Source organism: Wolbachia endosymbiont (group A) of Pipizella viduata (assembly GCF_964028555.1).
Lineage (GTDB): Bacteria > Pseudomonadota > Alphaproteobacteria > Rickettsiales > Anaplasmataceae > Wolbachia.
Genome location: NZ_OZ034787.1, coordinates 749,728 through 980,413 on the forward strand (window position 1 = coordinate 749,728; position 230,686 = coordinate 980,413).

The 230,686-nt window shown below is 35.0% G+C and carries 220 protein-coding genes, 3 tRNA genes and 13 pseudogenes (2 of these 236 running past the window's edge); 112 read left to right on the forward strand and 124 right to left on the reverse strand.

Features of this window, described 5'->3' with window-relative positions; translation table 11 throughout:
* From ABWU50_RS03495 to ABWU50_RS06855, 6 genes and pseudogenes are all read left to right on the forward strand, one after another.
* Positions 1-250, forward strand: the 3' portion of a protein-coding gene (locus ABWU50_RS03495; protein ID WP_341814954.1) for a hypothetical protein. It extends 62 nt beyond the left edge of the window; 250 of the gene's 312 nt are visible here — the last part of the coding sequence; its start codon lies off the left edge, out of view; the stop codon is at positions 248-250.
* A 522-nt stretch (positions 251-772) separates the two neighbouring features.
* Complete coding sequence (locus tag ABWU50_RS03500; RefSeq protein ID WP_353275254.1) at positions 773-1,321, forward strand: head-tail connector protein; 549 nt, start codon at positions 773-775, stop codon at positions 1,319-1,321.
* Positions 1,322-1,676: 355 nt separating this feature from the next.
* Positions 1,677-2,069, forward strand: a complete 393-nt coding sequence (locus ABWU50_RS03505) for a DUF3168 domain-containing protein (protein ID WP_353276350.1) — start codon at positions 1,677-1,679, stop codon at positions 2,067-2,069.
* Positions 2,044-2,433, forward strand: a complete 390-nt coding sequence (locus tag ABWU50_RS03510; protein ID WP_353275255.1) for a phage tail tube protein — start codon at positions 2,044-2,046, stop codon at positions 2,431-2,433. Before ABWU50_RS03505 ends, ABWU50_RS03510 begins: the two co-directional genes overlap by 26 nt.
* A gap of 65 nt (positions 2,434-2,498) precedes the next feature.
* The gene (locus ABWU50_RS03515; RefSeq protein WP_353275256.1) at positions 2,499-3,275 is read left to right on the forward strand and encodes a hypothetical protein; all 777 of its coding nucleotides are present in this window, start codon (positions 2,499-2,501) and stop codon (positions 3,273-3,275) included.
* A 253-nt stretch (positions 3,276-3,528) separates the two neighbouring features.
* Positions 3,529-3,630 (forward strand): annotated as a pseudogene (locus tag ABWU50_RS06855) (IS630 family transposase); the annotation flags it as partial.
* Between the two features lie 545 nt (positions 3,631-4,175).
* Here the strand turns inward: ABWU50_RS06855 and pth are convergent.
* Together pth and ABWU50_RS03530 are read right to left on the reverse strand one after the other, a co-directional pair.
* Entirely contained in the window at positions 4,176-4,724 is a 549-nt protein-coding gene (gene pth / locus ABWU50_RS03525) for an aminoacyl-tRNA hydrolase (protein ID WP_353275259.1), read from the reverse strand.
* 2 nt (positions 4,725-4,726) lie between these two features.
* Positions 4,727-5,335 carry a 50S ribosomal protein L25/general stress protein Ctc gene (locus ABWU50_RS03530; protein ID WP_250295275.1) on the reverse strand — a complete coding sequence of 203 codons (609 nt, stop codon included), beginning with the start codon at positions 5,333-5,335 and terminating at the stop codon, positions 4,727-4,729.
* Between the two features lie 145 nt (positions 5,336-5,480).
* On the opposite strand from ABWU50_RS03530, the gene ABWU50_RS03535 reads away from it, so the two are divergent.
* Complete coding sequence (locus ABWU50_RS03535; RefSeq protein WP_253309377.1) at positions 5,481-5,780, forward strand: ETC complex I subunit; 300 nt, start codon at positions 5,481-5,483, stop codon at positions 5,778-5,780.
* A 51-nt stretch (positions 5,781-5,831) separates the two neighbouring features.
* On the opposite strand, the gene ABWU50_RS03540 is transcribed toward ABWU50_RS03535, so the two are convergent.
* Positions 5,832-6,137 carry a hypothetical protein gene (locus tag ABWU50_RS03540; protein WP_353275261.1) on the reverse strand — a complete coding sequence of 102 codons (306 nt, stop codon included), beginning with the start codon at positions 6,135-6,137 and terminating at the stop codon, positions 5,832-5,834.
* On the reverse strand, positions 6,134-7,087 hold the full coding sequence (gene rsmH, locus ABWU50_RS03545; RefSeq protein ID WP_253309686.1) for a 16S rRNA (cytosine(1402)-N(4))-methyltransferase RsmH: 954 nt from the start codon (positions 7,085-7,087) through the stop codon (positions 6,134-6,136). Before rsmH ends, ABWU50_RS03540 begins: the two co-directional genes overlap by 4 nt.
* A gap of 218 nt (positions 7,088-7,305) precedes the next feature.
* Between rsmH and ABWU50_RS03550 the strand changes: the two genes are divergently transcribed.
* Positions 7,306-8,517, forward strand: coding sequence for an MFS transporter (locus tag ABWU50_RS03550; protein ID WP_353275263.1), 1,212 nt, complete (start codon positions 7,306-7,308; stop codon positions 8,515-8,517).
* Positions 8,518-8,567: 50 nt separating this feature from the next.
* Here the strand turns inward: ABWU50_RS03550 and map are convergent, their stop codons facing one another.
* The 3 genes from map to ftsA all read right to left on the reverse strand — a co-directional run bounded on the left by map (position 8,568) and on the right by ftsA (position 11,182).
* On the reverse strand, positions 8,568-9,350 hold the full coding sequence (gene map / locus ABWU50_RS03555) for a type I methionyl aminopeptidase (protein ID WP_353275264.1): 783 nt from the start codon (positions 9,348-9,350) through the stop codon (positions 8,568-8,570).
* A gap of 150 nt (positions 9,351-9,500) precedes the next feature.
* A complete protein-coding gene (locus ABWU50_RS03560) occupies positions 9,501-9,902 on the reverse strand; it encodes a nucleoside triphosphate pyrophosphohydrolase (protein ID WP_353275266.1) in 402 nt (133 codons plus the stop codon).
* A gap of 41 nt (positions 9,903-9,943) precedes the next feature.
* Complete coding sequence (ftsA, locus tag ABWU50_RS03565; RefSeq protein WP_353275267.1) at positions 9,944-11,182, reverse strand: cell division protein FtsA; 1,239 nt, start codon at positions 11,180-11,182, stop codon at positions 9,944-9,946.
* Between the two features lie 149 nt (positions 11,183-11,331).
* Between ftsA and def the strand changes: the two genes are divergently transcribed.
* Positions 11,332-11,871, forward strand: coding sequence for a peptide deformylase (def, locus tag ABWU50_RS03570; protein WP_253309681.1), 540 nt, complete (start codon positions 11,332-11,334; stop codon positions 11,869-11,871).
* On the forward strand, positions 11,861-12,682 hold the full coding sequence (locus tag ABWU50_RS03575; protein WP_253309680.1) for a uracil-DNA glycosylase family protein: 822 nt from the start codon (positions 11,861-11,863) through the stop codon (positions 12,680-12,682). Before def ends, ABWU50_RS03575 begins: the two co-directional genes overlap by 11 nt.
* A gap of 89 nt (positions 12,683-12,771) precedes the next feature.
* Here the strand turns inward: ABWU50_RS03575 and ABWU50_RS03580 are convergent, their stop codons facing one another.
* A complete protein-coding gene (locus ABWU50_RS03580) occupies positions 12,772-13,044 on the reverse strand; it encodes a hypothetical protein (RefSeq protein ID WP_264329155.1) in 273 nt (90 codons plus the stop codon).
* A gap of 290 nt (positions 13,045-13,334) precedes the next feature.
* Between ABWU50_RS03580 and ABWU50_RS03585 the strand changes: the two genes are divergently transcribed.
* On the forward strand, positions 13,335-13,664 hold the full coding sequence (locus ABWU50_RS03585) for a leucine-rich repeat domain-containing protein (protein ID WP_353275269.1): 330 nt from the start codon (positions 13,335-13,337) through the stop codon (positions 13,662-13,664).
* Here the strand turns inward: ABWU50_RS03585 and ABWU50_RS03590 are convergent.
* Entirely contained in the window at positions 13,633-13,938 is a 306-nt protein-coding gene (locus tag ABWU50_RS03590) for a helix-turn-helix domain-containing protein (RefSeq protein ID WP_353275271.1), read from the reverse strand. The genes ABWU50_RS03585 and ABWU50_RS03590 overlap by 32 nt on opposite strands.
* Positions 13,939-14,354: 416 nt before the next feature.
* Between ABWU50_RS03590 and ABWU50_RS03595 the strand changes: the two genes are divergently transcribed.
* From ABWU50_RS03595 to ABWU50_RS03605, 3 genes and pseudogenes are all read left to right on the forward strand, one after another.
* The gene (locus ABWU50_RS03595; RefSeq protein ID WP_353275273.1) at positions 14,355-15,275 is read left to right on the forward strand and encodes an Rpn family recombination-promoting nuclease/putative transposase; all 921 of its coding nucleotides are present in this window, start codon (positions 14,355-14,357) and stop codon (positions 15,273-15,275) included.
* Between the two features lie 20 nt (positions 15,276-15,295).
* Positions 15,296-15,832 carry a pyrimidine dimer DNA glycosylase/endonuclease V gene (locus tag ABWU50_RS03600; RefSeq protein ID WP_353275275.1) on the forward strand — a complete coding sequence of 179 codons (537 nt, stop codon included), beginning with the start codon at positions 15,296-15,298 and terminating at the stop codon, positions 15,830-15,832.
* Between the two features lie 14 nt (positions 15,833-15,846).
* A pseudogene (locus tag ABWU50_RS03605) lies at positions 15,847-16,017 on the forward strand (transposase); the annotation flags it as partial.
* A gap of 81 nt (positions 16,018-16,098) precedes the next feature.
* Here ABWU50_RS03605 and ABWU50_RS03610 read toward each other — a convergent pair.
* The 4 genes from ABWU50_RS03610 to ABWU50_RS03625 all read right to left on the reverse strand — a co-directional run bounded on the left by ABWU50_RS03610 (position 16,099) and on the right by ABWU50_RS03625 (position 20,845).
* Positions 16,099-16,884 (reverse strand): latrotoxin-related protein, encoded by a 786-nt coding sequence (locus ABWU50_RS03610; RefSeq protein WP_353275277.1) that lies wholly within the window; start codon positions 16,882-16,884, stop codon positions 16,099-16,101.
* A gap of 323 nt (positions 16,885-17,207) precedes the next feature.
* Entirely contained in the window at positions 17,208-19,724 is a 2,517-nt protein-coding gene (locus tag ABWU50_RS03615; RefSeq protein WP_353275279.1) for a hypothetical protein, read from the reverse strand.
* A 16-nt stretch (positions 19,725-19,740) separates the two neighbouring features.
* Positions 19,741-19,995, reverse strand: a complete 255-nt coding sequence (locus tag ABWU50_RS03620; RefSeq protein ID WP_353275281.1) for a DUF1016 N-terminal domain-containing protein — start codon at positions 19,993-19,995, stop codon at positions 19,741-19,743.
* Positions 19,996-20,158: 163 nt separating this feature from the next.
* Complete coding sequence (locus ABWU50_RS03625) at positions 20,159-20,845, reverse strand: TerC family protein (protein WP_353275283.1); 687 nt, start codon at positions 20,843-20,845, stop codon at positions 20,159-20,161.
* A gap of 403 nt (positions 20,846-21,248) precedes the next feature.
* On the opposite strand from ABWU50_RS03625, the gene ABWU50_RS03630 reads away from it, so the two are divergent.
* From ABWU50_RS03630 to mutS, 5 genes are all read left to right on the forward strand, one after another.
* Positions 21,249-22,271 carry a Fic family protein gene (locus tag ABWU50_RS03630; RefSeq protein WP_353275285.1) on the forward strand — a complete coding sequence of 341 codons (1,023 nt, stop codon included), beginning with the start codon at positions 21,249-21,251 and terminating at the stop codon, positions 22,269-22,271.
* 185 nt (positions 22,272-22,456) lie between these two features.
* Positions 22,457-23,128 carry an ankyrin repeat domain-containing protein gene (locus tag ABWU50_RS03635; RefSeq protein ID WP_353275287.1) on the forward strand — a complete coding sequence of 224 codons (672 nt, stop codon included), beginning with the start codon at positions 22,457-22,459 and terminating at the stop codon, positions 23,126-23,128.
* Entirely contained in the window at positions 23,103-23,288 is a 186-nt protein-coding gene (locus tag ABWU50_RS03640) for a hypothetical protein (protein WP_353275289.1), read from the forward strand. The genes ABWU50_RS03635 and ABWU50_RS03640 overlap by 26 nt, the downstream gene beginning before the upstream one ends.
* A gap of 174 nt (positions 23,289-23,462) precedes the next feature.
* Positions 23,463-23,600 carry a hypothetical protein gene (locus ABWU50_RS03645; protein WP_353275291.1) on the forward strand — a complete coding sequence of 46 codons (138 nt, stop codon included), beginning with the start codon at positions 23,463-23,465 and terminating at the stop codon, positions 23,598-23,600.
* 226 nt (positions 23,601-23,826) lie between these two features.
* The gene (gene mutS / locus ABWU50_RS03650) at positions 23,827-26,340 is read left to right on the forward strand and encodes a DNA mismatch repair protein MutS (RefSeq protein WP_353275293.1); all 2,514 of its coding nucleotides are present in this window, start codon (positions 23,827-23,829) and stop codon (positions 26,338-26,340) included.
* Between the two features lie 186 nt (positions 26,341-26,526).
* On the opposite strand, the gene ABWU50_RS03655 is transcribed toward mutS, so the two are convergent.
* Positions 26,527-27,690: a porin gene (locus ABWU50_RS03655; protein ID WP_353275295.1), complete on the reverse strand. Its 1,164-nt coding sequence runs from the start codon at positions 27,688-27,690 to the stop codon at positions 26,527-26,529.
* A gap of 62 nt (positions 27,691-27,752) precedes the next feature.
* Positions 27,753-28,568, reverse strand: coding sequence for a hypothetical protein (locus tag ABWU50_RS03660; protein WP_353275297.1), 816 nt, complete (start codon positions 28,566-28,568; stop codon positions 27,753-27,755).
* Positions 28,569-29,007: 439 nt separating this feature from the next.
* Between ABWU50_RS03660 and ABWU50_RS03665 the strand changes: the two genes are divergently transcribed.
* From ABWU50_RS03665 to ABWU50_RS03685, 5 genes are all read left to right on the forward strand, one after another.
* Positions 29,008-29,220 (forward strand): hypothetical protein, encoded by a 213-nt coding sequence (locus tag ABWU50_RS03665; protein ID WP_353275299.1) that lies wholly within the window; start codon positions 29,008-29,010, stop codon positions 29,218-29,220.
* Positions 29,221-29,426: 206 nt separating this feature from the next.
* Positions 29,427-29,504 (forward strand) — tRNA-Arg (locus ABWU50_RS03670).
* A gap of 82 nt (positions 29,505-29,586) precedes the next feature.
* Complete coding sequence (dnaJ, locus tag ABWU50_RS03675; RefSeq protein WP_353275301.1) at positions 29,587-30,705, forward strand: molecular chaperone DnaJ; 1,119 nt, start codon at positions 29,587-29,589, stop codon at positions 30,703-30,705.
* A gap of 241 nt (positions 30,706-30,946) precedes the next feature.
* Complete coding sequence (locus ABWU50_RS03680; RefSeq protein WP_353275302.1) at positions 30,947-32,581, forward strand: ribonuclease J; 1,635 nt, start codon at positions 30,947-30,949, stop codon at positions 32,579-32,581.
* A 9-nt stretch (positions 32,582-32,590) separates the two neighbouring features.
* Positions 32,591-33,853: a protein TolB gene (locus tag ABWU50_RS03685; protein WP_353275304.1), complete on the forward strand. Its 1,263-nt coding sequence runs from the start codon at positions 32,591-32,593 to the stop codon at positions 33,851-33,853.
* On the opposite strand, the gene ABWU50_RS06860 is transcribed toward ABWU50_RS03685, so the two are convergent.
* Entirely contained in the window at positions 33,844-34,140 is a 297-nt protein-coding gene (locus ABWU50_RS06860; RefSeq protein ID WP_410542059.1) for a hypothetical protein, read from the reverse strand. The genes ABWU50_RS03685 and ABWU50_RS06860 overlap by 10 nt on opposite strands.
* Here ABWU50_RS06860 and ABWU50_RS03695 point away from each other — a divergent pair.
* A pseudogene (locus tag ABWU50_RS03695) lies at positions 34,102-34,380 on the forward strand (IS66 family transposase); the annotation flags it as partial. The gene ABWU50_RS06860 and the pseudogene ABWU50_RS03695 overlap by 39 nt on opposite strands.
* Positions 34,381-34,432: 52 nt before the next feature.
* Here the strand turns inward: ABWU50_RS03695 and ABWU50_RS03700 are convergent.
* The 4 genes from ABWU50_RS03700 to ABWU50_RS03715 all read right to left on the reverse strand — a co-directional run bounded on the left by ABWU50_RS03700 (position 34,433) and on the right by ABWU50_RS03715 (position 39,437).
* The gene (locus ABWU50_RS03700) at positions 34,433-35,026 is read right to left on the reverse strand and encodes a Maf family nucleotide pyrophosphatase (protein ID WP_353275307.1); all 594 of its coding nucleotides are present in this window, start codon (positions 35,024-35,026) and stop codon (positions 34,433-34,435) included.
* Entirely contained in the window at positions 35,004-35,267 is a 264-nt protein-coding gene (gene infA, locus ABWU50_RS03705; protein WP_164224845.1) for a translation initiation factor IF-1, read from the reverse strand. The genes ABWU50_RS03700 and infA overlap by 23 nt, the downstream gene beginning before the upstream one ends.
* 146 nt (positions 35,268-35,413) lie before the next feature.
* Entirely contained in the window at positions 35,414-37,912 is a 2,499-nt protein-coding gene (locus ABWU50_RS03710) for a hypothetical protein (RefSeq protein ID WP_353275308.1), read from the reverse strand.
* A 247-nt stretch (positions 37,913-38,159) separates the two neighbouring features.
* Positions 38,160-39,437 carry an adenylosuccinate synthase gene (locus ABWU50_RS03715; RefSeq protein ID WP_264732549.1) on the reverse strand — a complete coding sequence of 426 codons (1,278 nt, stop codon included), beginning with the start codon at positions 39,435-39,437 and terminating at the stop codon, positions 38,160-38,162.
* A 180-nt stretch (positions 39,438-39,617) separates the two neighbouring features.
* On the opposite strand from ABWU50_RS03715, the gene ABWU50_RS03720 reads away from it, so the two are divergent.
* Positions 39,618-41,276, forward strand: a complete 1,659-nt coding sequence (locus ABWU50_RS03720; protein ID WP_353275310.1) for a hypothetical protein — start codon at positions 39,618-39,620, stop codon at positions 41,274-41,276.
* A gap of 67 nt (positions 41,277-41,343) precedes the next feature.
* Here the strand turns inward: ABWU50_RS03720 and ABWU50_RS03725 are convergent, their stop codons facing one another.
* Together ABWU50_RS03725 and ccmC are read right to left on the reverse strand one after the other, a co-directional pair.
* On the reverse strand, positions 41,344-41,556 hold the full coding sequence (locus tag ABWU50_RS03725) for a hypothetical protein (protein WP_353275312.1): 213 nt from the start codon (positions 41,554-41,556) through the stop codon (positions 41,344-41,346).
* Positions 41,557-41,582: 26 nt separating this feature from the next.
* Positions 41,583-42,293 carry a heme ABC transporter permease CcmC gene (gene ccmC / locus ABWU50_RS03730; protein WP_353275314.1) on the reverse strand — a complete coding sequence of 237 codons (711 nt, stop codon included), beginning with the start codon at positions 42,291-42,293 and terminating at the stop codon, positions 41,583-41,585.
* Between the two features lie 150 nt (positions 42,294-42,443).
* On the opposite strand from ccmC, the gene ABWU50_RS03735 reads away from it, so the two are divergent.
* The 3 genes from ABWU50_RS03735 (at position 42,444) to ABWU50_RS03745 (ending at position 43,824) form a co-directional block, all read left to right on the forward strand.
* Positions 42,444-43,262, forward strand: coding sequence for a pyruvate, water dikinase regulatory protein (locus ABWU50_RS03735; RefSeq protein WP_265025584.1), 819 nt, complete (start codon positions 42,444-42,446; stop codon positions 43,260-43,262).
* A 69-nt stretch (positions 43,263-43,331) separates the two neighbouring features.
* The gene (gene ykgO / locus ABWU50_RS03740) at positions 43,332-43,460 is read left to right on the forward strand and encodes a type B 50S ribosomal protein L36 (protein WP_006279631.1); all 129 of its coding nucleotides are present in this window, start codon (positions 43,332-43,334) and stop codon (positions 43,458-43,460) included.
* 49 nt (positions 43,461-43,509) lie between these two features.
* A complete protein-coding gene (locus tag ABWU50_RS03745) occupies positions 43,510-43,824 on the forward strand; it encodes an FtsB family cell division protein (protein WP_264732344.1) in 315 nt (104 codons plus the stop codon).
* Positions 43,825-44,119: 295 nt separating this feature from the next.
* On the opposite strand, the gene ABWU50_RS03750 is transcribed toward ABWU50_RS03745, so the two are convergent.
* Positions 44,120-45,049, reverse strand: coding sequence for an AEC family transporter (locus ABWU50_RS03750; RefSeq protein WP_353275316.1), 930 nt, complete (start codon positions 45,047-45,049; stop codon positions 44,120-44,122).
* A 466-nt stretch (positions 45,050-45,515) separates the two neighbouring features.
* On the opposite strand from ABWU50_RS03750, the gene ABWU50_RS03755 reads away from it, so the two are divergent.
* A complete protein-coding gene (locus ABWU50_RS03755) occupies positions 45,516-46,679 on the forward strand; it encodes a multidrug effflux MFS transporter (protein WP_353275318.1) in 1,164 nt (387 codons plus the stop codon).
* A gap of 28 nt (positions 46,680-46,707) precedes the next feature.
* Here ABWU50_RS03755 and prfA read toward each other — a convergent pair whose 3' ends face one another.
* Positions 46,708-47,787, reverse strand: coding sequence for a peptide chain release factor 1 (prfA, locus tag ABWU50_RS03760; RefSeq protein WP_353275319.1), 1,080 nt, complete (start codon positions 47,785-47,787; stop codon positions 46,708-46,710).
* 103 nt (positions 47,788-47,890) lie between these two features.
* Between prfA and yihA the strand changes: the two genes are divergently transcribed.
* The 6 genes from yihA to ABWU50_RS03790 all read left to right on the forward strand — a co-directional run bounded on the left by yihA (position 47,891) and on the right by ABWU50_RS03790 (position 51,466).
* Entirely contained in the window at positions 47,891-48,487 is a 597-nt protein-coding gene (yihA, locus tag ABWU50_RS03765) for a ribosome biogenesis GTP-binding protein YihA/YsxC (RefSeq protein ID WP_410542069.1), read from the forward strand.
* Between the two features lie 4 nt (positions 48,488-48,491).
* Positions 48,492-49,403, forward strand: a complete 912-nt coding sequence (gene argB, locus ABWU50_RS03770) for an acetylglutamate kinase (protein WP_353276352.1) — start codon at positions 48,492-48,494, stop codon at positions 49,401-49,403.
* Positions 49,404-49,829: 426 nt separating this feature from the next.
* Positions 49,830-50,012: a hypothetical protein gene (locus tag ABWU50_RS03775; RefSeq protein WP_353275322.1), complete on the forward strand. Its 183-nt coding sequence runs from the start codon at positions 49,830-49,832 to the stop codon at positions 50,010-50,012.
* Positions 50,005-50,664 carry a RadC family protein gene (locus ABWU50_RS03780; protein WP_353275324.1) on the forward strand — a complete coding sequence of 220 codons (660 nt, stop codon included), beginning with the start codon at positions 50,005-50,007 and terminating at the stop codon, positions 50,662-50,664. Before ABWU50_RS03775 ends, ABWU50_RS03780 begins: the two co-directional genes overlap by 8 nt.
* Positions 50,665-50,766: 102 nt before the next feature.
* Positions 50,767-51,102, forward strand: a complete 336-nt coding sequence (locus tag ABWU50_RS03785) for a helix-turn-helix domain-containing protein (RefSeq protein ID WP_236514288.1) — start codon at positions 50,767-50,769, stop codon at positions 51,100-51,102.
* A gap of 1 nt (position 51,103) precedes the next feature.
* Positions 51,104-51,466 (forward strand): helix-turn-helix domain-containing protein, encoded by a 363-nt coding sequence (locus ABWU50_RS03790; RefSeq protein ID WP_265037035.1) that lies wholly within the window; start codon positions 51,104-51,106, stop codon positions 51,464-51,466.
* Positions 51,467-51,646: 180 nt separating this feature from the next.
* Here ABWU50_RS03790 and ABWU50_RS03795 read toward each other — a convergent pair whose 3' ends face one another.
* Both ABWU50_RS03795 and ABWU50_RS03800 read right to left on the reverse strand, forming a co-directional pair.
* Entirely contained in the window at positions 51,647-52,201 is a 555-nt protein-coding gene (locus tag ABWU50_RS03795) for a hypothetical protein (RefSeq protein ID WP_353275326.1), read from the reverse strand.
* The gene (locus ABWU50_RS03800; protein WP_353275328.1) at positions 52,180-52,728 is read right to left on the reverse strand and encodes a hypothetical protein; all 549 of its coding nucleotides are present in this window, start codon (positions 52,726-52,728) and stop codon (positions 52,180-52,182) included. The genes ABWU50_RS03795 and ABWU50_RS03800 overlap by 22 nt, the downstream gene beginning before the upstream one ends.
* Positions 52,729-52,905: 177 nt before the next feature.
* On the opposite strand from ABWU50_RS03800, the gene ABWU50_RS03805 reads away from it, so the two are divergent.
* The 8 genes and pseudogenes from ABWU50_RS03805 to ABWU50_RS03835 form a co-directional block, all read left to right on the forward strand.
* Positions 52,906-53,850 carry a hypothetical protein gene (locus tag ABWU50_RS03805; RefSeq protein ID WP_353275330.1) on the forward strand — a complete coding sequence of 315 codons (945 nt, stop codon included), beginning with the start codon at positions 52,906-52,908 and terminating at the stop codon, positions 53,848-53,850.
* Positions 53,851-53,901: 51 nt separating this feature from the next.
* Complete coding sequence (locus ABWU50_RS03810) at positions 53,902-54,231, forward strand: helix-turn-helix domain-containing protein (RefSeq protein ID WP_353275332.1); 330 nt, start codon at positions 53,902-53,904, stop codon at positions 54,229-54,231.
* 22 nt (positions 54,232-54,253) lie between these two features.
* Positions 54,254-54,628, forward strand: coding sequence for a helix-turn-helix domain-containing protein (locus ABWU50_RS03815; protein WP_007549999.1), 375 nt, complete (start codon positions 54,254-54,256; stop codon positions 54,626-54,628).
* Positions 54,629-54,925: 297 nt separating this feature from the next.
* Positions 54,926-55,057, forward strand: a complete 132-nt coding sequence (locus tag ABWU50_RS03820; RefSeq protein ID WP_007551899.1) for an ankyrin repeat domain-containing protein — start codon at positions 54,926-54,928, stop codon at positions 55,055-55,057.
* Between the two features lie 9 nt (positions 55,058-55,066).
* Complete coding sequence (locus ABWU50_RS03825; protein WP_353276300.1) at positions 55,067-55,273, forward strand: ankyrin repeat domain-containing protein; 207 nt, start codon at positions 55,067-55,069, stop codon at positions 55,271-55,273.
* A gap of 59 nt (positions 55,274-55,332) precedes the next feature.
* The gene (locus tag ABWU50_RS03830) at positions 55,333-55,509 is read left to right on the forward strand and encodes a hypothetical protein (protein WP_214241706.1); all 177 of its coding nucleotides are present in this window, start codon (positions 55,333-55,335) and stop codon (positions 55,507-55,509) included.
* Positions 55,510-55,559: 50 nt separating this feature from the next.
* Positions 55,560-55,752 (forward strand): annotated as a pseudogene (locus tag ABWU50_RS06865) (hypothetical protein); the annotation flags it as partial.
* A 205-nt stretch (positions 55,753-55,957) separates the two neighbouring features.
* A pseudogene (locus ABWU50_RS03835) lies at positions 55,958-56,149 on the forward strand (hypothetical protein); the annotation flags it as partial.
* Here ABWU50_RS03835 and ABWU50_RS03840 read toward each other — a convergent pair.
* Positions 56,106-57,117 (reverse strand): IS630 family transposase gene (locus tag ABWU50_RS03840; protein ID WP_353275335.1). Its coding sequence is split into 2 segments (ribosomal slippage): positions 56,106-56,654 and positions 56,656-57,117, totalling 1,011 coding nucleotides; the frame shifts between segments, so codons are not numbered across the junction. The pseudogene ABWU50_RS03835 and the gene ABWU50_RS03840 sit on opposite strands and share 44 nt — an antisense overlap.
* Positions 57,118-57,254: 137 nt before the next feature.
* Between ABWU50_RS03840 and ABWU50_RS03845 the strand changes: the two genes are divergently transcribed.
* Positions 57,255-57,455: a DMT family transporter gene (locus ABWU50_RS03845; RefSeq protein WP_265026708.1), complete on the forward strand. Its 201-nt coding sequence runs from the start codon at positions 57,255-57,257 to the stop codon at positions 57,453-57,455.
* Positions 57,456-57,476: 21 nt separating this feature from the next.
* On the opposite strand, the pseudogene tnpC reads toward ABWU50_RS03845, so the two are convergent.
* The 3 genes and pseudogenes from tnpC to ABWU50_RS03860 form a co-directional block, all read right to left on the reverse strand.
* Positions 57,477-58,792, reverse strand: a pseudogene (gene tnpC / locus ABWU50_RS03850) (IS66 family transposase).
* Positions 58,793-59,265: 473 nt separating this feature from the next.
* Positions 59,266-61,356 (reverse strand): hypothetical protein, encoded by a 2,091-nt coding sequence (locus tag ABWU50_RS03855; RefSeq protein WP_353275337.1) that lies wholly within the window; start codon positions 61,354-61,356, stop codon positions 59,266-59,268.
* An 8-nt stretch (positions 61,357-61,364) separates the two neighbouring features.
* Complete coding sequence (locus ABWU50_RS03860) at positions 61,365-62,837, reverse strand: hypothetical protein (RefSeq protein ID WP_353275338.1); 1,473 nt, start codon at positions 62,835-62,837, stop codon at positions 61,365-61,367.
* Between the two features lie 409 nt (positions 62,838-63,246).
* On the opposite strand from ABWU50_RS03860, the gene ABWU50_RS03865 reads away from it, so the two are divergent.
* Together ABWU50_RS03865 and ABWU50_RS03870 are read left to right on the forward strand one after the other, a co-directional pair.
* On the forward strand, positions 63,247-64,152 hold the full coding sequence (locus tag ABWU50_RS03865) for a DMT family transporter (protein WP_353275339.1): 906 nt from the start codon (positions 63,247-63,249) through the stop codon (positions 64,150-64,152).
* Positions 64,153-64,199: 47 nt separating this feature from the next.
* Positions 64,200-65,507, forward strand: a complete 1,308-nt coding sequence (locus ABWU50_RS03870) for a UDP-glucose dehydrogenase family protein (RefSeq protein ID WP_353275341.1) — start codon at positions 64,200-64,202, stop codon at positions 65,505-65,507.
* Positions 65,508-65,524: 17 nt separating this feature from the next.
* Here ABWU50_RS03870 and ABWU50_RS03875 read toward each other — a convergent pair whose 3' ends face one another.
* From ABWU50_RS03875 to ABWU50_RS03920, 10 genes are all read right to left on the reverse strand, one after another.
* Positions 65,525-66,670: an MFS transporter gene (locus tag ABWU50_RS03875; protein ID WP_353275342.1), complete on the reverse strand. Its 1,146-nt coding sequence runs from the start codon at positions 66,668-66,670 to the stop codon at positions 65,525-65,527.
* A gap of 140 nt (positions 66,671-66,810) precedes the next feature.
* On the reverse strand, positions 66,811-67,854 hold the full coding sequence (locus ABWU50_RS03880; protein ID WP_353275344.1) for a threonine aldolase family protein: 1,044 nt from the start codon (positions 67,852-67,854) through the stop codon (positions 66,811-66,813).
* Entirely contained in the window at positions 67,851-68,900 is a 1,050-nt protein-coding gene (locus ABWU50_RS03885; protein WP_353276328.1) for a threonine aldolase family protein, read from the reverse strand. The genes ABWU50_RS03880 and ABWU50_RS03885 overlap by 4 nt, the downstream gene beginning before the upstream one ends.
* The gene (locus tag ABWU50_RS03890; protein ID WP_353275346.1) at positions 68,884-70,677 is read right to left on the reverse strand and encodes an ABC transporter ATP-binding protein; all 1,794 of its coding nucleotides are present in this window, start codon (positions 70,675-70,677) and stop codon (positions 68,884-68,886) included. The genes ABWU50_RS03885 and ABWU50_RS03890 overlap by 17 nt, the downstream gene beginning before the upstream one ends.
* A complete protein-coding gene (locus tag ABWU50_RS03895; protein WP_353275348.1) occupies positions 70,678-71,667 on the reverse strand; it encodes a phytanoyl-CoA dioxygenase family protein in 990 nt (329 codons plus the stop codon).
* Between the two features lie 4 nt (positions 71,668-71,671).
* Complete coding sequence (locus tag ABWU50_RS03900) at positions 71,672-73,348, reverse strand: WG repeat-containing protein (protein WP_353275349.1); 1,677 nt, start codon at positions 73,346-73,348, stop codon at positions 71,672-71,674.
* A complete protein-coding gene (locus ABWU50_RS03905) occupies positions 73,309-75,636 on the reverse strand; it encodes a glycosyltransferase (RefSeq protein ID WP_265017293.1) in 2,328 nt (775 codons plus the stop codon). The genes ABWU50_RS03900 and ABWU50_RS03905 overlap by 40 nt, the downstream gene beginning before the upstream one ends.
* Positions 75,593-76,546 carry an NAD-dependent epimerase/dehydratase family protein gene (locus ABWU50_RS03910; protein WP_353275352.1) on the reverse strand — a complete coding sequence of 318 codons (954 nt, stop codon included), beginning with the start codon at positions 76,544-76,546 and terminating at the stop codon, positions 75,593-75,595. Before ABWU50_RS03910 ends, ABWU50_RS03905 begins: the two co-directional genes overlap by 44 nt.
* A 125-nt stretch (positions 76,547-76,671) precedes the next feature.
* A complete protein-coding gene (locus ABWU50_RS03915; protein ID WP_182183378.1) occupies positions 76,672-77,421 on the reverse strand; it encodes an NTP transferase domain-containing protein in 750 nt (249 codons plus the stop codon).
* Positions 77,422-77,541: 120 nt separating this feature from the next.
* Positions 77,542-80,142 carry an ankyrin repeat domain-containing protein gene (locus tag ABWU50_RS03920; protein WP_353275353.1) on the reverse strand — a complete coding sequence of 867 codons (2,601 nt, stop codon included), beginning with the start codon at positions 80,140-80,142 and terminating at the stop codon, positions 77,542-77,544.
* 554 nt (positions 80,143-80,696) lie between these two features.
* Between ABWU50_RS03920 and ABWU50_RS03925 the strand changes: the two are divergent.
* Positions 80,697-81,777, forward strand: a pseudogene (locus ABWU50_RS03925) (IS481 family transposase).
* A 436-nt stretch (positions 81,778-82,213) separates the two neighbouring features.
* Here ABWU50_RS03925 and ABWU50_RS03930 read toward each other — a convergent pair.
* Complete coding sequence (locus ABWU50_RS03930) at positions 82,214-83,134, reverse strand: patatin-like phospholipase family protein (protein WP_065094350.1); 921 nt, start codon at positions 83,132-83,134, stop codon at positions 82,214-82,216.
* Positions 83,135-83,143: 9 nt separating this feature from the next.
* Entirely contained in the window at positions 83,144-83,362 is a 219-nt protein-coding gene (locus ABWU50_RS03935; RefSeq protein ID WP_012673232.1) for a hypothetical protein, read from the reverse strand.
* Between the two features lie 124 nt (positions 83,363-83,486).
* Here ABWU50_RS03935 and ABWU50_RS03940 point away from each other — a divergent pair, with 124 nt between their 5' ends.
* Positions 83,487-84,023, forward strand: a complete 537-nt coding sequence (locus tag ABWU50_RS03940; protein WP_353275355.1) for an ankyrin repeat domain-containing protein — start codon at positions 83,487-83,489, stop codon at positions 84,021-84,023.
* Here ABWU50_RS03940 and ABWU50_RS03945 read toward each other — a convergent pair.
* The 4 genes from ABWU50_RS03945 to ABWU50_RS03960 are packed head-to-tail and all read right to left on the reverse strand — an operon-like array spanning position 83,989 to position 86,534.
* Positions 83,989-84,969, reverse strand: coding sequence for a phage late control D family protein (locus tag ABWU50_RS03945; RefSeq protein WP_353275356.1), 981 nt, complete (start codon positions 84,967-84,969; stop codon positions 83,989-83,991). The genes ABWU50_RS03940 and ABWU50_RS03945 overlap by 35 nt on opposite strands.
* Position 84,970: 1 nt before the next feature.
* Positions 84,971-85,144 carry a tail protein X gene (locus ABWU50_RS03950; RefSeq protein WP_353275358.1) on the reverse strand — a complete coding sequence of 58 codons (174 nt, stop codon included), beginning with the start codon at positions 85,142-85,144 and terminating at the stop codon, positions 84,971-84,973.
* A gap of 10 nt (positions 85,145-85,154) precedes the next feature.
* A complete protein-coding gene (locus tag ABWU50_RS03955) occupies positions 85,155-85,562 on the reverse strand; it encodes a phage tail protein (protein ID WP_208571643.1) in 408 nt (135 codons plus the stop codon).
* Positions 85,563-85,565: 3 nt separating this feature from the next.
* Positions 85,566-86,534: a phage tail tape measure protein gene (locus ABWU50_RS03960; protein ID WP_353276305.1), complete on the reverse strand. Its 969-nt coding sequence runs from the start codon at positions 86,532-86,534 to the stop codon at positions 85,566-85,568.
* A 147-nt stretch (positions 86,535-86,681) separates the two neighbouring features.
* Between ABWU50_RS03960 and ABWU50_RS03965 the strand changes: the two are divergent.
* Positions 86,682-88,442 (forward strand): annotated as a pseudogene (locus tag ABWU50_RS03965) (AAA family ATPase).
* 12 nt (positions 88,443-88,454) lie between these two features.
* On the opposite strand, the gene ABWU50_RS03970 reads toward ABWU50_RS03965, so the two are convergent.
* Positions 88,455-89,564 carry a hypothetical protein gene (locus tag ABWU50_RS03970; RefSeq protein ID WP_353275360.1) on the reverse strand — a complete coding sequence of 370 codons (1,110 nt, stop codon included), beginning with the start codon at positions 89,562-89,564 and terminating at the stop codon, positions 88,455-88,457.
* Positions 89,530-90,726, reverse strand: coding sequence for a hypothetical protein (locus ABWU50_RS03975; protein ID WP_353275361.1), 1,197 nt, complete (start codon positions 90,724-90,726; stop codon positions 89,530-89,532). Before ABWU50_RS03975 ends, ABWU50_RS03970 begins: the two co-directional genes overlap by 35 nt.
* Before the next feature lie 349 nt (positions 90,727-91,075).
* Here ABWU50_RS03975 and ABWU50_RS03980 point away from each other — a divergent pair, with 349 nt between their 5' ends.
* The gene (locus ABWU50_RS03980) at positions 91,076-92,698 is read left to right on the forward strand and encodes a recombinase family protein (protein ID WP_353275362.1); all 1,623 of its coding nucleotides are present in this window, start codon (positions 91,076-91,078) and stop codon (positions 92,696-92,698) included.
* On the opposite strand, the gene ABWU50_RS03985 is transcribed toward ABWU50_RS03980, so the two are convergent.
* On the reverse strand, positions 92,661-92,885 hold the full coding sequence (locus ABWU50_RS03985) for a hypothetical protein (RefSeq protein ID WP_353275363.1): 225 nt from the start codon (positions 92,883-92,885) through the stop codon (positions 92,661-92,663). The two genes, ABWU50_RS03980 and ABWU50_RS03985, sit on opposite strands and share 38 nt — an antisense overlap.
* Positions 92,886-93,035: 150 nt before the next feature.
* Here ABWU50_RS03985 and ABWU50_RS03990 point away from each other — a divergent pair, with 150 nt between their 5' ends.
* The 6 genes from ABWU50_RS03990 to ABWU50_RS04015 all read left to right on the forward strand — a co-directional run bounded on the left by ABWU50_RS03990 (position 93,036) and on the right by ABWU50_RS04015 (position 99,411).
* Positions 93,036-94,751: an ABC transporter ATP-binding protein gene (locus ABWU50_RS03990; protein ID WP_353275364.1), complete on the forward strand. Its 1,716-nt coding sequence runs from the start codon at positions 93,036-93,038 to the stop codon at positions 94,749-94,751.
* A 397-nt stretch (positions 94,752-95,148) separates the two neighbouring features.
* Entirely contained in the window at positions 95,149-96,081 is a 933-nt protein-coding gene (locus ABWU50_RS03995) for a hypothetical protein (protein WP_353275365.1), read from the forward strand.
* 348 nt (positions 96,082-96,429) lie between these two features.
* Complete coding sequence (argS, locus tag ABWU50_RS04000) at positions 96,430-98,136, forward strand: arginine--tRNA ligase (protein WP_353275366.1); 1,707 nt, start codon at positions 96,430-96,432, stop codon at positions 98,134-98,136.
* A gap of 95 nt (positions 98,137-98,231) precedes the next feature.
* A complete protein-coding gene (locus ABWU50_RS04005) occupies positions 98,232-98,456 on the forward strand; it encodes a hypothetical protein (protein ID WP_264732366.1) in 225 nt (74 codons plus the stop codon).
* Complete coding sequence (locus ABWU50_RS04010) at positions 98,437-98,736, forward strand: type II toxin-antitoxin system RelE family toxin (protein ID WP_250295924.1); 300 nt, start codon at positions 98,437-98,439, stop codon at positions 98,734-98,736. The genes ABWU50_RS04005 and ABWU50_RS04010 overlap by 20 nt, the downstream gene beginning before the upstream one ends.
* A 144-nt stretch (positions 98,737-98,880) precedes the next feature.
* Positions 98,881-99,411, forward strand: coding sequence for an ankyrin repeat domain-containing protein (locus ABWU50_RS04015; protein ID WP_353275368.1), 531 nt, complete (start codon positions 98,881-98,883; stop codon positions 99,409-99,411).
* Between the two features lie 603 nt (positions 99,412-100,014).
* Here the strand turns inward: ABWU50_RS04015 and ABWU50_RS04025 are convergent.
* The 8 genes from ABWU50_RS04025 to rpsD all read right to left on the reverse strand — a co-directional run bounded on the left by ABWU50_RS04025 (position 100,015) and on the right by rpsD (position 104,859).
* On the reverse strand, positions 100,015-101,121 hold the full coding sequence (locus ABWU50_RS04025) for an FtsW/RodA/SpoVE family cell cycle protein (RefSeq protein WP_353275369.1): 1,107 nt from the start codon (positions 101,119-101,121) through the stop codon (positions 100,015-100,017).
* The gene (gene ubiE / locus ABWU50_RS04030) at positions 101,118-101,834 is read right to left on the reverse strand and encodes a bifunctional demethylmenaquinone methyltransferase/2-methoxy-6-polyprenyl-1,4-benzoquinol methylase UbiE (protein ID WP_353275370.1); all 717 of its coding nucleotides are present in this window, start codon (positions 101,832-101,834) and stop codon (positions 101,118-101,120) included. The genes ABWU50_RS04025 and ubiE overlap by 4 nt, the downstream gene beginning before the upstream one ends.
* A 60-nt stretch (positions 101,835-101,894) precedes the next feature.
* Positions 101,895-102,758 carry a lipoyl synthase gene (lipA, locus tag ABWU50_RS04035; RefSeq protein WP_264732375.1) on the reverse strand — a complete coding sequence of 288 codons (864 nt, stop codon included), beginning with the start codon at positions 102,756-102,758 and terminating at the stop codon, positions 101,895-101,897.
* Positions 102,751-103,065 carry a 50S ribosomal protein L28 gene (rpmB, locus tag ABWU50_RS04040; RefSeq protein ID WP_353275372.1) on the reverse strand — a complete coding sequence of 105 codons (315 nt, stop codon included), beginning with the start codon at positions 103,063-103,065 and terminating at the stop codon, positions 102,751-102,753. Before rpmB ends, lipA begins: the two co-directional genes overlap by 8 nt.
* Before the next feature lie 37 nt (positions 103,066-103,102).
* On the reverse strand, positions 103,103-103,444 hold the full coding sequence (locus tag ABWU50_RS04045; protein WP_341822492.1) for a DUF721 domain-containing protein: 342 nt from the start codon (positions 103,442-103,444) through the stop codon (positions 103,103-103,105).
* A gap of 478 nt (positions 103,445-103,922) precedes the next feature.
* Positions 103,923-104,117: a Fe-S cluster assembly protein IscX gene (gene iscX / locus ABWU50_RS04050; RefSeq protein WP_253308941.1), complete on the reverse strand. Its 195-nt coding sequence runs from the start codon at positions 104,115-104,117 to the stop codon at positions 103,923-103,925.
* A 30-nt stretch (positions 104,118-104,147) separates the two neighbouring features.
* A tRNA-Leu gene (locus tag ABWU50_RS04055) sits at positions 104,148-104,234 on the reverse strand.
* A gap of 10 nt (positions 104,235-104,244) precedes the next feature.
* The gene (gene rpsD, locus ABWU50_RS04060; RefSeq protein ID WP_096616967.1) at positions 104,245-104,859 is read right to left on the reverse strand and encodes a 30S ribosomal protein S4; all 615 of its coding nucleotides are present in this window, start codon (positions 104,857-104,859) and stop codon (positions 104,245-104,247) included.
* A 113-nt stretch (positions 104,860-104,972) separates the two neighbouring features.
* Here rpsD and ABWU50_RS04065 point away from each other — a divergent pair, with 113 nt between their 5' ends.
* Positions 104,973-107,138 (forward strand): transketolase family protein, encoded by a 2,166-nt coding sequence (locus ABWU50_RS04065; protein WP_353275375.1) that lies wholly within the window; start codon positions 104,973-104,975, stop codon positions 107,136-107,138.
* 757 nt (positions 107,139-107,895) lie between these two features.
* Here the strand turns inward: ABWU50_RS04065 and ABWU50_RS04070 are convergent.
* From ABWU50_RS04070 to ABWU50_RS04090, 5 genes are all read right to left on the reverse strand, one after another.
* Positions 107,896-108,495 (reverse strand): ankyrin repeat domain-containing protein, encoded by a 600-nt coding sequence (locus ABWU50_RS04070; protein WP_353276354.1) that lies wholly within the window; start codon positions 108,493-108,495, stop codon positions 107,896-107,898.
* 63 nt (positions 108,496-108,558) lie between these two features.
* Complete coding sequence (locus ABWU50_RS04075; protein WP_353275377.1) at positions 108,559-108,852, reverse strand: ankyrin repeat domain-containing protein; 294 nt, start codon at positions 108,850-108,852, stop codon at positions 108,559-108,561.
* A gap of 39 nt (positions 108,853-108,891) precedes the next feature.
* Positions 108,892-111,168 carry an ankyrin repeat domain-containing protein gene (locus ABWU50_RS04080; protein WP_353275379.1) on the reverse strand — a complete coding sequence of 759 codons (2,277 nt, stop codon included), beginning with the start codon at positions 111,166-111,168 and terminating at the stop codon, positions 108,892-108,894.
* 57 nt (positions 111,169-111,225) lie between these two features.
* Complete coding sequence (locus tag ABWU50_RS04085; RefSeq protein ID WP_353276356.1) at positions 111,226-112,410, reverse strand: multidrug effflux MFS transporter; 1,185 nt, start codon at positions 112,408-112,410, stop codon at positions 111,226-111,228.
* Positions 112,411-112,826: 416 nt separating this feature from the next.
* A complete protein-coding gene (locus tag ABWU50_RS04090) occupies positions 112,827-116,024 on the reverse strand; it encodes a glycoside hydrolase TIM-barrel-like domain-containing protein (protein WP_353275380.1) in 3,198 nt (1,065 codons plus the stop codon).
* A 358-nt stretch (positions 116,025-116,382) separates the two neighbouring features.
* Between ABWU50_RS04090 and ABWU50_RS04095 the strand changes: the two genes are divergently transcribed.
* Positions 116,383-117,414, forward strand: a complete 1,032-nt coding sequence (locus tag ABWU50_RS04095) for a hypothetical protein (protein WP_353275382.1) — start codon at positions 116,383-116,385, stop codon at positions 117,412-117,414.
* Positions 117,415-117,419: 5 nt separating this feature from the next.
* Here ABWU50_RS04095 and dcd read toward each other — a convergent pair whose 3' ends face one another.
* Positions 117,420-117,977 (reverse strand): dCTP deaminase, encoded by a 558-nt coding sequence (gene dcd / locus ABWU50_RS04100; protein ID WP_064125494.1) that lies wholly within the window; start codon positions 117,975-117,977, stop codon positions 117,420-117,422.
* A 141-nt stretch (positions 117,978-118,118) separates the two neighbouring features.
* Here dcd and ABWU50_RS04105 point away from each other — a divergent pair, with 141 nt between their 5' ends.
* Positions 118,119-119,135 carry a substrate-binding domain-containing protein gene (locus tag ABWU50_RS04105; RefSeq protein ID WP_353275383.1) on the forward strand — a complete coding sequence of 339 codons (1,017 nt, stop codon included), beginning with the start codon at positions 118,119-118,121 and terminating at the stop codon, positions 119,133-119,135.
* A 367-nt stretch (positions 119,136-119,502) separates the two neighbouring features.
* Here the strand turns inward: ABWU50_RS04105 and ABWU50_RS04110 are convergent, their stop codons facing one another.
* Both ABWU50_RS04110 and ABWU50_RS04115 read right to left on the reverse strand, forming a co-directional pair.
* Entirely contained in the window at positions 119,503-119,868 is a 366-nt protein-coding gene (locus ABWU50_RS04110) for a hypothetical protein (RefSeq protein WP_353275384.1), read from the reverse strand.
* A gap of 125 nt (positions 119,869-119,993) precedes the next feature.
* Positions 119,994-120,707, reverse strand: coding sequence for a hypothetical protein (locus ABWU50_RS04115; RefSeq protein WP_353275385.1), 714 nt, complete (start codon positions 120,705-120,707; stop codon positions 119,994-119,996).
* Between the two features lie 146 nt (positions 120,708-120,853).
* Between ABWU50_RS04115 and ABWU50_RS04120 the strand changes: the two genes are divergently transcribed.
* The gene (locus tag ABWU50_RS04120; protein WP_353275387.1) at positions 120,854-122,305 is read left to right on the forward strand and encodes a TrkH family potassium uptake protein; all 1,452 of its coding nucleotides are present in this window, start codon (positions 120,854-120,856) and stop codon (positions 122,303-122,305) included.
* A 27-nt stretch (positions 122,306-122,332) separates the two neighbouring features.
* On the opposite strand, the gene mgtE is transcribed toward ABWU50_RS04120, so the two are convergent.
* Positions 122,333-123,703, reverse strand: a complete 1,371-nt coding sequence (gene mgtE, locus ABWU50_RS04125) for a magnesium transporter (RefSeq protein WP_353275388.1) — start codon at positions 123,701-123,703, stop codon at positions 122,333-122,335.
* Between the two features lie 154 nt (positions 123,704-123,857).
* Here mgtE and prfB point away from each other — a divergent pair.
* Positions 123,858-124,962, forward strand: a protein-coding gene (gene prfB, locus ABWU50_RS04130; RefSeq protein ID WP_353275389.1) for a peptide chain release factor 2 whose coding sequence is annotated in 2 segments (ribosomal slippage) — positions 123,858-123,932 and positions 123,934-124,962 — 1,104 coding nt in all. Because the reading frame shifts where the segments join, the coding sequence is not laid out codon by codon here.
* Between the two features lie 64 nt (positions 124,963-125,026).
* Positions 125,027-126,517, forward strand: coding sequence for an ankyrin repeat domain-containing protein (locus tag ABWU50_RS04135; protein ID WP_353275391.1), 1,491 nt, complete (start codon positions 125,027-125,029; stop codon positions 126,515-126,517).
* A gap of 23 nt (positions 126,518-126,540) precedes the next feature.
* Here the strand turns inward: ABWU50_RS04135 and ABWU50_RS04140 are convergent, their stop codons facing one another.
* The 3 genes from ABWU50_RS04140 to ABWU50_RS04150 all read right to left on the reverse strand — a co-directional run bounded on the left by ABWU50_RS04140 (position 126,541) and on the right by ABWU50_RS04150 (position 128,431).
* Entirely contained in the window at positions 126,541-126,885 is a 345-nt protein-coding gene (locus ABWU50_RS04140; RefSeq protein ID WP_264732404.1) for a DMT family transporter, read from the reverse strand.
* Positions 126,886-126,901: 16 nt separating this feature from the next.
* Positions 126,902-127,216, reverse strand: coding sequence for a DMT family transporter (locus tag ABWU50_RS04145; RefSeq protein WP_353275392.1), 315 nt, complete (start codon positions 127,214-127,216; stop codon positions 126,902-126,904).
* 108 nt (positions 127,217-127,324) lie between these two features.
* Positions 127,325-128,431, reverse strand: a complete 1,107-nt coding sequence (locus ABWU50_RS04150) for a D-alanyl-D-alanine carboxypeptidase family protein (protein ID WP_353275393.1) — start codon at positions 128,429-128,431, stop codon at positions 127,325-127,327.
* Positions 128,432-128,960: 529 nt separating this feature from the next.
* Between ABWU50_RS04150 and ABWU50_RS04155 the strand changes: the two genes are divergently transcribed.
* From ABWU50_RS04155 to ABWU50_RS04165, 3 genes are all read left to right on the forward strand, one after another.
* Positions 128,961-129,131 (forward strand): hypothetical protein, encoded by a 171-nt coding sequence (locus tag ABWU50_RS04155; protein WP_353275394.1) that lies wholly within the window; start codon positions 128,961-128,963, stop codon positions 129,129-129,131.
* 396 nt (positions 129,132-129,527) lie between these two features.
* Positions 129,528-130,202 carry a RadC family protein gene (gene radC / locus ABWU50_RS04160; RefSeq protein WP_253309929.1) on the forward strand — a complete coding sequence of 225 codons (675 nt, stop codon included), beginning with the start codon at positions 129,528-129,530 and terminating at the stop codon, positions 130,200-130,202.
* A 227-nt stretch (positions 130,203-130,429) separates the two neighbouring features.
* On the forward strand, positions 130,430-130,720 hold the full coding sequence (locus tag ABWU50_RS04165; protein WP_007549156.1) for a GIY-YIG nuclease family protein: 291 nt from the start codon (positions 130,430-130,432) through the stop codon (positions 130,718-130,720).
* 372 nt (positions 130,721-131,092) lie between these two features.
* On the opposite strand, the gene ABWU50_RS04170 is transcribed toward ABWU50_RS04165, so the two are convergent.
* Positions 131,093-134,662: a UvrD-helicase domain-containing protein gene (locus tag ABWU50_RS04170; protein WP_353275396.1), complete on the reverse strand. Its 3,570-nt coding sequence runs from the start codon at positions 134,660-134,662 to the stop codon at positions 131,093-131,095.
* An 81-nt stretch (positions 134,663-134,743) separates the two neighbouring features.
* Here ABWU50_RS04170 and ABWU50_RS04175 point away from each other — a divergent pair, with 81 nt between their 5' ends.
* The 8 genes from ABWU50_RS04175 to pstB all read left to right on the forward strand — a co-directional run bounded on the left by ABWU50_RS04175 (position 134,744) and on the right by pstB (position 141,200).
* Complete coding sequence (locus ABWU50_RS04175) at positions 134,744-135,610, forward strand: 4-(cytidine 5'-diphospho)-2-C-methyl-D-erythritol kinase (protein WP_353275397.1); 867 nt, start codon at positions 134,744-134,746, stop codon at positions 135,608-135,610.
* A 4-nt stretch (positions 135,611-135,614) separates the two neighbouring features.
* The gene (locus tag ABWU50_RS04180; protein ID WP_253307338.1) at positions 135,615-135,971 is read left to right on the forward strand and encodes an Mth938-like domain-containing protein; all 357 of its coding nucleotides are present in this window, start codon (positions 135,615-135,617) and stop codon (positions 135,969-135,971) included.
* Position 135,972: 1 nt separating this feature from the next.
* Positions 135,973-136,782, forward strand: a complete 810-nt coding sequence (locus ABWU50_RS04185) for a metal ABC transporter permease (RefSeq protein WP_353275398.1) — start codon at positions 135,973-135,975, stop codon at positions 136,780-136,782.
* 131 nt (positions 136,783-136,913) lie between these two features.
* Entirely contained in the window at positions 136,914-137,102 is a 189-nt protein-coding gene (locus ABWU50_RS04190; RefSeq protein ID WP_353275400.1) for a hypothetical protein, read from the forward strand.
* Between the two features lie 5 nt (positions 137,103-137,107).
* Positions 137,108-138,124: a DNA polymerase III subunit delta gene (gene holA, locus ABWU50_RS04195; RefSeq protein WP_253307336.1), complete on the forward strand. Its 1,017-nt coding sequence runs from the start codon at positions 137,108-137,110 to the stop codon at positions 138,122-138,124.
* A gap of 170 nt (positions 138,125-138,294) precedes the next feature.
* Positions 138,295-139,188, forward strand: coding sequence for an Rpn family recombination-promoting nuclease/putative transposase (locus ABWU50_RS04200; protein ID WP_353275402.1), 894 nt, complete (start codon positions 138,295-138,297; stop codon positions 139,186-139,188).
* Positions 139,189-139,650: 462 nt separating this feature from the next.
* The gene (gene dapB, locus ABWU50_RS04205) at positions 139,651-140,445 is read left to right on the forward strand and encodes a 4-hydroxy-tetrahydrodipicolinate reductase (RefSeq protein ID WP_353275404.1); all 795 of its coding nucleotides are present in this window, start codon (positions 139,651-139,653) and stop codon (positions 140,443-140,445) included.
* Positions 140,442-141,200, forward strand: a complete 759-nt coding sequence (gene pstB, locus ABWU50_RS04210; RefSeq protein WP_264735555.1) for a phosphate ABC transporter ATP-binding protein PstB — start codon at positions 140,442-140,444, stop codon at positions 141,198-141,200. Before dapB ends, pstB begins: the two co-directional genes overlap by 4 nt.
* 379 nt (positions 141,201-141,579) lie before the next feature.
* Here pstB and rmuC read toward each other — a convergent pair whose 3' ends face one another.
* On the reverse strand, positions 141,580-142,911 hold the full coding sequence (gene rmuC / locus ABWU50_RS04215) for a DNA recombination protein RmuC (RefSeq protein WP_353275407.1): 1,332 nt from the start codon (positions 142,909-142,911) through the stop codon (positions 141,580-141,582).
* Between the two features lie 169 nt (positions 142,912-143,080).
* On the opposite strand from rmuC, the gene ABWU50_RS06870 reads away from it, so the two are divergent.
* Together ABWU50_RS06870 and ABWU50_RS06875 are read left to right on the forward strand one after the other, a co-directional pair.
* The gene (locus tag ABWU50_RS06870) at positions 143,081-143,227 is read left to right on the forward strand and encodes a GIY-YIG nuclease family protein (protein WP_410542060.1); all 147 of its coding nucleotides are present in this window, start codon (positions 143,081-143,083) and stop codon (positions 143,225-143,227) included.
* Positions 143,215-143,370 (forward strand): hypothetical protein, encoded by a 156-nt coding sequence (locus ABWU50_RS06875; protein ID WP_410541937.1) that lies wholly within the window; start codon positions 143,215-143,217, stop codon positions 143,368-143,370. The genes ABWU50_RS06870 and ABWU50_RS06875 overlap by 13 nt, the downstream gene beginning before the upstream one ends.
* 152 nt (positions 143,371-143,522) lie before the next feature.
* Here the strand turns inward: ABWU50_RS06875 and ABWU50_RS04225 are convergent, their stop codons facing one another.
* From ABWU50_RS04225 to ABWU50_RS04250, 6 genes are all read right to left on the reverse strand, one after another.
* A complete protein-coding gene (locus ABWU50_RS04225; RefSeq protein ID WP_264735561.1) occupies positions 143,523-143,858 on the reverse strand; it encodes a hypothetical protein in 336 nt (111 codons plus the stop codon).
* Between the two features lie 369 nt (positions 143,859-144,227).
* A complete protein-coding gene (locus ABWU50_RS04230) occupies positions 144,228-145,427 on the reverse strand; it encodes a phage major capsid protein (protein WP_353275409.1) in 1,200 nt (399 codons plus the stop codon).
* A 579-nt stretch (positions 145,428-146,006) separates the two neighbouring features.
* The gene (gene pyrF, locus ABWU50_RS04235; protein ID WP_353275411.1) at positions 146,007-146,675 is read right to left on the reverse strand and encodes an orotidine-5'-phosphate decarboxylase; all 669 of its coding nucleotides are present in this window, start codon (positions 146,673-146,675) and stop codon (positions 146,007-146,009) included.
* Between the two features lie 36 nt (positions 146,676-146,711).
* The gene (locus tag ABWU50_RS04240) at positions 146,712-148,052 is read right to left on the reverse strand and encodes a hypothetical protein (protein ID WP_353275413.1); all 1,341 of its coding nucleotides are present in this window, start codon (positions 148,050-148,052) and stop codon (positions 146,712-146,714) included.
* Positions 148,053-148,134: 82 nt separating this feature from the next.
* Positions 148,135-149,664: a hypothetical protein gene (locus ABWU50_RS04245; protein ID WP_353275415.1), complete on the reverse strand. Its 1,530-nt coding sequence runs from the start codon at positions 149,662-149,664 to the stop codon at positions 148,135-148,137.
* A gap of 65 nt (positions 149,665-149,729) precedes the next feature.
* On the reverse strand, positions 149,730-152,354 hold the full coding sequence (locus tag ABWU50_RS04250) for a valine--tRNA ligase (protein ID WP_353275417.1): 2,625 nt from the start codon (positions 152,352-152,354) through the stop codon (positions 149,730-149,732).
* Between the two features lie 393 nt (positions 152,355-152,747).
* Here ABWU50_RS04250 and ABWU50_RS04255 point away from each other — a divergent pair, with 393 nt between their 5' ends.
* A complete protein-coding gene (locus ABWU50_RS04255; RefSeq protein WP_353275419.1) occupies positions 152,748-153,404 on the forward strand; it encodes a hypothetical protein in 657 nt (218 codons plus the stop codon).
* Between the two features lie 188 nt (positions 153,405-153,592).
* Here the strand turns inward: ABWU50_RS04255 and ABWU50_RS04260 are convergent, their stop codons facing one another.
* Positions 153,593-154,159 carry a hypothetical protein gene (locus ABWU50_RS04260; RefSeq protein WP_353275421.1) on the reverse strand — a complete coding sequence of 189 codons (567 nt, stop codon included), beginning with the start codon at positions 154,157-154,159 and terminating at the stop codon, positions 153,593-153,595.
* A 192-nt stretch (positions 154,160-154,351) separates the two neighbouring features.
* Here ABWU50_RS04260 and ABWU50_RS04265 point away from each other — a divergent pair, with 192 nt between their 5' ends.
* The gene (locus ABWU50_RS04265; protein ID WP_353276359.1) at positions 154,352-155,557 is read left to right on the forward strand and encodes an MFS transporter; all 1,206 of its coding nucleotides are present in this window, start codon (positions 154,352-154,354) and stop codon (positions 155,555-155,557) included.
* A 7-nt stretch (positions 155,558-155,564) separates the two neighbouring features.
* Here the strand turns inward: ABWU50_RS04265 and ABWU50_RS04270 are convergent, their stop codons facing one another.
* The 4 genes from ABWU50_RS04270 to secG form a co-directional block, all read right to left on the reverse strand.
* The gene (locus ABWU50_RS04270; protein ID WP_353275423.1) at positions 155,565-155,714 is read right to left on the reverse strand and encodes a hypothetical protein; all 150 of its coding nucleotides are present in this window, start codon (positions 155,712-155,714) and stop codon (positions 155,565-155,567) included.
* A 347-nt stretch (positions 155,715-156,061) separates the two neighbouring features.
* Complete coding sequence (locus ABWU50_RS04275; protein ID WP_353276360.1) at positions 156,062-156,481, reverse strand: nucleoside deaminase; 420 nt, start codon at positions 156,479-156,481, stop codon at positions 156,062-156,064.
* A gap of 41 nt (positions 156,482-156,522) precedes the next feature.
* Positions 156,523-158,127 (reverse strand): CTP synthase, encoded by a 1,605-nt coding sequence (locus ABWU50_RS04280; RefSeq protein ID WP_353275425.1) that lies wholly within the window; start codon positions 158,125-158,127, stop codon positions 156,523-156,525.
* On the reverse strand, positions 158,127-158,447 hold the full coding sequence (gene secG, locus ABWU50_RS04285) for a preprotein translocase subunit SecG (RefSeq protein WP_264732556.1): 321 nt from the start codon (positions 158,445-158,447) through the stop codon (positions 158,127-158,129). Before secG ends, ABWU50_RS04280 begins: the two co-directional genes overlap by 1 nt.
* 144 nt (positions 158,448-158,591) lie before the next feature.
* Between secG and ABWU50_RS04290 the strand changes: the two genes are divergently transcribed.
* Both ABWU50_RS04290 and ABWU50_RS04295 read left to right on the forward strand, forming a co-directional pair.
* A complete protein-coding gene (locus ABWU50_RS04290) occupies positions 158,592-159,107 on the forward strand; it encodes a gamma carbonic anhydrase family protein (RefSeq protein ID WP_253307252.1) in 516 nt (171 codons plus the stop codon).
* Between the two features lie 10 nt (positions 159,108-159,117).
* Positions 159,118-159,326 (forward strand): annotated as a pseudogene (locus ABWU50_RS04295) (IS256 family transposase); the annotation flags it as partial.
* A gap of 86 nt (positions 159,327-159,412) precedes the next feature.
* On the opposite strand, the gene trpS reads toward ABWU50_RS04295, so the two are convergent.
* From trpS to ABWU50_RS04320, 5 genes and pseudogenes are all read right to left on the reverse strand, one after another.
* Entirely contained in the window at positions 159,413-160,411 is a 999-nt protein-coding gene (trpS, locus tag ABWU50_RS04300; protein WP_353275427.1) for a tryptophan--tRNA ligase, read from the reverse strand.
* A 17-nt stretch (positions 160,412-160,428) separates the two neighbouring features.
* Positions 160,429-160,980, reverse strand: coding sequence for a nucleotide exchange factor GrpE (locus tag ABWU50_RS04305; protein WP_353275429.1), 552 nt, complete (start codon positions 160,978-160,980; stop codon positions 160,429-160,431).
* Positions 160,981-161,041: 61 nt separating this feature from the next.
* Entirely contained in the window at positions 161,042-162,028 is a 987-nt protein-coding gene (locus ABWU50_RS04310) for a polyprenyl synthetase family protein (RefSeq protein ID WP_264732453.1), read from the reverse strand.
* 11 nt (positions 162,029-162,039) lie between these two features.
* Positions 162,040-162,360, reverse strand: coding sequence for a 30S ribosomal protein S16 (gene rpsP, locus ABWU50_RS04315; RefSeq protein WP_253307256.1), 321 nt, complete (start codon positions 162,358-162,360; stop codon positions 162,040-162,042).
* Between the two features lie 385 nt (positions 162,361-162,745).
* Positions 162,746-164,554, reverse strand: a pseudogene (locus tag ABWU50_RS04320) (SurA N-terminal domain-containing protein).
* Between the two features lie 337 nt (positions 164,555-164,891).
* Between ABWU50_RS04320 and ABWU50_RS04325 the strand changes: the two are divergent.
* Positions 164,892-165,500 carry a cell cycle transcriptional regulator TrcR gene (locus ABWU50_RS04325; protein WP_064124724.1) on the forward strand — a complete coding sequence of 203 codons (609 nt, stop codon included), beginning with the start codon at positions 164,892-164,894 and terminating at the stop codon, positions 165,498-165,500.
* 192 nt (positions 165,501-165,692) lie between these two features.
* Positions 165,693-167,096, forward strand: a complete 1,404-nt coding sequence (rho, locus tag ABWU50_RS04330) for a transcription termination factor Rho (protein ID WP_264328936.1) — start codon at positions 165,693-165,695, stop codon at positions 167,094-167,096.
* A 121-nt stretch (positions 167,097-167,217) separates the two neighbouring features.
* Here the strand turns inward: rho and ABWU50_RS04335 are convergent.
* From ABWU50_RS04335 to ABWU50_RS04345, 3 genes and pseudogenes are all read right to left on the reverse strand, one after another.
* A pseudogene (locus ABWU50_RS04335) lies at positions 167,218-167,370 on the reverse strand (IS4 family transposase); the annotation flags it as partial.
* A 332-nt stretch (positions 167,371-167,702) separates the two neighbouring features.
* Positions 167,703-168,599, reverse strand: a complete 897-nt coding sequence (locus ABWU50_RS04340) for an aspartate carbamoyltransferase catalytic subunit (RefSeq protein ID WP_353275432.1) — start codon at positions 168,597-168,599, stop codon at positions 167,703-167,705.
* A 203-nt stretch (positions 168,600-168,802) separates the two neighbouring features.
* Complete coding sequence (locus ABWU50_RS04345) at positions 168,803-169,828, reverse strand: extracellular solute-binding protein (protein ID WP_353275434.1); 1,026 nt, start codon at positions 169,826-169,828, stop codon at positions 168,803-168,805.
* Positions 169,829-170,993: 1,165 nt separating this feature from the next.
* On the opposite strand from ABWU50_RS04345, the gene ABWU50_RS04350 reads away from it, so the two are divergent.
* A complete protein-coding gene (locus tag ABWU50_RS04350) occupies positions 170,994-172,394 on the forward strand; it encodes a hypothetical protein (RefSeq protein WP_353275436.1) in 1,401 nt (466 codons plus the stop codon).
* A 280-nt stretch (positions 172,395-172,674) separates the two neighbouring features.
* On the opposite strand, the gene ABWU50_RS04355 is transcribed toward ABWU50_RS04350, so the two are convergent.
* From ABWU50_RS04355 to ABWU50_RS04400, 10 genes are all read right to left on the reverse strand, one after another.
* A complete protein-coding gene (locus ABWU50_RS04355; protein ID WP_353276362.1) occupies positions 172,675-173,352 on the reverse strand; it encodes an SGNH/GDSL hydrolase family protein in 678 nt (225 codons plus the stop codon).
* 42 nt (positions 173,353-173,394) lie between these two features.
* On the reverse strand, positions 173,395-173,655 hold the full coding sequence (locus tag ABWU50_RS04360) for a hypothetical protein (RefSeq protein WP_353275438.1): 261 nt from the start codon (positions 173,653-173,655) through the stop codon (positions 173,395-173,397).
* Positions 173,656-173,862: 207 nt separating this feature from the next.
* On the reverse strand, positions 173,863-175,806 hold the full coding sequence (gene rpoD, locus ABWU50_RS04365; protein ID WP_353275440.1) for an RNA polymerase sigma factor RpoD: 1,944 nt from the start codon (positions 175,804-175,806) through the stop codon (positions 173,863-173,865).
* 123 nt (positions 175,807-175,929) lie between these two features.
* Complete coding sequence (locus ABWU50_RS04370) at positions 175,930-176,256, reverse strand: cation:proton antiporter subunit C (protein WP_353275442.1); 327 nt, start codon at positions 176,254-176,256, stop codon at positions 175,930-175,932.
* The gene (locus tag ABWU50_RS04375) at positions 176,253-176,672 is read right to left on the reverse strand and encodes a Na(+)/H(+) antiporter subunit B (RefSeq protein ID WP_164224942.1); all 420 of its coding nucleotides are present in this window, start codon (positions 176,670-176,672) and stop codon (positions 176,253-176,255) included. Before ABWU50_RS04375 ends, ABWU50_RS04370 begins: the two co-directional genes overlap by 4 nt.
* Positions 176,665-177,192 (reverse strand): DUF4040 domain-containing protein, encoded by a 528-nt coding sequence (locus tag ABWU50_RS04380; protein ID WP_264688399.1) that lies wholly within the window; start codon positions 177,190-177,192, stop codon positions 176,665-176,667. The genes ABWU50_RS04375 and ABWU50_RS04380 overlap by 8 nt, the downstream gene beginning before the upstream one ends.
* 1 nt (position 177,193) lies before the next feature.
* Entirely contained in the window at positions 177,194-177,481 is a 288-nt protein-coding gene (mnhG, locus tag ABWU50_RS04385; RefSeq protein WP_096617042.1) for a monovalent cation/H(+) antiporter subunit G, read from the reverse strand.
* Positions 177,482-177,487: 6 nt separating this feature from the next.
* Complete coding sequence (locus tag ABWU50_RS04390; RefSeq protein WP_353275444.1) at positions 177,488-177,733, reverse strand: monovalent cation/H+ antiporter complex subunit F; 246 nt, start codon at positions 177,731-177,733, stop codon at positions 177,488-177,490.
* Between the two features lie 28 nt (positions 177,734-177,761).
* Positions 177,762-178,178 (reverse strand): DNA-directed RNA polymerase subunit omega, encoded by a 417-nt coding sequence (rpoZ, locus tag ABWU50_RS04395; protein ID WP_253307286.1) that lies wholly within the window; start codon positions 178,176-178,178, stop codon positions 177,762-177,764.
* A gap of 60 nt (positions 178,179-178,238) precedes the next feature.
* The gene (locus ABWU50_RS04400; RefSeq protein ID WP_353276364.1) at positions 178,239-178,535 is read right to left on the reverse strand and encodes a helix-turn-helix domain-containing protein; all 297 of its coding nucleotides are present in this window, start codon (positions 178,533-178,535) and stop codon (positions 178,239-178,241) included.
* Positions 178,536-178,970: 435 nt separating this feature from the next.
* Between ABWU50_RS04400 and purE the strand changes: the two genes are divergently transcribed.
* The 7 genes and pseudogenes from purE (at position 178,971) to ABWU50_RS04435 (ending at position 191,375) form a co-directional block, all read left to right on the forward strand.
* Entirely contained in the window at positions 178,971-179,462 is a 492-nt protein-coding gene (gene purE, locus ABWU50_RS04405; RefSeq protein WP_264735583.1) for a 5-(carboxyamino)imidazole ribonucleotide mutase, read from the forward strand.
* A 7-nt stretch (positions 179,463-179,469) separates the two neighbouring features.
* On the forward strand, positions 179,470-181,329 hold the full coding sequence (mutL, locus tag ABWU50_RS04410; protein WP_353275447.1) for a DNA mismatch repair endonuclease MutL: 1,860 nt from the start codon (positions 179,470-179,472) through the stop codon (positions 181,327-181,329).
* A gap of 718 nt (positions 181,330-182,047) precedes the next feature.
* Positions 182,048-182,203 (forward strand): annotated as a pseudogene (locus ABWU50_RS04415) (transposase); the annotation flags it as partial.
* 119 nt (positions 182,204-182,322) lie between these two features.
* Positions 182,323-184,986: an ATP-dependent chaperone ClpB gene (clpB, locus tag ABWU50_RS04420; RefSeq protein WP_353275449.1), complete on the forward strand. Its 2,664-nt coding sequence runs from the start codon at positions 182,323-182,325 to the stop codon at positions 184,984-184,986.
* Between the two features lie 26 nt (positions 184,987-185,012).
* Entirely contained in the window at positions 185,013-189,719 is a 4,707-nt protein-coding gene (locus ABWU50_RS04425) for an NAD-glutamate dehydrogenase (RefSeq protein ID WP_353275451.1), read from the forward strand.
* Between the two features lie 5 nt (positions 189,720-189,724).
* A complete protein-coding gene (locus ABWU50_RS04430) occupies positions 189,725-190,021 on the forward strand; it encodes a hypothetical protein (protein ID WP_353270360.1) in 297 nt (98 codons plus the stop codon).
* Complete coding sequence (locus ABWU50_RS04435; protein WP_353275453.1) at positions 189,993-191,375, forward strand: PleD family two-component system response regulator; 1,383 nt, start codon at positions 189,993-189,995, stop codon at positions 191,373-191,375. Before ABWU50_RS04430 ends, ABWU50_RS04435 begins: the two co-directional genes overlap by 29 nt.
* A gap of 144 nt (positions 191,376-191,519) precedes the next feature.
* Here ABWU50_RS04435 and recO read toward each other — a convergent pair whose 3' ends face one another.
* Positions 191,520-192,242, reverse strand: a complete 723-nt coding sequence (gene recO, locus ABWU50_RS04440; protein WP_353275455.1) for a DNA repair protein RecO — start codon at positions 192,240-192,242, stop codon at positions 191,520-191,522.
* A gap of 151 nt (positions 192,243-192,393) precedes the next feature.
* Between recO and ABWU50_RS04445 the strand changes: the two genes are divergently transcribed.
* Both ABWU50_RS04445 and ABWU50_RS04450 read left to right on the forward strand, forming a co-directional pair.
* Entirely contained in the window at positions 192,394-193,020 is a 627-nt protein-coding gene (locus ABWU50_RS04445; RefSeq protein WP_353275456.1) for a hypothetical protein, read from the forward strand.
* 54 nt (positions 193,021-193,074) lie between these two features.
* A complete protein-coding gene (locus ABWU50_RS04450) occupies positions 193,075-193,197 on the forward strand; it encodes a hypothetical protein (RefSeq protein ID WP_353275457.1) in 123 nt (40 codons plus the stop codon).
* A 54-nt stretch (positions 193,198-193,251) separates the two neighbouring features.
* On the opposite strand, the gene ABWU50_RS04455 is transcribed toward ABWU50_RS04450, so the two are convergent.
* The gene (locus tag ABWU50_RS04455; protein ID WP_353275458.1) at positions 193,252-193,590 is read right to left on the reverse strand and encodes an outer membrane protein assembly factor BamE; all 339 of its coding nucleotides are present in this window, start codon (positions 193,588-193,590) and stop codon (positions 193,252-193,254) included.
* A 130-nt stretch (positions 193,591-193,720) separates the two neighbouring features.
* Here ABWU50_RS04455 and ABWU50_RS04460 point away from each other — a divergent pair, with 130 nt between their 5' ends.
* Positions 193,721-194,710: a ribonucleotide-diphosphate reductase subunit beta gene (locus ABWU50_RS04460; protein WP_253307200.1), complete on the forward strand. Its 990-nt coding sequence runs from the start codon at positions 193,721-193,723 to the stop codon at positions 194,708-194,710.
* Here the strand turns inward: ABWU50_RS04460 and ABWU50_RS04465 are convergent.
* Positions 194,659-194,952: a hypothetical protein gene (locus ABWU50_RS04465; RefSeq protein ID WP_264731927.1), complete on the reverse strand. Its 294-nt coding sequence runs from the start codon at positions 194,950-194,952 to the stop codon at positions 194,659-194,661. The genes ABWU50_RS04460 and ABWU50_RS04465 overlap by 52 nt on opposite strands.
* A gap of 21 nt (positions 194,953-194,973) precedes the next feature.
* On the opposite strand from ABWU50_RS04465, the gene ABWU50_RS04470 reads away from it, so the two are divergent.
* Together ABWU50_RS04470 and tsaB are read left to right on the forward strand one after the other, a co-directional pair.
* Positions 194,974-196,104 carry a cation:dicarboxylate symporter family transporter gene (locus ABWU50_RS04470; RefSeq protein ID WP_353275460.1) on the forward strand — a complete coding sequence of 377 codons (1,131 nt, stop codon included), beginning with the start codon at positions 194,974-194,976 and terminating at the stop codon, positions 196,102-196,104.
* Positions 196,104-196,706, forward strand: a complete 603-nt coding sequence (gene tsaB, locus ABWU50_RS04475; protein WP_353275462.1) for a tRNA (adenosine(37)-N6)-threonylcarbamoyltransferase complex dimerization subunit type 1 TsaB — start codon at positions 196,104-196,106, stop codon at positions 196,704-196,706. Before ABWU50_RS04470 ends, tsaB begins: the two co-directional genes overlap by 1 nt.
* On the opposite strand, the gene ABWU50_RS04480 is transcribed toward tsaB, so the two are convergent.
* Positions 196,701-197,324, reverse strand: coding sequence for an AAA family ATPase (locus ABWU50_RS04480; RefSeq protein WP_353275463.1), 624 nt, complete (start codon positions 197,322-197,324; stop codon positions 196,701-196,703). The two genes, tsaB and ABWU50_RS04480, sit on opposite strands and share 6 nt — an antisense overlap.
* A 280-nt stretch (positions 197,325-197,604) precedes the next feature.
* Here ABWU50_RS04480 and ABWU50_RS04485 point away from each other — a divergent pair, with 280 nt between their 5' ends.
* The 5 genes from ABWU50_RS04485 to ABWU50_RS04505 all read left to right on the forward strand — a co-directional run bounded on the left by ABWU50_RS04485 (position 197,605) and on the right by ABWU50_RS04505 (position 200,766).
* Entirely contained in the window at positions 197,605-198,315 is a 711-nt protein-coding gene (locus ABWU50_RS04485; RefSeq protein ID WP_253307196.1) for a class II aldolase/adducin family protein, read from the forward strand.
* 638 nt (positions 198,316-198,953) lie between these two features.
* Complete coding sequence (locus tag ABWU50_RS04490) at positions 198,954-199,151, forward strand: transposase (protein ID WP_353275465.1); 198 nt, start codon at positions 198,954-198,956, stop codon at positions 199,149-199,151.
* 3 nt (positions 199,152-199,154) lie between these two features.
* Complete coding sequence (locus ABWU50_RS04495) at positions 199,155-199,388, forward strand: DDE-type integrase/transposase/recombinase (RefSeq protein ID WP_341822668.1); 234 nt, start codon at positions 199,155-199,157, stop codon at positions 199,386-199,388.
* Positions 199,385-199,513 (forward strand): IS3 family transposase, encoded by a 129-nt coding sequence (locus ABWU50_RS04500; RefSeq protein ID WP_353270857.1) that lies wholly within the window; start codon positions 199,385-199,387, stop codon positions 199,511-199,513. The genes ABWU50_RS04495 and ABWU50_RS04500 overlap by 4 nt, the downstream gene beginning before the upstream one ends.
* 74 nt (positions 199,514-199,587) lie before the next feature.
* Entirely contained in the window at positions 199,588-200,766 is a 1,179-nt protein-coding gene (locus tag ABWU50_RS04505; protein WP_353275467.1) for a ribonuclease D, read from the forward strand.
* A gap of 155 nt (positions 200,767-200,921) precedes the next feature.
* On the opposite strand, the gene coaE is transcribed toward ABWU50_RS04505, so the two are convergent.
* Positions 200,922-201,509 (reverse strand): dephospho-CoA kinase, encoded by a 588-nt coding sequence (gene coaE / locus ABWU50_RS04510; RefSeq protein WP_353275469.1) that lies wholly within the window; start codon positions 201,507-201,509, stop codon positions 200,922-200,924.
* A 166-nt stretch (positions 201,510-201,675) separates the two neighbouring features.
* On the opposite strand from coaE, the gene ABWU50_RS04515 reads away from it, so the two are divergent.
* The 3 genes from ABWU50_RS04515 to ABWU50_RS04525 all read left to right on the forward strand — a co-directional run bounded on the left by ABWU50_RS04515 (position 201,676) and on the right by ABWU50_RS04525 (position 204,177).
* Positions 201,676-203,079, forward strand: a complete 1,404-nt coding sequence (locus ABWU50_RS04515; RefSeq protein WP_264688020.1) for an NAD(P)H-dependent flavin oxidoreductase — start codon at positions 201,676-201,678, stop codon at positions 203,077-203,079.
* A gap of 80 nt (positions 203,080-203,159) precedes the next feature.
* Entirely contained in the window at positions 203,160-204,011 is an 852-nt protein-coding gene (locus ABWU50_RS04520) for a hypothetical protein (RefSeq protein WP_353275471.1), read from the forward strand.
* A 43-nt stretch (positions 204,012-204,054) separates the two neighbouring features.
* The gene (locus tag ABWU50_RS04525; protein ID WP_353275473.1) at positions 204,055-204,177 is read left to right on the forward strand and encodes a hypothetical protein; all 123 of its coding nucleotides are present in this window, start codon (positions 204,055-204,057) and stop codon (positions 204,175-204,177) included.
* Between the two features lie 343 nt (positions 204,178-204,520).
* On the opposite strand, the pseudogene ABWU50_RS04530 reads toward ABWU50_RS04525, so the two are convergent.
* The 5 genes and pseudogenes from ABWU50_RS04530 to ABWU50_RS04550 all read right to left on the reverse strand — a co-directional run bounded on the left by ABWU50_RS04530 (position 204,521) and on the right by ABWU50_RS04550 (position 209,299).
* Positions 204,521-205,688: pseudogene (locus ABWU50_RS04530) on the reverse strand (transposase).
* Between the two features lie 243 nt (positions 205,689-205,931).
* Complete coding sequence (dxr, locus tag ABWU50_RS04535; RefSeq protein WP_353275475.1) at positions 205,932-207,095, reverse strand: 1-deoxy-D-xylulose-5-phosphate reductoisomerase; 1,164 nt, start codon at positions 207,093-207,095, stop codon at positions 205,932-205,934.
* 73 nt (positions 207,096-207,168) lie between these two features.
* The gene (locus ABWU50_RS04540; protein WP_353275476.1) at positions 207,169-207,666 is read right to left on the reverse strand and encodes a hypothetical protein; all 498 of its coding nucleotides are present in this window, start codon (positions 207,664-207,666) and stop codon (positions 207,169-207,171) included.
* A 153-nt stretch (positions 207,667-207,819) separates the two neighbouring features.
* Entirely contained in the window at positions 207,820-208,524 is a 705-nt protein-coding gene (locus ABWU50_RS04545) for an ABC transporter ATP-binding protein (RefSeq protein ID WP_353275477.1), read from the reverse strand.
* The gene (locus tag ABWU50_RS04550; protein WP_264731954.1) at positions 208,517-209,299 is read right to left on the reverse strand and encodes an MlaE family ABC transporter permease; all 783 of its coding nucleotides are present in this window, start codon (positions 209,297-209,299) and stop codon (positions 208,517-208,519) included. Before ABWU50_RS04550 ends, ABWU50_RS04545 begins: the two co-directional genes overlap by 8 nt.
* Positions 209,300-209,630: 331 nt before the next feature.
* On the opposite strand from ABWU50_RS04550, the gene rpmF reads away from it, so the two are divergent.
* From rpmF to ABWU50_RS04565, 3 genes are read left to right on the forward strand one after another with little or no spacing between them, the layout of a single operon-like run.
* Positions 209,631-209,813 (forward strand): 50S ribosomal protein L32, encoded by a 183-nt coding sequence (gene rpmF, locus ABWU50_RS04555; protein ID WP_010962967.1) that lies wholly within the window; start codon positions 209,631-209,633, stop codon positions 209,811-209,813.
* A 10-nt stretch (positions 209,814-209,823) separates the two neighbouring features.
* The gene (gene plsX, locus ABWU50_RS04560) at positions 209,824-210,861 is read left to right on the forward strand and encodes a phosphate acyltransferase PlsX (protein WP_353276366.1); all 1,038 of its coding nucleotides are present in this window, start codon (positions 209,824-209,826) and stop codon (positions 210,859-210,861) included.
* Complete coding sequence (locus ABWU50_RS04565) at positions 210,854-211,810, forward strand: beta-ketoacyl-ACP synthase III (protein WP_264688027.1); 957 nt, start codon at positions 210,854-210,856, stop codon at positions 211,808-211,810. Before plsX ends, ABWU50_RS04565 begins: the two co-directional genes overlap by 8 nt.
* 772 nt (positions 211,811-212,582) lie before the next feature.
* On the opposite strand, the gene ABWU50_RS04570 is transcribed toward ABWU50_RS04565, so the two are convergent.
* Positions 212,583-213,077 carry a Smr/MutS family protein gene (locus ABWU50_RS04570; RefSeq protein ID WP_353275479.1) on the reverse strand — a complete coding sequence of 165 codons (495 nt, stop codon included), beginning with the start codon at positions 213,075-213,077 and terminating at the stop codon, positions 212,583-212,585.
* Positions 213,078-213,169: 92 nt separating this feature from the next.
* On the opposite strand from ABWU50_RS04570, the gene rlmB reads away from it, so the two are divergent.
* The 3 genes from rlmB to ABWU50_RS04585 all read left to right on the forward strand — a co-directional run bounded on the left by rlmB (position 213,170) and on the right by ABWU50_RS04585 (position 215,274).
* Positions 213,170-213,934: a 23S rRNA (guanosine(2251)-2'-O)-methyltransferase RlmB gene (gene rlmB / locus ABWU50_RS04575; protein ID WP_353275481.1), complete on the forward strand. Its 765-nt coding sequence runs from the start codon at positions 213,170-213,172 to the stop codon at positions 213,932-213,934.
* A gap of 80 nt (positions 213,935-214,014) precedes the next feature.
* Positions 214,015-214,737: a Bax inhibitor-1/YccA family protein gene (locus tag ABWU50_RS04580; RefSeq protein ID WP_353275483.1), complete on the forward strand. Its 723-nt coding sequence runs from the start codon at positions 214,015-214,017 to the stop codon at positions 214,735-214,737.
* A complete protein-coding gene (locus tag ABWU50_RS04585) occupies positions 214,738-215,274 on the forward strand; it encodes a cytochrome c oxidase assembly protein (RefSeq protein ID WP_253307274.1) in 537 nt (178 codons plus the stop codon).
* A gap of 286 nt (positions 215,275-215,560) precedes the next feature.
* Here ABWU50_RS04585 and ABWU50_RS04590 read toward each other — a convergent pair whose 3' ends face one another.
* A complete protein-coding gene (locus ABWU50_RS04590) occupies positions 215,561-216,286 on the reverse strand; it encodes an ankyrin repeat domain-containing protein (protein ID WP_353275485.1) in 726 nt (241 codons plus the stop codon).
* 147 nt (positions 216,287-216,433) lie between these two features.
* On the opposite strand from ABWU50_RS04590, the gene ABWU50_RS04595 reads away from it, so the two are divergent.
* Complete coding sequence (locus tag ABWU50_RS04595) at positions 216,434-217,411, forward strand: quinone oxidoreductase family protein (RefSeq protein ID WP_353275487.1); 978 nt, start codon at positions 216,434-216,436, stop codon at positions 217,409-217,411.
* 961 nt (positions 217,412-218,372) lie between these two features.
* Here ABWU50_RS04595 and ispH read toward each other — a convergent pair.
* Entirely contained in the window at positions 218,373-219,302 is a 930-nt protein-coding gene (gene ispH, locus ABWU50_RS04600; RefSeq protein ID WP_353275488.1) for a 4-hydroxy-3-methylbut-2-enyl diphosphate reductase, read from the reverse strand.
* Positions 219,303-219,322: 20 nt separating this feature from the next.
* On the opposite strand from ispH, the gene ABWU50_RS04605 reads away from it, so the two are divergent.
* A complete protein-coding gene (locus ABWU50_RS04605) occupies positions 219,323-220,948 on the forward strand; it encodes a peptidoglycan D,D-transpeptidase FtsI family protein (protein ID WP_264328668.1) in 1,626 nt (541 codons plus the stop codon).
* Positions 220,949-220,950: 2 nt separating this feature from the next.
* On the opposite strand, the gene ABWU50_RS04610 is transcribed toward ABWU50_RS04605, so the two are convergent.
* Together ABWU50_RS04610 and elbB are read right to left on the reverse strand one after the other, a co-directional pair.
* Complete coding sequence (locus tag ABWU50_RS04610) at positions 220,951-221,259, reverse strand: hypothetical protein (RefSeq protein WP_064125016.1); 309 nt, start codon at positions 221,257-221,259, stop codon at positions 220,951-220,953.
* A 178-nt stretch (positions 221,260-221,437) separates the two neighbouring features.
* Positions 221,438-222,163 carry an isoprenoid biosynthesis glyoxalase ElbB gene (gene elbB, locus ABWU50_RS04615; protein ID WP_353275492.1) on the reverse strand — a complete coding sequence of 242 codons (726 nt, stop codon included), beginning with the start codon at positions 222,161-222,163 and terminating at the stop codon, positions 221,438-221,440.
* A gap of 131 nt (positions 222,164-222,294) precedes the next feature.
* Here elbB and ABWU50_RS04620 point away from each other — a divergent pair, with 131 nt between their 5' ends.
* Entirely contained in the window at positions 222,295-223,371 is a 1,077-nt protein-coding gene (locus tag ABWU50_RS04620; RefSeq protein ID WP_353275494.1) for a hypothetical protein, read from the forward strand.
* Positions 223,372-223,424: 53 nt separating this feature from the next.
* Here the strand turns inward: ABWU50_RS04620 and ABWU50_RS04625 are convergent, their stop codons facing one another.
* From ABWU50_RS04625 to ABWU50_RS04665, 9 genes are all read right to left on the reverse strand, one after another.
* On the reverse strand, positions 223,425-223,976 hold the full coding sequence (locus ABWU50_RS04625) for a 5-formyltetrahydrofolate cyclo-ligase (RefSeq protein ID WP_264328665.1): 552 nt from the start codon (positions 223,974-223,976) through the stop codon (positions 223,425-223,427).
* The gene (locus ABWU50_RS04630; RefSeq protein WP_253309835.1) at positions 223,960-224,580 is read right to left on the reverse strand and encodes an oxidoreductase; all 621 of its coding nucleotides are present in this window, start codon (positions 224,578-224,580) and stop codon (positions 223,960-223,962) included. The genes ABWU50_RS04625 and ABWU50_RS04630 overlap by 17 nt, the downstream gene beginning before the upstream one ends.
* A 95-nt stretch (positions 224,581-224,675) precedes the next feature.
* Positions 224,676-225,821 carry a SurA N-terminal domain-containing protein gene (locus ABWU50_RS04635; RefSeq protein ID WP_353275496.1) on the reverse strand — a complete coding sequence of 382 codons (1,146 nt, stop codon included), beginning with the start codon at positions 225,819-225,821 and terminating at the stop codon, positions 224,676-224,678.
* Positions 225,822-225,988: 167 nt separating this feature from the next.
* A tRNA-Ser gene (locus tag ABWU50_RS04640) sits at positions 225,989-226,079 on the reverse strand.
* A gap of 133 nt (positions 226,080-226,212) precedes the next feature.
* Positions 226,213-226,719, reverse strand: coding sequence for an inorganic diphosphatase (gene ppa / locus ABWU50_RS04645; protein ID WP_182183735.1), 507 nt, complete (start codon positions 226,717-226,719; stop codon positions 226,213-226,215).
* A 59-nt stretch (positions 226,720-226,778) separates the two neighbouring features.
* Positions 226,779-228,125 (reverse strand): hypothetical protein, encoded by a 1,347-nt coding sequence (locus tag ABWU50_RS04650; protein WP_353275498.1) that lies wholly within the window; start codon positions 228,123-228,125, stop codon positions 226,779-226,781.
* Positions 228,116-229,228 carry a tRNA 2-thiouridine(34) synthase MnmA gene (gene mnmA, locus ABWU50_RS04655; RefSeq protein ID WP_264736278.1) on the reverse strand — a complete coding sequence of 371 codons (1,113 nt, stop codon included), beginning with the start codon at positions 229,226-229,228 and terminating at the stop codon, positions 228,116-228,118. The genes ABWU50_RS04650 and mnmA overlap by 10 nt, the downstream gene beginning before the upstream one ends.
* Before the next feature lie 317 nt (positions 229,229-229,545).
* Positions 229,546-230,622, reverse strand: a complete 1,077-nt coding sequence (locus tag ABWU50_RS04660; RefSeq protein ID WP_253309829.1) for a rod shape-determining protein — start codon at positions 230,620-230,622, stop codon at positions 229,546-229,548.
* A 20-nt stretch (positions 230,623-230,642) separates the two neighbouring features.
* A protein-coding gene (locus ABWU50_RS04665) for a carboxypeptidase (protein WP_353275500.1) crosses the window boundary here: on the reverse strand, positions 230,643-230,686 show its 3' end. It continues 1,372 nt past the right edge of the window; only the last 44 of its 1,416 coding nucleotides appear in the window; the start codon falls outside the window, past its right edge; the stop codon is at positions 230,643-230,645.

Here is a 230,686-nt window from a genome sequence, read left to right on the forward strand (position 1 = left end):
AATTGAAGATATAACAACTATAGCTCAAGATAAATTTGCACATGAACTTGAAAATATCGCATATGACAGTGTGCAAAAATTTCGCAGTCTGCTTGCTAAAGAGTTAAACTCCGTCTTCAATAATATTCATTCTCAAAATGTCAATCTACTAAAATCCAGCCTAGTTGAATATGCTATAAGTTCAAATTTTATCAATAAAAAAGGAGAAACAGCTTTAATACGTTCTCTTCTTAATATATTCATACGATAAAGAATTTATAGCATAATCGTGGTGTCATGAAAGTAGCTCTGTACGAACATTTGTTTGCGAAGAAATATTATAGCCGGTTTTGCCTCAAACACAAAGATGTCATCCCAGTGCCCTGACTACTTGGATCCAGAAATTTTGATTAGAGATTAAGTTGGTGAGCACGAAAGTGACTAACCTTATATTAAAAATAACATCTTTGACAGTGAAAGGCTGGATTCCAGTGTCAAGCACTGCCATCATAAAGAAACCAGTGTCAGCCACTTGGATGACACCGTCATAAAGGAACCAGTGCTCCTTTTTTTGTCATCCCAGTGCGTGACACTGGGATCTAGGAAACTTAACTGCAAGTAATGCATTGGGTTTTGTGAATATGGGTTTTGCGTTATAGAATGAAACACTTTTGGTGAATTTGTAAAGAGAACTAGATCCCAGTGTTAGCTACTTGGATGAAAGAAGAAGGTGCTGGGATGACAAAATAAGGAGCGTTAGAATGACAAAAATATATTTATAAGGAGGGTTATCATGTCAACAAGATCTACTTCACCAAGAATACATGTGCAACGTAAATCTAAGCCTGAATCTTTTCCAGTTACTTTAGAAGAGGTTAAATCTTTTTTACGCATTGAGAACGATCAAGATGATAAGTTGATTTCAGATCTAATTTTTATGGCAACTGATTATGTTGAGTGGCATATGGAAAAGTCACTGGTGAAACAAACATGGCAAGTTTCATATGAAGATTATGTACCTCGTAGGATCTATTTAAGCTATGGCCCTGTGAGTAAGATAGTATTGGCTACTGCAATGATGTCTAAAGGTCAAGAGAAGAGAACACTTAAGTATTATTTTAGTGATGTAGGGGGCTACGTTGAGTTTTTCAATTATTTGAATGCAATAAGAGTTGATGTTGTATACGAGGCTGGCTATGACAATGTTCCTGAGCAGATAAAACTAGGTATTATGCGGCATGTTTCTGCTATTTACAAAGATCGTGAATCGGGGGTAAGTAGCCATTTGTCTGAAGTGAAGAAGGTGTATTCTCCATTTCGCGAACCAAAGGTTGTTTTGTAGCTCTTTCTTGTCATCCAAACTGGGCTACCTACGTCATACCGTCACGGTATCTCACATAGATCCCGCTAACAAGTAGCGGGATGACAGCAGTCCTACGTCATACCGTCACGGTATCTCACATAGATCCCGCTAACAAGCAGCGGGATGACGAGATAAATACCGTCATACCGCGATTCATTCGCGGTATCTCAGCCGCTAACACGTAGCGGAATGACAGCAGTCCTACGTCATACCGTCACGGTATCTCACATAGATCCCGCTAACAAGCAGCGGGATGACGAGTTTGTATCGGGAAACGCTGCTTATGTTTTAGCTATATATCTTTCGAGGATTAATCATGGAAAAAATTTAAGCTATAAACGAGTTGTACAGTAGCATTTATGAAGCACTAAAAGCAAACTCTGATTTAAGGAAATATGTTACTAACATTTATGACTACTTACCTAAACAGGTCACCATTCCTTACCTGAGATTGCATGTAGTGAATTATAATAATCTGCACATGCTGTCCAATTTTGCTACAAAGGCAAGATTTTCATGCGACATATATACCCATCATATAGGCAGTATGTTTGCCATTATAAGGCATATTAACTTGATACTTAAGAGTATTAAATATTCTGATAATGAAACTATTTTGGAAAGTAATTGTGCTATGAGTCAGCACGATGAAATTTTACATTCAACAATTAATTTTGATATTTTAATGAAAGGAGGCGATAATGAGCAAATTACAGCTAAAAATTAAAGATCATGACAATAATTTTATTGTGTTAAATAATATACGAAACCTAAGGTTTACTTTGCGTAATAACAGAGAAGAGGTGAAAGATATTTCTTCTTTTGGCTGGAGAAAAGTGCTCGATTGTGCTGGAAGCAGACACATTACGATAAAAATTAATGGAATTTTAGACTCTGTATTAGCTGATGAATTATTACGTAATTCTGCTGTATTAAACTCTAATAATGATTATGAAATTAATTTTAACACTAAGGAAAAGATCAGATTACGGTGTTCAGTTGAACTATATGAGAGATATTATGACCCCGCTGCTTTTGACAGTTTTACTGTAATTTTAGCGAGTGCTGAAGTTGTAAACGCTTTTCATTAATGTTAATTTAATTTTTTCATATACAATAGTAACTGGTGAGAATTTTAACTAAATTAAAAAAAATCATGAACGACGAAAACCTTTTCGAGGAAGACGGTGGTAATATTGAAGAAAATAACAATGACAGAAGAGAGAGAAGTTTAGAAAATGAAAATCAAGAAGAACAATACAAAGAGGAAGATAAGCAATACATAATACAGTATATTCAAGACTATTTAAAAGTTTTTGAGGATATTCTAAATCAGATCGACGAAGGAATTGATAATTTGGATAGTTACGAAAGGACTATGCAAATAAAGCGAAGCATAGACAGGCTCATAGAGACTTTATATAGTCAGGCTGCGTCTGAAGATATTGATGCAGAATTTGAAACCACAAAGCATACTCGCGATAAATCAGAATCTATGAAAAGGGTTAGAGAGAAAAGAAGGAAGCAAGCAATAGAAGAAGTATTAAGTAGCATGTTTGCCCAGCAACAAAAGGAGCTAATGAACGCTAAACACTTAAGTCATGGACATGAAACAGCACATGATGATGAAGCAAAAAAACGAGTGAAGTCTTCAATCAGGGGAGTGTTGTTTTCGGTGATTGCTCATAGGATGGATCCAAGAAGGAGAGCAGGGGAAGCTGCTGACGATAACGAAAAGCAAGCTCATATATATGGCAGGGAAGCAGTTGGTGGAGCTTTAGGTGCATTGTTAAAAACATTTTTAACAGCAGTTACTGCCGTTGTGCGCGAAATTGCTAAGCCACTTCAGCATATCAGCAAACAGGAAACATCTTTTGCAAAACAAGTTGAAGAAAGCAGAAACGCAGATTCACAAAAAGGTCGATCTGTGTAGACTTTTCCTTGTAATAATCTTTCGATTCTACTGTCTGTTAATTCATAATTAGGGTTATATAGCTAACTGAAAAAAGGTTACCCCAGAAGGGATAAAAAGGTATAAAATGGCTTTAGATAAGGTAGAATGATGCCAAAGTGAGGATCTGAGGGAACGTGTTTTGAAAGTAGTAGACGAGAAAAAAATGACTATGGAGAAGATAAGCAAGAGAAAAGATAATTGAAAAATTTGGCAATATGTGCAAAGACAAAGATACTCGCCGGATTTAAATCCAATTGAAAAGTTATGGTTTGCCATCAAGAATGCCATAAGAAAAGCTCTGCAGAACTTTTGGCCCGATATCAATTCGGCTATTGATTTTAGCACTCGGGGAAACCTTACTTGGGTTAGCTATATTTTGCTTGCTCACAAGCAAACTTTCCTGGATCCAAGTAGTCAAGCTACTCGGATGACATCCTCCCTAGTGAATATTGCTCTTAATTTGTAACTAACCTAAGCTATAAATGTTAAGAAATTTACCAGGCAGAAAAAAAAGGCAAAGAACTCCCGTGGTGCGAGTTTTGACCCTATAATAATTTAAACTGGCGCTGTAATAATGTGCTAACGCTTAAAATAAGCGCGATTTGGCTGAATGTAGAAAAAATTTAAAAGACATGCAGCCGCTATAATTTTATGTAATCCGCCAATAAATACCCTAAGTTTTTTACTGAATTTTGTCATTGAGCCTGCAGGTCAAAAACAAGTTTTGAGTCATAAATACCCTTATTGTCATAATAAGGGGGCTGGCGGAGTTTGTCAAGGAAGTTTTTTGTTTCCACTGAATGACAGTTGTGGCTTGGGAGGTAGTACAAGAAATCTGTTATTTTAATTGTGTGAAATTTAGTTTTGTGTTTCATAATATTATACAATCAAATTGATAAAAGCTGTATTATCTCCTTGCAGCATTAAGTGTATATTTTTTGCTATTTTTTCCACTAAGGGAGTAACGTTATCAAAATTTGAAAATTTTGATAATACATAATCTGCTAAGCTTTTTTCATCTTCAGGTCTACCCACTCCAAATCTCAAGCGCCAATAATCATTACCAATAAAACTATCTATGGATTTAAGTCCATTATGTCCAGCAGAGCTACCACCTTTCTTTATTTTTATTCTTCCAATTTCCAAATCAGCGTCATCGTGTATGACAACGATATTATCTAGCGATAATTTGTAAAAGTTTCGTATTTTTGCAACAGGGATGCCTGAATTATTCATAAATGAATAAGGCTTTATTAACATGATTTTATTATCATTAATTATGCCAGAGGTTATTAGATAATCGGCTTTTTTAGAAAACGACTGGAAATTCCAATATTTGTAAATTTTATCAACTACGATGAAGCCGATATTATGATGAGTTAACTTATATTGACCACCAGGGTTACCAAGTCCAACTATCAGATGCACTATTACTCTGTTTCTGCTTGAGGTTCTTCAACGTCACTATCGGCAGCAGAAATTGTAACAATAGTAAAATTTTCTTCTTCATGAGCTACAAACTTAACACCTTCTGGTAATTTTACATCATTAATATGTATAGACTGGCCAATCATTTTACCGGATAAATCAACTTCTATAACCTGAGGTATTTTATCAGGAGAGCATTTAACAGCAATAGAACGACACAAAACATTAAGCACTCCACCTAACTTGATCCCTGGAGCTTTACTTTCATTCACAAATGATAGAGGTATGTCTATTTTAATTTCGCTGCCTTTATCAACAAATTGAAAATCAACATGTTGCACAGTATCCTTTACTACATGCAATTGGATATCGCGAACAAGAGCATATTCCTTTTTGCCCGAAATATTCAGCTCTATCAAATGTGCAGAAAGAGAGCCTGATTTATATTGCTTCGTGAATTCCTTTGCAGACAATGTTAAATTTACATTATCATGACCCTTTCCATATATGATTCCAGGGATGTTTCCTTTCTTCCTTAGAGAATGCATCGCTTTTGTTTTTGTTATATCACGTAACTCTGCATTAATTGTTACTATTTCTTGTTGCGTCATCGATTACTCCTATTCAGCTAATCCTTTTAATATAATTTAATAATAATATAACATAAAAATATTTATTTCAAACTTCATTCTTTCATACTAATTGTTTGTGAAAGGATTTATTTAGATGTATATTTAAGCTTATTTAATAAGAACTATGGGCATTGATGATAAAGTAGTTTTTAGGATTTATAAACCAACAAAAACTGCAACACAATCTGGTTTAGGTAATACAAATCTCTGGCACCTAAAAATTGAATCTGGTTCTTACTACATTGAACCTTTAATGGGGTGGGTTGGCTCAAAAGATCCAAAAAAACAGATTGTATTAAAGTTTGATTCTCTTGAAAAAGCAGTATTCTACGCAAAAAAACGCAACGTTAAATACGTAATTGAAATGCCAAAAAATGTTAAGAGGCTGCCAAAATCTTACGCAAGCAATTTCATACTAAAGTAAGGTTTATTGTGGTGTGCTTATCTGTAAAAGATAAAGCTTAGTATAACCAATTTAACTCTGGGTTTTAAGTTGTGCTAACACACTGCGGCCATTTAAAGAGTCAAGATTTTTAACCTGGCTAGCCAGTATTAAAGAGTTATTTTTTAGGTATTTCTTTACAAGGCTTGCAAGTCTTTTTGGATTATTCAAATAGCTCCACTCTGCTTGTAAAACTTTTATATCACTTTGTACTAAACTAATTTCACTTTTTATTTTTATTAGCTCTCTATTTAATGACTGAACATGTAGTTTTATCTTAAATAGTCCTACAATGCTAAGAAAAAACATAACTATTGAGATGATGGAGAAAGTTCTCATGACAACTTCTGTATAGCTCTTAGTTTTGCTGAGCGTGAACGCGGATTTGCACTTACTTCTTCTATACTTGCTTTGATCACTTTTTTATTTAGAAGAGAGAATGTCTTACAATCAGTAGATCTTGGCTCACATAGATCTTTAAAAAAAGTTTTGACTATACGATCTTCCAAAGAATGAAAGGTGACAACAATTAATTTGCCATTCTCATTTAAAATTTCAGATGCAGCTTTAATGCCCCTCTCAAGTTCTCCCAGCTCATCGTTTACCCATATTCTGATTGCCTGAAATGTTCTGGTTGCAGGATCAATTTTGCTTTTTCCACGGAACACCACAGAACGTACAATGTTCGCAAGCTCAAATGTAGTTTTGATAGTTTTCTTCTTCCGTGCACTTACTATTGCTCTTGCGATTTTGCGAGAATGATGCTCTCCTCCGTAGTTATATATAGTATTTGCAATTTCTTCTTCGCGTAAAGCGTTAACAAACGTTGAAGCGTTTATATAAGAAGAGTTATCCATGCTCATATCGAGTGGACCATCATGTAAAAATGAGAACCCTCTATCTCCGTTATCAAGCTGCATAGATGAAACTCCGATGTCAAAAACCACCCCATCCACTCCGTTTGATTTCATTCCAGCGCGTGACCAGTTATTTTTTCCAGTATCAAGTACTGGGATGACAGGAGATGGCTCAACGCTGCTTAGTATACTTTTAATATTACTAAACTTCTCAATGAATAGTTTTATTCTATCGGGATATCTAACGCTTAAATCATCATAAAACTTAGTTACCGTTTCATCTCTATCAATTGCATATACCTTGCAATCAGCTGACTCCAATATTGCTTTGCTATACCCTCCAGCTCCAAATGTGGCGTCCACGTATATACCACCATCCTGCGGTGATAGTAGTGATAGCATCTCTTTTAACAAAACTGGAGTGTGTGTCATAGTGCTCCATCAAAAGACTCTGTGCATACAAATAAAAATAGCTTCCCACTAAAACATATGGAAATATATAGGCAATAATATAAAAATACTTGAATATAGTCAATGATATAAAAATATTAAGATTTAATAAGATACTATTATTAATATAATGTTCAAATTTTTCTATTATATAAAAAATTAATGTATATTACTAAATACTAAACAAACTATAGAAAATTATGCAGCAAATAACAAAAGTAATATTTTCAAGTTTGATTTGTAACACTTTATTGTGGTATGACCACATGCTTTTTGGCCACTTAATAAACATAATAGGTGGTGTGTTTTTTCCATCGGATGATCAACTAACCAGCGTATTGAAGGCTTTTGGAGTGTTTGCAGTGGGTTTCTTAATGAGACCAGTCGGCGCTGCTATATTTGGTCACATTGGTGATAAGCATGGCAGAAGAGTTGCCTTATTGCTCTCGATTATATTAATGACTTTATCAACTGTATTAATTGCTTTTGTTCCAGGTTATCAAAGCATTGGAATACTAGCGTCAATGCTGGTAGTTTGTTTAAGATTATCGCAGGGTATATCCCTTGGAGGAGAAGCAGGAAATGCACCATTTTTAATAGAACACGCTCCTAAAAACAAAAAAGGATTTTTTGGCAGCATTGAAGTATTAAGCGCAATTTTTGGTTCAGTATTAAGCCTGATAGCAGTACTCATATGCAAAAAAGTATCTGATTTTGAATCTTGGGGGTGGAGATTACCTTTCATTTTCAGTTTAGCAATGGGATTAATCAGCATATATATGAGATATATACTTGATGAAAGCCCAGAGTATAAAAGACAGAAAAATCCATCTAAACTGCCATTAAAAGAGTTATTGAATAGCTATAAAAAACCTTTTCTGATATCAGTTGGGGTTGATATAGTTGAAAACTCATCTCTTTACATATATCTGGTATTTTTCAATGTGCTTACATCAACAATAAATACTCATTTTAACCATATGGTAGAAATACTGAGTCAAATTGCGCTCGGAGGATTGACAATATTGTTTGCAATACTTTCTGATAAGGTAGGAAGAGAAAAAGTTATGAAATTTGCATTTATAGCTTTTGTAATAGTGAGTTATCCAGTTTTCTCAATGTTATGTAGTGGCAATTACTTACTCACTTTTACGGCACATATTCTTTTTATAATTCCAATAGCTGCATCGCTTGGTCCTGTCAGTGCATTTATGTGTGAATTATTTCCAACAAAGGTTCGGTACAGCGGATTTGGCTTGTCAAGAAATATAGCTGCTGGATTTTTTGGTGGCCTTGCACCATTTATATGCACAACAATTATCAAAGTTACAGGACAAGAGACTTCAGCTAGTTTTTACATGATTTTCTGTGCATTAATTGGGCTAGTTGCTATATCGCAAATTAAGGATTAGCTTTCTTCAAGATCCAAGTATAGTTGCAGTATAGTAGAGTTTAAAAAAATCTAATTATATGGTGGGAAGTGCCAATTTTTAGGTGATAATGTGAATATTTCAGCACCATCTTTAGTTACTCCGAGCGTATGTTCAAATTGAGCAGAAAGTGAAAGATCGCTTGTTGTCACTGTCCAGTCATCGAGTTTACTGAGCAGAGTCTCATGTTTTCCAGCATTAATCATTGGCTCTATTGTAAAAAACATACCTTCCTTCAAGATGAGATTTTCATCTTGATCATAGAAATGCACTACATTTGGTGGAGCATGAAAGACTTTTCCTATACCATGTCCGCAGTAGCTGCGTACGATAGAATATCCAAAATCTCTAATATATTTCTCTATAGCAAGCCCTATTTCATTTAACTTATTGCCGGGTTTAACTTGTTTAATTGCTTCCATCAATGCATGATAAGTAGCGTCACACAAACGTTTTGCTTTTATTGATGGCTTGCCAACCCAAAACATGCGACTTGTATCACCATGCCAACCATTTAAAATCACCGTGACATCAATATTTAAAATATCTCCATCTTTAAGCGTTTTATCATCGGGAACACCATGGCACACAACTGCATTTTTTGAAGTGCAAATCGATTTTGGATACCCCCTATAGTTTAGTGGTGCTGGAATTGCACCTGCATTAATTATAAAATCATGACATAGATCATTTAACTCATTAGTTGTCACCCCTACCTTTACGTACGGTGCAATGAAATCAAGAGTTTCAGCAGCAAGCCTGCCAGCCTTGCGCATAAATTCAAAATCTTCTTGTGAGTGTATAGTTATGTTCATATTTTCCATGTCTTATTGTAATTGGTACGCTTACTTGCAAGTACATAAATGTAATAACTTTACGTATTATGAAAATAAGCCCTATGGATCCTAGTGTCAAGTCATTTGTATGAAAGGTGGTCAAGCAAGAAGTCTATTTAATAATCTGAACTATACAACTACTATCTCAGGATAATCTGAAGGTTTTTTGTGATAGTAATCGATGCTATTAGAATTCACCTCAATGTAAGTATTGTAGATAGGATTCTCAAAACCACCTCTCTCTTGTTTTTTAGAGATACGCTTTTCTTCAATTTGTTCTATAGATAGTCCACTTTCTTTGCCTAATGCATGTATGACCTCAAGTAAATCAGCTAACTCTTCAAGGTTTTCATCTGAGGTTTTAGAGGCAATAACTTCCTTTGCTTCTTCTAAAAGTTTATCTTTGAGACGTTCAATGTATTCATCTTTTTCCATCACCCTCTCATAAACAATAATTCCATGGGAACGTATAATTTCAGTTGTATGATCACGAACAAGTTTATTAATTTTGAAACAATGTTTTTTATTCATAATGTTTCCTTTGATAGATATAAGAATTTCATTCAGTAAAATTAAACTGTAACTTTTGATTTAACCCAATGGTACAACTTACTTATTTTACCATCTTGACCGAGCATTCCAGAGTTATTCTTATAAAAAGTGTCAACTATTAGCTTTATAGAACCTATAGCAGCAGAAAATACAGGATTTTTATCATATTCGCCATCAAGACCGCTACAAGACTCAGGGCACCCAATTCGAACTTGCTTATTGAATATATAGCCTGCAATTTCCTTCATGCTTGTGAGTTGACTAGTTCCACCTGTGATCACTACTTTATTAATTGGATCTTTCTGCTCTTGAAATTGCTCTCTTACCATTTCAAGTATTTCTTCAATTCTTGGTCTTATGATGTTAATAAGCTCAGATTTGAATACTTGAGTAGGTTCATCATTTTCACTATTTTGGACTGTAATATATTCGTTCTCATCTATTGAAGTTACGATAGTGCTACCATACAGTATTTTTATATACTCTGCACGTTCTATGCTTGTGCATAGCCCGTAAGCAATATCTCGAGTGATATGAACGCCACCAATTGGAACGCTGCTTGCATACACAAGTTTCCCTCTTTTGAAAATTCCAATTGCAGTGCACCCACCGCCTATATCAACAATAGCAGTCCCGAGCTCTTTTTCATCTTCACTCAGACAGGCAAGACCTGCAGAATATGCAGAAGCAATACAACCTGCCATATTTAATCCACCATTATTGGTAATACAGTTTTCAATATTGGTAAGCGCTGGACGCGAAGCAGTGACAACATTAACATCAGCAGATAGTCTTTTTCCGTACAATCCACCAACTTCTTTTATGTCAGTCATGTCATCTAAGTGATATTTCAGTGGTATATTGTGAATGATAACATTTTCTTCAATATATTTCTCAAACGTCTGAAAAACTACACGTTTTATATCCCGGTCAGAAATTTCATGATTAGCTGCAATAATTTCATTATGTACATTAAAAGATGAGATGCCACATCCAGCAATGTTCACATATATCTGGTCTATAGTTTCCTCTGACACTTGCTCAGCTAAACCTATAGTTGATGAGATGGAGTAATTTGCGTGTTTTACATTAGTTATCGACCCACCGTTTACACCTTCTGCAATCTTATAGCCCGTTCCTGTTACTTTATAGCTGAAGTTGCTATTTATCTTAACGATTAGACAAATAATCTTTGTTGTACCTATGTCTAAAACAGCAAAAACGTTTCTCTTTGGTTTTGCTATTACTGCAGAGTACATTAGTTAACCTTATTACGCAATTTCATTTGAATTGTAGCTTTCTTTAATAATTTATATTTCTATTATAGATATAGCAACATTTTAATATACACTAAATTCTGGACAAAAGGAAAAGCAAAACATAGGATTATAATTTTTATGTCCATTTTATGTCCATATTACCAATTGTAATTGCCCCTGATGAAAGGCTAATCACACGTGCTAGTGAAGTAACAGATATAAACGATAAAATTAAAGAATTAGTAAACGACATGTTCGAAACTGTGTACGATGCAGAAGGTCTTGGCCTTGCTGCAGTGCAAGTTGGAGTGCTGAGGAGAGTTTTTGTTATGGACATTCAGCTCTCTCGAGCTGAAGACGAGCCAGTAGGGTATGAATCGACTGGCAAATTTTACATGATTAACCCTGAAATTACGGAATTATCCGATGAACAAGTAATTCTCAAAGAAGGGTGCCTTTCAATTCCAGAGCAAAGCTATGAAATTAAGCGTCCAAAATATTTGACTGTGAAATATAAGGATTTAAATAATGAGGAACAGACGCTAAAAGCTTGCGGCTGGCTCGCAAGGTGTATTCAGCATGAGCTAGATCACTTAAATGGCATATTATATATTAGACATTTATCTAAATTAAAGTATGATATGGCCATGAAAAAAGCACAAAAGGTTAAAAAGCATTATGAGCAATGAAGACCTAGAATTATTAAAATTTTACCATGAAGTGGGCGTTGATTGCACACTAACAGAGGGTGAAGAGGAAAAAAAGTTGGAGAGCAAAGAGGGTGTGCAACCCTCTGTTATCCAAACTGGGACCCAGAAGAAAGATGCAGATACGCGCTGGGGTGACACTAAAGATGGAAAAGACATGTTTCCAAGTGATTGGATAATTGAAGCAAGGAAACTTGCAAGTAAATGTAGTAGTGTGGATGAACTAAGAAGTGCAGTTGAATCATTTGAAGGTTGTGAGATAAAAAAAACTGCAACTAATACTGTTTTTTCCGATGGTAATCCAAACGCAAAAATTATGCTCGTTGGTGAAGCTCCAGGAGCAAATGAAGACCTTCAAGGCATACCATTTTGTGGTGCAAGTGGAATGTTGCTCGATAAAATGTTAAATGCAATCAATCTTGATCGCACTAAGGTATACATAAGCAATACCGTATTTTGGCGCCCACCTGGCAATAGAAAGCCAACCGACCTAGAGCTTGATATGTGCAGACCATTTGTTGAGAAGCATGTTGCACTGGTTTCACCGCAAATTCTAATTTTGGTCGGGGGAATTGCGTGTTATAGCCTTCTTGACAGCACAAAAACTATATCGAATTTGCGTGGTAGATTTCATACGTACACTAACCAATATTTATCTCACTCAATCACTACAGCTGCTATATTTCACCCAGCTTACCTACTGCGTCAGCCAATGCAAAAACGTTTAGCCTGGGAGGATTTAAAGAAGATTAGGGAGTATCTTAATAATACCAATAACTGTACGAATACTTAACACCACTGGTGTCAAGAAGTAGCCCGCAGAAGTGAAAAAACTTCCTTGACAAACTCCGCCAGCCCCCTTATCATGAAACTGAAGCTATTTCATTTAACTTCGCAATCTGTGCAGATTAAAACGACAAGAAAACTTGTATTTGTCGTACTATGCTTAATTTTTTGCACGATGACACTCTCGCATATAAACTCACTACTTTCATTTGTTTCTTTCTCTCTATTTTCTTTTTTTCTCTTTATCAATCTCTCTATCAGTTGCCCGTATACATCCGATAAGCGTTTATCTGCTAACTCATCAGGCTCATATCGACAGGTAACAGTTAATGTTCTTTTTCTCATAGTTTCTCCTGTAAATGTTTTCATAGTTCAGGCACTCCTTTTTTCCATAAATCCATTTATCAGCTATTCTTGCGAAAAAGACGCAACTGTTAACCTTCGTTTTGTTTTACTTTTATACACAATTTTGGAAACACATAGCGCTATCTTTCATCAATTAAGCTCTCTTCCAAATCATCAAGCTCCTCTTTTCCCTCTAATGATCTTCTTTAGCTGAAGGTAATCTTAAAAATCTTGAAAGGCTTCACTTAAATGGTAACAATATTGGTAATGAAGGTGCAAAAGGGTTAGCTGAAGGTAATTTTACAAATCTTACTTTGCTTCACTTAAATGATAACAAAATTAGTGATGAAGGTGCGAAAGCTTTAGCTAATGGTAAGCTTACAAGTTTTACTTCACTTAACTTGGGAAAAAATAATATTAGTGATGAAGGTGTAAAAGAATTATCTAAGCTTACAAATCTTACTTCACTTAATTTATCGAATAACAATATTGGTGATGAAGGTGTAAAAGAATTATCTAAGCTTACAAATCTTACTTCACTTAATTTATCGAATAACAATATTGGTGATGAAGGTGTAAAAGAATTATCTAAGCTTACAAATCTTACTTCACTTAATTTATCGTTTTCATGTATTTTCCCATGAAATCGTACGTCTCTTGCGCCTTATCTTTATCAAAACAACTGTCTTCTCTTGGTGGAGGAAGTAGATTACTAATAGGAACTGACAATGCCTTTGCTATACGTTTTAACTTTTCAGTTGGAATGCCACATTTTCCTTTTACATACCTTAGCAGCGTATAGTATTCTATACCTGTTTTATTTGCTAAATCTTTTTGGGTATATTTCCGCTTTAATATCCAGCTTCTTATATTTTGTGCTATTTTGTACCTTATGGAGATAGTAGTACGTTTTGCCATGCCGCTAACAGAAATAAACTACACATTATTACACAGGTTAGCATAAATTTACTATGAAAATGTTGACGTTAAACTTCAAGCTCTTTATTATGAAAGATGTGAGAGCTCGATGGTAGGTTTGAGCTTTTGGCTCGTATTTTATTAGGCTCTCACACCAAAAATAAGTATTTTAAAAGCTCTTTATAGCTACTAAATTCATGAATTCATTTGCCGGGGTTTTTAGGCGCTTTATGAGGGGGTTATAAAAAGATCTACAAAAGGACCTCTAAGGTGCGTAGTAGCATTCTAAAGCCATCTATGGGAGACATTTTTTTCATCAACGCATTCAAAACTTAAAAAAATAAACTAAAAATAAAGAAGTTGAATATTTTTTCAGAATTATGTATAATTATTAATGCTTTTTAGGTTAGTTCGTTATGGCTCTTTCGAAGTTTCTCGATCCAAAGAATGATGTCGCCTTTCGCCGTATCTTTGGTACTGAAAAGAATAAAGATATCCTCATTCACTTCCTCAACGATATTCTGGGCTTTACTAGCAAAAATGCAATACAGGATATAGAGTTTTTAAGTACTATTCAAGACCCTGATATCGCCGCTAAAAAGCAAAGTATTGTTGATGTTCTCTGTAGAGATTCTACAGGTGCTCAATACATTTGCGAGATGCAGGTCGCTAAAACTAAAGGCTTTGAAAAACGTGCCCAATACTATGCTGCCAAAGCCTATTCAAGACAGGCTGATAAGGGCGATCAATACCATGACCTTAAGGAAATTATCTTTATTGCTATAGCAGATTGTATTTTATTTCCTGATAAGTCTGAGTATAAATCAAAACACACTATTCGCGATGAAGATACTAATGAACATGACCTAAAAGATTTCTACTTTATCTTTATTGAGTTGCCTAAATTTCCAAAAACCAAAGAGGATCAGCTTTCAAGTATTGTTGAGAAATGGATCTACTTCTTTAGATATGCAGATGAAACTAGTGAAGAAGAGCTAGAAAGAATAATAGGAAGTGATCTAATAATTAAAAGAGCTTATGAAGAACTAAATAGGTTCAACTGGTCTGAAAAAGAATTTATTGCCTATGAACAAGAGATCAAGCGTATTCGTGATGAACAGGCTGTACTCGCTCAAAAACTCGATGATGCTAAACAAGAAGGTAGACAAGAAGGTAGACAAGAAGGCATCCAAATCGGTCATGAAAAAGGCAGAAAAGAGGGTGAAAAGCAAGCTAAAATAGCAGTTGCAAAGAATCTACTTAAAGCAGGGGTTTCTATTGATATTATAGCTCAAACTACTGGTCTTACAGTTAACGAAGTCAAAGACTTAAGCTAATTCTATCTTTGGGTGTATAGATGAACATCTTTATACTAGATGAAAACCCAGCAATTGCGGCTCAAATGTTATGTGATAAGCATATAGTAAAAATGCCATTAGAAACTGCTCAATTATTGAGTAATGTTTTTTCAACAGCATTGAAAGTGCCAAATCCTTTTGTCAGTATCATAAATCAGAATATAGAAGTCCCATATAAACTGACTCACAACAATCATCCTTGTTCTTTGTGGGCTAGGCAATCGAAAGGGAATTTTTGTTGGTTGATAGAGTACGGAAGAGAATTATGTAAAGAGTACACTTGGCGATACAAAAGAAAGCATAAATCAGAGGAAGTAATAAATTGGTGTGATAGTAATAAGGATTTACTCATTTTTCGATCAACTGATATGCAAGCTTTTATACAAGCACTGCCGGATCAGTATAAATGCAGCAGTTCTGTGGAAGCTTATAGGAGATATTATCTCAAGGAAAAGATGAGATTTGCTAAGTGGGAAAATGGCAGAGGAGCACCAGATTGGATAATAGGAAATCCTGCTACGCAATACCACAGCTAATACAGCTCATAAATAGAGAAGCCATCCAAATCGGACATGAAAAAGGCATCCTAATCGGCGAAGAAAAAGGTGAAATGAAAGCTAAAATAGCAGTGGCAAAAAATTCACTTAAGGCCGTTGTCTCTATAGATGTTATAGCTGAAATCACCGGACTTTCCCTTGACGAAATCAAACAGACTTTCTGATCAATCAACATTAGTTAGAGAAACAGTAGGAGCAAGTAGCCACAAAAAATGCAAACACCTGCTCCTTCCGTCACTCAGGCTCTATCTGATCAATTCAGTAGAATTAGTTGTAATTGATACGTTATTTAAATTGATTCTAGGACCAGATAGAGCTACAGCTTTATTAGTACTTACTGATGAAGGATCAACATTTGCTTTGTCCAGTAAAGGCATCATTTCTTTCTGCAACATTTGCTCGATTTTACCTTTAAAAGACATTGAGAATTTCTCCTTTTGCTCTAATGCTGGACAAGCTTTTTCTGCATATGAGTACAGCATACCTGAGATTTCATGATAGTTTCCCGCTATGACTTTCTTAAGTACACTTAATTGTACTTCTTGAAAATTAATTTTTAATTGTTGTACCGATATACCACAACGAAAAGCTGCTTGTTTTAGTTCTGCTTCAAACTTATCTACGATATTTAATGAATAGCCTTGTGCCTCTTGCAAAGAAATCTGTTTATCTGCTGAAGAAGTATACATTTGTCTTTTACCTCTCTTGGCCAGCAACATATCAGCTAATAGTATTCTTCCATTTATATCAGATTGTGCTGAAATGCTTCTAATGTCTGGCACCACTTTAGTTTTATCGTCAATTCCTTTTACAAATTCTTTATTTACTAAAGGCGCTGATAATAGAGTCTGCTTGTTGGAAACGCTTTGAAAAGATAATCGACTCATTATGTTTACAAACCAACCTCGGATCTGGAACAAAAGTGGTTTTAAATAAGGTTGATCGATAGAACGACGGCTACGGTTCCCATTCTCTACTTCCATCGAAGAGTTTGCTACTTGAATTGTTTTGTAGTTTCTTTCCTTTACCAAACAATACGTTCGAACTTTTCTATATAATAATTCTACTATACTATAAAGTCAGCTATATTAACCTACTTTTGCCACATTTAGATATGAACTAATTTGTTTGGCTTTGTTGCAACAATTTTGCGTTTTTATTTTCACAACGCTGCTTTTATTTAAATTGTTCTCACAAAGGTAGGTACTTTTTTGTGATTTTTGGAAAAGTAAATGAACAAATTTTTTGTGACGCTAAAGGGACTTGTGTTTTTATAAAAGTAATACTTTTTATGATAAAAAGAGCATACAAAATAATAGCCACAAATCCAAGTTTTTCACAAACTTTAAAACTCTTATCTCCTACAAGAAGGTCCTGCAATTGGTTCATTAGTTACATTGTTAAATACAGAGCTTGGCGCCTGCATATCTTGCAAAACAGTACTGTTATCAACTTCTATTACTACCTTCTCTACCATTTCTTTAACTATTTCATTAATAGTCAAAAAGTTTCTTATAACTACTTCTATCAATTCATCACTAACAGCGCCTTCTCTTACAACTCGTTCTTCATTAAACTTTATTTCTTCCATTATTGCACCTAGCACCTGCTCTAGAGAAAAGTGGTACTCCATAATACACTTCACAATCTCGCGTTTAATCTTTCTTTGATTTTTCAATATTGCTTTCCCTAATTTACTATCTATGCTGGGGCCACATAACCTTTCCGTAAAAAGATCCTCCTCTTTCTCAATAAGTTCTGCTTTGTGTTTTGCTTGTCTTAATCCTTCTTCTGATTTCTCTCGTATTTCTTTCAATTGCTCAGATTCTTCTCTTTGCCTTTGGAAAGCTGTTTTCTTGCTTTGAAATCTATTACTCAATAATTCCTCTAAGCGTTTTAACATGAATACTATTACATTTCCTATTTCTTCTTTAGTCGGTACTTTACCTACCTTCGATTCCTTATAGGATCTCTTTACCTCTTCATTTAATTCATTATCATCATTCTTAACATAGGAATTTACCATAGCTCTTGTATGAAATAGTAATTCTCTGTAGGATAACTTATCCTCCTTTATGTTATCTTTATAAGATAATTGATTTTTCTTCTCTATTCTCTCTTCATGCGATGATTCACCCTCTACCTCTTCTTTGCTTTTTTCTTTCAAAACTTCCTTGCTATCTTTACTTTCTTTCAGTATGGAACTTATCTTATCAAGAGCATCTGAGTCGAAACGATAACCCTGAAGACTATAGCAATTCTTTTTGTCCTTAAGTAGTTTAGTAGCAAACTTATAGTATGCTTCCATCAAAGTAAAATAGTCTAACATAGGTAGTACAAAATTCTCATCTGGATTCACGCCATAAGATTGCCCTACTAGCATTTCATATTGTTCCTTGCTCTCTTTTAACAACTTTTCTACTGCTTCCTTTATTACCTCAAGCAACTCAGATTTTTCACAACGAGCATTCAAAGACTCTAAGTAATCTACCCAACGTTTATAATATTCCTCCACATACCCATTATAAGCACTATCAAACTCCTTCCATCTTACTTCTATAACGTTGCTTAAAGACTCAATTTCTTTATATGTTATGTTCTTTATTGCCAACAACTTTTCACAAAGGAATTCAACAGATGCCTTTGCATCTTTTAAGTACCTATTTCTTGCCCTCATCAAAAATTCTTCTTCCTGATCAGCCAAGCGACTCAACTCAAACAAAGCAGAATTTCCATCTATGGACGACACCTTTACTACTCTAGATATATCTTTTTCATCACTACTTAATGTGCTTAATGGTATGCGGTTATACATTCCATACAATAAGTAACAGTCTTTATTGAGAATAAACGTCTCATCCTGCATGATGTATGAATGTATATTCCTCAGAGCTTTTGTAGTCTGGTTAATTATTTTTTGCATTTCTTCATCTTTAACTTTTCCCTTGTCTGGATGGTGCTTTAATGATAAGTTCCTAAATTGTTTAATAAGACTTTCAAAATATTTGTTATGTTCCTCTTCACTCTTTGTTTTTTTTCTCACTCCACCCAAGCTTTTATCAAGATAAAATGGCATCCACTTTTTTTGCAATAAATCAAGTGCCTGACTTAAACTCACTTCTTTGTTATCAACTCTATATATGTTCCTGACTAATTTATCAATCCTACTTGCCTCTTCTAACCTATTTTCTTCCCTATATGCTTCCTGTGCAGTTTCAGGTACTTTTTCATCACTAGAAATAAGATTGTTGCTTTGTAGTAATTTTTTACATGAACCTATTATATCAAACCCTAATACCATTTTCCCTCCAAGTTTATGATAACTATAAAGATAACTTAGCCTTGCAACGTAAAGTTGATGCAACGCAACGTTAGTAAATAAGGAATAGATTAAGCGTGAAGCAATCGAGTAATCATTGTAGTTCACTGCTCTATTTATTTGTTCTTCAGTGATCGTAATATCCTCTATCTGTTTACTCCATGACCACCACCAATACTGCGGCATTCTCTCTAGTGCTTTCAGCAATTTAACACAATCCTCTTGGCTTACCACCCCAGCCTTTCTTTTTGTCATTTGATAGTCAACGGCAAGTGTAGTTATAATCCCTAGTACTATTAGGCTAGAAGTTACTACTGCAGCAAGATATACCCTGCGTGTTGATACAAATGAAACAAGCTCAGCAGAAAAAGCAACTATAGGAGTGAAAAAAGCTCCAACTCTTATATAGTCTGTGCGATAATCCCTTATCCTATATAACTCATCAAGTAAAATTGGACCAAACTCCCATCCAAATAACCGATACTTTCTACGACTAGATAAGAACTCAACAACATTTTTTTGCCACTCAGGCAAACTGGATGCATGTTTCATCAATTTCTCCCCATTCCTATATTTGCACCATCCGAAACAATGAAGCTCTATCAAACCCACGTCCATATTTAATCTGAAGTTCTTTTGCAAGTTGGGAGATGATTCGTTTGCCATAGTCTGCAAGTTTGTGCTTTAAGATATCTTGACCAATTCTGAAGCCAATTTCCCAATTTAACAATACTAGAGTAGAATTGAAATGTGTAGCAAGATGATTCTTTGCTCTATCTATTAAATTACTAATATCCCCTAATAAGCTAGTAGTGATATCCATCAACGCTATTTTCAATAAAGAACCATTATAGCACAAAAACTAACTTTCCTAGATTTTAATATGTATGCAAGAGGTTACTTTCACCCCGAAAAAACATTACTACTTCCTCTTATTACCTTAAATCCACAGGAAAATCTCGCTTGAGTGAGGCTATATCTACACACTACGTTTTCTTTATTTTGCTTATAACTTCCACAAGCAGTGCAAACATAAATGAAGAATACAAATATCCTTTTGGTAATTCTATATGAAATCCATGAAGTATGAGGTACACACCGACAAGTAAAATAAATAAGATAGCAATTACTTTTAAGCCTGGGTTAGATTTGATTAACTGGGCGGTATAACTTGATAAAAACAGCATTGCTAGCATGGAAAATGTAAATGCTGTAGCAATTATTACCATGTTATAAGTTAATGCTATAGCAGTTAATATCGAATCAACTGAAAAAACTAAATCTATTAATATAATTTGTAGCACAACTAAAAAAAATTTTGATTTAACGTTTGCTTTCTTTTTATTTTTCTTAGATACAAAGATGTCATCCCATAACTCCATAGAGCTTTTAACAATAAGGAATAATCCCCCTGCGATCATAAGTAAATCCCTTGCTGAAATATTTAGCGATGCAGTGTGAAATATAGGTTTTTGCATTGACAATATAGATGATGTAAAAAATAGTATTACAAAACGCATTAATAGCGCTAATCCAAGGCCCATAAGGCGCACTCTTTCTCTCAGCACATTTTGTACCTTATCTATTGCTAGAGAAATAAAGATTAAATTGTCTACACTAAGTATAGGTTCAAGTAGTGTAAGTGTCAGTAAAGTCCAAGCATCAGCTAGCATTTTTGTCCCAAATTCGGCTCTTCTTACTCTACAATAGATGTGTAAAAATTAAGTGACTTCACTCAGAAGTTTTATAGCAGTTCTCCAGAAAAACAGGATAACTGCTAATATAAAGTTCAGCAGCTTCTTCTATTTTCGTTTTTGAGTAAAATCAATAATAAGAGAGTTTTTTATTTTCATACACGCAAATAAGATAAAGCCTTATTTTCATTTTTGACTTTATTTGAAAATAATATATACTATAAAAATAGTGTGCTAGGTTGAATGAATGTATATTAAAGGATCACCATAAGGCAAAGTATTCGCTGGTTATCAGGCATTTATACCTAACCCCTTGCCACCAAAATTTGAATGGGACAATTATTTAGTTAATAGTCTTTCCAGAGCAGATCATATTTTGGGTATGTTATCCAGGGAAGGAGCTAAATTGCCTAACCCTCATCTTCTCATACGACCCTTTATAGCACGTGAAGCAGTTCTTTCAAGTAGAATCGAGGGAACTCAAGCAACTCTTGGTGAAATTTTGGCTCAAGAAGCAGGTGCTAATGTAGATCGCAATCCCGATGATTTACAAGAAGTACGCAATTATATATCAGCGCTCGATTATGGACTAAAACGTTTACAATCTTTTCCACTGTCGCTTCAGTTGGTTAAAGAAATTCACGGAAAACTTATGCAAGGTGTAAGAGGTTCTCACGCAACTCCAGGAGAATTTCGCCGAGTGCAAAATTGGATTGGAAGCCCAGGATGTACAATAGACACAGCAAAATATATGCCACCAATGCCAGGTGAATTGATGGGTTGCTTGGACTCTTTTGAAAAATTTTTACATGATAGAACATTACCCCCACTTATACATATAGCTCTATGTCATTATCAATTTAAAGCGATTCACCCATTCTTGGACGGTAATGGACGTATTGGACGTTTATTAATAACGTTACTTCTGATCGAAAGAAAATTATTATCATCACCTCTGTTATACTTAAGTGCATTTTTTGAAGCTACAAGAAGTGAGTATTATGACCAACTTTACAATATAAGCAACAGAGGCACGTGGCATGATTGGTTCTCTTATTTCTTAAATGGTGTAGTACTGCAATCATTGGATGCATTGTCAAGAGCAGAACGAATTAACATTTTGATTGCAAATTGGCAAACTGAAGTTAGTTCTAAAACTGAGGGAGTTGCGAGTGGTATTGTAAGGTATCTCGCTGTAAACCCTTACTTTACTATAAGGAAAGTGGTTGAAAACTTAGGTGTCGTATTTACAACAGCCCAAAGAGCAATCGTAAAGCTTGAAGATTTAGGCATCGTTTCACAAACTTCTCAAGGAAAGAGAGATCGGGTTTATTGTGCAACTGATATTTTGAATATTCTAGAAGAACCAACTAAGATTACAGAGAACTTCGATAGCACATTGTAGCTATTGTGATGAATAAATTCAGCAAACAGCAAGCTTAAAGAGTCTGATCCAATGGACATGCTGAACAAAAAGTAAGGAGCTCCTTTTGGAGGATTATATTAACTTATTAATTAATTGCTTGACTTTTAGCAGGATTTATTATATTATTTATTAATGAGTAATGTAATCAAACCAAGGAGGATAGCATGACTGGTGACGATAACAGAAAAACTTTACAATCGATAATTGCTAGCGAAAATCACAGTATAAATAGAGTTGGAAAGTTAAAAGATTTCCTTAAACAAAACAAAGAAATAACTATTAATAAAGACACATTTGCATATGCTTTACGATACCAAAAAACTACAAAGGAAGCAATAGTACACGAAATTCTGCTTCATTTTATACAAAATCCTGGCGAGCAATCACTAGAACAAGTGATACAATGCTTAGATAGAGCAATAAAACCTATGATATATGCAAAAAACAACCCAATAAGAAATCTAGATGAGGAACTTCGTACTCATATAAACTTTAAAGATGAAAAGGGAAATACATTACTACATCATGCAGTTATAGGTAAGAAAACTGAAGAAATAATCACCCTTCTTGTTACATATAGTGCAAATCCTTTGATACAAAACGCGGATAATAAAATTCCTTTAGATTTAGCTCAAGGAGAAACAAAAAAAGTGCTTATTAAAAGTATGAAAGAACAAGCTAATACGAAAAAAGAAAGCGCTATGATAGGCAGTTTGGTGCCTGGCGTAATAATTGGTGGTTTTCTTGGTGTTGTACTTGGAGCTGGTGTGTGTTGCAGTAAGTCTTTCTGGTGGTATGATACTAGGTGTAATGATAGCACCTGTTCTTGTTGCTAGTATAGCTGTTGGGCTGGCCATGTATTTTTTGAGTCAAGACTATGAACAGGCTAAAGCGATAGAAAAAACTATTAGCACTATTAGCTCTGAAATATCTGTTGATGATACAACTGCCGCTAATAAAAATAATAAAGAAGGGCCACAACTTACATATAGCTGACCCAAGCAACACTTCATACCGCGATTCATTCTACAACTGTACGAACATTGTCTAGCAAGGGTTTCATCCCAGCGCCCCTATGATGTCATCCCAGTGCTTGACACTGGGATCCAGAAAAGTTTGCTTGTTCACAAGCAAACTAGCATGGAAAGTAGCTGATCTTACACTAAATGAATGTTTTTGATGAGGTTGCATAGAAGCTGGATTCCAGTGTCAAGAACTGGAATGACACCATTTGCTGTGCAATTTACCTTCAAAAATGAATGTTCGTACAGCTATGGATTCATTCGCGGTATAGATTCCGCTAACTAGTAGCGGAATGACGAATTTGTCGTTTTTCAAATTGTCGTAAGTCACTTTAGCTATAATACATAAAAGGAGGGTGTCATCCAAGTGTCCTGACTACTTGGATCCAAGAAATTTAATTGTTTTAAATTTTCCCCTCTATACACCTATCTAAAATTTATGTTATTCACATGTGCAATATAATCTATAATAACGTTGAATTTATTATCAATACAATATATTAAAAAATATTATGAGCTTCGTAAGAGAAAAAAACACCCCTGTGATGGAGCAATATTTGAACCTGAAAGCTCAATACAAGGATCATCTGCTATTTTATAGGCTAGGAGATTTTTATGAGTTGTTTTTCGATGATGCTATTAAAGCTGCGAAATTGCTGAATATAGTGCTAACCAAGAGGGGCAATTCAAATGGGCAAGAAATACCAATGTGTGGAGTGCCAGCACACAGTAGCGAATCTTACCTACACAAGCTAATAGATTTAGGATTCAAAGTAGCAATCTGTGACCAATTAGAAACTGCTAATGAAGCAAAAAAGAGGGGCTATAAATCCATAGTAAAACGTGATGTAGTACGAGTTGTAACTCCAGGTACAATTATAGAAGATTCGCTACTGGAGGATAAAAGCAATAATTATCTCGCATCCATAGTTGAACAAAATGACGAATATGCTATTAGTTGGCTTGAATTATCAACGGGAAAATTTTTTCACACTTTAACGAATTTGAAAGCTCTAGATAGTGATTTATTGCGTATATCACCAAGAGAATTATTAATTTCTGAAAAATTCACTGAGGACGAAAAAATTAGATCGATTTTAAAAAATTATAAAATATCAATTACACAACACGCACAGAGTTTTTTTGAGTATAGTAAATCTCACAGAACGTTATGCGAGTTTTATAAAATCAGGGAACTTGGGAGTATAGGAAATTTCAGCAAAGTAGAAATCATGGCGTGCGGTGCACTGCTTGAATATGTCAGAGTAACACAAAGGGGCTCCATTCCAAGGCTTGAATTCCCAAAAACCTATAAGCAACAAAATTTCATGCTTATTGATGCTTCAGCAAGGAGAAATCTTGAGTTGTTTTCAACTCAATTTGGTGAAAAGAAAGGTTCACTAATTTCAGTTATTGATCACACAGTTACAGCCTCTGGTGGACGCCTGCTCAAACAAATGCTCGCTTCACCACTTGCTTGCTCCAAGGCAATCAATTTGAGGCTCAGCACCGCTCAATTTTTTGTAAATAATCATGAGCCACGCAGAAAAATACGAGAGATATTATCTAACATTCCGGATATTGAGAGGTCTTTATCGCGCTTAATACTAGGACGTGGTTCACCAAAGGATATGAACCTATTAAAAATAGGCCTAGGAAAAACTTTAGAGTTATCTGAGTTCTTATGTAAAATTGAATCAGGTGAAAATGGATCTCTCCCACAACAATATGTCATCCAAGTAGCTGACACTGGAATCCAGATGCAGATTCCAGCGTCACGCGCTGGAATGACAGTAAAATCAGACGAGAGTGAACTAAGCACAATACATAAAAGTCTTGGTAATCATAAAGATCTATTCGAGCTTCTAAACAGCGCTATACTTGATAATAACCTCAGTTCCGTGAAAGAAGGAGGATTTATCAATCCAAAATACAACTCAGAATTATCTGAGTTATCTTATATATTGAACAACAGTAACAAGTTGGTAACTAAGCTCCGTGAGTCTTATCGCGACCTAACTGGCATTGCCGCACTCAAAATATTACACAACAATATACTTGGTTATTACGTTGAAGTGTCAGCAAATCACAAAATAACTTCGGACATATTTATTCATAGGCAAAGCTTAGCAAATAGCATGCGCTACACTACTAATGAATTGAAAGAACTAGAAAATAAAATTCTTACGGCACGTGATGCTGCAATCGGCTTAGAAGTGAAAATTTTTAGTGAACTGTGTAGTGAAGTCGCTAAAGAATCTGAAAAAATTGCTCTTGCTGCAAATGCTTTGGCAAAACTTGATATTAGAGCCACGTTTGCGGAGCTTGCAGTGCAAAATAATTACGTAAAACCCATTATCGATGACAGTAAAGAGTTCAATATTCGCAATGGAAGACATCCAGTGGTTGAAGTTAACGATAAATTCATTGCAAATAGCATCAATTTAGCTGGTATACATCTAATTACTGGTCCTAATATGGCTGGAAAAAGCACTTTCTTGAGGCAAAACGCTCTCATTGCAGTTTTAGCTCACATGGGGTCATTTGTGCCAGCAGAGAGTGCGCATATTGGAGTGATTGACAAGATATTTAGCAGGGTTGGTGCAACAGATAATATAACAGCTGGTTATTCTACCTTCATGGTAGAGATGATCGAAACAGCAACGATAGTAAATCAGGCAACAGATCGTTCCTTGGTGATACTTGATGAAATTGGTAGGGGCACAGGAGTTTATGATGGATTATCTATTGCACAGGCAGTGATTGAACATATTCACAATGTAAATAAGTGCCGCGCCATTTTTGCAACTCATTATCATGAATTAACTAAAGTAAGCAAATACTTGAAGAACGTGAAATGTTTTTGTGTAAAAATAAGAGAGTGGAACGGAGAGGTTATCTTTCTACATGAAGTAATTGAAGGCATTGCAGATGAGTCATATGGAATACATGTAGCAAAACTTGCTGGTTTTCCTGATTCTGTTTTAAATAGAGCAAGTGAAGTATTTGAGGAGCTAAAGGCTTAAGAGGAAATTCTGATCTTACCCAGAAAAAGTAGAGAGAACCCTATGATATTATTTTTTGTAACATTGTTATACACGTCATGATAAGGGGGCTGGCAAAATGTGTCAAGTAAGTTTTTCGTTTCTATGTTATCCGCTACTTGGATGACAGAAAAGAGTGCTGGGATGACAGGAGGCAATGTAACCTCATTAAAAACTTAATTTCAGTCCAGTCAAGAGCACATAACCAGAGTTGCTATTTTCTACTTCAGGCTCTTTGGTACTAAATTTTACAATATCGAAATAGTATGAAGTGCCCATAAAAAATGGATATTCAAGGCTTAAAGCATATGATGTTAACTCGTTTGCTGCAATATCCCTACCACTATTGAAATATGTTAAGCTCAATTTACGAGAATCAGAATGGTAAGCAATACCTGCATTCATATAATACGTATTATTTATTTCAGAATTACGCTTCTCACCAGATTTACCGCCATTACCATACGAAAAAATGCAATCAAGATCGAACAATTTTAGCTTCAAACCAAAATTCCAGTGCAGTAATTGATTACGACATTCATAATTTTTAGAAGTTCCATCTGAGCAATCAGTTAAATTTTCTCTTGCAAATTCACCAGTTAAGGCAGTAGTAAAATTTATATCATCTGATAGGCCATTTTTATAGGAAAGGCCAGCAGCAATTAAATTGCTGTACTGTAAGTTATTTTTTCCTGGGACATAACTGAACCCGAGTTGAAAGTTATAGATTTCAGGGGAGATGTAGTTAATTGATGATTGTTTTAACCCTAGTTCGAATCCATTATAATTACTGTAAATATTGGGTTTTACCCAAAATACCTTGTCTTTATCATATCCAGGGCCATTATCTCTGTTTTCGTTACCACGCAAATTTGCATAGTTTGTCCAATGACCATTTACTCCTCCAGCAGCTGTATAAATTTTTGAAGTGTTAATTAACATGCCCTGACTAACTAAACTTCTTTTACCATATTCAATTGATCCAAGCACCTGATTTTTAATGATGAAATACCATTCCTCCATGTCTAACTTTTCTATGTCTAACGCTTTTAGGTTTGCAATACCAGAAACTCCTGCCTTAACATTAAACCCCATTTGAGTATTTGGATAAACTTGCTGTAAATAAAGAAAGCGCAAGTATGAATAACTTGAAGTTTTATCCTTAGCCTTAGCATTGAAAGAACCTCTGTTGAAGGCGTAGCCGAATCTCAAATCTATTTTTCCGTCTAGTTCTACATAAAATATTTCCTTATCCAAAATTGTTCTAGAGCTAGCACTACTCTGCAAAAATAATGATGAAAGCAGTGCTACCAGGTAGTACCTTAACTTCATAAATAAACTTAAATTTTTATAAAAATTTAAGTTTAAACTCAATATAAATAAAAAACAACTTTTCAGAAGGCGCCGCTGGTAGATTTTGCTGCCCGTTTTTGAGCTATATTCCCATAAATTATTGATACACTTGGTAATTTTCGCTTTAATAACTGCTTATTAATGGCAGAATGTATACGATTAATTATTTTAGACGTACTTTTTACATCGCAGTTAATCAAAACAAAAAGCACTTTATTCTCATCAATATACCCTAGAAAATCATCACTACGGCAATTTTTATAAAAATGTTCTATGATAACTTTCAGTGCATCATTTGTCTCACTACAGCTACTATTTAAGCCAATCACTCCTATAGCTGCATTAATTTGATGTTGAAAGGCAAAATTTAATATAACGTATAACTCTAGAATAGTAGACTCATTGTTTGGTATATCGAATAAGTCATGGTTTTTATATTTTTTACCCATTAGATATTCATCTCTAAAGATTCCTAATTTATGAGACAAGCTGATATCACGTATCAATAGCTCATAATTTATTTTATTACTAGCAAATTGTGCAGTGCGGAAAACTTTTACTTTTGTCTTTATATCTTCTCCTTTAGCATCAGTTAAGGAAAAACCTATCACTTTAGGTAATACATCAAGTAAATCGTGTCCATTTTCGGTATACTCTAAATAATTCTTCATGTCGTCAGCTGCTCTTGCACTTAAAATATTGATTAACGGCTTATTAAGTAAATTCCCTTCCTCGTATTTTAACAAATTCCTTGCGGCTTGATTGAGCCCTAAAATTAATACGTTTTTTTTCTTATTATCCTGACAAACAGATACCACAGCATCATCTTTCCTTCTTGCAGTTATGAAATCATCCATACTTTCATTCTATACAGCATATTTATAAGTATAATAAGATTATATTAAAATTTACTTACTTATTAATATGCTTGATTAGATATAGATAAAATGTCATACGGAATGGCTTTGTTAGCTATTTTAGGTGGTAATAAATGGATAGTCAAGCAAAATTACATTTGTAACTTTGCTTGACTTATCCGTTTTTTTTATATCTTTATTACAATCATAACCTCTAGCTCTGAGTTATACCCCTTTGTTACATTGTATTAGATGGAAGTAGAACAAGTCACGTTTAGTTGTTCTGAAAGATCTACTATAGCTAACTGAAAAAAGGTTACCCCAGAAGGGATAAAAAGGTATAAAATGGCTTTAGATAAGGTAGAATGATGCCAAAGTGAGAATCTGAGGGGACGTGTTTTGAAAGTAGGTAGCTTGTGCTGTTTACCCAGTCTTACCAGTGTGGGGTTTAGCTATCCTTGGCGTTAATTCTCTCGTATGTTTTGCTGGTGGTTTAGCTTTTCATATGAAGCATGAGAAAGAATCAGACAATGTTGAGGAGGCTGAAGAAGCAGTTAGGAATTATGGACCACCTCCTCCTTACTCTCCTCCTTATAGTGAATTTAATAATTCTAATTCGGAACAGCAGTTTGGGAATTGTGAGGGGTTCTAAACCCACAACTATACGAACATTGCAATTTCAGATCCAGTGCCTTGACTACAAATGTTCGTATAGTTGTGAGCTTGACCATAAAATGATTCTTAAGAAAACAAATGCAATTTTTTGCAGGTTTCACGTATGATAAAAATTAACAGTTTTATTTTTAGCCAAATTAATTGAATCAAGCTACAAAACCTGCTAAAGTTAACTTTATGAAAGCACCCTTAGCTCAGTTGGATTAGAGCATTTGACTACGGATCAAAAGGTCGGGCGTTCAAGTCGCTCAGGGTGCACCACATTTTATAGGAAACAGAAGTCACACTTGAAATTAATATATGCAATACCTATCTTTAAAGGTCAAACACTAAACTATTATATATGAGCAAAAAAGACTACTATGATCTGCTGGAAGTAGGAAGAAATGCCAGTATTGATGAGATAAAAAAAGCGTATAAAAAATTAGCGTTAAAATATCATCCTGATAGAAATCCTGGCAATCAAGAAGCAGAGGAAAAATTTAAAGAAGTAACAGCTGCATATGAAGTTCTATCTGACTCTGAGAAAAGGGCAAGCTATGACCGTTATGGCCACGAAGGTGCTTCTGGTGGGTTTCAAGGCTTTAGCTCTGCAGGAGATGTTAGCGACATATTCAATGACTTCTTTGGTGGAGGATTCGGTGGTGGTGCAAGTAGATCAAGAGCAAAGAGGAGCACAACAGGAGTGTCTGGAGCAGACCTACGTTATGATCTTGAAATTACCTTAGAAGATGCATTTAAAGGAATACAAGCGCCTATACATTATGTGACAAATGTAAAATGTGACACATGCCAAGGCACAGGTAGCGAAGGAGCAATTAAACCAGTTCAGTGCCCCACATGCCAGGGAAGCGGTAGGATTAGAACTCAACAAGGCTTTTTTACCATCGAAAGAACATGTACTACATGCTATGGGGAAGGAGAAATAATACAAAATAAATGTAAGAAATGTGGTGGAAGTGGACGTAGAAGAGATGAAGTAAATATATCCGTTTCAATTCCAAAGGGCATAGAAGAAGGAGCTAAGGTAAGGATAAGTGGTAAAGGAGAAGCTGGAGCAAGAGGTGGAAAAAGTGGAGATTTATACGTATACGTGAAAATAGCTCCCCATAAAATCTTTACTCGAAATAAGGCAGATTTACACTGTAAAGTACCTATAAGAATGACACTAGCTGTGCTTGGTGGTGAAATTGATGTTCAGTCAATTGATGGAGCTAAAACAAAAGTAAAAGTTCCAGAGGGCACTCAAACTGGTACCAAGTTACGTTGTAAGGAGAAGGGTATGCCATATATGAACTCACATGTTCGTGGTGATTTATATGTACAGGTAATAGTTGAGACTTTAAATCCAAAAAATTTAACTAAAAAGCAAATTGAACTATTAAAAGCACTTGAAGAAGAGGAAAATGCAAATGTACAACAACGATCTGAAGGGTTTTTTAGTAAAGTAAAAAAAAAATAAGAAACCTGCTAAATGACATGAAGGGATAACTGTTTACGAATTTTCACTTAAGTCCTGCAATTCTCTTCGCCAATTTGGATGCCTTGCTGTCTGTCTTTCTCAGAGCAAAGTCAATTTTGTATTCAAAAATGGCTTCTTTTTTACGTAGACCTCTCAGTTACTTAAAACTATGTAAAAGCAATAAATTTCTTTATTTAAGGTCAAAGTTTTGCTATTCTCAGGTTTTAATAATTTAAATTTAATGAATATAAACAAAAATGAGTTTTTATTTCTTCCGCTTGGGGGAGTAGGAAGAATCGGGATGAATGTTAGCCTATATCATTATCAAGGTAAGTGGATTATGATCGACCTTGGTGTTGGTTTTGCAGATGAAACTATGCCAGGTGTTGAGCTGCTCATTGCTGATGTAGATTTTATCGCTCAAAGAAAAAAAGATTTGCTTGGAATAATAATTACACATGCACATGAGGACCACTGCGGTGCAGTGCCCCACTTGTGGGAAGAGTTGCAGTGCCCCATATATACAACAAAGTTTACGGTTAATTTTCTTAGGGAGAAACTAAAGGAGTTTCGATTAGAAGATACAGTACCTGTGAAAGAGGTGGACATAAATGGCAGCACAAATTTGGGTCCTTTTACCGTCGAGTTTATAAATATAACTCATTCAATTCCTGAGGCAAATTCAATATTAATTAGCACTGAAATGGGTAGTGCACTCCATACCGGAGACTGGAAATTTGATCCAAAACCTGTTGTTGGATTAACTTCTAATATAGAGCGTCTAAAAGAAATTGGCGATAAAGGTGACCTGCTTGCAGCAATTTGCGATTCAACCAATATATTAAGCAAGCATCACCCTGAGTCAGAAGGTGAAATTTATAATAACATTTATAACATAATAAAGCGGTCTAAAAAATTAGTTGCTGTTTCGCTATTTGCTTCAAATGTGGCACGAATTGAAACGATAAGCCAAGCTGCAAAAGCACTAAATAGAAAAGTAGTTTTACTTGGTAGATCTTTATGGAGAATAGTGAAAGTTGCGCAAGATAGTGGTTATTTAACTGATTCTCCTCAGTTTCTTGAAGCAAAGGAAGCAGTAAATTTTCCAAGGGAAAAACTTGTGCTACTTTGCACAGGTTGTCAAGGTGAGCCACTGGCAGCAACTTCAAGGCTTGCTAATAAGAGTCATCAAGCATTTAAAATGCAGCAAGGTGATACCATGATCTTTTCGTCAAAAATCATTCCTGGAAATGAAACTCGTGCGCACAACATGCTCAATGCCTTTATTGAGATGGAGGTAGAAGTTGTTACTGAAAAAACAGAGCATGTTCATGCTTCTGGGCATCCAACAAGAGAAGAGTTAAAGGAAATGTATTCTTTAATAAAACCGAAGATGTCTATTCCAGTTCATGGCGAATATATTCACACGCATGCACATGTAAAATTTGCTAAAGAGTGCGGTGTGGCAAAAGCAATAATGATTGCACCAGGTGATATTGTTAATTTGGAGAGCGGAGAAAAAGTTGATTCAATCGATGTTGACTACTTTGGTATTGATGGTATGCTGCTACGTCATCCGGAGAGCAGTGTTATAAAAATGCGTAAAAGAATGAGAGATGCCGGAGTTATTGTGGTAATAGCAGTTGTAAACAAGAAAAATAAATTGCTTACTAAACCGAAAGTATTTGTACCTGGTGTTTTTGAAGTGCTAGAAGATGCAGCTATTATACAGAAAATTGTCAAGAAAGTTGAGTCGTTGTTTAGTTTGCAGCCAACAAAAAAAATTAAAAATAAGATTGAAAGTTCAATATTGAGTATCTTAAAGGAATATTTACTAAAAAGACCTATAATTGAAGTCCAGATAGAACAGGTATGAAATGAAAGAATGAAGTTATTCGTTCAATTAATATTGCTTGTTTCGTTATTTATTCCTTATTTTACAAAAGCTGCTTTATATGTTGATATAAAAAAAAGCAGTGTTGGTAACATTGGTCTTGTTGTATCTAAATGTACATGTAAAACAGCGCTGGAAAGCGAATTAAGCGAAAATATTGCAAAGGTAATAGGAACAAATTTATCTAATTGTGGCTTATTTAATGTAAAACGTGGCGCAGAAGCTGAATTTAAATCTTGGAAAAGCGATACTGTAGTCACAGTAAGTTTAAGCGAAGTATCTGGTAGTGCATTAGAGCTATCATTTCGTTTGTTTGATACTTTTACAAAAAGAGAATTACTTACTCAGTCAGTTGTTTTTCCAGCAAAAGACTGGAGAAAAATTGGTCACCTCGTTTCGGATGTGATACATGATAGATTGATTGGTGAGAAAGGGCACTTCAACACAAAAATCACGTATATCGCTGAAGAAAAAGATAGCAACTACAAATCTGTGCGTAAAATTGCTGTGATGAATCAAGATGGAAGTAATATAAAATACTTAACAAATGGCGATAGATTTGTGTCAACACCGAGATTCTCACCAAATGGAAAGGGTATTGTTTATATCTCATACGCAAATGGTAAAAGTTATATAGTATTAAAAAATTTAAAAGACCACACTGAATCAATAATCAGCGCATTTGAAGGAGTTATTTCTGCACCAAGATTTTCTCCTGATGGTAAATCTCTTTTAATTTCCCACTCATTGGGTGGTGAAACGAATATATTATCTTTGGATTTAAGTAGTAAACGGACAAAAAAAATTACTAAAGGTTCAGCTATAAGCACTTCTCCCTCTTTTTCTCCAGATCAAAAGTATATGGTTTTTAGTTCCGATATGAGTGGGAGTCAGCAGCTGTATGTTATCGATTTTACTAACAAAAGTAAAAAACCTAAAAGAATTAGTTTTGGAAGTGGAAGATATGCTACGCCTGTTTGGTCGCCAAAAGGAGATCCGATAGCTTTCACAAAGATTCAGTCAGGAAAATTTTACATAGGAGTTATGAAGCCAGATGGCAAAGAAGAACGTCTACTTTCAGAAGGGCATAAAATTGAATCTCCGGCATGGCTACCAAATGGTAGAGAAATCATTTTCACAAGAACAGAATCACCAAGCAACTCTAAACTATATTTAGTAGACTTAGTAAAGAAAAATCAAAAAATGGTTTCCACTCCCACAAATGCTTCTTTACCGGATTGGTCTTATTCTTGAACTACTGAGCTGCTTGCTCCACAGCATTGATTTATTGCCACATTAACAAGATATCCCGCTACACCACCTACTATAGTACCAGCGATTCCTGACAACACAACAGTTGCAATTACTCCAATAGCAGCAATTTCAGGTATAATTCCCATTGTAGCCATTGTGGCTCCTATAGCGCCAAACAATAATGCTGAGATTATAATTATCCAGCTCCTCCCTGAAGATTGTTTTTGTGGAGAATTATGTATTAAGATGTATATGAACAAGTAGAGAGAGCAAGCAAAGTTTTGCATATTGATGAAACTAGCCATTATTCTAAAGGTAAACTTGGCTGGTGCTGGGTGTTTGCTAATAATGAAGCAAGCCTTATTAAATTAGCAGACACAAGAGGAGTTAAGTTTCTAGAGAGTAGTACATTTTCTAGTTATAAGAATTTGGTTGTTACCGATAGGTATGCGGTTTACAACTACTTCAGTGACGAAAAAAGACAGATTTGTTGGGCACACTTGTTAAGGGATTTCGAAAGGCTATCTACCCACTTTAAATGGTGCTATATTGGGCCTTAACTTGACGCGTATGGTTTATTTAACACCCCCGGTTAAAATAATTACTTAGCAAACAATAGGTTTCATGTAATGGTAGCCCTATAACGGAAGAGTAGGAGCCGCGTAAGAACAATACGAACATCCCAGCTAGGCCTTGTATATTGCATCCCCCTGCCCTATTTTTCCACTCTTCTGATGCTAAATAATACTTAATTTCTTGTTCACTGAGACGTTTAAATTTCACTATTGTAACCACAGTTCTAATATGTTGTTTAGATTGATCGGGAGTTAATAGACACACACTGGTATATACTCTATGCCTTCTTCCTGATAACAAGCGGATGCATTTTTCTGCTTGCTCAACGTTTTCAGCTTTAAGCAATATCCTTCTACCACAAGCAACAACTGTATCAACACCAAGCACAAAGTAATTTGGATTTGAACTTTGTATTTTCTCAGCTTTACTTTTTGCCATACGGATTGAGTAATCCTTCGGAAGTTCCTTTTTTAAAGGGGCTTCATCTATGTCTGCTGGCAAAATTAAACCTGGCTCAATATTTATTTGTTTTAGTAAAGCTATACGCCTTTTCGATGATGAAGCAAGAATAAGATTATTTAGAGATCGTTCTGTCACTTGTACCTTTAAGCCTTCTAATGATCCGACCTTTTTTCGCATTCCTATCGTAAATGCTCATCTCAACTAACACCCTATCCCCGATAATGATGCGTATTTTACTTCTTCTCACTTTCCCTGATACATGACAGATAATCTCATGTTCATTGTCCAGTTTCACTCTAAATTCTGCTGCAGGTAGTAAAGCAGTTACTGCCCCTTCCACTTCAAAAATTGTTTTCGATTTCTCGTCTTTTATCATATGTTATATTATAATTTAATAATCTTTTTCAGTCTACTATAGATTTTAAATTATTATCAACACAAAAGACTTTTTGCACCCCACTTAAGTATTTCTCTTGCAACTTAACCCCAACCATCTTCACAATAATGCGAGAGGAAGGTGAGCTACCTACCTACGTTTCTACTCCTTGCCTGTGCTCTGATAGGACTTACGGACCCTAGGACTAGAACTGAACTACAAGGATGATTATCACAATTCTCCTCATTGCTATCATATGCGCTATCATTGTCCCCTTCCTGTGGAACATAAGACTTATTATCAGATTCATTATCAAAGCTTAAAGATCTGGATAACTCTATCTTCTTTCGTGGAACATTATCAGGCTCACTAGAAATGTCTCCTGTTAGAGTATAAAATTGATTGTTGAAGCCTTTTTGTTTATCAGCAAACGTTTCTTCACTTAACTCTTCTACTTGACCACGGAAAAACTCTTTTTCTTTTTCACTGTTTTGTAATTTTTTCATCAGACCTTCAATATCCAAAACTTTACCTGCAATGATGTCGCTCAATGCATCAAGGTTCTCTTCCAATTCCTTAATCTCATCTTCATGCTCTTTTTCCAACCCTTGCATTTGACATTTTAAATTGCTTATAAACTGCTCCTTTTCCTCCATTATTTGTGCTTCTTGGTCTATCTCTTTTTCACGTTCTTTTAATTTTTCTTCTAATTCCTTCTTTTCTGTATTAACACCTTTCAGCTTGTCCTCTAGCTTTCTTTTTTCTTCATGCACACTTTTAAATTCTTCCTCATTCCTCTTCAGGTTTTCTTTAAGCTGCGTTAACTCCTTACGCATTGCATCTATTTCTGCCTTGGATCCTCGCTCCTTTTTTTCAAGTTTATCTTGTAAATCACTAGTCCATTTTTTTAATGTTTCAATTCTTTGCCCAGCTTCTGCAAGTTTCTGATTCACTTCTTTTTTTTCTGCTTCAGCACTTTTTAACTTATTGATTAATTCTTGGGTTACCTCTTCCGAGCATGATAATTTTTTTTGCAGATCTAATACTTGTTCTGAAAGCTGTTCTTGGTTTCCATGCATCTTCTTATTCAAGTGTTCTAAATGGTCAAACTTGTCCTCTAAATCAGATTTTCCTTCCTGCACATGATATAGTTCTTCTTGCGATTTCTTTAATTCACTTTTTAACTCCTCCTTTTTTGCATTAGCAACTCCCAGCTCTTGCCTTAGCTTTCCTTTTTCTTCATATACACTTTTAAGTTCTTGTGCTTTCCCTTGTAGCTCTGCTAACGCGCTTGCTAACTCTTCATCTTTTTGTGCCAGTTCAGTTTGCAATTTTGTGTTTTTTTGCTCTTCTTTTCCAAACCTGTTTTGTAAATCAGTTATTTGTTGTGAAGCAACTTCTGGTTGAGTTTCAGTGTGCTGTAAATTGACTTCTGTTTGAATTAATGCATTGCTATTAATAGAAGGAGAAGAAGGAAGGCTATTGTCATCATCAACTTTAGGGTCTGGACCTTTCGATTCCCCCCCTGGTTCCTTATCTTGATAGGCCACTATAGATTCATTTTGAAAATTATTATTAGCAGTAGGTACAACATCAGCAGCCTTACCCTTTTCTAGTGATTTCATTACAGCATCATGTAAGACGAGGCCTTGAATATATAATTCATCATTTTGCTTTATTAATTCTAGGATCTCCTCCGATGACACAAAATCTTCACCATCAAATTTTAGTACTTCAGTTATGCCGCTACTACTCACATTCATAATCATGGTACACATTCTGGATCCATTCTCTACAGGCCAAGTGCTTGTCATTTCATAATATGCGCCTTCTTTAAATTCATAATATCTTTTCTTATCTTCTTGATGAGCGTATATTTCATGTTTTTTATTGCAATAGATATTCAATTCTTTAATATCTTTCTCTTGCTGTAAAATGTCACTAATTCTTGTTGGCCCACTTCTATTGTAATTAATAAGGTTAACATTCAAAACTCTATGAGCGTTATCGGTTTCTGTGTAATAAGCTTGAAGCTCTACGTCTTTCCTCTCAAAATATTTACTTGCAGCTTTTTTTCCCTGCTCTGCCAACTCTAGGCATTTATTTATATCTTCCTTAAAGCTCTTATTAGCAGACTCTGTTACTACTTTATCTATGTACGTTTGTTTAAAATCTCTATCGTTTATTAGGTCATAAAAACTCCACTCATCCCTATAAGCCTTTTGTATAGCAGTGAAGTCACTTTCTTCTTTCAAAAGTACTAAGAAGCCTACCTTGTCTTCTAGATCTTTTAGTTTAAAACCTGTTATTATCTTCTCTAATTGAGAATCAAATTCTTTATTGGCAAAATTTTCAGCAAGATTATTTAAATTTCTTAATTCTTTGCATAATTTATCATTTTCTGCAATTGAGCGGCAGAACTTTATTGTAGCAGAGTCCTTAGTGGAAGGATTTTCTTTTTCCACTTCATCGATACGGTCCTTGAGGGATGCAAAACGTAGTGTAAGCCGTGACGAATATAGATCGCGTTCATAAGATGCCAACAAGCGATTTATTGCACTCCAAGCACATGATGCGATTGATCTAATACCAGAATCCTCTCCTGCCTCTGCTGCTTTGTCTCCCTTAGTCAAACCTCCAATCATAACACACCTCCTTTGACTATATTTATATTATACTAATTAACATATATTCAAAAAAATCAAACCACGTTCTACACTAACTTTTATTATTAACTTAATTGTGTTGAAAATAACTGCAAGTGTTAAACTTAAGCTTTTGTCTTTCATTGTACACTACTCACTATAAGTTTATAATATATCTTATATAATAGACTTAGTATTTTGAGTTATGCAAGTATTTTTTTTATTGGATAAAAGTTAAAAGACGTTTTCAGAAATCTTTAAGCTCGATAACATCCTCTCTTTTTGGACTAGTTGAAATTAGATGAATTGGTACACCTATTAATTTTTCTAATTTGTCTATATATTTTATTAAATTGATAGGCAATGCTTCAATCGACCTTTTACCTTGAGTATTTTCTTTCCAGCCAGGAAACTCTTCATATATTGGCTCTAATTCCTCCTGTATTGAATGCGATGCGGGTAAATAATCATACATTTTCCCGCTATACTTGTAACCAGTGCATATTTTAATTGTATCAAAAGAATCAAGCACATCTAATTTGGTTAATACAATGCTTGAAACTCCAGAAAGTTGCACAGCCTGGCGCACTAAAACTGCGTCAAACCATCCGCAGCGCCTTCTTCTATTGCTCACTGTTCCAAGCTCCTTGCCTATAGTAAATAAGCTATCTCCAATCTCGTTCTTTTGCTCAGTAGGGAATGGACCATTGCCCACTCTTGTTGTATAAGCTTTTACCACACCAATAATGTAAGCATTGGAGGCTAATCCTGAGCCTGTTATTGCTTGCGACGCTACAGTATTACTTGAAGTAACAAAAGGGTAAGTTCCGTGGTCGATATCTAAAAATGTGCCTTGGGCGCCTTCAAATATTATTTTCTTACCTTCTTTCACAAAGTCATTTAATATCCTCCACACAGGTTTTTTATATGAAAGAATTTTTTTTGAAATCCCTTGAATTTCTTTTAATATTTCTTCTTTTTTAACCACCTGGTAGTTAAGGCCTTTTCTGATAGCATTGTGGTAATTCAGAAGAGTATCCACTCTTTTATTGAGCTCATCTGCGTTTTCTAAATCACAAAGGCGTATAGCTCTCCTTCCAACTTTATCTTCATAACATGGCCCTATCCCTTTGTTTGTTGTACCAATTTTGTGATTTCCGTTTAAATCTTCAAATAGCTTTTCCTTGTCCTTATGTACGCTAAGTATTAATGGACAGCTCTCGGATACCATCAAGTTGTTATAGTTTACGTCCACTCCTTTAACTTTCAATGACTCTATTTCTGAGATTAGAGCATGTGAATCAAGAGCAACACCGTTTCCTATGATGGATATTTTGCCCGTTCTCAAAACAGCAGAGGGCAGTAAATTTAATTTATAAACCTCATCATCTATTACTATAGTGTGCCCTGCATTATTTCCTCCCTGAAATCTCACAACTACATCTGCATTCCCAGAAAGATAATCTACTATTTTACCCTTGCCTTCGTCACCCCATTGCAGACCAACAATTACAATGTTATTCATCATTATTTTCTAAATTAATACATAAATATTAATGCAGTACGCTACAAATGGAAAGAGAAATCTGCGCCTTTCCTGCACCTCTTAAATAAAGAAATATACTGTCGATTTTCTTAATATATTACCAAATTATTCATCATTATATGATATAACTTACAGCATATTTACAGTAAGGTGTTATTTATGAAAGAGGCAAAAGGAAAAAATAATAAGAGTCCAGTAGTTAGATTAAAGGCCACAGCTAAAGAGTTCAATTTTAGTAAATTAAGAGCAGGTCAAGATAATGAATTAGCAAATTCTGGTGAAACAATGTTCTTAGATTTTCAAAGGATGAATTTTATTATTAACGGAAAAGAAATAGATAAAAATCTTATTATTGCATTTAAGGAAGGAGCTAAGCACCGCAAAAGCGAACTTTTTAATAGTGATGATATATATAATGACGAAATATTTAACAAAAAAGGAACAAGAGAAATAGATACGGATCATGGCAAAGCTTTTGTTGCTTCAGTACTCGAAGATATTGAGAAAGAGCTTGTAAGTAATGCATTGGGTGAGCTATGGAAAAATCACTGTGAAAATCCCAAAACTGCCAATCATCAAAAAACCGATTCATATAAGAAAGAATTTGAAGAATTTTACAATGCTGGCCAACATCTATTACCAACAGAGAAAGATGAAAACAAAGACTACCGTTCCTTTGCAAAAGAAGTTTTCAAGAAAATGTTCAGATACGCTGGGGCAGAAGTTCCAAGTAATGCTATTTTAGAAGAGCTAGTCACCAATTGTAATCAAGCAGGGTATGAGGCTGCTCCATTTATACAAACCCAACTTGCACTTGGACAGTCGTTCATAGTAGAAAATCCTAAAAAAGTAATAAATATTGATTGTGCTAACCAAAATAATGTAAGAATTAGATCTGACATGAGGCTACCAATACTCTCTGTTAAAAATCAAGTTATGCATGGTGATAAGATATGTGATCTGTCTAACTCATTAGAATTTACACTTGAGTCTCAAGATGGTAAAGACTTTGTAACATACAGAGATGGTAAATTGTCACTTACTATTCCTAAAGAGTTAAAAAATTATAAAGATAATGGCAAGAGCTTGTTTGACATTATTAAAGAATATTTTCAGAAATTCTGTGCAAAATTAGGATTTAAACCTGAGACAAAAATACAAATAGAGCATAGCTTAGGTACTCAAAGTAACTATTTAGATGGTACAATATCTACTACAGGATCGGATGCAAATAAAGAGTTTATCAATCTTTTAAGCGAAAATCTCAGAGGGAGGTTATTGGAATCAGGAGTTGCTTTAGGAAATGAAGATGTTGATGGTATTGTTGAAGTCAGAGTATCTACAGTTATGGATCTGTTGAGTAATTATGCTAAATTGGAAGATAATAAAGAAAATAGAGAGTTATTAACAAGTGAAGTAGCAGATAATTTAGGGCTTTCCACTCAAGATAAAACAGCATCAGAAGTATTGAAAGAATTTGATGATGAAATAATAAAGTTAATGCATACAGAAGGTATAAAGAATAACATAGGTCAACATATAATGGAATTAGGATCTTTACCTTCTTTGATAAAAGGTCAGGTTAATCATAATCAAGTGCAGTCTGTTGTAAATACTTTTATTAAGTTAATTATTGAAGGGAAAAGCGAAGTATACAAAGAAAAAAATGCAATTAATGCAATTCATCAGAAGATAGATAAGGCAATTGTTCAGCAAGAAAAAAGAGCAACCAACAAACAAGATATAGAAAATGATAAATGGACAGATAGAATCAAAAAACAGAAATTATCTGTGGAATCACATGAACATTTACTTTAAAGATACTGGTAGGCTCCTTGAATATTTTAGAGTTCATGGTTGCAACGGTTGCTATTTTACAATGCACCTAATCGTAAAAACTACGTGCCGTTGCATCATATGTTTCAAGAACGTTGGTAAAATGTTCAAGTTGATCTCGATTCAATACCTGATCTATTCTAGTTAGTTGGTCATTGCTGCTTTTAAAATTAGTTAGATCACATAACATAGCACGTTCTTCAGTTTCAGCAGGCAAGTATTTAAAGTGACCAAAGATATTTTGCCTAATTTTCTCTAGCATATTTACCTGTATATTTACAAAGCTACCTAATACCGCACACTAATTTCTCTCTTTATCTTATATAAATTAATTAAGTAAAGCGAATACAGTATCCACACTACTAAAAAAAATGTGGCACAAAACATAAACATTACAATGAGTGGAAACAGCAAAGAACTTTCTATTGCTACTCCACCTCTTCTCAAAATGCTTGCTGGCTGATGGAGAGTAGACCATAAATTCACAGAAAATTTTACTACGGGAATATTTATAGCACTAAAAATGGCAAATACTGCTGCTGATTTTTCTGCCCTCGCTTCATTATCAAAAGCGCTCCACAATGAAAGGTAGCCAACATATAGGAAAAATAAAATTAGCATTGAAGTAAGCCTTGCATCCCATACCCACCAAGTGCCCCAGGTTCCTTTTCCCCAGATGCTACCTGTGATTAAGCATATTGCAGAAAAGACTGTCCCTGCAGGAGCAGCAGCATGTGCCAAGACACTAGCAATGCTATTGTTCCACACCAATGAAATGAAACTAAGTGATGCAATGAGTCCATATATTCCAAGAGCAAGCCATGCAGAAGGCACATGAATGTACATAATTCGTACAATTTCTCCTTGTTTATAATCTTCTGGGGAGAAGAATAACGCTAAAAACATTCCAATTAAAAAACATGCGAAACAAATAATCCCAATCCAAGGTAGTGCTTTTTTAGAAAAAGAAGTGAAATTTGTAGGCTTTAATAAAAACATTCGTTTTGAGAATAATTGTGTTAAGAATTTACCAATTAGTTTGAGTTTTATCAACAAGATAGTTTTTCTGCATTGACATAGATTAACAAATTAGCACAATTTCAGTAGCCGATTGCTTGCTATTATTTTTAGTATAACACTATATAAAACATGACCCTTAAAAAGCTTAATTTACACTTAGTATCAGATTCAAGTGGTGAAACTGTTATATCAGTTGCAAAATCAGCCCTGAAACACTTTCGTTCTATAGAAACGATCGAATATGTTTGGTCTTTTGTAAAAGGAGAAGAGCAGATTGACAAAATTCTGGAGGAAATTAATAGGAAAAGTGATGAGCATAATTTTGTTATATGCACTATTACTGATGATGAGCTAAGAAAATATCTAAAAGATAACTGTATAAAGTTGAAAATTCCCTATAGAGCAATATTATCACATATTATTAGAGAAATTTCGTCCTATCTTGAAATTGAAAAAGACGAAAAGCTTGACTTGCATACTGAGATAAATAACGAATATTTTCAGCGCATTGAGGCAATAAACTACACTATTAATCATGATGATGGGCAAAATATTCAAGATATTGATAAAGCAGATATAATTTTGGTTGGAGTTTCACGTACATCAAAATCTCCCACCAGTACGTATTTAGCTTATCGAGGCTATAAGGTTGCAAATATTCCTTTTGTTAGTGGAGTACCCTTTTATGTCGACTTGGCAAAATTAAAAAATAAACTAACGATAGGGGTAACAATAGACGTAAGTAGGTTAATAGAAATACGCAAAAATAGACTTACTTCAATTAACAACGAAGATAATAATATATATGCTAACCCTGAGAAAGTAGAAAAGGAAATTAAAGAAGCAGAGGAACTATTTAAGCAGAATAACTGGCCAATTATTGATGTCACGCAAAAGTCAATCGAAGAAGTATCAGCAACAATTATACAGTATTTTAATAAAATGTGAAAAATTTATCAATTGACTAACTCTCTGTAAGTGATCATAATGTAAGGTAATTTAATTCTTACTATAGATATGAAAGTCAAAGGGTCGCTAAAATCTCATCGTAACAGAGATAAAAATTGTAAAGTTGTGAAAAGGGGTGGTAAGATTTACATTATAAACAAGGTAAAGCCAAGGTGTAAAGCGCGTCAAGGTTCTTAGCTTTTTGTTCACCTTTTCATGTTATACATTTCTTATATGTGAAAGTACGGTGTTTATACCTAAAAAGAAGCAAAAGTTACTGTGTTTAAGTGCAGCCTTATTCATTTCTTCTCTTACATTATATTTTAGCATTAGCACAATTACAGGTAAACGTGGCTTATTGACGTTAATCGACTTAAAAAAAGAGATTGAGTACAATAAGCTTTTGCTAAAGGATGTCTCTTCTGAAAAGGAAAAGTTGGACAATAAAGTATTTGGCTTATATGAAAAAAGCTTAGATTTAGATCTGCTTGATGAGCAAGCAAAAAATGCTTTAGGTTATGTGAACCCTAATGAACTTATGGTTGTTCTTGACATGGAATAGCAGTAGACTTCTTGCGTTACCTCCTGTCATTCAAGCCCCTTTCTTGTCATCCCAGTGCCCCTATGATGTCATTCCAGTGCTTGACACTGGAATGACATCATTATAGAGTGAACCAGTGTCAGCTACTTTCATGACACCATTCTTTTTTCTGGATTCCAGTGCCAGTTACTTTCATGACACCATCATAAAGTGAAACTAGATTCCAGCGTCACGCGCTGGAATGACAAAAAAGAGTAGGTTTTTTATGTGATTATGCAAGAAGCTAGTGTAAATTTAAGTTTTATCTACCGCTTGATCAAAAAAGAATAAGTTTAGTAAAAAATAATGATATTATTAGTGGAACATAAAATAGTCCCACTGCAGTACTAATTAGAAGCAACAGAGTAGCTTTATCTGGTTGATAATTCAAAATATTAGCAAGTATTATACTGGACCCAGAAACTGGAATAATAGCCAGCAACATCAGTGCTTTATATATACTCTCGTCGTATACACCTATAACATGTTTGTCTAGAAGGACAATTCCTAAAACAAACAGTGGCCAGAATACGTACTTTGCTGTAATAGTGATCAAAGCAAGCTTCCAATCCACTTTAAAGCTTGTAATATTTGCAATGCTCACTCCAAGTAGCATCATCCCTAATGTGACAAATGTACTTCTAATATTCATCATAACATCTGTTAAAAAAGTAGGTATTTGTATATCATATATACTTAAAAAGAAGCCCAGAACCATCGTATAAAGCGAAGGAAGTTCGAACAACTTTAATATGCATTCTTTTGCGGTATAAATACCATTTGCAGCTATGTAAAATCCTAAGCTATTTTCAAACAACGCCATTCCTATATAACAAACAACATATACAGATACTGAATCTTCATCAAACAAAGCCATGGCAATCGGCAGGCCAAAATAACCCATACTTGTGCTGCCCGAGCTAAACGCTAATATGTTTCTCGTGTTATCCTTAAATAAAAAAGAAGAAAGATAATACACTGATAAGGACATAGTGCTACCTATAAACCATATCAAAATCGGCAGAGAAATTACTTTTAAATTAACTTCTGTATGAGAGACTCCATATAAAATCACTATTGGATTAGCTATATAAAAGAGTATTTGAGATATAGTGTTTCTGTCAATTTTAAGACATTTTCCTGATAAATAACCAATAAATATTGTAATATAAATAGGTAGTATTTTTAGGAAAAGAGTAAGGAACATACTAGCCTATTGTGATACTTTTGACTGATAAAGTGATATTAGATCTTAAGGTATTATAAAAGTAAACAAAATTTATTTTCCAATTTATCCAGCTCATAGTTAATTAAAAAAGATTCACTTAGTGTCAAAATTTGTTTTTACATAAGACTTAAGAATGACATTTTTATGATAAAATTATGTTAAGTTTCTATAAAGCTCCTTGCATATTTTTGAATAATGATGAAAAATTAAACTGCTTGTGGTAATTTAGACGGACTGTTGAAAAAGTAAGAGGAAATAAGTAAAGTTAGGACAGAGAGTAAGGGCTTTAACATAGTTGTCATATTTTGCTTTAATTAACCCTAGTGTCCAATTTACCCACCATAGCTTCACATGAGGTGTTTCTAACCATTTTAATAACAGTAAAAAATGTTCTTCTTTCAACGCTTTAAATGTGATATTTTTATTCATTAATTAAAAATTTCAAATGTTACTACCCTTTCTATTAATCCTGTCTCTAATTGCTAAGTTCATTGAAATTGACATTTCCGTACCTAGTTTTCCTGATATGGTGCACTATTTTAACATATCAGAAGGCACAATTCAATTAACTATTGCTTATAATTTCCTAGGCTTTTGCATAGGAGGGTTGTTTTTTGGTCCATTGTCTGAATGCTATGGCAGAAGAAGGATTATGATCATAGGTAACACTTTGTTATTAATCGGCGCTGTTGGTTGTGTTTTTGCACCGTCGATTTTTTTGCTTTTAATTTCTCGCTTTGTTCAGGGCATTGGTGTTAGCACATCTGTAGTTGTGTTTGCAATCGTTGCAGACAGCTACAAAGGCGACGAAGCGGTGAAATTTATTGGAATCATGAATTCTGTTCTTACAGTTGTCATGGCAATTGCGCCAGTGTTAGGCAGTTTCATTAATGAAATTGTAGGATGGCGTGGTAATTATGCAACTGTTGCAATACTTTGTTTGATCTCTTGGGTTTTGCTGCTTTTTCTGTTACCAGAAACAAAAAAGGATCGCGATGCTTTCAGTTTGAAAAAAATAATGAAAGATTACAGAAAACTACTATCTAGTCCGAGGTTTGTTACGTTGTCTTTAATGTCAAGCCTCTTTTCTGCCGCTTATATGTCATTCATCACTTGTGGACCTTTTCTGTATATGAAGACTTTTGGTCTATCTAGCACTATTTATGCACTACATCAAGGTGCAATAGTTGGGTGCTTCTCACTAATTAGTCTATTTGCTGGCAAAATCTTACAGAAACTTGGAGCAATATGGTGTGTAATTTCTGGTACGAGCGTGGGTGCTATTGGGTCTCTATTGCTTGTAATATTCAGTATAATTGTACCCCACTCTTTCTACTTAGTAACACTGTCTATGATTATTTTTTCTATCGGTTATGCAATTTGCCAGCCAGTGATTTTTAATGCATCAATAAATGTTTTCCCTGAAATTAAAGGCACAGCTTCTTCTGCAGTCTCGTTCATTAGAGCTTTTATCATGGCTATTTTTATCGGCTTAACAAGCTACGTTTACAACGGTCAAGCAATTAGTGTAGCTGTTCTTGTTCTATCCGCGATAGTACTAGAACTTGTTTTTACTGCCTGTTTATTGTTTTTAAAAGATCCGGTATAATTAATGATCTTTTTACAGATGTGAGCGATTAACTTTCCCCGGCCAATCTTTCTGCTTCATTACGTGAAATTAATGCCTCAATAAATTCATCTAGTTCACCTTCTTTTATAATCTGCTCTAGCCGATGTGAAGTTAGATTAATTCTGTGGTCTGTTATTCTTGATTGTGGAAAATTATATGTTCTTATGCGCTCGGAACGATCACCAGAGCCAATCTGACTTTTTCTCATTGTTGACCTTTCCATTTCTTTTTTTTGTCTTTCAATTTCGTATAGCCTTGCCCTCAATACTTTAAGCGCTTTAGCTTTATTTTTGTGCTGCGATTTTTCATCTTGCTGTATTACAATTATCCCTGTTGGCAAGTGGGTGACCCTTACTGCGCTGTCAGTTGTATTCACTGATTGCCCTCCAGGACCACTGGATCTATAAACATCTATTCGTAAGTCTTTTTCTTCTATTTTAAAGTCAACTTCTTCTACTTCAGGTAATATCGCAACAGTAGCGGCAGAGGTATGTAACCTTCCTGAGGATTCAGTTTCTGGCACTCTCTGTACTCTGTGTGCTCCTGATTCAAATTTCAACCTTGCAAAAACTTCTGTTCCATTAATGAGTGCAGAAGCTTCCTTATAGCCACCTATACCTGTATTAGAAATGCTTATTGGCTCGAACTTCCAATTTCTTCTTTCTGCATATTTTTGATACATACGAAATAACATTGCTGCAAATAATGCTGCTTCTTCTCCTCCTGTACCTGCTCTAATTTCTAATATTGCATTTCTTGAGTCATCTTCATCTTTAGGCAATAATGCTAACTTTAGTTTTGCTTTTACTTTTGGTAATAATACCTTGTGCTTTTCGAAAAATTCTTCTTTTGCTAACTCTTTTATATCACCTTCGCTGTTTTCATCCTTCATTATTTCTTCTAAATCTGAAATTTCCTCTTTCAGCGTGTTATATTCATCAATTATCTTGATTATTGGCCTGAGCTCAGAGTATTCCTTTGAAAGGGTAATGAATCCTTTTTGACTTAAATTGGTAAGGTTTTCCAAGTTCCTTTCTATATCATTAAATTTTTTCTTTAAGTCTTGTAAATTATTCTCTATATTCATATAGCACAGATCTAGTATTTTAACTAAGTAATATATACTGAAATAAAAAATTTCTTATATCAAGCAATAACACTATAATATATCTACTACCTTCTACTTGAATATAATGGCAAGACAGATAACATCAAGCTGCAATTTCATATTTGGAGCTTCGGACATGAAATCATTACCAGATGAGTCGGCTCCAGAGATTGCGTTTGCTGGTAGATCAAATGTAGGAAAATCCAGTCTGATCAACTTACTGATAAACAGCAAAAAAGCTGCCAGAGTTTCCTCTAAACCTGGATGTACTAGACAAATAAATTTTTACTCTATGTACAATGATAAATTCAGACTTGTTGACCTACCAGGGTATGGTTATTCTCATGCAGGTAAGGAGGAAATTATACAATATTTAAACTTAATTGAGTATTATCTAATTCAAAGAAAAAATCTAAGAAGAGTGTTTGTGTTGATAGATAGCAAGGTAGGATTAAAAGAAATAGACAAAGACTTCATTTATTGGTTAATATATAATAATATTAACTTTAACGTTGTGCTAACAAAAATAGATAAAGTGAGTCAAAAAAGCCTAGATGCCATTCTAGAAGATACTCAAAAATGGATTAATAATGAGAATGTGTCAATTCATCAAATAAGCATCCGTATTAAGCATAAAATAATCAAGGTAAGAGATGAGTTTTTCAAGTTTACAAGATAAAAAAATGAAAAGTAGTGAATTTTTAAAGGGTGAAGTATCATTTGAACAAAAAGCAGAAATATTACTTGAAGTGCTGTCTAGCATACCTAGCTTTGTGGGTGAAACTTTTGTCATTAAATGTGGCAGCGTAACGATCTCAGATGAAACACTATTCTATACTTTTGTGCATAATGTTGTCTTATTAAAGCAGCTTGGTATAAATCCGGTGATAGTTCATGACGGAGAATATGAAATTAACTCAGTGTTAAAAATGCTGGGTATGGACAGTAAGTTTGTGAATGGTATCAGACTTACAGACAAAGACACTATGAAAATCATTGAAATGGCACTGTGTGGTTCAGTTAATAAAAAAATTGTTCAGCATATAAATTCTGCTGGTGGTTCAGCTATTGGATTATGTGGAAAAGACGGCAACTTAATAAAAGCTGAAAAGATAAGCGCTATGCTTAAGGAAGACAGATCAAATAACATCGAAAAAATACTAGACATGGGATTCATCGGTAGGCCCACTGAAATCAATCCTGATATATTATTTTTTATTGAAGAATCAGATTTTATACCAGTTATTGCACCAATTGGTCATGGAAAAAATGGGGAAACATATCATATTGATGCCGATAGCACTGCAAGCACAATTGCAATTGCAGTTTCTGCATCTAAAATGATAACCTTTAGCGATACAGGTGAAGAAATAGATAAAATTGGTGGCAGGAAGATATCTGTTAAAAATTTAAATGCATCGATTGATTGTGGCAAAATTCAAGGAGAAAAATTTATTGGAAGGCTTATGGCATATACTAAAATGGTAGAGGAATGTGCTGGAGTTGTTCACATAGTTGATGGTAGAATACCTAACATTATGCTTGATTTATTTACTGAGAATAATTCAAGCATATCAATTGTGAGTGATTTATAACTAGACAACTACACGAATAGACTTCTTGCATAACCATATGACGAACTTTTCTTGGGAATAGAAACGAAAAAACTTACTTGACAAACTCCGCCAGCTCCCTTATTATGGCAGTAAGGGTATTTATGACTCAAAACTTGTTTTTGACCTGCAGGCTCAATGACAAAATTCAGTAAAAAAATTAGGGTATTTTTTGGCGGATTACATAAAATTATAGCGGCTGCATGTCTTTTAAATTTTTTCTACATTCAGCCAAAACGCGCTTAAACTAAGCGTCAGCACATTATTACAGCGCCACTTACAGTAATATAGAGTCAAAACTCGCACCACGGGAGTTCTTTGCCTTTTTTTTCATTTGGTAAATTTCTTAATGTTTGTAGCTAAAAGAGCCCAAGAGAGGTGTCATCCCGCTGCTTGTTAGCGGGATCTATGTTAAGAGATACCGCGAATGAATCGCGGTATGACGTAGGACTGCTGTCATCCCAGTGCCCAAGCAACAAGGACAACATTGCAAATTTAGAGTTCAAGAGGGTTATTCCTCGAGAACTACTGCGTCAGAAAGCTGGCGTTGAATTTGTATATAATGTTGATCTTGGAGGTTTTTATGAATAATAGTGAGAGAAAAGAGAAATTAGAAACTCGTATTCTATCAAGCAGAGGTAGGTCTTTGCTTGACCATGAGCTACTGGAACGTAATCTATCTGCATACACAGAAGGAAGAGAAGTTGCCAAAAAGCTAATGGAGCTCTTTAGTAGTTTAGGAAGGGTAATTAATGCTGATCTTCACGAGCTAAAAAATGTTACAGGAATGAACGATGGAGCAATAGCAAATATCTTTTGCCTGAAAGAGATTTTCGATAGGATATTGAAAGGTAAGTTAAAAAAGCTGTCGATTCTTGATAATAGAGAAGAGCTACTAAAATACTTTAAAGCAGCAATAGGACAGTCAAGAAAGGAAAGCTTACGAGTGGTATACTTAGATCGAAGTGGTCATTTAATATATGAGTATGTTCAAGACTGTGGAACTATAGATAGAGTGCCTCTATATGTGAGGGAAATAATAAAACAGGGATTACTGATTGACGCAGCATCTGTTGCAATTTCACACAATCATCCAAGTGGAGATATAGAACCTTCAAAGGAGGATGAGGATAACACACTTACATTAGCTGCAACCTGTGAAAATGTAGGAATGAAATTAATAGATCATATAATCGTAACACAGAAAAGCCACTTTAGTTTTTATGACAGTGGTTTATTGTAATCTGTAGACCGGAAGGAAAGTTCTCCAACTTTCCTTCTTTTTTTCACTTTATAAATTAAAAAATTCAATATAAGCTTGAACAGCTAAAATTAGTAATGAAAGGTGGAATTAGGCAAAAAAATAAAAGAGCTTAGGTTATACTGTGGTTTAACACAAACTGAGTTAGGAAAAAGAATAGGTGTTTCATATAGGCAGATACAAAGGTACGAAAATGGTTCAAACCACATTTTGGCTAGTAGACTATACGACTTAGCAAAAGCTCTATCGATTAATGTGGCTGATTTTTTTACTGATGTGCATGACGACTCACATGAAGCTTATGATGAGGAGATATTAAAATTAGTCAAAGGATACAATGAAATTAAGAGCAAAAGGTTACGTAGTGTAGTTTATATATTGGTAAAATCTTTTTCTCAAAGTATATTATCTGATACGTAAAATGACCATACAACATCCTATCGATAAGCAAATAGGTGAAAGAATAAGGAAAAGAAGGCTAATATGTGGTTTTAGCCAAAGGGACTTAGGAAAAAAGCTTGGAATTTCATTTCAGCATATACAAGGATATGAAACTGGAGAGGTAAGGCTTGTAGTTGATAGATTGTATAATTTGGCAGAAGCTTTGTCTGTTGATATGTCATATTTTTTTACCAAAGCCTCTGAAGACTTGCATGATAAGGCCTTCCGTAGCGATGTGGGCAGCGAAGAAATATCAAGATTAGTAAGAGAATATAGAAAAATTAAAGATGAAACATTGCGTGATATTGTGCATTCAGTGATAAAGGCTCTTGCTAACAAATAGTACAAATTTTAAAGTTCAGGTGTTTTTTATAATATAAAACACTTCTACAAGCAATACTAATTAAAGTAAATTATTTATGGTAAATTTGATTAAGTTTTAAAAACTACTTTACTTTGTAACAGTTAACCATTTATTTCTGATAGACAAGTGGCTATGTTTCACATAGCCACTTGTCTCCAATCAAGAACGTCCTACGGATGTCGTTTTGTTGTCTTTTAATTTATTCACCCAAGAAAAGGTCTCACTACTTTTAGAATTTTGGTCGCCCCACCTTCCACATCTAGTAAAACTGCCTTTTTCTACTGCTTCTTTAACAGACATTCCACCAAATAAACAACCCTTTCCTACGATTTCTCCTATTTCTTGCAACTCGTTCCACATTTCTTCATCTTCTACCTCAATTTGTACTTGATGATAGTCTGCTGTGTCATGATATACCATTAAATTTAGCTCTCCTAGGCTAGTATAAAATGTGACTGCAAAAGCACTGTTATCCGATATATCCACGTAGTCTCTTTCACCGCCTTTCCCAGTTTTGACTTCAACTTCACCATCACCTATTTTTATAATATTGCCACCAAGGTTTAAGTCTCCTTTACTTAAGCCCAAATTTTTTGCACCTTCTACAACTTTGGCAACATCAACTATGCAGCTATGTGAAAATTCCATATAGAAGGTCTTATTATCGATTTCTACATTTTCAACAGTTCCTTCTATAGTAGCGTTCTCTCCCACTTCCCTGAGTTTTGTGAGCCTACTATATATTTGTGGCTCAATTTTTTTTGCACCTTTTGATGAATTTCAGTCATTTTCTTATCAACTTGTACATTAAAATCTGCTCCATTTAATGCTAACTTGCTGATTATATCCTCTTGTTTATTCCCTTTGAATTCATCACGATACATCTTAAACATTGTAACGTTAGCGAAGCCAAAGCCATCTTCATTGGCAGCATTTATTCTTATTCCTAAGTCCAAAGCTTCATCGATAACTTTACTTAACTCGTTTATATTTTTAGCTGCAATAGCTTTTTCCAGGAATTCATTTAGTTTCATATTTTCATATTCACTTAGTCTTATCCTGCATAAAGCTGATCGAAATGGATTGAGCTCCTCAGGATATGTTAAGACAGGTAATTTACTAATCTTTTTATTCGCTGTTGGAGCAGCTTTTATAAAATTAGGTAATAACCCTTCTTTTGCTATTCGCTCTACCGCTTTTAACATTTTACTAGACAATTTTTTACCATTTATTTTTTTCATTGTAACCCTCACTTAATTTCATTACTATTCGATCATATCGTGATAAATATTATTTAATTGTCAATATTATACGACTTATTGATTTACTGTATGTTATAATAACAAGTTTTGCGGGCATTTACACTAGAAAAACACATCTTGTAAAAATTATTTCAATTTCAATAAAAGTTGGGTATTGTGATTGTAAAACTGAAAGAAATGGATCTCTTGTCTTACTCCACTGAAAAGTTGAAGAAGCATTGTCAGCTACTTGATAATGAAGAAAAAATAATTCTATATGAGCAGCTGCTAGACAAGGCTAAAGACATACTTGAAAATTCAAGAGATAATGTTTCTGAACTGAAAAAGATCAGTAAAGCTGCTGTAGCAATAGAGGAAACCACCGATAAGCAGTTACTAGAAAAGTTTAATGATGACCACCCGCTAAGAGAAGTGGACATTTTAATCTACTCTCCTCAGGGAAATACTGAATATCTATTCAGCATAGATAACTCGTCAGAGCTTTATGATTTAAAAGAAGATAAGGATAAAGCTCTTTATAATGCAGTAAAATCAAATGATGTTGAGCTTGTAAAAAAGCTGCTAATGATCCTTTTACCTATAGAAGTAGGTAATTTTGATGTAGAATACTTGGAAGAATTGAAAATATTGCTGTCAGGAATTCAAAAAGAATTGCAATTATCACAAGATATGAAAAATTATCTTGTGAAGACGATAAAGTTCTATAGTTTTTTATGTAGTAATTTTAGCTTATTAGTTGCAAATCCTACTGATGTAAAAGCTATGATCAATCTATTTGCTACTCAACCAAATATTGATTACCAAATAGATAAGCTTCTGCTTTCTTTTATTGTGAGAGATGTTGAGGAAAAAAAGCTAAATTCTGAAATCAAACACATGATAGAGCTTCTTGAGCAGCATGAAAGATTTGCTGAGCTCGAATATAAGGTTAGAAGATTAAGATCAGAGTTTGCATGTGGCAAAAGCAGATATTCGGCTGAAGTAATACGAAATAGCATTGCAGAACGAGAAAAAGAGATGAGGGAAATTGAGAAAAAATACGTAAGGCCAAACGATTTAATTAGCGAGAGGCAGAAATTATTAAAGCAATTACTTTGCTAGCTTTTTTTCCACTTCATAAAATTTGTTGTAAATTTGAATAAGAGGTGAAAAGTGCAATTAGGTAAAAAAATAAAACAACTTAGGTTAGATCGTGCTTTGACACAGACCGAATTGGGAAAGAGAATAGGTGTTTCGTATAGACAGATACAAAAGTACGAAAATGGTTCAAATTGTGTTTTGGCCAGTAGATTATATGATTTAGCAAAAGCACTATCGATAGATGTTGCTAACTTTTTTACTGATATGCATACTGACTCACATGAAGCTTATGATGAAGAAATACTAAAGTTAATCAAAGAATATAACGAAATTAAGAGCAAAAGGTTACGTAGTGCAGTTTATATATTGGTAAAATCTTTTTCTCAAAGTGATAATACATAGTTAATATTATCTGATACGTAAAATGACTATACAACATCCTATCGATAAACAAATAGGGGAAAGAATAAGGAAAAGAAGGCTAATGTGTGGTTTTAGTCAAAGAGACTTAGGAAAAAAGCTTGAAATTTCATTTCAGCATGTACAAGGATATGAAAGCGGAGAGATTAGGCTTGTAGTTGATAGGTTATATAAATTAGCAGAAGTACTATCGGTTGATATGTCGTATTTTTTTACCAAAGCCTCTGAAGACTTACATGATAAGGCCTTCCATAGCGATGTAGGCAGCGAAGAAATATCAAGGCTAGTGAGGGAATATAGAAAAATTGAGGATGAAACTCTGCGTGACATTGTTCATCTAGTGATTAAGGCTCTTGCTAATACAGGCTTTAAAGCATAAATTCTCTCCTTGAATTGTTGAAGAAAACTTAAACTTTCATTTTCTTCATCATTTCGCTTTTCTTTCACTTTGATTCGTGTAGTTATACCCTACACAAAGTATAATGTTTTAAAAATAAAAACCTGCACCATAAAATATTGAGATTTAGAATATTAACTTATAAAGTCTTTTCGGCAGTTTTAGTGAGGGTTTATTAGCAAGGATGTTGGAGGTTAGAAATGACTATATCTGAAGGTGTAATACAGCGTATAAGGCATAATGATAAGAACGCGATAGGGGGATGATTTTTTGGTCAAGGTGGCTGTGCACCATCCAGCTAAGTTTGATAGCTTAGAAGTAACAAAATTTTTAGTAAATAATAAAGGTGTAAGTTTTAACGCTAAAACTAATGACGAAAACAAGCCTATTCATATTGCAGCTGATTTTTGAAATATCGATATTGTAAAATTTTCTCTTAATAAGGGAGTAGAAGTTGGTACAAAAGGTAAAAACAATTGGACTCCTTTGCATTATGCTACCAATAAAGGATATCTAGGAATTGTAAAGCTTCTAATAGAAAAGCAACAACAAGAATCATTTATTAATAATTCTAAAACTACAGATCAGTCTACTATGCTGCCAAGGAAGGACATTTACCATCTGTAGAATTTCTCATAGAAAAAGGAGCAAGAATTGATATTAAAAATTCCAATAATAGATCACCATTGGAACTTGCAAATGATGGAGGACATGAAGAAGTTGAAAATTTACTAAGAAATGAATTACTTCTTGATGCTGTCAAGAGAAAAGACCGCAGTGGAGTAGAAGCTCAACTTGATAAAGGGGCTAATGTTAATTATGTACGTCGAGAAGATGGCTGTGCACCATGCTGTCAGTTATAACCATGAAAATCTTGAGTTTGTGAAGTTCTTAGTAGGGAAAGAAAAGGTGAAATTATTTAGCACCAAAAATTAAAGAAGATGTAATAAATGGGAGACAGCCAAGAGGCTTAAAATTAGCTGATTTGAGAGAAATACCGATGTTGAGGAGTGAAACAGGTGGAAAAATTCTACGGTCTTAATTTACAAAAGCAACAGTATGTGCTAGAAGGAGCTGCTACAAAGGGTCATGCCAAAAGATGTTGAGGAAGTCAAATTTGATATAAATCAATGTTGCAGAAGCTGACACTCAATTATGTGAAAATATCAGTGTAGATAGTAAATATCTTAGCATAATTAGTTTGGATGCAAAAGCGGTAAAAAATGCCTCCTATGTTCTCCCTTTAGCTGAAATAAAGACATAGACCCGCTGCAAAAGGAAAGTTGCTGTTTTTATCATTTTTGTTTTGCAGCAGGTCTTTTATTGGAAGATCATTCAGCTCCAGGAATTGCATTTAGCCTTAAAAATTTTGTCAGAATTTCTTATGCAACCTTACAGAAACAATTAAAAATAAAGTACAACAGTATTATTAAAGCGTGTAAAATGCTAATACCAATTCTCATTGTTGGTCAGTCAAATAGGAGACATTGCAGAGTTGTTTAATTGTGGAGCTGGCAAGAGAAGTAATAAATTTGCACAAAGCACCCTCAAGCAGAGCAATTGTATCGTATATTTTATTGCGCAAAATGTTCTGTTTTATGTATAACCAAAGCCTCTCAACAGGATTAAGTTCAGGTGAATATGGAGGTAGGTATATAATCTCAATATTTTTAGCTACCTTTAAATTTTTTGACTTATGCCAACTAGCACAGTCCATAACAAGAACAGCTTCTCTTGTCCCTAGATATTGCGACATTTGCTCAAGAAATACATTCATGCAATCAGTGTTAACATTTGGTGCAAATAAGCTAAAACTCTCTCCATTTTTAGGATTAACTGCACTGTAGAGATAAAAATTATGCCTACCTAATTTTATTTTAACCCGAGTCCTAGTGCCTTTTTTAAACCATCCATGCCCAACTTTCGAATGTGTGCCAAACCTTGATTCATCAAAGAAAAATAGCTCTTTTTCTGGATACTTGCCAATAACTTCATTGAGATTTTTTTTTGAATTCCTCTTGTTTACTTTTATCTTGTACGTTGTGTACTGGTCTTGGTGTAATATATGAAAATTTCATCTTTTGCATATGGCAGTGTACTGTAGATTTGCTGATATTTAATCCGAACTTTTCCTGGATTCTTATTCTCATTTCTTTAATGGTAATATTAGGATTTTCTTCTATACATGCTTCAATTTGCTGTATTTGAGCCTGATTTAATTTAGTTTTTCTACCGCGTGATGGAGGAGCAAACAGTTTTTCTTCTCTGCCAAATTTCAAGAGTTTTATCCACGAAGTTAGTGCGCTTCTTGAAATGCAATATATTTTTGCTACAGCCGTTATACTATGCTTTTTTGCCGCAATTACAGCATTTAGTTTTTTTGAAACATATGCATTGTTCCTTACTTTCTTCAGCATTTCTTTTGCTGATTCTACTACTTTTTCATCCAATAATTTTGATCTTAATGCCATTTAAACCTCGCTACTTCACTTACTTTAGTATGGCTTTTTTTCCATTATTGTCTATCCGTTCTTTGTATAGTGGGAATTGGTATAAGTGAACTTTTAACATTCTTATGTATAATATATCAGTAAGATGGAGTTAGTGTATGGCCTGGGCGTATTTGCTATTAGCTGGTTTGGTTGAGATAATATGGACCACAGCACTGAAATATAGCAATGGCTTTACTCGTGTTATACCTGTAGTAATTATTTTAGTTAGCGGTTCTGTGAGTCTTTACTGGCTATCGTTAGCAATGAAGTCTATTCCCCTTGGTACATCTTATGCAGTTTGGACTGGTATAGGGTAACCGTTCACGGAGTATTCCCAATTAAGAAGGAATAGCGACTAAATTCTGTAATTTCTGGACAGGGTTCTGATTATTCAAACGTGAAGTCAAAAATATCGAGAGCATTCTTTCAACGAACTTTTCTCCACGTTTTGACCAAGTGAAAAAGCTATTTTTACGATAAATGACATACCTTCTACCTTGACGTTCTGCAAGATTGTTTGTTGTCTCAATCAGATCAGGACTTCGCACAAATTTCCACATCATATCTTCAGAACGCAGAATATTGGCAGCCATTCTCGAGGCTTGAGTTCCTTTTGCAACCCTTGTTATCTTTTGCAAAAAATATTTCACCCTTTTTCTAATCTTTCTCATTAACCAACAAAATCTTAAATTATCTATCAGGTTTTGTTTACGTGCTCTATCTATCACAAACACTCTATTGATCAGCGATTTTAATGCTGCGCCGATTTGACTCACTTCAACATTTTTACTGAAGAAAAACCTTTCAAAGTCCCTTGCTAAGTGGGCCCAGCAGATCTGTCACGACTAAAGTAATTATATGCAGCATACCTATCGCTTATCTTAGTACTCTGGTAATAACCTTTTCAACACTTTCTTTCCGCGAGATCCAACTAACTTCATAAGTGTTGCTGTTTTATTCGTTACTACCCAACCTTTCTTTCCCTGATTTCTATTGGCTCGTTTCATCTATGTGCAAATACTTACTCTCGTTCAGCTCTTCTCTTATTTTTTCGTATTCTGATATACATTTTTCTGATACTTTACCCTCAGTTTTGATATCAAACCTAGGCTTATGTTCAGATTAAATATACTGCTTAAAATCTGTTGTACTTCTCTTTTTGAGTTGATAAAAAAGCCAGTAAAGCTGCTGATTATCGCTTCGGCATTGGGTCTCAAAAGATTCCAATCAACACCTTCAGGTAGACTAGCTGAGATCCTTTTCTTACATGCCTTACAGTAACCTTTTTGCAGCATATACTCAGTTACTATTGGCTTAATTTCTGGCAGCTCTACCTTTTGGTGTATAGTGTCTTCTTCTAAAATAACTTGGCCTCCGCACACACAAATCGAATCAATCGAGCACTTCACAATCTCATCTGCTTCCATTAACTCTCGCTTGTGCGCTTCATGTCCTGGTTGCCCTCCTGGATTCCTGTTACTCTTCTTTTTTGTTTTTTTACATCTTGTGATAGTGGTAGAGATAAATTTTTTGAATTTAAACCCAGCTTGTCTTGTAACTCTATTACTTCCTTTCTAAGATTTTCTATCTCCGCTTTCAGATCGGCATTTTCTGACTCTAACACCACAATCTTCTCTTGCAGCACTTCTATAATTAAACCCTCTCTATCTAGCTTATCTTCTCTATACCACTATACCATTTTTGTAAACTACTTTCTTATATCGTGAACGGTTACTAGAAAAGCTTTCGAACTACGCAAGGGTATCTTTTTGCCTTTACTATTTCTTTATTGTTTTAAGGCAACTGTCTGAGCTCCTCTGCCTTAGCATTATATCTCCACTTTCTGCAAGTTATTCCATTAAGTAGTAAAAATATTAGACTTGCTGCAAAACTAAGAAAAAAAGACCAAAGATAGAGCAGATTGAACTTACAGTAAAAATAGAACAAAAAACTCCAACAATAAATTGTACAAACTTCATCAGGTTAACTTTAACTTAAGAAAACATAAATCAAATTTTCTTGCTAAAAGACCTTACTTTTTCTCCAACCTTACTCAAACGCACTCTAGCTTAATGCATAATTTTACCCATAAACAACCTTATCTTTGGTACTTTTATTAGTTACAAGTCATCTAGAAAACCCAGATGCTCTACGAAGCCCACCAATCAATATCAGATCCTGCTCTTGTCCTATAGCATTCAATATAGCGTATAACAAAACCATCGCATCTCCCCCAGTAATACGCTTGCATCCTCCACAAAATTCGTATTCACTTAACTGTCGATTTGCCTCCACCCTTTTTCGTTCAACTTGCTCTGCGGTGTTAGCATACTTCAACTCTATTCCAATTGGATGAGTATCATCATTTTCCGCAGATTTTGATAATACTAGGTCTATTTTCCTTCCTCTCTGTAGCTGGAACTCAATAATTACCTTGGCAGGATTACCGCAACTTTGAAATATCCCACGCAACAAAGCCTGAAATTTAGCTTCATTGTTCACGAGTAGACGGTTTCCATTTAATAACGGAGACAACAGACGAGAAATCTCATTAAATAAAACTTCATACCTAGCCCTGTACTCACCATTAACATTACCATCATTACCAAAATTAGGCTCAGCACTCATCAACTGATCTGCAAATTGATGTAAGTTCCTAACATTACCCATTTGTTCTGAAAACCTTCCCTCGAAATAACCTTCACTATGAGAACGTGAGTAAGCACGTAGTGATTCGAATTTCTTTGCATAAGCCACTTCCAGATGACCCTGGACATCTACTTCACAAAGTACTTGACGCACCTTAGCATCATCTGTGGCTTGAGGTAGTAACGACAGGTTCAATGCCTTATCTGGTAAAGTCTGCCACTTTAAACGACGAAAAATGTGAAGCACAACAAAACCAATATTTGATAAAAATAGAGCTAAAGTTAACGCATGTCTTACAATATCTGCTGCATCTCCCCTACCACCTGTACGTTTCATTTTCTCTCCCTGAGAGTGGTTAAATAGATACTTGGTAACCCTTACCTCCCGCCCATCATCTGTTTCTAAGTCCCTCCTTGTAGATAAAACATTTCCAAAAACAAACGATGACGTACAGGAAAAAGTATTACAATGAGGAGATTGAGTGAACTCTGATGCTATGGGTTGTAAAAAACGTTTTACATTTCCCCTAACTCCATTTCCATGAGGATGTAGTAAACCTGGTATTAAGGAAAGACCACCTTCTGAAAAGGCCTGCACAGAAGTTCGGAGACCAGCACCTCCACGTAATTGAAAATTTAACGCTACACAAACAGCACTTGGTGATGAGGTATGAATAGGCAAAGACGAAACAGAACAACTTTTAGCATAATCTTTAGCTTGCTCTAACCCTTCCTCATCACCAACCTTCAACTCAATTATAATTGGAACCGAATCATTTGCCTGATCAACACCACGAACAAGCAAAACAACATCTGCATAACCTTTTCCTATAAGTAGCTCTGGGTAGAAATCAGCCACAGCTCGGTATCTAAAATTTACTAAAAAACCACACAGAAAACCGTGGTAATCAGACTCTGCACGAAACACTAAACTATCTTCATGTTCATCATGGATATCAATAACATATTCCAAAATTCTTTTAACATTAGTACGCACTTCTCCTTCATCATCATTTGCCAACTCATTCATCAGGTCTAACAATTCACCTTGTTCTCTGATTGGGTTAATTTCATGAAAAATTGGAGCTCCAGGTTCATCACGTTGAGGAAATCTATCTATTTCATGAATAAACCTACATTCTTCTCCAAACCGAAATATTTTATACTCTTCCCAGTCCAGATCCTCACCTTCCTGTAATTCTTGTGGAAGATTCTCTGCTACCCACTGCTTCTCTTCTTCGCTAAACCTTGATCCAGGGCTGTTCTCATTATCAGCAACAGTATAACACCTGACTATTCTTCTATTTTCTTCATTAGTGAGAACAGCAACTTTTAGATTTCCACAATTGTCAAAACGAAAATAGACTCTTTCATCTTCAACTAATATACCTGCATCATGTGCGGTAGAAAACATACCAAAGAAGAATGTAGGAAAAAAGCCAGGCTTATTAGCCGAATGCAAAAAAGATGCACAGTTGTTTAAAAAACCTACAAATTGTCTACTAAACTCATCACAACCTCCACTTAATAAAGCCCTAACTAATTCACGATCTTCACTATTACTATGCATAAATACTCCTATTTGTTAACAACTGCAGCAGGCGAAATACTAACACTAGTACCCACTAACGTAGATTGAGGACCTTCAGAACTAGCAGAGAATAAACTCAAGCTTTTCTCCGATTTGCACAACTCTTCTATTAAATTAGAGGAGCTAGTTGCACCTATCATCTTAGAATCCCTTGTTTTGTCTAAACTATTTGCTATCCTCTTTTTTAATGATTCAAAGCTTTTGTCTGAACAACAATCTTTAGCAAACTTTAAAATACTCAAGACCAAATCAACTTTTTCACCATCGCCAGCACTTTGAGTATCCTTGCTGCTCTCCTGATCTACAATCAAATTTGAAATTGCATTTTCCATTGCAACAAAAGCAATCCTATCTTTAAAAGGATCGACAACATTTATTTTATTTTGGTTAAATACACTAGATTCCCAAAGACTGCTAATAGCTGACCTTGCTTCATTCCTGTTATCCAAGTCATAATCTTTAGAAACTACAACAAATGAAAGCGATGATAGAAGATGTGCATATCCTCTAGGTGAAAGCATTTTCTCTACTTCAGATCTTGAACATCCCTCGCTCAAGTACTGGATAACATACCTAGTTGTGTAAAGAAAACCGTGCTCTACTAAGCAACTAAGAGGACGATAGATCACACCCCTATCTTTCTTATTCGGTAGCCCGAGTAGTGACTTATGATCTACTTTTGCGCTTATGACTTTACCTAGAATGGAATTTAATGTAGCAGCAAGTTTATAGCTAGATTGCAATGGAGATAATTTTGCAATAGCAGAAACTAGCAATTTTTCTCGCCCTTCTTTCACTAATTTTTCTTCAGAACACAGACGATTATAGAAGTGTTCCACTCCCTTACTCCACTTGAAATCTACAGCCTTATTAAATCCATCTTCTGCTTCTATATTTTCTCTAAGGTTACCTGATTCTTGATCAATCCAGAAATTGAAAACAGGATCACGTCTTCCCATGGAACTTAACAATTCAACTCTTGCAAGCTCATCACTGCAGGCTAAATTCCTATCTTCCTCACATGCGCCTTTATGAGATAAGTCAGATCTAAAAGACTCTAACGCCTTGTCAAATAATTGCTTAATTTCACTCTCTACACACTCAATACATGCTATTTTATATATAGCAAATGGATTCAACACACCTGATTTAGCTAATTCTCCTACCAATTTAGCAACATCTAGTGTCGCACCTGACCAACAAGATTCATCACGAAACGCATTACATAAGAGGTCCGATTGCTCAACGGTTAGACCCTCTACTGTTACAGGGCGAGCCTTGACCCATTCCTCAATAGCTGAAGTTCTATCACCTTTAACAACATCCTTCAGCTTACTTATTACTTTGCTAGAGATAATCTCTTTATTTTTTTTAGGATCAGAACTGAGACGAGATCTTTTGCTTGGGCCTGCATTACCCTTCAAATCTTCCGTTCCACGTTTAGTTTTACTTTTTGGCATCTAATTACCTCAAAATCAAATATTCAATGAAGGTATTATACAAGCATTAGAATAATATACAAATCGAAAAATTAGTGTGCACCTAAATTTAAGCAGTAAGTATAGACCTGCTGCAAAAGAGGAGATATTTAAAGAGAGATGTAGCAAGAGGGAATGAGCTTAAATTATCAAATTAACGTTATTCTACTTTACCTCACTAGCATTTTCCTTACCTTGAGCCTTACTATTACTCACAAATATAAACGTTCGTTACATAGCTCTTAATATGTCTACAGAGACGAAATTTCCCGAATTATTTATAATGGACCCTTACGATCACATTCTGGGGACGTACATCAGAAAACTTTTATATTATTAGTTTTGTAGTAAAATTATATGAGTACATCGTATCTATTAAATCAGAAGCTTTATGGATTACAGATTGAGAGCTTATTTGTTTGGGGTTATCTGGTTTATACTTAGCTTACTTAGTAGTGTAGCTAATGATACTATATCAAAATATCTAAGTTTACATCTTCAGAGTTTTGAAATAATTTTTTTCCGCTTTCTGTTTACCACTATTACCCTTGTACCTTTTATGTTTTACTATGGAATAGAAGCTTTTAAAACAAGTCAAATATCTATTCAAATAACTAGAGGAGCACTGTTGTTTTGTGGAATGGTCTTATGGACCTATGGATTGAGTACTTTCCCCATAGTAACTGCAACGATTATAAGTTTTTCTATACCATTATTTGTTATATTTCTTGCAATCCCTTTACTAAACGAAAATATAATTTGGCAAAGATGGATAGTAACTATTATTGGTTTTGTTGGTATTGCTATTACTATCAAAGCTCATAGTGAAGACTTTAATCCTAAAATTCTTATTTTTATTGTATCTGCATTAATCTTTGCTATATTAGACATACTTAATAAGAAACTTGTGATAAAAGAGTCAGTAATAAGTATGTTATTTTATTCAGCTCTAATGACAACTGTTTTTTCTACTCCACCTTTGTTATTTTATTGGCATATGCCTTCCTTGTTGGAATTAGTATTACTGCTGATTTTGGGAATTAATTCAAATCTAATTTTGCTCTTTATGTTAAAAGCTTTTACTCTTACTGATGCTACTGCACTTGCACCTTATAGGTACATAGAGCTAATAATTTCTGCAATAGTAACATACGTTATATTTAATGAATTACCTGATAAAAGTGTTTTACATGGTACTTTGATATTAATACCGTCAACCTTATTTATAGTTTACTCGGAAGGTAAGGCAATTAAGAAAAATAATGTAACAACAAAAGTTTATGACTCTCATTGTTAATGGTATTTATTTTAGATGCTAAGCTATATTTTTAAGGTGATAATAAAATGCACATAACTATTATAGGAGTAGGGTATGTAGGCTTAGTATCTGGTACAATGTTATCGGAGCAGGGCCATAAAGTTGATTGCATTGACATAAATACTGAGAAGATTGAACTTTTGAAATCAGGGAAAATTCCTCTATATGAACCTGAATTAGCAGATTATTTAGAGAATAATATAAAGTCACAAAGGATAAGATTTTTCGATTCGTATTTTCAAATAAATCCCAATACAGAAGTAGTATTTATAACTGTAGATACTCCATCAGACTCCCTAGGAAATGCAAATTTAAAGAATGTATATAATGCAGTAAGTGAAGTTTCTGAGAGAGTTAATCAAGATTGCTTAATAGTGATAAAGTCAACTGTTCCTCCTGGTACTGCAGAAAATATATATAATTATTTATCTAATAAGGGCTATAACTTTGATTTGGGGGTTAATCCAGAGTTTCTCAAGCAAGGCTCTGCAGTATCAGATTTTTTATACCCAGATAGGATAATAATAGGAGTAAAAACTAAGCTAGCTAGGGCAAAACTAGAAGTTATATATAGATCATTTATAGATAAGAATATTCCGTTAATAGTCACTGATACAGTTACTGCTGAAATGATTAAATATGCTTCTAATGCTTTTCTAGCAACAAAGGTTGCTTTTATCAATGAGATGGCAGATTTATGTGAGCTATTAGGAGCAGACATTGACCTTTTAGCTAACAGTATGGGAATGGACCATAGAATAGGTAAGGAATTTCTCAAAGCTGGTCCAGGATTTGGAGGATCATGTTTTCCTAAAGATTTATCGGCCTTAATAAGGCTTGCTGAAGATCACAATGTCAAGCTACAAATTTTAAATTCAGTTAAGGAATCTAACTATAATCATATAACAAACATTGCTAAAAAGGTAGAATATCTATTAAATGGAGTCCAAAATAAAAAAATAGCAATATGGGGGCTAACTTTTAAGTCTGGTACTGATGATGTAAGAAATAGCCCAGCTATAGATATTGCACAATTGTTAGTGAATAACAAGGCTAAAATTACTGCATATGACCCAATGGGGATGGATAATGCTAGGCAAGTTCTAAAGGATATAGAGTACGCGGACAATGCTATAGGGGCTGCAAGGGACGCGGAAGCCTTGTTATTGTTAACGGAGTGGAAAGAATTTAAAAATCAAGATTTTGCAAGTTTAAAGAGTATTATGACTGCACCTAATGTTTTTGATTTCCGTAATTTATTAGATAGCGAGCTGTTACTAAGATATGGTTACCATGTTTATTCCTTGGGTAAAAAATCTATCTACAAAGTTTAACTGTTGAGAAATATTTTTTACACCGCTTTACTTAGTTTTTTAAGGTCTTTGCTTGATAATATGGAAAAGCAAACGAGTGCAACAACAGAGCAAATGGAAAAAAATGAAAACATAATACTGTTACCACAGTGCTTAACAAGTACTCCTAAGAGCACGCATGAAAATATTGAACTTGCAATATACCCAAATAATCCTGTTAAGCTTACAATTGCACATACATTATTTTGTGAAGCAATTTCTACAGCTATAACACCTGTCAGTACTTGAACTCCAAATATAAAGAATCCTGATAAGATTGCACCAAGGTTCATAAGAATTATGTTTTGACCAAAGTTCATTGCAATAAAAGTGAGTGCTATACCCAACATGTAAAGTAATGCCAGCAAGCTTCTATTTTGAAAGAAGTACATATCACTAATTCTTCCTGTGATTAAAGTTCCAAGGATTCCACCTAAATCATATACACCTGTTATTAGTGAGGATTGTACAAGAGAAATTTGTAATTTATCCCTTAAAATTATAGGAAACCAAAAGAAGATTCCCATTTTTATAATATAAGCACAAAAAGTAGCACAACATAGAAACCATATGGAACTTGTTACCTTGATACCTATTTGAGATTTATGCACCTTATAATAGGTAGTAAAGTTGGCACTTTCTTTGTAATATGCTTTTAATATTATATAAATTCCAAAAAGTAAGCATAAGAGACCAGAGTACAAAAATGCACTCTTTGCATCATACATTTTTATTATACTTGGTAATACAATTAAAGTAATACAAGAACCAAGTTGCTGAGATGCGCTCATAACTCCCCATGATGATGCAATTGAAGAGAGGCTAGAGTTTGTAACCATAAACTTGGTAATAGCTGGCCAACCTAACCCTTGTGTCCAAGCTAATAATATTAATGTTAACAGTAATAAAGTTAGATTATTATATGATAAAGTTATACCAATGGTTAATAATCCAGTTGCAATATTGCATAGCCCAAACATAAATAGTGGATTATTTTTGGAGTCCATGACTATTCCATTAACGAATTTTGATACTCCATAAAAAAAAGAAAAGCAGGCAAAAAAATAGCTTAATTTTACATGGTCAGTATCTATTAACAGTGGTAGAGCAATTGGTATACTTTGTCTTGATAAATAAAGCAGCATATATCCACAGAAGAATAGTAAATATTGAAAGAAGACAAAGTTCACACCTATTCCCAAATAGCTCTATGCAGATGCCAGCATAATACTATATTGGTATAATATTATTTGACAAGAAGTTTGCAAACAATTAGTGCAGAAAATTACTTACTTAGTATCTTTCTTATAGCAGATACAGTAATATTAATATCTTCATAGCTTATATCTCTATGTGTTATAGCTCTGATTTTACCTTTGATGTTAGCCATTCTAATTCCATAATTTGTTATTAGTACGTTTATTAATTCTTGAGTAGATATACAATTATTACGTAATGAGAAATACGCTATATTAGTTTTATATAGGTCAATATCAATTATAACTTGATCTATGGAGTCTAGGCCTTCTATAAGGTGCTGCATTTTTTTATGATCTTCTTCTAAAGAATTTACATTATTACGTAGAGCATATAAACATGCAGCTGAAATAATGCCAGCTTGGTGCATACCTCCGCCAATTTGAAACTTATAGTACCAAGCTTTTTCAATAAACTCTTCACTTCCAAGCAATATTGCGCCCATTGGAGCACCTAATCCTTTACTAAAATCAATGAATACCGAATCAAAATAACTTGCATACTCTTTTGGAGATATTTTAGTATGAGCACAAGCGTTGAACAGTCTTGCTCCATCTAAATGAGTGAATACGTCATTCTCTTTGCAGAGACTTGAGATCTCTTGAATATATTCTAAAGGCCACACAGCTCCACCACCAAAATTTGTCGTTTGTTCGATAGAAACAAGCCCAACTCTCGGAATATTTCTTAAACTAGGACGAGTAATAAACTCAACAATTTGTTCTCCAGTAAATATTCCTCTCGTACCTTTGATGGGCAAAGGAGTGGCATGTGCCTGGGCTGCGATCAAGCCAGATTGTACTATGAGCGGATGTGAAGTTTCATCAAGCAGCAAGTAATCACCAGGTCTTTGAATGTGTACTTTATAAGCAATTACATTGGACATCGTTCCTGAAATCAAAAAGATTCCTGCAGGTTTACCTAATATTTTACATGCGGTTGCCATTAATTCGTTCACAGTTGGATCTTCACATGCAGCTTCGTTTCCAACTTTTGCTTTAGCCATCGCTTCCCTCATTTTAGCTGAAGGGTCAGTGTTTGAATCGCTAAAGAAATCTATTTTTATTCTCATATTAAATTTAACACAACCTCCTTTATAATTTCAGCAGCTTTCATGATGTCTATTTCCTTTGTGCCAAGATGGGTAACTGCTCTTATATGAGACTCGAGCCAAGGAAAAAGCAATAAACCATAAGCTTGGCACTTACTCAAGAAAACCTCATTAGTTACATTTAGTGCTTTTATACTAAAGCTTACTATATTAGTTTCTGGATAAGGTCGTACCAGTTTTATGTGTGGAATTTCTTTAATCTTATCTGCAAACAATTTAGCGAGCTTATTATCTTCTTTAAGCCTAGAGATATTATTCTGTAGTACGTATTTTGCTGCATTAGCACAATACCCTATCTGATGATAACCACTACCTAGCCAAACCTGTAGCTTTTTAGCCCTTTCAATTATCTCTCTTTTACCCATAAGCATTGAACCAAAAGGAGCGCCAAGTCCTTTAGTAAAAGAAAAGCTCATTGTATCCACATATTTAGCATAATCTGCTAAAGCAATATTTGTTTCGATATGAGCATTAAATATTCTTGCACCGTCTAAATGAAGATTTACATTGTGAGCTTTTAAAAAGTGATATAACTCGACTTGTTTTTCAAAAGGATAAATTTTACCATTAAACCCATTTATACTATTTTCTATAGAAACAAGACTCACCTGAGCAAAAATTTTATACCTCGGCTTAGAATTAATAGCATATTCTACTTCATCAACATCTAAGATTCCGCTATTATTTCTAATACAATTAAATACGATATTATTTACTTTTGCATTGCCTGCGCTATCGAAAAAATTAACGTGATAATTATAATGAGTTATTAGTTCATCACCAGGACTTGTTTGACTGGCAATGGCTAATCTATTTGCAAGCATACCGCTGGTTACAAATAATGCTTCTTCTACTTTGAATAATTGTTTGCAATATTCTGATAAGTCATTACAGCTTTTGTCTTCACCATAAGCAAAATCTCCAACAGTTGCATTACTTATTGCATGTATAACGTTGGAGCTCTGCAGAGTTGTAGTGTCGCTTCTCAGATCAATAATTTTTTCCATCTTCTTTTTTGCCATTCAAACAACCAATTTGAGCATTCCAAAGTTCTTTATAAAGACCGTGTTTAGAAACTAGTTCAGCGTGTTTACCATCTTGGACAATTTTTCCTTTGTTAAATACTATAATTCGGTCCATGTGTAAAAGTGTAGAAATACGGTGTGCTATAGTAATCGTAGTTTTATTTTTCATCAATTTGAATAAACTCATTTGAATTGTTTTTTCTGTTATAGAATCTAACTGACTAGTTGGTTCATCGAGAAATAATATTGGAGCGTTTTTTAAAAATGCCCTTGCTATTATTATTCTTTGTCTTTCTCCTCCAGATAGTTTGATGCCTTTTTCTCCGACTGTAGTTCCATATTGATCTGGTAGAGTCATAATGAAATCGTGAATACTAGCCAGCTTTGCAGCTCTCATTATTTCTTCGATAGTAGATTGAAGTCTACCATATATGATGTTTGCTAAAATAGTATCATGAAATAACAATGGGTCTTGAGGTATTACAGATATTTGTTGCCTCAAAGAACTCTGTGTAACTTCTGATACTATTTGATTATCAATCTCTATATTACCTTTTTTAACATCAAATAGCCTTAGGATTAAGTTTATAAAAGTAGATTTACCACCTCCAGAATAACCAACTAGACCTACCTTTTCGCAAGGATTAATGGTAACTGAGAAATCTTGAAATAATGGCTCCTGACCTTCATAAGAAAAAGAAACATTGTTAAACGTTATTCTTCCACTTAATAAATTTAATTCTTTAGCATTTTCCTTATCTTGAATTTCTGGTACGGTATTCAAGATTGGCAATGCATCTGAAACTTTGCCGAAATGAGTAGAAAATTGGGTAAGATTTCTAGTTAGATGGTTAAGAAACTCTATAATCGATATATTAATTCCAAGTACAAGGGCAATATCTCCTATTGCGATCTTGTTCAATTGATAATCATGAATTAAAAAATACAAGTTTACTGCTTGGAGTATATCAAATGAATAGCCATATATAAACCAAAGCCAAAAGTATGCCCATTGTAATTTTCTCTCTGCAATAGTTCTTTTCTTGCATATTTGAAAAAATTTGTGTCTCTCATGTGCTTGCTGAGAAAATAACCTTACTGATATAACATTTAAAATACTATCTGCTATACTAGCTATTACTTTTGAATTTTGTTTAGAGTAATTATCAGCTAGTTCAGTAAGTACACGAAAGCTGAAAATCGAGACTAAAATAAAAATGCTTACCCAAGTGAATGTAGCGATTGCAAACTTTATGTTTACTAATGATAAGGTATAAATAGCTAAGACTAATGCTATACTGTAACCGAAAAAACAATCTATAAGCAATCTTATTAACTCTATCACACTATCCATTAAGCTACTGACCTTATGTACTAAGCTTCCAGATAAATTGTTCTGATAATAGGAATGGTCTTGTTGGAGTAGCCTACAAAAAGATATATCAGCTATTTTTTGACGCATTAAGGTAAACATTCGAATGTCAACAAAATAGCCATAGAATCTAAAAGCAGTAGTGATAAGTAATGCCATGCCAAGATAAGCGCTTACAGGTAATAAAAGATTTTCAATTACATTACCTTCCTGATATTTTACAGCTGTATCTAGAATATTTTTTACTAAATACTTTCTAAAAGACAAATCAACAGCTACCACCAGAGCAACTAAAGACATTATAAGTACATTAAGCTTGAATTTAGATACTATATTCAAGATGAACATCAATACACATTTGAAGCTATCAACTCTACTTCTGTTCATTTACAATGCTAGCTCCACTACTTTGACTTTTTTATTGAGAAATACAAGTAGTGAAAACCATAAATTTTTGTATATTTTTCCTGAGATGTCTCCAGCATCATGTAGTGCTGATGCTTGATTTAGAATAAGCAGCTTATATAAATCTCGCTTAGCCTCAGTAGTGTCGATCTCAGAGATATTTTTAGTTGTGTCTGCAATAAAGGCTAACCAGCTCTTGATAAGTTCTTCCATGTTTTTTGCTTTTATACTTTCCTGGTAGCCAAACAATGACAAGCATTCTCTCAGTATAGATTCTGTTAACTCACCACAATTGAGTATACCAAAAACTGAAGGCTGAGGTTTTGGCACATAGGGAAGGTCTTGATCTTTTATAATCCACCTTGTTACATAAGCAAATCTATCTTTAGCATCTGTATTCTTATCACTACCATGCCATAACCGGGAATCAAAAACTATTGCATCTCCTGCTGAAATAGGTAGTGACTTAATTTTGTAATTTTCTCGGTTATTTGAGTGCTGATCAAAAAAATATGGGTACCAAAAATCAACTAAAGGCTGTATTTCCCATTTATGACTGTTTTCTATAATTTGTAGTGCACCTGAAGTTTCACTGACATTATTCAAAGCTAACCAAACGGAAAAGTGGTAAGGATCATTAAAACTATAGGAGATGTCTTGATGGAAGGGAACTGCATCTATTAAATCAGCAGTTTTACATATAACATTTGATTTTTTCTGCAGTATATGACACTGAAGTGATTTTTCAAGGTAATTTTTAATAATTTTATCTAATGCTTGAGAGATAATTCTAGTTACTTGAGATGACGTGCCCCATCTGCCGGTACAGTTTAAGTAGTCAGAAGTTGAAACACTTAGTTCTTGGGATAGCTTTGATATCTTATTTGTTATATCACTTAAAGACTGAGTTATTAGCTCTAAAGGAACCAGATTTTTGATAATAAAAAAACCATTTTTTTGTAATGTTTCCATATGATTAACACCTGACATCAATAACTGATAAGTAATCTGTTAAAGATATAACAGCAAAAATTTTGAATCCTTTTACTTGTTTGAGTATTTTTTCCCAATCGCTTAATGTTCTTAGTTTACCTCCTGTTTCAACCATTACATTAATATCTACAGAGCCTCCAGCTGGAGAGCGGTAATCTAAAATAGTTTCTATCAATAAAACACGAGATATTCCTTTGACCAATTTTAAATAAGATAATACTTTATCATCATCATAATGCTGTAGAAAGCGGCAAAAGACACCTAATTCATAATTTGTAGCTGATAGTTCTTCCTGAGTTATAAGTTTGACTTTTAAATTTTCTACTAACTGTCTTGGCACTTTATGTTCGTTATATAGGCCTATGGAACCTTTATTGTGTATATCAGAATAAGCAAGAAATAAAGAGTGTACACCAAATAGCAATATATTCTTAGCACCATCTATATTAATCCTAGAATTAAACTCTTTAGTATCAAACCTAGAATATCCTAGCAATGCTTGGTAAAACGCTATTTTCTTATCTTCTGATGCTTCTCTTTCCTTAAAAGATTCAAATGAAGAGATTGACTTCTGTTTTAGTATATCGGCAATCTTTAACCAATTCTTTTCAGCGGCAACTCTCGCCCACATTATTGATGCTTTTGGCAAAAATGGTATTTCCTTAAAACACTTACCTTTTAATGATAGTTGCCACAAGTCGTTGTTCTTATCATAATCAATAAACCCTACTTCCCACAACGCCCTTAACAGCCTTTCTAGATTTGGTACGATAATGTTTAACTTTTTAGATAAAACCGGCATAGTTGCAGGTAAAATATTTAACAAATCAAGTTCAATAGCAACGCTTGTTAGGTACGTTTTCCAAAAGGCTGAAAGTTCTGCAGAAATCCTATGCACTTGAGATTCTTTACCTAAATCAAAAATACTAAACTTTACATTTCCGGTAATATCGATTTGTCCTAACACACCTTCAAAAGTTTCAACTTTTGCCATGCCATTATAGAATGCTTCTACCATTTTAAATCTCTGCTGGTAAACAGGATTACCATTAATATCTATATGAAACCAACCATGTTGATCTTCTGCAATAGAATATCCTTTATGAAAAACATTAAGTTTTTTATACCATTTATTATGTACTAACTTTCCATGATGATTAATATGTGTAGCTTTACCATCCTTATAGACTACAGCGATACCATCCTTAAAATCTCCAACATAATCATATTCCTCCTGATAAATCCTGTTGCCATTTAAATTAATATGAAAACATTTATCATGTCTTCTAACTATACAAGCATCTTCCTGATAATTTCCAATCCATTGATACGACTGTTTGTATACTCTACATCCAGATGAATCAATATGGTAACACCCTGTATCATCTTCTACGGCCGCTCTATTAAAGTAGAATCCAAAAGTTTTTAGAAATCTATTATGATAAACTGCTTCTCCTCTTACATTGATATGATAAGCACCTGTCTGATCATAAACCGGTGCAAGACCGGGCTCATGAAATTTACCAACCTTTATAAACCTATTTTCATACAAAGGATTTCCTAGTAATTCGTGAAAGCTCTCACACGGTGAAATTTTAATAGATTTAAGATTATCTTTGATTAATTGATCAAAGGTTTTCTCATGTTGCATGTTTTGCATAATTTATAATTTAAATAATTCTTTTGTAAGCTTAGGTACTCACTACTCTGCCATATTTCCTCGAGTTTAACCTCATTAACATTACCAAAATTTCCTAATGTCTTACGGAGTTCATCTGGAGCACAGCAAGGACTAAACTTTCCTTCATTGTTTATCCATGCTTCTTTACCTAAAAATGGGCATTGACCACCTGGAGCCAAATCCTTAATACCTTCTTGAGAAAGGATTGTGAAATTTTCTAATTTTATCTTTTTACCATTTGGCAATAGCATATTATCTCTAAGTTCGTATAACCTTCTCACCTCCGTGTTCCATCTACTAATTGCTAACTCATCTCTTCTCATAGATAGATCCTTAATTTCCTCAAAATGTGCCCAAAGATGATGTCCTTTAACTCTATCTATGCCGTTTTTTATGGCCATCTTAACTATGTCATAGAGTTCATGTAAATTACTTTCCAAAAATGTTAATTGTAAAGTAACGGTACACCTTTCACCTGTATCGCTAAAGTATTTATCTCTAACTTCAAGGAAAGTTTTTAAGTTTTCTGTCACTACTTCCCATTTTGAACCTTTCATGATTCTTTCATGAGTTTCTTTAGTTGCCCCATTCCAGGAAATCTTAACATCAGATAAAATTGGTACCAATAGTTCAGCCCATTTTCTAGCTCCTTTAATGGGAAAAGAACCATTGGTCGTGAGGTTAAGCTTCAGGCCGAACTCATGGCACAAATTGATTATTTCATCAAAGCTTTTGTACATTAAAGGCTCACCCATAGTAGAAGGAATGATTTCCCTTAAAGGTGTACCAGCTGCTTCTTTAATTACTTTTCTGATAGTTTCTATTGATAGTATCTTAGGTTTTATTCCTTTAGCTTTCTTCTCTTCTTTAACTTTACTGTATGGTGAAAAACATTCGCACATTATACAAGAAAAATTGCAGTAATCTGGATTAGTATCAAAAGTAATTCTCCAAGGACCGGGTTTAACAGCTACTGATTTGCCTTTCTTTTCAATAGCATTACGGTAAATCTTGTTAAGTTTTTCAGTATGCTCACTTATAGAAGGTATATTTCCATTTTCAGTATAAGGATAGCCTTTTTGGGTAAGTTTATTGTATAACTCCTGATTTGTAGATAGGACTTGCATTTTTTCTGATAAACTACTTGCATCTCTGTGCTTAAACAATAGTCCATCTCTTACATATTCTGCCATGCCACCATAATCGGCTGTTATAACTGGTATTCTAAGTTGCTGTGCTTCATGTATTACTAACGGTGAATTTTCACCCCAAATTGAAGGAACGACTATTGCATCAACTTTATTAAATACGTCAGTAACTATATTCTTATTATCATAACTTCCCATCCACTCTATTCTTTCTTTAACAACAGGTGAAAACTGATTGGCAATCGCTTTTAAGGCTTTAGTTTCTTCTCTTGCTGCTCCCCAAATTCTAAGTTTTACTTTAGATGATAAGTGAGAAAAAGCTTTCAATAATAGATCAATACCTTTTTCGGGAGTATGAGTACCAATATAACCGAAAATAAACTCTTTTTCTTGTGCTCTATTTCTATTCTTAAGACGATTGAGATCAAAACCATAATCAAGATAAGAAATTTTGTTTATCGGAACATTAAAATCCTGAGTAAATTTGTCCATCAAGAATTTCGATGGGGAAATAAAGTAATCTATATAGTCTATTATTTTCCTTGTGTGCTTCATTCTAGTTGCAACCCATTGTTCCCAATAATTTATGTCTAAATTCAGGAATTCTTTATCTCCTGTAAAATATCCTTTGTAACATTGGGTTGCACATTTTTGATCCTTTTGTCCATCACAAAGCCGTAACAAATCTTCAGAATTGCGTTGAATAAACCTTCCTCTTGGACACATTAACCAAAAGTCATGTAGCGTAAAAATTGTAGGTATATTTTCTTTAAAAGCAATTTCTGGTAAAGTAATTGATAGATGATTAAGATGACCAAAATGTATAAGATCTGGCTGAAAGTTATCTATTACTCTTTTAAATTGTATATCTACTTCTTCATTGATAAATTTGTAACGATATTTAGCTATGGGTATATTAATTAAATGCAGTAAGATTCGAGAATCACTACGATCTAGGACTGTAGTGTAATAAAAATCAGGTAAAAAGCTATTTTCATACCTAGTAAATACTTGTACCTCATTGTTATTTGCTAGTTCATGAGCAAGAGTTTGGCTATAAACCTCTGAACCAGCACTATAATAAGGAGGGTAACCATGAATAACTTTTAATATTTTCATATATTACCATATCTATATTGTTAGGATATTCTTGTGTATTGTTTTGTAGACTTTTTATAAATTTACTTAATCCTACTTCTAATGAATGTTTTGGAGACCAACCAAGTAGCTCTTTAGCTCTAGTAAAATCACCATAGAACTTAGTTACGTCAAAATTTCTTGGAGGATAAAAATCAATTCTAGAATCACTTTTCGTGACTTTTAATATTGTTTTTGCTAAGTTTTCTAAAGTACATGGGCTATTAGTAGTAAGATGAATAGCAGGAAGAGAAGATTTTTCGCTTTGTAAATATTTAACAGTTAAGCATATACCCTCTATAACATCATCCAAATAGGTAAAATCAAAAACACATTCTTTACCTTCTATTTTAATTGGATCACCTCTTAATGCATTAATACAGAGTGCAGGAATTACTCTACTGTTATGATCTAGTAAACCACCGTATACATTTGAAAAGCGTAATATTGCTACATTAAAATCTTTTGAACTTGTTATTTGTTCCTCAATAAATGCTTTACCTTTGGCATAATTATTTATTGGATCGATACTAGCAGATTCTGTAACTGGCAGTTCCTTCTGCTCTCCATAGACTTCCCTACTACTTGCATATATAAACCATGGTTTATTTGAAAGTGACTTAAATAACCCTAAAAACTGCATTGTACCATCAACATTAATTTTTCTACACAGTTCAGGATAAAGTTCACCATGTATAACTCGAGAAATTGCAGCCAGATGAATAATTCCTGTACACTTAGCAAGTAGTGGTACTATATCTTCTGAAAAAAAACTGAGTGGATTGTTGTGAAACCTAATATCACAGCTTATTACTTCATGGCCCTGGTTTTCTAACTTTTTCACCAAGGTTGACCCTATCAAACCTGCAGCACCTGTTATTAATATCCCCATGTATACCCTCTCACTACAACTAGGAAAATTTGTCGTACCAATTATCTTACAAGTAAGAATCAAAAGGTATTATAAAACCAGTATAAAACAAATGTCAACTTAAATTAATGAATAAGAAAATGTAGTTATGAAAGAAAAGTTGGCCGCCTTTTTTTTTGAAAATAGTGTTCGGCTTTAATCAAATCCTCTTTATTATTTACTCCCATTGCTTCTCTTTCATCAGAAACTACATAACCTACACTCAAGTTATTGTTTGCTGCAATGGGTACTATATCATTAAGACAATATTCATTGGTCGAATTATTAAATTTTATTTCTTTTACTAAGGTAAAAAGATCTTTAGCATATGAAACTATTATTCCAGAGTTTGCAAGAAGCATTTTATCTCCATTTTTTAGGATTTTTTGAACATTTCCGTAATTATCAATTACTAATCTTCCATATTGTTCATCTTGACTATTGAATCCAAGAAGAACTAAATTATTATACTTTAAACAATCAGTCATTTTCATAACTGTATCACTAGATATAAAGGGAGTGTCTCCATACTGTATTAAAACTATGTCTTGATCAGATAACTCCTCCAGATTTTCTAGAGCAATTTTAACTGCAGTGCCAGTACCTGTAATATCTTCTTGAATTATTAGTTTTATATTGTATTGATCTATTATACTTTTTAGGGTATCAAACTTTTCTAAATCTTTTAGAAGGGAGTTGTTAACAACAATTGATAAGCTTTTTAGACTCAGCAATTTTGCATTAGAAATTATATGTTCTAAAAGAGTAAGATTTCCCACTTGGTGCAACGCTTTTGAATATTCAGAATTCATTCTACTGCTCTTTCCTGCTGCTAATATTATCAAAATGTTACTCATACATGACTTAGGGATTGATTAGATAGTAAGTTAATTTATAATTAATAAGATGTAAAGCCCACTATAATTTTCTAAATGATCTAGATCTTGGCACCCTCATTAGAGTTTCATTTAAGAGAGCTATAACTTCAAACTCTTTACTCTATTTTCTACGCTGACATCTTGTAAACTCTGATCTGGACTTTTTAATATTTCTAATAATCTACTTGCAAGGTTTGAGTGTTTATTAATTACTGCAACCTGGACTAATGACTTGCCTTGATCATCACGAGCATTTGTTACAGCTACGCGCTCATCAGGTTTTATTGCTTTCAGCTTACTGATAATTTCAACATTGCCATTTTTTGCATTCTCAAACAGCTCTTCTACTAATTTCAATAGGTTAGTAATATTCTGGTCTCGAGAAAGATCAAGTGGTGTTTTACCTTCTTTATTCTTGATGTTATAAATTGCACCATGTTTCAACAAAGACTTTACAGCTTCAAAAAAGCTATTTTCAGTAGCAACATGCAACGATGTAGTGCCTTTAACTATTGTTTTAGCATTAATAAAATCACTCAATTTATTGTGGCTTACACGTTGTAACAAAGCTTCAATAATTTCTTTATGACCTTTGGAAGCAGCAGTGTGTAATGGTGTATTACCTTTGTTAGTAACTTTAGTAGCATCAGCTCCATTTGCTAGCAAGATATTTACAACTTTTATATGCCCATTATTAACAGCATAATGTAATGGCGTTCTTCCATCCACGTTTTTCGAATTAATGATTGCTCCATCTCTAATGGAACTCTCAATTCCTAAATAATTATTATCTTCTATAGCCTTAAATAACTTCTCAGTCAATTTTAGTAATTTTATAACTTCTGGGTTTCCTCTTCTTTCTGCAAAGTGTAATGGTAAAACATATCTATCTCCTTCAGCTCCAGCATTAAAGTATGCTCCGCTCATAAGTAGAGACCTAACTATATCTAAATTACCAATTTGTGCCCCTAAGTGTAAAGGCGTAGCATTTTTATCCATTTTTGCATTAACATCCGCTCCATTTATAATAAGAGTTTTAACTACCTTAGGATGACCATGTTGAGCTGCAAGATGTAGGGCTGTGCCTTTATTTTGATTTTCTTTTACATTTACATCAGCACCATGTTTCAATAGAACGGTTGCTATCTGATCATAACCTTTTTCTGCTGCAAAATGTAAAGGAGTCCAATTTGTGTGATCTAGAGCATTAACTTCTGCCCCTTTTTTTAAGAGCAATTCAACCACCTCTAAATGATCATGGTCTACTGCAAAGTGTAGAGGTGTAGTACTTTTAACTGTTTTAGCATTAATGTCTGCTCCTTTATTAAGCAAAGATTTAGCAACTTCTAAATTACCATCATATGTTGCACAATGTAGAGGAGTCCAACTTCTGTTATCTAGAGCATTAATATCTGCTCCATTTTCAATCAAGAAATTCATTATTTCCAAGTGATTATGTTCTGCTGCCAAATGTAGAGCTCTTCTACCATCATCCATCTTTGCATTTATATTTGCTCCTTTTGCAATTAAGCTCTCTACTATTTTTAAAGAAAAACCATTATATGCTGCATTATGTAAAGGAGTCCAATTCTGATCATCCACGGTGTTAATGTTTGCTCCATTTTTAATTAAAAAATCACTCACCTCGAAATGACTTTGCTGAATTGCTAGATGCAAAGGTGTAAAACCTTCGTTTTTTTTAGCATTAACATTGGCTTTTTTCTCTATTAGTAGCTTCACTACTTCTAAGTGACCATTCTGAGATCCTATATGTAAAGCTGTGGAATTATCGTGGCCTTTAGCATTAACATCAATTCCCTTTACGAGAAGAAGAGACTTAACTACTCCAAAGTGATTACGTTCTGCTGCTAAATGTAGAGGTGTAAGATTCTCATAATCCTTAGCATTAACATTAGATTTTGCTTTTAGTAAAATGTCTACTAACTCTAAAAAGCCATTTTGAGACGCTAAATGTAGAGGTGTAATCTTATCATCTGTTTTTGCATTAACGTTTGCTCCCGCTTCAAGCAGAACTTTAACTATATCTAACCTACCAGTTTGTGTTCCCAGATGTAAGGGTGTAATGTTTGCATCAACTTTACGATTACCTATGCCTGAAGATCCAGCGTTAATATTAGACCCTTGTGAAATAAGAGCTTTAACTACTTCGAGGTTACCATTTTGTACTGCAGAATGCAAAGGTCTTGCTCGATCATTATTTACAGTATTAACATCTAATCCCTTTTCAATAAAAACATTTACTATATCTAGATGACCATTCTCTGCTGCTAGGTGTAAAGGTGTATTAAGTTTATCTGTTTTAGTACTAAGATCTGCTCCATTTGCAATCAAGGTATTGACTATATCTAAATATCCTTGCTGGGACGCAAAACTTAAAGGTGTAAAGCCTAGAATGGCCTTATGGTTTACATCTGCTCCATGAGCAATAAGAAAGTTAACCATCTCTAAGCGATTTTTTGCAATTGCAAAATACAGTGGCGTAAAGCCATCGTACTTAATCTCTGAGTTAATATCTAAACCTTCTCCTAATAAAGTTTTGACTAAATCCAACTGACCATTTCCTGCTGCTAAATGTAGCGGTGTAAGACTAAGATGTTTCTGAATTTCATAATTTTCATTTAAAAACTCTACAAAAAATTGCAGCTGATCCAGATTATTAGATATTCTATTAGTAAACATAAAGGCCTCGCATGAAGAATTTATGTAAATATAGTATCTACAAGTTTTTAAGCAAGATAAATCTTCTTCTTAAAAAAGATACTGTATCCAATCTGTGTACTTATAACTTTTTTATTTGATCATGGGTGATCAGCTATCTCAGCTGCAATAGAGACACCTGCCTTAAGTAGCTACATCAAATTTCTCTGTTTTTTGCCCTTTTTTTTCGCTGATGAAGATGTCTTCATTCTTCTCAGTAGCCAATATTCTTTTTAAAGTATAATCGTTACGTGCACCAAAGCATCAATAATTATACACAATTGTGAAGAAATATTCAATCTTTTTATTGTTTTGAATGTGTTGATGAAAAAAACGTCTATCAGAGATCATCTGAGAATTGCATTTTAGGCTTTAGATGTAGAAGGGGTCTTATCGTCTTTTTATAAATACTCTAAAAATAGGCTTAAATCGCCAAGAGATGGATATCATGAATTTAGTTGTAATAGTTTAGACTTAATCTGACAGGGAAACAAAGTAAGATAAAAATATAAACAAGTTTTAAAGGAGTGTCAGATATGAATACAACACAAGAAAAAATACTAAAACCAAAGTTGGGATTGCTAGAACTTGCAAAGCAATTAGGAAATGTATCACAGGCGTGTAAAGTAATGGGATATTCAAGGGATACATTTTACCGCTTCAAAGAACTGTATGAAACAGGAGGAGAAGAGGCTTTACACGAGATAAGCAAAAGCAAGCCATTGTATGCAAATAGAGTGTCGGAGGATATAGAAAAAGCAGTAGTTGAAATAGCAATAGAGTTTCCAGCATACGGACAAGAAAGAGCAGCAAACGAACTGAAAAAGAGAGATCTCTGCAAGTGGAATAAGATCAGTGTGGCAAAGAAACGATCTTGAAAACTTTAAAAAGAGGTTAAAGGCATTAGAAGCAAAAGTAGCTCAGGATGGTATCATTTTAACAGAAGAACAGATAACAGCTCTAGAAAAGGCTAAGGAAGAAAAAGAGGCCCATGGAGAAATTGAAACAGAGCATCCAGGATACTTAGGTAGCCAAGACAGTTATTATATTGGTAATATCAAAGGTATTGGACGAATTTACCAGCAAACCTTTGTTGATACCTATTCCAGAGTTGCTTTTGCTAAGCTTTACACAGAAAGGACTGCTATCACAGCTGCAGATCTTCTTAATGATAGGGTAGTACCGTTCTTTGATGAACAGAAAGTATCATTGCTACGTGTTTTGACGGATCGTGGTACAGAGTATTGTGGCAGACCTGAAAATCACGCTTACCAGCTATATTTAGGGGTAGAAAATATTGATCATTCTCGAACCAAAGCTCGTTCTCCACAGACTAATGGCATATGTGAAAGGTTTCACAGAACTATGCAAGATGAATGTTACAATATTATCTTTAGAAAGAAAATTTACACCTCTTTGGCAGAACTTCAGTTAGACGTAGACCATTGGGTGCATTCTTACAATAGATCTAGACCACATTCAGGTAAATATTGCTATGGTAAGACTCCTATGCAAACCTTTTTTGATAGTATGCATATTGCTTATCAGAAAAATATTGATAGCATTAAACAGGATGCTGATATCGGTTTTGACTTTGTCAATTCTTCTGTTAGATAATTCATGCCTGTCAGATTAAGTCTAAACTATTACAATTTAGTAGCGTAAAAACATCAAAGATACCTCATATCATAAAGTTTAATGTCAACATTTGGTAGCAACATTCCCGATTTACAAAGCAGAGGCAATAAAGGTTGCAAATAATCTACGTATGTTGGACGTTTCTGTTGATGCTATTTCTAAAATAACAGATTTATCTATTGAGGAACTTGAAAATCACGCTTCCAAAACTTAACCTGAATTAAAAGCAACATTAGTTTACTGATTTCTACACAATATATTAAAATATCAATGAAGATGATTACATAATTAATCATCTTCATTGCTGGATGAAATTCTTGTGCTTCTGTATTCAATATATAATATTAAAAAAATATTTTAGTAAATTTATTAAAGTAGATACTAGAAACTCGCTTATTTCGTTTTTCTAGCTCAGTTATAGTTTTGGATTTTGCTTGCAGAATTTGTCTATCACTTTCTGGTTATCCTCTATCATTTTACTTGCCTCTTGCTGAAGAAATTTGATATTTTTGAGTGTAATATTGTCCATCTCAGTCGATGCTACTTTCAATTGCGATTGTATTCTTATGTATTTATCATCTATTACTTGTTCTAGTTGATAATCAACGCAATCCAATCCAGAAGCAAACATCACATTCAGTAGTGGCTTGATCCACCCTATTTTGCCAAATCTCCTTGAGTTAGCATACTTTATACTTCTATTTGTTCCACCAGTACCTATTGATAGCAGTATAATCTCATCATTTGGAAATAACCTTTTACCACTTGCATATGCACAAGCCGCTGGATTATTGGCAAACACTCCGCCATCTATCAACACTCTCTCTCTTTGGCTAATTTTTAGACGTTTTGGTGTGAAGTACGTTGGAGCAGCTGTTGTAGCTCTGAGTGCATCTTTTAACTTAATGTTTTCTTCTTTCCAACTTTTGAAGAAAAATTCACAACTATTGTGAATGTCATAACTGGTGAGCAGTAGATTACTAGCAACATCGGCCATAGTGCTTTCGCCGAAGTATTTGTTGAGAATAAATTCCATATTTTTATATGAGTACTGAGAACCACTCAGCCAAGAAGCAATTGATTTTCTCCAAAGTGATGCTTGAAAGATATATGGTCCATACTCTTGGTAAAGTTCAACCAAATCATTGGCAGAGTATTGAAGTTTATTGCTTTTACAAAGTCCAGCAACAACAATTCCACCGGTTGAGGTTCCTGCCATTAAGTCAAAGATCTGGGAAATTGGCTTTTTTGTCCTAGATTCAATTTCTGCTAGAATAATGGCAGGAATTATTCCTCTAATTCCTCCTCCATCTACAGATAAAATGTACTTTGTCATTTGTTATAGTTATTTTTGTCTCTGCTCAAGCTCGTTAACTTCTTCAGCAAGGTTTTTGACCCTTTCTTCAAGACGATAGATGATTTCTGTAGTCCTTTGATTTTGCTCTATAAATTTATCATGCATATGCACTCTTAAGTCGAGCTTAGCTAGCCACCAGATCAATGCTATTGTTTGTATCACCATAGTAGCAATTACTGCTACAGGGATCTTTCCTGTGTTTGTCATCTTTTTTAAAGGAAAAGTTGTATATATACATATACAAGATTCATCAAAAATACGTCCAAAAAATCTTTTCTAAAATAAAGTTAATTAGTTGCACTAAACAAGCGATGTAAATAATATAATCAACATGAAATCTAGCCTTTTTTGGAAATTGTTAACAAGTTCAATAATACCAATAATATGCGTTATTGTTCTGTATCAGCACTTTAGTACAGACCAATTATCAAAAGATGTGCCAATAAAAAGTAATGCAAGTGGCAATGATCTGGAAACATTATCTACTGCAGCTGAAAAATGTAATTTAGATACTGTAAGATCCTTAATAAAAAATGTAGTAGATATCAATGCTACTCATCATTTTGGTGCAACATCATTACACTATGCTACAAGCGGAGGCTGTTTAGAAGTCGTAAAATTTCTAATTGAAGAAGGCATTGATGTAAATACTACTGATGCTTTTAGCTGGACAGCTCTGCACTATGCTGCACGAAAAGGACATCTGGAAATTGCTAAATTTCTACTGAAAAATGGAGCAAATCCTTCTGCTAAAAACAAAGATAAAAAAACTCCTTCAGATCTTGCTGTAGAGGAATTAAACAATAATAAAGAAGATATCTATGAGGAAATTATCAATTTACTTTCCAACTATCAATTATTCCCGTAACAATAGTACGATAGCCAAGGTTATCAATTACATGCTCAGCCCTATTTATTATCCATTTACCATAAACTCCTTTGCGAAATCCAGAAAGATTAATCTTTGCTTCAGCAAATAATTCAGGATTTCCTGGCATTGTGACATTGAGTGTTGCTGCATTACTCATCAGCTGATTCAACTTCGCAGATGCTGCACTTTGTGCCAAATCACTACTTGCATAAATATCTCGCAAAATATAGCTTGGTTCTTGATCACCTACTTTTTCCGTTATTGTCTCTGCTTTTTCATAATCATACCAGTAAGCAATAACCGAGCCATATTGATTACGCTCATTAAATTTTACTTTCCAATTTGTAATATCTCTAGGTGTTAAAGTAATAGTGCTTAAAGTTTTTCCGGTAACTGATTTTGCTTTTCCTTTTGAAACAAACAGTAAATATCCTCCTGCAGGTTTTGCTATTGCTCCATAAATTTGAGCAAGCCTGGTTAAAAAATGCATATCGCTCTCTGCAGTTTGATCAATATGTGATATCATGATATTTACAAACTCTGCAGCAACTTTAGCTTGATAGCCATGTTTGTCTGCAATCTTTTTTACCAAATCATTTAAGGTGATTTGATGCCACTCATTAAACACTTGTTCCTTTAATGACTCTTTTAGATCCGCTGCATGACTTTTAATCTTTAGTGATTGTGGCGGGCCTTGTAGCGTAATTTCATTTACTATATAATCTCCCATTGGCACAATGCCAGTTTCCTTATACCCGAGTAAAATATTTAGCTTTGCCCCAGTTCTAGGAATCTCAAATAATGAATCACGGTCATCAAGATGAATTACAACAGTATCACTTATTACTCCTGCTTCATCAGTAATATGCATTGATACCAATCGACTCTTTATCAGCTCAGTGATTAAAACTCCCTCTACTGAAATACTAAAGTCTGGTGTCACTTTAATTCCATAGTTTTACTACTTGCTTTTGTGTCTCTTTTTGAATAACAGGAAGTTTAATGATTAATCCTGCAGGAAGACTTTTATACTCTGCAAGTCCAGGATTAGCTCTTAACACAATCTCAACTGCTTCTGAGCTGAATCCATAGTAGTTCCAGCAGATTAAATCTAACATATCATTTTCCTTAGTTTTGTAGTACATCATTGTCAGCTGCAGTAAAGTCAGTAGTGTTATTTTGTGATGATAAATTGCTATAATGTTTTAAACTTAAATGAAACTCAATCTTTCTTGGTTCACCATTTGGAAAAAAATATTTCTGCGTTTCTTCTATTTTCACAATAACAAAATGGCCTAAAATGTTACCTTGGCCATCAATAAGTAAAAGAGGTTTCGATGAATTTCGCATATTATTTATTTGCTTCAGCCCTCCTGAATAGATTACTCCTGCAAGCTCAACAATGTCCTCTCCAGGACCAATACTTTGAAGCAATGGCTTTTCCCCAATACGCTCAAGTGCAGGCCAGCGATATTCACTTCTGCGTGTAAAGCCTTGCTCAATTAATGAAAATCTATATGGACCAAGAGATAACATAATTTAATTTATATCGTAAAGTGCGCCACTAAATTGCTCTCTAATTCGCTCCATTACTTCATCAGCAATGCTACGTGTATCTTGCCCAGGGGTTGAATGAATATTAATACTGAAGTGATTATTTTGAGTTTTATTCTCTATAGCTTTACTGTGTGCCGCAATGGAGTACTTAAGAGAATCACTTATAACGTTATTTACAGACTTAACTTCTAGTTTAGACTCATTTCTTTTATTCCACAGATTACTGATTGTTCTAAAGGGCTGAGTAATATTATTCCAAAATTTTCCTACCCAATCAGAAAAAGATTTCCATACAATTTTCACTGATTCCCAGATAGTAACAAAAAAGTTCTTTACCACTTGCCATTTGGTAATTATCAAAGTTGCAGCAACAGCAAGACCGCCAATAACGAGTCCCATAGGATTACTCATTAAAGCAATTGTCAATGCTTTAAATCCAACAATAATTGCTGGAAAAACTGCAGAAAGACCTATTTTTACTAAAGTAATAACAGATCCAAACATTCTCCAAGTAGACAAAAAAGCGAATAAGGAACCTTTTACAAAAGTCCAAGCATAGCCAAGAGATATAGCTGCTATTTTAATGCTAATCAACGCTGTAGTAGTACTCATGATTACTGTAGTCAATACTGGATATTCCTTGGCATAAAGTGCTACTTGTGTAGTTGCTGACCTCAGAAGATTAACAGTAAAATTTAAAGGTGGTAATAATACAGAACCAAGATTCATTCCTACTTCTGCTATTGAATTCTTAAGTAGCTGAAGATTATTTGCTGTAGTATTTGCTCTATTTTCAAACTCTCTTTGCATTGAGCCCTTATATTCCCCGTTTATTAATCGTAAAGATTTTTTGTACTCGTCAAGACTACCAATGAGTAGTGCTATATCGTCTTGATATTCAAGACCAAAGGGACATTTCGTGGTGATAAGTTTTATGTAGGTGATGTACAGGGTAACAAAGGCAAAAGTACTGTAATAGAGTTAACAGGCGAAAAAGCTGGATTATGGAAAGATTTTGCAACGGGAGAAGGTGGTGACATTATCGACCTTTGGGCAACAGTACACGGGAAGAATGCGAAAACAGAATTTCCTGAAGTAATGCTCTCAATAAGTGAATGGCTTGGCATCAAAGAAAAAAATAATATTAGAGATCTATAACAACACCTGACTTGTAGTTGGAACTACTACGATGAAAATAACCAATTGATTGTAATAGTCTACCGTTATGATCCTCCTTTAGAGAAAAAACAGTTTAAACCATTTGATGTTAAAAAACAAAGATTCAAAGAGCCAGAGATAAGGCCACTCTACAACATTCCAGGTATTTTAAAGTCCAATAAGGTTATTCTGGTTGAAGGAGAAAAATGCGCAGAAGCACTTATAGAGAAAGGAATTACAGCTACAACTGCGATGTTTGGAGCAAATGCGCCTATTGATAGAACAGATTGGACTCCGCTTAGAGGTAAACATGTTATCATTTGGCCAGACAACGATGAAGCAGGTAATAAATATGCCAAAAACGCTGAAAAGAAGCTTTTAGAACTTGGTGTTGCATCACTTGCTACGCTTAAGATTCCACCAGATAAACTAAGGAGTTGGGATGCTGCTGATGCTGTACAAGAGAATATAGATATTTTTGACTTCATCGAAAAAAACTCAAGAAAAATAATTATTAAATCACCGCTTGATATTTTTAGCTGGAGTGTGGAGCGTTTTGTAGGTCCAGTACCAAAGCAAAGATTCTTAGTTGAAGGATTATTTCCTTTGGGTGTCACATCTATTTTAGCTGCAATGGGTGATACTGGTAAAGGTATGCTTCTTCTTGACCTAGCCCTCAAGGTTGCAAGTAGCATAGACCAGGTGTGTGGATTTGGCCCACCTGTTACTGAACATGGATCTGTGGTGGTATTTTCTGCGGAGGATGATACAAATGAAATACATCGTCGCTTAGAACGACTTGATCCAAAATGCGAGAGATTAAAATATAAAGATAGGCTATTTATTGTACCACTGCCAAATATAGGAGGATCATTTACCATACTTAAGAATGTTCGCGGTAAAGTTGTAGAAATATCTCCAGAATTTGAGTCTGTAGTGAAACAGCTGAGCAAGATAAAAGATTTGAGGCTCATTATATTTGATCCCCTTGCTTCTTTCATTCATGCAGATTTAAATGCTGATCCAGCAGTAGGGGATTATCTCATGTGTTTATTATCTGATTTAGCATGTAGCACTGGAGCTTCAATAATTACTGCACATCATATGAGAAAGCTGAAGGGAGAAAAGCCTATATCAACAGTAGAGCAAGCACGAGATGCTATTCGAGGTACTTCTGCTCTCGTAAATGGAGTCAGGTGTTCTTTTGCTTTTTGGCCTGTTGAGGATATGACTAAACCAATGATTTTTAGGTCAGTTGGAAAAATTCCAAGACAAAATGCCTTATTTTATGGAGCAGTTGTTAAAGCAAACGGCCTAGCTGATCGTACCATACGTACTTACCTAAGAAATGAAGAAACAGGGCTATTGGAAGACATTACTGAACAATTAAAAGCTCAAAATATTAGCGATAAAGATCTTAAAATATATCTTATTGACTCAATTGCGCGAGCTGCTATTTCAGGACATCCATTTACTCATACAGGAAATGCAGGAATACATAAACAACGACATAGACTACCTGAAATTTTTCATAGTATGGGAAGGGATAGATTAGAGCGTATAGTGCAAGAGCTTTTACAGGCAAAGCAAATAGTTAAAGGAATGGCTAATGGTTCAAAAGAGGATAAATGGCTTGATATTAAAACAGGACCATTTGCACGTGGAGTGGGAAAATTTACTCATGAAGCTGAAAATTTTTAAAATCAGGAAATTCTATTTTTTTATAGTCAAAGTAAAAGGGTTAATCCGATAACCATGTGATGATCTTTGCCAACCAAGTGTTTGTATTACATCATTACGTTCAATACTTAATCCTAATTTCTCAGCCAATGTAGCTTTGATCGTTTTTTGCATCTTGTTTAATGGTTTTCTGATTTGATGTTCTAAATCTGCTTCTAAATTAAGTCCCAAGAGTTTTTCTAACTGATTAATATTGAGAAGTGTATGTTTTTCAGGTGGTAATTCTTTCTCACAGTCATGTAAAAATTGCTTGAACAATATTCGAAAAATATTAAGACATGATACAGCTTTTTTATTTATAACTTCAACGCTATTAACATATACCATACCTTTAACTACCTGTAACTCCAAAAGCTTTGTTGGTACAATTGGTTCAACACGTTTAAGCGAAATATATGAAGCTGGTAAAACTTGCAAAGAAGTATTTTCTACTACCTCTGGTACTCCTCTTTTAGCTGCTTCTTGAAATATCTCAGTTAAAGTCTTAAGCTGACAAAACAGTTCTACCATTCGCACTACATATAGGCTCAATAATAGATTCGGTATATCTTTTTTTAGAGTAATGAGAACTGTTGGATGGACTCTAAGTTTATCTATAGTTAGAAATATTGCATCAGTACAAAAATCAAGGATTATTAGATTTACAATACGACCTTGATTACAAACATAATAAACTCCTTTTTCCACTTTTTCCCACATAAGTCTTGAATCATTCAACTCGGTTTCAAACCAGTCTATGATTTTCTCTATATTTAAGTATATGGATAAGAGATGAAATCTCTGTTTTTGATAAGTATTAGGTAAAATATGACGAGAACAGTTTTCACAAATAGCGTCATCACATGCTTCATCAAAGTCTGGATCAATGAAAATCTCATTGCTACAATTTGGATCAATTACATTTGGCCAATCAAGATGATCTTCTTCACGAGAACAAACAATATAGTACCTTTCTTGCATTTTTATTAATCCAAGATCAAATAAGTATCTTGCTGCTTTAATGTGATTTTGACTTAGATTAACCCAAGAACTATTTAAACTTAAAAGATCAGCAATTTGCTCGTGAAAGGATTTTAAGACCATAAGATTGTTCTATATGTTTCTTCAGTTCCTCTCTTTCCTTTTTATTGAGTGGATGCTCTGAATAATAAACTTCTCCACTTATTTTGAAAGAAAATGTTACCTTTTTGTTTTGGAACATTACTTTAGCTGATTGAATAGATTGTAGTATATTGCCAATAGATGACTTTAAAATATGTAACTCTGGTGCAATAGGATCATACGGCTTTACACTCAAAGTAAGATATGTATTACTATTTTTGAAATAATCTGACTTAAAATTTAACTCAAATATACAAATATTAGGGTCAGAACCCTCTATACATGCTTGAAGAAATTTATGCACTTGTAGTGGAAAGTTCTTATCCTGTATATTTACAAAAGTACATTCGCAGTCGAAATAGCAACTTACAATGCTATTTGCTATTTCGACAGCCTTGTTAGTATTTTTAGCACAGAGATTAACCTGAGTGCCATCAAGAGAGAAATCTAAAATCATCCACTCAGGTTTATGGCCATGAACAACCTTGTTTGAATTAAGTAGTAAATCTATGTCACTTCCTCGGCGTACAAACATATATATCCGATCTTGATGATGGAAAAAACCCTGCAATTGGTTTTCGAACTTTAGTATCTGCTCTACGGCTTCTCGTGACATAAATTCCTTGAATGAAGTATTTATTTGTCTTGGTGATTTCTGTAGAGCAAATGATACGAAACCTCTCTTTTGTACTTTATCAAAGTGATAGACAGATTTTAGAAGTTCACAATTTATGTGAAACAGTAAAAATAACAAGGATCTTTTATCATACTTGGTATTATTTTTTATCAGATACGATCTCATTAACTCTTGAGTAAGGGCAAATCTTGCTACTTCACTGACTGTAGCCTCAAGTTTCGTACGATCAAAGTAGCTAATGAGATAATAGTCAAAAAGAAAGTCAGAGTAACTGGTAAGTATCTTATGTTTTTGTTGAGTGGATCTATCATCATAACCCCCATCTTGAAAAAGCTGCCCATTTAAATGACTTTTAAAGCAATGCTGAAAAATGATGCTCAGTTGTTTACCAGAAAGGGAATCTAACCAAGATTGACGTATATTATAATCCTGAAAACGTTCTAGTAAAAGGTTGACCGGAACTTCTAAATCACTTTCCCAGAATTCGTAACTTGGATGAACATTCATACCATATTAAATAAGCTATATTATACATAATATGACAATTCAAGCAAAGATTTTTTGGACATAATTTTTTCAAATCTTGTATATTTATTAGGGAGAATTTCTTGTTTGCGCGAACTAGACAGCTTTTTTAAATAAGGTGTGCATTAGCTTAGTTTAAAATGGTAAACGTTTTCTTTTAGCTATGGCAATAGAAGTCTCCTAACCTATAAGAAAATTCACAGGAAGAAAAACATGCAAAAGGGAGAGTTGGCTATTTATTGGGGTTATAAACCTAATCGGTTGGCAGATACATATTTGGCAGATGCTTATGAACAATTATTGAAATATAAAATAAAGGAGGTAGAAGAAAATGGTAACGGTAAGCTTGTATGCAAGAGTCTCATCAAGACAACAGGCACAGGAGAATACGATAGAGAGTCAGATTGTAGAATTGGAGCGTCGCATTGGTAGTGATGGACATGAGTTATTAGATGAGCATAAGTTTGTCGATAATGGTTATAGTGGATCAAATTTAGAACGTCCTGGCTTAGAGAGTTTACGTGATAGAGTAGCAGAAGGTAAGATTGATAAGATATATATTCATTCACCTGATCGGTTATCACGCAAATCTGCATACCAAGCGCTCTTACTCGAAGAGTTTAGAAAAGCAGGTTCAGAGGTTGTTTTCTTAAATCATAAATTTGAGGATAACCCAGAATCTAATATGTTTTTAGGAATTCAAGGATTAGTAGCAGAGTATGAACGTGCAAAGATTATGGAACGTAATCGCAGAGGAAAACTTCATGCAGCTAAAACTGGCCGTATCAGTGTAATGAGTAATGCACCTTATGGTTATCGCTACATAGCAAAACATGTAGGTGAAGGAAGTGCTCAGTTTGAGATTAATGAAGAAGAGGCAAATGTAGTACGCAAAATATTTAATTGGGTTGGTCAAGAAAGAATAAGCATCAATGAAGTTATACGTAGACTTAGCGAGATATCGGTAATAACACAAACAGGAAAGGAACGTTGGAAAAGAAGTACTATCTGGAAGATGTTAAGAAATCCTGCTTATATAGGACGAGCAGCTTATGGTAAAACTAAGGCATGCTCGAAGCCACAAGTAAGGAAATCAAAAAAAGGAACTTGTGGTAAACTCAAAAATGGTCATTTTAGTAATGATAAAGAGAACTGGATTTACGTTCCAGTGCCAAAAATAATCAGTGATAATTTATTTGATTCAGTGCAAGTACAGCTAACTGAAAATAGGCAAAGGGCAAGAGCTCGAGAAAGAAAAGAAACTTTTTTGTTGCGGAGTTTAACAGTATGTCAGCGTTGCCAATATACTTATTGTGGTGTATATAGTAGAAATAAACGTTATTCTTACTACCGTTGTTCTGGCTCCAGGTTTAATGGCAACAGAATATGTGACAATAAATCAATACGCACTGATGTATTAGATGCAGTTATATGGGAAGAAGTCAAGAGTATACTAAAAGAGCCAGATAGGATTGCAAATGAATATCAACGTAGATTGTCAGAGAACAAAAAACCTCTACATAATCAAACACGTGAAAAGCAAGAAAGTAAGTTAAGATTAAGTATAAAAAAATTTATAGATAGCTATGCCAAAGGGTTTATAAGCCAAGAAGAATTTGAGCCAAGAATTACAACAATGAAACAGCATTTAAAAGAAATTGAGGAGGAAAAAGAAAAAGTACTTGATCAAAAGAAATTACAACAAGAATTGAGCCTTGTTACAGATAGCTTGAAAAACTTTTCCTCAAGTGTTGAATCAAAACTTGATCTGGTAGATTGGCAGACTAAGCAAAATATTATTAGAATGTTAATTCATCAAATTGAAATCAATCACAATCACTTGTATATAGTATTTCGCATAAAAAGTCTTGCAAACTTTGATCAAAATAGCCATAATAGAATTATGCAATGTTGTACTAGTCGTACAGACACTGGGATCCAGTTTTCCATATAATCTCATCGAAAATGTTGTAACCACTTTCTATGCTAGTTTGCTTGCTTACAAGCAAACTTTTCTGGATCCCAGTGTCTGGGCACTGGGATGACAAAAAAGGGGCTACTCGGATGACAAAGAAATAGGCACTGGGATGACACCTACGCACGCTCACTTTGTCATTCCAGCGTGTGACCAGAAAAAACATAGACCCCAAGTGTCAGCTACTTGAACAACATCACTTTGCTTAAAAATTGCAACGTTTGTACACGGTATGACGTTAGCTATTGTGCTACACCTTTCCCCTTTCCCCTGAAACTAAAATCTATATACTTAACTTTAGAAACTTCAAAATACGATGCGATCTAATATTAGAGAGTTATTTTGCTATATAAAGCCTAATCTATCTTATTTCACCATAGCTTTTATTGCAGTTTTATTTTCAGCCTTAACGATCCTCCTCTTTGGCAGAGGCTTAAGCAACATAATTGATTCTGGCACAGAGCACGATTTTACTACCAAACTATTAGTTGCAATACTTATAGTTTTAGCCATTTCTCTCACTGCATTTACTCGGTTATATTTCATTGGCATTGGCAGCGAGAAAGTTATCGCAAGAATCAGATATGACTTATATAGCAGTATCACTGACTTGCAACCAAGTTTCTTTGAGAACACAGGCGTACAAGATGTTATCTCAGCACTCATTACTGATACCTCTGCGCTGCAATCAATAATAAATAGCAGCCTACTCACCATATTGCGAAATTTTGTAATATTAATTGGCAGTGTTGCCATGTTATTATATACAAATCTGCACCTAACTGCGTATGCAGCCGCAATAGTACCTATACTACTCATTATTATGACCTCATTTGGAAAAAAAGTGCGTAGCTATGCGCGCTTTGCCCAGGATAAATTAAGTGAGCTTGCATCACTTAGTGAGGAAAATTTTCGATCTATAGTGACTATCAAATCGTTTGTACTCGAAGAAAATGAAAAAACCCGTTTTAAGGAGTATTTAAACTCAGTATCAAAATCATACGTAAAATTAGTACTCTTGCGTGCTATTTTAGTAACTCTAGTTATCACGTGTGTGATAGGTTCACTAGTTGTTTTGCTCTTTTTTGGTATTAAAGAAGTCTTAAGCAATAATATAACTATTGGAGAACTCTCCTCATTTGTGTTTTATTCAGCGCTTGCGGCAGGAGCTATAAATAATTTGAGCGATAATATCAGTGATTTACAACGAGGTCTTGGAATAGTAGAGCGTTTATTTGAATTTAAAAATATGAAAAGCTCTATAGCAGATACCAATGATCCTATAAAAATTTGTAGTGTTCAAAAAGGAATTTCGTTTAATGGCGTGACATTTTTTTATGAATCTCAGTCTGATAAGCCAGCGTTAAATAACATATCATTTTCTATAAAGGCAGGTCAAGTAGTATCAATTGTTGGACCATCTGGCAGTGGTAAAAGCACCATTTTAAAACTTCTGCTCCGTTTTCATGATCCAAGCAGAGGCAGCATTACTATCGATGGGCACAATATTAAGTCAATTGCGTTAAATGACCTCAGATTGTTGTTTGGCTTAGTGCCACAAGATAACATAATATTCTCTTGCTCAATAATGGAAAATATACTATATGGCAAACCTGGTGCTGAATATGAAGAAGTGAAGCAAGCAGCTATCAGCGCTTATGCGATGGAATTTATTGATAAGCTGCCTGATAAATTTGATACATTTGTAGGAAAAAGAGGATTAAAACTTTCTGAAGGACAAAAACAACGTATTATAATAGCAAGAGCCATACTCAAAAACCCTCAGGTTTTAATACTGGATGAAGCAACCTCTGCCCTTGATTATAAAAGTGAGAACCTCGTGCAAAAAGCATTAAGCAAGTTAATGCAAAACAGAACAACGATCGTAATTACACACAGACTATCAACTGCACTTAAAACTGACAAGATTATAGTAATTAATCACGGAAAAGTAGAAGAAGTAGGGACTCATGACTCCCTAATAAGTAAAGACGGGTTGTATGCAAAACTGGCGAAGATACAGTGGAATTGAAAGAAAATTTACATCATATCGTTAGTTGATATGCTAGATTTATAATTAAAGTTATTAAATTTTTAATCATTTTAATTTATAATAATCTTATAGTATTTTTTTAAGGATCATTATGACCCATAATTTTTTCATCTTCATGCACTCCTGTAGATACAGCTTGCATAACGGTAAACTTATGGGCAGCTGTGAAAACAATTCTTCATGTGTGATGCATGTGTAGAAGTAATAAACTCTTCTGTGTTAGATTTAAAAGAGGTTAAAACCTATTTTTCTGTCCATCAGTACCAGAGGGTGCTGTTGATATTATATCAAAGTGATGAAGTGTGTACATTATCAGTACACACTTTCACTTTATGGTTAATTTTTTAATAATCTCATTTACCAATGTAGGTACTTTATGCTAGTAAAAAATCTTTCTTGTCCGAATCAGGAAAATACAAATTATATGTATCGGTTGCCATTTAATACGTGCTGTACCAGTGATACATTAGGAATTAATTTTATTATAGATCCATGTGATGATACTGCCAATAAGAGTAAGGTGATCTATAATAAATGTGGTAAAGATCTTAAGTGCGAAATTGATGATGAGACTAAGAATGAATTGAAGAAAAATATTAAGGGTGAACTAGAAAAAGATCTTAAGTGTAAATGTATTAAAGAAGAAATTACTAAAGAAATTGACGAGAGTGGGTGTAATCGAAGGGGATGTGAGAATGCTAGAGAAGATGGTGAATATGTTAATGTAGGTAGTGATGCTAAGCTTTACATAAGAAAAGCATTGGATAAATTTTATCCTGACTTAAGCGCAGAAATTATTGACAAAATTAAAGCTGGGGATTATTATATAGAACAATTTGGTATAAAAGTAACTAACTGTGATAAGAATGGCACAGACTCCAGTTATATCACCAAAAGAGGAAGTATGGATGCATGGTGCGTTAGTATTCCTCCAAGTGATCTTTGCAAAGAATCTTATGATATACTGCAAACTATTAAAGATGATTGGTATGAGAATTGTAAAAATCATATTTTTGATGATGAGGCTCATGTAGTAAGCGCAAAAGTATATTACAAAGGTGGAAACATCGACAAAAATAAGCCAGTGGTAGTGCTTTCTCAAAATCAACCACTGATTATTGCTGACAAGAAAACGCATAAACTTGTAAAAAAAGATGGGACAATAAGTGATAAAACACTTGATGAATGCAAAGAATTTTTTGATAGTGATAAAAGAATAACTAGTTGTGCAGAAGAAAAAGGAGATTGTGAAGTTTGCAAAGAAACAATTTGGGATTTTCAGGATGTAGTAACAGCGTTTTTTATATAAATGATATTTTGAACAGGGAATGGTATAAGCTTATACGATTTTGATACATGTGCCATTAAAGAAAAGACTGCAAGATTAGGCTTTTGCATAACCATATGAAAAACCAATAGCCCATTCTTCTTTGTCATTCCAGCGTTACGCGTTGGAATGAAAGGGCTATAGGTGTCATCCAAGTAGCTGACACGGAGCAACACGTCATACCACCGCGGCCGCTAACGAGTAGCGGAATGACAGTTCTTCAAATTGTCGGTAAACCTAAGTCACTTTAGCTATAGATTACATCAGATAACTCTTCAACTAGCCCCACTTATTCGCTATACTGCTACAAGTCTTATAGCTTTTTAGTTAATGAACATTTTCAAACAGGTTTCCTCTCTAATTTCCAGCAAATTAAATGAGTTGAAGCAAAGGGGTGTCATAAATACAAGTGCGGCAAATTTTATTGTAGAGCCTCCAAGCAATAGAGCACATGGTGATATCTATACAAATGTTGCTATGGTGCTTGCAAAGCATGAAAAGAAGAATTCAGTCGAGATTGCAGGGATGTTAGCAAGAGAATTTAAACCTTTTGATGAAGTTGCAAAAGTGGAAATAGCAGGCCCTGGTTTCATCAACATGCACTTAAAAATAGAAGTATGGCATGGAATTTTAAAACAAATAAATGAGCTGAAAACAGAGTTTGGCACACTAGATATAGGGAACAATCAGGCCATCAATGTTGAATTTGTATCGGCAAATCCAACTGGTCCACTGCATATTGGTCATGCAAGAGGAGCAGTATTTGGTGACGTTTTGGCAAATTTATTGAAAAAAGTTGGTTATAAAGTTACTAAGGAATACTATATTAATGATGCTGGAGCGCAGATAGATACACTAATAAAGTCAGTATATTTGCGGTATAAGGAAGCTCTGGGAGAAAAAATCAGCATTGAAAAAGGTTTATACCCAGGTGAATATTTAAAACCGATAGGGAATGGGCTAGCCAAAAAATATGGCAAGGAGCTTCTAGAAAAGCAAGATAATCAGGTGATTAGAGAATATACTTTAAGTTCTATCTTAGAAATCATAAAGGAAGACATGAACTTACTTGGGGTAAGTCATGATGTTTTTACTTCAGAGTATGAGCTACAAAAAAGTGGCAAAATTGAAGAGAGTATAAAGATATTGTCTGACAAGGGTTTGGTGTATGAAGGGTACCTGGAGAAACCAAAAGGCAAAGAAAGTGAAAACTGGACTTCCAGAAAAGAAATGTTATTTCGCTCTACAAAATTTGGTGATGACGTTGACCGCGCATTGAAGAAAGAGGACGGCAGTTGGACTTATTTTGCCTCAGATATCGCTTATCATTTTGATAAGATATCACGTGGTTTTAATAATATGATAGTAGCAGTCGGTAGTGATCATAGTGGTTATATCAAAAGGCTAAAAGCAGTTGTCTCTGCACTAAGTGATGATCAAGCAAAAATAGAGGTAAAACTGCATAATATTGTGAATTTTTTCGAGAATGGCAAACCTGTTAAGATGTCCAAAAGATCAGGAAACTTCCTCACAGCAAGAGATGTAGTGGAAGAAGTTGGCAGGGACATAACTCGCTTTATAATGTTAACACGCAAGAATGATATGGTCTTGGACTTTGATTTTGCTAAAGTTAAAGAACAGTCAAAAGACAACCCTATTTTTTACGTGCAATATGCGCATGCTCGTGCTCATTCGTTAATGCGTAATGCTCCAAAAGAGCTCCCAACAGCAGATCCTTCACTTTTAAAGACAGATGGGGAGCTCTTCCTCATAAAAACCTTAGCAAAGTGGCCAAATGTGATAGAAACAGCGGCAAGGCTTTATGAGCCACACAGAATTACTTTCTACTTACTTGAAGTTGCAGAAGCGTTTCACGTTTTATGGGGGTATGGCAAGAGTGATTTAAACATGCGGTTCATACTGGAAGACAACTTAAACCTCACCGCTGCAAGAATGTTCCTTGTACAAGCCTTAGCGCACGTCATCGCTTCTGGACTTTCCATCTTTAATATAGAACCTTTGGAAGAGATGAGTTGACTTTTTTTGTGCAAGATTGTTTTTTCAACAAATAGAGAAGTTGACAAAATTAAGTAAAAATGTTATAGTTTGTAGTAGTACTTTTTGGTTAATATATGGCTCACAGTCAAAAAAAGCTCAATGTTAATGTAAGTTTTGACAGTAAATTGGCTCAGTATCTTACAGAAATGGCAGAGATTCAAAATAAAACTATCCCTGAAGTTTTAGTAGATTTAGTGGAAGAAGAGTTCGAAGAAGATGTAGAGCTATCCCAAATAGCTGACGATCGCCTCTCTGAAGGTGAAGAAGAAGTAGAGGATGATGAAAACATCTGGAAATAAAACTTACACTATAAAATTCTTAAAAAATGTTATTGAAAAAGAAATTCCAGCTCTTCCGGCAAAGATTAAATTAATGGTTCAGGAGGCCATAAAGAAACGCCTTACAGTTGATCCTTTTAATCTAGGAAAGCCTTTATGCCATAGCTTTAGAGGGCAATATAGGATAAGGGTTAGCAACTACCGTATAATTTACATCATAAATCATTCAGAACGTAAAGTACTTATTACTGCAGTGGGGCATAGAAAAAACATTTACAAACACAGAAGATTACACAATTAAAAATATAAGAAAGACCTCACCTCGTACAAGCCTTAGATCGCTTCTGGACTTTCTATCTTCAATATAGAGCCTTTGGAAGAAATGAGTTGATTTTTTTGCCATAATACATGATAATTAAAATATTATTGAAGTAGGGGTAAAATTATGACAATGAACTATGAGCAGTGGAAAAGAATGTTAAGCGCAGTTAATGAGAAAGAAGATTTAAGTAAAGACAACGTAATTGAAAAAATAAAAGAGGAATTAAAGGCAGAAGGTAAAGGTGAATATGAAAAGTGGGAAGGGGCCAGTTTTGATGTAGATTACCTATTTGAAATTGAAGATGATACATTAGATGATACATTAATAGCATATGATCGATTTATGTTATTGCATTCAGCTGCTAAAAATGGTCATGCAGATGTAGTAAATGCTCTAATACAAAACGGAGCAAATGTTAATGCAGAAGATAATTTTAAAAGTACTCCTCTACATAATGCTGCTAGAAATGGTCATATAGATACAGTAAAAGTTCTAATAGCAAAAAGAGCAGATGTTAATGCAAAAGATATAGATGGATACACTCCTTTACATTGGGCTACTAGAAATGGTCATACAGAGATAGTAAGAATTCTCATAGCATATTGCTTGACAATATGGTCTAATTGTTATCTAGATTCCAGTGTCACGCGTTAGAATAACAAGTGGAGTGTCTGTAGGTGTCATTCTAGTCTGGAATCCAGTTTTCTTTACAAATTCACCAAAAGTGCTTCATTCTATAACGCAAAACCCATACTCACCAAACCCAATGCATTACTTGCAATTAAGTTTCCTGGGTCCCAGTGTCTGGGCACTGGGATGACAAGAAAGAGGCTACTTGGATGACACCCTGACAACCGTCATCCCGCTACGTGTTAGCGGGATCTAGAGATACCGTGACGGTATGACGTAGGACTGCTGTCATACCGCTACGTGTTAGCGCCACGCACAACTGTACGAACGTTGTAGTTTGGGCCACCAGTGGGCAGTGCCCAGACACTGGGATCCAGCTTCTATGCAACTTAATTAAAAACGTTTGTTTTAGCGTAAGAGAACTACCTTTAGCTCATCAGCTCAGTTATAAGCAAAATTTCTGGATTCCAGACTGGAATGACACCATTTGCTGTGCAATTTACCTTCAAAAATGAATGTTCATACAGCTATGCATAACTCTTTCAGATTTCATAATATCTCTTGCCACTCATCTGAACAGATACCCATTTTGGAGGGATACCAATAATAGTTGTGAGCGGGTGACCACTAGTCCACAAGCACAACACGCTCACGAAACTTTAATGCGATAGCTTGATTTCTACTGAAAGACAGCATTATGCCAAGTGCGATGCTCGAAGATAAAAGAGAAGAACCACCATAGCTAAGTAGTGGCAGGGTTATGCCGGTGGTGGGAAAAACACTCAATGTTACCCCTGTGTTTATTATGAATTGTGTGATGAATTGAATTGAGATACCAAGAATCACCAATAGATTGAATAATTCATTTTCTCTATATGCAACGTAAAGCAAGCGGGCGGAAATGATGCCAAATAACATCAATGTGGCTAAGCACGTAATCAAACCAAATTCTTCTGCTAAAACAGAAAACACAAAATCTGTATGACAATCAGGAAGAGAGGTTTTTACGCTACCTTCACCAGGTCCAACTCCAGTTAATTGACCTCTTTTGAATGCTTCTAATGATTTTGTGACTTGAAAGTTATCGCGTTGCGTAAAAAAGACAAAATTGTAAATCCTTTGCTTTATATGTGGGAGGCATAAGTAAGCTATTGTAGTTCCAGTTGTGGCCATTCCTATTATGCATAGAAAGTATAAAAGTGGTATACATGCAATAAACATTTGACCAATAAAAGAATATGTTAAAAGCATGGACATACTGAAATCAGGTTGCAAAAGTAACAACACAAAAACTAACAGAAATATTATGATTGATATGTGCATTTTAAACTTCATTCCGCTGGCTAAGATACTAGCTATAACAACAGAAAAAAATGGCCTTACGAACTCAGATGGTTGAACTGAAATTTTGACAATATGTAACCATCGTTTCGCACCTTTTACCTCTATACCAAGTATTATCGCAGCTGCCACTAAAATAGTAAATAAAATGAAACCTGCGAATGAGAGGTTAAGTATAGTTCTTGTGTTGAGAAAAGAAAATGTCACCAGGGTAATTAGTGACAGGACTATATAAATTGTATGGCGCCGTATAAAATAATCTTGTGGTAAAGAAAGACGCTGCGCAATTACAGGGCTTGCTGAATAAACAAGAATGAAGCTTATAGTGAGCAAAAAAAACACTGGAAGGATGAGATAATAATCCAGCGTTCTATACCAGAATTTAATATTCATTTTGTTCCAATGTGTAATGCCACTATTCCATAGCTCATATTATGAAACTCAACATTCTTAAAGCCTACCTCTTCAATTTCCATTTTAAAATCAGCCTGAGTTGGAAACTCTCTAATGCTCTTCACTAAATATTCATAAGAACTCCTGTCTTTAGCAACTATGCTGCCAATTTTAGGAATTACTTTAAATGAATATAAGTCATAAAGTTTGGTAAATATCTCATTTTGATAGTGCATAGGGGCAAATTCTAAGCAGATAAATTTTCCATGTGGTTTTAATACCCTGTGCGCCTCATTTAAAGCCTTCTTGCGGTCAGAAACATTTCGAATGCCAAAAGCTATTGTGCAATAATCAAATTCGGAGTCTTCAAATGGTAAACTTTCTGCATTCGCACATACCCAATCAAAATTAATTTGGTTTGAATTTATAGCTTTATCACGTCCTCTGCTTAGCATATTCTGATTTATATCGCATACTGTAACCTTAGCACTTGGCTCTTTTCTTACTATTCTTATTGCTATATCTCCAGTTCCTCCAGCAACATCTAAAATCTTAGAGTTTTTTGTAAAATACACACTATTTACCATCTTATCTTTCCATAATCTGTGCATTCCGAGGCTCATTATATCATTCATGGTGTCGTAGCGACTTGCCACGGAATCGAATACCTCTTTAACTAATTGTGATTTCTTCTCGATTTTTATAGTAGACATTACGTAAAGTCGCTCAACTCCTTTATAATTAGTAAAAATTAATTTGAATTAACACAAATGTCAACGACAGGCCTTGAGCCTGTTGAAATCTTCTTCAGCGTGGTATGATGACCGAGTTAGTGGGCTTGATGCAACCACTAAGAAACCTTTGGAGTAAGCAACGTATTTATAATGCTCAAATTCCTCTGGGGTAACATACCTATCAAGTTTTGCATGTTTTGGAGTTGGTTGTAGATATTGACCAATTGTAATAAAATCAACCTCAGCACTGCGCAAATCGTCCATAACCTGAAGTATTTCCTCTTTTGTTTCTCCAAGACCAACCATAAGCCCTGACTTTGTGAAAACTTTAGGATTAATCTGCTTTACCATCTTCAACAAATATAGTGAATGAAAATAGCGAGCTCGTGGTCTTATTTTTGCATACAATCTCGGCACTGTTTCAATATTGTGGTTATAGACATCAGGTGATGCAACAGCAATTGCTTCAAATGCTCCTTTCTTATTTAAAAAATCAGGAGTTAAAATCTCTATTGTTGTTTCTGAAGTTATCTTTCTAATTTCTTCTATGCACTGTATAAACTGATTTGCGCCACCATCTGGTAAATCATCACGATCAACAGAAGTAATGACAACATGTTTTAAGTTTAACTTTTTTATCGCTTTTGCTAAATTTTCTGGCTCATGAGGGTCTAGTTTATCAGGAATGCCAGTTGCAACGTTGCAAAATGCACAAGCACGAGTGCAAACAGAACCAAGAATCATCACAGTAGCATGACGTTTATTCCAACATTCACCAATATTTGGACATGCAGCTTCTTCACATACCGTATGTAAGTTATGCAGTTTAACGATGTTTAAAGTTTCATTGAATACTTCACCGGTCGGAGCTTTTGCTCTGAGCCATTGAGGTTTGCTATGCATCTGAAACGGCTAACTCTACCTCTTGCTTTACTAAAACTTTTTTCAACCTTCTTTTTATCTTCTGCGCTTTTTCACTTAGTTTAATCGTTCTTGTGTTGAGCAAAAAAGCATCTAAATCACCTTTGTAATCTATAGTTCTCAAAGTTCTTGTTGCCACACGAAATCTAAACTTTTTATTCAATATATCACTTGTCAACGTAACCTTATGTAAATTTAAAAGAAAGGTACGCTTTGTTTTATGATTCGAATGTGATACCTTATTACCAAAAGATTTTTTTCTATTTGTTAATTCACAAACTCTACTCACTTCAATATACCAAATTATTCTATGTACTTAGATTACCTTATATAGTCAAATAGTCAATACTCTCTTGCTTAATTTTTATACCATATACTGCTTTGTAGCCAAAAAATATCGTAATTTTTTCTATTATAAGAGAAATCATATGCTGAATTTCTAATGCTTTACTGCCATTTGTTACTACTAGATGCAATACACCCGAATTTACATTCTGTGCATATGAGATCTTTTTCGGTTTTGTACACTCTGCTATTTCTTTCCCTACTATATTTCGCCAGTTTAAAATCAGACGTATTTCATTTTTGCTAATCTTATTTTTCATGCATTTTAATGCGTAATTTTCAATTATAGACTTTATTTTTTTTGGACCGCTACGTTTGAGCATTTTTCTGTTTTGTTTCTAGTATAACTAAATAAGTAAGGTTTACTACTACATTGGATTTCCTCAGTGCCAAATCCAAGTAGTTAACACTGGGATGACAACCTTCTAACTACTTTACAAACCTCTAGCCTTACACCGTAAAAAGCAGTATTTTTATGTAAAATTTATCTCAACGTAGCACTTGTCAGGCAAGTCGTAATCACGTTCCATCCAAAAATTTTTGTGCTGCCATCTTTGCCTCATAATTAACCTTCTAGCTGTTTTAATTGTAATTAGTTAAATTATTATTAACCTGAGTGAATTTTAAATTAGATTTAAAAAGTACAGTATTGTCTAAAATGAATGATATACGGTGTCCGAATTTTAGACTCCTTCTTTTTTGTTGTCATCCCAGTACTTGATACTGGGATCCATTTTTCTTTTTTTTCTGGATTCCAGCGTCACGCGCTAACTTTTAATAGCGATAGTTATTTCTTATTTGTTAAGATCTTTCCTCAATCCAAGCTGCTTGAATGGCTTCGAGTATTTTCTCGTTACAGCGTTTTTCATCATCATCAAATTCCTCTAAACTCAAGACCTTTTTTTTAAGCTCAGTGAATCTGATATTAATTATATTCTCATCTGGAAATTTTTCCTCTAGAGCTTCTACAATATCTTCTATATCAAGCCATTTCATACTTTTTTGTATTTATCTGCTAAGTTAAATTGGTGCCCATGGGGAGACTTGAACTCCCAAGGTCGCAAAACCCACGGATTTTAAGTCCGCTGCGTCTACCGATTCCGCCACACGGGCTTTTTTTTATCTATCTAGAGTAAAACTCTACTACTAAATTGACTTCCATGTCTGCTGAATAAGGAACCTCAGAATATTGAGGTGACCTCAAATACTTCACTGAATGCTCTTTACTATCTGTCTCTAAATAATCCGGAGCCTTGCGCTCTTGTTTTTGTTCAGCCTCTACTACTACAGGGATTTTTGCTGCCCTTTCTCTTATTTTTATTATATCACCTGGTTTCACTCGATAACTCGATATGTTGACCACCTTATCATTAACTGTAACGTGCTTATGAGATATGAGCTGCTTCGCTGCATAAATTGTTGGCACAAGACTAGAGTGGTATAAAACAGAACTGAGCCTTGATTCTAAAATACCGATAAAATTATCAGCCGTATAACCCCTTCTGTTATAAGCATCTAAAAATGTACGTCTGAGCTGCTTACTTGAAATCGCATAGTAAAACTTAAATTTCTTATGCGCAGCAAACTGCTTACCAAAGTCGGATAACTTCTTGAATCCAAGAATACCATGTTGACCTGGAGGGTATTTCCTTTTGTTTACTGGGTCTTTAGCTCTACCCCATAAATTTACACCAAGTCTACGGCTAATCCTATACTTTCTAGTGATAACAGTTGTCATATAAAAACTCTCACGATTTAACTTTAGATTATTAAGGATTTTAGCACTCAGTGTCAACTTGTTTTTGCTGATATAATCTTTTATACTTCATTTTTAAGTTTTTCTATTAACACATGAATCATTCACATTTGGAATCTATGGCAAACGCCATCCGTTTTTTATCAATTGATGCAATACAAAAAGCAAACTCTGGACACCCAGGTATGCCACTTGGCATGGCAGATGTTGCAACTGTTTTGTTTGCTAAATATCTGAATCATAATCCTGATGATTCTAAATGGTTCAATAGAGATCGCTTTGTTTTATCAAACGGTCATGGGTCAATGTTACTATACTCAATATTATATTTGACAGGTTATACTAGCATAGATGAGCTAAAAAACTTTAGGCAAATGGGATCCAAGACCCCAGGTCATCCAGAGTTTGGCTTGACTTCCGGGGTAGAGGCAACAACAGGCCCGCTCGGTCAGGGGTTTGCCGCTGCTGTTGGCATGGCACTTGCTGAATCAATCCTTAAAAAGCAATTCAGAATCAATCACTACACTTACGTAATGCTAGGGGATGGCTGTCTTATGGAAGGAATAAGCCATGAAGCAGCATCACTTGCTGGGCATCTTAAATTGAATAAATTAATAGCCCTTTTTGATGATAATGATATCTCTATAGATGGCGCTACTTGCCTTTCCTGCTCTGATGATGTAGAGAAACGCTTCTTAGCGTATGGATGGAATGTTGACAAAATTGATGGCCATGATTTTGATGCCATATCCCTTGCAATAGAGCAAGCAAAAAAGTCTGATAAACCTACAATGATCTGCTGCAAAACTATTATCGGAAAATTTTCAAGCCGTGCTGGCACATCCTCTGCTCACAGTGGTGCTTTTTCGGAGGAAGACATCAAACAGATGAGAGAGAAATTAAACTGGAATTACGAGCCATTCCATGTGCCAGAAGATGTGAAAAACGCCTGGATGAAAACTGTTGAGAGAGCAAAACAAAATTACAATTCATTGTCATTCCAGCATGTGACCAGTGAAGAAGAAAAAGAATGGATCCCAGTGTCAAGCACTGGGATGACAGAAGAGAATGCTGGTATGACAGAAGAGAATGCTGGGATGACAGGATATCATGCAGAACTTCAAAGGCGACTAGATGAGCGTCTGCCAGATAACAGCAATTCGGTGTCATTCCAGTGCTTGACACTGGAATCCAGTGAAAATAAAGAACTTCAAAGACGGTTAGATAAACGTCTACCAGACAATATCGATAATGTTTTGGCTAACTTGAAGAAACAAATACACGAGACAATGCCAAACGAAGCTACACGTTCTTCTTTCGGCATGGTAATGGAACTTTTAACACAACATATGCCGGAATTAATCGGCGGTTCTGCTGATCTTACTGGGTCAAATTGCACTAAATATAAGCACATGCAGGTAATAGATAGTAATAATTATAGTGGTTCTTATGTCCACTATGGAGTGAGAGAACACGCTATGGCAGCATGTATGAATGGTATGGCACTTCACGGCGCGATTCTTCCTTATGGTGGCACTTTTTTGGTATTTTCCGACTACTGTCGTCCTGCTATACGTCTTTCAGCTTTGATGAAACAGCAGGTTATCTATGTGATGACTCATGACTCAATTGGAGTGGGAGAAGATGGCCCAACTCACCAACCAATAGAGCATTTAGCCTCTCTTCGTGCTATACCAAATCTATATGTTTTTAGGCCAGCCGATGCAGTTGAAACTCTAGAGTGTGTTAGCATTGCACTCGAAAAAAAAGAGTCACCTGCACTGTTTGCGCTCTCAAGGCAAAACGTAAGTTACATGCGCAAATTCTATTTTGATATCGATCAATCTGCTAATCTATCGAAGTTTGGTGCATATATTTTGTGTGAATGTTCAAAAGAATTAAAAGTGACAATATTTGCTACGGGGTCCGAGGTTGAAATTGCAGTTGAAGCAAGGGAGAAATTGCAGGAAAAGGGTATAGGTACAAGGGTTGTTTCTATGCCATGCTGGAGGCTTTTTGATGAGCAAAGTGATGAATATAAAGCGGCGATATTAAATAATGACAGCATTAAAGTTGCAATTGAAGCTGGAAGTGAAATGGGTTGGCATAAATATATAGGTTCAAACGGTATATTTATTGGCATGAAAAGCTTTGGAGAATCAGCACCTTATAAAACACTTTATGAGCATTTTAATATCAGCGCCGATCACGTAGTAAAATGTGTGTGTGAATTTTATCATTCCACTGTATATATTCAATAGAAACCACTTGACAAACTCTGCCAGCCCTTTATCATGAAACTGAAGGTATTCAGTTATCTTCATCTGTGCAGATTAAACAGCAAGAAAACAACGTAGTTGGCGTCTTATTTTTAACTTTTTGCACTATGTGCACCTTATGTCTTCACAATACTTCTAGGTTTTTACCTATATAAGATGAAACGCGCTTATAAGTCGTTTAAGGCAGTATAGTACGCCAATTTGCAGGATTAGAGAGTGACAACTAGCTAACACGGGATTTTTTTGCCTTTTTTTCTGCTTAGTAAATTTCTTAAACATTTAAACAAAGGTGAGTTGCATTTAAAAGCAGCTAAATTGCAGTGTTTAAGACTTAAAAAACGCCAATACTGAAAGTAGACAATGACTAGGGCTTCTTTTGCCTTTTTTTTCGTTTGGTAAATTTCTTAACGTTTGTAGCTAAAGTAACTTAGGTTCACCGACAACCGTCATCCCGCTACTTGTTAGCGGGATCTATGCTAAGAGATACCGCAGCGGTATGACGTAGGACTGCTGTCATTCCGGTGCTCCTTTTTTTGTCATCCAAGTAGCTGACACTGGGATCTAGCCTTTATTATTTGGTTGAAATTAAGTCTTCTGGATCCCAATGTCAGCTACTTTCATGACATCATCATAAAGTAAAATGAGATCCCAGTGTCACGCACTGGGATGACAGGAGAAGGAGGCTACTTAGAGAGGATGTCATTCCAGCGCGTGACGCTGGAATCTAGTAAACCTTTAGCTATATTATGTCATGGTCTCCTGAACTATTCGGTGGTTCTAACACAACTGGTTGGTCAGATTCAGATGATGATTGTATTGGCTCATCAGACCCAAACAACCATGAAAAAAACCCACCAAAAAATGATGCAATTAATGAAAAAGGCTTCATAAGTATACTAAACAAACTACCAAAAAAAGAGCTCGGCTGTTCTTCTGTTTGTGAAGTTGATAATCCACCCACTGAACCATCATCAGGGTTTTGTGCGTTTGTTAATAGAGCTTTTATTTCCTCGTTAATACTAAAATCGAAAGGAGTCCTGCCATCTTCATCTTTTATATTAACATTTGCCTTTGCTTTTATTAGGGCGTCTACTATTTCTTTGTTGTTATTTCGAGCAGCAAAATGTAAAGGAGTCCATCCACTATTATCTTTTGCATTAACATTGATGTCTTTTGCTCCCAGTAGAGCGTTCAATACATTTATGTCTATGTTGTCCTTTTTAAAAACCAAATGTAAAGGAGTATCTTTATTGCTATCTGCTAAATTAACATCAATTCCCCCTTTTCTAAGTAGAGCGTTCAACACATCTATATCTATCTTGTCCTTTTTAAGAGCCAGATGTAAAGGAGTCCAGTTATTTTTATGTTCTACTGAATTGACATTTGCTTGTTCATTTAATACTCACTGCACATCGCCTTTTGCAACAGCCAAATGTAAAGGATTCCATCCATATAGATTCACTAAATTAACAGGACTTGCTCCATTACTTAATAGAATTCCCATCACCTCCAGATGGTAGTTTTCAGCAGCCAAATGTAAAGGATTCCATCCTCTATTATCTTTTGCATCAACATTTGCCCCTTCACCCAATAGGGCTTTTACTACATCTTTTTCGCCATTTAGAGCAGCCCAATGTAAAGGAGTATTTCCAGAATTATCTGTTGCATTAACCTGTGCTTTTCCTTCTTCAACCAACAGATTTTTTACATCATCAATATTACCGCTTTTAGCAGCCTAAAGCAGTTTACCATTGGCCTCTCTTACGCTTTGCAATAGATTTTGTATTCCTTTATCAGTGGCTGAATTGAAAGGAGTCTCTTCTTTATCATTTTGTGCATTAACATTTGCCCCTTTATCCAATAGGGCTTTTACTACATCTTTATGGTCATGGTTAGCAGCAAAATGTAAAGGAGTCCATCCACCCTTATTTTGTGCATTAACATTTGCCTTTTTATCCAATAGGGCTTTTACTACATCTTTTTTGCCAGTTAGAGCAGCCCAATGTAAAGGAGTTTTTCCAGAATCATCTGTTGCATTAACCTGTGCTTTTCCTTCTTCAACCAACAGATTTTTTACATCATCAATATTACCGCTTTCAGCAGCCTCAAGCAGTTTACCATTGGCCTCTCTTACGCTTTGCAATAGATTTTGTATTCCTTTATCAGTGGCTAAATTGAAAGGAGTCTCTCCTTTATCATTTTTTGCATTAACATCTGCTCCTTTTTCTAACAGAGTGTTTACTATATCCGTATAGCCCTTTTCAGCAGCCCAATGTAAAGGAGTACTTCCATCTTTATCTACTGCATTAACACTCGCTCCTATAGTTATTAGAGATCTTACTTGATCAACATCACCATTTTTAGCAGCATCAAGTAAAGCAGCATTTTTTAGTAGAGAGTATGTTTCATTGTTTAAATTAGCGAATCCACGTGTTTTATTAACATCTGCTCCTTCCTTTATTAGAGCTTTTACTACATCTACACGAACGTATTCAACAGCCAAATATAGAGGAGTCTTTCCATCATTATCTTTTGCATTAACATCTGCTCCTTTTCCTAACAGAGTGTTTACTATATCCGTATAGCCCTTTTCAGCAGCCCAATGTAAAAGAGTCCTTCCATCTTGATCTGTCAGATCAACATCTGCCAACTTACTTAATAGAAGCTGCACTATATCTGTGTATTTATTATCAATAGCCCAATCTAAAGGAGTTTTTCTATTTTTGTCTGCTATGTTAATATTGATCCCTTTTGCTTCTGAAAGAACTTCTGCTACATCTACATGACCGTATTGAAGAGCCAAATATATAGGAGTCTCTCCCCTATCACTTTTTGCATTAACATCTGCTCCTTTGCCTAATAGAGTTTCTACTATTTCTACATAACCCTTTTCAGCAGCCCAATGTAGAAGAGTCTTTCCGCGATCATCTTTTGCTGCAACATCAACTTTTTCTGTTGTTAATAGCACCTTTACTACACCTTCATGACCATTGTAAGCAGCCTGAAATAATGCCCGAAAATATTCATTAACATCGATTTCTGCTGTTAATAGCACTTTTACTACACCTTCATGGCCATTTTCAGCAGCTAAAACTAGTTGCTCAGAAAGAGTTTTAACATCTATTTCTGTTGTTAATAACGCTTTTACTACACCTTCATGGCCATTTTGAGCAGCCAAATATAATGCTTGAGGATATGTATTAACATCTATTTCTTTTGCTGTTAATAACACTTTTACCACACCTTCATGGCCATTTTGAGCAGCCCAACATAAAGAATTCATTCCATAAAAACTTTCTACTGCATTAACATCTGCTCCTCCCTTTAATAGAATTTCTACTACACCTTTATGGCCATTTTCAGCAGCAAAATGTAAAGGAGTCCGATTTATACCAAATGCTCCTGCATCAACATCAGCTTTTGCGCCTATTAGAGCACTTACTATATTCGTATAGCCATTTAGAGCAGCAGAATGTAAAGGAGTTTTTCCAGAATCATCTGTTGCATTAACATTTGCTCCTCCTTTTAATAGAATTTTTACTACATCTTTGTGGCCATTTTCAGCAGCAAAATGTAAAGGAGTATTTTCAGAATCATCTGTTGCATTAACATCGATTACATCTTTTCCCAATAGGGCGTCTACTACCTCTTTATAGCCAGTTTCAGAAGCAAAATGTAAAGGGGTCTTTCCAGAATTATCTTTTGCATTAACATTTGCCCCTTCATCCAATAGGGCTTTTACTACATCTTTTTTGCCAGTTAGAGCAGCAAAATGTAAAGGAGTCCATCCATCATTATCTTGTGCATTAATATCGATTACGTCTGCTTTTAATAGAACTTCTACCACTTCTTTATGGTCATTTTCAGCAGCCAAATGTAAAGGAGTCTTTCTATAATCATCTTCTGCATTAACATTTGCTCCTTCACTTATTAGACGTCTTACTTCATTAATATTACCGCTTTTAGCAGCCTGAATTAAATCATTACCTATATCTTCATTTACATTACTCATCCCACACCTCCTGTAAAATTATATTATCACGGCAAAGCCGTTAATAATCTATGACCTTTATGTTCCTGGATCACGCAAATAATGCCCGTGTTTTTCAGTATATTTGAGCAGGCTGTACATAAGAATTGCAATTGTAGAGCATATTATTGTTAATAGTAAATTCGGTAAAATGCCATAGCGAAAAAATTTTCCTACTATATATATTCCAATAGCCCCAAACATCATATTGCAGAATGAGAGGACTGCACTACCAAGCCCTATACCTTTGATCGTTTCTAAAGCAGAAGTTACGTTATTGCTGATTACTAATGCAAGCCCAATATTGGCTGGAATCCAGGCAACTTGAAGAATTAATATATTTAACTTGTCCGCGAAATAAAAATATACCAATAAACTATCGGATATTATCGGTAACACCAAACCTATTATTAGCATTTTGCTCACCCCTACTTTTGGTACATACCTTCTATTAATTAAAGTTCCAATTATGTAAAATATGACTATGATCGATATGAGGTAGCCAAAATACTGTACTTCAATGCCCATTGATTCAAATATGAACGGGTAGTTAGCAACATATGCCCAAAGCCACATGAAAGTTAATCCATGAATGGCTGAAAACCCAAGGAAACGATAATTTCTAAATATTGATATATATTGCTTGAAGATATTAGTAGTTATGTTAGTTATACTGGTTTCATTTTTATTCACAATGAGTGTTTCTTGTAACTTAAAGTAAATAAAAATAAGCATAGCAATTGCCGCAAGTGATATAATAAAAAACAAAAATTTCCAACTATACCCATGTAAAATTATATAACCGCCCACCACTGGAGCTATTCCAGGTGAGAGTGCCACTACCATATTTAACTTTGAAATTACTCTCGAGTATTCACTACCCGAGTACATATCCCTTATTGCTGCATACCCAACAACACCTGCAACACCAGCCCCTGCTCCTTGTATGAAGCGAATTAGTATCAAGAGCGCAATACTGTCGGCTATATAACACATGATACTTGCTAAAGTAAAAATTGTCATACCAATCAGCATCATTGGACGCCTACCATAATGGTCCGATAATGGACCATAAATTAATCCAGATACTGCAAATCCAACTAGATTCAAGCTAATTGTAAGCTGCACTACACTGCCTTCTACTTTAAAATAATTGGCAATGCTTGGTAGTGCAACTGAGTATAGGTCAGTTGCCATATCGACAATTGCTACAGACAATATCATAATAAGAGAGATGATATTTTGCGAAAGAGCTGTTTTCACTTAATGATTTACTGGATTAAATATACTTGATTATAATATATTTTTTTCATTAGTATAAGTAAAATGTTACATAGTAAACGATGTCATTCGGGTAGCGGACACTGTCCTCCTTTGTCATCCCAGTGCTTGACACTGGGATCCAGGAATTTTATTAAGTTGGTAAGCATAAAAGTAGCCGTTTTATACAACGTTTTGATGATTATGAAAAAGCTGGATTCCAGTGTCAAGCACTGGAATGACACCCTCCTAGTGGATTCAAATCACAATGTTCGTACAGTTATGTGCTTTGACACTGGAATCTTAAGCTAAAATCATAAAAAGCCTGAATTTCAATATCTTATCTTCAATTATTCAGGTTTAAGTTTAAATACTGAGCATCAATTGTTCAGGACCTTTGCTTCCGTGTTATCCAACGAATCACCATAAGTCACTGCTTTGAGGTAAAATTTTCTCCCTGATTGCACTTCAAAAGAAATTATTGAATCATCAAGTAAGGTAAATTTCTCACCTCCTGTATGCTCATACTCTTTAGTACCTTCTTGCCCTCTAATTAGGTTGCTAAGCTTATATTTATTTTTATCTATGAGTTTAGTACTCTGGAATTTCACTATCTCTTTTCCGATTAATGCTGAATTTGAATCGATAATTCCTAGCAGCTTACCAAAACGTAATACTATTACAAGCCCCTCATCGGTAGATTCCATTACATATCCGTAAGTAGACTGTTTATTTGTGCTTGCGATAGGCTTATAATCCTTATCGTTGTACGAAATAAAGAGTGTTGCTCCTTTCCAATTCTTTTCCTCATTAATTAAAGTAAAGCTTGCGCTATTACCTTTAACATACGGCAAATCTATCATTTCTATGATGGTTTTGCTGATGTGAGAAGGAGGGTATTCCTTCAGCATAAGTGACCTTGTTGAAGGAAAAGAAAGCTTATATATAGAGTGATCATAACCAACGCCAATTACTTGAATGGACATGCTTTCAAATTTTGTTTTTATAATTCTCACCGTATGCTTTTTCTCACCGTCTAAAATCGTTATGACATCACTTGGCGCAAGCCATGCATATTTTATCGGTAGCTTGAAATTGTATATATTTCTCTCTTGCCACGAAGAATAAAGTAAAACTTCAGCGATATTTTGTGCCTCTCCCTCCTCCATAATGAGCGGTATTTCAACTGTTGCAGCAGTGCCTTGCTTTGGCAACTCAGCATATTTAACATCAATTGGATAGCCAAAATTGCGATTAAAATAAACGACGTTAACTTTATTGTTTAAATCCAGTTGACTAATATTAACAAGTTTTGAATTGTTACTGAAAACCGTTTCACCAATTGGCATTACAGTTGTAACTCCCCTGCCCTTTTGGACAAATTTCAGTTTAGAGCCCTGTTCAACCACATCAAAAAAATAGCAACTTTGCAGCATTTTAATAATTGAACGTACGGGTTGCTGGTCGTTTATCACATATCCAGACAATAACCCTTTGACGTTGCTTGTATCGAACTGATTGCTTTTTAAACCTGTTTTTTGTAACAGATCCAATAAAACATCGGAAATATTAAGCTGTGAAAGCTTTCCCTGAATCCAATGTACTGTCTGCCAGTTATGGCAGTCAGCCCACACATCACACAAATTGGGAAAGTAAGGAAATGGCCTTGCATCCCATGCCCAGAGAAACATTTTTTCTACCATTTCTGAGCTTTGCCACTTCTTTAGCGTTCCTTCAATTGCAATTTTTTGTGAAAGAAAGCTCACCTCTCCGTTTGAATATCGTGGATATTTGCTCTCTATGCTGCCTTTGTCAACAAACACATTTGGCTCATTAGTGAAGCCGTTCATACTGGGAAATCCATATTCAGTAAACCATATTTTTTTCATTTTTGGTTGCCATTTTGTTTTACTACCACCGGGGTTTATGTGAGTTTCACTCCACCATTTCTCTATATTTTTCCACGCATACCTGCTGTCGTTATACTTTACTTTTTCAGGCTCACTTTTTGAGTAATCATAGAAATAATCATACCCCACTCCACTGCTCCAACCACCCATTACATCTTCCGCAGAATAGCCAAAAGGAGGCTCTGGACCATCAGTCAGTGGAAAATAAGCATCTATGCCAACAACGTCGATGTACTGTGAAGACCACAGTTCATCCATATTATACCAACCATCATATGAGTGGTATTCGCTCCAATCCGCAGCGTAAGTTACTGTTACTTCTTTTCCAAGATCAAGTTTTATCTGCTTTGCAAGCTTAACTAGCTCTGCCACTGCAGGGTAATTACCTTTTTCATCTCTGATTTTGGTAAGTTCAACAAATTCAGAACCAATGATAAACCCTTCCACTTTAGTTTGTTTGGCAATGCTTGCATAATGCTCTATAAATTTGTTGTACTGATTCTTAAAAAAATCACTTATATCTTGAGGAGCCCCGCTCAATCTTCCTCGCCACTCTTTGTTCTTTGTATCAAGTAAGGGCATCGGATAGAGCATCACCTTGTAGCCTCTGCTGTGTAGCTCTTCTATATATCTTATTAGCGCTGAATCACTAACTGTGCCACCATATCTTGGGTTTCCATTATCGTCTTTTGAAATTAGCTGAGCATCATCTCTGGTACTACTTCCTACTTGCCAATCATCAGGTAATATTGCGGAATCATCTTGAAATTCAACTGCAGGGTATATTTTACAATCTTTAATGTTCAGATCATTCACAAACCAATTGACTACTACCGATACCCACTCAACATTTGGTAAATCTCCCTTTAATTGATCCAAAGAAAGCACTGCATCGCTCTTTTTAGTGTGGTTGTTATGATTTACCCTTTGTGCCAGCCCATATGGGATATATTGGTTGCTGCTTATTTTCTCTTGCGCGATTTTCTTCTGTATTTTTGTATCATATAAAAACTCTCCTGAGCCTGGTATTATATTGATATTCTGAATATTTTCTACTACTGAAAATCCGCTAGGCTTTAATATAGTCTGCACTTCAAATGTGAATACCGGAACGCGGTTATTATAGTCTGCTAAAGGAAAATTCTTGATGACTATGTAAGATATTCCCCTATAAGCCGGCACACCTTCGATTGACGACATAAATGGATCAGGATTTTGGTCTTCTGTACCGCGGTAAAAAGTATAATCTATTTCATCAAAGCTAAGTGATGTTGTATCTGCCCAGATTCTGTTTAATTTTTCTACTTTCCCCTTGCAGATCGCAATTGCAAGCGTTGCATAGTAATTATACTCAACATTCATACCTCTTCCAATTTTGCTTTTGGTGGTTATCGCCTCTTCTTTTATTGGCTGTGACCAAATAATGTTCCCTGCAATGCGAGCAGTGCCATAGATAATTGGTATCGTCCTTCCATAGGTTGAGGTTTGAACTTGCAGATTTTTTAGTCTCGCACCATGCGTTACTTTCTGCTCAGCATCAAGGCTAAACATCGCACCATCAAGCTGCGTACCAAGAAGAGCACCGAGTTCTGAGCCGATAATCTGGCTAATTGGACCAAAAATGCTGCCTGCTTGACCAAAAATTGATGATAAAATTATTGTGGACATGGTAATCCTCCTTTTTGTTTCTATAGTTAATGTAGGCTAGATTTTCCTACGCCATGCCGCCACGAACCGTCATACCGCGATTCATCGCGGTATCTCGGCATAGATTCCGCTAACTAGTAGCGGAATGACGAATTTGTCGTTTTACAGCCACTTGGATGACAATTTGCCACTAAATAGTAGGAAATTCAATAGCTTACAATGAATAGTTGAAGTTTTTAATTAAGAAAAGCACATGAGTAAATCGTGTAGCTATAATTATTGTAAGCAACAATGAAAAAGTGCGGAAGTAGAAATTTGAGTTGAAAAAATAAGAAAAAATATAGTATATTAAAAATATTGATACTAACTTAAACTAATTATGCCAGCAATAGTAAATACACCAGACAACATACAAAGACCGTCAAAATTAAAAAAAGCAAAAGAAATTCTGCTAGCTCCTGTAAGGTGGCTAATCACAGGTTTATTTGTAGTACTTTTTATAATATTTGTTATTTCTCTCCTGGTGTTTTTCTTAATCGCCAAGGTATCGAGTAAGCTATATCTTTTTGCAGGAGGCAAAATGCCGGAACGGTTAGAGCAAGGAACTGAAGCATTTATGGAGGCAGCACGTATCCCACAAACAACGCATGATACTAATGTAAATGATGCAATTAATATTAACGTTCAAAAGCTAAAAGAAAACTATGGCGAGCCTGATGTTGATGATAAGTTTATAGAGGAAATAGAAGGATTTATTGATCAGTTAGAGTGCATAGCAAATGGCACACAAAAAGCTGCAGATAAAGATCAACTTACAGAAGATGAGAAAAAACATGCACTTGAGTACTTGGAGCGTATAAAAAATAACCCTGGTACACATAGTGGAAGCGGGTTAACATTGAAGCAAGTTTTAAATTTAGCTTGGAAGGCTTGCAACGATCAAACTAGAGCAAATGCTGATCATAATATAGATATTAATACCCGCATATCACAGAGAAAATATCAACTGGTTAAACATTTAGTAGAATCGCAAACAGAATACGGAGTGCATGGTGGTCGTGGTTCAAGTGCATGTTTTACTGGTACCTTCAACAGTATTGTCTCTTCCTTGTACATTTTTGAAGAGTTTTCCTTCTTGCAAAAAGCAGATAAGAATACTATAAAGCAGGAATTTGAAAATGAGCTGCAAAAAAAGGGAGAAGAACTATTTAATCAGCTTTCCAATGATAAAGAAAAAAAAGAAGTTGCAGAAGCTTTAAGTAATCCTTCTACAAATTTCTTTTCAAGCTATGTAGAGTCATTTAAAAACCACTCTGCACGTGCAGTTTTAGGTGATAAAGAATGCGACAAATTAGTTAAAACTCATCTTAGTAATCTTCAGTACAATAGAACAATATCTTGCTTTACCTAAAGTAATCACTTTACCAGCGGCAAAGTGATACCATGCTGATTCATATATTTTCCTTTCATATCATCATATGATTTTTCACACTCACTTTCGCCGCTTAAAAATACGAATTGGCATGCGCCTTCATTAGCGTAAATTTTTGCAGGAAGTGGGGTGGTGTTTGAGAATTCGAGTGTGACATGACCTTCCCATCCAGGTTCTAAGGGAGTAACGTTTACTATAATTCCACACCTTGCGTAAGTTGATTTACCAACACAAATGACCAGTACATTTCTTGGTATACGAAAATATTCCACTGTGCTTGCAAGCACAAAGCTATTTGGTGGAATTATGCATACGTCTGTTTCTTTATCTATAAAACTATTCTCAGAGAAATTTTTAGGGTCCACGATGGCTGAATTAACGTTAGTAAAAATTTTAAATTTATTATCCACTCTTGCATCATACCCATAAGACGATAGTCCGAAAGATATAACACCTTTGCTGCTTTTGTGATCCACAAAAGGCTCTATCATTCCAAAATTTTCAGCTTTTTCTCTTATCCATTTATCTGGCATAACTGCCATAATTGCCCCTTAAAGTTGTGTAATACTTACAATAATATAAAATAAAATTTAAATGTAAACTGTAGCTTTTGTCATGCAATTAAAGCTTTTCAGTTTGATTTTTTATTACAATAATTAGATTTATGTTCTTAGCTAAAAACAATGTTTAGAAACTTTCTCCTGATTTTTGTATTCGTATTATTCATGCCGCTGTCAAATGCTGATGCCAGGAAATACATCAGAATTGTTGGATCTTCAACCGTTTTTCCTTTTATCTCATTTGTAGCCGAGGAGTTCAATCGTGTATTCTCTTTTAAGACTCCAGTTGTGGAATCGATAGGAAGTGGATCAGGGTTCAAAATGTTTTGCTCAGGAATAGGGGAATACACGCCAGACATTACCACTTCATCTCGCCCTATGAAGGAAGTAGAAAGAGAACTATGTAAAAGAAATAAAATTAATGAAGTGATAGAGATCATCATTGGCTATGATGGAATTGTCATTGCAAATTCAAATCAAAGCCATAGATTTGATTTCACAAAAAAGGACTTATTTGAAACTTTATCTGCATATTCTCAAGAAAATGATAAATTAGTAAAAAATAATAAGAAGTTTTGGTCTGATGTAAATCAAGCCTTACCAAAAACAGAAATTGAAATTTATGGTCCACATCAAAATACAGGCACATACGAAACTTTGGTTAATTCTATTATGTTCAATCAATATTCATGCATGAACTCGAGAATTTTCAAAGAGAATTATAAAGATCAGGAAGAAAGAAAGAAAGCATGTGGTAATATAAGGGATGACGGAAGGTATATAGAAGTTGGAATTAATGAAAACATAATAATACAAAAATTGAAAAGTAACAAGAACGCTTTAGGGATATTTAGTTTTAGCTTTTTAATGAGGAATCAAGATAAAATACAAGGGAGCACAATTGCAGGAATTGAGCCAACTTACGAAAATATATCATCGGGAAAATATATATTAGCAAGACCTCTATACCTTTATATAAAGAAAGAACACCTGGATACTGTTGATGGATTAAGAGAATTCATAAAAGAAATTATAGATTCGATCGGCATTGAAGATGGGTACCTATCTAGGCTTGGTCTAATTCCACTTTCAAGTGAAGACATGAAAAAAGCTTCAGCAAAAGTTTATGATATAACGTGACGGCAACACTTCTTTTATATTCTTGATACTGTTCAGGGGCACGGCTAATGCGCAAATATTGAGCAAAAGTGGTGTCATTCCAGTGCTTGACACTGGAATCCAGACTTTAATTATTATACTCGTAAATAAGTGTAATAGATAATGGTCCTGGTGAGAAAAAAGTTCACCTCAAATGCAGTATTTTTGTTGAAATAGCTCAACTGGATGCCAGTGTCACGCACTGGCATGACACCATTTGTTGTAAACTCACTTTTATGGTTATCTTTTTATACTACCTTGTCTACCTTATTTTGTCGCTTTCCTGAACGGATACATATTCTTTGTCTAGCGTAGTCAGATCCCAGCGCGGCGCGCTGGGATGACATTATTAAAGTTGTACTACTTGTCCTGGTGTAAACTGTTTTTTTACACTTGGATTTTCCACTTTCTCACGAACCTTAGCAATACCAGCACCCATTAATATAACTGCTGCCAAAGCTGCTAAAGCCAGTGCAACTACAGGATACGCTAGCACATAGGCTGCAACAGCACCAGCTACGCATAGTCCAGTAACACCTAGAGCAATCTTCCCTTTGTGTTCACTCCAGAAGTTTGTATCGTTCTTTTCTGGGGCCGCAGCTACATCAGTACTATTTATTGAAGACATGAACGTGTTCTGTTCTTCATTTTGCAATCTCTCTGCAATCTCTCTATCATTTTGGGGAATACGCTTTTTTTCCTCAACTTCTTTCAATACAGGTTCATTAAGCTCTATTTCTCTGTCCTTTCTATAATCCTTAACTTCTTGAATAAAGTCTTCAAGCCATCCCTCACCAGCTATATCCCTAAAGCGTCCTTGTTGCCTTTCAAGAGAATCTATTATATAGTTACTCCTGTATTTTGACCTTCTCTATTAACGATGTAGTATCCAAGCCAGAAGTTACGAACATCAGGGGAAGCTTTATTCCAAAGAAGTTTAGTGATCTCTTTTATCTTTTTTAATTCTTCTTTGTCAAGCTTTCTTTCATAGTCAACTATCAGAGGATAAACTAAAAGGGCATCTACGTCTCCATCATCCCAATATACTCTTCGATCTAAAACACTTTGTACATTTTCACCACAATTCTCTAATGCTGCTTTAACTTGATTAGCATTAAGACTGCTTATTACATCCATTAGTTCAATATTAAGATCCTTTACTCTCTTGTGCTCTTTCATTTCTTGAATAACTGTTTCAAGAGCAGTTATGTCACTAAGGACAGTTTCTCTTTGAAAGTTTTGAAAACTCTCTATTGCATGATCACACACAGAATCACGATTTTTTTGATTAGTTTTCTGCCAAATTAGTTCAATGATCTTTACGCTTTTTTCAAATTTTTCTTTATCTTCAACTATATCGTTAAGGCGAGTAATAGCAAAATATAAAATGATATCTTTTTCACTAGTCGGAGCTCCCTCGTGTCTCAAAGCTGCTTGTATATCATCATTTCCATTACTATTGAATGTTTCCTGGACCATTTTAAGGTTGTTCTCGCTGATTGCTCTTATTAATGAAGTTTGAATTTTTTGTTGTATGTCAGTTAATTCAGTCATATTTTACCTCTATTTTCTATAAAGTTTAATTATCACACATATTTACAAGTAAGTTAAGTATATTGTTAATAACTGTTAATAAAGGCCAACAAAATGCTTGACGTTAGAGTAGCTTTTATGGCTTTGTATAGCGAGGAAGTAACTCTATGAAAAATCATCAACGTTTACAAACTTTACGTTCAATTGTATTTATTGTGGGAATATTCCTATTGTTATTTAGCTTAGCAATGCTTATTCCTGCTATTACTAATAAATGTCTCAGCTACGAATGGAAAAATTTTCTCGCTGGATTCATAATTACCTGCACATCTGGCGTAATTTTTATTTTACTCGGTAAATTAAATGGCATGCCGGCAATTTTTGCAATTACTAGTTGCACCTGGATTGCCTTGTCTTTGTTTGCAGCTATTCCTTTCTATTTTGACAATCTGAGCTATGTTGATGCATTATTTGAAACGATATCTGGCATCACAACCACAGGGGCAACTATATTTAATGATATTGAAAAACAATCTCCAGGAATACTGCTATGGAGAGCAATGCTACATGGCATGGGGGGTTTTGGTGTAATCACTTTAGGAATTGCAGTTTTTCCTATGTTTAAGATTCTCAGCCTAAATAATTTACTTTATTCTGAATATTCAGATGCTACAAAAAGGAAGTTGCCGAACACGCGAAGCGTAGTAATTCATATTACAGCAATATATTATGGCCTAATTTTGTTATGTATATTTTCCTATTATCTGGCTGGTATACCACTATTTGACGCAATATGTCACGGAATGTCCGCTGTATCAACTGGTGGATTTGCTAACTATAATGATTCTATAGGGCACTACAATAACCCTATGTTAGAAGTCATAACGATCATTTTTATGATTTTGGGTTCTCTGCCTTTTTTTAGCTATTTAAAAATCATAAGACGGTTAGACATTTGCTATGATGAACAGGTCTCTTACTTTGTTAAGATAGCTATTGTTTCATCTTTATTTGCTTGTTTTTGGTTGTATCAAAATGTTGATTTAGGAGTGTCATTATCATTTAGATACAGCACGTTTACCATCACCTCTTTAATTACGTCAACTGGTTATGCAATCTGTAATCATATAGATTGGAGCTTCATTTCAGTCTTAGCTTTTTTTCTAACCTTTGTTGGTGGATGTAGTGGTTCTTCAAGTGGTAGCATCAAAATCTTTCGTTTGATCATTTTTCTAAAGTCTATAGGAAATCACTTTCGCCTTTTATTAAACCCAGGTGCAGGTAATAGGGTAAAATTCAACGGAAAAACCCTGGAGAATGATGAAGTTCACTCTGTCTTTATATTTTTTGCAATTTTCATGTTAACGTTTACCATTTCATCAATAGTGATGTCTTACTTAAGCAATGCAGACTTTATAACTAGCATCAGCTCAGTCTCTGCAACGCTTACAAATTCTGGCCCAGGATTTAGTAATTTAATAGGCCCTTCAGGTAACTATTCTTCTTTCAGTAATGAAGTAAAATTATTTTTGTCGTTTTTGATGCTGCTTGGTAGACTTGAAATATTGCCAATCTATTTTTGTATAGGTAATTTATTCTTATTTAATAGAAAGAAATAGTTGGTAAAGTTGTGAAACTTGATATTGTCAACTGTTTAATAAAAAGATCGTAGCTAAACCAAGAAACATAAGAGCTGAGAGAATATCAGTTGTTGCCGATGTTAGGATTGAAGAAGAAACTGCAGGGTCAGACTTTAAACGGTGAAGCATTATAGGAATGAAAGTTCCGATGAACGTTGCAATAATTGACATCATAATCATGGAGACCACAAAAATCATCTCCACTTTGAAATTGTGAAATCTTATTGCTAATACTACGAGTGAAATGGTAGATAAAATTACCCCGTTTATAAGACCTATTAAAAATTCTTTCATCAGTACTCTTTTTGCATTTTGCTCAGTTAGATATTTTGTTGCGATTGCCCGGATGGTTAGCGTTACTGTTTGGGATCCTGCATTTCCGCTCATTGATGCAATTATCGGCATGATTATTGGCAGTACTATAAAACTTTTTATTACATCATCGAAAAAGCCAACTACTATGGAACACATTGTTGCAGCTAAGAGGTTAAACAGTAACCAAGGTAGCCTTTTAATTATAGTTTTATGTATAGGGGCATTTATATCGGCTTTAGAAGATACACCGCTTATTTTGAGTACATCCTCTTCTGTTTCTTGTTGAACAACTTTTATCACATCTTCAATTAAGATCACACCAATAATTTTACCATTCTTATTTACTACCGGAGCCGATAATAGAGAGTAATCTTTAAATATTCTTGCTACTTCCTCTTGGTCTACTCCAGTTTTAATGATTTTTATGTCATGATCCATTATCTCTTTTATTATTGTGTCTCCTGAGTGAGATATTACCTTATTTAAATTCACACTGCCTATAGGCTCTAATTTTGAGTTGATAATGAATATCTGGTGAAATCTTTCTGGTATTTTTTTATAGTTGCGCAAGAATTCCATTAGCTGATTTATCGTCCAATAATATGGAGCTATAACCATATTTTTATGTATCAACCTTCCTGCACTTTCTTCTGGGTATGATAACAATTCCTCTACTAATTTTTGAGTTGAATTGGGTAAGTAGTTAAGTATGTTTTCTATAGACTTTCTATCCAAATCTTTCACTATGGTTACTATATCTTCTACATCAAGGAGCATTAGTAACCTTGCTGTATTTTCTATTCCCAATGTTTCTATGATCTCTCTTTGTAAATCTGGCACTACATGCACTAGGGCATCACTTAACAAATGTTGATCTAGGATATTAACTAATTTCTCCCTGTGATCACTGATTGAAGTAGATAAAAAATAAGCTAACTGAACGCTATCTATCGTTTTTACAATATTACAAACATTTTCTAGCTCCTCGTTATCAAGTGACTCTATTAAGTCATCAATAGCCTTTTTGTCTAAACCATAATGAGAACTTATTTTAATATTCATTACTTTACCTTGTTTTTTAATAAATATACACACTTGATTTCCTTAAACATTAAAGTATAATGAAATTATTTTGAATTAACTATCATATGGTTAAATTTCTATTTTGTTTGCTGTTATTGTTAGTAATAGTAAATATATTAAAATCTAAAGTATAATGAAAACTTATTCAGAAATTTTCGAATACTTTCAAGGCTTAAATAAAAGTATTTCTCTTATCAGGAGGTGTCTTTGACATAGAAAAATTAAAGTTGCATCTTGAAGAGCTGGATTCCCAAGCGTCGAATGATAATCTGTGGCAAGACAATCAAAAGGCACAAGAAATTTTAAAAGAACGTTCTAAAATTAATAATGACGTAGAGTTGTTTTTAAAGCTGGAAAGCGATTACAACGATGCCATTAGCTTAATGAAGTCTGCTATTGATGAGAATGATGAAGAATTTTTCTCTGAAGTTGAAAGTGAATTAGCTAAGCTAGAGAAATTAATCAAACTTAAAGAGACAGAATCCTTATTTACTGGTGAAGCAGATAACAATAACTGCTTTTTAGAAATCCACTCAGGAGCTGGTGGAACAGAGAGCAATGATTGGGCTGAAATGCTGATGCGCATGTATGTAAGATGGGCAGAAATTTATCACAACTTTAAAGTTGAAGTTGTAGAAAAATTAGAAGGAGAGTCGGTTGGTATAAAGTCTGCAATGATAAAAATCGTTGGAGAAAAAGCTTATGGGTGGGCAAAAAGTGAAAGTGGAATTCACAGGCTGGTTAGAATATCGCCGTTTGATGCAAATGGTAAACGTCATACCAGTTTTGCAAGTGTAGGAGTAACTCCAGTGATAGAAGATTCAATTGATATTGCTGTGGATGAAAAGGATCTAAAGATCGACACCTACCGTGCTTCCGGAGCAGGCGGTCAGCACGTGAACAAGACTGAAAGTGCGGTACGCATTACGCATATTCCAACTGGTGTTGTAGTTCAATGCCAAAATGGTCGTTCTCAACACAGAAATAAAGATGAGGCGTTAAAATTACTTAAAGGACGTTTGTACCAAATTGAACTGGAAAAAAAAGAACAGAAAATGGCTGAAGAGTATGGTAAAAAATGCGATATAGGCTGGGGCAATCAGATCAGATCGTACGTTATGCATCCATATCAAATGGTGAAGGATTTAAGAACTGGACATGAAGTGGGTAATATAAATTCTGTTTTTGATGGTAATATAGATTGTTTCATAGTTAGTGTGCTTACTAAGCAAAATTAGGTAGGGTTGACTTTCTTGTCATAATATATGATAATTAAAATATTGTTAAAGTAGGAGTAAAGTTATGACAATTGAACACGAGCAGTGGGAAAGAATGCTAAGTGCAATTGATGCTGACAAAAATTTAAGTAAAGATAACGTAATTGGGAAGATAAAAGAGAAATTATCACAATATTCAGATGAATATAAAGAGTGGGAAGGAGCTGGTTTTGGTGTAAACCACTTATTTGCAGTAGAATATGGATTATTGCATTTAGCTATCCACAATAATTTAGAAAATGTGGTGAATGCTCTATTGGGAGTAGAAGGAATCAATGCTAATGCAAAAAATGGATATGGAGACACTCCTTTATGTAAGGCTGCTCGCCATGGCTGCACTAAAACAATAAGAGCTCTAATAGACAACGGAGCAGATGTTAATGAAAAAGATAATCATGAATGTACTCCTTTGCATTTGGCTTGTGAAAATGGTCAAACAGAAGTAGTAAATCTCCTATTGAAAAGAGAAGATATAGATGTTAATGCAATAAGTAAAGATGGGTATACTCCTTTACATTTGGCTACTGAAAAAGGTTACATAGAGATAGTAAAAACTCTAATAGAAGGAGAAGGAGATGTCAAAGCGGTAGATAAATATAGGAATACTCCTTTACATTTGGCTGCTAAAAAAGGTCGCATAGAGATAGTAAAAACTCTAATAGAAGCAGGAGCAAATGTTGATGCAATAGATAGAGATGGACGCACTTCCTTACATTTGGCTATTCAATATGGTTGTAAAGAAACAGTAAAAACTCTAATAGGAGCAGGAGCAAATGTTAATGCAGCAGATGAAGATAAACGCACTCCCTTGCATATAGCTACTCAATTTTGCCGTAAAGAGATAGTAAAAATTCTAGTAGAAGCAAGAGCAAATGTTAATGCAGCAGATAAATATGGATGTACTCCTTTACATTTTGCTGAAGATGCAGAGACAGTAAAAACTCTAATAGGAGCGGGAGCAAATGTTAACGCATTAGATAAAGATAAACGCACTCCCTTGCATAATGCCAAGAATGAAGAGACAGCAAAAGCTCTAATAGGAGCAGGAGCAAATGTTAATGCAGTAGATAAAGATAAATGCACTCCCTTACATATGGCTGCTCGACGTGGTTGCAAAGAGGTAATTGAGACTTTAATAGGCAAAAGAGCAGCTCTTTTGTCAAAGAATAATGATAATAAAATTCCGAGCGATTTTGACAAAAATCATTATATAGTTCGGCATGTGAATTTTCTTTTATCTGAAGAAAGAATGAAACGACATGACCAACAGGGTAAAATATCTCTTGTTGCTTTCAGTTTAACAATATTGTTTGGTACTGCTATAACGATAACACTTTTTGCAATTGGAACAATTACAGCTGGGCTATATCCTGTAATAGGAGCAGTAGTTACAGTTGTAGCAGCAGCATTAGCGGTAGCTTATACTACAGTTAGAATGTTAGAACCTAGTACTAAAATGGATGAAACGAAAGAAGCGCAAAACGTAAATGGGAATGTGCAGGAAGTATTTCCTTAATATAATTCCAATTGTGGGATCTCTTATTCCATTTTATCAACAGTTTGTTTTGCAGTATCAAACAATTTTAATCCTATAATCCCGAATGTAACTAAAATAAAGCATATTACTTCGAATAAATTAACTGGTTCATTAAATAGGTAAACTCCAAGTATTGAAGCTCCTATAGCACCTACTCCAGTCCAAATTGCATAGCATACTCCGATAGGTATAGAACGTATAGCGAGCGAAAGTAAATACGTACTAAGAGCCATGGAGAGTATGCTAATTATTGATGGTACGAGATGAGTAAATCCACAACTATGCTTAAGTGTTATGACCCAGAACACTTCAATTAGTGACGATAAGAGTAAATATATCCAATTCATGCATAAATTTTTAGGTTTAAATAGAGAGCTTTAGCCCTATGGTTCCTATTACAATTAAAATGATACATAAAACTTGAGATAAATTAATATTCTCTGTGAAAGCGGTTGCACCAATTATAGTTATTCCAATTGTGCATATTCCAGAGGAAACTGCATAGCATACTCTAATAGGTAGAAAGCATGCTGCAAGAGATAAAAAGTAAATGCTAATGATCATAATTACCAATGTTGCAATCGAAGGCACACCTTTAGTAAAACTGTTACTAAACTTTAACGTTACAGCCCACAGTATCTCTAGGATACTAGACAGCAACAAATATAACCAGCACATTTTCGTAACATTTCAATCTTGTATTGTAACAGAAATTGTTAGTTAAAACTACACTAAAGTGCAATAGATCTCTCTTTCGAAATTGCTTTGAAAGCCAATATATTAAACTTAAAATAACATTCTAAAAAACTTTTCTACGAAATTCAATTCCTGTACGTCATTTGCTGCATAAAGAGGTGTAGTTTGTTGCTCAATACCTGGTATTTCTACAAAAACTTTGCCCACTTCTTGACCTTTTTTAATGGGTGCAGGTATCATATCTTTATATTCAATACGCACCTTAATTTGGTCATGCAATTTGCGGTTGTAAGTTATGGTAACATCGTTTGCAACTGTAATAGGCACTTTTTTATCTTTTCCATAGAGAACATTTACTTCCTCAACTACACTGTCTTTAATGAATATTTTCTTAGTATTAAAATGATTTAAGGAGTATTGTATCAGTCTTTTTGCTTCTTCTATTCGCTCTTTCTCAGTGTTTAAACCATTTACGACAGCAAAAATTCTCCTATCATTTCGTTTTGCAGATGCTACAATGCCATAACCACCAGCATTTGTATAACCGGTTTTTAAACCGTCAACCCCAATGTCGTGAAAAAGTAGAAGATTTTTATTCTTTTGTGCAATTTCGTTATATGTCAAATATTGTTCAGAAAATAAATCGTAATATTCAGGAAAATCAGTGAAAATCCTTTTTGCCAGCATTACCAAGTCTTTTGCGCTCATAAAATGATCTCCATCTGGCCACCCGCTTGAGTTGACAAAATGACTGTCATTCAGGTTCAAATTTTGTGCAACCTCATTCATTTCAGCCACAAAATTCTCTTCTGATCCTGCAATACCCTCGGCTAGTGTTATGCAGGCATCATTACCTGAGACTATTGTAATTCCTTCGAGTAATTCCCTCACCGTAACGGATTGACCTTCTTTCAAAAACATAGAAGAGCCTTTTCTTTCCCACGCTTTTCTGCTTACTCGAAATTTATCCTCCATATTTATTATTCCAGCTTTTAGATAATCGAAGGCTATATATAAAGTCATTAACTTGCTCATTGAAGATGGGGCCATTTTTTCATCGGAATTATGGTCAAAAATGAACGAGTCTGAAGCTAAATCTAAGACTACTGCTTGCTTTGCTTTGGTTCTAAACTGGTATGAGTATGAAGAAAAAGGAAGTATAAAAACTAATAGCAAAATTACCAATCTGCTTAACATATCTATAATTTTAAATTTACAGTGCACTAATTAATAGTATAATTTTACAGGGGCATTTCAATAGATCTCTTGCATAAAAATTCCTTGACAAACTCCGCCAGCCCCCTTATTATGATAGTGAAGGTATTCAGTTATCTTCATCTGTGCAGATTAAACAGCAAGAAAACAACTTAGTTGGCGTCTTATTTTTAATTTTTTGCACTATGTGCACCTTATGTCTTCACAACATTTCTGGGCTTTTACCTATATAAGCTGAAACGCGCTTATAAGTCATTTAAGACAGTATAGTACGCCAATTTGCAGGATTAGAGAGTGACAACTAGCTAACACGGGGTTTCTTTTGCCTTTTTTTCTGCTTAGTAAATTTCTTAAACATTTAAACTAAGGTGAGTTGCATTTAAAAGCAGCTAAATCTTGCTTGTCAAGCGTTTAAAACATAAAAAACGCCAATATTTTAAAGCGGATAATAACCACGGGGCTTCTTTTGCCTTTTTTTTTATTTGGTAAATTTCTTAATATTTATAGCAACATGAACTGGGCAGGAAGGTGTCATTCCAGTGCTCCTTTTTTTGTCATCCGAGTAGCCCCTATGATGTCATTCCAGCGCGTGACGCTGGAATCTAGTCTTTATTATGCAGCCACTTATTTAAAGTTAAGTTTTCTGGATCCAAGTAGTCAAGCTACTCGGATGACATCTTGACAATCGTCATCCCGCTACGTGTTAGCGGGATCTATGCTAAGAGATACCGCGAATGAATCGCGGTATGACGGTCTGCGGCGATATGACGGTTCGCGGTGGCATGACGATAACTTCGTCATCCCGCTGCTTGTTAGCGGGATCTAGAGATACCGCGGCGATATGACGGTTCGCGGTGGCATGACGATAACTTCGTCATCTCGCTGCTTGTTAGCGGGATCTGCTGAGATACCGCGAATGAATTGCGGTATGACGTAGAGCTCGCGTCAGCTACTTTGATGACACCATTTACTGTCTTTAAAAATGAATGTTCTTACAATTGTGCGTCATGCGCTTTATTAAATATTTTACTTAAAAATCTAACTTCTTGTTATACAAGAGATAAGCAATTCACTAATGATGAAAAATTACGAAAAGGGGCATAGAAAGCGCCTAAGAGAGAAAATTATTTTAGATAATGGACAATCATTACTTGATTATGAAGTTTTAGAGCACATTTTATATTCAGCATACAGTAGAATTGATGTAAAGCCGATAGCAAAGAGTTTGATAGAAAATTTTGGCAGTTTGAATAAAGTTTTTAATGCTGACCTGGAAGCACTGCAAAATGTTGATGGTGTCAGCAATGCAGCAATATCTGCCATCTTTTGTGTGAAACAAGCCTTTGTTCGTTCTGCAAGAGAAGAAATAAAAGACCTGCCTATAATCGATAACTGGGAAAAATTGCTTGATTATTTAAGAATAAGCATAGGAAGCCTCAATAAGGAAAATTTTCGCGTCATCTATATGAATAAAAAGTATCGTCTAATAGCGGAAGACCTGCAAAACGTTGGTACAGTAGATCAAACTCCTCTTTATGTCAGAGAGATCATCAAGCGCGCACTTTTGATTGGTTCAACATCCATTGTAATATCTCACAATCATCCAAGCGGAGATACACAACCTTCAAATAGCGATATATCTCTCACTAGGCAACTAGCAGAAGCTTGCCAAAGTATAGGAATAGAATTAATAGACCACATTATTATTACATTCAGTAGCTATTTTAGTTTCAAGGAAAATAGGTTGTTGTGAAAGCTTTTATAGCTACAGTAACTTAGATTTACCGACAATCGTCATTCCGCTACGTGTTAGCGGCTAAGAGATACCGTGACGGGATGACGGTTCGCGGCGGCATGACGATAAGCTCGTCATCCCGCTACGTGTTAGCGGCACGGCGGGATGACGGTAAGTTTTATTGTGGCACGATGGTGTAGTATAATGTTGGTAAACCTCAGTTACTTTAGCTATAAACGATTAAGATGAAGTTATCATATATCTATATACTTACAAATAAAGCTAATAGCACATTATATATTGGTGTAACTGCAAATTTGATCAAGAGGATTTGGGAACACAAAAACAAAATTGTTTCAGGTTTTACATCAAGATATAATGTAAATAAACTTGTATATTTTGAAGAGTTTGAAGATATAAGTTTAGCTATTGCAAGAGAAAGGCGCCTGAAAGAATGGCCAAGGCAGTGGAAAATTAATTTGATCAATCAAAAGAATCCTAGCTGGGTTGACTTATATTACTTAGCTTTAAGATAGCTATGCTGAGATCCCGCTAACACGTAGCGGGATGACGGGAAAGGAGTAGCGGGATGACGAGAAAGGAGCAGCGGGATGACGAGAAAGGAGCAGCAGGATAACGGTTAAGTAATTCGTCATTCCGCTACGTGTTAGCGGATGAGATACCGCGAATGAATCGCGGTATGACGGTTCGTGGTGGCATGACGAGAAAGGAGTGGCGGTATGACGGTTCGCGGCGGCATGACAGTTAATTAATTCGTCATCCCGCTACTTGTTAGCGGGATCTAGAGATACCGCGAATGAATCGCGGTATGACGGTTAAGTAAGGGATCTATGCTAAGAGATACCGCGGGGTATGACATAGTAGCTATTTCTTGTAATCAAGTTTCGTTAAAGGTCAGATTGAATGGTTAAATCTTCCACCCAAATAACCACACACTCTACTTGCTTGTTTGGATATATTTCTTGTACTAAGGTTTTATAGGTCAGCATTTGCTTTTTTATTTCATTTAATAAGGAAACAGAAACGTTACGGTGTGATTTGTAGTCAATTATGATCGCTTTATCTTGCGTTATGCATAGCCTATCTAGTCGTACTAATACTGGTTCGCCATCGATTATTCCACTCAGTGTAATCTCTGATTTGCCCTCTAAGTCAAACAAATAGCCATATTTTTCATTAAAGGCCAATATTTTACTGTAAATTTCATCCTTATCTTCACTGGTGTTTATATTGTCAAGATATTTTCTGACCCAGTTTTTTCTCCTTTCTTTTTCTATCTTGGGCATATATTGTAATATGCTGTGGATTATTAAGCCTCTTGTATAACTGTCTTTCGTTTCAGCGCCACTTTCTGTCATTCCAGTACCCCTATTTGTCATCCAAGTAGCGGACACTGGGATCCAGGCTTCTTTTTCTCTGGATTCCAGCATCAAGTGCTGGAATGACACCGGAGAGTGAGTAGCTGATGCTGGTTCTCCTTCTTTTTTACTGGATTCCAGTGTCAAGCACTGGAATGACATTGATAGGTTTGGCGGAAGCGAAATGACTGGAACGTCAAAATAATCACGTTTTTTATAAATGTAAGGGTAGTTTGCGTTCACACATAGCACTTCAACTTTTTCTTTAAATATTGGCTGTAAGTATGCTTGTTTCTTTTCATATGGTTCTCCATACTGAGTGATTAGATCATACCAAGAGCCCTTTTGCACTGGCTCTTTACTTAAGATGTATAACTCATCTTCAGCACGTGTGAGTGCTACGTATAATAAACGCAAATATTCGTTATAATCCTCTAGTTTTTTCTCTCTTTTTACTTGATCACAATAAGCGTTATTGTTTTTTCCACACCAAAATGGCACTTCCGTTCCATCAAAGATAATGCTTTCACTGTTTCTTGGCACTGTGTTTGTATCAACCAAAAATACTATGGGAGCTTGCAGACCTTTTGATTTGTGAATTGTCATTATTCGCACAGCATTTCGTTCTGATTGCATATCATTCTTAATCTCCGGGTTATTCTCCTTGATCCACTGAACAAACGCTTGAAGAGATGGGTTTTCAAATTGCAACACAAGGTTCATAAATTCGTCTAGAACCTCGAAGCACTCAAGACCTAGCCTTGCAGCAAATTTCTTCTTACCTGTACGCAATATATGTGTAAATAGTGCAAGAGGAGACTCTATGCGAGATAAGTTAATGAGATAGTTTAATTCACTATAGATAACCACAGAATAATCCTGAATTCTTTCCCATAGTGAATGCTCTTTACGGTCATATGCAATGTTAAATAAATCATCCTCGGTAAAATTGAATAACGGTGATTTTAAAGCATTTGCAAGAGCTAGATCATTTGCCTGGAGGAGTAAAAATTCGGCCAAAGCTATTAAGTCCTGCACGGCTATATAGTCCATAATTCTAAAATAATCTCGGCCTACAACTGGCACGTTTGCTTTTTTAAGTTCGCTTATTATGTAATCAACTAACACGTTTCGTTGCCGTACCAGAATCACAATATCCCTTGGCTCTATATGGCGATCTTTAGCGACTAAAATCCGCCCTTCGTTTAACCAATTGTGAATTCTGTTGGCTATTGTTTGAGCAAGTAATCGGTCTGTTATTATATAATCTTTCCTGCATGTCAGAGGAATTTGTAAAGCTCGCTGTTCTTTCTCTTTACACTTTGGTAACGCTGGCCAAATTTCAATATATCCTTGATCATTTTCTCTATGTGGAACATGTTTTATTTCATTATCAACAAAAGATATTTCTGCGCGGAAGTTGTTAAATATTCTATCTACAAGCATTAAAACTTCTGGAGTTGAACGAAATGACTTTTCAAGTTGGCATGATATCCAATCTCTGCCACCAGTTTTCGTATGAAAGTATTGTTGCATGTAGTTGAATAGATGGGGATTTGCTCCTTGAAATCTGTATATGGATTGTTTTACGTCACCAACTACAAATAAGGTTCGCTTTTCATCATTACCGGCAAAAAATTCATCGCAGAGATTTGTTATAATTTTCCATTGGCTGATGCTATTGTCTTGTGCCTCGTCAACAAGGATGTGATCTATTTTTTGATCCAAGTTAAACAATATCCAATCTTTGTAGTTTGGATTGCTGAGAAGATTTGTTGCTAATCCAATTATATCATTGTAGTCAAGCAGTGCGTTTTTTGATTTTTCGCTACTGTATAGATCAACATATACTTTAAATATACCAAGTAAGCTACTGGTTCTCTTGAATATTTGATAAGAGTTCATGTCTTTTATATGAGTAAACACTACATTCTGAACGCTCTCTATTATTTGCTCTGCATCTCTAAATTTTTCCAAAGTACTTTTTGTTGCAATGGATGATATGCTCTTTTTTTCGTGCGATTCTGATTTGAGAAATACCTTGGCTAAATCTTCTATTCTGGTGTCTTTCCGCTCCATTCCGGTGTCATCCCAGTGCTTGACACTGGGATCCATATTTCTTTTTTTCTGGATTCCAGCGTCACGCGCTGGAATGACAGAGAGTGGTGGAATGATAGGAGATTTTACAAGGAATCTATTACACCAATCATAAAGTATTTCACTATAACTCTGATCTCTTTTACTGCCTTCACTTAATATCTCGGCTAATCTTTTTATGTGCTCAGTCGTTTCACTCTGTAAGTCATGAATTTCATCTGGAGCACTGAGTTTATCTTTGATATATTCTGAATCATTTTCTGATATCGATCTTTTTATACATAAAGTATAAAGCAAATCGCGTAGCTTATTTTCATCAAATTCAGCCGCAATAAGATTGATATCATCCTGCACAGTTTCGTTATGAAGCACTTTATTGAATATGATGGAATGTAATTCTTTACATTCACTCAGCGTACAATTTGGGGCGATGCCAGCTTCTATGGGAAAGTTGGAAATTAATTTGTAACAGAAAGCGTGTATGGTTTGTATAGTTAGACCAAGATTTTCCAATTCAGAGAAAAGCCTTCTTGCTCTTGTTAAATAATCTTTATTTTTTCTGGATCCCAGTGTCACGCACTGGGATGACAAATAGGGGTGCTGGGATGACGTCGAAGGGTGAGCTACTGGATTTTCACTTAAATCGTGATTATGTGGTGCTATCACCTCAGCATCATTCTCCGTTATTTCTGCGTCATCCCCTGTCATCCCAGTGCGTGACACTGGGATCCAGGTTTCTTTTTTTCTGATTTGCAATAGGTCTAGTTGTTCCAGATCCATTATTAATTCACTTTCTGAGCATATTGCCCACTTACTGAGTACGCTGTGAATGCGATTCTCCATCTCGTTTGCTGCAGCGTTGGTAAATGTTAAGCAGAGAATATTTCTTTTGTTTTCTAATAAAAGTCTCAATACTCTGTCTATTAAGATTTTTGTTTTGCCTGTACCAGCGGACGCATTTACCCATACAGAGAAATTGGGATTTATGGCATTTGATCTCATCAGAAGTGCGAAAACCTTATAGAAGTTGACTAAAATAGCATTATACATATAATGTAAAAATAATCTTAGTGAAGATATATAATGAAAAGTTTTTGTGTAAAGGCGCCTGCAAAAATCAATCTTTTTTTGCATGTTGTAAATAAGAAGGAAACAGGATATCACTTGATTGAAGGTTTATTTGTCTTTGCTAATCTTTTTAATTTTTTGGAAATAAAAGTAGGTGAGAAGTATTCTAGATACGATAACTCTACAGTTGAATTTGTAAATTCCGAACTTAGAATTAATAACAGGTACAACACCGTAATGAGAGCAGTTAATCTATTGCTTAGATATGCTCCTGCGCGAACTAAAGTCATTGTAAAGGTTGTGAAAAACATACCAATTGCTGCGGGTTTGGGCAGTGGCTCCTCAGATGCTGGAGCTGTGGTACGCATACTAGGGAAGCTGTGGAAGATTGATAGGACGATTTTAAATGAAATAGCTTTAAGCGTTGGTGCTGATGTTCCTGCGAGTATAGATAGCAAGCCAGTTTTTGTTAGAGGTATTGGTGAAGAGTTGTGTCCCATAAAAAAATTCTCTCTACCCACAAATATAGTACTGGTGAAGCCGAAAAAAAAGTTTTTGAGCACACTAGAGGTATTTTCCAAACATGAAGGAGAATTTTCTGAGCCAATTAAATGGAGCGATGACGCTGAAAAGGATTTGTTGAAGTTTCTTAAAGAGACGAGAAACGATCTTCAAGAGATAGCAGTAAGTCTTGTACCTGAAATTCAGGATGTGATATCAACACTTGAGTCACAAGAAGGCTCTATACTTTCTCGCATGTCAGGCAGTGGTGTATCATGCTTTGGAATATTCGATAGTGAGGAAAATGCAAAAGCTGCTGCAGTTAATATCAGAGAAAAGCAACCAGAATGGTGGGTATGTGACACTCAATTAATAGTTTGACTTTATGCCCTTAATTTCCGAGAATAAAAATCTTATAAATGGTTACAGGGAAGGAAAATTTTTGGTGAATAATAGAGAATATTGCGGCTCAATTATAGTTTTTCCTGAAAAGGTGATTAAATTGAAAGAAAGTGATATAAATAGCAAGGAACATTTTAAATCTTTTTTAACAGAGGAAATAGAAATTTTGATAATAGGTACTGGTAAAACACGCAATATACCAAGTTCTTCAGTGAAGTCCTATCTTATGGAACAAAAAGGTTTAAATTTTGAATTTATGACAACCGGTGCAGCATGCAGAACCCATAACGTTTTAATATCCGAAGATAGATTTGTTGTCAGTTATCTAATAGCCATATAGCATGCTTGAAATGTTTACCCAGGACTTTTTCATCAACAGTCTAGTTGCAGTAGTCGTAATTAGCCTAGTAACAGGCGCTTTAGGATCGTTTATGATATGGCAAAGGTTATCTTATCTTGGTGATAGTTTGTCCCATTCTTCGTTGCTTGGTGTTGCACTTGCTTTAATCTTTAAGATTAGCCCATCGCTTAGCATAATGCTCATTGCAATTACATTTGCTATACTACTTTCTCTTAATTTTAACAGATTATATTCTGCTGATACGATATTGAACATTGTTACCAATGTAGTTTTATCATCGAGTTTAATACTTATGTCTTTTCTTCCATCGGGCAATAATAGTATTATTAGCTCACTGTTTGGTGATATATTAACGCTCGATCAAAGTGATATAATATTGATTTTTTTAATCTCTGTAATAGTTACTTTGATATTAATATTTAGATGGCGTTATTGGTTAATGATTTCAATTAATCAAGATTTAGCAGTAGTTGAAAAGATTAATGTTAATTTTGTTAGACTAGAATTTTTAATCACTCTTGCTATATTTATAGCAATTGCTGCCCAATTAATAGGAATATTACTCATTGCTGCATTTTTGCTAATACCAGCAGCATCTGCAAGGCTCATTTCGAAAACTCCAATGCAGATGATTATTGTTGCAACAGTTTTTTCTGTGATTTCTGGGATATCAGGTCTGATGTTATCTGCAAGTTTTGATTTGTTAACTGGACCTGCAATTATACTTGTTGCAGCCGTATATTTAATTATCGCTTATTTTATAAGGTTAGTATTAAACAGGTTGGCTTGATTTTAGTCTCGAATGTTAATAATTTTGTAATATACTCATTATAAAACATCACTATCTTAGCACAAAATAGTCTTTGCTATATTATTGTTTATGTGCTAATGATAAGCTGTTAATTTTATGGAGTAAGCAATATGAGCGAAGAAGGATTTTTTTCCAAATATATATCTCAACCTGTGAAAAAATTTTATAATTATATTACAGGAAAAACAGAAGAGTCGGATAATGTGCAGAGTACGGCAGATGATGTGCACAATATTGCGCAAGAAAACTCAGAGTCTTTGGATACTCATATACAATCAAATGAGAATGATATCATATAGATGGCATGAGGGTCATACCATCCAAAGTTAAAAAATTCCTAGAGAAACCTGATGCTTTAAGTGGTGTGTTAATTCATGGAAGTGATAACAGTAGGGTTGGTTTTTATGTACAAGAAATAATTGCCAATTTGGATGAGTATTCAGTTCAGGTGATGGATTTTGCAATAGTGAATAAGTCACCCGGTTTACTGTTTTCTGAATTGGCAAACATTTCGATGTTTACCAGCAAAAAATTAATTAAGCTGATAAATGTGAGTGGAGGTATATCCAAAGAGTTAAAAAACGTATTGGATTATAACGCAAGTGGTCACTATGTAATGATGGTAGCAAGTGATCTTCCATATAATTCTGCGACTAAAAGTTATATGGAGAGTTCAAAAATTTTTGGTGTGATTGCTTGCTATAAGGACAGCAACAGCAATCTTTATGACATTATATCAAGTTACTTAAAACAAAATGATATAAAATGCACAAATGAGATAATCTACCATTTGCAATCTTACTTTAATCATAGCAAGCTGCCTATATGTTCAGAACTTGAGAAGTTAGTTTTGTACTTAGGGGAGAGAAAAGACCTAAAACTTACTGATATAGAATTATGCTTTTCAACTTCCGGCAACGACTATGCTACACTTGATGATCTATGCTCTGCCATAGCAAGTAAAGATATGTCGCGCTTCATTAGAATTTCTGATGCATTGATATCGCAAGAAAATTTTTCACCGATAGCGCTAATTCGCATTATATCAAATTATTTCCTACGCCTTGAAAACGTTTTGCTGTCAGTGCAAGGTGGAATGAGTGAGCAGGCTGCGATTGATCAGCTAAGCCCTCCATTGTTTTTTAAACAATTGCAGAGCTTTAAATCTCATTTGAAAAGTTTGCAACTTTCAGAACTTAAAAAGATTTTGGAAGAATTGATAAGCTTAGAAGTTACCTGTAAAAAAACTGATTTAGATCATAAAATGATTTTTCAGCAGGTGATTTGTCATATTACAAATACAATTACTTGCTATAGCTAATAAAGATAAGGTGTAACCAGACTGCATTCTGTGATTTTTAGCAAAACATGATCTTTCATTTGAGCTTTCTTCAATTTAAAATAAATACAGAAACTAGCTATCTTCAAAAATATGGTTGAATAATTGTTAATAATAGTGTATAATTATTAATATTTTCAAGCATTTTTGCCATGGCTCTTTCAAAATTTCTCGATCCTCGCAATGATTTGTGTTTCAAAAAAATCTTTGGAACGGAAAAAAATAAGAATATCCTGATCCACTTTTTGAACGATATTTTAGGGTTTACTGAGATAAATGCAATACAAGAAGTTGAGTTTCTTAGCACTATTATGGATCCCGAAGTTGCCTCTGATAAACAAAGTATTGTTGATGTTCTCTGCAAGGATTCTCACGGAAATAGATGTATAGCAGAAATGCAGCTCGCTAGAGACAAGGGCTTCGAAAAACGCGCTCAATTATATGCCGCTAAAGCCTACTCAAGACAATTAGATAAATCTGGCAACTACATTGATTTAAAGAAAGTCTTCTTTATTGCTATATCAAATTTTAACTTACTTCCTGAAGAAGTTGGTTATATTTCTACTCACAATATACGTGATATAAAAACTAACGGCCATTACTTAAAAGATTTTCAATTTATCTTTATAGAATTGCCCAAATTTTCAAAAAGTAAAGTAGAGCAGTTAGAAAGTATAGTAGAAAGGTGGTGTTTCTTTTTTAAATACGCAGAAGAAACAACAGAAGAGGACTTAAAAGAGATAGCAGAAAAAGCGCCAATAATAAAGCTAGCATATGATGAATTAGACAAGTTTCGTTGGAACGAAAAAGATTTAGTAGCTTACGAAGAAAGAATAATGGATCTACGGAAAGAAGAAGCCATTCTTGAATACAGACTTGATCTTGCTGAAGAGAAAGGTATACAAAAAGGTATAGAGAAAGGAAAAATTGAAGGGAAAATTGAAGTCGCAAAAGCAATGCTGGCTAATAATGTTGATGTCAACACTATTGTCAAGTTTACTGGCCTTTCTATTAGTGAGATTGAAGAATTAAGTGGAAATCTGTGAACGGTTACACTTGGAAAACCTTTGTGGCATAATTTAAGTGGGCAGCGTAGTCTACGATTACCGCATAATTTACTATATAGATATTCCAGAACATATAGACTTCAATTGAACACAGAAAAGATTCTTATCAAAGTTAATTACCCTTATTGTCAATAACTATTAGCTACAGACCAGTTCTTGTTAAGTTACAGTAAAGAAATGAGTCATATATAGCTAAACTGACTTAGATTTACCGACAATTTGAAAAACCGTCATTCCGCTACTAGTTAGCGCCGCGGCGGTATGACGTGTTGCTTGGGTCAGCTATAGCTAAAGTAACTTAGGTTCACCGACAATCGTCATTCCGCTACTAGTTAGCGGAATCTATCCGCAACGGCATGACGTGTTGCTTGGGTCAGCTATAGAATATAGATCAGAAGTGACAGAGCTTAAAAAAAGGCCTAATATAACACAAAAAGCTTTATGAAAATCAGAGTTGGAGTAATAGGCTGCTTAGGCAGAATGGGCAAGAAAATACTCAATGAATTAATTACAAATGCCGAAGTGGAAATAGCAGGTGCTGTTGCCCGTTCAGGCAGTAAGTACATGGGCTTAGATATTGGACCAATTATAGGCTGCGGTTCCAATCTAGGAATTAAAATTACAAGTTCTATGAGTGGCATATTTGAGTCATCTGACGTTGTAATAGATTTTACAACTAAAGAATGTATGTTAGACTGCCTTAAAGCATCTGTAAAATTTAAAACACCGCTAGTTAGTGGCACAACTGGAATAGAAGGTGTCGATTTAAAAGAGTATGCTGCTGAAGTTCCAATATTATGGTCAGCAAATATGAGTGTTGGGGTTAATGTGTTGCTGAAATTGGTAAAAAAAGCTGCTGAGCTTTTAGGTAATGAATATGACGTTGAGATTTGGGAAATGCATCATAACTTAAAAAAGGATTCACCATCTGGAACAGCTATAGAACTTGGCAAAACAATTGCTAACGCTTCAAAAGTGGATTTTCAGTCCAATCAATATTTACATAGTGGTTCAAACATAAGAAAAAAGGGGGGAATAGGTTTTGCAGTATCTCGTGGAGGTGGAGTAATAGGAGATCACAGCGTGATGTTTGTTAATTCTGATGAACGGATAGAACTAAACCACAAAACAATTGATCGCACAACATTTGCTAGAGGAGCTGTTCAAGCAGCAGTATGGCTATATGAAAATAAAAGAGAAATTCCGGGGCTCTATTCAATGCAGGATGTGATATGAGCAATACACGTGCCTCTGTTAAAGATTTAAATCTCTGGTATGGCTCTAAGCAAGTTTTATTCGATATAAATTTGAATATTTATAAAAGAAAAGTTACTACTTTTATCGGACCATCCGGGTGCGGTAAATCAACATTTTTGCGTTGTTTTAATCGTATGAATGACTATGTACCTGGATGCAAAACTGTTGGTGAATTAGATATCGATGGGCTGGGTGATATATATTCACGCGATATGGATGTTGTGCTACTCAGAGCAAAAGTTGGCATGGTATTTCAAAAGCCAAATCCTTTTCCAAAATCAATATACGACAATGTTGCTTATGGACCAAAACTGCATGTTATGGCGAAGGATAAGCAAAAATTGAATGAGATGGTGGAAAATAGTTTAACCAAGGTTGGTTTATGGGAAGAATTAAAAGACAGATTGCAAGATAGTGCACTCGATTTATCCGGTGGCCAACAACAGAGGCTATGCATCGCTCGCGCAATTGCAGTGAAGCCAACTATTTTATTAATGGATGAACCGTGCTCCGCTCTTGATCCAATGGCAACCAATGCAATCGAAAATCTTATACAAGAGCTGAAATTAAGGTTTACTATAATTATGGTAACTCATTCAATGAAGCAAGCTAAAAAGTTATCTGATAGTGTAATTTTCTTTCATAATGGCAGAATTGTTGAGTCTGGAAGCACTCAAGAAATATTCGAAAATGCTCAATCTCCCTTAACAAAGGAGTATATCCTGGATCATTAAATTTCTGTCATCAAAGTAGCTTGGCTACTTTAAAAAATGTATCCGTATGCCGTATTTGTCATTCAGCATGGTATAGCTAAACTGACTTAGATTTACCGACAACCGTCATCCCGCTGCTTGTTAGCGGGATCTATAGCTAAAGTGGCTTAGGTTTACCTACAATTTGAAAAACAACAAATTCGTCATTCCGCTACTAGTTAGAGCCGCGGCGGTATGACGTAGGGAAACCTTTCTTGGGTTAGCTATAGAGATACCGCCGCGGTATGACGTACTGACTTGCACTAGCTATAGATCTAAAGTGAAACTTGAGTGAGAAATATTTAAGTAATAATTTTCCGCCACAAACAATACTTTCTTTGTTTGCTAGTGCAATAGAAGTCTAATCTACTTTCAATTCCCCAGTATGTAAACTGCGCGGTAAGGACTCTAATTCCTTTGCAGCACTTAAACTTTTATTTTTTGCATGTATACCAAGCTTATTGAATTCTCGGGCAGCAGGAAACACCCTTGCTTCAAGCGAACCAGCAGTTTTATTATAATGATCGACAGCACTTTTTAAGCTCCTGCGCAAATTATCAAAGTTTTCGCCCATTGTGCAAATGCGCTCATATAAAATATGACCTAGTTCACTGATTTTCTTTGCATTTTCAGCTATCATCTCTTGCTTCCATCCATATGCTATTGCTCTCAGCAACGCAATTAGAGTGATCGGTGTTGCAATGATCACTTTTTTTTCCACTCCAATCTCTATCAAAGCAGGCTCATATTCCAGTGCTGCGCTAAAAACCCCCTCCCCTGTTAAGAAAAGCACCACAAGTTCTGGCATATTTTCAAATTGATTCCAATACTCTTTTTTACCCAAGTCATTTATGTGTTTTTTTATTGCCAGGGAATGATTCTTTAATTTCTCCTTTTGTATTTGCAAATCATTTTGTGATATAGCATCCATGTAAGAATCAAGCGGCACTTTAGCATCTATTATTATTTGCTTTCCAGATGGCATTTTGATTATTAAATCAGGACGCAATAAATTATCCTCGTTTTTATCAACCACTGACGGCTGAGTAAAAAAATCGCAATATTCAATCATTCCCGCCATTTCTACCACTCTCTTTAACTGCATTTCACCCCATTTTCCTCTAATGTGGGGCTTTCTCAAGGCATTAGCAAGGCTAGAAGTTTGGTTCATCAGCGCTCCAATTTGCTCCTTTAAACCTTCATAGGCCCCTACCCTCTCCTTTTCTAGCTCACGTATTTCGTTATCGAATTTTTCTAATTTTTCTTTTATTGGCGTTACAACTTCGTTGATCGTTGCTTGTCTTTTTTTAAAATCGCTTTCCGTTTCTTTTAATTTACTATCGATTACTTCCTTCGCTAAGTTCAGAAAATTATTGTTATTTGTCTGCAAAGCATCAAGAGAGAGCGCTTTAAAAGTGTTTGTTAATCTCTCCTCTGCTTTTGTTAGTAACTCTATTTCCTTTTTCTTTTCCTCACGTTCTTTTTGCAGAGTTACTTCAAGCTCTGCTCTTTTGACCCTTAAATCAACTATTTCTTCATTCTTTGTAAGTAAAGTTTGCTTTGTTTCTTGAAGCTCACGCTCTAATTTACATAAATTACCCTCAAGGTTTGCTTTCTTTTCGCTCAGTTTTTTTACAATAATGTAGAAAAATAGTAATAGAGAGACAACCAGAGCTATAGAATTGAAAAGCATCAGAATAAAAGAACTGCGTTTACAATTCTATATGATTTTTGTGTGTATAGCTATAAGTAACGACGTCATACCGCACACAACTGTACGAATGTCTAGTTTAGTTATAAAATGTATATAAAATATTAACCGCTGATGTCATCCCAGTGCGTGACACTGGGATCTAAATTTTATGAAAAACTATTATATTTATATACTTGCAAGTAGACACAATAAGGCTCTATATATAGATATTACGTCGAATTTAATTAAACGAATTTGGGAGCATAAGAACAAGGTTATTCCCTGTTTACATCGAAATATAATGTGCATAAATTAGTTTATTTCGAGGAATTTCAAGATGTAGATTCGGCTCTTAATAGAGAAAAACTTTTAAAAAGTTGGAAAAGAGAATGGAAAGTCGATTTAGTTGCAAGAAAAAACCCAAATTGGTATAATTTATATTATGAAATCACGAAATGAGATCCCAGTGTCACGCACTGGGATGACACAAGTAGGAGCTGGGATGACAACGTTCATACAGTTTGCACGGTATGACGTACTTATTTATATAGTATAATATAAAAAAAAGAACACCTAAAGAGGTGCTCTTTTTGAAGAGTTTGCTACAATGATTATGCATTAACTGATAGATCATCACCAACAGTGTGTTGTTCTGCTTCTGAATTAGTAGTTTCTGAATTTGGTAACCAAGGTTGGTTTTCTTCTGCATCAAAAAACCCCTCTTCTAAAGCAGAAGGTGAGTTTGCTCCCTCTGGAATAACAATATCATTAATAGCAGTACCATTAACTTGAGATTCACTTGGTACTTGACTTCTCGGTTGACTAGTTCCACCTGCTTGATTTGTCTTGTTACCAGACTTCCACCCTGATGAAATTTTTCTTGCAATCCATGAAATCCCTGTGTGATCAGCAATCCACTTAAAAAACTTTTTTATGTTTTTCCACATATTTTACTCCTTAAATTAATAATAAATTAACTGAATTATTTCATAAATAGTATAACATGTCAACTATTTTTTACTTTAAAGAGAAAATAGACTTCTCACATTATATAGCTAACCCAAGAAAGGTTTTCCTACGTCATACCGCGATTTATTCGCGGTATCTCAGCATAGATTCCGCTAACAAGTAGCGGAATGACGAATTTTTGTTTTTCAAACTGTCGGTAAATCTAAGTCAGTTTAGCTATATGTGTCAAGCACTGGAATGACATCGTCGTAACATTATACCGTATTACAATGTTCGTACAGTAAGCCATAGGATGGAGCTATACAAAAAGAAGTAAAACGGCTCTAAAGATGATGCTATAGAAGTTTTTAGTACTTGCTCGCAACTTTCAACAATTTAATAGCACTGGTGTTTACAACCTCTCCGCCGACACGCTTAGTGACAAAAAACCTCACATAAGGTTTATTCGTATAAGGGTCTCGTAATATTCTCATTCCTCTGTTATCTACAATCTTATAAGCTTGTTTGAAATCTGCCATCGCAATTACCGGTAGCTGATTGTTTGGCACCGGTGGCATATCGGCAGATTGATATACTGGCACTCCCATTAAGGTATCTGGAGCTTCAAGCGACAAACTTGGTTGCCAAAGATATTGACCTGTTTGAGCTTTTAGTAGCCTAACATTCTTCAACGTACTCCTGTTCATCAAAAATGATGCATTTTTGGAATAATATTCATCCAGAGAGTAATACAATATCATTATTGAATCGCTATCTAATTTTTCAGTTTTAACTTGCTCTATTTTATTGTAGCCCTTTCCATCATCATAAGCTAAAATTCCTTTGGGTTGAAAAGTGCCATCACCCTTAATGAAGGCTTCGTTTTCTTTCTTACTAAAAGTCTCGGCAATCTTTTCCACCAGCCAACTCTCAACATCGACAAACGCATCATCGAGTAACTTTTGTGATATCTGTGGTTGAGCATATAACTCGTAAGTCGTGATAGAAATCTTTTGGATTTTAGGCGTGTCCGTATCTTTTGCAAAATCATACTTAGATTTATTGCCACCGTCCTCATCATCTACTGTTTCACTGCTCCAACCTGCACCGGCACGGTCAAAATCTTCTATAATGTAATCCAATGTTTCAGTAGAGATTCTTTGACTGGAGCATATTTGTCGCATTGGGGACGAATCAGTTACGCGCTTGTTTATGCGTTTTACAATATGCGGAGTAACTAGATACCCTCCGATATCATTATCATCTCCACTGAGGGTTTTGTGTGATAAACCGCTTTCCATTCCCTTGCGGATATAATCAGAAAAATATTTATCACTTGTGCTAAAATCTGTATTTACTTCTGGACGTTGAGCTGCAGTTTCGATCAAGTCTAAACGCTCTTTGCAACTATCAATGGCATTATTTACCTTGCATAGCTGCTCAATCGTTGCAGAATCAGCACGCCCTTTGCTCTCAATTTCTTTTAATTTGCGATCATTTATTAATTTAAATTGCTCCCATGATGAAGCGAGTTCATTAATACGGTGAGCGATATCGGTAAGTGACATAATAGCCTCCTTTGAAAATAAAATTAGAATGGAAATAAGGTAATAGGAATGGCACCCATAGATGTTTCCCACAGTTGTACGAATATTGCAATATGGTACATAGTAAACGATGTCATTCCAGTGTCTGGGCACATAACTGTACGAACATTGTAGTTTGGGAGCAATTCCCTACCATTGGGGTGTCATCCCAGTGCCCAGACACTGGGATCCAGCTTCTATGCAACTTAATTAAAAACGTTTGTTTTAGCGTAAGACAACTACCTTTAGCTCATCAGCTCAGTTATAAGCAAAATTTCTGGATTCCAGACTGGAATGACATCATCTGTTGTGCAATTTATCTTCAAAAATGAATATTCGTACAGTTATGTGCCCAGACACTGGCATGACATCATTTGTTTATCTGTTGAAAATGTAAATCGGAAAATAGCGTGGCACTTTGTACCACGCTTAGTGGTGTAAGCTTAATCCAGTAATTAAATTAAGCGAGGTAAAACAAAATATAACAACAATATATAATGTTCGTTTTTTTATGTCAAGCACTTTTTTTATCTGCTTCAAACTTTTTTTTATCTGCTTCGATTAGATAAGGGATTTCAATATTAATTCTGCACTACTTGCAGTTTTTGTAATGGGTCTGCCAATGACGATATAATCAGCTCCTAAATTTATTGCTTCTCTTGGTGTTGCTGTTCTTTTTTGGTCGTCATGACCTGGATCTATACGAATTCCTGGAGTAATAATTTTCAAGTCTTCACCGCATTCTCGGCGCACTTCTTGAGCTTCTAGTGCAGAACAGACTATTCCATGGAGTCCAATCTTTTTTGCAAGCTTTGCAAGCAAAATTACCTGTGATTTTACCTCTCTTGCTACTCCAAGCTCGTTTAAATCCTCATTGCTCATACTAGTTAGCACTGTCACTCCAATCAGCTTTATTTTTGTGCCTTGCACCACACTTAGCGCTTCTTCAAGCATTTTTGTTCCACCGCTGATGTGCAGAGTTAACATTTCAATGCTCAGAACTTTTATTACTTCAACTGTTTTAGCTACAGTGCTCGGAATATCATACAATTTCAGATCTAAAAAAATTGGTACATTGCATTTTGCAACTTCTTGCACTCCAGAGAGACCATGAGCAGCAAAAAATTCTAATCCCAGCTTTACCATGCCAACTTTACCACGCAGAGTATTAGCTAGAGAAATAGCCTTATTTAAGTCTTGTGTATCCAGTGCGCATATTATTGGGTTCATTATCTTGCATAATTTTTTTTATAATAAAGCTAATTATTATGTTTTGCAAATACCTTCACTCTGACTACGTTCATAAGATTCTGTCAATAGTGAATTTGGCAATTTGATCGGAATGGATGAGCGACTGTTATATCCAGAATCTTCCAGTAAAAAATCAAACGTTTCCTCTGATGGTGATTCACATCTAGAATCTTCACCTGGCATAAATTGCATAATTTCCTTCAATATAAACTTTATTTTTTGAGTCTCCTGTAATATTATTTTTCTACTATGATCTCCGATCGCTTCATTAGCGTTTACCAATTTTTCTACCTTGTCTATCACAGATTCTAACATTTCCAGTAAATAACCCTTTTTTTCTTCTGCATTTCTCAACAAACCTTCTTCAAGTTGTTCTATTTGAGCGTCTTGCTTCAAAAGTAAATTTTTTAAACTTTTCACCTCATTGTTACAATCTTTTCTTATTCCATCTAACTTAAAAGACTGATTTTCAATTAAATCATTTGCTTCATCTAACTCTTCAAATTTCTTTTTTAATTCTTGAGATAAGTTTTTATTTTTCTGATTAATTTCTTTAAATCTATATTGTAATTCATCTAATTCTACACAAAGTTCTTCTTGTCTTTTATGTAATTCTTCTTTTTTTTCACATAATATATGTTTTTCCTTACACAATTTTTCTATTTCCTTATCTAATTTCTCTATTTCCTTATATAATTCTTCATTTTTTAATTCTGCATGTTTATTATTGTCTATTTTCCTTTTCAATTCCGTTATGCGTTTTTCTTTTTCAGCTAGATTACCTTCTTTTTCTTGTAAATGTTCACGTAAACGCGAGATTTCATAAAGTAATTCTTCTTCTTGCTTACCAAGCTCATCTTTTTCCTTCGTTATCTTTTTCAATTCGTCTGTTATTTCAAATATGTGATTCGCTTTGGCTTCTAATCTTTTCTCTAAAGATTTTTTTTCTTCAAGAAGAGATTCTCTCTCAACTTCTGACTCATTTACTTTCTGATCCAATTTTTTTGCTCTCTTGTTTAAATTTTGCTTTTCTCGAGTTAATTCACGTGATTGATTCTTTAATTTTTCCACTTCTTTGTTTGCAGCTTCTTCAGCTTCCTTTCCTAGAGTTATTTTATTTTCTAACTCTTGCTCTTTCTGAGCGAATTTACTTCTCTCAACCTCTATTTTTTTATTATTACTAATCATTTTATACGAAAGTGCAAGCACCAAAACAGATAATGCAGCTAAAGCAAGAATTAGAGGAAGAGGCACATTAGAAGTTACAGTAAGCGCTAAAGATGTAAGTAACGTAAGAGTAGCTAAGGAACTAGCTACAAAATAAAATGTGTTAGCTTTGTTAAACAAATTGCTCATTACTCCCCTCCCCTCATGAACAAAACTTCAGCAGTCTTGTATATATTTGTTAAGATTCTCTTATCTGTGGAGGTCCCTGCACTTACATCGTTAAGGTGTGATAGGAATTATTTGTTGCATCTCTAAAAAGCGATAAATTAGGGCTGCCGGTACTTGTATTAGGATTTTCGTGATTTAGTTGCTCTGAATTTTCTTTATTCTCATCCTCATCTTCCTTTTTAGGAGATAGAGATTTTCTAGAATATCTTCTTGGTTTGGATGTGCGAGGAGAAAGTGGTTTCGGGAAAGTTAGTCCATTAGCAAGCTTATTTTCACCTGTTCCTTCAAATTCTGATGAATGTTCACTTCTTATATCTGAAGAAATGGAATGACTAGGCTTGTCTTCCTTCCCAATTACTGCTTGCAGAGGTTTAACTTTTCCTTCCAAATCAGAATTACGTCTTCTTAATTTACTGCATTCGTCATCCAAATCTTTTTCGCTACTTTTCAACTTACTGTTATTATCGCGCAACTTTTCATTTCCTTTTCTTTCTTGATCCAAAAGTTTATTTAACTCTCCGATCTTATTAAGATCTTTAGTTTTTTCCTCTTCTAATTCCTTGCATAGTTTTTCTTTTTGTTCTAAATCTGCAGCTAGCTGGATCGTTTCTTGCGCTTTTTTACTTAACTCTTCTTTCAATCGTCTTTCTCTTTCTACTACATCCCTTAATTTAGGTTTTAAACAAGAAGTTTCGCCTTTTTCTTTTCTTAACTGCACTACTAATTCTTCTACTTTTTTCTTTCTCTCTTCTAAACATGTTTCCAATTCTGTTATTCTTTCTTCTAATAAAAGAGCTAAAGTTCCTTTATATTTTAATTCATGTAACTGCCTTTCTAAGGAATCTACTTCTTTTTGAGGTTGAGATAATTCCTCCATTAAAGAACCTACTCTTTCATTCAATCTTGCATTTTCATCACGTAAATCTTGGTGTTCAAGAGAAAGCATCTCCTCCCTATGTTTTAACTGACCTTTTACTTTTGCACTCAATTCTGTATTTTCATCGTATAAATCTTTGTTCTTATTATTAAGAGCACCTATTTTATCCTTTAATTCTCGGATTTGATTACCTTTATTATTTAACTCTTTTGTAGCACCATCTAATTGTTGTTTTGTGCTAGCCAATTGCCCCTTTAACTGATTTACTTCCTTTACTCTGTCTGCATCTTGCTTTTCTCGAGTTAATTCATTTAGTTGATTATTCAATTCCTCCACTTCTTTGCTTGCAGCTTCTTTAGCTTCTTTTTCTAGAGTTATTTTATTTTCTAACTCTTGTACCTTACTCTCAAATTGTTGTTTTACGCTTTCTAACTCTTGCTCTTTTTCAGCAAATTTATTTTTCTCAACCTCTATTTTCTTATTATTACTAATCATCTTGCATGAAAGTGCGAGTATCAAAATAGATAGTATAGATAAACTCAAGGCAACAGGAAGAGCTACATTAAAGACTGCAACTGAAGACAAGAACTCAACATAAGGGGCAACAGCAAGTGTCCCAGATGCAAGCAATACCAAAGTAGCAAAAGCACCAGCTATAAGATATGGTGCATTGGCTTTATTATATAAATCCCCCATTATTATTCCCTCACAACTAAAGTATTATAATAGCATAAATGTCAAGGGAAGTAAAGCTATAAAAATCAGTATAAGTCTATATTCACTATGTATTTCCCGTCTTCAGTTTCAAGCTCAGACTGCATCCACTCTATCATTTCCGCATTGCAAACTGCTTGTAGGTCATTCTGCGCGGATTGATTCAATTTGTCCTCTCGTAGATCTGCTTTTATCACTAATTTCTTTATCAAATGCTTAACTGATGCATTATTATCTGCTTTTATCTTTCTGATAATATTTAATATCTGCACGCAATTGTCTCCCATTTCCTCTGAATATTTATCGTAGATAAGCTCTTCTTTGCTCGGCCAATTACTTTGATTGTGTAGAGAATTATAACTATACAACTGGTGGTATATCTCTTCTGTAATGTAAGGCAAAAAAGGTGCAAATAACCGCAAAATAACATTTAACACATACGCCAAGCTTTGTTTTGCACTTAAGGTTGCTTCACTGCTTCCGTACGCGCGTTTTTTTACTAATTCCAAGTAGTTATCACAAAAATCCTTCCAAAAAAATTCCTCTATTACGCCCAAAGCTTCGCAGTATTCAAACTGTAATAGGTTATTCGTTGCTCTTTCTATAACTTTGTATAACTTAGACAATATCCACTTATCTATTGTCTCGTGAGCAGAATTTATGCTCATTACTTGATGCTTTTCCATGAACATGGAAACAAACTTGCTAGCGTTCCAAAGTTTTGTAACTAGGCGCTTGCCAATTTTAAATATATTTTCAGAGTAGACTGTATCAACTCCAAGCCTTGAGTTCGCTGCCCAATAGCGTACTACATCAGCTCCATAAGTTTCAAGTATTACATGAGGAGTGATGATGTTACCTTTTGATTTACTCATCTTTTTCTTATCATCGGCTAAACACCAACCGCTGATCATAATGTTTTTCCAAGGTAAAGAATCTGCATGATAATGTGCTTTCAAAATCGTATAAAAAGCCCAAGTTCTTATTATCTCATGGCTCTGGCTGCGCAGATCTGCAGGAAATATTGTATTATAGCGATGATTTGGTAAGCTAAACTCACTGTTTACTGCCAGTGCACTTAGTTGAGGAGTAATTGAACTTGTGGCCCAGGTATCCATTACATCTTGATCTGGGATAACCTCTTTTTTGCTATACCCTTTTGGCAAATCTTTGAGTGGATCTATAGGTAGGTCCTTTATCTCAGCTAGAATAATTTTACCTTCTTCTCCCTTACGTTTGGAATACCACGCTGGAAATGGCACACCAAAATAGCGCTGCCTTGAGATGCACCAGTCCCAATTTAGCCCTTCTATCCACACTTCCATACGTTTACGCATAGCAGCTGGATGCCAATTGCATTCTTTTACTTTATCTAATACTTGAGCTTTTTGCTCCAAGGTCTTGATAAACCATTGATAAGTAGGCAATATCTCAAGTGGTGCACCAGACCTTTCTGCGCACTTAACAGAATGAGAAATGTTAGTGCTTTCTATTAGTAACTCCTTCTCAGTTAGGATTTCGATCATCCTCTTTCTTGCTGCTGTAACTTTCAATCCATTGATTTCATTGTAGATTCCAGCGTCACGCGCTGGAATGACGCCGGGGTGTGGTGGAATGACGTCTTCTTTTGTCATCTGAGTAGCCCTTTCTCCTGTCATCCGAGTAGCTGACACTGGGATCCATTCTTCTATTTCCTGGATTCCAGTGCCACCCATGGTGTCATCCCAGTGCCCAGACACTGGGATCCATGCTCTTTCCTTCTGACCATGTGGTGGATGCAGGTTCATCCTCCCATCCTGATCGATGATAATTTTCATCGGCAGATTATGCTTTTGCTGCCAATATATGTCGAGCTCATCACCGAATGTACAACACATAACAAGCCCAGTGCCTTTATCTACTTTAACCTTATCATCAGCTATTATTGGAACTTTTTCCTTTGTTATTGGCACTATGGCTGTTTTTCCGATCAGATGAGTGTAGCGCGCATCCTCTGGGTGGCAAAAAACTGCAACGCATGCGGGAAGTAACTCAGGCCGCGTAGTTGCAATGTTGATCTGCTCATTTTCGTGAGTAGAGAAAACTATCGTATTTAAGGATGACTCAAAAACTTTATCTTCTATTTCTGCTTGCGCAATTGCGGTTTTATCAACCGGATCCCAAAGAATAGGTTGCATTTTTCTATATGCATACCCTTTATTATATAGATCGATAAATGACATTTGAGAAAGTGTCACAGTTTCCTTGCTGATCGTGTGATATTCCAAACTCCAGTCATAACTAATGCCGACCGATTTAAATAGTTCCTTAAATTCTTGCTTTGATTTTTCAATAACTTCATGGCACATCTCTATAAATTTTTCTCTGCCAACTTCTTTTGCACGGGTTTTATAGGTTTGTTCAACCAATCTTTCAGTGGGAAGGCCGTTATCATCAAACCCAATTGGATAAAACACATCTTTCCCCAGCATGCGCTGAAACCTTGCAATAAAGTCTGTATGGCAATAGCTGAATATATGGCCGATATGCAATTTACCCGATATTGTTGGTGGAGGTGTGTCTATAGTGAAAGTGTTATCCTTTTCACCATTCCATTTATAAACTTTACTACCTTCCCATAATATGTTGCATTTGTCTTCAACTTCTTTAAAGCCGTATTTTTCTTTTAACATAAATATTTCTCAATTTTAAACCTTAAGCTAGCAACTTCATACCGCGATTCATTCGCGGTATCTAAGCCGCTAACACGTAGCGGAATACTCAACCGTCATACCGCCACGAACCGTCATACCGCGATTCATTCGCGGTATCTCTTAGCATAGATCCCGCTAACAAGCAGCGGGATGACGATTGTCGATAAACCTAAATTACTTTAGCTATAGCACAATTAAGTAAATACGGCTACGCCAAAATTTTACGAGCATAACACACTAGAGCTTACTATAGGAAAGAATGATCTTGAAAAATTTAGAAAGTACAAAAACATAGATGAGGATAAAAACGTAATTGATAAGGAGTTCTTTGCGAGTTTTACGCTAAATGGTAAACGAATACATATTACTGGTTTGTATCCTCAAGGAGAACAAACGAATAATAGTATTGTAACCGTGTATGCAAGTTCAATTGCGAGCAATGGCACATATCATTTCAAATGCGATAACAATGGTACATATAATAGTCCTCAACTACAAGAGATAAAAGATCATTTGGGTCTTAGTGAGAATGAGGTTAATGTAAACATATCTAACCATTTTGTAAAAGAATTAAAAGATAAAACAAAAGATTTAGAAGCACAGTTAAACAACCAACCAGATGCTACTCAGTTACAAGCTAAAGAGGATAAGATAAAAGAATTAGAAGCTAAAATAAACCAACCAAATGCTGAAGTTAACAAACTGAAGACAGACTTAACAGCTAGAGAGAAAGAAGTTGACAAGCTAAAGAAGGAAAATAAAGAATTAGAAGCTAAAAACAAAACAATTGAGCAACCAAAACAAGGCAATGGAGCACGGTACACCGCTACTGTTGGTATGGGTCTTGCTGCTGGACTGATAGCATTTACTGCACTTGAACGTACAGTTAGGTTAGAGATGTTAGTAATGATTGGTATAGCAGTAACATCTGCACTCGTAGTTGGTGGTATAACATATGCAGCATTACCTAGTACTCAAGTAGATGGAGCGAAAGCACAAGAAGTAAATGAGAATGGGAAAAAGAAGTAACAAAGGCACTGGGCTGAAACCGTCATAAAGGAACCAGCGTCAGCTACTCGGATGACAAGAAGAGGGCGCTGGGATGAAATCATTATAGAGTGAACCAGTGTCACACTACTAGGATGACATCCTGACAATCGTCATCCCGCTACTTGTTAGCAGGATGACGCCTCACCATGTCACTTGAGTAGCGGACACTAGGATGGTACTTCCCGCTTATCTCCAGCAGTTTTTTCTTCTTCTGCTTCTTCCATTTTAGAGCCTGGTTCTTCATGTGTATCAGTCACAGGTTCTTTTTCTGCTTGCATTATTTTACCTGATATGTACTCCTTAGCTTGCTCAGCGAGCTCGATTACAATAGCTACTCCAATTGCAGTTGCAATCGTAAGTGCTAGTGCGTGTATTCCTACTGCAAGTAAGGACTCTAGTGCTGTTGATAAAGATGACCAGGAATCCACTTTACATATTGGAAAAGCGCCACTTGCAGCGATAAAAGCTCCAGCTACAATGTTTCCAATAAACAAGCCAGCTAGACACGCAGTTTCTTTTAATGTTAACCCGCTATGACGCTCATATGGAATTGGATACAAAAGAATTGTTATGAAAGCTGCAATTAATGGCACTACATAGATGGCTCCAACAGTTCCGCCTATTATCAGAGGTGAAAGACTAGTGAAACTTAGTAAGAGACCTATTAAAGTGCCTATTATAGCTCCTATTATTGCTGCCACGCCCAGCATCGCTAAATAAATTACACCCTCCATAACTTTACTCCTACTTTAACAATATTTTAATTATCACACACCATAATAAAACAGTCAACTTCACATGCTTAGGTTGCAAAATCCTAAAAAGCAGCCACAATGAAATAAGCAAACATTTACGAATTGAATTTAGTGCAAACAAGGGTGTTGATATCAACCATACTCTGCAGAATCGCAATATGGTATGACTACATGCTCTTCACTGATTTGATTAACATAATTAGCAGAGAGTTTTGTTTTGCAAAAGATGTCTACAGTAACATACTGCAATTATTTGGAATTGTAGGGCTAGGTGCAATTGTAAGGCCACTTGGTGCATTCATATTTGGTCACGTTGGTGACAGGTATGGAAGGAGGATAGCATTAATAATTACTATCTTGCTAATATCGATACCATCGAGTCTCATTGCATTTATTCCAAGTCACAATCAAGTAGGTATAATTTCTACTATATTGCTTCTTGCAATCCATGTGACACAAGGAATTGCACTTGGTGGTGAACAAGGAAGTTCTGTTTATCTTATAGAACATTTATCCAGTAGGAAAGAGAACTTAGGGATGTATTTTGGAATAATGGGCTGTGGTCGCTCCATTGGTGTCTTGCTTTCTGCGGTGATAGTAATTATCTGCAAAAAAACTACTGATTTTTGCACCTGGGGTTGGAGATTGCCATTTATTTTCTCAGCTATTTTAGGATTAATTAGCGCGTATAGCATATACACATTGGGAGAAACTCCAGCATATGAAAAAAATCGAAAACAAAGAAATTTACCTGATTTGCCAATAATAGAGCTTATAAAGCGCCACAAGAGAGCTCTTATACTTGCTATTTTAATATCTGTACCTGTTAATGTTGCTGTCGGATTTACCATATTTCTTCGAACACTCGCAAAGGAAATAGCATCAGTGGATGTTTATGTAACGACATATATCAACGAAATTGTGCTCATTATAACCAGTGTATTAATGCCGATATCTTCAATAGCGTTTGGAATATTGGCTGATAAAGTTGGAAAAGAGCGCACTGCAATCTTATTTATAGCAATTACAATGGCACTATGTTGTCCTGCGTTATCTATTGCATATTACTACAAAAATTACCTTATAATTATGCTTAGTGTAATGGCTCTTTCTATAATAGAAAGGGGTATAGTTCCCATAGGAATAGTTGCATCTGAACTCTTTCCCACCAATGTTAGATTTAGTGGTGTGAGCTTATCACGCAACATCTCTTATGCGTTACATGGAGGATTTACTCCTATGGTTTGTATTTGGTTGACTGTAACATTTCCTCAAACAAACCTTGCTGCTGGGCTTTATATAGTCTTCTGCTTGTTGATCAGTGTGGTAGCAATATTGCAAATAAAACCGCAAGATAAAAAATGTGATTGGTCTTAGTTTTCTCTTATGTGATTTGATAGTGATCTCCACCGGAAAAGGGTGTCATCCGAGTAGCCTCTTTCTTGTTATCCGAGTAGCCCCTTCTCCTGTCATCCCAGTGCTCTTTTTTTGTCATCCGAGTAGCCCCTTTTTTGTCATCCCAGTGCCCCGACACTGGGATCCAGGAATTTTATTAAGTTGGTAAGCATAAAAATAGATGTTTTACGTTAAAATACAACGTTTTCGATGAGGTTATATGGAAAACTGGATCCCAGTGTCTGGGCACTGGGATGACACCATTTGCTGTGCAATTTACCTTCAAAAATGAATGTTCGTACAGCTATGTGTCAGCTACTTGCATGACACCCTGCTGGTGGGACAATGTTTGTATAGTTGTGCGTCACGCGCTGGAATGACGAATTACTTAACCGTCATACCGTCACGGTATCTCCTAGCATAGATCCCGCTAACACGTAGCGGGATGACGAATTTGTATCGGAAAACAAGTAGCATGACGGTTTGTCAAATGTCTCTCAGTTTCTCAAAAAAATCCTTTAACAAAAAAGAGCATTCTGTTTCTAATATCCCACCATAAACTTTAGGTATATGGCTGCAAAATTGAAATATCTTAGCACCATTTTCAATTCCTCCACCTTTTGGATTATAAGCTCCAAAGTACAATCGTTTAATCCTGGCAAAGGAAATAGCTTGAGCACACATCGGACATGGTTCTAATGTTACGTATATGTCAGAATCATAAAGCGTTGAAGTTGAGAGCAACTCACATGCCTGCTTGATCGCTAACATCTCTGCATGTGCAGTTGGATCGTTGGATATGTTGTGTGCAGAAGAAACGACATTGCTTCCACTAACTATTACGGCACCTATGGGAACCTCATCATCTTTCTGAGCAAGTTTGGCTTGCTCTATGGCAAGCTCCATATATTGATACTTGAACACTTTCCTTTGCTAATCTTCTTTTTTTAAATTTTATTAACTGCTGCCTTAATAAACGATATAAAAAGAGGATGAGGAGAAAACGGCTTTGATTGAAACTCTGGATGAAACTGCACACCAATAAACCACGGATGACTCTCTAACTCCACTGCCTCTATACATGTTCCATCTTCTGATATGCCACTGCATAGCAGCCCATTTTTTTCCAAATCATCTTTATAATCTGAATTGATTATGTATCTATGTCTGTGTCTTTCTGAAATAGTAGTGTTACTATATGCATCCATCATTTTAGAGTTTGCATTTATACTACATTTGTATGCCCCAAGTCTCATGGTTCCACCAAGATCGTCATCTTGATCGCCAGCTAACTTAACGATTGGATGTTTACAGTTATGAAATTCTTCAGAGTGTGCATCTTTAAGCTTAACAACATTACGAGCAAACTCAATAATTGCAAGCTGCATACCAAGGCAAATTCCGAAAAATGGGATATTATTTGTACGGGCATAATTTATTGCTAATATTTTACCCTCTACTCCGTCATCACCAAACCCCCCTGGGACAAGAATTGCATGAGAATTCTGTAACTTCTCCCCTATAAGCTTTTCATTTATAGGTTTTTCTTCCTTCTCTCTTGAGTTAACCCAATTTATCTTTACTTTGACTTTATTACTAATCGCACCATGATTTAATGCTTCAACTAGTGATTTATACGCATCAGGTAATTCGGTGTATTTTCCCACTATAGACACAGTAACTTCCTGTGTTGGGTGCCTTATGGAATGCACTATTTGATCCCATTCAATCAAGCTTGGTTTTGGCTCACTTAAATGAAAGTGCTCCAAAATTTGCGTATCAAGCCCACATTGGCTATACAACACCGGTAACTCATATATATGACTCACATCAGGAGCAGGTATCACATTGGACAAAGAAACATTGCAAAGCTTAGCTATTTTCTCTCTCTGATTATCGAAAATTTCTTTCTCACTGCGGCATAATATAATATCTGGTTGTAACCCCGCGGAATTTAACTCTCGAACTGAATGCTGCGTTGGTTTTGTCTTTAATTCTTGCGCTGCGGTAAGATATGGTATTAAAGTTAAGTGAATAAGGATAACTCTTTGTTTTCCTAATGTGTAGTTAACTTGGCGTATAGCCTCCAAAAATGGTTGGCTTTCAATGTCACCTACAGTTCCGCCTATTTCACATATTACAAAATCTAAACCTTCCGTACCATTAAAAATGAACGATTTGATTAAATCTGTCACATGAGGAATGACTTGCACAGTTTTGCCCAGATAATCACCACGCCTCTCTTTCTTCAACAACTCATGATATATCTTACCAGTTGTTATATTGTCATCTTTTGTTGCTTTAATTCCAGTAAAACGCTCATAATGCCCAAGATCCAAATCAGTTTCAGCACCATCCTCGGTAACAAACACCTCTCCGTGCTGAGTTGGGTTCATTGTCCCAGGATCAATGTTGAGATACGGGTCAAGTTTTCTGATACGGATCTTAAAACCGTAAGCTTGAAGAAGCGCACCAACGCTTGAAGCAACTAAGCCTTTACCAAGCGATGACACAACTCCACCTGTGACAAAGATAAATTTAGCTTCCTTCATTAATTTTCAAATGGAACAGAAGTAGGTTCACTTTCTTGCTTTTTTTCTAATATAATTTTCTCTGCAATCGATTTTTTATGTACGTCTTTTGAATATAATCCTGACAATAGCAATGTGTTTATAATAAACAATCCAGCAACAATAGCCGTTATTCTGCTGAGCGGGTTTTCAGAAGATTTTACCGGAATCATCGAATTGACTCCCTGTTGTGTATTACTAAAACCACTTAACGAACTACTCCCAGGCGGCTGCAAGAGCACTAAAATTACTAACACAACAACCAATATTACTTGAAATATACTTAATACCGCTACTGACATTATAGATAGAGCTGAAAATAAAAATTTTAGGAGCATAAAGTGCATAAGTCAAGAACATCTGTCACCCAAGTAGCTTGGAATCTAAGTATGTATTTACTGCCTACCTTATTTTGGTTAGCATATGCATAAAACTGTGGGCTTAATATGTATCACATTTTAAAATACAAAGATTATGAACCAAAAATAGACGAAAGTGCTTTCATCGCAGGTGGTTCGCATATCATAGGCAAGGTTGAAATAGGAAAAGATGCGAGCATCTGGTTTAATTGTGTGGTCAGAGGGGACGTTGGATCAATAAAAATAGGTGATGGAACAAATATTCAAGATGGAACGGTAATTCATGTGGATAGAAACCCAGGTGGTGATACAACTATTGGCAATATGGTAACAGTGGGACATTTTTGTATGTTGCATGCATGTATGGTGCATGATAAAGCGTTTATTGGTATGGGCTCTACCGTGATGGACCATGCAGTTGTGGAGCCTGAAGCTATGGTAGCTGCTGGCTCGCTAGTGACACATGGAAAAGTAATAAAAAGTGGGGAAATATGGGCTGGCAGGCCAGCAAAGTTCTTCAAAAAAATGTCGAATGAAGAAATTAAACATATTACACAATCAGCACAAAATTATATTATGCTAATGAAGGAATATAAAAATTAAAGTTCGCGTGAGGCTAATTTATACTACCAACCCTATTGAGGGACTGCATAGACAGATTAGAAAATTCACTAAAACTAAGGGCTCATTTACTAGCTTGTACAAACAGGTATATTGTGCTATAAAAAAGGCAGAGCAAAATTGGACTATCCTAATTGGGCTTTAACTATATCTCAACTTGATATTTTCTTTCCTGGTAGATTGAAAATTGAGTTGAGTTAAAAATGCGGTTTGACACACTTTTTTGAACATTTCCTTATTGCCTGTTTTTACAATTTTGAATTGATTCCTTAGGTTATGCAAGAGGTCTATTGAGCAAATCCAATAATATCCTTGATTTCTTTTATATTATGGGTTGCAATTTCTGCTGCTTTCTTTGTACCTTTTTTTAATATTTCATGTAAATGGAATTGGTCTTTTAAAAGATCATTCATTCTCTCACGTATGGGTGGTATAACACTGATAATTAAATCAGCTAACTCTTTTTTGAAGTGCTTCATGTCATGTTTGTTCACTTCTTCACACACTTTTTCCACACTTAAATTACTAAGCACTGAATAAATGTTTATCAAATTGCTTATCTCTGGTCGGCACTCTAAAGTAGCAAAATCAAAGCCTAGAATTGAATCTGTTTTTGCTTTTTCTATTTTTTTAACAATTAAGTCATCTGTATCATCAAGGTTAATGCACGAATATTCTGAAGGGTCAGATTTACTCATCTTGCTTGTGCCATCTCTTAAGCTCATTATCCTTGATGTGCAATCCAAAGTTAAGATTTCAGGTACGATGAAATAATCCAGTTTATAATGATTGTTAAAAGCTGATGCAATATCACGTGCAAGCTCCAAATGCTGTTTTTGATCATCACCAACAGGAACGTATTTAGTTTGATACAACAATATATCTGCAGCCATAAGTACTGGATAACTATATAATCCAAGAGAGGCTTTTTGTTTATCGCCGCCAGCTTTATCTTTAAATTGAGTCATGCGATTAAGCCAACCAATTGGTGTATAGCACCCAAGCAGCCAGCCCAGTTCTGCATGACCACTAACCGTGGACTGATTAAAAATAATGGACTTTTCTGGATCTATTCCACATGCAATATAAGCTGCTGCTGTTTTGAAAATATTACTTTTTAATTCACTTGCGGGAAGCTTATTTGCTGTGATTGCATGTAGGTCGACAATACAAAAAAGAGATTTGTATTTATCCTGTAAGTCTATCCACTGTTTGATTGCACCAAGATAACTACCTAAATGTAGTACGCCACTTGGCTGGATACCTGAAAAGACAATACTTGTCATTATACATTTACCTCATGCTAATCGCTTCCACAATCAGCAGATTTCTTAGAAAGAATAACCATTGCAGGACGGAGCAACCTATTTTTGATAGTATAACCAGTCTGTAGTACTTCTATAATAGTGCCAGGCTCTTTTTCATTGTCTTCTCTTTCCACAACAGCTTGGTGTAAATTACTATCAAAAAGCTCACCAAGTGGATCTACTTCCTCTATTCCATGTTTTTTTAGATCATTTATAATTTTTTGATAAGCTACTTTAATCCCCTCATGAACAGGATCACCGTCTTTCAAAATTTCCATTACTTTTTTTAAATTGTCGCACGAGTCGATCATATCACGTGCAAATTTTGTGACTGCATAGTCACTTGCATCGCTAATTTGCTTTTGCATTATACGTTTGACGTTTTCATTATCTGCAACAGCACGGCGTAAATGATCTTCAAGCTGAGCTGCACGTTCTTTTAATATATTAAGGTCTTCATTTAAATCATCATTTTGTTGGTCGTTACCTTTCTGCCTATTTACCATATCGGCAAATTTCCTCTTTTTTTCTTTACTGCTGTCTGACATATCACTATCCTTAAGAATCTAATAAATATATAGCAATTAATTCGAAAATATCAAGCACCAGCTACATTTGTCTTTCTATGCTCGCATTTAAAAAGTCAATTAAAGTAATTTTATAAAAGGAATCAGAAAAAGTACTAATATCATTTTGTGCCATATTAATGTAGTGTCTAGCTTTTTCCATAGAAAGCTGAATGGCATTATGGTGATTAATATAGTGTAATGCTTGGTCAAAATTGTGTCTAGCTGAAGAAAAGCATTTTTCCCAGAATTTTTGCTCTGCTGGACTGCCCTTTTCGTATGCTATAATAGCAGGTAAGGTGACTTTACCTTCGAAAAAGTCTTTTCCGACTTGTTTTCCAGAAGTGCCTTGATTAGCAGTATAATCGAGCATATCATCAACTATTTGAAATGCCATACCAAAATTAAAACCAAAATTCTTTAGCCTCTCTGTTTCGTCATTTGTTGCACCAGATACTGTAGATGCAGCTTCACAGCATGCAGAAAATAAAGATGCTGTCTTTTCTCCAATGATATCAAAATAATTTTCCCTGACTGTGTGGGGGTCAAAACATGTTGTCATCTGCTTTATTTCACCCTTCACAAGTAAATGCGATGCTTTAGATAAAATAGAGAGAATATTTAAATTTCCACACTCTATAAGCCATCTAAATGCTAGAGTCAACAATAGATCACCAACTAAAATGCTTGATTTATTTCCCCAAATCTTATTCGCTGTTTTAACTCCATGGCGTGCCTCACTTTCATCGAGCACATCATCATGAAGTAAAGTAGCATTGTGTATAAACTCTACCGATGCAGCAACGTTGATCCTATCCTCCCCAGAATAGTTTAGCATTTTACATATAATAAAAACTAGTTTAGGCCTTATTTTTTTTCCACCTGAACTAACAAGATGAGATATAATATCAGTAGCAAGCTTAGCACCTTCATCATTGACATTTTTGAAGATAAAGTCCTTCATAGCTGATAAATCAGAAGATACGACATCGTCTAATTTACCATTATTTGTTAAATCAGTATTTAGCATTTTAAAGAGACTTATGCTTCTTGTCCCTGTGCTTTCTCGTTCTCTACTTTCTTCTTTTCTGTTTTCTTTGGTTCTGTTTCTAAAGTTACTATGCCTTTTTTAATGAACCATAGTACTCTTTCAGTTGCTTGCGCGCCTACGCTTAGCCAATGTTTTAATCTATCAGCCTTCACCACAACACGATTTTTATTGTCTTTTGGTAACATTGGATCATATTGTCCTATTTTCTCAATAAAACGCCCATCTCTTGGTGCTCGTGAATCAGCTACAACTATCCTATAAAAAGGGCGTTTCTTTGCGCCAAACCTTGCCAACCTTATTTTAACTACCATGTTAACCTTTATTCATATATTAGTCACAATTTTATACAATGAGCCGTTTTAAGTCAAATGAATTATACAACTTTTGCACCTTATAATATAATTACCAATAATGTAGGGCAGCGCCGGGCGCACAGCTATACGAACATTCATTTTTGAAGGTAAATTGCACAGCAAATGGTGTCATTCCAGTCTGGAATCCAGCCTTTTCATAATCATTAAAACGTTGTATTTTAACATAAAACGGCTACTTTTATACTTAATAAAATTCCTGGATCCCAGTGTCTGGGCACTGGGATAACATCCTTCCTAGTGAAGATTGCTCTCAAATCGCAATGTTCGTACAGTTGTGTGTCTGGGCACTGGATGCGTTTGAAGCAACTTATAAGATTTTTGACTATATATCATCAAGTATAGCGTGATTAACTTCGACTTTATACTTTGATTCCAGATAGCTAATTAATTGCTCTTTTAGCGATATCATCACACGTTTTCCGGTGTCAAGCGTGTTTAATTTACCATTTGATGAATGCATTTCTTTTAGAACACCTATTATAATTTCATTATTGTATTGAATAGGGTCTGTCACTGAACCAGTTGTTTTCATATTGAAAATCTCTTCTACAAAAGAAAAGGGGTAGTTTTGTTGATCCACTTCATTGCGTTGCATCTGCTGACCTTTAACTAATTCCACACCTTGAATTTCTTCCAAATCTGTTTTTTCTCTTAGTTGAACTGCAACCTCTTGCCCAATTTTAAACATTCTTTCTTTTATAAACTCACTACACCAAAGCTCTACCGCTAATGCCCTGCCTTCTTCAAAACTTTGCAATTTGGGTGGAACGATATCAATGATTTTTACACTAACAACAGCGTCCCCAACGCCCTTGAAATAACCTTTCTGATCCTTTTCTCGCGAAAAAATGAAAGAAATCAAATCACTAGAATCTCCTACGTTATTACCGCTTTGATCTTTTCCACTCGCATCTACTGGACCAATAGTTTGTATAGGTAAATTATATTCACTCAATATTTCTTCAATTTCTGAACCATTGTATATCTTATAGTTCACTTGGTTTATGAAATCATTGACTCTTTCAAAAGACTTTTGGTTAGTTAGAACTGACTTTATGTCTTTTTTTAAATCAACTAAGTCTTCATCAGAGATTTGATGCGCACTTTCCACTTTTATTATATGCCAACCAAAACTGCTTGCTAAAACTTCACTTACTTCACCTACTTTGAGAGCAAATACCTTTTCCCTCACGTCTTCTGGTAAAAAATCCTTAGTTATATTATTTACTCTAGTTTCCTCAAGTTTTGCTTTGCCAAACTCTCCTACTATCTGTTCAAAGCTTGTTTTACCCTCCTCAAATGCTCTTCTTGCTGTCTCAGCTTCTTCTTTGGTAGAAAATATTACATTGAATACATCTCTTTGATCTTTTAGTTCCTGTTGTTCTATTATACCATCAACTTCTTCATCTGAGATCTTGATTTGATCTTCAAAATACTTTTGGCCTAGGGAAATATATTGCGCAGTTCGATACTCAGGATAATAAAAATGGGATTTATTTCTTTCGTACAAATCAAGTAAGGCTTGATCATCTGGTTCAGGAATGTTTGTAACTGCATCTTCAGTTATTTTAACAATATCAACCACTCTAGTTTAGTAGCGACTTTTGTATATCTGCTCATCAACTCTCTCGCCAAAAGTTACCGGATAATTATCTTTAAATAACGAAGTCATGAACATCATTGCAGGCAGAACTTTCTCTAGCTTTGCTATATACTCTTTCTCTGTCATATGCAGGTCATTTAGCGTTTCATGGAATTTATTTTTGTCAAATTCGCCTTTATCATTTTGAAAGTATTTGGTATTTTTAATATGGTTTTTTATAGACTCTTCTCCAACTGTCAACCCCAGCTCACTAATTAGGTTAAACAATAGTTTTTGCTCTATAAGTGCGTTAAGCAAATCATATTTCAGCTTTTTTACTTGTTCTCTACTCGCATCAGATCCAGAAATTTGCTTTTCATAATTTTGATATAGTGATTTATACTCATCTGACGTTATAACTTCTTTTCCAACCCTAGCTACCTCTTCTTTTTCATCATCACCTGATAAAAGGTTGCCAATTCCCATGAAGACTAATAAGCAAGCTAAAAGGACAACGGTTACTTTAGTGAAAAAATTTTTAACATTCATTTTAAACTCAGTTAATTAATGGTTAATTATAGAATAGTGATAATTTAATTCTTGTAAACCTGTTGCTTTATTAGCCAATATATATAATATTACAATATATTAACTTAAAATTTAACTCTTTTCTTAAATAGAAACATATGTTTGACTAAGTTATACTATACCTTAAGAAGGGAAAATATTTTTTTGAATCGTTTGAAATATGCTTAAACGTAAGCGCATTTAATTAACTTAAGAGGTGGGAAGTGAAAAACAAAAAGTCATTGAATGACAAAATTAATGCTTTTTTAGTTTTAATAGCTTATATCTTAGCTCTGTATAACAGTAAGAGATACTTTAAATGGGAGATGCTTTTTTGATGTCAATGGAATCTTCTAAGGGCAATAACGATAGAAATAAACAGTTTCTAATGCAAATAGCTGCTTGGTTAGTAGACAACACTGGTTTAACTTTTAATCAAATAGCACAATGCTGTAGGTTGGCCCTTGAAGAAGTACAAGACATAGCTGATGAGGAAATAGAAGTTGAAAAATATAACCCTATTATTTCTGGGGTAATTACTGAAAAAGAAATCGATGATTGCAAAAAAAATTCAAACCGTGTACCAAATTTGATTATAAAAAATATAAAAAAAAGGAGTAAAGCGATTGGTAGCATTCTTGGCTTTGCCTCTACGGCAAGGCGTAGAGATAAACCTGATGCGATTTATTATTTAGTAAAAAAATTTCCTATCTTGGATAATAACGTTATAGCTAAATTAATTAGTACAACAAATTACACAGTTGAGCAAGTAAGAGATGGATCTCATCATAACATGCAAAATATAAAACCCCAAGATCCTGTACTACTTGGCTTATGTAGTCAAGAAAATTTAGAAGCAGAAGTGGAAAAAGCAAAAGTAGAAGAAGAGAAGCAAGAAAGGTTAAAAAATATAAAGAATAGCTATTGAAAATCCTCAAATTTTTGTGCTTTGTTAACATTAAATTAACTTGACTTGCTAGTGTTTATTAGTATAATGTAAGTAAAGTACGGGGTTTAATAATAATTAAGCTTAATACGCACTAAAACTAGCTCAGCCTAATTTATTATCTTATAGTCACATTTTAGGTTAGTAAGCATCAATTAAAATTTTTGGAGGATTATGACAACAATCAATGAAGATGTTTTGGCAAAAGGAAAGGTTACAGCTCAACCTGAAAAAAGTGAGCAAATTCACAATAACGATACAGTAAAACAGATGGTCAATGAAGGTACTGAGAAAAACAGAAAAACATTAGATCTGAGCGAATTAAAAGAGAAAACAGCAGAAGAATTGTTAGAGTTAGCTGAAGAAAGAAAAATTTCAACTAACGGTAAAAGCAATGGTAGAATGCTAAAGCAGGAAATGATATTCAGCTTAATGAAGAAAATGAGCGAAGAAGGAGGCATAACCACAGGGAGTGGAATAGTGGAAATATTGCCTGATGGTTTCGGTTTCTTACGTTCAGCAAGTGCAAATTATGCTCCAAGTACCGATGATGTTTATATTTCTAACGGGCAAATAAAGAAGTTTAATTTACGTACAGGAGATATGGCATGTGGAGAAATAAGGCCACCTGGTGATAAAGAAAGATATTTTACTTTAACTAAGGTTCAAAGTATAAACTCTACTGAAGTCAGTGAATTAAGAAAGTACGTCCATTTTGATAATTTGCTTCCTCTTTATCCTGAGGAAAGCATAGTACTTGAGTGTAATAGTGGTGATGATAAAAAAGGCTTAAGCATGCGTGCTATAGATATAGTAGCTCCTCTTGGAAAAGGGCAAAGAGCGTTAGTAGTTGCTCCACCTCGCACAGGAAAAACTGTATTGCTTCAGCAAATGGCCAACTCTATAGCTATAAATCACCCTGAAATAGAATTAATAGTGTTACTTATAGATGAAAGACCTGAAGAAGTAACAGATATGATACGTTCTGTAAAAGGTGAGGTAGTGAGTTCTACGTTTGATGAGCCTGCTTACCGTCACGTACAGCTTGCTGAAATAGTAATAGAAAAAGCTAAAAGAATGGTTGAGCATAAAAAAGATGTGGTAATCCTACTTGACAATATTACTAGACTTGCACGTGCTTATAACGCTGTTATTCCTTCGTCTGGGAAAGTTCTCACTGGTGGTGTGGATTCAAATGCACTGCAGAGACCCAAGCGTTTTTTTGGAGCGGCTCGTAATATTGAAAATGGTGGTTCTTTGACAATCATCGCTACAGCTCTTATAGACACTGGTTCAAAAATGGATGAGGTTATTTTTGAAGAGTTTAAAGGTACAGGAAACGCTGAGATTATACTTGATAGAAAACTTTCTGATAAACGTATATTTCCAGCTATTGACATTACAAAATCCGGAACAAGGAAGGAAGAGCTATTAGTTGATAAGGCTATACTAAATAAAATATGGGTGTTGCGTAGAATACTCAATCCTATGGGATCTGTTGAAGCAATGGAATTTTTACGTGACAAACTACTTTTAACAAAGAGCAATGCTGACTTTTTTAACTCCATGAATCACTAAAAGTAAGCCAGTTATGATGGATATGCTGAGCAAAAAGTAAAACGCTTTTATAGTTAAAATAATTGTATCCGTTCAGGCAATGGCGAACTTAGGGAGCGTTAAATAAACTATACGCGTCAAGTTAAGAAGCAAAGGTAAGAAAATTCAATGAACTTAAGGTGGATACTCTAGTCTTTCTATATCTGTCTTTCACAGAAAATTGTGACCAGTTTGTGGTAAGTTTTTTCAGGAAAATTCTCAAATTATTAATTTTGCTGCTTAACGCTAAAAACAAGTAACCGTTCACGTATTGTGAGAATGAATAAAGAACTAAGCAGTCGTAACTTTTGGAAGGGATTTTGGCCATTGAGACGTGATGTCAAAAATATCGACAACATTCTTCCACGAACCTTTCCCCACGTTCCAACCAGATGAAAAAGCTGTTTTTACGATAGCCGTCTAATTTGCCGTTCTGCAAGGTTGTTGATTGACTTCAGGCTTTCGTAAAAACTTCCACACCATATCCTCGGCCTTAACATCTTAATGGCCATTCTCAAACCATTTACAAGCCTCGTCATTTCATGAAAAAACCCTTCTTTCGCATTAGTTGTGTAGCATCTTTTAATATTAACAAGGCCTATAATAGTGCAGCACTGCCTTACGTATTGCCAATCCAAATTCTACTTGCTGTAAAATAACACAATCTGCTACATCGCTGCTAATCTCAATCCCTCTATTTATTGGCCCTGGGTGCATAACAATCGCATCTGGTTTTGCGTATGATAGCTTTTGTGAATCAAGTCCATACAAATGAAAATATTCTTTCTCTGAAGGAACAAAACAACTATTATTCATGCGCTCTTTCTGCAGTCTTAAAAGCATGATTACATCAGCATCCTTTATACCTTCAATTAATGAATAATGGACTGAATCTACTTCAGGAAAATGCTTACAAATCAAAGTTGGTGGTGCGACCAAGCTTATCTCTGCTCCAAACATTTTTAGCAACCTTATATTTGACCTTGCAACTCTGCTGTGCAGAATATCTCCAAATATCACAACTTTGAGATCCTTTATTTGCTTTTTATGACTGCTGATTACAAGATAATCTGCAAGAGCTTGAGTTGGGTGTTCACTGCTTCCATCGCCTGCGTTGATTAGCGAGCAGCTAACATTCTTAGCCAGCATATTAACAATACCGCTATTTTTTTGCCTGATTATTATATAGTCAGGATTCATTGCATTTAATGTTTTGATCATGTCTTTTAGATCTTCTCCCTTGTTAATAGAAGAAGATCTTATTGGCAAAGTTACAACATTTGCTCCAAGGCTTTTTGCTGCTATTTCAAAAGACGCAAGTGTACGCGTTGAATCTTCAAAGAATAAATTTATTACTGTCTTATTTTCCAAGATATGACTATTTGCAGCTTCTTTTTTAAGGTACTGGTTAGCCAACTTAGTTATATTTTCTACATCATCGACTGTAAGGTCTGAGATGTTTAACAAATTCCTTCTCTTGTGCATAGTTTCCTTTTCAACTACTTGAACCTATTCTACTTTCTTATTATTGTTTTTCAATAGACCTCTTGTGCAGCAATTGTTTTGGTGAAAGAACAGAAAAAGATAGTAAAGTCAAAATTAAGTTAGAAGGAAGAAAAAGTTCAGCGAGTCAAGAGTAAGGTACATTAGCATAAATCTTTCATCCCAGTGTTCAGTGACACTGGGGATTACTTCCACTGACACTCATCCGCTATCATAACAGCCTCAAAAAGATGCTTCTCAAGTTCACTTAGAGGTAAATCACTTTGTGGATAATTTCCCCAAGACTTTAGTATATCGGAAGTTTCAACGCCTTCAATAACAGGGTATTCTTGGTTTTTTTTAGTGTATAGCTCTTGAGCCTGCTTGCTTACTAAAAATTCCAATAAGACTATAGCATTTTCCCTGTTTTTTGCGTTTTTTGTTACTGCTGCACCACTGATGTTTACCATTACGCCGTGATCATTGCGATTAGGAAAAAAAGCCCCTAGCTTGTCTATAACATTCTTTTTATTTTCTGATGAAAGAATTCTTGCAAAGTAATAACTATTTACTATTGCAACATCTCCTTCACCAGCAGCTACAGCATAAATTTGGTCAGTATCACCACCACTTGGTTTTCTTGCCATATTACTCACAATTCCACTTACCCATTCTTTCGTCTTTTCAAAACCATTATTTGCAATCATAAAAGCAACCAATGACCGGTTATATGGACTTGTAGAAGAACGCACTAATATTTTTCCTTTCCATTTTTCATTTGCTAAATCTTCATAAGTACTTAAGTTTTTAGGATTTACTGACTCTTTATTATAAACCAATATTCTGGTTCTTTTTGTAAGGCCAAACCAATAATCTTCACTATCTCTAAATTTTGCAGGTATAACACTTTTTAAAATCTCTGAATCCACTTGAGATAAAAGCCCTCTTTTTTTTGCCAAAATCAGGTTCACTGCATCTGCAGTTAAAAGCAAGTCAGCTTCACCGCCATTTTCCATGCGTGAAAGTAGCTGAGAATAATCATCAATGATGTAACGTACTTTAATGCCTGTATTTTTTGTAAATTCATCAAATAAAGTACGTACTAATTCTTCTTTGCGCGATGAATAGACATTCACTACTTGTGAATTGTCAGTTCCGCTGTTTTTATACAAAAAAGTAATGACTATTAATACAACTGCTATTAAGGATGTGAATATAAAGGCTTTTTTCATATTGGATAAAAAATAACTTCTTTCAGTTAAAGATACTCAAATAGCGCAATCTTAGCAAGTGTAAAATTCGTTAGATGTAGCTAATATAATTTGGATTTACCGAAGTCAATGTATAAAATAATCGAAATTGTCATTCCAGCGCGTGACGCTAGGCCATAAAACCTACTTGACAAACTTCGCCAGCCCCCTTATCATGAAACTGAAGGTATTCAGTTATCTTCATCTGTGCAGATTAAACAGCAAAAAAACAACGTAGTTGGCGTCTTATTTTTAATTTTTTGCACCATGTGCACCTTATGTCTTCACAACATTTCTAGCTATATAAGCTGAAACGCGCTTATATAGCGTTTAAGACAGTATAGTACGCCAATTTGCAGGATTAGGGAGTGACAACTAGCTAACACGGGGTTTCTTTTGCCTTTTTTTCTGCTTAGTAAATTTCTTAAACACTTGCGGTGTAGGTTAGTTGCAAGTTAAAAGCAGCTAAATAGCTCTTAATCAAGCGTTTTAGAATAAAAAAACGCCGATATTTTAGTACATAGTAAATAGCCAACCAACACGGGGCTTCTTTTGCCTTTTTTTTATTTGGTAAATTTCTTAATGTTTATAGCTAAACGACAACCGGCATCCTCGTCATCCCGCTACTTGTTAGCGGGATCTGGAGATACCGCGGCGGTATGACGGTTCGTGACGGTCTGCGGCGGTATGACGTAGGATTGCTGTCATCCCGCTACGTGTTAGCGGCTGAGATACCGTGACGGTATAGTAACTCGTCATCCCGCTACGTGTTAGCGGCTAAGAGATACCGCGGCGGTATGACGGTTCGTGGCGGTATGACGTAGGACTGCTGTCATTCCAGTCTGGAATCCAACTTTTTCATAATCATCAAAACGTTATATTTTAACATAAAACGGCTACTTTTATACTTAATAAAATTCCTGGATCCCAGTGTCAAGCACTGGGATGACATCATAGGGGCGCTGGGATGACACCCTGACAATCGTCATCCCGCTACTTGTTAGCGGGATCTGGAGATACCGCGGCGGTATGACGTAGGGAAATCTTACTTATTATAGCTATAGTTCTACATGAATTACAAAAGTAATATTTACTAGATCTTAATATTTTAGATCTATATTTTAATAAATAATGAGCTGTAATTAGTATGAATGATCCATTTAAAAGTGAGAACTATAAAAAAAATCTCGACTCCTTGATAGAAGCTATAAAGCTGAAAAATATTGGTGAACAATATAATAAAACAGTGAGAGATTTATCCCAGACATTAGAGAGTTTTACAGATAAGGCAGAAGATGTAGCTAAGTTTGTTATATGTAGTGACTTGAATAATTATATAGAACCGGTGAACAAAAAGCCATCAGGTTTTTTTGGAATATTCAAGGAAACATTTAATAAAATCTTGGGAAAAGATGCTTCAATTCAGGATAACGATATAAGAAATTTTGCTAATGATAAATTGCCCAGTCTTGCTGAAAAAATAACATTCGAATACCTAAATGTTTTAAAGAAAATTTCAGATTTAGAGCAAAGTAAAAAAAATCAGGAGGAACATAGATTGTATGGAGTGAACTTAGAGGATAGAACAGCGTCAAAGCAAGAAGAAAATCCTTTATATGAGCTACAAGCAGGAGATTCAGGCTATGGAAGTTCATTAAATGAAGAGCATGAATATGAAGACATATCACATTATCAAGAGAAAAAGCAAAAGGAAAATCCTTTATATGAGCAGAGAGAAGACTTAGGCTATGGAAGTTCATTAAATGAAGAGCATGAATATGAAGACATATCACATTATCAAGAGAAGAAGAGTAAAATTTTAATAGAAAATTCGCAGAGTTCAAAATCGCCCAAAGAAGAGCCAATTTATGCAACAGTTTCTAAAGAACATATAGAAGCAAAAAGAGAACGTAAGCAGAAACAACAACCTCAATCCCTCGTACTAACAAAACCACTAAAAGCATCGCAAGTGCCAAAAAAAATGTTTACTACTGGTCAAGAAGTTAGACAAGAATCGAACGTGGTAGTCAAAGATAAACCTGCAGTACCGCCAAAGCCTAAAAATCTAAGCCGTGCTGATCAAAAAGTAAGCACAGAGCCAAAAGTAGTAGAAGTAATTCTTAAAAAATCAGCTGAAAGTAAACCTACAGTACCACTAAAATCTGAAAATCAAGACAATAGGAAATCAGCACAAAAAGCTGCTGGTAAGGCGATACCAAAAGTAGCAGCAGCTACTATGAAAGGAGGAGCTAATCGCGAGATGGGCAGTAAAGTAAAGGCATTAAAAGAAAAATTTGAGCAAAATCAAGCAAAAGGAAATGCTAATGTACGGCTTGCTGAAAGCAAAACTACCCCAGCAGCACAAGCGGATATCGGTGTGAAGAAAAAACAATCTCATTCATTTCTAACAGAGAATAAAAGATCTGCAACGAAACACATAACAGCAAAATCTGATCCAAAATCTCATGTCAGCAAAAATCCTCCTTCCACACAAGTAAGTGTTAAGGAAATGGTTGCACAAATTGAGAAAGGAAAAGGAGGAAGATAGTAACATTTGGGAAAAAAACATATGGTCAAGTCAAGAGATTGTGAGCAAACTTAGGAAATTATAGCTAAACTAACTTACGACAATTTGAAAAACCGTCATTCCGCTACTAGTTAGCGCCGCGGCGGTATGACGTAGGAAAACCTTTCTTGGGTTAGCTATAGGCAGCAATTTTCTGTATTTATTTTAAATTGAAGAAAGCTCAAATGAAAGATCGTGTTTTGCTAAAAATCACAGAATGCAGTCTGGTTACTATTTAAAAGGATATGTTCAAAAAACTGTGTCAAATCAACTCATACACTTCATTACCAACTTCATGATGAAGTTCTGCAGTTGGATGGAAATAATCAAAAAAGAAATAATCCTTTAGTGTTTCTTCGCTACACCCAGGGTTATAGTGAACGTCAAGTTCCCCTTTAAATATCAACTTTAAGAGTATTTTTATATTTTCTTTAAATCTCCCAATTTGGTCTGCAATGTTCGATGTGCATGCATCTTGACAATTTAAACCTTTGCTCTTGTATTCGCTAAGCATACTTTTCATTTTAGAGTTAAGATCAAATGCTTTTATTTCAAGATTTGTACTTTTCTTCATATAATCTAAGCCATTAGCCAATTTTGCATTGAAACTCTCTGTGAGCTTCGTAGCTAGTTCCCTTGCTTCTTCATCTCTATTAAAAGCTGGTATTGAGCGAACTTCAGGTGCGTTTGCAACAACTACATGCTTAACACCATGTTCATTTAGAACCTTAAGTGCATTACATATTTCACTCACTGCTTGTTCCAACACTTCTTCCGCTTTAGTATCGTCATAAACAGTGGCAACCATAACATCATTTCCGCCGATTATGATGCAAAATAAATCTTCTTCACCTATATCTGGATGATGTTTAATTACCGCATCTAGCTGGTTAGCTAAACGAAATTTATTGAAGAAATAAGAAAAAATAGGGTCAAAAATTTCAGACGCTGTTGCACATGAAACTGCATAGTTTTGACCTTGCTATTCGTGGCATCTACCAAAAAATGAATAACTCCACCCAGGTTTAAATTCGTCTAAATCTAAATATTTTGCTACATATTCAACAGCAGTAGGGCCATTGCTAAAAGATCCTCCTTGATAAAAAGGGTCATCAAACTTTACGCTTTTTGCAAAGGATAAGTTATTTAAAATTCCAATGATTGCGCCATTATCGGATAAACTATCACCCAGAACATAAAAATTTCTATACTTTGAATTAGAATTGTCATTTTTGTTTGTCATAATATTTACCGTAGATTAGCATGTTGTTTCATTAGATTCATAAAAAAAAATAGCGGTGCAACTTTTTTACAACCCCCATTTTAAACTTTATTGTGCATTTCCTTCATATCATACCTTTTTGAAAAAACGTTTTATTTTAAAAACGCTCTGACTTTTTCTCCACTTTTTCCGGGCAAAATCAGCTTCTTCTTAACTTGACACGTATACTTAAAAGAACCCTCTAAGTTTTCTAGCGCGGCTTGGATGTTTCAACTTGCGCAGTGCTTTTGCCTCTATTTGCCTAATTCTCTCACGTGTTACATTAAAAATTTTTCCTACTTCTTCTAAGGTATGCTCCTTCCCATCTTTACCAAGGCCAAAACGCATTCTTAGAATTCTTTCTTCCTTTGGTGTTAAAGTTGCAAGAACATTGGTTGTAATGCCACGCAAGTCAGCAAGTATTGCAGCATCCTCTGGTCTGGAGACTCGCTTATCTTCTATGCAATCACCGAAGGTACTACTATCATCCTTTCCTGTTGGAGCTTCAAGACTTACTGGATCCCTTGCTATTTTCATAACTTTGCGTATTCTTTCCAGTGGCATTGTCAGTTCTACACTTAATTCCTCTAACGTCGGCTCTCTTCCCATCTCATGAGTCATTTTTCTTAATGCTCTGTTGATTTTACTGATAATTTCTACCATATGAACTGGTATTCTAACTACTTTAGACTGCTCAGGTATTGCCCTAGTGATTGATTGTCTTACCCACCAAGTGCCATAAGTTGAAAATTTATATCCACGTTTGTAATCAAACTTATCCACGGCCTTCATAAGACCAATATTGCCTTCTTGTATCAAATCAAGCAGATCAAGGCCTCTTTTTGAATACTTCTTAGCAATGGAAACTACTAGCCTTAAGTTAGCCTTAATCATCTCTTGCTTTGCTTCAGAGACTTCTCGTTCGTGTTTTTGTATTCTCCTGATTAGCTCCTTAAATTCTTGCACGTTATCTTCCTGTATATGCTGCTTAATACCGTTCAAAGTACTAGCTATATGTTCAGAGTTATCGTCTATAAACCTTAAAAATTTGTTTTTTAATTCACCTGTAAAAGAGGACTGATTTTCATTGATCTTTAAAAGACTTATCTTTTTCAATTCATGCTTTAAAAGCACGTCATCATAAACTTTATAGAAACTTTCTCTATCGATATCGTATTTTCTAGCCTCAGCAATAAGATTAGCCTCTTCAAGCGTAATGGATCTATTTATCTTATAAAGTTCTTGTGTAATTCTGGTAACAGCAGCATCACTTAACTTAATTTGTAATGCTATAGACCATATTTGACTATATAAATTCTCTAGTTCATCAGAGGAATCTTTAGAATTTTTTCTTAATACCAATGCTTCATTTGTTAAAGTAATTATCTCATCCAATGCAACTATGACCTTTGGCAATAAGTCACTTTCCATTTCAAGAATAGAAACATTTAAATTCGCTGAATTTATATCTTCATTATCACCGTCTTTCTCATCATCACTTTTTTTACTATCTTTCTCATCATCACTACAGTACTCAGCATCTTCAGAAACATCCTCAGAATCCTCAACATCTTCAGCACTTTCTTCACTCTCTTCTTTGGGTACCACATTAAAGTCAGAGTTATAAATTGCATCCAGATCTATAATTTCTCTCAGTAAGAGAGCTCCACTACTTAAATCATTACGCCATACTTTTATCACCTTTAATGTTACTGATGTTTCAATTATTGCACGTAACATGTTATGCTTTTCAGATTCAATTTTTTTTGCTATCTCGATTTCATCTGCCCTTGACAAAAGCTTTACAGAGCTCATTTCTTGTAAATAAATCCTCACTGGATCATCATTTTGTACTAAAGTTGCAGTAATATTTGGCGATGTGTCATCATCATCAAGTTTACTATCATCACTGTTGGAAGGAATATCTTCTTCATCTTCGCTACTTTCAAGCACATTAATTCCGGAATCCTGCAATAAAGATATAGCATCATCTATAAAATCAGACGAAAAATTTTCATCTGATAATTTATCATTTATATCATCAAAGGTGACAAAACCACCTTTTTTTATACTTTTAGTTACAAGATCTCTGATAATTTTTTTCTTATCTTCTGCATCATTAATAGTTGACATCATTACCTTTATAGTTTATAATTTTATTTCTTATTAACAAATAAACTTACAACGAGCAAGTCTATAATTTTACTTTTAACTTGTGGCTATTCGTTACTTCATATAGTTTAAGATACTGTTAATTTATGTACACTTGTCTTGATCAATTGTTCCATACTTTTCTTCCATTTTTACTGCTATGGACAATCCAACTGAAAATGTTGCAATTCCAACCACTATAGCAGTAAGCATTAAAACATGAGGTATAGGATTGCTATATGAATAAAAATTTGAAACCGATATAGGAGGCAAAGAACTTTTTATATATCCTAGAGATATGTAAAACAACAAAACAGATGCTTGGAAGACGCTTACCCCTATCATTTTCTTGATTAAATTTTTATCGTTTATAATAATATATAAACCTAGCACCATTAATACAATAATAATCGTATAATTATATAAAGTCATTGTTTTTTCCTACGAGCAAAATTCATATATATAATTAACATAGAGGAGCAGACAGTAAATGCTACACCTAATTCCACCAAAAAAATACCCAATTTTTGACCGGTTCTATTATTGGCTGACAAGATATCATAAGATAAAAAATTTTGGCCAAGTAAAGTTGTTGCAACGCCCGTTCCTCCATAAATTAAAATACCTAACACGTTAGTCAATCTAATCACAGAATAAGGTATTGCTTTGAGAGTTGTAGATACACCAAATAGCATTGAATATAATATTATCCCGGAGGCAATAATTATTCCTGCTTGAAAACCTCCACCCGGAGTGTAATCACCGTGAAATTGTATGTATAAACCAAATAAAATGATAAAAGGTATCATCAAAAATGTTACTGCATTTAATATCGGATCTTTAATCATTGTCTTTTTCTTCTTTTAATATCAACGTTATACAAAGCGCAGCAGTAAAAACTACTATAGTTTCTCCAAACGTGTCATAACCACGAAAGCTTGCCAAAACAGCTGTCACTATATTAGGAATACCGGTAGCTTTTTCGGTATTTTCCACATAATAAGGAGCAACATGCAAGTGGATCGGAGCATTGTGGCTGCCAAAATCTGGCAATTGAATCATAAAATATGACAAACATACAGCCAGAAATAACATAAAAAAAAGCGTTATAGGGTTATGAGATAGATTTACTTTATGATTCTTTATCAAGGAGAGTGCTGCAAACGTAAAAATCGTACTGAGCCCTGCACCAACAGAAGCTTCAGTAATTGCAACATCAGGTGCATTCATAATTAAGTATATAAGCGCAATAAGTGAACTAAATACACACATTAGAACAGCACTTACGACTAAATGTCGCGAGAAGACTATAAAAACCGTAACTGTTAGTAACAACAAAAGTAGCACTACATTTAATATTTCTAACACCTTAACCTTCTTTAACAGTTTTTTTCTTAACTTTATAATAAGTGCGCGCTAAAATATAGCCATTAGTTGAGCTAGCTACCCATATTATAAGAATTAATAATATTATTTTAACAGTATTGATTGAAAATCCATTCTGCAAAGCAAAACCAATTAACAATAGCGTTGCACCGCTAGAATCTGTAATACCTGCTGCATGTAACCTAGTATAGAAATCAGGAAATCTAATTACTCCCACACTTGAAATGATTACTGAACAAATGCCTAAAAATATAAGAACGGATCCTATCATAAATTATTAAAACAACATTAATCTCATTAGTGCTATAGTTGATATAAAGCTAACGCTAGCATACAACAATGCTATATCAATTAAAAAAAAATTATTCAGAATGATTGATATTGCTGTTATGAGTACAACTACTTGCGTTGAGAAATTATTGAACGCTAAAACCTTATTGTACACATCACTTGACTTAGACACTATGCGGTACAACATTACACTCATACAGAACAACAGTGTATAGATAGCAATGTGAAGCATTTAAAGACTATGTAACTTCAGTAGATTTCTAAACGGATACTTCTTCATCGCCATCTTGATCATTTATTTCATCATCTATTTCACCATCCACTTCATAATCTTGGCTTTCTTGACTTGCATCAAGATCTGTGTTAAATTGACCATCAGAGAAATTTAATAAATTCGCTAGCTTACTTGTATTACTGCTGTAAACATTATTCATATTTCCTTTCATGTACTCCTTGCATCTACCTACCAAAAGGTTAAATAGCTCATGAGTATCCACCTGTTTTTCTGCTATTTCATATAAGGAAACTATGGTGTTTTTATGGTCTTTAAACTGAACTGTTTGAACTGGATTACTTGCTCCTGTATTTAAATCATGTGTTCTTTGACTTGCCAATAGAACCAATTTGAAACGGTTACTTACCTGTTCTGTACACTTTTCTACAATAGACTCAGCCATAAGATACTACCTTAATAAGTTTTATACTATATCACAAAAAACAAGTTGTCAACTTTGTATCTATTGCGATTCAACTTCATGTTTTACTTTTTCTGCCTCAGATTTTATTTCTTGGCTTTCTGTCATCGTGATTGTTATTTCATGATCAAGTTTTTTTAGAAATCCTAACAATCGCTCTAAAGAAAAACCATCTATTTTACCATTTTTAATTTGTGATACCTTTGGCTGATCAATACCAAGTTTCTCAGCTGCAAAAGCCTGAGTCCAAGCATTTTTTTCTATAATTTCATTTATTATATAAAGCAACTTTGTTTTTATTGCTGCACTGTCTAAGTTATTTAACGATATTATTTCCATAATTCTTACACTCACATATCAATTAACTTTATTAAACATTATAGCATAATATTTAATATACCAAGATATTAATATCATATAACTTGTCAATAATTATATGATATCAAATTTAAAACTTTAAGTTGATTGTATATTAATATTTCAATCAAATTTCTAGTAATTTTAAATTACCATTTTACCATCAGCCTCTCTGAAAAAATCATTTACAGAAAGAACAAGCTAAAATTACAAAGCTTGAAATACAAAAATAATTATTTTATAAATTTATCTTACATAAGAAGTTTATATCTCTATATCTTAACATAGATATTTATTTAAATTTTTAAAATTTCTATTTTAACGAGAATTCTATATACTATATTTATAATATAACTTAAATATTTGTTGCTTTTTAGCTGGAACAATATTTAGTTAGTAAGTAAAATTGTGTTGAATATGACAAAAATAAAAAAAGATGTTGCTGTTATTATGGGAAGTGAGTCAGATTACACCACTATGGTCCATACCGTCGATATGCTAAAAGCATTAGAAGTTTCACATGACATATTCATAATATCTGCACATAGAACACCAGAAAGGCTCTTCAATTTTGCTAAATCTGCACAAGAAGAAGGTTTTAAGGTTATTATAGCTGGTGCAGGAGGTGCAGCTCATTTACCTGGTATGGTTGCGTCATTAACTTGTTTACCAGTTATCGGCGTTCCTGTGCATAGTAAACAATTAAATGGGCTGGACAGTCTACTCTCTATAGTTCAAATGCCAAAGGGTGTTCCAGTTGCAACCATGTCTATAGGAGAAAATGGAGCATATAATGCTGCCATTACCGCCGTATCTATATTGTCAATTTCCAACGGTGAAATTGCAGGTAGGTTAAAAAAGTGGAGAGAGAGACAGACCAAAGAAGTAAAAGAAAAACCAGTTTCATAATAAATCTATGGCAATAATTCTTTTAGACACAAAAACCATAAACCGTATAGCAGCGGGGGAGGTGATAGAAAGGCCTGCAAGTGTAGTAAAGGAATTAGTGGAAAATGCAATAGATGCTGGAAGTTTAGAAATAGAGATCAAAATAGAAAGTGGTGGGCGTAACCTTATTATTGTGACAGATGATGGTAACGGAGTAGAAAAAAACGATTTAGAACTTGCGTTTATGCGCCATGCTACTTCAAAATTGAGCGATAGTGAGTTGATAGAAATCAAGCATCTTGGCTTTAGAGGAGAAGCTCTGCCTTCAATAGCAGCAGTAAGTAGGATAAAATTATCGTCTAAAGCAAGCGGAGCAAGTGAAGCATGGTCTATAAGTTATGAGGGTGGAGAAAAGATGGGGGAGCTAACTCCTTACTCTTTATCACAAGGAACACATATTGAAGTACGAGATTTGTTTTTCGCTACCCCAAATAGACTAAAATTTCTAAAAACCGAAAGATCAGAAACTCAAAGCATTGTTGATATTGTAAATAACCTAGCAATGATTAACTATCATATAGGGTTTACTCTCACTTCAGGTAATAAAAAGCTCTTAAAATACGCTAAGCAGACTTCGTTATTTCATAGATTGTGTGAAGTAGAAGAAGAATTTCAGGGCAATTCTTTGGAGGTCAATGAAGAAGAAGACGGCATCAAACTTACGGGACACATCTGTAAGCCGACCGTCAATCGTGGTAAGTCAACTCAGATCTATACGTTTGTTAATGGAAGGCCAATTAAAGATAATTTACTTATTGGTGCGGTTAGGTATGCATATCATGATTTTATTCCAAGCGATAGGTATCCTTTTGCAGCGTTACATTTAGAGATACCTTATGATCAAGTAGATGTAAATGTGCATCCAAATAAGTCAGAAGTAAGGTTTCAGAATAAGAAGCTCATATATGAGATAGTGACAAGAGGATTAATCAAAGCATTGTCAAGAAGGATAGGCACCTTTGATGTCATTCCAGCTAGTGACCAGAAAACTACTAATACAATAGAGGGTTTTTTGAAAGGTTCATTATCAGATTCTTTTGATAAATCTGATGTTCAAAATGAATTTTATGAAAGAAGGCCAAGTCCTTTTGAAAATCAACTAATAAAAGAATTTGCTTCTCCAAATGAAAAAGCAAAAGGCTTATCAGAACAGTCAAAATCGTTTGATTATACCGGCATACAGAAATCCCCATCAAAAGCGGAAATTATGGTTCTAGAAAAAAAGGTGTTAGAGCAAGTTGATTTGATAGAGAGCCACCCGCTCGGGTTTGCACGCTGTCAGGTCTATAATACTTACATTATTGCCGAGGTAAGAGACAAATTGATTATAGTTGATCAGCATGCAGCCCACGAGAGGTTAGTATATGAATGCCTAAAACAAAAATCAAGTATAAAAAGACAAAAACTACTTCTTCCTGAAACGGTTGAAATCAAAAATCAAGCTGGAATGGAGATGATTGAAATCTATAAAGATAAGTTATTTGAAATGGGTTTTGATATTGAAATCAAATCAGAGAATAAAGTGATAGTAAAAGAAATCCCTGCAATTTTGGGAGCAATAGATGTGAAAGAGATGCTAATTAATATAGTGGGTAGATTAACGGAAATAGAAGATACATTGCCAGTAGAAGACAAAGTGAACAAGATATTGGCTACTATCGCTTGTCATGGATCAATTAGAGCAGGCAGGAAAATGAGGTTAGAGGAGATGAATGAGTTGTTAAGACAAATGGAAAAAACTCCATATTCCGGGCAATGCAACCACGGAAGGCCAACTTATATAGAAATGAAACTCAGTGATATTGAAAAACTTTTTGAGCGCAGGTAATGAGGTTGCCATAAATATGTAAGTGCTCTTTCCTCGTCATCCAAGTAGCTCATAGAAACGGATTAAACAAAAAAACTTCCTTGACAAGCTTAGCCAGCCCCCTTATTATGACAATAAGGGTATTTATGACTCAAAACTTGTTTTTGACCTGCAGGCTCAATGACAAAATTCAGTAAAAAACTCAGGGTATTTATTGGCGGATTACATAAAATTATAGCGGCTGCATGTCTTTTTTATTTTTTCTACATTCAGCCAAATCGCGCTTATTTTAAGCGTTAGCACATTATTACAGCGCCACTTACAGTAATATAGAGTCAAAACTCGCACCACGGGGCTTCTTTTGCCTTTTTTTCGTTTGGTAAATTTCTTAACGTTTGTAGCTAAACGACAATCGTCGTCCCGCTGCTTGTTAGCGGCTAAGAGATACCGTGAATGAATCACGGTATGACGGTTCGTGGTGGTATGACGGTTCGCGGTGGTATAGTAATTCGTCATCCCGCAGCGGGATCTATGTCAAGAGATACCATGACGGTATGACGGTTAATTCACGGCGGTATGACGGTTCGCGGTGGTATGACGTAGGACTGCTGTCATTCCAGTGCTTGACACTGGAATCCAGGTTCTATGCAACCTCATCAAAAACATTCATTTAGTATAAGATCAGCTACTTTCCATGCTAGTTTGCTTATAAACAAGCAAACTTTTCTGGATCCCAGTGACCTTTGTTGTATTGCCAAAGAGATGGGTCGTTGAGCGCTCTTTTGCTTGGTTGGAAAAGTGTAGGCGGTTGTGGAAAAATTGCGAACGTAAACTCAATACCAGCTTGCAAATGATTGTCCTTTCCTTCATTTCTCTCCTATTACGAAGATTTTAAACAGGTTCTTAAGAAAGTTTTAAATTTTTGCAAACCATACCTAACAATAAACAACTTTAGGTTTAAATTTATGAAATCAGTTGTTATATATATCAGCAAATACGAATTTAACTGGTGTTATGGACTTAAATAAATTTACCGAAAAAGCAAAAAGTCTAATTCAAAGTGCTCAGATGAAAGCGTTGGGAGCTGGGCATCAGATTTTTATGCCTGAGCATTTACTCAAAGTGATGCTTGAGGATGAATTAGGTTTAGTTCAGGATTTGATAAACGCTTGTGGTGGAAATGTGCAAAGTATTTCTGATGCTGTGGATAGCGCAATAAAAAAGTTGCCAGTAATTGAAGGTCCAGGAAGTGGGGGCCTTCAACTTTCAAGAGAAATAGCAAAAGTTTTTGAAGATTCAATTGGTATTGCAAAGAGAAATAAAGATTCATTTGTTGCTGTTGAGCGTTTACTGCAGGGCCTCACTGCACAAAAAGATGATACTGTAGGCAAAATTCTGGCAGAGAATGGTGTGACTCCACAAAAACTGAACTCAGTTATTGCAGAAATGAGAAAAGGCAGCAGTGCAGACTCGCCAAATAGTGAGGAAAAATTGAACGCTGCTAAGAGATATACAAAGGATATTACAGAGCTTGCTATGCAAGGCAAGCTTGATCCTGTAATTGGTCGTGATGAAGAGATCAGAAGAACTATGCAGGTATCACTGAGGCGGACAAAAAATAATCCAGTGCTGATCGGTGAACCTGGTGTTGGAAAAACTGCAATAGTTGAGGGGCTTGCAAATAGAATCGTTGCAAATGACGTGCCACTTGGTTTGCGTGATGCAAAAGTTTTAGCCCTCGATCTTGGCGCATTAATTGCTGGAACAAAATTTAGAGGAGAATTTGAAGAAAGGTTAAAAGCAGTTATTAATGAGCTTTCGAAAGCGGAGGGAAAAGTTATCTTGTTTATAGATGAGCTTCATACTTTAGTTGGAGCAGGAGCAACAAGTGGTGCAATGGATGCTTCAAATTTGCTAAAGCCTGCTCTTGCGCGTGGAGAAATTCGCTGTATAGGAGCCACAACTTTAGATGAATATCGTCAGCATATAGAAAAAGATCCTGCACTTGCAAGGCGTTTTCAGCCTGTGTTTATCTCTCAACCAACTGAAACTGATACCATTTCAATACTCAGGGGTTTGAAGGAAAGATATGAAGTGCATCATGGTATAAGAATTACAGACGGTGCAATAATTGCTGCTGCAACGTTGTCCAATAGATATATAACAGATAGGTTTTTACCTGATAAAGCAATTGATTTGATTGATGAAGCAGCAAGTAGGGTGAGAATAGAAATGGATAGCAAGCCTGAAGTTATTGATGAACTTGAGAGAAAGGTTATACAGCTAAAGATTGAAGCAGAAGCTCTAAAAAAAGAAAGTGATGAAAATTCTAAACAGCGTTTAAAAAAGATAAATGAAGAGATCGAAAATCTAAACAGTAAATTTGCTGACTTGAACAGCAAATGGCAGATGGAAAAGAATAAAATAGCTAGAATACAAGAAACAGTTGAAAAATTAGATAACGCCAGAAAAGAGCTGGAATTGGCTCAGCGGAGTGGAAATTTAGGAAAAGCAGGAGAGCTGATGTATGGTGTGATCCCTCAGCTTGAGAATGAATTAAAAAATCAGGAAAAGGTTACTGATAGTTTCTTAAAGAAAGAAGTGACTGGAGATGATATTGCAAACATTGTTTCAAAGTGGACAGGAATTCCAGTTGATAACATGATGCACAGCGAAAAGGAAAAACTTCTTAACATGGAGAATGAAATAGGAAGAAGAGTAATAGGGCAAAAAGGCGCGATAGAAGCAATAAGTAATGCAGTTAGGCGCTCTCGCTCTGGTGTGCAAGATACTAATCGGCCTTTCGGTTCATTTTTATTCTTAGGCCCAACCGGGGTTGGAAAAACAGAACTGGCAAAAGCCCTTGCTGAATTTCTGTTTGACGATCAATCAGCGCTTTTGCGTTTTGATATGTCAGAATATATGGAAAAACATTCTGTTTCAAAGCTAATTGGCGCGCCTCCAGGGTATGTTGGCTATGAGCAAGGTGGCAGATTAACCGAAGCAGTAAGAAGAAGGCTATATCAGGTTATTCTGTTTGATGAAATAGAGAAGGCAAATCCAGATATATTTAATCTATTGCTGCAAATCTTGGATGAGGGTAGACTCACTGATAGTCATGGCAAATTAGTTGATTTTCGCAACACCATACTGATCTTAACTTCTAACCTTGGTGCAGAGATAATGCTTAAGGGAGTTACAGAAAATGAGACTCTACCTCCTGTCATCCAAATAGCTGACACTGGGATCCAAATGCAGATTCCAGCGTCGCGCGCTGGAATGACATCGGAAGGAGGAGTTGCTAACTCTGTAAAAAGCGAAGTGATGCAAATAGTTAAATCAGCATTTCGTCCAGAATTTTTAAACAGGCTGGATGAAATTATTATATTCCACAGTTTAACCAGAGATGACATCTATAAAATTATAGATGTTCAATTTTCTTATTTACAAAAAACACTTGCTAAGCGTAAACTGAGTATAAGTTTGTCGCAGGAAGCTAAAGAACTAATAGCACAAACTGGCTATGACACTGAATATGGAGCAAGACCCCTAAAAAGGGTTATACAAGAGTGTATTCAAAATAATTTAGCTAAATTAGTTTTATCAGGGGAAGTAGTAGAAAATGATGAGCTAATAGTGTACGCTCTTGATAATGAAATCTTAGTTAAAAAGGTTTAAGTTCACTGTGTATTTTTGTTAAAAAAATGTGTATAGATCATAATGTTGACACTGAGTCTTTATTTGAGTTAGTTGATCAAGAAAATCAGCAAGATAAAGAAAAAATTAAAAAATTTATTAAGTATTTTTATAGTTTTGTTTATAAAAGCGACCTAAAAGCCAACGATAAGTTTTTGCTATATATTGTAAACGATGCTTACAATTTTGTTTCTCAAAAAGAGAAAGATGAAAGTAAGTTAGTAGTAAGCAATATAGATGATATACCAGGAATAGAAGGCGATTTTACCACGATTAAGATAACAAACGATGATATGCCATTTTTGGTTGATTCTGTTATTGCAACTATTAAATCGCACAATTTAACCATATGCTATTACAGCAACAGCATAATTAACATTAAAAGAAAAGATGGCCTAATAGATGAGATTTACTCCTTGGAAGAAAGCAATGGAGTCAAAGAATCAGTTATATATGTAATTATCAAAGGTATAAGTGACAGTTTTGTTGATACATTAAAAGAATCTCTACAAAAAACGCTGAAAGCAGTTAATTGCGTTGTGAAAGATTGGCACTTAATGCTCAAGAAACTTGATGAAGCAAAAAGTCTTCTTTTTGCCATCGAGCAGCCAGCGTCGAACGCTGGAGTGACACCAGGAAAAGATTTCTTAGATTGGCTAAAAAACAATAATTTTGTATTTCTAGGTTATCAAGAATATATTGCTGGTAAAGATGAAAAACTCTTCTGTGATAGCAAAAAGGACCTTGGCCTGATAAGAGTAGGTCAAAGTACGTTGATTCCTTCTGCAAACCTTGATTCCCTATACATATTGAGATCAGATCTAATCTCAATAGTCCATCGGCGTACATACATGAATTGTATAGGAGTAAAAGAATTTGATGACCAGGGTAATGTAGTAAAGGAACGGCGTTTTTTTGGGCTATTTACTTCTGTAGCGGAGGTCCAAGATATTCGAACTATTCCAATAATAAGAGATAAAGTTAAAGTTATAGAAAAAAATGCAGGGTTTGTAACCGAGGGCCACAATAACAAAGCTTTAATTTCTATTTTACAAGCATTCTCTTGTGATGAATTATTCCAATCAAATGAAGACGAATTATTTAAAATTTGCATTTCGATCATGTCTCTTGCGATTAGGCCAAGGGTCAGATTATTTTTAAGAAGAGTAAGGAATTTTATTAGTTGCATAGTGCTGATACCAATGCGTTATGCTAGCGCTAGGCTAATGTTCAAGATACGTGACATATTGAAGGATGAGACAAGTGCAGAAAGTTCAGATATTTATAACAATCACATTATCAATGAATATGATTTGATGAAATTGCATGTAGTGCTAAAGACCAAAAATGCTAGTGTTCCTGATGACGAAGTTTTGCGTATCGAAAACAAATTAAGGAACATTACGGAAAAGTGGGAAGATCGTTTTATAGACAATTTATATAATACTTTTAGTACTGTTGAGGATATATTCATCCGTTATTGCAAGGCATTTCCAATAAGCTATCAAGAGAGTTTCGAACCTCATGACGCATATTACGATATGAAAAAATTGGAGATAGTGAGGAAAAAAGGAGTTAGCGAGGTCGATTTAAGACTTACTCGTGATAATCTTAATTATCAATTAAAGGTTTACACTTCGAGCAATGGAGGTCTTGAATTATCGAAGATATTAAGAATTACTAAGAATTTGGGAGCTAAGATTCTATCTCATAATGGCTATTACATAGAAATTAACGGCGGAATATGGATACACCATTTTGTGTTGTCAAGAGTCGATGAATTAATAGACAACATTACTCTAAAAGAGCAATTTGAAATAACACTTGCGAAAGTGTTTAGAAAGGAAATTAAAAATGATTATTTCAATAGTTTGGTCATTATTGCTGGACTGGAGTGGAAAGAAGTGCTTCTGGTTAGAGCGCTCAGTGCTTACCTAAAGCAGACGTCATTTAACTACAATCCAGAATATATCCAAAAGGTAGTCTCAGAGTATCCCAAAATAGTAAAGTATTTGATACAACTATTTCATGCAAGATTTGATCCTAGCATAGACATTGATAGAGCAGAAACCACGGACATTTTCATAGAAAAAATTGAGGAACTTCTAAAAGAGATCAGCAATGTTTCACATGATTACGTTTTGCGCTCGATATTTAACTTGATAATGGCTATTTTAAGGACTAGTTATTATCAAGACGATAAACCATATTTATCTACAAAATTTGACTCAAATAAAATAAATGGTTTGCCTGATCCTCGTCCATATCGTGAATTGTATATTTATTCAAATCTTTTTGAGGGAATACATCTAAGAGGAGGGAAATTAGCCCGTGGTGGCTTAAGGTGGTCGGATAGGACGGAAGATTTTCGCACTGAAGTTTTGGGGCTCATGAAAGCTCAGATGACAAAAAATGCGGTTATTGTACCTGTTGGCGCAAAGGGTGGGTTTGTAATTAAGCAAGTTTATAAAGACAAAGATATTTTAAGAGAGAAAGGTGTTGAATGCTATAAGAGTTTTATCAGGGGAATGCTTGACATTACTGATAATGTAGTTAATGGCAAAATAATTCCACCAGAGAATGTGATTAGGTATGATGAGGATGATCCATACTTGGTAGTTGCAGCAGATAAAGGCACTGCTTCTTTTTCTGACTATGCAAACCAAATAGCCTCTGAATACAATTTTTGGCTTGGCGATGCATTTGCATCTGGTGGATCAGCAGGTTATGATCACAAAAAAATGGGTATTACAGCCAGAGGTGCATGGATTGCAGCGCAGAGGCATTTTTGGAAAATGAATAAGGATATTTACCAAGATGCAACTGTTATTGGAATTGGAGATATGGCTGGCGATCTATTTGGAAACGGTATGCTGCTTTCAAAAAATATACATTTAATCGGCGCATTTAACCATATGCATATTTTTATTGATCCAAATCCTAGTGCAGAAAAGAGTTTCACAGAGCGTAAACGTCTCTTTGAGTTACCATTTTCAACTTGGATGGATTATAACAAAGATTTGATTTCTAAGGGTGGAGGAGTATTTGAGCGTAGCAGCAAGCAAGTAAACATTTCTCAAGAAATAAAAAAATGCTTTGATATAACAGAAGATATGCTACCTCCAAGTGATTTGATTAGATATCTACTCAAAGCAGAAGTGGACTTCATATGGAATGGAGGAATTGGCACGTTTGTTAAGGCAAAGAGTGAAAATCATAGCATGGTCGGTGACAAAGCAAACGATGAGTTAAGAGTAAATGGTAAAGATATTAGAGCTTCTATGTTTATAGAAGGCGGAAATTTGGGATGCACACAACTTGGAAGAATAGAATATGCTGAAAGAGGTGGATATATAAATGCAGATTTTGTTGATAATTCAGCCGGAGTGATATGTTCGGACCTTGAAGTTAACATCAAGATTGCATTTGTTTCAGCTATGAAAGCAGGGGGTGTTTCTTTAGAAAAAAGGAATGAAATACTGGCAAGTATGGTGGACGAAGTTGCATCCAAAGTGCTTGAGAACCAAAACAGAATTGAAACAAAAGCATTACTTCTTGAGTGTTTGCAAGCTAAAGAGAGATTGGAGCAGCACCACAGGTTACTGCTCAGTTTAGAAAAATCTGGGCTGTTAAACCGAAGCGTAGAATTTCTTCCAACTGAAGAAGAGATAGCAAGGATGTTAACTGGTGCAGAAGGTTTCAGTTCTCCTCAGCTTTCTATTCTAATGTCTTATGCTAGAACGGCAATAAAAAATGACATTATACATTCCGATCTGCCTGAAAAAGATCTTATATCTAATGACTACTTGCTAGGTTATTTTCCTAAAAAGATGATAACAAAGTTTAAGGATTTCATATTAAAACACCAACTTCGTAGAGAAATTATCTCTACTTGCATTGCAAATGATGTAGTGAATAGAATGGGCTGTATATTCATCAATAATTTGGCTGAGAACACTGGAATTAAGGTACAAGAAGCGGTTAACATATATATTGTTGTTAACCACCTGTATGATTTAAACAGCCTGTGGCAGAAAATTGATGAATTGGATGGAAAAATTGATGTTAACTCATACTTACAAATAGTGAGGAACGTGCAGAAATTTATTGGCAGAGTATCGTTTTGGTTAGTGAAAAATCTTGGCAAGCTTAGCTTTGTAGAGTTGGATGATGTTACAAAATTTAAAGATGCAATTGAAACTTTAGGCCAGAACTTAACTGATGTTTTAGATGAACACCTATTAAAGGTCTGTAGCCATGGATCAACTTCTTTAGTAGAACTTAATATAAATAAAGATCTAGCAAAAAAAGTTGCTGATCTATACGTTCTTGCTTATGCACTGGACATTATATCTGTTGCTGAACAGACATCTTTGTCCATTCTTGATGCTGGTAAAATATACTTTGAGTTAAAGTCGCTGTTAAGATTCGATCTGATTAGAACAATTGCCATCAAGATGAAAAGCCGCTCTTCTTATTGGGATCGCAGCTTAGTTAATGATTTATTGGACGATTTAAGCAATTACCATCACAAGCTAGCTGTTAAAGTCATAAAAGCTACTGATAACCCCGAAGATAAGGTTCAAACCTGGGCTTGTAATGATAAGGACTACATAGAACGTTATAATAGTTTTTTAGATGAGATAGTTGCTTCTAAACTTGATTTAAGCAAATTAATATTTATAATCAGGAGGATTAAAGTACTTGCTTCATAGGAAAAATGTTTAATATAGGTCTTTCAGAAATTTTGGTCGTTGCTTTAGTGAGCATAATTGTTCTTGATAGAAATAAGGTGCCTGTATTTATTGATCTTATTAGGAATACATATAAGTATCTTATGATTATAAAATCAAAAGCTAGGAGGTTATTGAAAGACGCAGGAATTGAAGACTTATATAAAGAGTGTAATACTGAGAAAGTAAATTACATAGTTGGTAAAAATGGTAAGCTTTATCCTGCTTACGATATAGATAATACATCCAAAGATAATGACAGCAAAGATCCTAGTAGTAGATGATGTACTATGTAATGTTAAGCTTTTAGAAGCTCGACTAAAAGCAGAGTACTATACGGTTATCGTGGCCTATGATGGTGCGGAAGCCATGGATTTAGTAGCAAAACAGCAGCCCGATATTATATTACTCGATATTATGATGCCAAAAATGAATGGCTTTGAAGTTTGTAAGGAGCTAAAGAATGATCCCTTGACAACCCATATTCCAATAATTATGGTAACTGCGCTGCATGACGCTCATGATAGAGTACAGGGCATTAATGCTGGTGCAGATGATTTTCTGACTAAACCAATAGACGAAACTGCTTTATCTGCAAGGATCAAGTCTCTCACGCGCTTAAAAATGATTATAGATGAATTGCGTTTAAGAGGAGAAACCAACGCTGAGATTGGCGGAGTAGCAGGAAACAGTATTATGGATTATTCTAATCAGATTTTTGATGCTAACATACTTGTTGTAGATGAAGATGTCTTTCAAGCAGAGCAGATATATAATGTACTAAAGCACCGCTTTAGGTCAATTAAAATACTGAGTGATCCAGTGGAGGCATTAAAGGTTGGTATTAAGAATAATTACGACCTGATCATTTCTGATATGCAGTTTTCAAAAACTGACGGCCTGCGTTTGTGTTCTGAGTTTCGTAGTAAAGTAGAAACACGCTATACACCAATTCTGATTCTTTCTGAGGATTATGATAAAAACAATTTAGTAAAAGCACTTGATGTAGGTGCTAATGATTATTTAACAGTACCTTTGGATGAGGGTGAGTTAATAGCAAGGGTTAATTCGCAAGTAAAACGCAAAAGATATCAAGATGCCTTGAGAATGAATTTATTTAATAATGCGGAAATGTCTATAAAGGACCCATTAACTAACTGTTATAATAGAAGATATTTTGATGCACACTTAAGAAACATTGTTAAGGACTCTGTGGAAAAGGATAGAAGGTTGTCTCTTATGATACTTGATATAGACTATTTTAAGATGGTGAATGACAGTTTTGGGCATAGTGCTGGAGATGAACTTTTAAAGCAAGTACAGAAAAGAATTTCTGAAAATATCAGAGTGACAGATTTACTAGCTAGGTTTGGTGGTGAGGAGTTTGTTGTTGTAATGCCAGATACCAATGTATCAGATGCGTACACTATTGCGGAGAGAATACGAAAAATTATTGCTAAAGAACCTTTTATACTTGCGGACAAAAATACAACCCATAACATAACTGTGAGCATTGGAATTGCAGAAATGCAAGGATCTGACCTTGACGATATTAAAAAATTTATAGTACGTGCTGACAAATATTTATATAAGGCAAAAAACAGTGGTAGAAATAGAGTGGTTACTGGCTATAGCTAAAGTGGCTTAAGTTTACCGACAACCGTCATTCCGCTACTCGTTAGCGGAATCTATGCTGAGATACCGCGAATGAATCGCGGTATGACGTGTTGCTTGGGTTAGCTATAGATTTCTGAAATGATTTCAAAAAAATGATAACTAAGGTTAAAGCGACAACATGAGGTTTCTCAGCTCTGGAAATTTCATGTTTAACTGCAAAAATAGATACTTATTTAAAAAATATCCTGTGACTTTCAGTCCTAACTGAAATTCTTGGAATGAGTAGCTGTTTTGTAGGTTATTATTGTATACATCATGCAACATTTGTGGAAAAGGTAGGAGTTTATCTGCATAATAATCTCCTGCTTTTTTTGACACTGCTCTACCAGTTTTTGGAGAAATAAATTGTAAGTTTTCCTTAATACCTGTTACAGCACATTTGGATAAGTCTAACTTGAATCCCAATTGCGTAAGAAGCAGAAGCTCTAAGTTAAGATAATGGCTTTGCCAAGACTGATTGTTGTGTTTAATTACATCGATGAAATATCGAAAATTGTCATACAGCACGGCACAGGGTTCACTTTCTGGAAGCACTTTTTCTAAAATAGAGGAGAAAGAGACAATAGTAATGCTTTTTAACCTATCTTGAAAGAAATGATGGAATGGAGATTCGATTAATTCGCACTTTAAAAAACCCAGATTTTCAGGTAACTTAGCACTCCATTCTGCATGTAATAGATTACTTATCTGAAACTTATAATTGCTATTGTTTGTTAGCTTAGTTAATCCCCTGCGCTTTCCATGATTTTTTGTAAACAGGGAAAGAATTAAGTTTTTATCGCCGTATTTTTTAGCAGCTATAATGATGCCTTCATCTTTCCATCTCATTTAGAGTATATTGACCGTATTGAACGTATGATATTATAGAAATAGTAAAATTAGTACAGCAAAAACTACGTCTTTGAGCTTAAATCAACTAAAATATATTGACTTTACGTGCAATATTAGCTTTAAACCAGTAAAACAAACTGCTTAACATATGCGTTTTTTCTATTCTAATTACATTCTTTTTTTATCTTTATGTTGTTTTCTGCTTTTTTCGTTACCTTCAACAAAAGCCCAAACGAATGATACGTCAGTTGTTCCTATACCACAAAGGAAAAAAGAAACAGTTGAGCACACTGTTGTAGCACAACCGAGGCAAATTATCGAAATGCAAGAAGAAGTCATTATTAACGAGGGTAAAGAATTCATTCCAGTTCCAAAAAGAAAAAAAAGTGTAGGGAAGAAACTAAGAAGGGATGTTAGAGAGGCAAAAAATGAAATAGGAAACGAAAAAAGCTTTGAGAATAAAAAGGATGAATTAGTTGTAACAGAAATTATTAACTCTATAAGAGACAAACTTACAAAATGCTGGAGCATTCCTGAAAGCATAGCTTACAAAGAAAATTTTAATATAAAAATTAACTTATTATTATCCAGTCAAGGCGAGATAATTATGGCCGATGTAGCAGACAGTGATTCCTATCGAAATAATCCACTTTTCAGGTCGATAGCAGATAATGCAATGCGTGCAGTATATAAATGTAGCCCATTGACTGGCTTGCCTACTCAGCACCACCACATTTGGCGTGAAGTAACACTAGACTTTATTCTAAATGGGTAAAATCTTACAATAGACCTCTTATATTACCTTCTGTCATCCAAGTAGTCAGGCTACTTGGATGACAGAAGTAGACACTTCACATTATCATTCCAGCGCTCCTTTCTTGTCATGCCAGTGCGTGACACTGGCATCCAGAAAAAAAATAGATCCCAGTGTCTGGGCACTGGGATGAAGTAATACGGTTCTTGGATGACAAAGAAGGGCGGGAAAAACTCTGTAGTCAGCAGATTTTCAATCAGGAACAGCCAAAGATCTCTCTAAGATGTCAGTTTTTTTTATATCTGCAACTTTACCGTCCTGATCGAATGAAATTTGCAGAGACTTACTGCTATACTTCCTTTTTCCTAAGAAGTTAGCTTGTTTAATTTTATATGAGACATAGTACCAAACATTGTCATCGAACTTTGATACTAATGTTGGTGATCCTAAAGTGTGAACCACTTTTTCTTTATCGTCACCTGCTTTTATCTTGCTCCACAATTCAACACTAATGCCAGGAGCTCCATGGTTGTGAATAGTGTGTGTGCAGCTCACTGTAAATAATAAAATAAAAGATATTAATACTCGCATTTCTGTTGATAAATTACTTGAAGCTATAATACACTAATAAATTACCTGCCGTCAAATTTCAAAAAGTTAAATTGACTGATTCTCAATATCACTTAATATAATATTTACTTTAGAAAATAATAGGTGTCTTATGTCATTGTTAGAAGCAGATCCAATATACAAACCTTTTAATTACCCTTGGGCGTATGATGCGTGGCTGCAGCAACAAAGAATCCATTGGATACCTGAGGAAGTTCCGCTTGCTGATGACGTGAAGGATTGGAAAACTAAACTTTCAAACGTAGAGAAAAATCTACTAACTCAGATTTTTAGATTCTTTACTCAAGCGGACATTGAAGTAAATAACTGCTACATGAGGCATTATTCAAATATATTTAAGCCAACAGAAATATGCATGATGCTTGCAAGTTTTTCCAATATGGAAACCATACACATTGCAGCTTATTCTTATCTTTTAGACACAATTGGCATGCCAGAAAGCGAGTATCAAGCATTTTTAAAGTATGATGCTATGAGAAAGAAATATGAATACATGCTGGAATTTGAGGAAAGCAAAAAACACGATAAAAAACATGTAGCTAAAACTCTAGCAGTGTTTGGTGCATTTACCGAGGGGTTGCAGTTATTCGCATCGTTTGCAATTTTGCTCAATTTCCAACGCTTTGGAAAAATGAAAGGCATGGGGCAGATAATCGCCTGGTCAGCCCGTGATGAAACTTTGCACACCAATTCAATTATTATGTTATTTAATACATTTATTAAAGAGAATAATGAAATTTGGGACAACGAGTTTAAAGAGGAATTATATTCTGCATGCCGCACTATTGTTGAGCTTGAGGACGAATTCATAAAGCTTGCCTTTGATTTAGGAGATGTTGAAGGACTATCCGCAGAAGAAGTGCGCAATTACATACGCTACGTAGCAAACAGACGGTTAATGCAATTAGGTCTTGAGTCCATATATGATGTCAATGATAATCCTATTCCATGGCTCGATGAAATACTAAATGGCGTTGAACATACGAATTTCTTTGAAAATAGAGTAACAGAGTATAGTCGTGCAGCAACTCAAGGCACATGGGAGGAGGCTTTTACTGAAAACGACACGAATAATAGGTGAGTGCTAATTTCACTCTTCTTTGTCATGCAAGTAGCTGACACTGGAATCAGTTTTTTGATCGAGAATGTTGTATAGTGCATAATCAATTTTCCTGGATCGAAGTAGTCAAGGCACTGGGATCTAATAGATAATATTCGTGCAGTACGCGCGGGAGTAACAAAAGCTGCTTGTCTTTCATAATGTTTCGTAGCAATAGGCAGTTTTGCTTTACTTAACAACCAACTTACCATATATATGTCCATAGGACATTGGTATATAAGAACGTGCTACAACTATTAATCTTACTCACGGTCATCACTTCAGTTGCATTCTTTGGTCATTTAGTTCCAATGGAAGCAAAAACCTTCTTGTACTCAACGAGCCTGAGTATAAAAGAGGTTTTGCTATTTATAATGCCTTTTATTATTTTTGCGTTAATCTTTAGCAGTGTTAACAATCTTAAGCAGTCAGCTATAAAGTTTATATTGTTACTTATTATAATGATCTTCTTATCGAATCTGGCTTCAAGTTTAATAGCTTATTCTGTTGGGCATTTTATCATACAAAACACTTATTCAATACAAGATATAACGTATGAAGAAACAATTGTTCCTTTATGGTCGTTTAGGCTTCCGCTACTCCTTTCTAACTTTCATGCTCTTGCTTGTGGATTTGTGTCCAGCATAGTAGTGTCTATACTGCTACCTAAGAAAAGCAAAGAGCTTTCGAACAAAATGTTAGATTTAACTCTCTTTATTTTGAAGACGTTTTTGACGCCGATTATTCCAATATTTGTACTTGGGCTTGCTTTAAAAATGCAGAATGATCAAGTTTTATCTATAATATTTAAGGATTACTCAATAATTTTCATTATTATAGCATCTGCAACCTACCTTTATGTTTTCCTCTTATATGGAGCAGCAAATTCATTCAAGATCACAAGCTGGATAGCTAGTATAAGCAATATGATACCGGCATTTATTACTGCGATGAGCACAATGTCTAGTAATGCAACTATGCCGCTTACTCTTGAAGGAAGCAAAAAAAATGTAAAGCAACCTGATATAGCATCGTCTGTTATACCAATAACTGCTAGCTTCCATTTAGTAGGTGATTGCTTTTTTGTTATAATATTATCAATGGTAATTACTTCTGGTTATTTATTGTCCACAACGGACTATGTAACTTTTCTTCTCTATTTTTTGTTATTTAAGTTTGCTATCGTTGCAGTGCCGGCAGGAGGAATTATGGTAATGCTACCTATTCTTGAGAAATACCTCAAATTTTCTCCAGAAATGCTTTCGTTAATCACAGCCTTGTATATAGTGTTTGATCCAATAATCACTTCAGCAAATGTTATGGGTAATGGTGCCTTTACTATGATGTTTACAAAACTCTATGATAAGCTTAAGTAATGTCTATTTTAGCGATTGATACTGTAGGTACTGGTAGTTCAATAGCAATAGTTGATTATGATGGTAATTGTTTTGTAGAGTGCAATTCCGCCAGCAACAATCATATAGAATCATTTTTTCAAATTCTGAATACTTTGTTTGATAAGCACAATTATAATTATGATAAAATAGATCATTTAGCGGTAGTAGTTGGACCAGGAAGTTTCACTGGAATTAGAGTTGGTATATCAGCAGCACAAGGTATAAATCTTGCTACAAATAAGCCATTATACGGAGTTAATGCGCTGGAAGTTCAAGCTTACACAATATCTTTGCTTTGTACGAATAGCAAAAAAAATATCAGAGCTATAATCAAAAATGCTCAAGGGTTTTATACGCAGTTATTTGATTTCAATTTATTGCCGCTATCTGGTCCAACTGCAGCACGTGACCCTGGATCCAAGTGTCACGCTACAAGCAGTGACTGCATTACACATATGGATTGCAATTTAAATGCTAGCCATGCAGGACTATTGGTTCATTATAGACTGAAGAACAAGCAAAAATTAAACGAAGTTGATGCTCTATATTTAAATGAGCCTCAGTATATGAAATCATTATAGACTATTCTTTCGCGTACATACAATGTGGCTAAGCCTGTGCATCTGGTTTACTATCTCTTGAGCTACTTCTTTTATACTCATATCTGAATTTTCTATCTCTATGGCACTCGGTGGTATAAATAAATTGTTAATCCTAAATTGCTCTATCATGCTATTTACATTAGTCACCTTCCTATTTTTTCTTTGCCTTTTTAATGCAATACGCTTTTGTAATGTCGGTAGATCACACCTAAGTACCACAGGAAGGATTTCTGTGTTCATTTTTTTACTAAGCCTTACTATTGAATCATACATCCTCATGTTCTGGTCATTATTTTCCATCAACTCATCAATAAATATGTAATTTTTTGAGTGAATCGGATAATTTTCTATTACCTGAAGCATAATTTGCATAATGTCATATATTCTATCTTGAACTTCTTTAGGTATTTGATCACGTTCAAAGACACCATTGTATATAGAGCAAACTTGAACATTGTTATAGAACTTACTATTTACAATTAATGCGTCTATCATATTGGACAATTCTATTGCTGTGGAAAGTTTACCACTTCCTGAAAGACCAGAGAGATATATGAAAAATCCTGCTGGCTGTTTTTTTGTGTTAATATTTACCATATTATTTTCAATCTTGAAACTTATATTTATAATAACATAAAAACAAAGCTTTAAAACATATGAAATATTACATAGAAAATTATTTTTATAGTTAAGATATTATGTAATTTAGAAACATAAATTCTGTATATAAACTCTATAATAACGATAACTACTTTTAAGCAAGCTACAATACAAAAGTGTTTGGTATTCAGAAAGCAAGACAGAGTGGCATAGACTTATTAGTTTACTACAAGCCTTTTTTCGTATATAAATCTTCAGAAGATTCTAACAGAGGATTGTGTTGTTAACAAAGAGCAGAGTAAAAAGGGATCTAGTCTATGCCTATCAGATTTTGTCTTACCTTAAGCTGGATGATCATACATATACTCACCTCTCGGTATGTTCTGAAGATCAAAAGTCGTTTTATATTTACCCATTTGGTATACGCTTTGACGAAGTGAATGAAAATTCATTGATGAGAGTATCACTAGATGGAAATGTGATTGAGGGTACAGAATATCAATATAATAAAACTGGCTATATAATTCATGGTTTTGTTTATCAAGCAAGGAAAGACATTCAAGCAATTTTTCACCTGCATACACCTTCTATTGTAGCAGTTTCTTCTCTAAAAGATGGACTACTTCCAATAAGTCAATGGGCACTGCACTTTTACAATAAAATCTCTTACCATAATTATAATTCCCTAGCACTTAGCAATACAGAAGGAAAGAGGTTAATAGCTGATCTGAAAGAAAATTTTGTCATGTTAATGCGCAATCATGGATCTATAACGTGTGGTCGGACTATACAAGAAGCAATGTTTTACACGTATCATTTAGAACGAGCGTGCAAAACTCAATGTTTAACGTTAGCAATGAATAGGGAGTTATCAATTCCAAGTGAAGAAATTTGCTCAAAAGCTGTAAAGGATCTCCTATCTTTTGAAAGCAATCTTGGTGAGAGGGATTGGCACGCATGGGTTAGACTAATTAAAAGTAAGTTGTAAGAGGCTTTCGCACTACTATCTGTCATCCAAGTAGGGAGTCATACGCGTCAAGTTAAGAGGTTATGAGCAAATTTAGAGAGGTTAAAGTGGATACTCTGACCTTACCCAGAAAAAGTAGAGAGAAAGTTAAGACGTTTTTTCAAAATATGGCAAATAGAAGCAGCAGGATTCAAATTAGAAGCTGTTAAGCTGGTTAAAGAAACAGAAGTAAAAAAATAGCAAAAGATCTAGGCATAGATGGCAGTATGTTAAGTAAATGGGTAAGAAAATATGATGGAAAAATGTCAGAAGCATACGCATTTCCAGACAAAGGCTCCTTATGACAAAGAAAGATTTGATCTAAAAAAAGAACTAGCAAGAGTAACAAGAGAAAGAGACATTTAAAAAAAAGCCCTGACCAAACAAAAAGAGTAAAGTATTCTTTTATATAGAAATTGCTATAAAATACAGGAACTATGTAGGGTTTTAGACATATCTGCTGGTGGTTATTATAAATGGGTTGCTAAGGGAAAAAGCAGTAAGGAATTAGCAAAAGATGGGCTTCTAGAAGATATTCAAAAAAAGCATCCAAATGCAGATCCCTAAAATTCACGCTGAATTAAAAGCTTTAGGCAAAAATTAAAACAGTACAAAGTGTTATGCAGAAAAATGGTATTCGGGCTATATTGAGAAGAAAATTTAAAACTAAGAAGCAACAAAAGGACAATAGAGTCGTAGCTCTCAATATATTAGACCAAAACTTTATTGTCGATCAACCAAATAAAATATGGGATTACTTATATAAAAACCAAAGAAGGATGGCTATATTTGGCAGGATCTATATTCACGCATGGTAGTTAATGAGCAGTTCAATAAATAAACAATTGGTTATTGACTCTTTATTGATGGCCGTTAATAAGCGCAAACCCGATAAAAATCTGCTGTTACATAGCGATCAAGGGTCACAGTATACCTCTCAAAATTACCAATTTCTATTGAATACAAAAAACATCATTTCCAGCATGAGCCATAAGGGATGTTGTTACGATAACTCTGTTGCAGAAAAGTTCACTCAAAAGGGAGCTGCTTATTGATACTTCTCGCTCAACAAACCAGAACTGCCATATTTGAATACATAGAAATCTTTTATAACAAACAACGTAGGCATTCTACTATTAATTATTGCATTCCTGCACAATTTGATGCATCATTCTCATGACAAAAACGTCTTAACTTTCTCTCCACTTTTTCTGGGTAAGGTCAGATAAAGTAGAACCACCAAGTGAAAAATATATGCTAATTAGTACAACATCAGAGCTGGAAGATACGTGTGAAGAATTAATAGCAAAAAAGCCGAAATTTATAGCAGTTGACACGGAGTTCATTAGAAATAATTTAACCTACTACCCAAAATTATCGTTAATTCAAATTTCTTACGGAGAGAAGAGTTTTATTGTAGACGCATTAGTGCCAGAAATTGATTTATCATTCATTAAGAAAATAATGCTAAATCAGGGGATAACCAAAGTGTTTCATAGCTGCCGGCAGGATATAGAATCCTTACTCACTGTGTTTAAATGTATTCCCACTCCCATTTTTGATACCCAAGTTGCCGCTATGTTTTGTCATTATTATCATGACTTTATTGGTTACTCAAAAGTAGTAGAGCAATATCAAGGAATAGTGCTGGATAAAATTAAAGCTAAAAATTCAGATTGGTTAAGGCGTCCGTTGTCCGAGGATCAGTTAGACTATGCAATAAACGACGTGGTACACCTATATGACTTATACCAAATATTGTGCAATAAATTTGAAGAAAATAATAGGATGTGTTGGTTTCAAGAAGAGATGGAATCAATAGTTAATATAAATAAGTATTTACATAGTCCAAAAGATGCATGGAAGAGAATTAAATTTAATTATGAAGCAAATCCAAGATTGGTATTAACTGTTAAAGCAGTTAGTGAATGGCAAGAGACCTTAGCACAGCGCTATAATATGAATCGTAATAAAGTAATTAATAATGCTGTAATAGCTGGTTTTATTGAAAAAAATGTAGAACATGTTGATGAGATTTTAGATGATCTCAAGAGGAATGCAAAAAATATAAAAGATGCAGATTTACTAGAGTTTGTGAATATTTTTAATGAAAATGAAAAAAATTGGATGCAGCAAAACAACATCTTACCGAATAATTATGACAAATCTGTATTCGATATACTCTCAATTATTTTAGATAGTAAATGTAAAGAAAGTAACATATCAAGGAAATTAGTTTCTTCAAAAGATGAGTTAACCGGGTCAATATCTGGGCAGATAGATAAACTATTCAAGGGGTGGAGATACGATTTTTTTGGCAGGTCAGTTGAATCATTTTTGAACACAAGCTCAAAATTTGAGATTTCAGCAGTGAAATCCGCAAATAATACAACTAAAATTCGGAGTAATTTGGTGGAGAATAACTGTTGCTAAAGTAACTTAGATTTATCGACAATCGTCATTCCGCTGCTTGTTAGCGGGATCTAGAGATACCGCGGCGGTATGGCGGTTCGCGGCAGTATGAAGATAACCTCGTCATCCCGCTGCTTGTTAGCGGCCAAGAGATACTGTGGCGGTATGACGTAGAGCTACGTGTTGAGGTTTAATGAATCCACTATTTTTTTTATTTGAGAAAAAACATACTCTTTGCTTACACTGGTGTCGATAATAAAGTCACTCATCTTCCTTTTCTCCTCAATAGATAACTGAACATTGAAGATTAAATTTAGCTTTTCTTTATCTATGTTGCGTTCGTTAAGTCTTTGAGCTTGCACAACGCTATCTGCATAGATAAAAATAATAAGGTCACAGTATGAATGAAATTTTGTTTCTAATAGAAGTGGCACATCTAAAACTAAAAGCTTTCTATCGATCTTTTTTTCCTTGGCAATAAAAAATTCTAATTCACGCAGCACAGCAGAGTGAACCAAAGATTGAAATTGTTTCCAATTTTCATCGTAGGTTAAGAAATATTTAGACAGTACTGTTCTACCTATTTCACCATTTACTACCACTCCAGGAAAATTTTTTTCTGCATAACTTATTATGCTTTTATCCACTTTATAAAGTTGGTGTACAACAGAATCAGCATCAAACACAGCAGCACCAAACTCTTGAAAGCAATTAGCTACAAAGCTCTTTCCTACCCCAATTCCGCCTGTTAGACCTATGATCATATAGCAAAATACATTAGACTTCTTTCGAAACTATATTACAGTAGCTGCTGTGTCTACTCAAAACCCAAATTTGGCTATGCAGAGGCTCTGATGATATAAGAAAAAATAAACAGCTATTATTTTTTTAGTAATTAAGTAAAATAGAGTGAAAGATTGCGAGGAAGTTTTGAAAAATAAGATAAAAAAGATAGTAATTTCGGGAAAGGAAGTGTGGCCAATCATTGAGGGCGGCAAAGGCATCGCAATCAGTGATGGAAGGTCAAGTGGAGCATTTGCTGCAGCAGATGCTGTGGGTACGTTTTCTGGTGCAAATGCTAAGCTTATTGATGATAATGGTGAGTTAGTGCCGCTGATTTACAAAGGCAAAACAAGAAATGAAAAACACAGTGAATTGATTGAGTATAGTATTAAAGCTGGAATCAGTCAGGCAAAAATAGCGAATGAAATATCAAAAGGTCATGGAAGAATACATATGAATGTGCTTTGGGAGATGGGAGCAGCAGAACGCGTGCTTCATGGCATATTAGAAAAAGCAAAAGGCTTAGTTCATGGTATTACCTGCGGTGCTGGTATGCCTTATAGGCTTGGAGAAATTGCAGCTAAATATCAGGTTTATTATTACCCTATTGTCTCATCGGTGCGTGCTTTTAAAGCATTATGGAAGCGTACTTACCAAAGAATATCTTCCTGTTTGCTTGGTGGAGTAGTGTATGAAGATCCATGGCTTGCTGGAGGGCACAATGGACTCAGTAACAGTGAAGACCCAGAGCTACCACAAGCTCCATTTGAAAGAGTTGCAGAGCTTAGATCTTTCATGAACGAGATCGGTCTTTCAGAAACACCAATTGTTATGGCAGGAGGAGTGTGGCATTTGAAAGATTGGGAACATTGGTTTGACAATCTGCAAATTGGACCAATAGCTTTTCAGTTTGGCACTCGTCCACTTTTGACGAAAGAAAGCCCAATTTCTGCAGAGTGGAAAAAGAAGCTACTCACTTTAGAAGAAGGTGATGTGTTTTTAAATAAATTCAGTCCAACAGGGTTTTACTCATCTGCAGTAAAAAATAACTTCATACGTGAGTTGCAGAAACGGAATTCACGTCAAATAAAGTTTTCAGAAAATGCCAGCGAAGAATTTAGTAGTGAATTTGCAATGGGTAGCAGAGGTAGGAAGATCTACCTTACTTCAAAAGACAAAGAGCTGGCAAATACATGGACTAAAGCAGGGTATACAGAAGCAATGAAAACTCCAGATACAACTGTTATTTTTGTGACGCCAGGCAAATTTGCAGAGATAAGACAAGATCAAATCAATTGTATGGGATGCTTAAGTCATTGTTTGTTTAGCAATTGGAAGGATCACGGCGACCATTCAACAGGACGAAAGCCAGATCCACGGAGTTTTTGTATACAAAAAACACTGCAAAACATTATACATGACGGCGATATTGAAAATGAACTCATGTTTTCCGGGCACAATGTGTACAAATTTAAGCAAGATCCGTTTTATGAGAATGGCTACGTACCGACAGTAAAAGAGCTGGTGGAAAGGATATTAACAGGGTATTAAGTTATGGTTGATTTGACAAGAAGACGTTACTTTGTTATAATAAGTATTTATTAATTTAGTCTTAACTTAAGAGGGTATTTATGGTAGCAAGTGATAGTGTTTTAAAAAGGTATGCGTTAGCCTATATAAAAAAATCTGGTAGTAACAGTAATGTTAAAGAGTTTTTACAATTTTGTAATACGCAAAACACCACAAATTGGAGTGAGGAGAATTTTAAAAATGCGTATGAAAAATTTACACATCCAAATTCAAGCAATAGGCACGATATAGGAAGCAGAAATAATCAATATAACGCAGGGAATAACAGGCAACCTACAGGCCCTCAGGTTACACACGTACATGTACACAATGATAGAGGTTTAGATTTTTGGGATTATTTACTACTTCGCAGCCTGTTTGGTGGTCATACTACAGTTATAAATAACCCTGGTTTCAGTAGTGGTAGCCATCAAAGCAGAGAAGATAAGAAAAAAGACTCGGAAGACAGTAGAAAGCTATTAGCTTTAGGTATGGTAGCTGCAGTTGTGTGTGTTGCTTTCCATGCTGGTATGTGTTTTTGGTATAACAGCAGCAGAAAAGCGGCTAGAAAAGAAGAAAAAATAGATTATCTTGATAATAAGCTTAAGATGCTTAGGAATATAGAATTTGCGGTTGGCGCTGTTTCTTTAGCGGCTTTGGTAGCTTGTGTTGTTTACCCAGTCTTACCAGTGTGGGGTTTAGTTATCCTTGGCGTTAATTCTCTCGTATGTTTTGCTGGTGGTTTAGCTTTTCATATGAAGCATGAGAAAGAATCAGATAATATTGAGAAGGCTAAAGAAGCAGTTAGGAATTATGGACCACCTCCTCCTTACTCTCCTCCAAGCGCTCCTCCTTATAGTGAACTTAATAATTCTAATGTGGGAAGGGTGTTTGAGAATTGTAAGGCGTGCTAAACCCATAACTGTACGAACATTTTGATTTGGGCCCATCAGGAGGGTGTCATTCCAGTACTCCTTTCTCGTCATCCCAGTGCCCAGACACTGGGATCCAGCTAAGTTAGTGAGTGTAAAAGTAGCCAACCTTACGTTAAAACACAACGTTCTTGATGAGATTGCATAAAAACTGGATTCCTTACATCATAGAGGCACTGCCATTATAGAGTAAAATGAGATCCCAGTGTCTGGGCACTGGGATGACAGCTAGCCTGACAACCGTCATCCCGCTACTTGTTAGCGGGATCTAGAGATACCGCGGCGGTATGACGGTTTGCGGTAGTATGACGTAGTACTGCTGTCGTCCCGCTGCTTGTTAGCTGATGAGATACCGCGAATGAATCGTGGTATGACGGTCTGCGGTGGCATGACGATAACCTCGTCATCCCGCTACTTGTTAGCGGGATCTAGAGATACCGCGGCGGTATGACGAGGGAGAACAGTCAATGGCGTTAACTTAAGAGCATACATTAGCAAACTCTCCTAAAGACATGATGGCGTTTAGGCTTATCTACTTTATCGCGGCTATACAATCTTCCCGGTCGGATCTTAACTTTAGCGCGTATACTTGCTCTATCAAAAAGGGCTTGAAAATCTTTTGGCGCAACAAGCACTTGATAAAGTTTCTGTCTCATCACACCAAATAAAACTGAAAAATTTAAACGATACTCAGCAATTTGATCTGGGTTCCAAGGCCCTTGTGCATCACACATATGAAGCGATAATATATTGCACATGACCAAGTTTGCCCAAAATTCTTGTAATACAGCCTCTCCAGAAAAATTCTCTAACTCTGCTCCTACTTTGAGTCGTTTATAGCACTCCTCTATGTGCCACCTTAATACATAAGCTTTACTGATATCTTCCAAAGTCTCGATCAAAAAGTGAAGTCCTCTGTTTCTCCGTTGGCTAATGTCAGCTCTTACTTTCTGTCCTTTCATTTTATTTTTTAGCTTTTCATTTTCCAATATAAAATCAAAATCTAATTCGCCAGCGTTCCCATAGCTTGCTATAATTTCTTTTTTGCAAGCGAAAAATAAAATCTACTTCCAAATCATCATGCTGCTGAATGAATTTTACTGAAGACGATCATAGATAAATAATAATTTCTCTTGATTTAATGAACGCATTTGAGTGATAACTTCGGGTAATTGCTCTTCCGCCAACGTTTGTTCACCTATATTCCAAGCCGTAAAACGAGCACTACAAATCAGCGAAGTACACAAATCAACAAACAAATTGCCAATGGTGCCTGTTGTTCCATTTGGTTCAAACTCGGATACAATTTCCTCAGAGCTGGGTAATCTCATACCAGAACCATCTGCTGCAATAAGTCTATAGCCTCTCCAAGTTCCATACTCAGGTTCATCCTGATAGGCTGTTTGGATGCTTAAATTCTTGAAAGCCTGTATGGCAAATCTTATACCTTGCTTTAGAAAAAGCTTGCTTTGAGGGTACATGTCAATGGCTCCATAAGTTCACATTCTATTCCCAAACTTTTTTTAACTAACTATAGAAAATACTGTCGAAAAAAGAAGTTTTCTTGTTCGTGTAAAACTCAACACAATGGATTTTCTGAAAAGTTTTCGAGTATATTGCATTTTTAATTTGTAAGATAAGATCTTTTCCTTTTTGCATGCCTCACCTAAAAATGACACATTTTAAACTTTTTTGTTGCAATAAAATAGAAACAAAAGTGCTGTCTCTTGTAGTATTTTACTCCTTAACATCCCTTAAGTTGATGCCATTGCCTGAACGGATACAATTATTCAACCATATTTTTGAAGATAGCTAGTTTCTGTATTTATTTTAAATTGAAGAAAGCTCAAATGAAAGATCGTGTTTTGCTAAAATCACAGAATGCAGTCTGGTTACATTACTCTAGCTATACGCAACAACTCTACTTTCAACAATTTTATTAGCAATAATACGACTTTCACAATCAATATTTATTATATCAGATAGTGAATTAATATCAGTGTAACTATCAAAACTTTCCATTGTTGATTCCACTACCTCTACTATTTTTAAAAAGCCAATTCGTGACTTCAAAAATTCATTAACAGCTATTTCATTTGCAGCATTGAGCACAATACTGTTTGTTTGTGGAGCAGAAGAGTTTAACACTGCCATACTAAGCTTTAGCGCAGGAAAACGCTTATGGTCTGGTTCTTGAAAGGTCAATTTTCCTTGCTTTGTTAAATCTAATTTACGATTTAAAGCTGATCTTTCCGGCCAAGACAAAGCATATGAAATAGGAATTGCCATGTCAGTTTCTGCAAGCACAGCAAAGTTGAACCCATCCTTATAAGTTACAATTCCATGTACTATTGACTCAGGATGCACTATTGCTTCAATTTTATCCGGGCTGATGTTAAACAAGTTATGTGCTTCTATTATCTCTAGTGCCTTATTCATCATTGTTGCACTATCAACTGAGATTTTCCTTCCCATATTCCAAGTGGGGTGACTAAGCGCCTGATCTACGGTGACATTTCTTAATTGCTCAGAACTATAGTTTAAGAATGGTCCACCAGAAACAGTAAGTATGATCTTTTCTACGCATTTGTCGTCATTTTGCAAAACTTGAAAAATTGCGTTGTGTTCAGAGTCGATAGGGATTATTTGTACGTTTTTTTCTTTAGCTTTTTTGAGTAATAACTTTCCACCGCAAACAATGCTTTCTTTGTTTGCTAGTGCAATGACTTTAGTACCGCTTTCTATGATGTGCATAACTGGTTCAAGGCCTGCAATGCCAATTATTGCAACAACTGAGAGATCAACAGGTATGGTAGCAATATTTGTAGCGCCAATTGCTATTTTTACATCTGTACCAAGTAGGTTTTCTCTTAAATCTTTGTAAAACCTTTCATCGGAGATAGCAACGTATTTTGCATTCAGCAGTGTTGCTTGGTGTGCCAGTAGAGCAAAGTCTGAGTGGGCACTTAGTGCTTCCACTTGGTATTCTTCTTTTCTCCTTGAGAGCAAATCTACAGTCTTTTTTCCAACACTTCCTGTTGATCCTAAAACTGAAACCTTTTTCACTAAGACAAACTCACAACAATAGCAACTTTTCTTATTAGGTCTTCTCGCATACTATTCAGCAGTTTTTAAGCGTTTAACCAAGTTCATGTTCGTGGTCATCGCCAACAGATGGTGAAGGACCAGGTGAAAAAGATTGACCATGGTGATCACCTGCATCATGCATGTCTTGCAAACCATCAGCATTATGAGCCATTTCATTATTGGCATGAGGGTAATCATCTGAGTGAGGTCCCTCATCACCATGAGCCATATCCATTCCTTCTGATGGCATATCTTCCCCACCTCCACCTGAAAAATGTTCTCCAAGGCTTTCAAGAAATTTTATGCCAAACATATTACCTGATTTTCCAAACAGTGTTACTAAACTACTGCCACTTACCAAACTTTCAAACACGTTACTATAAGCAGCAATTGCTCCTTCATGAAAGTTGAACAACCATTTCATTCCATCGACAACTGTTGAAACAGAATCACTATGACCAAGACCAAAACCACTTTTCTCACCAGCAGCCTCTTGGTGTTGCTGCTGCGCTTGCCATTCTGCAATATTTGGACCTTGAGCTTCACTCATAAATTTTTACTCTCAACCTTAAGCTATTATTTTATCACAAATATTGCAAAATATCAATAGAGCTTTTGAATATAGCTAATACAAACAATTTCTGTCATCTTATATATGACCCATATAGGACCCAGTTTGAAAAAATCCGAATTCCAATGTCTGCTACCTTATATAACGAATGAATTTCTTTATATATTCGTTATTAGTATTTTGTATTTCCTGAACAGTTCCATGGGAAATGATCTCCCCTTCATGTAATACTGCTATTTTATCAGCTATTTTAAATGCGCTATGAATATCATGTGTAATCGTGATAATTGTAGTGTTAAGATCTTTAGATAATTTTATTATTATCTCGTTTACTATATCTGACATAATTGGGTCCAATCCTGAAGTTGGCTCATCTAATACGATGATTTCTGGATTGTGTGCAATCGCCCTTGCAAGTGCTACTCTTTTTTTCATTCCACCTGATAGCTCTATTGGAAACATATCTGCTATGCTTTCCTCCAGTCCAACATCATTTAACTTCTCGATTACTAGCTGTTTTGCCTCCTTTTTGCTGATATTAAAGCGCTTTTTATAATTAAAAGATATATTTTCCCACACTGTAACGTAGTCAAATAAAGCGGAATTTTGAAATAAAACCCCAAATTTATTTTTGCTTTTACTATTTATTTTAACAGACCCTGAGTCTGGAGCAAGCAAGCCGATAATTGTTTTTGTTAGTACAGATTTGCCGCTTCCTGAGCCGCCAAGTATGACTAATGATTCCCCTTTTAATATATCGAAACTTAGATCTTTTAGTACTGTCCTATCATCAAAAGATAAGCTTAAGTTCAATATTGATATTATGGGGTTACGCATGTATCAAAGTAATCATGTAGTTTGCTAAAATGATCAGTATGGACGATAAAACAACAGTTGATGTTGTAGCAACACCTACTCCTCGTGCACCTTCTTTGCAATGGTAACCGTAATAGCAACTTGAGACAGAAATTATGGCGCCAAAAGCAATTGCTTTTATTAGCCCAACAATAAAATCGTACATATTAAAGAATTGAGCTGTGTATTTAATGTATATATTTAGATTGTGGTTAAATTCGAAGACTGCAGTGATACATCCTCCAAATATTCCTATTAGATCTGCACATACTGTAAGTATGGGAAATACTATGATTGACGCTAAAATCCTTGGTGCAATTAAATACTTGAAAGGGTTGATGTTCAAAGTTGTAAGGGCATCTATTTGCTCGGTGATGCGCATTGTACCAATTTCTGCTGCAATTGATGATCCAACCTTCCCTACCATTATTAAGCTGATCAAAACTGGTCCTAACTCTTTAATGATAGTGATCGTAACAAGTTTGGGTATTATCTGCTCTTGGTTAATTAATGAGTCACTCAAGCTGCTTTGTAAAACTATCGCCGCTCCTATAAAAACTCCAGTGAGCCCAACAATTGGCAGAGAGAAAAAGCCTATCTCTATAATTTGTTTTGCTACGTTGCTAAAATAATATGGTGGCACAAAGCAGTGGTATAGAGATTGAATAAAAAATATGAATGCACTACCAAGCCTTAACAAAAAATTGATAAAGTACCTACCAATTATTCTAACACTATTTATATCAAAAAAGCTCACTTTGTATTCATTTTAGCTAGAGGTTAGTCTTACTGATTTTATTAAAATTTTTATTAACTTTATCGCAAAGTATAGCTGAGATATGTTTTAAGTTCAACATACTTGATGTTTTAATTTAAAGCTTAACCCAAGAAAGGTTTCCCTACATCATACCGCCGCGGTGCTAACTAGTAGCGGAATGACGGTTTTTCAAATTGTAGGTAAACCTGAGCCACTTTAGCTATAGGACTCAATTACATAAGCAAACCTTACTTATTTTATTATCCCTGTTTACTTCTTGTAAAAAACATGTTATTAATGAATTGAATTTTGTAGTAGAATGGAGGAAGTTTTGGCAGTTCCAAAGAGAAAAAAGTCGAAGTCAAGGCGTAATATGCATCGTTCTCATCATGCTATTGAGCCTAAGAATGTTGTGGTATGTTCAACAACTGGAGAATTCATGTTGCCTCACAATGTAGCAGTAGATGGCAGTTACAAAGGAAAACGAGTTTTCATTAAGCAACAGGCAGAATGACTATTATGGTATGTTACCTACGGTCAATAATCACATAGTTATTGCACTTGACGCTATGGGGGGCGATTTTGCGCCTCTTTCCGTAATTCAGGGTGCTGGTTTTTTTTTGGATAATCTTGTTGAACCAGGCATTAAAGTTCTTTTTCATATTTATGGAGATAAGGAAAAAGTATCTCCTTTGCTTTTGAAATATAAAAAAGTAAGTAACAATTCTGAGTTTACTCATTGTTCTGACAATGTCCTTGCAAATGATAAGCCATCTTTTGCGCTGAGACATCGTAAAGACTCAAGTATGAAAGCTGCAATTGTTGCGGTGAAAGAAGGTAAAGCTTCCGGAGTGGTATCTTCAGGCAACACCGGGGCGTTGATGGCAATTTCCAGATTTATTTTAGGAACATTACCAAATATTTATCGTCCTGCTATTGTCTCTATCTGTCCAACTAAGACAAAAAGCTTCGCTTTGCTTGACCTTGGTGCAAATGTCGATTGTAATGCCGATTCGTTATTCCAATTTGCATTAATGGGAAGTATATTTGCAAAAGTAGCGCTAAAAATTGACAATCCTGAGGTTGCTTTGCTAAATATCGGTACAGAAGAAGTTAAAGGTAATGACTCAGTGCGCGGCGCTTTTGAGTTGCTTAAAAACGCTCCAGGCATTAATTTCAAAGGGTATATAGAGGCAAGTGAATTTTTAGAGGGTAATATAGATGTGATTGTTGCTGATGGTTTTGTTGGCAATGTAATGCTCAAAACAGCTGAGGCAACCGCTAGTACTTTTATCAATCTAATAAAGCAGGAAGTATTCAACTCGTGGATAGCGAAAATGCTTATTGGTATATTGTTAAAATCTAAACTAAATAAAGCATTAACGCGTTTTAATCCCAAAATTAGAAGTGGAGCTATGTTTTTAGGGCTGAATGGTATCATCATTAAAAGTCATGGAAATTCTGATCCTATTTCTTTTGCCCATGCTATAAAATTTGCAGTAAATGCAATTAGTGAAAATTTAAATCAAAAGATAATTAACGGGGTAAGTCATATTGAATAAAAGTTTCATATTAAGCACTGGATCTTATCTACCAAGAAAAACGTTGAGTAACAACGAAATTGCATCGATAGTTGAGACAAGCGATAAATGGATAAGGCAGAGAACAGGAATAGTTCAAAGGCATATAGCAGATGAAGGAGAATTAACGTCAGATCTAGCTGTAAATGCAGCAAAAAGTGCTATAGAAAAAGCTAAAATTTCAGTAGATGAAATTGACTTGATTATAGTTGCAACAACAACGCCTGATAAAACTTTGCCTAGCTGTGCAACGATTGTACAAAGTAAGTTAAAATGTAAAAACGCATTTTCTTTTGATGTACAAGCAGCATGCTCTGGTTTTATATATGCAGTTACAGTTGCTGATTCGCTCATAAAATCTAACAATAGAATTAAATATGCGCTCGTTATTGGTGCTGAAATAATGTCTAGGATTGTTGACTGGGAAGATAGGTCAACTTGTGTACTCTTTGGTGATGGTGCTGGTGCAGTGATAATAAAATCGGAAATGGGTAGCAGCGTCATCATATCAACAAACTTACACTCTGATGGCAATGTGGACATATTATGTACGAACGGAGGGGTATCCTCTACTGATGATTCTGGAAAAATATGCATGAATGGAAGAGAAGTGTTTAAACATGCAGTGGATAAGTTAACAGCCTCAGTAGAGGAAACACTAAGATGCAATAATTTGAAAATCACTGATATTGACTGGTTAATTCCCCATCAAGCAAACATTCGTATTATTGAAGCAGTAGTAAAGAAATTAGATTTTCCTATAGAGAAAGTGATTAATACCGTTGATAAGCATGCAAACACCTCAGCAGCGTCAATTCCACTGGCTTTAGACTATGCAATACAAGAATCAAAAATAAAATCAGGAAATCTGGTACTGCTGATTGCAATAGGTGCAGGTCTCACATGGGGTTCCGTGTTGCTGCGCTATTAGACTTCTTGCATTACCTCCTGTTACCCAACTCGTAGAACATCACACCATAGGGCACAGCATAACTGTATGAACATTGTGATTTGAGTCTACCAGATCTAAGTAGCTTGACTACTTGATTGGATGCTGAGTTGGTGAGTATAAAAGTATAGCTAACGCTGTCATACCGCCCAGAACTGTACGAACATTGTGATTTGGGCCCATCAGGAGGGTGTCATCCGAGTAGCTTGACTACTTGGATCCAGAAAACTTAACTTTAAACAAGTGGCTGCATAATAAAGACTAGATTCCAGCGTCGCGCGCTGGAATGACACCATTTTCGGTCTCTTAAATTGCTTTAGCTACAAACATTAAGAAATTTACCAAATAAAAAAAGGCAAAAGAAGCCCCGTGGTGCGAGTTTTGACTCTATATTACTGTAAGTGGCGCTGTAATAATGTGCTAACGCTTAAAATAAGCGCGATTTGGCTGAATGTAGAAAAAATAAAAAAGACATGCAGCCGCTATAATTTTATGTAATCCGCCAAAAAATACCCTAAGTTTTTTACTGAATTTTGTCATTGAGCCTGCAGGTCAAAAACAAGTTTTGAGTCATGAATACCCTTATTTTCATAATAAGGGGGCTGGCGGAGTTTGTCAAGCAAGTTTTTTCGTTTCTGCGGGCTACTTGAATAACGGCTACAATGTTTGTACAATTGTGCGTAACGCGCTGCCGAACACTGGTTTTTATATGGCTATATAAGAAAAATTAAGGCTTAAAAGGAAACTTAAGCAGCTAATAGGGCCTAAGCCTTCTTAATAAAACATAAAAAGCCCCTTTACCACCATGTTTTTTCTTAGCTTGCTGGTAGTATAGAACCATATGCTGGATTTTAGTATCATTTAACCACTTATTTAAGTTATTCTTTATAGTGTCTGTTTTATTTGTTGCACTGCCGTATCCCGTAATTACCAATAAACATCTATTTCCTGCTCGATAATTTTTGATAATAAAATCTATCAATTTACAGTAAGCATCCTCTATACTATAGCCGTGCAAATCGAGCTTATCGCTTATAAAATATTTACCCCTATCAACTTTTGATTTTGTGTTTTGGTCAAGACAAAATGATGAGTTACCATTATTGGTATTAAAAAAATTCCTTTGTAAGTCGGAGGTACCTTTATCAACCATAGACTTTATATTTACTTTATGATTAACTTTTAAAGTAACTTTTCCACATTCTATTGGCTTAACATTTTTTTGCCAATCCAACTCATCGTCCGACATAAACGCATTAATCGAATTGTATAATTTTACAACAATATCCAAACATAGTAAAATGTTGCTTATTCTGTAAAAACCCGATTTTCGATAATACGATGAAATCGTCAAAAACTAATGAGAATTTTTGGCTGTATGGAAAGCACACCTGCATGTCAGCACTGAAGAATAAAAATAGGCGGTGTATAGAACTATTAGCAACAGAAAATTTCTATAGAGAACACGAAAAAGAAATTAGGCAATGTGTAAATAGTAAGGGCATTAAAGTTCGATTAGTAGAAAACAAAATACTTAATGACGTTTTATCTAAAGGTGCTAACCATCAAGGAATTGCTTTAAATGTTGCCCCTATTCTTTGTAACTTAAGCATCGAAGAAGTAGCTGAAAGCTCAAACGACAGATCTACTATAGTCATTTTAGATCAAGTCACTGACACGCACAATATTGGGTCAATTTTAAGAACTTCAGCTTGTTTTAATGTCAACGCATTGGTTTTACCACATAACCACTCACCGAGTGAAAATGCATCTATTGCAAAAGCAGCAAGTGGAGCTTTAGATATTGTCCCGCTAATATACGTTACAAATATAGTAAAAACTATGCAGTATTTAAAAAAGGTCGGCTACTGGTGTTATGGGTTTGATTGTAACGCTGGCGAGGATATAGATGAAATAAAGAGCTTTGGCCAAAAAAGAGTAATCATTTTTGGTTCTGAAGAGAAAGGAATGCGGAGGTTAGTTAAAGAAAATTGTGATTATCTTTTAAAAATCCCAATGTCAAACGTAATTGACAGCTTAAATGTTTCAAATGCAGCATCAATAGGCCTATATTCTATTTATATTAAAACAAATGCCAGCGCATAACTGTTTATAATAAAAATACTTGATAAAAATGTGGTTTTATATTATAATGTGTTAAATAATGGACAAAAGGGGTTATATTTATGTCTTACATGAGAAATGAACAGGATATCCGCTCTCAGGGCGTTTATTATAGCGCTGGGCTCAGAAGTTACCTAACTAAAGTATATAATTACATGGCTTTAGCTTTAGGCGTTACAGGGCTTGTTGCGTTTCTAACGGTATTTTCTGATCTTTTTCAGGTAATTCATTCTAATCCTGTTCTGTCGCTTGTGATAATATTCTCTCCAGCTGCATTGGTGATCTATATGCGGTATAGAATTCAACACCTAAGTGCTCAGTCTGCCGTTACTATATTTTTCTCGTTCTCAGTGTTAATGGGGCTTTCCTTATCTTATATTTTTATAGTTTATACTGCAGAAAATATAGCAAGAGCGTTTTTCATTACATCAATTATGTTTGGCTCTATGGCTTTATATGGTAATACCACAAAAAGAGATCTTACAAGTATGGGCTCTTTCTTGATTATGGGAGTCTTGGGGATAATTATAGCATCCATAGTAAATTTATTCCTTGGAAGTAGTCCTCTCTACTTTGCAATATCGTTCATATCAGTAATAGTCTTTACCTTAATGACTGCGTATGATGCTCAAAGAATCAAGGACGTTTATTATAAATATAACGACGGATCAGAAGTCGCTACTACTAAATTGGCAATACTGGGTGCAACTGATCTTTATTTTAACTTTATTAACATATTTCTCAATCTACTCAGGTTACTTAACTTGTTCAATAATAGGGACTAGATGTTTTCCTTTTTAAGGAAAGGTAGTAAGAATTCTATAGTTTTCTTTTTAATATCTTTAGTCGTGTTGATGCTATGTCTTGCATATGCATCGGTACCATTATATAGCATTTTCTGTAAAGCTACCGGGTATGGTGGCACAACAAGAAAAGTAACTAATGCAACAATAAGTGCAACTGACCAAAAAATCAGGGTCCACTTCAATGCTGATATAATGTCCGATCTACCTTGGGAATTTAAATCAGAAACTAACTACGTTGACGTAAACATAGGAGAACAAAGTTTAGCATTTTATTACGCAAAAAATCTATCTGATCATCTTTCATTTGGTATGGCAGTATATAACGTTACGCCTTTCAAAGCAGGTAAGTATTTTAATAAAGTTGCATGCTTTTGTTTTGAAGAACAAATGTTGCTACCAAAACAAAAAGCAGCTATGCCCGTATCTTTCTATATAGATCCTGAGATAATGCTTGATAGTAATACAAAAGATTTAAGTGAAATAACGCTATCATACACGTTTTTTAAGCTTAAGTAACAAACTTTTTCTATTGTCCACCCAAGCAGCGTGAGCTATAGCTAAATTGACTTAGATTTACCGACAATTTGAAAAACTGTCATTCCGCTACCCGTTAGCGGGATCTATGCTTTGAGATACCGCGAATGAATCGCGGTATGACGTGTTGAAACAATCCGATAAGGTAAACCTCGTCATCCCGCTACTTGTTAGCGGGATCTATGGGATACCGCGGCGGTATGACGTGTTGCTTGGGTCAGCTATAGAAGGAGTGCGTTGTTATTCAAATAATAGTTATGCAACAGATCTATTGAATTGAGCAGGAGCTCTTATTTGCTTTTTGCGCACTGACTACTTGTGTCTCAGTGTTCGGTGTTGCTAAATCAATCAATTCCCCTCCTTCATTATTTGCTTCACAAGCATTCCAACATTGAGCCAATTCCTTATTATTTTTTACAGAATCTGGCATTTCTATGTTGGGATTTTCCTTTAATATGTGATTAATTAGCATCTTAGCACATTTTATCTGACTTTCAGCTCTTTCAGCATTCTCTTTATTTGGTGAAGATTGATCGAGGGAAAAGTTAATAAAACCTTCTAAAATGTCACATGCTTGCCTATTAGAGGTAATGATTATTTTTCTCTCCATGAGAGTCTTAAAAAGGTTTGGAGATGGTATAAGAAAAGCTACATGTAGATAGGTAAATTCATCTCTTGGCTTAATGTCCGCTCCAGCTCTTACTAAAGCTTCTGCCACGTTAAGGTATTTAGAGTTGATAGCTATATCTAAGAGTTTTCTGGCATCTGGATCTTTGCCATCATTTTGCACACGAAATTCATGGTCAATTGCAAAATTTCCAGCTTTCCATAACTCAAATAAATCACTGCAGCTTTGACTATACTCTTTGCCTTCTTCTAACTTGCTTTTTATTAACTCTATTACATTATATGTTTTTATATTATTGCTTATTTTCTTAAATATCTCACAAAGAGCAATATACCTATTAATATATCTATCTCTTCTACCTAACATAATTTATACTCTCTAATTGCTTAAATAACTTATTTAAAATATAGAGATATCTGATAAAAAAGTCAAGCTTGTTAATTGTGGAAACAATGACTTTGCAAAATATTAATTATTAGATAACATAATCAAAGTTTTTATCTTACATTCATCATGGTTAGAGCTATACAAATTAAAAAAACTGGGGGACCAGAAGTATTAGAATTTGTAGATAAGAATATAGGTGAGCCAAAAGGCGAGGAAGTTTTAGTACGTCACACAACTATTGGCTTAAATCGTTATGATTTAGAGCACAGAAAAGGTACGCGCAAAATTAAAAATTTACCATCAGTGCTTGGGGTAGAAGCAGTGGGAGTTATTGAAAAGCTTGGTAAGAAAATCAGTGATGGATTGAAGGTTGGAGATAGAGTTGGATATTGCACAGCTCCTCCAGGGGCATATTGTGAAAAGCGCGTTATACACCAGAAATATCTGATAAAAATTCCAGATGACATATCTGATGAAGTTGCTGCTGCAGTGCTGTTTAAAGGTATGACAGCTCACTATTTAGTTAATCAATCTTATAAAATTAGGCCTGGTGCTTTCGTGCTAGTTCATGGGGCTAATGGTGGTTTAGGACAAATAATATGCCAATGGGCAAAGGATAAAAAAGGTGTAGTGATAGGTTCTGTAAGCTCTGATGAAAAAATGAAGATAGCTTTACAAAGTGGCTGCACATACGCAATAAACTACAATGATAAAGACTTCGTTTCTAAAGTTATGGAGATTACGCAAAACAGAGGAGTAGGTGCAGTGTATGACCCTGTAGGTTACGCTACAAGCAAGCTTTCTTTTGAATCTTTAGGCAGGTTCGGCATATACGTTTCCTATGGGCAGATATCAGGTAACGCTCCTATTAGTTTTTCTTTACTTAGTTCACGTTCGTTATTTGCAACTGGAACCTCAATATACCATTACAAGCATGATAGATTCACATTAGTGCTTACCACAATGGAAATCTTCGAGATGATAAGAAAAAAACTTTTAACTGTACGGATCAATAAAAAATATAAATTTGGTAAAATAATTCAAGCTCATCGCGATATGGAAAATAGAAAAGCGAGTGGGTTAAATATTATCAAAATCTCTTAAATAAATTAGTAATTTAAACTAACCATTCATTAAATCATATCAACTAGAACTTCACATATTTAATTCTCCTTTTGGGGAATTAAAAGCATATAGCTAAACTGACTTAGGCTTACCGACGATTTGAAAAACCATCATTCCGCTACGTGTTAGCGGGATCCAGGATTTTGATTGGGTTATAAAAGTATAGCTTAGGTTTTCCTACGTCATACCACTGCGGTATCTCCAGATCCCGCTAACAAGTAGCGGGATGACGAGCTTATCGTCATGCCACCGCGAACCGTCATACTACCACGAACCGTCATACCGCCGCGGTATCTCTTAGCATAGATTCCGCTAACACGTAGCGGAATGACGAATTACTTGACTTTTACAGGGATGACGGTTGTCGTTCAGCTATAAACATTAAGAAATTTACCAAAAGAAAAAAAAGGCAAAAGAAGCCCTGGTCGTTGTCTATTTTCTGTATTGGCGTTTTTTTAAGTCTTAAACGCTGTAATTTAGCTGCTTTTAAGTGCAACTAACCTTAGCTTAAATGTTTAAGAAATTTACTAAGCAGAAAAAAAGGCAAAAGAAACCCCGTGTTAGCTAGTTGTCACTCTCTAATCCTGCAAATTGGCGTACTATACTGTCTTAAACGACTTATAAGCGCGTTTCAGCTTATATAGGTAAAAACCCAGAAATGTTGTGAAGACATAAGGTGCACATAGTGCAAAAAATTAAAAATAAGACGCCAATTACGTTGTTTTCTTGCTGTTTAATCTGCACAGATGAAGATAACTGAATACCTTCAGTACAATGATAAGGGGGCTGGCAAAGCTTGTAAAGTAATTTTTTCGTTTCTATTCCCAATAAAAGTTTGTTATATGGTTATGCAAGAGGTCTAATGAATCGCGGTATGACGTCTTAGCTATAGATGCTGATTTGTGTGATTTCAAGAGAAGCTTAGTAGATAAGTTGTGTTTTAAACCAAACTCGGTATTTTAAACTGAACATTTTCAATAATACCACCTTGCATAACTGAAATTTTTACACTCAGGTTTACTTTTAGGTAGTCCATTAATTCATCAACTAATATGTCAGGAGCGGAAGCACCTGCAGTGATTCCTATCTTTTCTACGCCATGAAACCAGCTTTTATTCACACAGCTGTAATTATCAATTAAGTAGGCTCTTTTTCCTCTGGCAGTGCACAGATCTAATAAGCGGTTTGAATTTGAGCTATTTTTACTTCCTACAACTAACACCATGTCTACAATTTCAGCTAGCTTTTTAACAGCATTTTGTCTGTTTTGCGTTGCATAGCATATGTTCTTTAAATCTGGACCTGTTATGCTTGGAAACCTGAGCTTCAGGGCAACAATAATTTCACGGGTATCGTCGATGCTTAACGTGGTTTGTGTAACATAAGATAAATTATCTGGATCTTTAACTTTTAAATTGCGTACGTCCTGCACAGTTTGCACTAAAATGATAGGATTATTTACTCTTCCTCTAATTCCCTTAACTTCTGGATGGTTTTCATGCCCAATGAGAATTAATTCTTTACCACTGTTTTCATACCTTTTTGCCTCTTTATGCACTTTGCTGACTAAAGGACATGTTGCATCAATCACTTGAATACCCTTTCTTTTTGCCTTATCTTCTATATTTTTTGATACTCCGTGCGCGCTGAAGATCAGTATTCCTCCATTATCTTCAATTTCCTCGATACTGTTCACAAAAACCACTCCTTGTCTCTTAAAGTCCTCTACTATATATTTATTGTGAACAATTTCGTGTAGCACATAAACTTGGCACTTGTTTTTGTATTTTTCTAAAGTAATAGCTAATATGTCCACAGCTCTTTTTACCCCGGCACAAAAACCTCGCGGCTCAGCTAAGATAATTTCCATTTTTGTCAAATCAAGTAAATATGCAAGCATTACTTAAAAATAAGCTCCGCTCACTGTGTTTTATAGTACCATTATTTACGTTTTATATAATAATTATTTTTCGCATATTCTCTTTAACATTTGATCAACCTACTACTTCAGAAAATTTTAGAAAAGATAATACAGTATATAAACAACCTGATATTTTAGATAGAAATGGAGTGGTAATAGCAACAAATGTGCCCACAACATCACTATATACAGATGCAACCAAAGTAAAGAATCCGGAAAGTATAGCAGCACAACTGTGTTCTATTTTGAATGATCTTGAATACGAGAATTCATATAGAGTACTTACTTCAAAAAAGAAATTTGCTTGGGTAAAGCGGCACTTGACTCCAAAAGAACTGTTAGCAATAAAAAATGCCGGCGTGCCAGGAATAAACTTCTATAACGATGTAAAACGTATATATCCTCACAGTAATTTATTTTCACACGTGCTTGGTTACACTGACATAGATGGCAACGGTATTGCAGGAGTTGAGGCATATATAAGTAAAAACAAACAACATTCTGTTATCCAAGTAGCTGACACTGGGGTCCAGAAAAAAAATACGTGGATTCCAGCATTACGCGCTGGAATAACACCTTACCAGGGTATTCAACTATCCTTAGATACACGAGTGCAAAGCATAGTGCATGAAGAGCTAACTAAAGCTGTAAGCAGATATCAGGCACTCGGCGGAGTAGGAATTGTTTTAAATGTGAGAAATAGTGAAGTCATCTCAATGGTCAGTCTGCCTGATTTTAACCCCAACCTACAGAATAAGGCAGAAGACGTACAAAAGTTTAATCGCGCCAGTCTTGGGGTGTATGAGATGGGGTCGGTATTAAAATTCTTTACAATAGCCGCAGCGCTTGATGCAAACGTTGTAAAAATTGATGATTTATATGACGTGTCAAAGCCAATCACTATTGGGAAATATAAAATTTATGATCTTCATGAATTTAAGATTCCGGAAATCACTGTGCGAGATATATTTGTGAAATCATCCAACATTGGTGCAGCAAAAATTGCAGTTAAATTAGGTATTGAAAAACAAGTAGAATACTTTAAAGCTATGAAGCTATTTTCTCCTTTGAAAATAGAAATACCAGAAAAATCTACACCGATAATCCCGGATAAATGGAGTGAAAACACTTTAATAACAGCATCTTATGGTTATGGCATAGCTGTAACTCCTATACATCTTGCACAAACTGCAGCAGCATTAATCAACAATGGGGTATTTCATAACGCAACCTTGATGTTGAATAAGAGAAGTATAGGAGAGCAAATTATCTCAAGAAGAACTTCCAGGAAAATGAGAAAATTATTACGCGCAGCAGTAACAGATGGCACTGGCAGAAAAGCAAAAATAAAGGCATATTCAATAGGGGGAAAGACTGGATCGGCGGAAAAAGTTGTAGATGGTAAATATAGCAAAGATGCAAACATAGCGTCATTTATAGGAGTGCTAACTATGCTTGACCCAAGGTATATAGTGCTAATTGCTATTGATGAACCTCAAGGGATACACCATACCGGGGGAATAATTGCTGCGCCTATAGTAAAGAACATTATAAATAGAATAGCACCTATACTAAATGTTACACCTGAGATGTAAAATTATGATTGCTTTACTATAACTTCAAATCTATCATTGCCAAAATCCTTATTAATATACCAAGAACCATCATCTTTAGTTACAAATTCAAGACCTTTAAGATTTCTTTTCATTGTCTTTCCATTTTGACCATCGATAGCGATATTAATATCGAATGTAATAACGTCTAGATTTATCATAGCTTCTTTCCCGCTGCACGAATTTAGACTGAACTTGCCTAACATGACATCATTAAAACTCACTTCCCCTGTATAGACATCACACTGACCGTCCACACAACACGTAGTTTCAATATAGAAAAGGTCTGACATATAAAACACCTTGCGTTTATAAAAAAAGAGCTAAATATATATAGCTAGTGCAGCCCTACGCCACGCCGCTAACAAGTAATAGTCGTAAACCTAGAGCACTTTAGCTATATAACCATAATACAGCTAGGAATGTAAAATTCAACAGTTAATTGTGTAAGGAAGTCTAAATTACTACATCTTAGAGGAATGGCTGTTTAGTTTTTTTGTTAATCTTTTTTACCATGCTGTCAATCATATGCTTTATCCCTTGATATACAGAGTATATACTTTCGTCGCTACGCATATAAGCAGAACAGGAAAATACATTATGTTCTTCGTCTTCTATTGATAACCCTGTATCACACTTTATGTGTTCACCACCAAGCTTCTCTATCAACTGTTCTCTGTCATCTCCTATAGTTACCTTAACCTTACTTTCTTCTTTACCTATCTTGCTACTTAAAATTGAAACAATGATGGCTGGAGATATGCATATCGCTCCTATCGGCTTTTTTGTAACAAAAAATTCTGAAACTAATCTTTCAAATTCAGGCATTACTGTCACCATGTCTTTATTCTCAGCTAAGTCAGACAAATTTTTTGCAACCCCGTATCCACCAGGTACAACTAGCATGTCAAAATTTTCAGCTTTGGCTTCTTTTAAGTCATATATTTCGCCTCTTGCGATTCTTGCTGCTTCTGCAAGTACATTCCTTTTTTCTTTCACTACTTCTTTTGTTTTATGATTCATAACTTGTGTGATATTGATATCAGGTGCAAAGCATTTAACATTCACTTCCTGCTGATCAAGCACAAGCAAACTTAAAACCGCTTCTCTTACCTCTGCACCGTCAAGGTGACCACACCCTGATAAAACCACAGCAGCTTTTAATTTTTTTCCGCCCATAAAGTACCTTAATTTCATCTAATCTAGATATTTTAATACAAATTCTATATTTGGAAAGAGGTTATTATATTAATTATCTCATATTTATTATAATATAATTAATAATTAGTATGTATAATTAGGCATATTTATAGTTGATGAAGTTGAATATGGCACCTACAAACAGTACGTTTTTTGACACTGACTACTCAGAACTAAGAAAAGCTATTTCAGATATAATAGAAAGCATTGCACAATCTCCATCAGAGGGAAAAGAGGAGTTACTTAAAGCCCTATCAGAACAAGTTAGAGGGATGAATCTCGAAGGTTTAAGTTTAGCAATTAATGACCAAGGCTTGCAAAAGGAGGTAAATAAAGAATTATTTATAAAACTCATTGAAGAAGCACTTAAAGGGTTAACTTCTGAAAACGTTGACTCAAAAATAATAGAAGAGGCGTTAAAATCTGTTAATCAGCAAGCAATAAGTAATGTTATAAATAATAATAAAGGTCCGCTGGACAATCTAGTCAATTATTTTAAATCAGCATCTGCAAATAAAAAAATTGGAATAGCTTCTACAGGAATAGTATTGGGAGTAGCATTTTCTCCGCTTATTGTGCTTGCTACATTAATAGCGCTTGTAGCTATTGGAGCGCGTTATGTAGGAATAGGTATAGGAAAGGCAGGGGAAAAAATAAAAGAAGGAGCGATTGAAGCAGGAAAAGCAGTGAAAAGTTCATATAAGGATTTAATAGATAAATTACCTAAAGTTCAAGCAAGAGAGAATAACTTTAGTAGATTAAAAACAAACGTGCTTGAAACTATTGCAAACATTAGTCTTAAAGATAACACAAACGTTAACATTAAAGAAGGCCTTGCTGATAGGAAAAAAATATTAGAAATGCTTCAAAATGAAGGGCAGCGATCTGCTATACAAGAGTTAGTAAAGAATGGAACCATTGAAAATTTTTCAGAAGATGACATGAGCAGACTTATGAACAAAGGTCTTAGTACTCATCTAGCAGATATGGAAAGATCTAAAGACACGGAAGAATCTAAAAAGAAAGGATTTCACATTCTTATGGATAAATTTCAACCTGCAATTATGGCCATTGGTGACGGTAAAATAGAAGATGTAGAACAAAAGATTAATGATAAAGTTAATCAAATGAAGCCAGATTCTCACTTAGGTATTTCAAGTGCTGCACGAGTGAGTGAAGGAGGAATTACAGGACCAAATATTTGATGTATTTGAGGAGCGTTTTGACGCAAAAATTACTATCAGAAAGTGGGGTTACGCTACTCCTTTCTATCCACTTTTTTGAGCAATCCACCTCCACATCTAACACACATCTCAGTGATTATAATATCCAATTTTTGATCATGTTTTTCTACAGGTAAATCTTTACAATATTGTTTCTCATAGGCTACACCTATAAATATTTTTCCAAGCGGCCGTAATTTTTTTATCATTGTATCATACCAACCACCGCCAAAACCTAATCTATTAAAATGATCATCAAAAGCAACAACAGGAGTAATGATTGTGTCGGGAATTACATCTTCATTTGTTTCGTTCCATCCCTCAAATCTTAGCAACTGATTTTTATCGGGAATTGCTACTTTATAACCTAAATAGAGCAAACGACACATCAAAGGGACAACATTTATTTCCCCATCCATTGGAATGTAAGCCGCAATTGTTTTGCCTTTAACGTAACTTAAGTTCTGATTAAAGAGATTAATAAGGGAACTTGCCGCATAACTGGAATAACTTTCATCAATATCTTTTCTTATAGCTCTATATTGCTCTCTTATTTCCTTTTTGTGCTGTTTAATATCTTTGAACATGATCTATCCATTTCGCAGTGAGTTTTTCTTGTAAACTATTTTGCTTTAAGCGCTCACTTAAAAAATCAAAGTCAATAAATTCCATATCCTGGTCTTGATTACTGCAACTATAAACAAAACTCCTTTCTCCTGTTTCCGTATTTATATGTTGCTGAACACACTGAGCGCAGATTTCTTTCATCATACACTGCATAGGAGAATTAACTGACGATATTGCTATGTGACTTGACTTCAGATATGGCTTTAAAATTGTTTTTCTAGCTTCATTCACAGCTTTCATCATTTTATCAGAACCAATAGTGATAATTTTATCTATAGTGTTTAAATTAATACCTAATCTTCCTTGTTGATAAGAGACTATTGCATCAACTATATTACCATGAAAGGATTTATCTTGATCTCTGCTTGTTTCTATCAATCCTTCTTCACATGCCCAAACTACTGCATTTGATGCACGCTCTATCAGTGCTCGTTTAAATACATCACTTAATTTCTTATAGCCAGCAAAGTACAAAACCTTATTATTATTTTCAAGACACGCCTTCCCTATCGAAAATAATACTGCATTTCCAACTCCACCACCAATTAGCATTATATTCTTCATGTGCTATTTTAACTATATTTGTTCAAATTTTTTGAAATTTTATAGAACAAAGTAATTTTCGTACACAAAGACAGAGACAAGGACACTCTCTGACTTCAACTATACCGATAACTGACAGCTGAATTTTTACGCATATCATCTAATAACAAGTTGCTTTGTATCATAATCTTTTGTTGGTACATCTGCTGTTTAATTGCTTCTATATCCGCTGCATTACTCTTGATATCACACAACATCATTAACTTTGCAGTGCCATTTTCTCTTAATTCTACTATTTCATTCACACTTGTTTTACTAAATAAAATCTGTAAATCAGGATTTAAATCTCGCATTTTTATTTCAAACTCTTTTGCGTTTGGCAACTTAAAATCATCTGCTAATTTGTCAAAATTTAAACAATTGACCTTTTGCTCTTGAAAATTATCCAATAAACTTTCTGAACCCTCAACCACAATCTGTTTTAATTTTAAAGTGCTTTCCAGCAGTGCATAATTAAGTTGTACCTTGTCTATGACTTTTATAATAGAGTAACCTTCACTGAAACTGAATGGACCTGCTATATCGCCGGTTTCTAGTCTTTCTAAAACGCTCTTAAGTTTATCTTTGAGCTGACTTAAATTAACTGTTGCTTTACGCATCTTTATTGGAGATTCCGGGTTATTACTATTACGTAATTTTTTTACTAAATCTTCAGCTATGCCATAAACATCCTTGTCTTTTTGATCAGGAATTATAAACTCTTGGAACGTGATAAGATAATCCGGCTTTTCTGTTTGCCTTTTTACATCATCTACTTCTTTATCGCTTATATTAATAAATGGCACAATTCTTACTTCAATAATTTTGCTCCATAGTAACTGACATTTTATTTGTTTTCTTAAAATACTAAGATCTATATTATGCTTTTTTATGTATTGATCAACTTCATTAGCCTTAAGTTTAAAACTTTGGGTTAAAAATAATATGATAGTATTATCTAACTCCTCGTCGCTCAATTTTATATTCAGCCTCTGCGCTTCATTGATAATGATAATTTCGTCTATTAGCTCCCTAAGAATTTGAGGTTTTGCTTCTTTTTGATTAACACTTTGAGTGCCAAACAATGAATTTATAAAGTTGATGCGTTTTTCGATATCTAAATTTGAAATTGGCTCACCATTTACATCTGCAACAATTTCAATCTCGGTTGCAAGCAACCTAAGTGGCAACACTATCAACAGTAAAATTAGTATTTTATGCATATAAGTAAGGTTAACAACCAATTCTATAATGAATACTGAGTCAACGCTAGCCAACTTTTTAATAGCTATCTAAGCAAAGACGGAAATAAAAACCATTGCAACAAGATCAGGTAAACAGGCTAAAAACATGCCAATATAGCGAATTCAGACCGTGCTAAAACAGTATACGGAAGGAGAGGGATTCGAACCCTCGATACGACTTTTCAATCGTATAACGGTTTAGCAAACCGCCGCCTTCAGCCGCTCGGCCACCCTTCCAAATTTAGAACCTAAAGATTATATAATACCAAGACCTCTACCGCCTGTCTAATGCTTTTAATTGCAATATTTACCCATTAAAAACAACAACATTTTTCCGAATAACTGTAATTCCAGGCTAAATCAACGTAAACTAATTTCTGCTTTTTTCAATGATTTTCTTTGCTTCTTCTACACCAACCCATTCTCCAACTGCTACCGTTTTTCCCTTTTCTAGATCTTTATAATGAGAAAAGAAATGAGCAATTTTATCTAATAGGTTTTTAGATAAGTCAGAATAGTCCTTTATATTGTCATAATAGCTATCAACACTGGAAACAGGCACAGCTAATATCTTTTCGTCTTCTCCTTTTTCATCTTTAGTGAGTAATGCGCCTATTGGACGCACCGATATTAAAACACTAGATGCTAAGGGAAATTGAGTTAGCACCAAAACATCCACAGGATCACCATCACCTGCGCAGGTATTTGGTATAAACCCATAATTGCAAGGATAAGTCATTGAGGTAGACAAAAATCTGTCAACTTGTAACAATCCAAGCTCTTTATTAAACTCATACTTTACAGGCTCAGCATTTGCACTTATTTCAATTACCACATTCACCGCATTTGGTACCGCTGTTATTTTACTTAAATCCATAAATCACCTCTTAACTTAAGAATAAGCATTATACAATATGTGCTTTTAAGTTGCTACATTTATGTAGTTCTAAGCTTGTTTTGCATGGAGCTGTTCAAATTTTCATTCGTCATTCCATTGACTGTTGAAAGTGGTAGTTTCTGTGATAATTGAAATAAAGCATATACTATTACAATAGTAAGCACCGCACCAACTATCAGGTTAGTAAGGTTATCTTGTGGCAAAACATTTTTTATTGAGTTGAGCAATTTTTGCTCCATAAGGAAATAATCAGCAACATATAACCCAACAGATAATACAAACATACCCAAAATAAGTTTACAGACTGTGTTTTTATGGTCTTTTTCTTTTTTCTTGCTGACAATGAAATTTGGCCTACATTTATTCTCTTCTTGTGGCACTGAGTAGTATATATTTTTAGGGCTCGTTACTAATTGTTCAAATTCATCACTATTTTGGTTTTTTAACAGTTGCTCTAGGGTGTTTTTTGTATTTATAGGATATATTAATCCATCCATTTTTAATTCTTTCTCTTGTCGATCCACATTCTCATGGTTGATTGTATATTTGATGGTTCCATCTCTACTTGATAATCCGATCATGTGTAGTTTGCCAGCTAAGAACATTATATAGCTCTCTATTAACTGATTCTCACATATCTCTAATACTTCTCTTTTTACTATTTTGTCAGGTGACAAAGGTTCTTTATAACTACCGCTCAAAGAATATAATAGAGAAAACAATAAAGCCACATCTTTATCTACCTTTATATCTTGATGAATAGAATAGTAACAGTCGATAACAAATTTATTAAAAAAAAATTTTTTATCAGATTTTTCATTTAATAATTTTTTAACGTCAGTAAGCACTTTATTTTCAAAATCTTCTTCTGTTTTAAATATTGGTTCTCTCTTTGGATTTGCTAAGATGTTAAGTAAATCTAATTTTCTTCCATCTACTACTTCATTTATATCTCCATTTAACTCAGACTCTTTAATAATGTCATATATTTTATCTATGACATCTTCAGTATTCAGGTTGTTGTTTTTACTTAGAATGTTATAAGCTTGAGCATAAATTAAAAACAGCCCTTGTAGACTAAATTTTAAGTTAAAATAGTAATCTAATTGTTCATCTTGCTTCTTTATGAATGCAGAAAGACCTATGTGATTTCTGCAGTCCATACTAAGATCTAAGTCAGCATGTTGAAAGCCACCTAAAAAAATAAACAAAGTTTCTAATAAATTGCCCTTACCAACAATTTTTATTAGTTCTTCAACTTCCTTAACCATTGCTGAAACCTGTAGTATAATAATTACCCTTATAGTATAAAGGATATATGGTAAAATAGCAATAAATATTATTGTACGTTTACACTCTGCATTAAAGCCTTTAGTTAAGAGCATATCCATCCACCGCCAATTACTTGCTCATCTTTATACGCTACACAGGCTTGACCTGGACTGATGCCAAAGTAATCGTCGTTTAAAATGACACAGGCTTTATTTTTTTCGTCAGTTGAATGTATTGTTGCTAAACTTCCCGCATGTGATGATCTCAGCTTCACAGTTACTTCCATACCTTCCTTTGGTTGTTCTAACCAATTTAACTCCTTGATCAATATTTTTTTTTGCATTAATGCGTTGATCGGACCTACTATAACCTCATTATTTTCTGTATTAATTTTTATCACATAAAGAGGTTCATTGTGTGCGATACCCAAGCCCTTTCTTTGCCCCACTGTAAAATTTACTATGCCACTGTGCTCGCCTAGCACTTTTCCATTAACATCCACTATTTTACCTTTCTGTACAGATTGTGGAGCTAATTTAGCTATTGTTTTACTATAGCTTTCGGAAACAAAGCATATATCTTGACTGTCCGGCTTTTCAGAAATTTGTAAGCTGAAATACTTTGCTAATTTTCTTATATCACTTTTATAGAACCCACCTAGTGGAAATCGCAAAAGCTTCAACTGCTCCTTTGTTGTAGCAAATAGAAAATAGCTTTGATCTTTACTTTTATCAATGCTTCTGCACAACTTTACCTCACCATTTTTTTCTAATCTTCTCACGTAATGTCCTGTTACAAGCACATCCGCACCAAGATTTTTTGTAACTTGCAATAGATCACGAAATTTTACCGTTTGGTTACATCTTACGCATGGTATGGGAGTTTCCCCACGCATATAGGTACTTGCAAAATCCTCTATTACTTCCTTTTTGAATATTTCCTCGTAGTTTAAAATATAGTGAGGAAAGCCAACACTTTCAGCCACGCGCTTAGCGTCGTAAATATCCTGTCCAGCACAACATGCACCTTTTCTTGCGTTAGCATTACCGTCGGTGCCATAGAGTTGAAGAGTCACACCTATCACCTGGTACCCAAAGTTATATAGCAGTGCTGCAGCAACGGAGCTATCAACTCCCCCGGACATTGCAACAATAGCCTTGGTCTGGTGTGGAGCTCTATCTTTTAGCAGAGGTTCAATTTTAAATTCTTTTAGCATAATCGCCTTAATTTATAAACGCAAATCTTGTGTCATTCCAACATACAACTGTGCAAACGTTTTGATTTGGGGGCAATTTACATAGTAGATGATGTCATGAAAGTAGCTGACACTGGAATCTAGTGTCTATTTATGCAAATTCATTAAAACAGCATATTTATTTGTAATCAAGTTTCCTGGATCCCAGTGTCAGCTACTCGGATGACACCCTTTCCTGCTGGAAGTTGCCTTCAAATTACTTGGTGCGTGACACTGGGATCTCATTTATATTACATAATTCCATCAAAACAATTCGATAAACTACCTTCAAAAACAATTTAATCTTGCTTGAATAAAACATGGCCAAAATAATCCATGTTTTCAAGCACTTTTCCACTACCCAAGGCAACACAACAAAGTGGGTCATCTGCAACACGAACTGGTAATTTTGTTGTTTCACTGATAACTTTGCCCAAGTTACGCAATAATCCACCACCACCGGATAAAATTATTCCTCTATCGACTATATCAGAAGAAAGTTCAGGTGGAGTGCTCTCCAGTGCAGTCCTAATAGCAGAAATTATCTGATGTACAGGCTCTATTAAACTCTCTGCAACTTGATATTCTGATAAAAGCATTTCTTTTGGCATGCCACTCACTAAATCCCTGCCTTTAATTATCATTCCCTCTTTGTTATTTTCACCTGGCAGACTGGCTGAACCTACGTTTTTCTTAATTTTTTCAGCAGTTGTTTCACCGATTAATAACTTATGATTTTCACGAATATACGATTTTATTGCTTCATCCATAATATCGCCACCTACTCTGGCAGAACGTGAATAAACAATTCCGCCTAAAGAAATAATTGCAACTTCAGTTGTACCGCCTCCTATATCAACGATCATAGAACCCTCAGGTTCAGTAACTGGGAGCCCAGCTCCGATTGCTGCAGCCATTGGTTCTTCAATCAAAAATACTTCATTTGCACCAGCACTTTCTGCTGCATCTTGTATAGCACGCCTTTCAACTGGCGTGGATCCAGATGGAACGCATATGATAATATTAGGTTTATTAACAGTGAATTTTGTGTTTGCACTGCGTATGAAATATTTTAGCATTTCTTCCGCACTTTTAAAATCAGCAATAACTCCATCCTTTAAGGGCCTTATCGCCTCTATTTCTCCAGGCGTTTTTCCAAGCATCATTTTAGCTTTTTTACCAAAAGCATAAGGAACGTAGCTTCCTTTTTCTTTTACTCTTGCTACAACTGAAGGCTCATCAAGCACTATTCCCTGATTTTTCTGATAAACTAAAGTGTTTGCAGTACCAAGGTCTATGGCAATATCGCTAGCAAACAAACCTTTGAAAGTAAAAAGGCTATAAAACTTTCCGGTCAATTTTCGAACAAAATTCATACATAACTCAAGAAAACCATTTATTGAGACAAATTATACTTTTCAGATAGGTAGTAAGTAACAC

Coding starts and splice junctions, on each gene's coding strand:
- ABWU50_RS03955 (WP_208571643.1), bottom strand. CDS start 85,562: ATGTTATCTCTTGGTCCATATAGATTTTCATTAATTGAGCAAGGCTTT.
- ABWU50_RS03920 (WP_353275353.1), bottom strand. CDS start 80,142: ATGTTTACTAATAGAATATCTAATAATCTGGATCAGCTGCAATTTTTT.
- ABWU50_RS03590 (WP_353275271.1), bottom strand. CDS start 13,938: ATGGCAAAACGTACTACTATCTCCATAAGGTACAAAATAGCACAAAAT.
- clpB (WP_353275449.1), top strand. CDS start 182,323: ATGGACTTAAATAAATTTACCGAAAAAGCAAAAAGTCTAATTCAAAGT.
- dapB (WP_353275404.1), top strand. CDS start 139,651: ATGAAAATCAGAGTTGGAGTAATAGGCTGCTTAGGCAGAATGGGCAAG.
- ABWU50_RS03615 (WP_353275279.1), bottom strand. CDS start 19,724: ATGAAACATGCATCCAGTTTGCCTGAGTGGCAAAAAAATGTTGTTGAG.
- ABWU50_RS03755 (WP_353275318.1), top strand. CDS start 45,516: ATGTTACTACCCTTTCTATTAATCCTGTCTCTAATTGCTAAGTTCATT.
- ABWU50_RS04150 (WP_353275393.1), bottom strand. CDS start 128,431: ATGTTAAGCAGATTGGTAATTTTGCTATTAGTTTTTATACTTCCTTTT.
- ABWU50_RS04605 (WP_264328668.1), top strand. CDS start 219,323: ATGCAAGCATTACTTAAAAATAAGCTCCGCTCACTGTGTTTTATAGTA.
- ABWU50_RS04310 (WP_264732453.1), bottom strand. CDS start 162,028: ATGCTAAATACTGATTTAACAAATAATGGTAAATTAGACGATGTCGTA.
- ABWU50_RS03750 (WP_353275316.1), bottom strand. CDS start 45,049: ATGTTCCTTACTCTTTTCCTAAAAATACTACCTATTTATATTACAATA.
- ABWU50_RS04260 (WP_353275421.1), bottom strand. CDS start 154,159: ATGGAGGGTGTAATTTATTTAGCGATGCTGGGCGTGGCAGCAATAATA.
- ABWU50_RS03635 (WP_353275287.1), top strand. CDS start 22,457: ATGACTGGTGACGATAACAGAAAAACTTTACAATCGATAATTGCTAGC.
- ABWU50_RS03970 (WP_353275360.1), bottom strand. CDS start 89,564: ATGGTCTTAAAATCCTTTCACGAGCAAATTGCTGATCTTTTAAGTTTA.
- ccmC (WP_353275314.1), bottom strand. CDS start 42,293: ATGTTTTTATTAAAGCCTACAAATTTCACTTCTTTTTCTAAAAAAGCA.
- ABWU50_RS04610 (WP_064125016.1), bottom strand. CDS start 221,259: ATGTCAGACCTTTTCTATATTGAAACTACGTGTTGTGTGGACGGTCAG.
- ABWU50_RS03535 (WP_253309377.1), top strand. CDS start 5,481: ATGGGCATTGATGATAAAGTAGTTTTTAGGATTTATAAACCAACAAAA.
- ABWU50_RS03530 (WP_250295275.1), bottom strand. CDS start 5,335: ATGACGCAACAAGAAATAGTAACAATTAATGCAGAGTTACGTGATATA.
- prfA (WP_353275319.1), bottom strand. CDS start 47,787: ATGAATATAGAGAATAATTTACAAGACTTAAAGAAAAAATTTAATGAT.
- ABWU50_RS04250 (WP_353275417.1), bottom strand. CDS start 152,354: ATGTTAAAAGAAAAATACGGCTTTAAAGAAGTTGAAGACAAATGCAAC.
- ABWU50_RS03915 (WP_182183378.1), bottom strand. CDS start 77,421: ATGAGTAACATTTTGATAATATTAGCAGCAGGAAAGAGCAGTAGAATG.
- ABWU50_RS03715 (WP_264732549.1), bottom strand. CDS start 39,437: ATGAATAACATTGTAATTGTTGGTCTGCAATGGGGTGACGAAGGCAAG.
- ABWU50_RS04490 (WP_353275465.1), top strand. CDS start 198,954: ATGCAGAAAAATGGTATTCGGGCTATATTGAGAAGAAAATTTAAAACT.
- ABWU50_RS03775 (WP_353275322.1), top strand. CDS start 49,830: ATGTTAAGAGATACCGCGAATGAATCGCGGTATGACGTAGGACTGCTG.
- ABWU50_RS04425 (WP_353275451.1), top strand. CDS start 185,013: ATGTGTATAGATCATAATGTTGACACTGAGTCTTTATTTGAGTTAGTT.
- ABWU50_RS03975 (WP_353275361.1), bottom strand. CDS start 90,726: ATGAATGTTCATCCAAGTTACGAATTCTGGGAAAGTGATTTAGAAGTT.
- ABWU50_RS04590 (WP_353275485.1), bottom strand. CDS start 216,286: ATGTTAGGTAGAAGAGATAGATATATTAATAGGTATATTGCTCTTTGT.
- ABWU50_RS04010 (WP_250295924.1), top strand. CDS start 98,437: ATGAAAACATCTGGAAATAAAACTTACACTATAAAATTCTTAAAAAAT.
- ABWU50_RS04400 (WP_353276364.1), bottom strand. CDS start 178,535: ATGGAAATAATATCGTTAAATAACTTAGACAGTGCAGCAATAAAAACA.
- ABWU50_RS03725 (WP_353275312.1), bottom strand. CDS start 41,556: ATGCTAGAGAAAATTAGGCAAAATATCTTTGGTCACTTTAAATACTTG.
- ABWU50_RS03880 (WP_353275344.1), bottom strand. CDS start 67,854: ATGAGAATAAAAATAGATTTCTTTAGCGATTCAAACACTGACCCTTCA.
- ppa (WP_182183735.1), bottom strand. CDS start 226,719: ATGGATTTAAGTAAAATAACAGCGGTACCAAATGCGGTGAATGTGGTA.
- rlmB (WP_353275481.1), top strand. CDS start 213,170: ATGAAATCGTCAAAAACTAATGAGAATTTTTGGCTGTATGGAAAGCAC.
- ABWU50_RS03815 (WP_007549999.1), top strand. CDS start 54,254: ATGACTATACAACATCCTATCGATAAACAAATAGGGGAAAGAATAAGG.
- mutL (WP_353275447.1), top strand. CDS start 179,470: ATGGCAATAATTCTTTTAGACACAAAAACCATAAACCGTATAGCAGCG.
- ABWU50_RS03660 (WP_353275297.1), bottom strand. CDS start 28,568: ATGGATGATTTCATAACTGCAAGAAGGAAAGATGATGCTGTGGTATCT.
- ABWU50_RS04095 (WP_353275382.1), top strand. CDS start 116,383: ATGCCAGCAATAGTAAATACACCAGACAACATACAAAGACCGTCAAAA.
- ABWU50_RS03685 (WP_353275304.1), top strand. CDS start 32,591: ATGAAGTTATTCGTTCAATTAATATTGCTTGTTTCGTTATTTATTCCT.
- ABWU50_RS04155 (WP_353275394.1), top strand. CDS start 128,961: ATGAACTGGGCAGGAAGGTGTCATTCCAGTGCTCCTTTTTTTGTCATC.
- ABWU50_RS03580 (WP_264329155.1), bottom strand. CDS start 13,044: ATGAAAACATTTACAGGAGAAACTATGAGAAAAAGAACATTAACTGTT.
- secG (WP_264732556.1), bottom strand. CDS start 158,447: ATGTCAGTAGCGGTATTAAGTATATTTCAAGTAATATTGGTTGTTGTG.
- ABWU50_RS04540 (WP_353275476.1), bottom strand. CDS start 207,666: ATGAGTGAAGCTCAAGGTCCAAATATTGCAGAATGGCAAGCGCAGCAG.
- ABWU50_RS03860 (WP_353275338.1), bottom strand. CDS start 62,837: ATGCCAAAAAGTAAAACTAAACGTGGAACGGAAGATTTGAAGGGTAAT.
- ABWU50_RS04625 (WP_264328665.1), bottom strand. CDS start 223,976: ATGTTCAAAGATATTAAACAGCACAAAAAGGAAATAAGAGAGCAATAT.
- ABWU50_RS04115 (WP_353275385.1), bottom strand. CDS start 120,707: ATGACTGAATTAACTGACATACAACAAAAAATTCAAACTTCATTAATA.
- ABWU50_RS03980 (WP_353275362.1), top strand. CDS start 91,076: ATGGTAACGGTAAGCTTGTATGCAAGAGTCTCATCAAGACAACAGGCA.
- ABWU50_RS03500 (WP_353275254.1), top strand. CDS start 773: ATGTCAACAAGATCTACTTCACCAAGAATACATGTGCAACGTAAATCT.
- ABWU50_RS04360 (WP_353275438.1), bottom strand. CDS start 173,655: ATGACAAACAAAAATGACAATTCTAATTCAAAGTATAGAAATTTTTAT.
- ABWU50_RS04225 (WP_264735561.1), bottom strand. CDS start 143,858: ATGTGGAAAAACATAAAAAAGTTTTTTAAGTGGATTGCTGATCACACA.
- ABWU50_RS03935 (WP_012673232.1), bottom strand. CDS start 83,362: ATGACAAACACAGGAAAGATCCCTGTAGCAGTAATTGCTACTATGGTG.
- ABWU50_RS04350 (WP_353275436.1), top strand. CDS start 170,994: ATGAATGATCCATTTAAAAGTGAGAACTATAAAAAAAATCTCGACTCC.
- ABWU50_RS04520 (WP_353275471.1), top strand. CDS start 203,160: ATGGTAGCAAGTGATAGTGTTTTAAAAAGGTATGCGTTAGCCTATATA.
- ABWU50_RS04620 (WP_353275494.1), top strand. CDS start 222,295: ATGGCACCTACAAACAGTACGTTTTTTGACACTGACTACTCAGAACTA.
- plsX (WP_353276366.1), top strand. CDS start 209,824: ATGTTACCTACGGTCAATAATCACATAGTTATTGCACTTGACGCTATG.
- ABWU50_RS03875 (WP_353275342.1), bottom strand. CDS start 66,670: ATGCTGCTTTATTTATCAAGACAAAGTATACCAATTGCTCTACCACTG.
- ABWU50_RS03550 (WP_353275263.1), top strand. CDS start 7,306: ATGCAGCAAATAACAAAAGTAATATTTTCAAGTTTGATTTGTAACACT.
- rpsD (WP_096616967.1), bottom strand. CDS start 104,859: ATGACAACTGTTATCACTAGAAAGTATAGGATTAGCCGTAGACTTGGT.
- ABWU50_RS03865 (WP_353275339.1), top strand. CDS start 63,247: ATGGATTACAGATTGAGAGCTTATTTGTTTGGGGTTATCTGGTTTATA.
- rpoZ (WP_253307286.1), bottom strand. CDS start 178,178: ATGGCTGAGTCTATTGTAGAAAAGTGTACAGAACAGGTAAGTAACCGT.
- ABWU50_RS04180 (WP_253307338.1), top strand. CDS start 135,615: ATGCCCTTAATTTCCGAGAATAAAAATCTTATAAATGGTTACAGGGAA.
- mutS (WP_353275293.1), top strand. CDS start 23,827: ATGAGCTTCGTAAGAGAAAAAAACACCCCTGTGATGGAGCAATATTTG.
- ABWU50_RS04635 (WP_353275496.1), bottom strand. CDS start 225,821: ATGCATAAAATACTAATTTTACTGTTGATAGTGTTGCCACTTAGGTTG.
- pyrF (WP_353275411.1), bottom strand. CDS start 146,675: ATGAACCCAATAATATGCGCACTGGATACACAAGACTTAAATAAGGCT.
- ABWU50_RS03595 (WP_353275273.1), top strand. CDS start 14,355: ATGGCTCTTTCGAAGTTTCTCGATCCAAAGAATGATGTCGCCTTTCGC.
- ABWU50_RS03735 (WP_265025584.1), top strand. CDS start 42,444: ATGACCCTTAAAAAGCTTAATTTACACTTAGTATCAGATTCAAGTGGT.
- ABWU50_RS04585 (WP_253307274.1), top strand. CDS start 214,738: ATGTTTTCCTTTTTAAGGAAAGGTAGTAAGAATTCTATAGTTTTCTTT.
- ABWU50_RS03575 (WP_253309680.1), top strand. CDS start 11,861: ATGAGCAATGAAGACCTAGAATTATTAAAATTTTACCATGAAGTGGGC.
- ABWU50_RS03540 (WP_353275261.1), bottom strand. CDS start 6,137: ATGAGAACTTTCTCCATCATCTCAATAGTTATGTTTTTTCTTAGCATT.
- holA (WP_253307336.1), top strand. CDS start 137,108: ATGAGGGTCATACCATCCAAAGTTAAAAAATTCCTAGAGAAACCTGAT.
- tsaB (WP_353275462.1), top strand. CDS start 196,104: ATGTCTATTTTAGCGATTGATACTGTAGGTACTGGTAGTTCAATAGCA.
- ABWU50_RS04240 (WP_353275413.1), bottom strand. CDS start 148,052: ATGAGCAATTTGTTTAACAAAGCTAACACATTTTATTTTGTAGCTAGT.
- ABWU50_RS04545 (WP_353275477.1), bottom strand. CDS start 208,524: ATGCGTAACCCCATAATATCAATATTGAACTTAAGCTTATCTTTTGAT.
- mnmA (WP_264736278.1), bottom strand. CDS start 229,228: ATGCTAAAAGAATTTAAAATTGAACCTCTGCTAAAAGATAGAGCTCCA.
- ABWU50_RS04140 (WP_264732404.1), bottom strand. CDS start 126,885: ATGAATTGGATATATTTACTCTTATCGTCACTAATTGAAGTGTTCTGG.
- ABWU50_RS04015 (WP_353275368.1), top strand. CDS start 98,881: ATGACAATGAACTATGAGCAGTGGAAAAGAATGTTAAGCGCAGTTAAT.
- ABWU50_RS04175 (WP_353275397.1), top strand. CDS start 134,744: ATGAAAAGTTTTTGTGTAAAGGCGCCTGCAAAAATCAATCTTTTTTTG.
- infA (WP_164224845.1), bottom strand. CDS start 35,267: ATGATAAAAGACGAGAAATCGAAAACAATTTTTGAAGTGGAAGGGGCA.
- ABWU50_RS04505 (WP_353275467.1), top strand. CDS start 199,588: ATGCTAATTAGTACAACATCAGAGCTGGAAGATACGTGTGAAGAATTA.
- ABWU50_RS04275 (WP_353276360.1), bottom strand. CDS start 156,481: ATGGAGCTTGCCATAGAGCAAGCCAAACTTGCTCAGAAAGATGATGAG.
- ABWU50_RS03885 (WP_353276328.1), bottom strand. CDS start 68,900: ATGGAAAAAATTATTGATCTGAGAAGCGACACTACAACTCTGCAGAGC.
- rpsP (WP_253307256.1), bottom strand. CDS start 162,360: ATGGTAGTTAAAATAAGGTTGGCAAGGTTTGGCGCAAAGAAACGCCCT.
- ABWU50_RS04065 (WP_353275375.1), top strand. CDS start 104,973: ATGAATCATTCACATTTGGAATCTATGGCAAACGCCATCCGTTTTTTA.
- rmuC (WP_353275407.1), bottom strand. CDS start 142,911: ATGCTTTTCAATTCTATAGCTCTGGTTGTCTCTCTATTACTATTTTTC.
- ABWU50_RS03625 (WP_353275283.1), bottom strand. CDS start 20,845: ATGCTAGCTGATGCTTGGACTTTACTGACACTTACACTACTTGAACCT.
- ABWU50_RS03905 (WP_265017293.1), bottom strand. CDS start 75,636: ATGAAAATATTAAAAGTTATTCATGGTTACCCTCCTTATTATAGTGCT.
- ABWU50_RS04135 (WP_353275391.1), top strand. CDS start 125,027: ATGACAATTGAACACGAGCAGTGGGAAAGAATGCTAAGTGCAATTGAT.
- ABWU50_RS04370 (WP_353275442.1), bottom strand. CDS start 176,256: ATGACTTTATATAATTATACGATTATTATTGTATTAATGGTGCTAGGT.
- ABWU50_RS04145 (WP_353275392.1), bottom strand. CDS start 127,216: ATGTGCTGGTTATATTTGTTGCTGTCTAGTATCCTAGAGATACTGTGG.
- ABWU50_RS04230 (WP_353275409.1), bottom strand. CDS start 145,427: ATGTCACTTACCGATATCGCTCACCGTATTAATGAACTCGCTTCATCA.
- ABWU50_RS04045 (WP_341822492.1), bottom strand. CDS start 103,444: ATGCTCAAACGTAGCGGTCCAAAAAAAATAAAGTCTATAATTGAAAAT.
- ABWU50_RS04660 (WP_253309829.1), bottom strand. CDS start 230,622: ATGAATTTTGTTCGAAAATTGACCGGAAAGTTTTATAGCCTTTTTACT.
- ABWU50_RS04090 (WP_353275380.1), bottom strand. CDS start 116,024: ATGTCCACAATAATTTTATCATCAATTTTTGGTCAAGCAGGCAGCATT.
- ubiE (WP_353275370.1), bottom strand. CDS start 101,834: ATGTCTACTATAAAAATCGAGAAGAAATCACAATTAGTTAAAGAGGTA.
- ABWU50_RS04025 (WP_353275369.1), bottom strand. CDS start 101,121: ATGAATATTAAATTCTGGTATAGAACGCTGGATTATTATCTCATCCTT.
- ABWU50_RS04305 (WP_353275429.1), bottom strand. CDS start 160,980: ATGTCAGACAGCAGTAAAGAAAAAAAGAGGAAATTTGCCGATATGGTA.
- ABWU50_RS03720 (WP_353275310.1), top strand. CDS start 39,618: ATGAAAGAGGCAAAAGGAAAAAATAATAAGAGTCCAGTAGTTAGATTA.
- ABWU50_RS03710 (WP_353275308.1), bottom strand. CDS start 37,912: ATGATTGGAGGTTTGACTAAGGGAGACAAAGCAGCAGAGGCAGGAGAG.
- ABWU50_RS03600 (WP_353275275.1), top strand. CDS start 15,296: ATGAACATCTTTATACTAGATGAAAACCCAGCAATTGCGGCTCAAATG.
- ABWU50_RS04200 (WP_353275402.1), top strand. CDS start 138,295: ATGGCTCTTTCAAAATTTCTCGATCCTCGCAATGATTTGTGTTTCAAA.
- ABWU50_RS06860 (WP_410542059.1), bottom strand. CDS start 34,140: ATGCAAAACTTTGCTTGCTCTCTCTACTTGTTCATATACATCTTAATA.
- ABWU50_RS04325 (WP_064124724.1), top strand. CDS start 164,892: ATGGGAGATGCTTTTTTGATGTCAATGGAATCTTCTAAGGGCAATAAC.
- ABWU50_RS03995 (WP_353275365.1), top strand. CDS start 95,149: ATGCTAGTAAAAAATCTTTCTTGTCCGAATCAGGAAAATACAAATTAT.
- ABWU50_RS06870 (WP_410542060.1), top strand. CDS start 143,081: ATGAAAAACTATTATATTTATATACTTGCAAGTAGACACAATAAGGCT.
- ABWU50_RS04245 (WP_353275415.1), bottom strand. CDS start 149,664: ATGGGGGATTTATATAATAAAGCCAATGCACCATATCTTATAGCTGGT.
- ABWU50_RS04595 (WP_353275487.1), top strand. CDS start 216,434: ATGGTTAGAGCTATACAAATTAAAAAAACTGGGGGACCAGAAGTATTA.
- rsmH (WP_253309686.1), bottom strand. CDS start 7,087: ATGACACACACTCCAGTTTTGTTAAAAGAGATGCTATCACTACTATCA.
- purE (WP_264735583.1), top strand. CDS start 178,971: ATGACAAAAATAAAAAAAGATGTTGCTGTTATTATGGGAAGTGAGTCA.
- radC (WP_253309929.1), top strand. CDS start 129,528: ATGAAAAATTACGAAAAGGGGCATAGAAAGCGCCTAAGAGAGAAAATT.
- def (WP_253309681.1), top strand. CDS start 11,332: ATGTCCATATTACCAATTGTAATTGCCCCTGATGAAAGGCTAATCACA.
- ABWU50_RS04085 (WP_353276356.1), bottom strand. CDS start 112,410: ATGATATTGTCTGTAGCAATTGTCGATATGGCAACTGACCTATACTCA.
- ABWU50_RS04630 (WP_253309835.1), bottom strand. CDS start 224,580: ATGAAGAATATAATGCTAATTGGTGGTGGAGTTGGAAATGCAGTATTA.
- ABWU50_RS04190 (WP_353275400.1), top strand. CDS start 136,914: ATGAGCGAAGAAGGATTTTTTTCCAAATATATATCTCAACCTGTGAAA.
- ABWU50_RS03515 (WP_353275256.1), top strand. CDS start 2,499: ATGAACGACGAAAACCTTTTCGAGGAAGACGGTGGTAATATTGAAGAA.
- ABWU50_RS03950 (WP_353275358.1), bottom strand. CDS start 85,144: ATGTTAGATTTAATCTGCTGGAACTACTATGGATTCAGCTCAGAAGCA.
- ABWU50_RS03790 (WP_265037035.1), top strand. CDS start 51,104: ATGACCATACAACATCCTATCGATAAGCAAATAGGTGAAAGAATAAGG.
- map (WP_353275264.1), bottom strand. CDS start 9,350: ATGAACATAACTATACACTCACAAGAAGATTTTGAATTTATGCGCAAG.
- ABWU50_RS03645 (WP_353275291.1), top strand. CDS start 23,463: ATGTTTTTGATGAGGTTGCATAGAAGCTGGATTCCAGTGTCAAGAACT.
- ABWU50_RS04120 (WP_353275387.1), top strand. CDS start 120,854: ATGAAAAATCATCAACGTTTACAAACTTTACGTTCAATTGTATTTATT.
- ABWU50_RS04170 (WP_353275396.1), bottom strand. CDS start 134,662: ATGAGATCAAATGCCATAAATCCCAATTTCTCTGTATGGGTAAATGCG.
- argB (WP_353276352.1), top strand. CDS start 48,492: ATGAAAAGTAGTGAATTTTTAAAGGGTGAAGTATCATTTGAACAAAAA.
- ABWU50_RS03900 (WP_353275349.1), bottom strand. CDS start 73,348: ATGCAAAACATGCAACATGAGAAAACCTTTGATCAATTAATCAAAGAT.
- ABWU50_RS04580 (WP_353275483.1), top strand. CDS start 214,015: ATGTCTTACATGAGAAATGAACAGGATATCCGCTCTCAGGGCGTTTAT.
- ABWU50_RS03630 (WP_353275285.1), top strand. CDS start 21,249: ATGTTATCCAGGGAAGGAGCTAAATTGCCTAACCCTCATCTTCTCATA.
- coaE (WP_353275469.1), bottom strand. CDS start 201,509: ATGATCATAGGTCTAACAGGCGGAATTGGGGTAGGAAAGAGCTTTGTA.
- dnaJ (WP_353275301.1), top strand. CDS start 29,587: ATGAGCAAAAAAGACTACTATGATCTGCTGGAAGTAGGAAGAAATGCC.
- mnhG (WP_096617042.1), bottom strand. CDS start 177,481: ATGATAGGATCCGTTCTTATATTTTTAGGCATTTGTTCAGTAATCATT.
- pstB (WP_264735555.1), top strand. CDS start 140,442: ATGAGCAATACACGTGCCTCTGTTAAAGATTTAAATCTCTGGTATGGC.
- ABWU50_RS04435 (WP_353275453.1), top strand. CDS start 189,993: ATGACAGCAAAGATCCTAGTAGTAGATGATGTACTATGTAATGTTAAG.
- ABWU50_RS03930 (WP_065094350.1), bottom strand. CDS start 83,134: ATGACAAAGTACATTTTATCTGTAGATGGAGGAGGAATTAGAGGAATA.
- ABWU50_RS04480 (WP_353275463.1), bottom strand. CDS start 197,324: ATGGTAAATATTAACACAAAAAAACAGCCAGCAGGATTTTTCATATAT.
- ABWU50_RS04390 (WP_353275444.1), bottom strand. CDS start 177,733: ATGCTTCACATTGCTATCTATACACTGTTGTTCTGTATGAGTGTAATG.
- ABWU50_RS03870 (WP_353275341.1), top strand. CDS start 64,200: ATGCACATAACTATTATAGGAGTAGGGTATGTAGGCTTAGTATCTGGT.
- ABWU50_RS03680 (WP_353275302.1), top strand. CDS start 30,947: ATGAATATAAACAAAAATGAGTTTTTATTTCTTCCGCTTGGGGGAGTA.
- ABWU50_RS04455 (WP_353275458.1), bottom strand. CDS start 193,590: ATGCGAGTATTAATATCTTTTATTTTATTATTTACAGTGAGCTGCACA.
- ABWU50_RS03890 (WP_353275346.1), bottom strand. CDS start 70,677: ATGAACAGAAGTAGAGTTGATAGCTTCAAATGTGTATTGATGTTCATC.
- ABWU50_RS04185 (WP_353275398.1), top strand. CDS start 135,973: ATGCTTGAAATGTTTACCCAGGACTTTTTCATCAACAGTCTAGTTGCA.
- ABWU50_RS03780 (WP_353275324.1), top strand. CDS start 50,005: ATGAATAATAGTGAGAGAAAAGAGAAATTAGAAACTCGTATTCTATCA.
- ABWU50_RS04430 (WP_353270360.1), top strand. CDS start 189,725: ATGTTTAATATAGGTCTTTCAGAAATTTTGGTCGTTGCTTTAGTGAGC.
- argS (WP_353275366.1), top strand. CDS start 96,430: ATGAACATTTTCAAACAGGTTTCCTCTCTAATTTCCAGCAAATTAAAT.
- ABWU50_RS04105 (WP_353275383.1), top strand. CDS start 118,119: ATGTTTAGAAACTTTCTCCTGATTTTTGTATTCGTATTATTCATGCCG.
- mgtE (WP_353275388.1), bottom strand. CDS start 123,703: ATGAATATTAAAATAAGTTCTCATTATGGTTTAGACAAAAAGGCTATT.
- trpS (WP_353275427.1), bottom strand. CDS start 160,411: ATGACAAGTATTGTCTTTTCAGGTATCCAGCCAAGTGGCGTACTACAT.
- ABWU50_RS04165 (WP_007549156.1), top strand. CDS start 130,430: ATGAAGTTATCATATATCTATATACTTACAAATAAAGCTAATAGCACA.
- ABWU50_RS04005 (WP_264732366.1), top strand. CDS start 98,232: ATGGCTCACAGTCAAAAAAAGCTCAATGTTAATGTAAGTTTTGACAGT.
- ABWU50_RS03845 (WP_265026708.1), top strand. CDS start 57,255: ATGGCCTGGGCGTATTTGCTATTAGCTGGTTTGGTTGAGATAATATGG.
- ABWU50_RS04495 (WP_341822668.1), top strand. CDS start 199,155: ATGAGCAGTTCAATAAATAAACAATTGGTTATTGACTCTTTATTGATG.
- ispH (WP_353275488.1), bottom strand. CDS start 219,302: ATGGAAATTATCTTAGCTGAGCCGCGAGGTTTTTGTGCCGGGGTAAAA.
- recO (WP_353275455.1), bottom strand. CDS start 192,242: ATGAGATGGAAAGATGAAGGCATCATTATAGCTGCTAAAAAATACGGC.
- ABWU50_RS04080 (WP_353275379.1), bottom strand. CDS start 111,168: ATGAGTAATGTAAATGAAGATATAGGTAATGATTTAATTCAGGCTGCT.
- ABWU50_RS03895 (WP_353275348.1), bottom strand. CDS start 71,667: ATGGAAACATTACAAAAAAATGGTTTTTTTATTATCAAAAATCTGGTT.
- elbB (WP_353275492.1), bottom strand. CDS start 222,163: ATGAAATTAAGGTACTTTATGGGCGGAAAAAAATTAAAAGCTGCTGTG.
- ABWU50_RS04340 (WP_353275432.1), bottom strand. CDS start 168,599: ATGCACAAGAGAAGGAATTTGTTAAACATCTCAGACCTTACAGTCGAT.
- ABWU50_RS04345 (WP_353275434.1), bottom strand. CDS start 169,828: ATGAAAAAAGCCTTTATATTCACATCCTTAATAGCAGTTGTATTAATA.
- ABWU50_RS03940 (WP_353275355.1), top strand. CDS start 83,487: ATGAAATCTAGCCTTTTTTGGAAATTGTTAACAAGTTCAATAATACCA.
- ABWU50_RS04570 (WP_353275479.1), bottom strand. CDS start 213,077: ATGTCGGACGATGAGTTGGATTGGCAAAAAAATGTTAAGCCAATAGAA.
- ABWU50_RS03620 (WP_353275281.1), bottom strand. CDS start 19,995: ATGGATATCACTACTAGCTTATTAGGGGATATTAGTAATTTAATAGAT.
- ABWU50_RS04650 (WP_353275498.1), bottom strand. CDS start 228,125: ATGCTCTTAACTAAAGGCTTTAATGCAGAGTGTAAACGTACAATAATA.
- ABWU50_RS03800 (WP_353275328.1), bottom strand. CDS start 52,728: ATGAAAAAAATAAATGGTAAAAAATTGTCTAGTAAAATGTTAAAAGCG.
- dcd (WP_064125494.1), bottom strand. CDS start 117,977: ATGGCAGTTATGCCAGATAAATGGATAAGAGAAAAAGCTGAAAATTTT.
- ftsA (WP_353275267.1), bottom strand. CDS start 11,182: ATGTACTCTGCAGTAATAGCAAAACCAAAGAGAAACGTTTTTGCTGTT.
- ABWU50_RS04445 (WP_353275456.1), top strand. CDS start 192,394: ATGCGTTTTTTCTATTCTAATTACATTCTTTTTTTATCTTTATGTTGT.
- lipA (WP_264732375.1), bottom strand. CDS start 102,758: ATGCATAGCAAACCTCAATGGCTCAGAGCAAAAGCTCCGACCGGTGAA.
- ABWU50_RS04280 (WP_353275425.1), bottom strand. CDS start 158,127: ATGAAGGAAGCTAAATTTATCTTTGTCACAGGTGGAGTTGTGTCATCG.
- ABWU50_RS04465 (WP_264731927.1), bottom strand. CDS start 194,952: ATGGACATATATATGGTAAGTTGGTTGTTAAGTAAAGCAAAACTGCCT.
- ABWU50_RS03910 (WP_353275352.1), bottom strand. CDS start 76,546: ATGGGGATATTAATAACAGGTGCTGCAGGTTTGATAGGGTCAACCTTG.
- ykgO (WP_006279631.1), top strand. CDS start 43,332: ATGAAAGTCAAAGGGTCGCTAAAATCTCATCGTAACAGAGATAAAAAT.
- ABWU50_RS03990 (WP_353275364.1), top strand. CDS start 93,036: ATGCGATCTAATATTAGAGAGTTATTTTGCTATATAAAGCCTAATCTA.
- ABWU50_RS03560 (WP_353275266.1), bottom strand. CDS start 9,902: ATGAATAAAAAACATTGTTTCAAAATTAATAAACTTGTTCGTGATCAT.
- ABWU50_RS03510 (WP_353275255.1), top strand. CDS start 2,044: ATGAGCAAATTACAGCTAAAAATTAAAGATCATGACAATAATTTTATT.
- ABWU50_RS03655 (WP_353275295.1), bottom strand. CDS start 27,690: ATGAAGTTAAGGTACTACCTGGTAGCACTGCTTTCATCATTATTTTTG.
- ABWU50_RS03640 (WP_353275289.1), top strand. CDS start 23,103: ATGATAGCACCTGTTCTTGTTGCTAGTATAGCTGTTGGGCTGGCCATG.
- ABWU50_RS04460 (WP_253307200.1), top strand. CDS start 193,721: ATGTCATTGTTAGAAGCAGATCCAATATACAAACCTTTTAATTACCCT.
- iscX (WP_253308941.1), bottom strand. CDS start 104,117: ATGAAATGGCTTGATATAGAAGATATTGTAGAAGCTCTAGAGGAAAAA.
- ABWU50_RS03985 (WP_353275363.1), bottom strand. CDS start 92,885: ATGTTTTTTCTGGTCACACGCTGGAATGACAAAGTGAGCGTGCGTAGG.
- ABWU50_RS04290 (WP_253307252.1), top strand. CDS start 158,592: ATGTATCACATTTTAAAATACAAAGATTATGAACCAAAAATAGACGAA.
- rpoD (WP_353275440.1), bottom strand. CDS start 175,806: ATGTCAACTATTAATGATGCAGAAGATAAGAAAAAAATTATCAGAGAT.
- ABWU50_RS04375 (WP_164224942.1), bottom strand. CDS start 176,672: ATGATTAAAGATCCGATATTAAATGCAGTAACATTTTTGATGATACCT.
- rho (WP_264328936.1), top strand. CDS start 165,693: ATGACAACAATCAATGAAGATGTTTTGGCAAAAGGAAAGGTTACAGCT.
- ABWU50_RS04265 (WP_353276359.1), top strand. CDS start 154,352: ATGCTCTTCACTGATTTGATTAACATAATTAGCAGAGAGTTTTGTTTT.
- ABWU50_RS03855 (WP_353275337.1), bottom strand. CDS start 61,356: ATGCATAGTAATAGTGAAGATCGTGAATTAGTTAGGGCTTTATTAAGT.